131 protein-coding genes and 3 tRNA genes (1 of these 134 running past the window's edge) are annotated in these 162,146 nt (G+C 61.1%); 77 read left to right on the top strand and 57 right to left on the bottom strand.

The features are described from left to right. Positions 1–131: 131 nt before the first annotated feature. A complete protein-coding gene (locus ACH6CX_RS06185) occupies positions 132–596 on the bottom strand; it encodes a hypothetical protein (protein ID WP_396675184.1) in 465 nt (154 codons plus the stop codon). Between the two features lie 332 nt (positions 597–928). Here ACH6CX_RS06185 and ACH6CX_RS06180 point away from each other — a divergent pair, with 332 nt between their 5' ends. The 3 genes from ACH6CX_RS06180 to ACH6CX_RS06170 all read left to right on the top strand — a co-directional run bounded on the left by ACH6CX_RS06180 (position 929) and on the right by ACH6CX_RS06170 (position 3,571). Then, positions 929–1,939: an integron integrase gene (locus tag ACH6CX_RS06180; protein WP_396675183.1), complete on the top strand. Its 1,011-nt coding sequence runs from the start codon at positions 929–931 to the stop codon at positions 1,937–1,939. 165 nt (positions 1,940–2,104) lie between these two features. After that, entirely contained in the window at positions 2,105–2,698 is a 594-nt protein-coding gene (locus ACH6CX_RS06175; protein ID WP_237063613.1) for an exopolysaccharide biosynthesis protein, read from the top strand. Positions 2,699–3,031: 333 nt separating this feature from the next. After that, on the top strand, positions 3,032–3,571 hold the full coding sequence (locus ACH6CX_RS06170; protein WP_232941974.1) for a glycoside hydrolase family 108 protein: 540 nt from the start codon (positions 3,032–3,034) through the stop codon (positions 3,569–3,571). 47 nt (positions 3,572–3,618) lie between these two features. Here ACH6CX_RS06170 and ACH6CX_RS06165 read toward each other — a convergent pair whose 3' ends face one another. The 3 genes from ACH6CX_RS06165 to ACH6CX_RS06155 form a co-directional block, all read right to left on the bottom strand. Further along, positions 3,619–4,224: a lysostaphin resistance A-like protein gene (locus ACH6CX_RS06165; protein ID WP_396675182.1), complete on the bottom strand. Its 606-nt coding sequence runs from the start codon at positions 4,222–4,224 to the stop codon at positions 3,619–3,621. 70 nt (positions 4,225–4,294) lie between these two features. Further along, on the bottom strand, positions 4,295–4,819 hold the full coding sequence (locus ACH6CX_RS06160; RefSeq protein ID WP_396675181.1) for a GDYXXLXY domain-containing protein: 525 nt from the start codon (positions 4,817–4,819) through the stop codon (positions 4,295–4,297). Beyond that, a complete protein-coding gene (locus tag ACH6CX_RS06155; RefSeq protein ID WP_396675180.1) occupies positions 4,816–6,150 on the bottom strand; it encodes a DUF2157 domain-containing protein in 1,335 nt (444 codons plus the stop codon). The genes ACH6CX_RS06160 and ACH6CX_RS06155 overlap by 4 nt, the downstream gene beginning before the upstream one ends. A 281-nt stretch (positions 6,151–6,431) precedes the next feature. Here ACH6CX_RS06155 and ahpC point away from each other — a divergent pair, with 281 nt between their 5' ends. The 6 genes from ahpC to ACH6CX_RS06125 all read left to right on the top strand — a co-directional run bounded on the left by ahpC (position 6,432) and on the right by ACH6CX_RS06125 (position 13,042). Continuing rightward, entirely contained in the window at positions 6,432–6,998 is a 567-nt protein-coding gene (gene ahpC, locus ACH6CX_RS06150; protein WP_396675179.1) for an alkyl hydroperoxide reductase subunit C, read from the top strand. Positions 6,999–7,200: 202 nt separating this feature from the next. Then, positions 7,201–8,808 carry an alkyl hydroperoxide reductase subunit F gene (gene ahpF / locus ACH6CX_RS06145; RefSeq protein WP_396675178.1) on the top strand — a complete coding sequence of 536 codons (1,608 nt, stop codon included), beginning with the start codon at positions 7,201–7,203 and terminating at the stop codon, positions 8,806–8,808. 208 nt (positions 8,809–9,016) lie between these two features. Next, positions 9,017–10,330, top strand: coding sequence for a murein L,D-transpeptidase catalytic domain-containing protein (locus tag ACH6CX_RS06140; protein WP_396675177.1), 1,314 nt, complete (start codon positions 9,017–9,019; stop codon positions 10,328–10,330). Positions 10,331–10,701: 371 nt separating this feature from the next. Then, entirely contained in the window at positions 10,702–11,289 is a 588-nt protein-coding gene (locus ACH6CX_RS06135) for a YceI family protein (protein ID WP_396675176.1), read from the top strand. 349 nt (positions 11,290–11,638) lie between these two features. Next, on the top strand, positions 11,639–11,848 hold the full coding sequence (locus ACH6CX_RS06130) for a cold-shock protein (RefSeq protein WP_232941958.1): 210 nt from the start codon (positions 11,639–11,641) through the stop codon (positions 11,846–11,848). A gap of 327 nt (positions 11,849–12,175) precedes the next feature. Further along, positions 12,176–13,042 (top strand): GyrI-like domain-containing protein, encoded by an 867-nt coding sequence (locus ACH6CX_RS06125; protein WP_396675175.1) that lies wholly within the window; start codon positions 12,176–12,178, stop codon positions 13,040–13,042. A 51-nt stretch (positions 13,043–13,093) separates the two neighbouring features. Here the strand turns inward: ACH6CX_RS06125 and ACH6CX_RS06120 are convergent, their stop codons facing one another. Genes ACH6CX_RS06120 through ACH6CX_RS06095 form a run of 6 tightly spaced genes read right to left on the bottom strand, consistent with a single transcriptional unit; the run spans position 13,094 to position 20,767 of the window. Further along, complete coding sequence (locus tag ACH6CX_RS06120) at positions 13,094–16,183, bottom strand: efflux RND transporter permease subunit (RefSeq protein WP_232941955.1); 3,090 nt, start codon at positions 16,181–16,183, stop codon at positions 13,094–13,096. Positions 16,184–16,198: 15 nt separating this feature from the next. Next, positions 16,199–17,809 carry an efflux RND transporter periplasmic adaptor subunit gene (locus ACH6CX_RS06115; RefSeq protein WP_396675174.1) on the bottom strand — a complete coding sequence of 537 codons (1,611 nt, stop codon included), beginning with the start codon at positions 17,807–17,809 and terminating at the stop codon, positions 16,199–16,201. Beyond that, positions 17,799–18,197, bottom strand: a complete 399-nt coding sequence (locus ACH6CX_RS06110; RefSeq protein WP_396675173.1) for a hypothetical protein — start codon at positions 18,195–18,197, stop codon at positions 17,799–17,801. Before ACH6CX_RS06110 ends, ACH6CX_RS06115 begins: the two co-directional genes overlap by 11 nt. After that, the gene (locus ACH6CX_RS06105; RefSeq protein WP_396675172.1) at positions 18,194–19,387 is read right to left on the bottom strand and encodes a TolC family protein; all 1,194 of its coding nucleotides are present in this window, start codon (positions 19,385–19,387) and stop codon (positions 18,194–18,196) included. The genes ACH6CX_RS06110 and ACH6CX_RS06105 overlap by 4 nt, the downstream gene beginning before the upstream one ends. Before the next feature lie 4 nt (positions 19,388–19,391). Beyond that, on the bottom strand, positions 19,392–20,369 hold the full coding sequence (locus tag ACH6CX_RS06100) for a M56 family metallopeptidase (protein ID WP_232941947.1): 978 nt from the start codon (positions 20,367–20,369) through the stop codon (positions 19,392–19,394). Next, a complete protein-coding gene (locus ACH6CX_RS06095; RefSeq protein WP_232941945.1) occupies positions 20,366–20,767 on the bottom strand; it encodes a BlaI/MecI/CopY family transcriptional regulator in 402 nt (133 codons plus the stop codon). The genes ACH6CX_RS06100 and ACH6CX_RS06095 overlap by 4 nt, the downstream gene beginning before the upstream one ends. 191 nt (positions 20,768–20,958) lie before the next feature. Between ACH6CX_RS06095 and ACH6CX_RS06090 the strand changes: the two genes are divergently transcribed. Then, a complete protein-coding gene (locus tag ACH6CX_RS06090; protein WP_396675171.1) occupies positions 20,959–22,347 on the top strand; it encodes a M28 family metallopeptidase in 1,389 nt (462 codons plus the stop codon). A gap of 261 nt (positions 22,348–22,608) precedes the next feature. Next, positions 22,609–24,135 (top strand): DUF1214 domain-containing protein, encoded by a 1,527-nt coding sequence (locus ACH6CX_RS06085; RefSeq protein WP_232941941.1) that lies wholly within the window; start codon positions 22,609–22,611, stop codon positions 24,133–24,135. Between the two features lie 77 nt (positions 24,136–24,212). Here ACH6CX_RS06085 and ACH6CX_RS06080 read toward each other — a convergent pair whose 3' ends face one another. The 3 genes from ACH6CX_RS06080 to ACH6CX_RS06070 are packed head-to-tail and all read right to left on the bottom strand — an operon-like array spanning position 24,213 to position 28,986. After that, complete coding sequence (locus tag ACH6CX_RS06080; RefSeq protein WP_237063629.1) at positions 24,213–27,293, bottom strand: efflux RND transporter permease subunit; 3,081 nt, start codon at positions 27,291–27,293, stop codon at positions 24,213–24,215. A 24-nt stretch (positions 27,294–27,317) separates the two neighbouring features. Continuing rightward, a complete protein-coding gene (locus ACH6CX_RS06075) occupies positions 27,318–28,394 on the bottom strand; it encodes an efflux RND transporter periplasmic adaptor subunit (RefSeq protein WP_232941938.1) in 1,077 nt (358 codons plus the stop codon). A 52-nt stretch (positions 28,395–28,446) separates the two neighbouring features. Next, positions 28,447–28,986: a TetR/AcrR family transcriptional regulator gene (locus ACH6CX_RS06070; RefSeq protein WP_232941936.1), complete on the bottom strand. Its 540-nt coding sequence runs from the start codon at positions 28,984–28,986 to the stop codon at positions 28,447–28,449. Between the two features lie 230 nt (positions 28,987–29,216). On the opposite strand from ACH6CX_RS06070, the gene ACH6CX_RS06065 reads away from it, so the two are divergent. The 4 genes from ACH6CX_RS06065 to ACH6CX_RS06050 all read left to right on the top strand — a co-directional run bounded on the left by ACH6CX_RS06065 (position 29,217) and on the right by ACH6CX_RS06050 (position 33,335). Beyond that, a complete protein-coding gene (locus ACH6CX_RS06065) occupies positions 29,217–30,521 on the top strand; it encodes an APC family permease (protein WP_232941934.1) in 1,305 nt (434 codons plus the stop codon). 70 nt (positions 30,522–30,591) lie between these two features. Continuing rightward, positions 30,592–31,413, top strand: a complete 822-nt coding sequence (locus tag ACH6CX_RS06060; RefSeq protein ID WP_237063630.1) for a Sir2 family NAD-dependent protein deacetylase — start codon at positions 30,592–30,594, stop codon at positions 31,411–31,413. A 68-nt stretch (positions 31,414–31,481) separates the two neighbouring features. Beyond that, positions 31,482–31,862, top strand: coding sequence for a YchJ family protein (locus ACH6CX_RS06055; protein WP_232941930.1), 381 nt, complete (start codon positions 31,482–31,484; stop codon positions 31,860–31,862). 36 nt (positions 31,863–31,898) lie between these two features. Beyond that, on the top strand, positions 31,899–33,335 hold the full coding sequence (locus tag ACH6CX_RS06050) for a patatin-like phospholipase family protein (protein ID WP_396675170.1): 1,437 nt from the start codon (positions 31,899–31,901) through the stop codon (positions 33,333–33,335). A gap of 225 nt (positions 33,336–33,560) precedes the next feature. Here ACH6CX_RS06050 and ACH6CX_RS06045 read toward each other — a convergent pair whose 3' ends face one another. Continuing rightward, entirely contained in the window at positions 33,561–34,496 is a 936-nt protein-coding gene (locus ACH6CX_RS06045) for a metallophosphoesterase (RefSeq protein ID WP_396675169.1), read from the bottom strand. 111 nt (positions 34,497–34,607) lie between these two features. Here ACH6CX_RS06045 and ACH6CX_RS06040 point away from each other — a divergent pair, with 111 nt between their 5' ends. Continuing rightward, a complete protein-coding gene (locus ACH6CX_RS06040) occupies positions 34,608–35,339 on the top strand; it encodes a pseudouridine synthase (RefSeq protein WP_237063631.1) in 732 nt (243 codons plus the stop codon). Between the two features lie 16 nt (positions 35,340–35,355). Here ACH6CX_RS06040 and aceE read toward each other — a convergent pair whose 3' ends face one another. From aceE to ACH6CX_RS06025, 3 genes are all read right to left on the bottom strand, one after another. Beyond that, positions 35,356–38,067, bottom strand: a complete 2,712-nt coding sequence (gene aceE / locus ACH6CX_RS06035) for a pyruvate dehydrogenase (acetyl-transferring), homodimeric type (protein ID WP_396675168.1) — start codon at positions 38,065–38,067, stop codon at positions 35,356–35,358. A 117-nt stretch (positions 38,068–38,184) separates the two neighbouring features. Continuing rightward, positions 38,185–39,369 (bottom strand): methionine gamma-lyase, encoded by a 1,185-nt coding sequence (megL, locus tag ACH6CX_RS06030; RefSeq protein ID WP_232941920.1) that lies wholly within the window; start codon positions 39,367–39,369, stop codon positions 38,185–38,187. Between the two features lie 56 nt (positions 39,370–39,425). Beyond that, entirely contained in the window at positions 39,426–39,908 is a 483-nt protein-coding gene (locus ACH6CX_RS06025) for an Lrp/AsnC family transcriptional regulator (RefSeq protein ID WP_091506257.1), read from the bottom strand. Between the two features lie 423 nt (positions 39,909–40,331). On the opposite strand from ACH6CX_RS06025, the gene ACH6CX_RS06020 reads away from it, so the two are divergent. The 4 genes from ACH6CX_RS06020 to ACH6CX_RS06005 are packed head-to-tail and all read left to right on the top strand — an operon-like array spanning position 40,332 to position 44,906. Next, positions 40,332–41,507 carry an MFS transporter gene (locus ACH6CX_RS06020; RefSeq protein WP_237063635.1) on the top strand — a complete coding sequence of 392 codons (1,176 nt, stop codon included), beginning with the start codon at positions 40,332–40,334 and terminating at the stop codon, positions 41,505–41,507. After that, on the top strand, positions 41,504–43,714 hold the full coding sequence (locus tag ACH6CX_RS06015) for a M1 family metallopeptidase (RefSeq protein ID WP_396675167.1): 2,211 nt from the start codon (positions 41,504–41,506) through the stop codon (positions 43,712–43,714). The genes ACH6CX_RS06020 and ACH6CX_RS06015 overlap by 4 nt, the downstream gene beginning before the upstream one ends. Further along, positions 43,711–44,265 (top strand): NlpC/P60 family protein, encoded by a 555-nt coding sequence (locus tag ACH6CX_RS06010; RefSeq protein WP_232941914.1) that lies wholly within the window; start codon positions 43,711–43,713, stop codon positions 44,263–44,265. The genes ACH6CX_RS06015 and ACH6CX_RS06010 overlap by 4 nt, the downstream gene beginning before the upstream one ends. Then, positions 44,250–44,906: a C39 family peptidase gene (locus ACH6CX_RS06005; RefSeq protein ID WP_237063639.1), complete on the top strand. Its 657-nt coding sequence runs from the start codon at positions 44,250–44,252 to the stop codon at positions 44,904–44,906. Before ACH6CX_RS06010 ends, ACH6CX_RS06005 begins: the two co-directional genes overlap by 16 nt. A gap of 30 nt (positions 44,907–44,936) precedes the next feature. On the opposite strand, the gene ACH6CX_RS06000 is transcribed toward ACH6CX_RS06005, so the two are convergent. From ACH6CX_RS06000 to ACH6CX_RS05985, 4 genes are all read right to left on the bottom strand, one after another. Then, positions 44,937–45,920 (bottom strand): glutamate cyclase domain-containing protein, encoded by a 984-nt coding sequence (locus ACH6CX_RS06000; protein ID WP_237063641.1) that lies wholly within the window; start codon positions 45,918–45,920, stop codon positions 44,937–44,939. After that, positions 45,917–46,732, bottom strand: a complete 816-nt coding sequence (locus ACH6CX_RS05995) for a putative hydro-lyase (protein WP_237063643.1) — start codon at positions 46,730–46,732, stop codon at positions 45,917–45,919. Before ACH6CX_RS05995 ends, ACH6CX_RS06000 begins: the two co-directional genes overlap by 4 nt. After that, positions 46,729–48,192 carry an amidase gene (locus ACH6CX_RS05990; protein ID WP_334078576.1) on the bottom strand — a complete coding sequence of 488 codons (1,464 nt, stop codon included), beginning with the start codon at positions 48,190–48,192 and terminating at the stop codon, positions 46,729–46,731. The genes ACH6CX_RS05995 and ACH6CX_RS05990 overlap by 4 nt, the downstream gene beginning before the upstream one ends. A 167-nt stretch (positions 48,193–48,359) precedes the next feature. Then, the gene (locus ACH6CX_RS05985; RefSeq protein ID WP_232941904.1) at positions 48,360–50,783 is read right to left on the bottom strand and encodes a TonB-dependent receptor; all 2,424 of its coding nucleotides are present in this window, start codon (positions 50,781–50,783) and stop codon (positions 48,360–48,362) included. A 455-nt stretch (positions 50,784–51,238) separates the two neighbouring features. On the opposite strand from ACH6CX_RS05985, the gene ACH6CX_RS05980 reads away from it, so the two are divergent. Beyond that, the gene (locus ACH6CX_RS05980; protein ID WP_232941902.1) at positions 51,239–52,156 is read left to right on the top strand and encodes a LysR family transcriptional regulator; all 918 of its coding nucleotides are present in this window, start codon (positions 51,239–51,241) and stop codon (positions 52,154–52,156) included. A 136-nt stretch (positions 52,157–52,292) separates the two neighbouring features. Here ACH6CX_RS05980 and ACH6CX_RS05975 read toward each other — a convergent pair whose 3' ends face one another. Further along, positions 52,293–53,225: an AraC family transcriptional regulator gene (locus ACH6CX_RS05975; RefSeq protein ID WP_237063649.1), complete on the bottom strand. Its 933-nt coding sequence runs from the start codon at positions 53,223–53,225 to the stop codon at positions 52,293–52,295. A gap of 274 nt (positions 53,226–53,499) precedes the next feature. Here ACH6CX_RS05975 and ACH6CX_RS05970 point away from each other — a divergent pair, with 274 nt between their 5' ends. The 14 genes from ACH6CX_RS05970 (at position 53,500) to ACH6CX_RS05905 (ending at position 69,083) form a co-directional block, all read left to right on the top strand. Then, the gene (locus ACH6CX_RS05970; RefSeq protein WP_369413284.1) at positions 53,500–54,243 is read left to right on the top strand and encodes an SDR family oxidoreductase; all 744 of its coding nucleotides are present in this window, start codon (positions 53,500–53,502) and stop codon (positions 54,241–54,243) included. 86 nt (positions 54,244–54,329) lie between these two features. Further along, positions 54,330–54,881: a cupin domain-containing protein gene (locus tag ACH6CX_RS05965; RefSeq protein WP_237063653.1), complete on the top strand. Its 552-nt coding sequence runs from the start codon at positions 54,330–54,332 to the stop codon at positions 54,879–54,881. 182 nt (positions 54,882–55,063) lie between these two features. Then, positions 55,064–55,426 (top strand): cyclophilin-like fold protein, encoded by a 363-nt coding sequence (locus ACH6CX_RS05960; protein WP_237063655.1) that lies wholly within the window; start codon positions 55,064–55,066, stop codon positions 55,424–55,426. Positions 55,427–55,871: 445 nt separating this feature from the next. Continuing rightward, a complete protein-coding gene (locus tag ACH6CX_RS05955; RefSeq protein ID WP_237063657.1) occupies positions 55,872–57,554 on the top strand; it encodes a thiamine pyrophosphate-binding protein in 1,683 nt (560 codons plus the stop codon). A gap of 18 nt (positions 57,555–57,572) precedes the next feature. Then, entirely contained in the window at positions 57,573–58,361 is a 789-nt protein-coding gene (locus tag ACH6CX_RS05950; protein WP_232941890.1) for an SDR family oxidoreductase, read from the top strand. Further along, a complete protein-coding gene (locus ACH6CX_RS05945; RefSeq protein ID WP_232941888.1) occupies positions 58,361–59,803 on the top strand; it encodes an aldehyde dehydrogenase in 1,443 nt (480 codons plus the stop codon). The genes ACH6CX_RS05950 and ACH6CX_RS05945 overlap by 1 nt, the downstream gene beginning before the upstream one ends. 13 nt (positions 59,804–59,816) lie before the next feature. Next, on the top strand, positions 59,817–60,251 hold the full coding sequence (locus tag ACH6CX_RS05940; RefSeq protein ID WP_237063659.1) for a RidA family protein: 435 nt from the start codon (positions 59,817–59,819) through the stop codon (positions 60,249–60,251). A gap of 44 nt (positions 60,252–60,295) precedes the next feature. Continuing rightward, positions 60,296–60,817: a 3-hydroxyanthranilate 3,4-dioxygenase gene (locus ACH6CX_RS05935; protein ID WP_237063661.1), complete on the top strand. Its 522-nt coding sequence runs from the start codon at positions 60,296–60,298 to the stop codon at positions 60,815–60,817. Continuing rightward, on the top strand, positions 60,814–61,833 hold the full coding sequence (locus ACH6CX_RS05930; RefSeq protein ID WP_237063662.1) for an amidohydrolase family protein: 1,020 nt from the start codon (positions 60,814–60,816) through the stop codon (positions 61,831–61,833). The genes ACH6CX_RS05935 and ACH6CX_RS05930 overlap by 4 nt, the downstream gene beginning before the upstream one ends. 2 nt (positions 61,834–61,835) lie before the next feature. Next, a complete protein-coding gene (locus ACH6CX_RS05925; RefSeq protein WP_237063663.1) occupies positions 61,836–62,666 on the top strand; it encodes a cyclase family protein in 831 nt (276 codons plus the stop codon). 12 nt (positions 62,667–62,678) lie between these two features. Continuing rightward, positions 62,679–63,959, top strand: a complete 1,281-nt coding sequence (gene kynU / locus ACH6CX_RS05920; protein WP_237063664.1) for a kynureninase — start codon at positions 62,679–62,681, stop codon at positions 63,957–63,959. 5 nt (positions 63,960–63,964) lie between these two features. After that, on the top strand, positions 63,965–65,338 hold the full coding sequence (locus tag ACH6CX_RS05915; RefSeq protein ID WP_237063665.1) for an NAD(P)/FAD-dependent oxidoreductase: 1,374 nt from the start codon (positions 63,965–63,967) through the stop codon (positions 65,336–65,338). Positions 65,339–65,736: 398 nt separating this feature from the next. Then, positions 65,737–67,836, top strand: a complete 2,100-nt coding sequence (locus ACH6CX_RS05910) for a TonB-dependent receptor (RefSeq protein WP_396675161.1) — start codon at positions 65,737–65,739, stop codon at positions 67,834–67,836. Between the two features lie 62 nt (positions 67,837–67,898). Further along, positions 67,899–69,083, top strand: a complete 1,185-nt coding sequence (locus tag ACH6CX_RS05905; RefSeq protein WP_334078572.1) for a PepSY-associated TM helix domain-containing protein — start codon at positions 67,899–67,901, stop codon at positions 69,081–69,083. Positions 69,084–69,423: 340 nt separating this feature from the next. Here ACH6CX_RS05905 and ACH6CX_RS05900 read toward each other — a convergent pair whose 3' ends face one another. Next, positions 69,424–72,138, bottom strand: coding sequence for a S8 family serine peptidase (locus ACH6CX_RS05900; RefSeq protein ID WP_396675159.1), 2,715 nt, complete (start codon positions 72,136–72,138; stop codon positions 69,424–69,426). Between the two features lie 466 nt (positions 72,139–72,604). Here ACH6CX_RS05900 and ACH6CX_RS05895 point away from each other — a divergent pair, with 466 nt between their 5' ends. Beyond that, on the top strand, positions 72,605–73,354 hold the full coding sequence (locus ACH6CX_RS05895; protein ID WP_232941868.1) for a hypothetical protein: 750 nt from the start codon (positions 72,605–72,607) through the stop codon (positions 73,352–73,354). Between the two features lie 45 nt (positions 73,355–73,399). On the opposite strand, the gene ACH6CX_RS05890 is transcribed toward ACH6CX_RS05895, so the two are convergent. Continuing rightward, entirely contained in the window at positions 73,400–73,576 is a 177-nt protein-coding gene (locus ACH6CX_RS05890; RefSeq protein ID WP_232941866.1) for a PLD nuclease N-terminal domain-containing protein, read from the bottom strand. Between the two features lie 1,452 nt (positions 73,577–75,028). Here ACH6CX_RS05890 and ACH6CX_RS05885 point away from each other — a divergent pair. The 19 genes from ACH6CX_RS05885 to ppnN all read left to right on the top strand — a co-directional run bounded on the left by ACH6CX_RS05885 (position 75,029) and on the right by ppnN (position 103,784). Further along, on the top strand, positions 75,029–77,371 hold the full coding sequence (locus ACH6CX_RS05885) for a phage tail sheath C-terminal domain-containing protein (RefSeq protein ID WP_237063671.1): 2,343 nt from the start codon (positions 75,029–75,031) through the stop codon (positions 77,369–77,371). A gap of 11 nt (positions 77,372–77,382) precedes the next feature. Beyond that, complete coding sequence (locus tag ACH6CX_RS05880) at positions 77,383–77,859, top strand: phage tail protein (protein WP_232941862.1); 477 nt, start codon at positions 77,383–77,385, stop codon at positions 77,857–77,859. Between the two features lie 14 nt (positions 77,860–77,873). After that, positions 77,874–78,629 carry a hypothetical protein gene (locus ACH6CX_RS05875; protein WP_334078570.1) on the top strand — a complete coding sequence of 252 codons (756 nt, stop codon included), beginning with the start codon at positions 77,874–77,876 and terminating at the stop codon, positions 78,627–78,629. Positions 78,630–78,642: 13 nt separating this feature from the next. Beyond that, positions 78,643–79,500 carry a hypothetical protein gene (locus ACH6CX_RS05870; RefSeq protein ID WP_334078569.1) on the top strand — a complete coding sequence of 286 codons (858 nt, stop codon included), beginning with the start codon at positions 78,643–78,645 and terminating at the stop codon, positions 79,498–79,500. Then, positions 79,501–80,853: a Pvc16 family protein gene (locus tag ACH6CX_RS05865; protein ID WP_334078568.1), complete on the top strand. Its 1,353-nt coding sequence runs from the start codon at positions 79,501–79,503 to the stop codon at positions 80,851–80,853. Further along, on the top strand, positions 80,854–82,752 hold the full coding sequence (locus tag ACH6CX_RS05860; protein ID WP_334078567.1) for an ATP-binding protein: 1,899 nt from the start codon (positions 80,854–80,856) through the stop codon (positions 82,750–82,752). It begins immediately after the preceding gene. After that, positions 82,749–83,450, top strand: coding sequence for a hypothetical protein (locus tag ACH6CX_RS05855; RefSeq protein WP_232941853.1), 702 nt, complete (start codon positions 82,749–82,751; stop codon positions 83,448–83,450). Before ACH6CX_RS05860 ends, ACH6CX_RS05855 begins: the two co-directional genes overlap by 4 nt. An 11-nt stretch (positions 83,451–83,461) precedes the next feature. Beyond that, positions 83,462–83,746, top strand: coding sequence for a hypothetical protein (locus tag ACH6CX_RS05850; RefSeq protein WP_232941851.1), 285 nt, complete (start codon positions 83,462–83,464; stop codon positions 83,744–83,746). Position 83,747: 1 nt separating this feature from the next. After that, the gene (locus ACH6CX_RS05845; protein ID WP_232941849.1) at positions 83,748–84,986 is read left to right on the top strand and encodes a hypothetical protein; all 1,239 of its coding nucleotides are present in this window, start codon (positions 83,748–83,750) and stop codon (positions 84,984–84,986) included. Further along, positions 84,983–85,534: a phage baseplate assembly protein V gene (locus ACH6CX_RS05840; RefSeq protein WP_232941847.1), complete on the top strand. Its 552-nt coding sequence runs from the start codon at positions 84,983–84,985 to the stop codon at positions 85,532–85,534. Before ACH6CX_RS05845 ends, ACH6CX_RS05840 begins: the two co-directional genes overlap by 4 nt. Before the next feature lie 10 nt (positions 85,535–85,544). Continuing rightward, entirely contained in the window at positions 85,545–85,865 is a 321-nt protein-coding gene (locus ACH6CX_RS05835; RefSeq protein WP_232941845.1) for a hypothetical protein, read from the top strand. Further along, positions 85,846–86,238: a GPW/gp25 family protein gene (locus tag ACH6CX_RS05830; RefSeq protein ID WP_232941843.1), complete on the top strand. Its 393-nt coding sequence runs from the start codon at positions 85,846–85,848 to the stop codon at positions 86,236–86,238. The genes ACH6CX_RS05835 and ACH6CX_RS05830 overlap by 20 nt, the downstream gene beginning before the upstream one ends. Continuing rightward, a complete protein-coding gene (locus ACH6CX_RS05825) occupies positions 86,235–88,724 on the top strand; it encodes a hypothetical protein (protein ID WP_396675153.1) in 2,490 nt (829 codons plus the stop codon). The genes ACH6CX_RS05830 and ACH6CX_RS05825 overlap by 4 nt, the downstream gene beginning before the upstream one ends. Further along, entirely contained in the window at positions 88,721–90,967 is a 2,247-nt protein-coding gene (locus ACH6CX_RS05820) for a hypothetical protein (RefSeq protein WP_396675151.1), read from the top strand. Before ACH6CX_RS05825 ends, ACH6CX_RS05820 begins: the two co-directional genes overlap by 4 nt. Then, on the top strand, positions 90,964–93,318 hold the full coding sequence (locus ACH6CX_RS05815; RefSeq protein ID WP_237063679.1) for a hypothetical protein: 2,355 nt from the start codon (positions 90,964–90,966) through the stop codon (positions 93,316–93,318). Before ACH6CX_RS05820 ends, ACH6CX_RS05815 begins: the two co-directional genes overlap by 4 nt. After that, a complete protein-coding gene (locus tag ACH6CX_RS05810) occupies positions 93,315–96,965 on the top strand; it encodes a right-handed parallel beta-helix repeat-containing protein (RefSeq protein ID WP_232941835.1) in 3,651 nt (1,216 codons plus the stop codon). Before ACH6CX_RS05815 ends, ACH6CX_RS05810 begins: the two co-directional genes overlap by 4 nt. A gap of 18 nt (positions 96,966–96,983) precedes the next feature. Then, the gene (locus tag ACH6CX_RS05805; protein WP_396675148.1) at positions 96,984–98,594 is read left to right on the top strand and encodes a PASTA domain-containing protein; all 1,611 of its coding nucleotides are present in this window, start codon (positions 96,984–96,986) and stop codon (positions 98,592–98,594) included. Between the two features lies 1 nt (position 98,595). Further along, positions 98,596–102,096 (top strand): DUF4157 domain-containing protein, encoded by a 3,501-nt coding sequence (locus ACH6CX_RS05800; protein WP_237063685.1) that lies wholly within the window; start codon positions 98,596–98,598, stop codon positions 102,094–102,096. Between the two features lie 314 nt (positions 102,097–102,410). Next, positions 102,411–103,784: a nucleotide 5'-monophosphate nucleosidase PpnN gene (gene ppnN, locus ACH6CX_RS05795; protein WP_232941829.1), complete on the top strand. Its 1,374-nt coding sequence runs from the start codon at positions 102,411–102,413 to the stop codon at positions 103,782–103,784. A gap of 145 nt (positions 103,785–103,929) precedes the next feature. On the opposite strand, the gene ACH6CX_RS05790 is transcribed toward ppnN, so the two are convergent. Then, positions 103,930–106,476, bottom strand: a complete 2,547-nt coding sequence (locus tag ACH6CX_RS05790) for an RICIN domain-containing protein (protein WP_396675145.1) — start codon at positions 106,474–106,476, stop codon at positions 103,930–103,932. A 756-nt stretch (positions 106,477–107,232) separates the two neighbouring features. Beyond that, positions 107,233–107,484 carry a multidrug efflux SMR transporter gene (locus ACH6CX_RS05785; protein WP_305080583.1) on the bottom strand — a complete coding sequence of 84 codons (252 nt, stop codon included), beginning with the start codon at positions 107,482–107,484 and terminating at the stop codon, positions 107,233–107,235. Positions 107,485–107,830: 346 nt separating this feature from the next. On the opposite strand from ACH6CX_RS05785, the gene ACH6CX_RS05780 reads away from it, so the two are divergent. The 4 genes from ACH6CX_RS05780 to ACH6CX_RS05765 all read left to right on the top strand — a co-directional run bounded on the left by ACH6CX_RS05780 (position 107,831) and on the right by ACH6CX_RS05765 (position 111,385). Continuing rightward, positions 107,831–109,372: an adenylate/guanylate cyclase domain-containing protein gene (locus ACH6CX_RS05780; protein ID WP_396675143.1), complete on the top strand. Its 1,542-nt coding sequence runs from the start codon at positions 107,831–107,833 to the stop codon at positions 109,370–109,372. A gap of 31 nt (positions 109,373–109,403) precedes the next feature. Then, the gene (locus ACH6CX_RS05775; RefSeq protein WP_396675141.1) at positions 109,404–110,447 is read left to right on the top strand and encodes a tetratricopeptide repeat protein; all 1,044 of its coding nucleotides are present in this window, start codon (positions 109,404–109,406) and stop codon (positions 110,445–110,447) included. 235 nt (positions 110,448–110,682) lie between these two features. Further along, positions 110,683–110,883: a hypothetical protein gene (locus ACH6CX_RS05770; RefSeq protein WP_232941819.1), complete on the top strand. Its 201-nt coding sequence runs from the start codon at positions 110,683–110,685 to the stop codon at positions 110,881–110,883. Between the two features lie 127 nt (positions 110,884–111,010). Next, positions 111,011–111,385: a VOC family protein gene (locus ACH6CX_RS05765; protein WP_237063689.1), complete on the top strand. Its 375-nt coding sequence runs from the start codon at positions 111,011–111,013 to the stop codon at positions 111,383–111,385. A 419-nt stretch (positions 111,386–111,804) separates the two neighbouring features. On the opposite strand, the gene ACH6CX_RS05760 is transcribed toward ACH6CX_RS05765, so the two are convergent. Together ACH6CX_RS05760 and ACH6CX_RS05755 are read right to left on the bottom strand one after the other, a co-directional pair. Continuing rightward, positions 111,805–112,215 carry a hypothetical protein gene (locus tag ACH6CX_RS05760; protein WP_237063690.1) on the bottom strand — a complete coding sequence of 137 codons (411 nt, stop codon included), beginning with the start codon at positions 112,213–112,215 and terminating at the stop codon, positions 111,805–111,807. 932 nt (positions 112,216–113,147) lie between these two features. Continuing rightward, the gene (locus ACH6CX_RS05755; protein ID WP_396675138.1) at positions 113,148–113,528 is read right to left on the bottom strand and encodes a hypothetical protein; all 381 of its coding nucleotides are present in this window, start codon (positions 113,526–113,528) and stop codon (positions 113,148–113,150) included. 682 nt (positions 113,529–114,210) lie between these two features. On the opposite strand from ACH6CX_RS05755, the gene ACH6CX_RS05750 reads away from it, so the two are divergent. The 3 genes from ACH6CX_RS05750 (at position 114,211) to ACH6CX_RS05740 (ending at position 117,054) form a co-directional block, all read left to right on the top strand. Next, positions 114,211–114,609: a hypothetical protein gene (locus tag ACH6CX_RS05750; protein ID WP_396675136.1), complete on the top strand. Its 399-nt coding sequence runs from the start codon at positions 114,211–114,213 to the stop codon at positions 114,607–114,609. Positions 114,610–114,811: 202 nt separating this feature from the next. Continuing rightward, positions 114,812–115,849: a fumarylacetoacetate hydrolase family protein gene (locus ACH6CX_RS05745; protein ID WP_396675134.1), complete on the top strand. Its 1,038-nt coding sequence runs from the start codon at positions 114,812–114,814 to the stop codon at positions 115,847–115,849. A gap of 536 nt (positions 115,850–116,385) precedes the next feature. After that, entirely contained in the window at positions 116,386–117,054 is a 669-nt protein-coding gene (locus tag ACH6CX_RS05740) for a DUF6515 family protein (RefSeq protein ID WP_396675132.1), read from the top strand. Positions 117,055–117,409: 355 nt separating this feature from the next. Here the strand turns inward: ACH6CX_RS05740 and ACH6CX_RS05735 are convergent, their stop codons facing one another. Next, positions 117,410–118,834 (bottom strand): hypothetical protein, encoded by a 1,425-nt coding sequence (locus tag ACH6CX_RS05735; RefSeq protein ID WP_396675130.1) that lies wholly within the window; start codon positions 118,832–118,834, stop codon positions 117,410–117,412. Positions 118,835–119,245: 411 nt separating this feature from the next. Between ACH6CX_RS05735 and ACH6CX_RS05730 the strand changes: the two genes are divergently transcribed. The 4 genes from ACH6CX_RS05730 (at position 119,246) to ACH6CX_RS05715 (ending at position 122,737) form a co-directional block, all read left to right on the top strand. Then, positions 119,246–120,082, top strand: coding sequence for a transposase (locus ACH6CX_RS05730; RefSeq protein ID WP_396675128.1), 837 nt, complete (start codon positions 119,246–119,248; stop codon positions 120,080–120,082). Positions 120,083–120,792: 710 nt separating this feature from the next. Beyond that, positions 120,793–121,194: a hypothetical protein gene (locus ACH6CX_RS05725; RefSeq protein WP_237063697.1), complete on the top strand. Its 402-nt coding sequence runs from the start codon at positions 120,793–120,795 to the stop codon at positions 121,192–121,194. Continuing rightward, positions 121,181–121,537, top strand: a complete 357-nt coding sequence (locus ACH6CX_RS05720) for a hypothetical protein (protein WP_237063698.1) — start codon at positions 121,181–121,183, stop codon at positions 121,535–121,537. The genes ACH6CX_RS05725 and ACH6CX_RS05720 overlap by 14 nt, the downstream gene beginning before the upstream one ends. 486 nt (positions 121,538–122,023) lie before the next feature. Then, on the top strand, positions 122,024–122,737 hold the full coding sequence (locus tag ACH6CX_RS05715) for a hypothetical protein (protein WP_237063700.1): 714 nt from the start codon (positions 122,024–122,026) through the stop codon (positions 122,735–122,737). Between the two features lie 185 nt (positions 122,738–122,922). On the opposite strand, the gene ACH6CX_RS05710 is transcribed toward ACH6CX_RS05715, so the two are convergent. The 10 genes from ACH6CX_RS05710 to ACH6CX_RS05665 form a co-directional block, all read right to left on the bottom strand. Next, positions 122,923–122,999 (bottom strand) — tRNA-Pro (locus ACH6CX_RS05710). 150 nt (positions 123,000–123,149) lie between these two features. After that, positions 123,150–123,506, bottom strand: coding sequence for a MerR family transcriptional regulator (locus tag ACH6CX_RS05705; RefSeq protein WP_232941773.1), 357 nt, complete (start codon positions 123,504–123,506; stop codon positions 123,150–123,152). Next, on the bottom strand, positions 123,484–123,792 hold the full coding sequence (gene ihfA, locus ACH6CX_RS05700; RefSeq protein WP_232941771.1) for an integration host factor subunit alpha: 309 nt from the start codon (positions 123,790–123,792) through the stop codon (positions 123,484–123,486). Before ihfA ends, ACH6CX_RS05705 begins: the two co-directional genes overlap by 23 nt. Before the next feature lie 151 nt (positions 123,793–123,943). Continuing rightward, positions 123,944–126,319: a phenylalanine--tRNA ligase subunit beta gene (pheT, locus tag ACH6CX_RS05695; RefSeq protein WP_396675124.1), complete on the bottom strand. Its 2,376-nt coding sequence runs from the start codon at positions 126,317–126,319 to the stop codon at positions 123,944–123,946. 110 nt (positions 126,320–126,429) lie between these two features. After that, positions 126,430–127,443, bottom strand: a complete 1,014-nt coding sequence (gene pheS, locus ACH6CX_RS05690; protein WP_232941767.1) for a phenylalanine--tRNA ligase subunit alpha — start codon at positions 127,441–127,443, stop codon at positions 126,430–126,432. A gap of 248 nt (positions 127,444–127,691) precedes the next feature. After that, positions 127,692–128,051: a 50S ribosomal protein L20 gene (gene rplT, locus ACH6CX_RS05685; RefSeq protein WP_073271297.1), complete on the bottom strand. Its 360-nt coding sequence runs from the start codon at positions 128,049–128,051 to the stop codon at positions 127,692–127,694. A gap of 36 nt (positions 128,052–128,087) precedes the next feature. Next, positions 128,088–128,282 carry a 50S ribosomal protein L35 gene (rpmI, locus tag ACH6CX_RS05680; protein ID WP_091508623.1) on the bottom strand — a complete coding sequence of 65 codons (195 nt, stop codon included), beginning with the start codon at positions 128,280–128,282 and terminating at the stop codon, positions 128,088–128,090. 138 nt (positions 128,283–128,420) lie between these two features. After that, positions 128,421–128,960 carry a translation initiation factor IF-3 gene (gene infC / locus ACH6CX_RS05675; protein ID WP_233006741.1) on the bottom strand — a complete coding sequence of 180 codons (540 nt, stop codon included), beginning with the start codon at positions 128,958–128,960 and terminating at the stop codon, positions 128,421–128,423. A 27-nt stretch (positions 128,961–128,987) separates the two neighbouring features. Beyond that, positions 128,988–130,928 (bottom strand): threonine--tRNA ligase, encoded by a 1,941-nt coding sequence (thrS, locus tag ACH6CX_RS05670; RefSeq protein WP_232941765.1) that lies wholly within the window; start codon positions 130,926–130,928, stop codon positions 128,988–128,990. A 134-nt stretch (positions 130,929–131,062) separates the two neighbouring features. Then, positions 131,063–131,139 (bottom strand) — tRNA-Val (locus ACH6CX_RS05665). A gap of 232 nt (positions 131,140–131,371) precedes the next feature. Here ACH6CX_RS05665 and ACH6CX_RS05660 point away from each other — a divergent pair. Beyond that, entirely contained in the window at positions 131,372–132,415 is a 1,044-nt protein-coding gene (locus tag ACH6CX_RS05660) for a DMT family transporter (protein WP_396675121.1), read from the top strand. A 14-nt stretch (positions 132,416–132,429) separates the two neighbouring features. Here ACH6CX_RS05660 and uvrB read toward each other — a convergent pair whose 3' ends face one another. Continuing rightward, positions 132,430–134,436, bottom strand: coding sequence for an excinuclease ABC subunit UvrB (uvrB, locus tag ACH6CX_RS05655; protein WP_237063705.1), 2,007 nt, complete (start codon positions 134,434–134,436; stop codon positions 132,430–132,432). Positions 134,437–134,694: 258 nt separating this feature from the next. Between uvrB and ACH6CX_RS05650 the strand changes: the two genes are divergently transcribed. Continuing rightward, positions 134,695–134,770: transfer RNA gene (locus tag ACH6CX_RS05650), tRNA-Asn, on the top strand. A 633-nt stretch (positions 134,771–135,403) separates the two neighbouring features. On the opposite strand, the gene ACH6CX_RS05645 is transcribed toward ACH6CX_RS05650, so the two are convergent. From ACH6CX_RS05645 to gyrA, 14 genes are all read right to left on the bottom strand, one after another. Further along, entirely contained in the window at positions 135,404–137,353 is a 1,950-nt protein-coding gene (locus ACH6CX_RS05645; protein ID WP_237063707.1) for a polysaccharide biosynthesis protein, read from the bottom strand. A 117-nt stretch (positions 137,354–137,470) separates the two neighbouring features. Beyond that, complete coding sequence (locus tag ACH6CX_RS05640; RefSeq protein WP_237063709.1) at positions 137,471–138,361, bottom strand: glycosyltransferase family 4 protein; 891 nt, start codon at positions 138,359–138,361, stop codon at positions 137,471–137,473. Further along, positions 138,358–139,077, bottom strand: coding sequence for an NAD-dependent epimerase/dehydratase family protein (locus ACH6CX_RS05635; RefSeq protein WP_237063711.1), 720 nt, complete (start codon positions 139,075–139,077; stop codon positions 138,358–138,360). Before ACH6CX_RS05635 ends, ACH6CX_RS05640 begins: the two co-directional genes overlap by 4 nt. A 95-nt stretch (positions 139,078–139,172) precedes the next feature. Continuing rightward, complete coding sequence (locus tag ACH6CX_RS05630) at positions 139,173–139,493, bottom strand: helix-hairpin-helix domain-containing protein (protein ID WP_232941756.1); 321 nt, start codon at positions 139,491–139,493, stop codon at positions 139,173–139,175. A 123-nt stretch (positions 139,494–139,616) separates the two neighbouring features. Then, a complete protein-coding gene (pyrF, locus tag ACH6CX_RS05625) occupies positions 139,617–140,321 on the bottom strand; it encodes an orotidine-5'-phosphate decarboxylase (RefSeq protein WP_396675117.1) in 705 nt (234 codons plus the stop codon). Positions 140,322–140,384: 63 nt separating this feature from the next. Continuing rightward, entirely contained in the window at positions 140,385–141,575 is a 1,191-nt protein-coding gene (gene lapB / locus ACH6CX_RS05620) for a lipopolysaccharide assembly protein LapB (protein ID WP_232941754.1), read from the bottom strand. Position 141,576: 1 nt separating this feature from the next. After that, the gene (locus ACH6CX_RS05615; protein WP_237063714.1) at positions 141,577–141,885 is read right to left on the bottom strand and encodes a LapA family protein; all 309 of its coding nucleotides are present in this window, start codon (positions 141,883–141,885) and stop codon (positions 141,577–141,579) included. A 55-nt stretch (positions 141,886–141,940) separates the two neighbouring features. Further along, entirely contained in the window at positions 141,941–142,249 is a 309-nt protein-coding gene (gene ihfB, locus ACH6CX_RS05610; protein ID WP_232941752.1) for an integration host factor subunit beta, read from the bottom strand. A 141-nt stretch (positions 142,250–142,390) separates the two neighbouring features. Further along, positions 142,391–144,070, bottom strand: a complete 1,680-nt coding sequence (rpsA, locus tag ACH6CX_RS05605) for a 30S ribosomal protein S1 (protein WP_232941751.1) — start codon at positions 144,068–144,070, stop codon at positions 142,391–142,393. 182 nt (positions 144,071–144,252) lie between these two features. Then, the gene (cmk, locus tag ACH6CX_RS05600; RefSeq protein ID WP_396675114.1) at positions 144,253–144,945 is read right to left on the bottom strand and encodes a (d)CMP kinase; all 693 of its coding nucleotides are present in this window, start codon (positions 144,943–144,945) and stop codon (positions 144,253–144,255) included. Positions 144,946–145,026: 81 nt separating this feature from the next. After that, positions 145,027–147,258 carry a bifunctional prephenate dehydrogenase/3-phosphoshikimate 1-carboxyvinyltransferase gene (locus ACH6CX_RS05595; RefSeq protein WP_334078547.1) on the bottom strand — a complete coding sequence of 744 codons (2,232 nt, stop codon included), beginning with the start codon at positions 147,256–147,258 and terminating at the stop codon, positions 145,027–145,029. Continuing rightward, entirely contained in the window at positions 147,258–148,361 is a 1,104-nt protein-coding gene (gene pheA, locus ACH6CX_RS05590; RefSeq protein WP_237063718.1) for a prephenate dehydratase, read from the bottom strand. Before pheA ends, ACH6CX_RS05595 begins: the two co-directional genes overlap by 1 nt. Before the next feature lie 31 nt (positions 148,362–148,392). Then, the gene (gene serC, locus ACH6CX_RS05585) at positions 148,393–149,472 is read right to left on the bottom strand and encodes a 3-phosphoserine/phosphohydroxythreonine transaminase (protein WP_232941747.1); all 1,080 of its coding nucleotides are present in this window, start codon (positions 149,470–149,472) and stop codon (positions 148,393–148,395) included. A 169-nt stretch (positions 149,473–149,641) separates the two neighbouring features. Next, complete coding sequence (gyrA, locus tag ACH6CX_RS05580) at positions 149,642–152,212, bottom strand: DNA gyrase subunit A (protein WP_232941746.1); 2,571 nt, start codon at positions 152,210–152,212, stop codon at positions 149,642–149,644. Between the two features lie 259 nt (positions 152,213–152,471). Here gyrA and ACH6CX_RS05575 point away from each other — a divergent pair, with 259 nt between their 5' ends. From ACH6CX_RS05575 to ACH6CX_RS05560, 4 genes are all read left to right on the top strand, one after another. After that, on the top strand, positions 152,472–153,815 hold the full coding sequence (locus ACH6CX_RS05575) for a TRZ/ATZ family hydrolase (RefSeq protein WP_396675111.1): 1,344 nt from the start codon (positions 152,472–152,474) through the stop codon (positions 153,813–153,815). An 85-nt stretch (positions 153,816–153,900) separates the two neighbouring features. Continuing rightward, a complete protein-coding gene (gene ubiG / locus ACH6CX_RS05570) occupies positions 153,901–154,602 on the top strand; it encodes a bifunctional 2-polyprenyl-6-hydroxyphenol methylase/3-demethylubiquinol 3-O-methyltransferase UbiG (RefSeq protein ID WP_237063720.1) in 702 nt (233 codons plus the stop codon). A 16-nt stretch (positions 154,603–154,618) separates the two neighbouring features. Further along, the gene (locus ACH6CX_RS05565; RefSeq protein ID WP_232941743.1) at positions 154,619–155,284 is read left to right on the top strand and encodes an HAD-IA family hydrolase; all 666 of its coding nucleotides are present in this window, start codon (positions 154,619–154,621) and stop codon (positions 155,282–155,284) included. Positions 155,285–155,344: 60 nt separating this feature from the next. Then, the gene (locus tag ACH6CX_RS05560) at positions 155,345–156,088 is read left to right on the top strand and encodes a YciK family oxidoreductase (protein ID WP_396675188.1); all 744 of its coding nucleotides are present in this window, start codon (positions 155,345–155,347) and stop codon (positions 156,086–156,088) included. 2 nt (positions 156,089–156,090) lie between these two features. Here the strand turns inward: ACH6CX_RS05560 and ACH6CX_RS05555 are convergent, their stop codons facing one another. Then, on the bottom strand, positions 156,091–156,483 hold the full coding sequence (locus ACH6CX_RS05555) for a VOC family protein (RefSeq protein WP_232941741.1): 393 nt from the start codon (positions 156,481–156,483) through the stop codon (positions 156,091–156,093). Positions 156,484–156,587: 104 nt separating this feature from the next. Beyond that, a complete protein-coding gene (locus ACH6CX_RS05550) occupies positions 156,588–156,974 on the bottom strand; it encodes a hypothetical protein (RefSeq protein ID WP_232941740.1) in 387 nt (128 codons plus the stop codon). Between the two features lie 154 nt (positions 156,975–157,128). On the opposite strand from ACH6CX_RS05550, the gene ACH6CX_RS05545 reads away from it, so the two are divergent. The 5 genes from ACH6CX_RS05545 to ACH6CX_RS05525 all read left to right on the top strand — a co-directional run bounded on the left by ACH6CX_RS05545 (position 157,129) and on the right by ACH6CX_RS05525 (position 161,666). Continuing rightward, entirely contained in the window at positions 157,129–157,551 is a 423-nt protein-coding gene (locus ACH6CX_RS05545; RefSeq protein WP_232941739.1) for a hypothetical protein, read from the top strand. Positions 157,552–157,653: 102 nt separating this feature from the next. Continuing rightward, on the top strand, positions 157,654–158,331 hold the full coding sequence (locus tag ACH6CX_RS05540; protein ID WP_396675107.1) for a YceI family protein: 678 nt from the start codon (positions 157,654–157,656) through the stop codon (positions 158,329–158,331). 133 nt (positions 158,332–158,464) lie between these two features. Beyond that, complete coding sequence (locus ACH6CX_RS05535) at positions 158,465–159,613, top strand: RNA polymerase sigma factor RpoD/SigA (protein ID WP_232941737.1); 1,149 nt, start codon at positions 158,465–158,467, stop codon at positions 159,611–159,613. A gap of 178 nt (positions 159,614–159,791) precedes the next feature. Beyond that, on the top strand, positions 159,792–160,340 hold the full coding sequence (locus ACH6CX_RS05530; RefSeq protein WP_232941736.1) for an acyloxyacyl hydrolase: 549 nt from the start codon (positions 159,792–159,794) through the stop codon (positions 160,338–160,340). 300 nt (positions 160,341–160,640) lie between these two features. After that, on the top strand, positions 160,641–161,666 hold the full coding sequence (locus tag ACH6CX_RS05525; protein ID WP_396675105.1) for a glycosyltransferase family 4 protein: 1,026 nt from the start codon (positions 160,641–160,643) through the stop codon (positions 161,664–161,666). Here ACH6CX_RS05525 and ACH6CX_RS05520 read toward each other — a convergent pair. Beyond that, positions 161,648–162,146, bottom strand: partial view of a glycosyltransferase gene (locus tag ACH6CX_RS05520; RefSeq protein WP_232941734.1) — the end only. It continues 611 nt past the right edge of the window; the window shows 499 of its 1,110 coding nt (coding positions 612–1,110); its start codon lies off the right edge, out of view; it ends in the stop codon at positions 161,648–161,650. The genes ACH6CX_RS05525 and ACH6CX_RS05520 overlap by 19 nt on opposite strands.

Below are 162,146 nucleotides of genomic sequence, written 5' to 3'. Positions count from 1 at the left end.
CCGGAAAGTCGCGCTGACGGCGAGCATGCGGAAGATGATTGTAGTGCTAAATGCGATGGTGAGGGATGGGACTTACTGGGGAGAGTGCGATGTCAAGCAGGCTGCTTGACATCACAGTCGCTTGTTATGCATTACGCCTCCATTCTCTCAGGAAGGTGCGCCTCTAAGATCTTGACTATCTCCTCGATTTTTTCAGTTTGATAGTAAACAAAAACCTTACCGAATTTACCGCCATTTGCTACTACAGCATTAATGCCGTTATCACTGAAACTATCTATCGATTTTAGCTGGCTTAGAGGGAATGACTTCTTCCTACCCCAATAGTTACGCCCCGCGATCACTCCGTCTTTAATAGTTACATATGCCAATTTAAACCAGACAGAAATTATAAGGGCGAAAAAAGCTGAGAGCAGCCAGCAACCCAAGATCAGGCCAACCGTACCCAGCGGGGTTAAATGCTTAAACGTTTCTCCAAAATTAAACCCAGAAGATACGTACCGAACCAACATTATTGCGGACACTGAAAAAATGATGGTTAAAGACATGTACTTTGTGAGCGAACGCCAAAGTTCTTTCCAATTAACTTCGTACTTCATATTTTCCTTGATGTTGCATAACAGTTTATTCAAAGGACGCGTCTTTTTATCTAACTGTCGCCTATCTACAGTGCTGACGGCCTCTGAAATCAAAATTTTTCTTTTATTTCAGTAAGTTGGCGCTACTTTTAGGGAAGAGCGTCCGCAAAAATGCGACGCGTCGCATTTTTCTACCAGTAATCCTGTCACTTGATCTTAAGGCCCAGCCCTTGTAAGTCAATCACTTAGCTAATTTTTGCCGAAGATAGGCGACGCATCGCGTGATCCAGGCGTTTGACAGTGGTAACCAGTCGCAAATACTGTATAAAAAAAACAGTTCAGCGGAGGTTGTTATGGATGATATCCGCCATCGGATCCCGAAAAGCAAGGCAGGGAGGTTTATACAGCGTCTGAGGCTGCACATGCGCGAAGCTGGACTATCGTACCGTACGGAACAGACTTATATTCACTGGATCAAACGCTACATTCACTTTCATAAGCTGCGCCACCCTACTGAAATGGGCCCAGGGGAGATTGAGAGGTTCCTGTCAGAGCTGAGCGTAGAGAGAAATTGCTCGGTAAACACCCAGAGAATCGCATTGAACTCACTCGTGTACCTGTACAAGCGCTTCCTCGGCAGGGACACCGATGCCCTCAACTTCAGTCCGGCACAACAGCCGCGTCGCTTACCGGTTGTGTACAGCCCAGCGGAGATCGGAGCGATTCTCGACCAGCTACAAGGCATTTACCGCCTACAGGTAGAACTGATGTACGGCACTGGCCTGAGGAGTGCCGAGTTGCTTTCATTACGCGTGAAGGATATTGATTTTGGCAGCAACAATATTTATGTACGCGCCGGGAAAGGCAACAGGGATCGAACTACCATGTTGCCCCAGGGCTTGCAGACGGAGCTGCGACGGCAGATTCGGCGGGTGGAACTTCTTCACACCCAGGATCTGGTTAACGGCCTGGGCGAGGTTTTTCTCCCGGATGCATTGGCCCGCAAGTATCCGAACGCCGCACGGGAACTTGGCTGGCAGTACCTGTTCCCCTCAACAATTACCTCTATCGACCCTCGTTCGGGCACCGAGCGCCGCCACCATATGCATGCCTCCACACTGACCAAGCACGTGCGCAAGGCAGTTCGCAGCGCAGGTATCCATAAACCGGCCCGCACTTACGCCTTCCGGCACAGCTTTGCCACCCACCTGCTGGAATCCGGCTATGACCTGCGGACAATCCAGGAGTTCCTGGGCCATTCCGATATTGGCACCACGGAGATCTATACCCATGTAGTGAACCGGGGCGGCCTGGGTGTATTGAGCCCGGCGGATCGTCTCAGGACTGCGCTGCCGTCCGGCTAACTTCCCTGGCGACACCGGCAGGCCATCACGGATCACACTGGCAACCCCACGGCGGCTGAGTGGCCGTCCTGGCACGACTGGCCGGCGGCATACCAACCTTCCCCTGTCAACGAGACCGTTCTCCACGCTAGAATGGGCGCTGAATCCACCAGCAAGACGTCCCGGATGCCCGTCGAGTTCACCAGCCTGCAGCAACTGCTTGAGCATATCGCCATTACCGCACGAAACCAGGAGCGAGTATCGCTGGACCTGGTGTTGCGCGCGGTCGGTCGGCGCTCCTTTGCCCCGGTGCTGCTGCTGGTGGGCATTATCCTGTTTTCGCCTCTCTCCGGTATTCCCGGGCTCCCCACTACCATGGCGATCCTGGTGCTGCTGGTGACGATTCAGCTCCTGCTGGGCCGCCACCACTTCTGGCTGCCCCAGTGGATGCTGCAACGCTCCATCTCCAAGCAGAAGCTGCTGACAGCGCTGCACTGGCTGGAAAAGCCGGCAGCCTTTATCGATAACTGGCTGAAGCCGCGGCTACGGTTCCTGGTGCGGCGTACCGGCACTTTTGTTATTGCCCTGATCTGCACCCTGATTGCGCTGGCACTGCCGGTCATGGAGGTGGTTCCCTTCTCCGCCACTATCGCCGGCATTGCCCTCGCCGCTTTCGGTCTGGCGCTGGTGGCCCATGACGGCGTCCTGGCACTGGCGGCTTTCTGCCTGACTGCCACCACGCTGGTCACCATTGGGTTCGGTTTACTCTCCGCGGCATAAGCCAGCCCCCACGGTTTTCCCCTTTTGGAAGAATGGCGCACCGATCTACCCTAACTTCTTCGCTTTGCGTCAGCCGGGCGCGTCCCGGGCTTGCTTACTCTCGCGGCCTCTCTTACCTTTCTATCTACCTGCCCAGCCGCCATTCCGGCGCAACTCGCATTTCCGGGCTTATTAAAAGAAAAACAGCAGTACGGTTCGTTGATCCCAGTACTCGATGTCCGCTGCCCGCCGGCATTCTGTACGGCCGTGCAGGCTAGTCAGGGCAGGAGCTACAAGGGCTTTTCCGTTTGGTACCCACACCAACCCGCACAACCTTATGAAGGGAGCTGCACCATGAAGTCCGTCAATGAAATGATCGAGGATATCCTTCGCCGCGAGGGTGGCTTTGTCGACCACCCGGCCGATCGCGGCGGCCCCACCCGCTACGGTATTACCCAGAACACCCTGTCCAGTTACCTGGGGCGTGCGGCACAGTACGAGGAGGTACGAAACCTCGATCGGGAGGTGGCCCGGCAGATCTACGCCCGCGATTACTATTACCAGCCGCAGATCGACCAGCTGCCGGAGGAAATACAGCCATTCGTGTTTGATTGCGCGGTCAATCACGGCCCGGGGCGGGCCATCAAGTTTGTCCAGGCGGCCTGCAACCGGACCGGCTATACACCGCTGCTGGTGGTGGATGGCGCAATGGGGCCGAATACCCGGGCGGGTGCAGAGTGGGCCCAGGCGCAGCTGGGGGCGGCCTTTATGCGGGCTTTGCTGGAAGAGCGCCGCGACTTCTACCGCCAGATCGTGGACCGGGATCCGTCACAGGATGTTTTCCTGGCCGGCTGGATGAACCGTGTGAGGGAGTTTGAAGAAGAGATTGCCTGACGGACGTGGCCAAAAGGGGGCGCCGCCCCCTTTCCCGCGCACGCTTCTTACGGCGCAGACGCCTCGCGCTGCGGCAGGCCCAGCCATTCGGGCTTGCGGGTGATCACCGCAATGGCAACCAGGTCGTAAACCCCATGCCAGCTTGCCACCAGGAGGACACTACCCGTCAGCCAGTAGGCCAGCCCCAGTACCAGCCCGAAAGCCAGGGTGATAAAGAAGTACAGCGGGGTCATGGCGTGCAGCAGGGCAAACAGGAGCGAGGCAATCACTATGCCCAGCGCCGGGGAGAACGCCCCGGCCAGCCACTCCTGCAATAATACCCGAAAGAGCAGTTCTTCCCCCAGCCCCGCCAGCAGCGACACCACCACCATTTGCGGCCAGGTAATCCCGGCCAGGAGGGGTCGTAGCATAGAGACAATCCGCCGCAGGCTGCGGCCGATGGGCAGTGACAGGCGTGTCAGCCACATGGCCAGCGCATAGCTCACAACGCCCCCAAGTGCACCCCAGAACAGCGCTCCATAGCCGGTGTTCCCCGACCAGGAAAACGGCATTCCGGACCAGGCAGTGAGCCCGCCGGCGAGCAACAGCAGCGCCACCTGCATGCGAATCAGCAGGCCGATTCTGGCTGCACCGGGTGACTCCAGGTACTGCATTGCCCCTCCTTTCGGATATTTCGCAAACACCGGCCTGCACGGCTTTCCCACTATCCTCGCACGAACTGGGTCAGCGTGGGGCCGGTGCCTCAACCGCCACCAGCCGTGCGTGGCCGTTGCCGGTAATTTTCAGGCGCGCGTGGGCGGCCTTGCGCAGGACCTTCTCCAGCCACAACGCCTCTTCCTTTGGTGCGAAGAACGCCTCGATACCGTAGCGCACACGATAGGCCTCGCCACTGTCCCGGAACCAGCTGCCGCTGACACGGCCACGCAGGAACAGGCCCTCTTCCGGCGGCTCCAGGCCCGCGCCGGCCAGCCGGTACACACCGGATTTGGTCTCCTCGAGAGCGATATACACCACCTCGCCCTGGCGCAGCTCATGCTCGCCAAACAGGGAGGCATCCAGCTCGGAAAAAGGATATTGCAGTCGCGCGTAATTCCCGCGGAACATCGAGCGTGGGTCCACCGGGATGGTTTTCACCAGGATTTCCTCGCCCGTCCACAGCGGCACCTGTGCTTTCAGGTACATGCCCACCAGCACCAGGAACTGGAACAGGATCGCCAGTGCCAGCCCCTTCTTGGCTCTCCGCGTCATGGGCGCTTCTCCCGGTCGGTTTCATCCAGTGCCGCCTGGTAGTGCTTCCAGTAGCGGGCCGCCCCCAGCAACAGCAGTGCGAACAGGGCAAACATTACCGCACCACCAATGTAATCACCGATCAGGTCGATATAGCGCAGGAAGGCAGTCACCAGGATGGCGGCCACGCCGAGGAAGAAGTAGTGGGAAATACCACTGTGAATCCCCCGCACCACCAGCCAGATACCGAAACCGATCATCAGGAAGTTGGCAGCCACCTGGAAGTAAACGGCATAGTCCTCGTTACGCACTGTCGAGACCGCCAGCACTACCAGCCACAGGGCCGCCAGCAGCACTGCCGGGAACACCCTGCGCCCAGCCCTGCGACCCAGCCACACGGTAGCCACGGCGAACAGGAGCAATACCAGCCACATGCCCAGCCGGTGCTGCCAGCCGGCATCCAGCAGTTCCTCCCAGGGCCCGGCAAACCCCAGCACCAGCAGGGAAAGCACCGCGAAACGCAGGCACCACACCGAAATCACCGCGGCGTAATCGCGGGCCACATTGCTTTCCCGTCCGGACAGCCACTGACTGAAAACCGACAGCAGCAGGAACATGGCCGCGGCCACCGCCAGGTTTTCCGCATGCAGGTCAAACAGGTAGAAACCGCTCTCGTAACGCCACAGCGCCGCCAGCGAATACTCGATCCAGAAACCGGCACTGGCAATCACCAGCAACAACAACAGCACGCTCTGCGGGCCGCGCAACAGCACATACAGCATGGCGATGATAAACAGGGGGAACAGGGCGGGATAAAAGCCGAAACTCACATCCATAAAGAACCACAACAGGCCCAACAGGCCCGCCTGCATGGCCAGCCACGGATTGCGGGTGAGCAACGCGAACGGCAAACACCCCAGTGCCCACCAGAAAATGCCGTCGGGCATATACTCGCCCAGGTGATAGATCTGGGCGATAAGGATGATCGAGGCCCCGAAGAACAGGTTGCCCAGCAGGAACAGCCCGATCCCGCCGCCGGAGTCACCGGAGAGGTAGCGCTTCAGCCCCATCCCCTGGGTGCCCACGGTCAGGCCGATCAGGCCCCACATGCGCACCGCCCGCGGGATATTGTCCCAGTTGGCCCCCAGTAATGTGATCAGCGCGAGGCCAATAAACAGGAAGCCCAGCCCCACCAGCACGTTGTAGCCAAAGCTGCGGTGCCGGGCCTGTTCATAGTCCACGCCATAGCGGCCACAGATTGCCTCCGCCTGGTCCCGGCTGATCAGCCCGTCGTCCACCCATTCGGCGGACTCCCGGGCCAGGTCGTTTTTCAATAAGCGGATCAGTCGCATGGGCCCTGGGCGGCTCCTGTTGGGTAATTTCTGGGAACACTTCACCCGGACCGAACAAAACGGACGGGATGGTCACGCGCCAGTATCCCACAGGGCCGGCCGGCCACACCACACCGTTAACTTGCCGCAACTGACCAACTATTAACCAGCCGACATTGATTAGACCAGCCTATCAGAGCCATTTAAATAGATTATTTTTATTGATGAGCCGCAACCCATAGTATTTGCCTCGTTCCAGACAAACAGACCGCAACATTCACTTGCAACGAGGAGACGACAATATGTCCCGTTACATCGAATCCGAACTGAAACCCTTCCAGGCCAAGGCTTACCAGGCTGGTGACTTCTTCGACATCAGCGACGCCGACGTTAAAGACAAGTGGGCTGTGTTCTTCTTCTACCCGGCCGACTTCACCTTCGTCTGTCCCACCGAGCTGGGCGACCTGGCTGACAACTACGACGAGTTCAAGAAGCTGGGCGTGGAGATCTACTCCGTATCCACCGACACCCACTTCACCCACAAGGCATGGCACGACACTTCCGAAACCATCGGCAAGATCCAGTTCCCGATGATCGGTGACCCCACCGGCACCATCACCCGCAACTTCGGTGTGATGATCGAGGAGGAAGGCATCGCCGACCGCGGTACCTTCGTGATCGACCCGGAAGGCAAGATCCAGCTGGTGGAAATCACTGCCGGCGGTATCGGCCGCGACGCCAGCGAGCTGCTGCGCAAGATCAAGGCCGCCCAGTACATCGCCGCGCACCCGGGTGAAGTCTGCCCGGCCAAGTGGAAGGAAGGCGAGGAAACCCTGGCCCCGTCCCTGGACCTGGTTGGCAAGATCTAAGCAACTTCCCAATTGATTCCGGCCCCGGCCGGGATCAAGCGGGGCAAGCATGCGGGAGCCCGCCTGCCGGCGAGGCCCACAGAGCCTCCGGGACTGCGACGGCGGGCTGGCTCCCGCACCTCCCCTCTCCCCGAGGGACCAACCCCAAACTTGGCCCGCCCCCCGCGGGCCCTTTTTGAACGAATACACACAGGACACACCGATGTTGGATGCAAACCTGAAAAAACAGCTGGACACCTACCTGCAGAATATCGTCAATCCGATCGAGGTGCGTGTGTCCGGTGACGACTCCCCCAAGTCCGCCGAGCTGGAACAGCTGGCGAACGAAATTGCCGGCCTCTCGCAGAAGATCGAGGCCAGCGCGGGCAATGGCAAACGCACGCCCAGCATGGCCGTGGGCCCGGCGGGCGAAGAGCCCCGGGTAAGCTTTGCCGGCATTCCCCTGGGCCACGAATTCACCTCGCTGGTGCTCGCCCTGCTGCAGGCCGGCGGCCACCCGTCCAAGGCCGACCCGCAGGTGCTGGAGCATATTCGCCAGCTGCAAGGCGAGTTTCACTTTGAAACCTATATTTCGCTGTCGTGCCAGAACTGCCCGGATGTGGTGCAGGCCCTGAACCTGATGGCGACCCTGAACCCGAACATCACCCACGAGATGATCGACGGCGCACTGTTCCAGGATGAAGTGGAGCAGCGCAATGTCATGGCGGTGCCTTCGGTTTACCTGAACGGAGAGCACTTTGCCCAGGGCCGCATGACCCTGCAGGAAATCGTCGACAAGATCGACACCGGCGCCGCCGAGCGCAAGGCCGCCGAACTGAACCAGCGCGAGCCTTACGATGTGCTGGTCGTGGGCGGCGGCCCGGCCGGTGCCGCGGCAGCCATTTACGCTGCCCGCAAGGGCATCCGCACCGGCCTGGTGGCCGAGCGCTTTGGCGGCCAGGTCATGGATACCGTGGGTATCGAGAACTTTATCTCCGTGCCCTACACCGAGGGCCCGAAACTGTCTGCGGGCCTCGAGCAGCATGTGAAGGAATACGGAGTGGACATCATTACCGAGCAGCGCGCCGCCGCCATCCAGCGCAATAAGATGCTGGAGCTGGAACTGCAGAGCGGTGCCACCCTGGCGAGCCGCTCGGTGATACTGGCCACCGGTGCCCGCTGGCGCGAGCTGGGTGTGCCCGGCGAGGCCGAGTACCGCACCAAAGGCGTGGCCTACTGCCCGCACTGTGACGGCCCCTTCTTCAAGGGCAGGCATGTGGCGGTGATCGGTGGCGGTAACTCCGGTATCGAGGCGGCCATCGACCTGGCGGGTATCGTCAAGCATGTCACCGTGCTGGAATTCGCCGATACCCTGCGCGCCGACGACGTGCTGGTACGCAAGGCCCGCTCGATGGGCAACGTGGATATCATCATGAACGCCCAGACCACCGAGATCCTCGGTGATGGCAACAAGGTCAATGGCCTGCGCTACACCGACCGCGTGAGCGGAGACAGCGTGCACCTGGAGCTGGCGGGTGTATTCGTGCAGATCGGCCTGGTGCCCAATACCGAGTTCCTGCGCGGCAGTGACGTCGCCATGAACCGCGTGGGTGAAATCGAGGTCGACGATCGCGGCACCACCTCGATGCCCGGGGTATTCGCCGCCGGCGACGCCACCACCGTGCCCTACAAGCAGATTGTGATCTCCATGGGCCAGGGCGCCACCGCGGCACTGGGTGCCTTTGACTACCTGATTCGCCATTCCGAAGAAGAGGACGGGTCGGAGGCCGCTGAGAGCGCCGAACCGGAGCAGCTGGCGCAAAGCGCATAACCCGCAGCCATCAATAGGGCAGCCGCGTCCAGCGCGGCTGCCCTTACTTTTTGCCTAAAATTCCCCACCCGGTACGCCCACGGGTCACCATTTCCCCGAAGGCCATTCGCCCTGTTCCTCGCCTCGCCCCCGCGAAGCGACATGTCATGTGGAAAAATCTCACCCGGAATCCATCCTTAGGGACACGACACCTGAAAACCGGAACGAGATGACTATCTTCTCCAAAAACAACGCCGGCCTGCTGCAGCTCGCGCTGAAGGCCATGGACCTCTATGAGGGCAAAATTGACGGCATTGTGGGCCCCCTGACCCTGACCGCCATCCAGAAAGTCGAGGCACTGGCATTCGACCGCCCAGCGGTAGAGAAGCCCGAACCAGAGGAGCCCGCGGAAAAGACCGACGAGGTCGAGGACATCATCGAGGACCAGGGCGCAAGTATTGAGCATGCGCTGGTCTTCACCCTGAAAAACGAGGGCGGCTATGTCGACCACCCTGCGGACCGCGGCGGCGCCACCAACAAGGGCATAACCATTGGCACCCTGTCCGCCTACCTGGGCAGGGACGTAAGCAAGGCCGAGGTCAAAAACCTGAGTTATGAGACCATCAGGGATATTTACAAGCGCAACTACTGGGATGTGCTGAACCTCGACCATGTCGTCGACCAGAGCATCGCCACCGCCCTGTTCGACATGGGCGTGCTCTGCGGGACGGGCACGGCCGCCAGGCTGTGCCAGGACGTGCTGGATATTCCAGAGTCAAAAAAAATGGATGCCGGCACCCTGAAGGCTATCAACAGGGTCGCCGATGACGAATTTATCCCCGCCTTCATCGACCGGAATATCAGGCGATTTGAAGCCATTGTAAAAAAGCGGCCCTCACAGCGAGTTTTCCTGCGGGGCTGGAAGAACCGCGCCAACCGGCTGCGCACACTGATCGAGACCGATTCCGTGGACGAAAGATCGCCGGAGTCCGTGCCGGACGAACCCATTGGTGACGGTCTCTACACCCTGGCCGACCAGGTCGGTGTGCCACGGGACGATATCAGCAAGATGATCAACTGGCAGAGCAAGCACCATCCCACCTCCAACCCCCGCTACTGGGCGATTTTCAAGATCCGCGAACACTCCCGTAACAAACGCCTGTATGTCTTTGATCGGGTCGCCAGGAAGGTCGAGCGCTTCCATGTCACCCACGGCAAGGGCAGCGACCCCAATCATGATGGAATCGCCACGGAATTTTCCAACCGGCCCGATTCCCATATGAGTTCACTGGGGCTCTGCCGGACCCTGAATGAATACCGCGGGCGTTACGGTAAATCCCTGCGGCTGGAGGGACTGGAGCCGAGCAACAACAATGTATTCAAGCGCGCCATCGTTTTCCACGGTACTCACTACGCAGGTGACGACTGGGTCCGGCGCCACGGCCGCTGTGGACGCTCCTGGGGCTGCCCCGCTGTGGAGCACGCAGTGGCTCCCGGGCTGGTGGACAAGCTCAAGAATGGGTCGCTGCTCCTGGTTTGTTGACCGTCACCCGCAGCCAGGCGGCCGCTTCCCCGGATAATACCCGCGTGGCCGGGCCGCTTTCCGGCTAAACCGCATGCGTGTATTTTTCCCTGCTGCCCGGGGGCATTTGCCCCGGTAACCAATAAAAATCCGCACTTGCCCACCGGGACAGGGTAGGTGCCGAAAATTCCGCAACCTTTCACACCACTTTTCATTTACTGCCGACCGGGACGTTGACAAGCGTTGCGCGGGACCGGAAGATCAGCCCGGTTACAAACACTGTTTTGCCTTGCCGGAGCGGTTTGGATATTGTCTTCAGCCAGCCCGGAACCGTTTAAATAACAGGCGATCAAATCCGGAACTTTCCGCCATTCATAACCGCAGGAGCTTTCATGCAAATCAAGCAACTTATTGCCGTACTTGCTGCTTCACTCGGGGGCCTGTCGCAGGCTGCCTTTGCCGACTGGAATATTGTTACCGACCAATCAGAAATCAGCTTTATGTCGGTCAAGAAAACCACGTTTGCAGAAACGCACAAGCTCAGCAACATCACCGGTGGTATCGAGGATTCCGGCCAGGCAAACATCAGTATCGGGCTCGCCAGCGTTGAAACCGGGGTGCCGATTCGCAACCAGCGGATGCAGTCCATGCTGTTCAATACAGAACGCTTTCCGACTGCCACCGTATCGGCGCAGATCGACAGCGACAAACTCGCCAGGCTCCAGGCAGGGCAAACCTATGCTGCCGAGCTGGAGATGGAACTGTCACTCGCCGGCAGCAAGCAGACTGAGCCTGCCATGGTGCAGGTGACAGGCCTGGAGAATGGCCGCGTCATGGTATCTACGTCGGAGCCCATCATTGTCAACGCCGGCAACTACGAGCTGGTGCAGGGAATTGAAAAGCTGCGCGAGGTCGCTGGCCTTGACGCCATCAGCACGGTAGTACCCGTCACCTTCCAGCTGGTGCTGGACAGGGAGTAAACGGGTGGCGGGGCCCCGCCCCGCCCGTCTCTTTACTGGTACAGCCTGCCCCCAATACCGTACAGTTCCGCGACCACCGCCGTTAACCCGGGATTGTCCAGCTGCCACCTGTTGCACGGCGCCCCTTTCTTCTGCCCTCCCTTCCCTGGTGGCCCTGAAAAAGAGTTGTTGACTTACTGGGCAGCACCTATACACTGGGGGCAGCTAGAAAATCAGCTCCTGTTGACTCCCTCCGGTTTCGAAGCATTAGTCATAATACTCGTTCTGTAGTACCGCAATATCAGCCAATTTTCCGGCGCTCCCGATCCTTACGGGTCGTAATTTTCATGTTTTCTATAGGACTTATATTATGTCTAACGCAGTAAAAGGCACCGTGAAGTGGTTTGACGAATCCAAGGGCTTCGGTTTCATCCAGCAGGAGTCCGGTCCCGACGTATTCGCCCACTACAGCGCCATTTCCGACTCTGGTTTCAAGACCCTGGCCGACGGCCAGCAGGTAGAGTTCAACGTCACCAAGGGCCCGAAAGGCCTGCAGGCTGAGAACATCGTGGTTATCTAAACCCGATCTCCGGCGCGCGGGCCCGGCCTGCGCGGCGGTACCTGAAGGCGCAATATGCGCCGTTAAAAGCAAAGCATTCGCTTTGCTTTTTTTATGCCCCGCTCGCGGCCCACTATCCCCTTGCGCCACCGGTACCAGTGCGGGGCTGCGAGGCGCGGGCATCTTGCTGGCGCTCTCCCCCTGCTCGCCACTAACGACCCCTCTCCCGAGTCAACTCAACCGAATTCCTCCCCATAACTGCCCGGATGCGCAAGATGGATCAGGCTCCACTACCGGGTCGCGAGTTATGATGTGCCCATTCAATCCGGGGGAACGGGGAGGCATTGCTTGAATACCAGGAACAGGATCGAAAAGTTAAGGGCATATATTGATGCCAACCTGGACGGCGACCTGGGCCTGGTCCAGCTGAGCCGTGTGGCCCACCTCTCGAGGTACCACCTGCACCGCTGCTTCTCTGCCAGCCAGGGCATTACCCTGGCCCGCTACATCAGCCGCCTGCGCCTGCGCCGGGCCGCCTGGCAGCTGGCGTACCGCCCTGCCCTGCCAGTCACCGACATTGCCCTTGCCGCGGGCTACGGCAGCACTGAGGCATTCTCCCGAGCATTCCAGCGACTTTCCGGCAGCGGCCCCACCAAATTCAGGACACAGCCGGACTGGGCATGGCTGGAAGGGCAGGATCAGCAGACCACAAGCCGCGAGGTTCCTATCGTGAATAACATTAACCAATCGCCGACAGTTGAGTTGGTGCAGTTTGCGCAGGTACTGGTAGCACGACTCGACCACGTCGGCCCGCCACAGTTGCTGGGCGATACCATCCGCAAGTTTATCGCCTGGCGACGGCTGCACGGGCTGTCGCCGGCGAAGAGCCGCACTTTCAACCTGGTCTTTGACGACCCCTCCGCCACCCCGGCAGCGGAGTATCGTTTCAGTCTCTGCGCGGAGACCCGTGGCCCGGTGGATGGCGACGATACCGCCATCTACGCCGATATGATTCCCGGCGGACGCTGTGCGCGGGTACGCCACTGCGGGCCGGACTCCGGTCTGGAGGGGGTGGTGCGGGCACTGTACAGCGACTGGCTGCCCGGCTCGGGCGAAGAATTACGGGATTTCCCGCTGTTTTTCGAGCGGGTCAGCTTCTTCCCGGACGTGCCGGAGGCTGAAATGGTGACCGATATTTACCTGCCGCTGGCATAGCCAGCACGAACCGGCCACTGCACCGCCCCGGCCAGCAACCTGCCCGCAGCGTTAGCCGGTGGATTTTCCGGCGAAGAAGCGCTGGTACATCACCGGCACCACTACCATATTCAACGCCGTGGAACTGATCAGGCCGCAGAGGATGACAATGGCCATGGGCGCCTGGATTTCACTGCCGGGCTGGCCCGCGGCCAGTGCCAGGGGCACCAGCGCAAACGCCGTGGCCAGGGCGGTCATCAGGATGGGAACCAGTCGCTCCTCGGCGCCCTGCCGGATGGCGTCCGCCAGCGCCATCCCCCCGTCCCGCTGCAGCCGCCCGATATGGTCCACCAGGATCACACCGTTGCGCGTGGCAATACCAAACAGGGTGATAAAGCCGATCACTGCCGCAATTGTGACGATGCCGTCGGTGAGCCAGACACCCAGTACTCCGCCAATCAGGGCCAGTGGCAGGTTCAGCATCACCAGCCAGGCTTCACGGGTATTGCCGAAGGCAGCGACCAGCAGCAGGAAGATGCCCACAATCACCAGTGCCCCCAGCAACATCAGCCGGGTACCGGCGGCTTCCGCACTCTCGAACTGGCCACCGTATTCGATGTGGTAACCGGTGGGCAGGGAAATGCTGTCCCCCAGGGCCACGCGGATATCCTCCACCACACTGATCAGGTCGCGACCGGCGACATTGGCCATCACCACCAGCTTGCGCTGTACATTTTCGCGGCTGATGGTGTTGGCCCCGCGTTCACGACGGATATCCGCGATTGCCGCGAATGGCACTCGCGCACCGTTGTCGAGGGTCAACATGGTCTCGCGCAGGGTGTCGATATTGTCCCGGGCGGACTCGGGGAAACGCACCACCAGGTCGAAACTCGCCTGCCCTTCCAGGATCCGGCCCACTTCGGTGCCGGTAAAGGCGGTCTCCAGTGATTCGGCCGCTTCAGCGACTGTCATGCCGTAATTGGCCAGTGCCGGGCGATTGAAATTGACCGCGACAAATGGAATCTCACTCTGCTGCTCCATCGCCACGTCCACGGCACCGGGGATCTCCGCTACCCGGGACTCCACCTGCTTGCCCAGGCGACGCAGCTCAAACAGGTCCTCGCCGAAAATCTTGATTGCGATATTCGCCCGCGTGCCGGACAGCATATGGTCGATCCGGTGTGAGATCGGCTGGCCGATCACCACGTTGGTTCCGGGAATGCCGGCAAAGCGTTGCCGCAGGCTCGCCAGCAACTCGTCTTTCTCCCGCTCCTGCATCACCAAAGTGACATCGATTTCGGAGGCGAAAACCTGCTGCGCATGGGGATCCAGCTCGGCGCGGCCGGTGCGGCGCGCGGTGGCCACCACCTCCGGCTGCTCCAGCAGGATCTTCTCCACCCGCTGGCCGATTTCATCCGAGGTCTCCAGCGATGTCCCCGGCAGGGTGACCACGCTGATGGTGAGGCTGCCCTCATTGAATTCCGGCAGGAATCCCCGGCCCGCCAACACCAGGCCGGCGATGGCTACCAGCAGCAATGCGGTGGAACCTGCCAGGACACTGCGCCAGTAGCGCATGGCACCGGCCAGGACCGGTCGGTAGCGGGCCTTTAGCCAGCTGATAAAGCGGGTATCGTGATCCTTGTGCACCGGGTCGCTGTTTGGCAACAACAGCAGGGACAACACCGGCGTAACGGTAACAGCGACCAGCAGCGATGCCGCCAGGGCGACCACATAGGCCAGGCCCAGGGGCTCGAGCAGGCGGCCCTCCACACCACTGAGGAAAAACAGCGGCAGGAATACCAGGATGATGATCAGCGTCGCGAAGACAATCGACCCCTCGATTTCGCGGGTCGCCTCGAACACCACGGCGACATTGCTGCGCCGCCCGGCCTCCGGCAGGGCATGGTTTTCCCGCAGGCGCCGCACAATGTTTTCCACCACGATAATGGCATCGTCCACCAGCGCGCCCAGCGCAATGGCCATCCCGCCCAGGGTCATGGTGTTGATACTGCCCCCCAGGTAACGGATTACCAGCACTGCCACCAGCAGTGACAACGGGATTGCCAGCAGCGCGATACCGGTTGCCCGCGCACTGAACAGGAAGGCGAACATGATGGCAACAACCAGGATGGCCCCGTCCCGCAGGGCGGCGGCGAGGTTATCGACGGCGACGTTGATGAAATCAGCCTGGCGGAATGCATCTGTCTCAATACGCATGCCCTCGGGCAACGACGCCTGGATATCATCAATCACGGTATCCAGGCGTTTTGTCAGTGCCAGCGTGTTGACGTCGGGCTGTTTCTGGATACCCAGCACCACCGCCGCCTCGCCGCGGTAGGAGCCGGTACCACGGCGCGGCGCCGGGCCGGTCTCGACACTGGCCAGGTCGCGTACCTGCACGGGCACGCCATCGCGGGTGGTCACCACGGCCTGGCGGATATCTTCCAGGCCGCGGGCGCGACCCACACCCTGGATCAAAAACTCCTGGTCGTTCTCGGTGACAAACCCGGCGGATGCATTCTGGCTGGCGGCGGCCACCGCCTCACGCAGCTGGCCCAGGGTAACGCCATAGGCCGCCAGGCGTTCCGGTGTGGCGATCACCTGGAACTGGCGCGTCTGGCCGCCGGTGGGAATCACCTGGGCGACACCCGGCACTGCCAGCAGGCGGCGGCGCACGACCCAGTCAGCCGTGGTCTTCAGGGTCATCTCGTCGTGTACATCCGAGGTCAGGGCAATAAACAGGATCTCGCCCATGATCGAGGTAACCGGTGCCAGCACCGGCGACGGCAGGTCCGGAGGCAGCGACGCGCGCACGGTCTGCAGCTTTTCGCTGACAATCTGCCGGGCACGGTAGATATCCATACCCCACTCGAACTCCACCGTAACCACACTGATACCAATGCCGCTGTTGGAGCGCACACGCCGCACGCCGCTGGCACCGTTCATGGCCGTTTCCAGCGGAAAGGTAATCAGCCTCTCGACATCTTCCGGCGGCATTCCGTGCGCCTCCGCCACCACCGTCACCGATGGCGCGGTCAGGTCGGGGAACACATCCACCGGAGCCTTCAGCGTCGTCCAGGTGCCCCAGACGAACAGCAGGGCTGCGCCGGCCAGGATCAGCAGGCGATTCCCCAGGGACCACTGGATTATTCGATCAATCATTCGCTATTCCCAACATCAGTGTGCGTGGCCGTGCCCCACTTCGTCACCACCGACCGATGCCAGCTTGACGAAATAGGCCCCCTTCGAGGCCACCCGCTCACCCGCTGCCACGCCGTCCAGCACCTCGACCATCTCACCGTCGACAATACCCAGCTCCACCGGGCGACGCGCGAATGTCTCACCGCCGGTCTGCACATACACTACGTTGCGGCCGCCATCATCAATCACCGCACTGCGCGGGATAGCCAGCCGCGGCTCCGCCGGCGCCGTGAACACGTGCGCGGGCAGGCGTGCGCCGAGAATGGTCGGCCCCAGGGAAACCGGGTACTCGACCGTGACGTGCGCCGTGCGTGTTTTCGGGTCCACGGCAGAACTGACCTGCACTACACGCGCGCCACTGGCTTCATCCAGCACTACCGTGTCGCCCCCTGCAGTTTCTAGCCAGGCGCCACTGGCTGCGGCGACATCGGCGGCAAAGCGTTCCGGCACCGCCAGGTCGAGCCAGCGACGATCCTGCGAGGCAATGCGGAAGACCCGCTCCCCGGCCTGCACGAATGCGCCCGGGCGGGCATTGAACTCGACCACCTCGCCCGCGACCGGTGCACGCAAGGCAATGCCGGCCTCGGCACTGCCGCCCTGGTACTGTTCGACGCGCGCCCTGGCGGCTGCGAATTCTGCCCTGGCGACCTCCAGTTCTTCCCGGGCTTCCACCAGCCGGCGCTCGGCGATCGCGCCCTGCTGGTAGAGTCGCTCCAGGCGCTCGACATCGCGCTTGGCCAGTGACAGTTGCGAACGTGTCCGCTCCATCGCTACCAGCAACTGGCCAAAGTCGGTCTCGCCGCCCAGGCGCGGTACCAGGTATCCCAGCACGGCCCCGCTCTCAACCACATCCCCGGCCCGGGCCATCCCCGCATGGGAGAAATAACCATCCGCGGGAGCCCGGATCTGGGCGCCCGCGTCCGCGGGTGCATCCACGGTGGCAAACGCCGGTACCGACGGGCGCATGGGACGCAGCTGCGCCTCGGTGGAGGCAAATGGGTTGCTCCACTGCTGCTCTTTCAGGTAACTGATGTCACCCTCGGGTTCAGCCTGGCCAACCACCGCCTCTGCCGCCGACGGGTAGACCTGCACCATGCCCAGGTCATGGGTGGCCTGCAGCTCCCCATCCTGCACTACGATCAGCAGGCGGAATTCCCCCGCGTCACGCGGCTTAACCCCCGGGGTAAAAATGCCGGTACGCGCGGGCTCCCGCACACGGAAACGGGCGGCTATGCTGTCGCCCCGCTTGAGAACCACGTCGACGCGCCCGCTTTCCAGCGGCGCCGAGTCGGCAAGCCGGGTGACATGGGCGGCAAATTTCGAGGTCTGCCCGGCAACCAGGGGCGGGAATTCAACAAACATTTCAGTGGTATCGGTGTAGTCGGTAAAGACCAGGGTCGGCCCCGCATCACCATGGCCATGTCCACCGCCGTCGTGGCCGCCCTCTCCATGAGCGCCTCCTGCCCCATGACCGCCGCTGGGTCCATGTGCATGGCCGTGGCCGCTGCCTGCGGGTTCGCCGCAGGCAGCCAGGCCGAAGCCGAGCGCGGCCAGTGCCAGCGCCCGGACAAGGTTTTTAGTGCTCATGCTCGGAATCGTCATCATGGCTGTGTTCGTGGGAATCTTCCTCTGCGGCTTCTTCAGTGGTGTCGTCCTCGTGGGTGTGCGTTGCTTCACCGTGCTCGTGGCCTTCTTCCTCGCTGGACGCACCCTCCTCTGCTGGCGCACCGGTTTCAGCTTCTTCACCGTAAAACGCCTCGGTCTCGGTTTCGTCGTGGGAATGGGCCCCGTCGCCGTGGTCGTGCGCGGCATCATGGCCCTCGCCATGAGAGGCGTCGTCGTGGCCATGTCCGCCCTCTTCGTCGGCGTGGCCTGACTCGCCTTCATGGGGATGCCCGTGATCATCGTCCTGGCCACAGGCGGACAGCAGGAACGCGGAAAACGCGATGGACAGGATCAGTGCAAGCTTGTTCATAATTCACCTTTTATCAGTTGGAGTTGGATGTAGGACTGTCGCGCAGCGCGCGCGCGGCGCACCGCCTCGCGCTGCGCAGAAAGTTCAGTGCGGTGGGCATCGATCAGTTCCAGGACACTGACCTCACCCGCGTCATAGGCGCTCTCCGCAATCGATACCAGCGACCTGCCGGCAGAGGCTTCGCGCGCGGTAATTGCGGCACGCCGGCGGGCGCGCAGTTCCCGGAGTACGGCCCGGGTCTCCACCGCGAGGCGTGTCTCGAGCAGCGCGCGCTCAGCCTGCAGTTGGTGCGAGCGGGCAGACTGCGCCCGCGCCTCGCCGGAACCGTTATCAAACAACGGCACTTCCACCCCCAGGGACAGCAGCTGGCCGTCGGCAGATACCTCGGGATCCTCAAATTCACGGCGCCCCACCCCCAGGGTCAGCTCCGGCCAGCGACGGCGTTGCTCTGCCCTGGCGGAGAGGGATGCGGCCTGTACTTCTGCTTCCAGCGCCTGCAGCATCGGATGCCCGGACAGTACAGTCGCCAGCTCCACCGAGCCAGCTGCCGGAGGGAGCAGCCCGCCGGCCAGCGGCATCGGTTCGGACCCGAGCAGGCTGAACAGGCGGTCCGCTGCCGATTCCGCCGCAGCCCGGGCGTCCAGCGCCTCACCGCTGACCAGGGCCAGCTCTTTCTCCAGCCGCAGGGCATCAAACTGCGAGGCATCACCCGCCCGGGCGCGGCTGGCAACTGCCCCGGCCAGCTGTGCCAGCCGATCACGCCAGCCGCTCACCGCAGCGGCCTCACGCTCGGCTGCAACCGCGGCGTAGTAGAGGCGACGCATCTCGGCCACCAACTCACGGCGTTTCAGGTCGACGCGGGCGTTTTCCGCCTGGCGCTCACTGGCTGCCGCATCACGCTCCAGCCCGTGTACGCCGGCAATATTGAAGCGCTGGGTCAGCCACAGGTAGCGCTCCTCTGCCGTGCCGCTGTCCAGGTCGAGGCCTTCATTGCTGTATTCAATTTCCGGGTTCGCCCAGCGCCCCGCGGCGTCGGCGCGCCCCGCCGCCGCTTCACGCCGTGCGTCCAGCAAAGTGGCGATGTCCGGTTGCGCCAGCCCGCGCCGCACGGCCTCGGCCTCCGTGAGTCCGGGCGCGGCACGAACGGCCCCGGCGGCCAGGATCGCACCGATCAATAGAAGCAATCGCATGAAGTCAGTGTCCCGTGAGAAGTCCGAGCAGGGTCTCCAGCTCGTGGTGCGCGCCAGCCGATAACAGCGCCAGGGCACAAATGGCAGCGAGCAGAATTCCAGAAAAAACACGGCCATTCCCTCTGCTCTCAATGGGACACAGCAATCGCTCGATACGCATCACGGCGTCGGCCCCCGCCACCGAGAGCCCGGGCATTACCTCGCCACGTTGCAGGCGGAAAACCTTGAGCAGGGTTGCGGCGACCGCTTCCCGGCCGAAGCGGCCCGCAACCCGGTCATCCGCGCTTTCCTCCATCCCCTGGCGCCACTCGCTGCGCAGGCGGGACGCGGTAGCCGGCAGCTGGAGCAGCAGCAGGATTTCGAATACCCCGTTGTAGAGAAGGTCCCGCGCGCGCACGTGGGACACTTCATGCGCAACCACGATGCGCCGCTCCCGCGCTTCCAGCCGGTCGAGCAGGCCCCGTGACAGGATCACGCGCGGCGAAAATGTGCCCGCAGTGACGGCAAAAGGACTGTGATCCTCAACGGTGTGTATTTTGCGATCGGGACGGCGTCCCTCTACCAGCCGCAGCAGGCTGCGAATATGTTTGCCCGCCCGGTACTCCCGGCAGGCAAAGCCGACGATGATGTAGCTGATACCTGAGAGGAGCAGCACAGCCGCAACGAACTCGACAAGCCCGAGATCAATGGCCGGCAGGTGCCTGAAACAGAGATGGGGATGCCCCGGGCCGTGGTAGATACAGTGATCCACCACCCAGCCCAGGGACTTGCCCAGTGCCGTCGTGGCAACCGCTGCGACCAGGGCGGCCATGGCCAGCAGAGGCAGGGCGGCAAGGGTAAAACTGTGGCGACGACGTGCCAGTGGCGACAGGCCCTCGCGGAAAGCAAAACGGGAAACCAGCGCACTGGCCAGGCACCCCATGGCCCAGCCGCCCGCTGCCAGCAGGACAAACAGCCAGGCCAGGGAAAGAATCGCGTTCATTGGCCACGCCTCCCCTGGCGGCGCTTGCGCAACTCCTCTTCAAGGCGTTCCAGGCTGGATTCATCGATATCCTCGGCGGCATCCACAAAGGCCGCCAGGGAGGAAACCGCATCGCCACCAAAGCGACCGAGGGTCTCGCGGATATAGGAGGCAATCAGTCGCTCCCGCTCGACGCTGGCGGTGTAACGATAGGCATGGCCGCGCTTGCTGCGCGTGAGCAGCTCCTTGCGATGCAGTCGCTCGAGGGTGGACTGCACGGTATTCAGGGAGATACCCCGCTGGCGACCAATGCGCTCATGCACCTCCTTCGCCGAGCACTCCGGTGTCTCCCAGGTGATCTCCAGTACTGCCACCTCCAGGTCCCCGAGTGCGGGGGTTGGCTTCGAGGTTGCGCCCATGTCGCCTCCTGCATTCCAGCAATACCCTCAGTGTATTGGCCCAAAAAACCGATCGTCAATCGGTTTTTAACAGGAAAGCCTGGGTATGAGCGCCAGGGCCGCCGGAGCGCCGGGCACAAAAGACGCCAGTTGCGTTCTGGGGTAGCATGTGGACCACAAGATCCATAACAGATTCAGGCCGGAGGTTCCTCGTGTCCCGATTGTCCCTTGCTACCGCCCTATTCTCCTCAATGGCTGTCGCCGCCCCAGTCGTCGCACAGCCCGCAACCGACTCTGCACTGCTGGAGCAGATCCGGCAGGACGTGTCCGCAGAGCGAATCGAGAAGGATATCCGCACGCTGGTTGGCTTCGGCACCCGCCACACCCTGTCAGAGACCAAATCTGACACCCGGGGGATTGGCGCGGCCCGTCGCTGGGTCCACGACGAGTTCCAGCGTATCAGCGACGCCTGCGACGGCTGCCTGGAGGTCTATTACCAGTCAGACTTCGTCGAGGGGGAAAAGCGCATTCCCGAGCGCACGGAAGTGGTCAATGTGATTGCCGTGCAGCGCGGCACCGTGGACCCCGGCCGTTATGTGATCATGTCCGGCGATATCGACTCCCGGGTTTCTGACCCCATGGACTACACCTCGGACGCACCGGGAGCCAATGACAATGCCTCCGGCCTCGCCGGCGCCCTGGAGGCTGCGCGGGTTCTGAGCAAGCACAAGTTTGCCGGCTCGATCGTCTACGCCGGGCTCTCCGGCGAGGAACAGGGCCTGTTCGGCGGCAAGATCATGGCGGCTGCGGCAAAGAAAGGCGGCTGGCGTATTACCGGCGTGCTGAACAATGACATGATCGGCAATATCGAGGGCATCAATGGTGTGATCAACAACACCACCGCGCGGGTGTTTATGGAAGGTACCCGCATGAACGAGACTGCCGATGAGGCCCGCGCGCGCCGCTTCTACGGTGGCGAGGTGGACTCCCCCTCCCGCAATCTGGGGCGCTACGTACACCGTATCGCCGAGGACTATATTCCCAACCTGGACGTGATGATGATCTATCGCCTGGACCGCTTCGGTCGTGGCGGCCACCATCGCCCGTTCAATGACCTGGGCTATCCCGGCGTGCGTATCATGGAAACCAACGAGAACTACAACCGCCAGCACCAGGACCTGCGCACTGAGGACGGCATCCGCTACGGCGATGTGATCGAGGGGGTAAACTTCGAGTATGCCGCCAAGCTTACCGGCCTCAACGCACTCACCATGGCCGCCCTGTCCAGGGCCCCGGCGCCGCCGGCGGATGTCACCATCGAGGGCGCGGTGTCCCCCGATACCACCCTGAAATGGAAAGCAGCGGGCAACGGGAATGAAGATATCCTGGCCGGCTACAAGGTCTACTGGCGGCTGACCTCTGAACCCACCTGGACCAACAGCCGCTTTGTCGGCAAGGTGGATGAGTACACCCTGGAGAATATTGTGATCGACAATTACTTCTTCGGTGTTGCCGCCGTAAGCAGGGACGGCTTCGAGAGCCCGGTGGTTTTCCCCGGCCCCGCCGGATCTTTCTACCTGGATGGATCAAAACGGGACTGAGTCTCGACAGACTGATACCCGCCCGTTTCCCCTGCCGCGCCGGAACTGCGCTCGCGCGGCAGGGGCACCACTCCCCGCACGTTGCCTCGCCGGGACCGCACTCCCATCCCCCCTCCCTGCCATACCATCACAGCTGCCGCCGGGCTCACCCGCTGGATTGATGACTATCATTGGGAAGTGTCACCCCGCCCGCAGGAACCGCCCTGCGAGTATTGCCATTTGACGCGCCCTTTGGGCACCCCTGTGACAGGAGAAAGCTTTATGGGAACCGGACCAGTCACCACAGGCAACAGGACAGTCCATCACGCAGTCGCGATAATTACCCTGCTGCTGGTCACTGCCGGCGCCAATCTCACCGGCTGTGGTAAAGAGGACAATGGCCACGCCCTGAAAGAAGACACAGCGCCTGCGAAGCAGCAGGAGGCGACCAGTGAAAACACCGGGCAAGCGGAAACCGGCAATGGCACTGGCAACGGGGCCGGACTTACCGATGAGGAGCTTGAAGAGCTGATTTCGCGCTCTTACCAGTACGTCGCCATGTACAACGTGAACAACAAGTTTGCCGAATCCCAGGGAGGATGGAACACCTGTGTCGCTGACACCCAACTGAAAGACCATACCGTGCGTGAAATAGCACGACCAAATAATGACACGCTGTATATAAGCTGCCTGCTGGACCTGCGCAGTGAGCCTATCGTTCTCAACGTACCACCATTCAATACCGACTACGCCTCATTGATGATCACCGGCTACGATCATTACGTGAATATCCCCCTCGGCTCCCGCAAGGGTGACTTCCAGGAGCCGAAGAAAATACTGGTCTACAGTGCGCGGACGGACGGCTATGACGGCACGCCGGTTGACGGTATCGACCAGGTATTTGAGGCCACTGGCGACTTTGTCTCTGCGGTTTTTCGTGTAATGCCGCACAGTGACGAGCCGCAACGCTTCCAGGAGATCACCGGGCAAATGCAATCCGTCGAGCCGGTCACCCTCAGCGAATACCGTGGAAATCCCCCCAAAACCAGGCAACCCGTGGATTTTCCCGCTACCGGCGAGACCGATGTCGCCATATTCGGCAACAACCTGCTCGAAGTGATGCAGTTTGTATTCAACCACACCACTTTCGATCCCGATAACCCGCTCGACCAGCGCTTGCTTGCCATCTACAAGCCACTGGGTGTGGAGCCAGGCAGGGAATTTGATCCAGCATCAGTAAAGCAACTGGATAGCGAGCGTACTCGCGACATGGCAAAGCGCATACAGGAAGAGGGCCTGGCGCAAATGAATAACCCCGAACTGATGGAGAGGATCCAGCCGAAGATGTTCCAGCCCAAGGGCGAGACCGACCTGGAAACCCTGCTGGCAGTATCCATCTACGGCCCCATTGGCGTGCCGCGCGAGGAAGCCGTCTACCCGACAGTCGATTCCGGCGATGGCGAGCCGCTCAATGCGATGCACGACTATGTCGTCCGCATGGACAAGGATTCGCTGCCACCTGCCGGGGCCTTCTGGTCACTGACCCTTTACGACCTGGAGAATGGTTTCTTCATTCCGAATGAGCGCAAGAAATACAGCGTGGGCAAGAACGCGGGTATGAAGCTGAACGAGGAAGGCGGCATCGATATCTATATTGCGGCGGAAAAGCCCGAGGGAGTGCCCGAAGAAAACTGGCTACCCATCGAGCGCAAGGACATCGATCTCAACCTGGTGCTGCGAATTTACGAGCCCGACCTGGAAAAACTTGGAAAATGGTCACCGCCGGAGGCAGAAAAACTTTCCGACTGAAACTGCGACGGACTCCCGGGCAAACAGGGGCTGCCGGTGCCGGGCTGGTGCCCGGCGACCGGAGCCCCCTGGCAGGCTCAGTCCGCGTTGGGGAGAGTCCCCTTCCCATCACCCTCCAGGGTCTCGTTCCCCCGCACCCGGTGGAATACCGCATACAACACCGGCACCGCGATAAGCGTCAGTACCGTTGCGAAGCCCAGGCCGCCCATAATCGTCACCGCCATATCCGCGAAGAAGGCGTCGAAGAGCAGCGGCGACATACCCAGGATGGTAGTCACTGCGGCGAGGGATACCGGCCGCAGGCGGCTGACGCTGGCCTGCTGGATCGCGGTCAGGCGCGGCAGGCCGGCGTGGGTCTGGATCTCGATTTCATCCACCAGCACCACAGCGTTCTTGATCAGCATACCGGACAGGCTCAACACCCCCAGCAGCGACATAAAGCCAAACGGCAGGCCCGAGACCAGCAGGCCGACAACCACACCGACCAGTGACATGGGCACCACCAGCCAGATAATCAGCGGCTCACGCCAGGTGCCGAACAGCAGGATCGATACCAGGATCATGATCAGGAAACCGATTGGCAGGCCCTTGCCCAGGGACTGCTGTGCTTCCGTGGAGCGCTCGTATTCACCGCCATATTCCAGCTTGTAACCGGGCGGTAGCTGCATACTGTCAGTTACGCCACGAACCTGCCCGAAGGCCGCCATGGCGGTCATGCCCTCCGGCGCATCACCGCTGATGGTAATCGTGGGGACGCGGTTGCGACGCTGGATCAACCCCTCCTCGGCGGTGGTTTCAAATTCCTCCACCAGCTGCCCGGCGGGAATATAGCCGCGCTCGTTGGGGCTCCATACCAGTCGGTCCGGTAGCGAGCCCACTTCGTTGCGATCACCCTCGGGAAGGCGTGCAACAATCGGGATAATCCGGTCGCCGCTCTCGAACTCTCCTACCCGGTACCCCTGGGTTGCAAACTGCACCGTGCGGCTGATATCCACACCGGTGACCCCGGCTACCCGGGCCCGCTCTTCGTCCAGCTCGGCCCGGATTGTCGGCTCGCGCCCACGCCAGTCATGGCGCACATCCTCCAGTCCCTTGTCGCGGAATAATTGTTCCACATCACCGGCCATCGCCCGCAGCTGGTTGAAATCGGGCCCGGATATCCGCACCTCGACATCGGCGCCACCGCCCGGGCCAAACACGATGCGCTTGAAGGTCACCAGCGCATCGGGATGCGCATCGCGCAGCTCGGCTTTCGCCCGCTCAATCAAAACCGGGATCTGCTCGCGACTCTCCGTGCGCACGATCAGCTGCCCGTAGGAGGGGTTCGGCGGTTCCGGCGCATAGGTGAGCATAAAGCGGTCGGCGCCGCGCCCTGCGACCGCGGCGACAGATACCACGCTGTCCTGCGACTGCAGGAAATCCGTCGCTTCCTGCAGGGCGCGGTCGGTGCGCCCGATATCGCTACCCTGGGGCAGGTGATAATTCACATAAAAGAGCGGCGCATTGGAATTGGGGAAGAATCCCTGCTTGACGAAGCCGAATGCCCAGTAACTCACCATTGTCACCGCCAACAGGACTGCGATGGTCAGGCCGCGGCGACGCAGTGACCCGGACAGGGCATTCGCATACATCTGGTAAAAACGGCCGCGGTATGGATCCTGCGAATCGGAATCCTTGCCCGGTTTGAAAAGGTGGTAACCCAGGTAGGGAGTGATGGTGATCGCCAGCACCCAGCTCAGTAGCAGCGAGATACCGATCACCGCGAACAGTGAGAACAGGAACTCGCCGGTGGCATCGTCGGAGAGACCGATCCCGGAAAACGCCATGATACCGATAATGGTTGCGCCCAGCAGCGGCCAGAATGTCTGGCGCACCACCCGGGCGGCGGCATGCTCGGGTTTCTCTTTCTTCTCCACCCCCATCAACATGCCCTCAGCCACCACAATCGCGTTGTCCACCAGCATGCCCATGGCAATGATCAGCGCCCCGAGGGAAATCCGTTGCAGGTTCAGCCCCAGCAGGTTCATGATCAGGACGGTACCCAGCACCGTCAGCCCCAGCACGGTGCCGACCACAACCCCCGAGCGCCACCCCATAAACAGGCACAGCACCAGGATCACAATCACCACCGAGGACACCAGGTTGAAGAGGAAGCCGTTCACGCTGTCGGCCACCACCCGGTGCTGTTCGTAGATGGGGAATATCTCCACACCAAGCGGCAGGCCCTGCTCCAGTTCAGCCAGTTTACGCTCCACCGACATGCCCACATCGACGATATTGGTATCCTGGCCTCCGGCGACGCCGAGCAGGATCGCCGGCTTGCCGTTGTAGCGGGCAATAAAATCCGGGTTCTGCTCGTAACCGATGGAGACGTCGGCAATATCGCGCACGGCCAGCATAGCGGTGGAGCCGGGCACGCCGACCAGGATGTTACGAATGCTTTCCAGGTCATTGGCCGGGTTGTCAACGACGATGCGGGTGCGCAGGTCCTGCCCCTCGATCTCACCGACCTGCTGCACGGCGCTTTCTGCCTGCAGCACCTGCGACAGGTCGTCGAGGGAAAAGCCCAGCTGCGCCAGGCGCGACTCATCGATATCCAGGTAGGCGACTTCATCGATCACCCCAGAGCGGGAAACCTTGGCCACCCCTTCCACAGTCAGCAATTCACGACGAATGGCCTTGGTGATATCCCGCATCTCGCTTTTCGAGAACCCGTCACCAGTAATGGCATAGTAGATCCCGAACACTTCACCGAAATCGTCATTCACCACCGGCGGCATTGCCCCCCGAGGTAGCTGCCCCTGGGCATCACGCACCTTGCGGCGCAATTCATCCCAGATTTGCGGCAGCTGGCTGGAATCGTAGTGGTCCTCGATTTCCACTCGAATTTCCGACATGCCCGGCCGGGAGGTGGAAGTAATATCCTTGAGCTGCCCGAGCTGCTGGATCGCCACCTCGAGCTTTTCCGTAACCTCCTCTTCGACCTGGCGCGCACTGGCGCCCGGATAGGCGGTGAATACCCGCGCCTCCTTGATGGTAAACGCCGGGTCCTCCAGCCGACCGATGTCGGCAATACCCCATAGCCCGCCGAACAGGCAGATAAGCATCAGCAGCCAGGCGTAGACCGGCTGCCGGATAAATACCTCAGAGATCTTCACTGCGTGTCTCCCCTGACAACCCGATTACTGGCGCTCGCCGGCATCGCCGACATAGTTCCGGACCTTTGCCCCCTCATAGAGGTGCTGCCCGCCGGCTGCCACCAGGCGGGCGCCGGTCTCCAGGCCCTCAGTGATCTGGACGGTATTGCCGTCGGTGGTTCCAAGTGCTACATCAACACGGGATACCGAGCGGTCTTCATTGATCAGCCACACATAGGGGGTGCCATCGGCATTCGTCTGCACCGCGGACAGGGGCACACGCATTTCTCCCCGGGCCTGCTTCAGGCGCAGGTTAACCCGTGCAGTCATGCCCGGCAGGATCTGGACATTGTCCGGACGTGGCATGCCCAGCTCTACCTGGTAGGTCTGGGTGACGCTGTCGGCCTCAGCCTGGTGCTCGCGGTACTCGAGCGGGAATGCGCGACCGGGCAGGAATTCAAAACTGGCGGTAATCGACTCCACCCGGTCAGCATCGATGGTGGCCAACAGCTTTTCCGGCACCGAGACCTGGACCCGCACCTCGGACACATTCTGCAGGCGCACAATCCCCTGTCCGGGCTGCACATTGGTGTAGTTCTCCACCAGCTGGCGGGTCACCAGCGCATCGAATGGCACCGTCAGTTTTGTGTAGGCCAGGTCCTGCAGGGCATTTTCCAGCGCCACCTGGGCCAGCTCGTAGTTGCTCTCGGTTTCATCCAGTTGCTGGGCAGAAACCATATTGCGCGCGGCAAGGGTCCGCTGGCGGTCCAGGGTCTTTTCCAGCAACTGCACATTGACCCGGGCCTCCTTCACCCGCCGGCGGAAATCCGTGTTATCCAGCACGGCAATCAGCTGCCCCTTGGGGATGATCTCGCCCTCGCTGAACTTCACCTCCTGCAGTTTGCCGCCCACCTGGAATGACAGGTCCACGGTCTGCACCGCCTTTACCCGGCCGGCAAACTGGCGCGCTGCAACGTCGCCACCACTGGAAACTGCGGTGATCTTCACCGGCCAGATACGCTCGGTTTTTTCCTCGCCCGACTCCCTGTCGCTGCAGGCTGCTATTGCCGTTACCGCCACCAGGGCAACCAGTAAACGGCCGGCTTTACCAAAAAATTCCATATTGGGGATCCACAAAATCATTGGGTGGGAAAACGAAAAAACAAAGGCTGCATCAGTCCAGCTCTTTGCACATAGCGACCAGGCGTTCGCGCAGTCGCTCGATACCCGGGTCGCCCGGCTCCAGCACGCCGAGCACGCGCCCGAGGAAAATGCCCCGGGCGGCAAACACCAGCAGCTGCGCGAGCTCCGGGTCGCTGGAACGTTTACACACCTCCTGGCGCAGGTATGTCTCTTCAGCCTTGATGGGCTCCAGCAGCGAGGGGTCCTCGGCCACCGCCGCAATCAGTGAGCGGGGCAGGCCCTCGTCATCCGCCATCAGCGCAAACATGCACTGGACCCGGGTGGCCAGCTCGCTACCCGGCCCCTCGCCCCCGGGCGCACCGCATCCGAGCCGGATTGCCTCCTCCCGGGCGATGGTGGATTCGATCATGGCTTTCAGCAGCGCCTGCTTGGTGCGGAAATGGTGCAGCAGGCCGCCCTTGCTCAGGCCGCACTGGGCGGCAACGGCGTCGAGCGTCAGCTTGCGCGCGCCCTTTTCCCGGATCACCTCCTCGGCGGCCCGGATAATGGTGTCTTTGTCGACCTTTGACACGTGACCTCCCAGACACTTCCAGTCAAAACCAACCAACTGGACGGTATGGTAGCAGTGAACTGTCGGCCGTCAATAGACAGAATGTGACAATGCCACCCCATGGCGATAATTGGCGGGATTTATCACTCTTGCCGCACCATTTCGACAGGGTTGACCAACTATCCGCAGGCCTGTGATTCGCTATGCTTGGAGACTTCCCGGCAATTCCTCCCAACGCGAAGGTGGTCGCTTTGGCATCAGCGCAACACAAGCTCGGATTCAATGGCACCTGGTCAATGGCCGTGGGCGGCATGATCGGCGGTGGGATCTTCTCCACCCTCGGCGTGGTGGTCTCGATTGCCGGCCCCTGGGCCTGGCTGAGCTTCCTGGTGGCGGGACTGATCGCCCTGGCGGCGGGCTACAGTTATGCGCGGCTGGCCGTGCATTACGGTGAGGGCGGTGGCGCCTTTACCTACCTGAACCGTGTTGGGGCCCACAACCTGGCCGGCAGCCTGGTCTGGGTGCTGACCGCCGGTTACGTGCTCACCAACGCGGTGTACGCGTACACATTCGGCCAGTACCTGGGCCATGTCGCCGATCTCGGCTCCTGGTTCCCGCGGGCAATCAGTGTTGCCGTCATGGCGGCGTTTATCGGCCTGAACCTTCGCAGCGTCGGCGAGGCCGGCGGCGTGGAAATATTCCTGGTGTGGGCAAAGCTGCTGGTACTGGTAGGGCTCGCCACCTGGGGGCTCGCCCGCTGGGATCCACCGATGCTGTCCCGGGGCGTCCCGGACGCGGGATTATTGGCTGCCATATTCGGCGCGGTATCGGTATTCATGGCGTACGAGGGCTTCCAGCTGATCAGCTACGACTACGACGATATTGAGTCCGTGGACCGCACCCTGCCCCGGGCCATGCTGTGGGCAATCGCGGTGGTTATCCTGGTCTATATGCTGGTGGCCATCGGCACCACGATGCTGATCGGCGCCGACCGGGTTGTCGAGCACGAGGAAGTCGCCCTCGCCTATGCGGGGCGGGAGGCCCTGGGCCTTGCCGGGCTGGTGATCGTCACCATCGCCGCCGCCTTTTCCACCGGCTCAGCAATCAACGCCACCCTGTTTGCCACCGCCCGCCTCACGCACCAGGTAACCCGGGGCGGACAATTCCCCGCATTCTTTGATCACCGGAACAACGTCGGCGTACCGGATCGCGCCGTCGTTGCCCTCGGTGCGGCTGCCGCGCTCCTGGCGGCACTGGGAAACCTGACCGCATTGGTGGAGGCCGCAAGCCTTGCCTTTCTGGTTACTTTTGCCGTGGTCTGCGCGCTGGCATTCCGGGAATCCGCCGGACACCGCGCGATTACCGGCTTTGGCGCTCTCAGTGCGGGGGCTGCCGCTATCGCGCTGGTGAAAGAATTGGTGGATACGGCCCCCATCGCCCTGGCCCTGCTGGCTGCCCTCGCACTGATTGCGATCTTCTTACGGCCATGGCTCCTGAAACATGTGCGCACCCTGCAACCTGATAAGAATAACGACACTCCAGGCAGCAGGGATTGAGGCCCGCTCGCCACAGCGCGAAATGCTATGATTCCGCACAATGGTTTCCCGACGCAGGATCGAGACAGGCTTGGAATGGAAAACGCGACGCAGCCTGAAGAAAGCTGCAAAACTGGTTGCCGGTGCTGACGGCCTGCTGATTGCGGCAGGTGCAGGTATGGGCGTCGATTCAGGCCTGCCGGATTTTCGCGGCAATGAGGGCTTCTGGAAGGCTTACCCGGCCCTGCGCCACTCCGGGGAATCTTTCGCCGATATCGCCTCCCCGGTTACATTTGCCGCTTTTCCGGAACGGGCCTGGGGATTTTACGGCCACCGCCTGAACCTCTATCGCGAAACACAACCACATGAAGGGTTTCGCCTGTTACGGCAGATGGGCGAGACTTGCGAGCGCGGTTACTTTGTCTTTACCAGCAATGTAGACGGGCAGTTTGAAAAATCAGGCTTTGCTCCCGAGCGCATCAACGAATGCCATGGCTCGATTCACCACCTGCAGTGCCTGAACGACTGCCGCGGGGAAATCTGGCCTGCGGGTGAAATAAATCCTGAAGTCGATACCGGGCGCTGCCTTGCCACCGGCGACCTCCCGACCTGCCCGCACTGCGCGGAAGTTGCCAGGCCCAATATCCTGATGTTCTCGGACTGGGGTTGGAATACAGCACGCCAGGAGACCCAGCAGGAAAAATACCAATGCTGGCTGCAATCCGTATCAAACCTCGTGGTTATCGAATGCGGTGCAGGTACGGCCATACCCACTGTACGCGAGGAATCCGAGGCGGTCGGCGGCCGCCTGGTACGAATCAACCCGAGTGAGCCGGAATCCGGGCTTGATGATGCCATCGAGGTCCGCATGGGGGCCCTGGAGGCCATTCGCAGTATTGCGGCCATGCTGTAAACGGCTGTCCCGGCTGGCCGCGAAACTGTTAAGATCTGGACCTGACAGTAACACCGAATCCAGACACGATGCCCGACACCCCCTGCCCCTGCTGCTCGGGAAAGCCCCTTGAGCAGTGCTGCCAGCTCTATCTTTCCGGCAAGGCCTACCCGAATACTGCCGAGGCCCTGATGCGCAGCCGCTTCAGTGCTTTTGTAACAGGCAACCTGCCCTACCTGCGCAAAACCTGGCACCCGGATACCTGCCCGGAGCTGGATGAAAGCGAGATGGATACACAGTGGACCCGGCTGGAAGTAGTGCGCAGCAAACAGGGCCTGAAAAAATCGATCGTCGAGTTCAGGGCTTATTACCACACAGGGGAAGGAGAGCGCGCCATGCATGAGATTTCACTTTTCCGGCTGTACCGGAAACGCTGGGTCTATGTCGGCCCGCTGCCGGAGTGGCCCTGACCCGCCAGGGCATCCACGAGGAAAGGAATCGCGAACATGAATCCCAGGGCGCAATTTTCCCGGCCGGCGACGCTGCTGGCAGCCGCACTGGTGCTGGCCGGCTGTGCCTCCAATGAACCGGTACTGCCGGGCTACCAGAACCAACCCACCACTGACCCCCTCAATTGCGACAGCTATTCCCTGACCCGGGACGCCCAGGTGCGCCGTGACGGCGACTTTTCCCTGGTACTGACATTTTCCGGTGGGGGGCACCGCGCCGCGGCCCTCGCGTACGGGGTGATGCTGGGCCTGAAGGAAGTCTCCCTCACTACCTCGCAGGGCGAGCAGGAGAGCGTCCTGGACGAGGTGGACATGATCAGCTCGGTGTCCGGGGGAAGCTTCCCGGCCGCCTACTACGGGCTTTATCGGGACCGGATTTTCTCAGACTTCGAGGATGACTTCCTGCGTGCAGACGTATCGCGCAGCCTGGTAAAGCGCCTGCTGGACCCAAACGCCCTGTTTGGTGACCGTCGCCGTACCGACCATATTGTCAGCTACTTCGAGGAAACCCTGTTCCGCAACAAGACCTTCGGCGACCTGAAACAGGCGGGCGGGCCACTGATAGTCATCAATGCCACCGACCTGGGGCGCGGGGTACGCTTCTCTTTCCTGCAGGAATACTTCGACCTGCTCTGCTCGGATATCGACAGCTACCCCATCTCACGGGCGGTGACTGCATCGGCCGCGGTACCGCTGGTGTTTAACCCGGTGGTGGTAAGGAATTTCGGTAACTGCCGACCCACATGCCAGTCCATGGAACTGCTGCAACAGGCACAATACGACCACGATTCGATGCAGGTGCGCGAACTGGCCCGCGACCTGGAGAGCTATGAGGATGCACAGCAGCGCCCATTCATCCACCTGATCGACGGCGGCATCACCGACAACCTGGGCCTGATGGCCATCTATGAAATGGTGGAGATCACCGGCGGCGCGACGGAGTTCCTGCGCCGGCTCGACGCCACTGCCATGCCGCACTATGCAGTGATAAGCGTGGATGCCTCGACCAACGCCCCCACGGTCATCGAGCAGTCGACCCAGCCGCCAACCGTAAAAGACACCATCAACGCGGTCACCGAAGTGCAACTGCACCGCTACAACGCCGCCACCATCGACCTGATGGGGGACCGGCTGGAACGCTGGACCGGCGAACTCGCCGACCAGGGGATCGACGTCACACCGCACTTTGTACGGATCCGTTTCAGCGACCTGCCGGAAGCCGAGCGCCGCTATTTCGACAGCATCCCCACCGGCCTGTCACTGACCGACATCCAGGTGACGACCCTGATCAACACCGGGCGCTCCCTGCTGTTCAACAACCCGGATTTCCAGCGGCTGGCGCAGGCGGTTGGCGCACGCATCCCGGACATCCCCGAACCCGCCGCGGGCGTATCTTCCCTGCAGCCGCCGCCAGCTGCAGGTGAAGATCGTTAATATCGCTCAACCCGGTTGCGCCCGGGGGTCCCGGCCCTGATCGACATCGCCTGCGCCTCCCGGCCTTTCGGCCCAGGCTGGAAACAGATCAACCTATGGGATTAAAGAGAAAGCATCAACAAAACGGCCAGTACGCTGCTGCAGCTTGAAATAGCCTTCAGTGCGGAGCCGGGCCAGTAATAACGGGGTAACAGTTTGGCGGCTCCGAGTTGCGGCAGACGCGGATCAGTCCGTATGGGTGAAGCGCGCTTTTTCCAGCTTCTGTTCACCATCAAACCGGTAAGCGACTAGCTTCCCTCCCCCCTTGCGCCCCTTCACCACCGAGTAGTCGAGACAGGCCACATTGTGAGTCAGTGGCCCGGGTTCGCCGTGAAGCCAGTAGTGCCCGATAAAACAGGGTATGGCATCGGGTGGATATTCGGGAACATTCTCCGGCACGCTGAGACTTGCCGCCGCTCCGATATCCACTCCCAGCGGCAGCGCAATATCCCCGAGACATGTTGCATCTTTGTTCCACCACTGGACCCGTACAGCCTTGCGGGCATTGCCGTCTTTGTCAGCAAAGGTTATTCCTTCCGGCAGTGAGACCTCATAGCCCTTCAGGAGTGTTTCCACCGCAACAAATTCGGGAGTTCCGCGCGTCGAGGCCGCCACAAGGAGCTCATGGTCCAGCCGCGCATCCGGGGCCCTGTCGCGCAGTAAGTCAACATGCTGCTGGTCCCAGCAGGCATGCACCACCCGACATCCTTCCAGTTCCAGCCACAGCGGCAGCTGGCGAAAAAAGTCCAGTACGTCCCCCTTCAGCTCTGGCAGGTGATCGAACTCGTTAAGGAAAGCCTGGTGCTGGCGGGTGTTCTTTGGGGTGCGCGGGCGCAGGGGCTCGCCTTTGTGCAGTGTATGGTAAGCCAGGGCATTGAGCTCGTGGTTACCCATCACCGCCAGGGCGTGGCCGTTGTTCACCATGGCCATAACAATTTCCAGCAACCGGCGATGCTGGCGCAGGTGCTCACCGCGGTCGATAAAATCGCCCAGGAATACGACCTTGCGCCCGGGATGGCGGAAACCGGATCCAGTTTCCCGATAACCCAGGTGCAGGAGCAGCTGCTCCAGTTCAGCGGCATGTCCGTGGATATCCCCGATAATGTCGTAGCCCTGTGGCAAAGCGCACCCCTATATTGAACTGGTAATACTGGTCAGCAACCGGGCGGTACGGCCAACCGATAATCAGATTACAATAGGCAGCATTTCACCACTACAGGCTGTCCGCTGTACATGGACCCCGAAATTCTCTTTGAAGACCCCTACCTGGTCGCCGCCTACAAACCCGAAGGGTGGCTGGTGCACCGGTCATCGATCGACCATCACGAGACTCGCTTTCTGCTCCAGCACCTGCGGGACCTCGTGGGCTGCCATCTCTACCCGATCCACCGGCTCGACAAGCCCACCTCCGGGGTAATCCTGTTTGCCAAGAGTAGCCAAGTCGCCGCCCGCGCGCAGGCGGAGCTGGCTTCAGAGAGTTCTGTGAAAGCGTATGTGGCCGTGTGCCGAGGCTGGTGCCCGGAGGAAGGCGTGATCGATTATCCCTTGCCGCCGGTCAGCGATTTCAAGCACCAGCGCAAGCGCCCCAAAGCCGACCAGCCCCGCCAACCGGCGTTGACGCGCTTCCGGCGGCTGGACACCACCGAGCTGCCCTATGCGGTCGACCGCTATCCCTCAAGTCGCTACTCGCTGGTGGAGATCGAGCTGGAAACCGGTCGCCGCCACCAGATCCGTCGCCACTTCAAGCACATTCACCACCCGCTGATCGGCTGCCCCAAGTATGGCAAGTCAGTGCACAACCGTTTCTTCGCCGAGCAGTTCGGCTGCGCGCGCCTGCTGCTGCACGCCCACCGACTGGAACTGAACCACCCCGCAACCGGAGAGCGGCTATGCATTTACGCCCCCCCGCGGGGCTGCTTTGCCTCTATGCTGGAGACGTTGGGTTGGGTGCTGCCGGCCCGCTGAACACCAGCCGAACGGCTCACCCCGCAAGCACGGGGGCTGATTTCGACTGCTCGTCGTGGGATGACTCGCCAACTGCACCCTGTTCCCCGCCATAACTCATCAACGCACCGGAACTGATCACGCCCTCCTCGCACAGCGTCGCCAGCGCAGCGTAGGCGATACTGGCGGCATCCACCTCGAAATACCTGCGCAGGTCATCCCGCGCTTCGCTCAGGCCGAAACCGTCGGTGCCTAAAACCACGTAACGGCCGGGCACCCAGCGGGAGATGCTGGCGGGCAGTGCGCGCATGTAGTCGCTACAGGCCACGACTGGACCCTCGATGCCCTGCAGCACCTGCTGCAAATATGGCTCCCGTTTTGCGCCGCGCTGCTGGCGATTGTGGCGCTCTACCTGTTCGGCGTCGCGGGCAAGCTCGGTGTAGCTGGTGACACTCCACACGTCGGCACACACGCCCTTTTCAGCCAGCAGTTCCTGCGCGGCCAGCACCTGTTGCATGATGCTGCCGCTGCCGAACAGCTGCACCCGGGGCGCGCCGCCCGGCGTCAATTCCGATTCGCGGTAGAGGTAAATCCCCTTCAGCACGCCCTCCTCGATCCGCTCGAGCGCTTCTTCCGGCAATGCGGGCATCGGGTAGTTCTCGTTGTAAACCGTGAGGTAGTAGAACACCTGCTCGCCGCGGCCGTACATCTCGTCGATACCCTCGCGCAGGATGATCGCAAGCTCATAGGCAAAGGCCGGGTCGTAGCTGCGCAGGTTGGGCACGGTGGAAGCCAGGACAGGGGAGTGGCCGTCCTGGTGCTGTAGCCCCTCACCATTAAGGGTGGTGCGCCCGGCAGTACCGCCGAGCAGGAAGCCGCGACACATACTGTCGGCCGCGGCCCAGATGAGATCACCCACCCGCTGGAAACCGAACATGCTGTAGAAAATATACAGAGGAATGGTGGGTACGCCGTGGTTGGCGTAGGCGGTGCCGGCGGCCAGGAATGAGGCCATGGCACCAGCCTCGCAGATGCCCTCCTGCAGTATCTGGCCGTCCGCCGCCTCGCGATACGGCAGCAGGCTGTCGGCGTCCACTGGCTGGTACTTCTGCCCACCGGGGGCATAGATGCCCGCCTCGCGGAACAGCGCCTCCATGCCGAAGGTGCGCGCCTCGTCCGGCACGATGGGGACTATATATTTGCCGACGTTCCTGTCCTTGATCAGCTTGGCCATCATGCGCACCACCGCCATGGTGGTGGAGATGGCGCGCTCGCCGCTGCCCCGGTAGAACTCTGCAAACAGTTTTCGCTCCGGTGCCGCCAGCGCCGCACAGTCAACACGTCGCGACGGCATGGGCCCGCCGAGGGCGCGGCGCCGCTCGCGCAGGTAACGCAGTTCTTCCGAGTCTTCCGGCGGGCAGTAGAAAGCGGCCCCGGCCAGCGCCTCCTCGTCGAGGGGAATACCCAGCCGGCGGCCGATGGCGATGCGGTCTTCCCGGGAAAACTGTTTCTGCTGGTGCGCGGTGTTCTTGCCCTGGGCCGTCTCGCCCAGGCCGTCACCCTTGACGGTTTTCACCAGGATCACCGTGGGCCGCCCGCTGCCCTCGGCCGCGCGGGCAAAGGCGGCGTGGATTTTTTTCGGGTCCTGGCCACCGCGCTTGATCTCGCGCACCTCGTCGTCGGTCAGGCTGCTCATCAGCGCCCGCAGCTCGGGGGAGTTTTCCACCCAGTGCTCGCGCTGGGCGCCACCCGGCCGGGTGGAATACAGCTGGTAGTCGCCGTCCAGGGTCTCGTCCATGCGCTTCTGCAACACGCCGCGGTGGTCGTTCTGCAGTAATGTGTCCCAGCCGCTGCCCCACACCACCTTGATCACCTGCCAGTCGGCGCCGCGGAAGCTACGCTCCAGCTCCTGGATAATCTTGCCGTTGCCCCGCACCGGGCCATCCAGGCGCTGCAGGTTGCAATTCACCACCAGCACCAGGTTGTCGAGGTTTTCCCGCGCGGCAATATTGATGGTGCCCAGCACCTCCGGCTCGTCCGCCTCGCCGTCACCGATAAAGTTCCACACCTTGCCACCGTTGGCGGGCTTGAGGCCGCGCGCCTCCAGGTACTTGGCGAAGCGGGCCTGGTAGATGGCCGACGGGGTGGAGAGCCCCATGGACGCGGTGGGCGCCTGCCAGAAATCCGGCATCTGCCGCGGATGCGGGTAGGACGAGAGGCCGCCGCCCGGCTGCAGCTGGCGACGGAAGTTTTTCAGTTGCTGCTCGGTGAGACGCCCCTCCAGGAAGGCACGGGCGTAGATGCCCGGCGCGGCGTGGGCCTGCACGTTGAGCTGGTCGCCGCCGTAACGCTCGTCACGGCAGCGGAAGAAATGGTTGAAACCCACCTCGAGCATGGTGGCGGCGGAGGCGTAGGTGGCGATATGGCCGCCGACCCCGGTGCCGCTGTCTGCCGCCTGCAATACCATGGCGATGGCGTTCCAGCGGATCATGTCCTCCACCCGCCGTTCCAGCTCCAGGTCTCCCGGATAGGCAGGCTGCGCCGACAGCGGGATGGTATTGCGGTAGGGGGTGTTCAGCGGCGCCTCGTCCAGCGGCACGCCGCTGCGCACCAGGCGCTCCTGCAGTTCGCGCAGGATTTCCCGGGCGCGGCCGGCGCCCTGGTAACGCAGGATATCGTCCAGCGCCTCCCGCCACTCCTGCAGTTCCGGGTCCAGTTCCCCGACACACTCCTGCGGATCCACTTGCATGTTCACCTCGCCCTACCCCGTTTTCAACTCCGGTCCATTCTCCAGAGGGAAAGACAGCCCGGCCCGGAAACCGGGCGGGCTGTCATCACTCCTATACCGTAAATCCAGTGCCAGCTGTCAGCCGATACCGGCCAGCGCCTGCTCCAGGTCGGCTACGATGTCCTCGGCGTTCTCGAGCCCCACCGCCAGGCGGATCAGCGTGCGGGAGATACCCGCCGCCGCCAGCTCCTCGGGCTCGTAGGTGGAGTGGGTCATGGAGGCCGGGTGTTGGATCAGGGTCTCGGCGTCGCCGAGGCTGACCGCACGCTTGCACATCTGCAGGCCGTTGATGAAGGCCACCGCCTGCTCGAAGCCCTGCTTGAGCTCGAACGCCATCACGCCACCGGCACCGCTCATCTGCTTGCCCAGCAGCTTGTAACCGGGGTGGTCCGGCAGGCCCGGGTAGTAGACCTTCTCGACCGCCGGGTGCTTCTCCAGGTACTCGGCCACCACCTGGCCGTTCTCGCCATGGCGCTGCATGCGCAGGTGCAGGGTCTTGAGGCCGCGGATCACCAGCCAGGCATCGTGCGGGCTCATCACCGCGCCCATGTCCTTGCGGGTGGTCATCTTGATCTGGTCAATCAGTTCAGCCGGCCCGCAGAGGATGCCCGCTACCACGTCGCCATGGCCGTTCAGGTACTTGGTGGCCGAGTGCAACACCAGGTCGATGCCGTGCTCGGCCGGGCGCTGCAGGATCGGCGACATGAAAGTGTTGTCGATCACCGTGACGATACCGCGCTCCCTGGCGATACCGGCCAGGGCGTCCAGGTCCATCACTGTCATGCAGGGATTGATCGGGGTCTCGCCGTAGATCACTTTGGTGTTCGGCTTGATGGCCTCCCGCACTGCCTGCGGGTCGGCCAGGTCCACAAAGCTGACCTCGATACCGAGCGCCGGCAGCTGGTGGTTGAACAGCGCGTAGGTGCAGCCGTACAGGCGGTGGGAGGTGACCAGGTGATCGCCGGTCTTCAGCAGCGCGAAGATCGCTGCGGACACCGCGCCCATGCCGGAGCCGAAGGCGGCGGCCGCCTCGGTGCCCTCGAGGATGGCCATGCGGTTTTCCAGCTCCTCCACGGTGGGGTTGCCCAGCCGCGAATAGATGTGCCCGCCCGCCTCACCGGCGAAGCGATCTGCGCCCTGCTGCACGTCGTCGAAGACGAAGGTGGAAGTCTGGTAGATGGGAGTGGACAGCGGCCCGTGCTCACCCTGCGACTGCTTGCCGCCGTGGATGGCATTGGTCTCGATATTCTTGGATTCCCACATGTGTGCCTCTCTTATCGTTATACATCCGCGAGGCACTCATGCTGGTAGTGCCCCGCCTAGGGTTCCGGCAGATCCAGCTCGGTTGTCTGCTTCAGCGCCTTCAACACGATGCTGGTATGTATCCGGGCGATGCCCGGAAGCGGTATCAGTCGCGCGGCGATGAAATGATCGAGCGCGCGGTTGTTCACGGTGCTGACCTTGATCATGTAGTCGTATTCACCGGTCACGTGGTAGCACTCCAGCACCTCGGGCATGGCCACCAGGCGGTCGAGCACCTCGGCGATCCGCTCGTGCTGGTGCAGTTCCAGGGCGATCTCGATCAGGGCCAGGTTGTCGTGCCCCAGCTTCTCCCGGTTGAGCATCGCCGCGTAGCCGCTGATATAGCCCTCCTGTTCCAGCCGCCTGACCCGGGCCAGCGTGGCCGGCGGCGACAGGTGCACCCGGTCGGACAGCTCCACATTGCTGATCCGCCCTTCGGCCTGGAGGACCCGCAGGATGGCGATATCCGTACGGTCCAGCGACGAAACAGAGGTTACCATTCGAGAGGCCTCACAGAGTATGATTAGGAAAAATCTAGATTATTCTGAATATTGTTAAGTAGCAATGACTTGCCACCGGCTCGAATTAAGAAAATTCGGTTCGGCTGGCGACCGGATTTTCGGTTATTAGGTGGGGCACGGAGGGACCGCGCGCGGCGGTCAGGGGATCCGGTGTGCCGGCCGGGATCGCCCATCAAAAAAAGCCAGCCCGCCATCGGGCTGGCCCTGGCGCGGGCTCCGCTGCATACGGAGCCCTCTTTCATATACCCTCCTGATCCGGGCATGTCCGCCGGCGACCAGAGCCGGCTAACCTATTCCCGTCTATTTCCCACCTATCGCCGTGACCGATCGAGTGTATTTCGATACGCCCGGGACTGGGGGTAAACTTTCGGGCATAGCCCCGCATAAAAGAAGAACAGCAATATGCAGCCGTATCCCGATCGCTGGCCAAACCTCGCCAGCCTGCTGATGGTGTCCATGATGGGCGCCGCCGTGCTCACCTTGCTGCCCCTCTGGGTCGGCGGGCTCAGCGACCAGGGAAACTTCACCGAGTCCCAGGTCGGCTGGCTGGCGGCAGCGGATGTGATCGGCATCTTTGCCAGTTCCGCGTCGGCGCTGTTCTGGGTCCGCCAGCTACCCTGGCGCCCGGTAACCCTGGCCGGGCTGGCGCTGTTTCTCGGTGGCAATTTACTCAGCCTGGATACCGACAGTTTCCCCCTGCTGATGTTGTTCCGGATCCTGGCGGGCCTGGGTTGCGGCGCGGCTTATGCGGTAGCGCTGGCCGGGCTCGGCGATCACCGCCGCCCGCCACTGGCATTCGGCCTGATGGTGACCGCGCAGGTGACCTTCGGCACCCTCGGGTTCTTCGCAGTGCCACGGATCATGGAGCTCTGGCAGGTCAATGGCTTCTTCCACTACCTGAACGGGTGGCTGGTGGCCACGCTAGTGGCCTGTACCCTGGCGTTTCCTGTCTCCGGGCGGGAATCCCGGGCTGCGGGCCCCGCTATCCTCACCCTGCTCCACAGGCGATCGCTACTGGTGTTCGCCACCACCGTGGTTTACTACTGTGGCGTTTCAGCGGTGTGGGCTTACCTGGAACGCATCGGTGTCGATATGGGTCTGGACGGTGCCCGGGTCGGGGACCTGCTGGGTATCGGGTTTGCGCTCAGCGGCCTGGGATCCCTGGCCACCCCGCTGGCCAGCCGCGCCCTGGGCCGGCCCGCGGCGCTGGTGACCACCTTCGCCGTGCAGGTAGCGACCCTGGCCCTGCTGATGGGCCAGGCGGATGTGAACGCCTTCCTCCTGTACGCTGCCACCTCAATCGTGTTCCAGTTTTTCTGGAGCTTCACCATTCCCCTGCTGATGGACCAGTTCAACCGCGTTGACGATACCGGGCGGTTTATCGTGCTCTGCGCCAGCGCCTTCAAGGTGGGGGAAATTCTCGGGCCGCCCCTCGCCGCCTCTGCAATCCAGCCATGGGGTTACGCCGGGGTCCTGTGGCTGGGCATCGGCTGCATGGTCCTGGCACTGGCGATGGCGCTGGTAACCGAAGGCTGGCAGCCAAGTACCCAGGCCGCACCAGTACCTGGCACCCCATGAGCAATCCCATTGCGCCATTTTATGCCCTTTGCCTCACGGTATTTCTGTGCGCCGGCACGGGAGCACGGGCCTCGGAGGACGCCGGGGACCCGTTCCGGCGACTGGGACAGACGGCGCTGGGACTCGGCCAGTTCCGCTCCGCCAACGGCACACCGGCGTCGAATTACTGGCAGCAAAGGGTCGACTACGAACTCGACGTCCAGCTCCTGCCGGAGGAATCGCAACTGGACGCCAGTGCGCTGGTGTATTACCACAACAATTCGCCTGACCGTCTGCACAACCTGTACTTCGCCCTCGACCAGGATGCACTCCTCCACGACAGCACCGCCAGCTATCAGCTCCTCGCCGGTGATCCGCCAGCGAGAACTGTCGTCATGGCACGGGCCGGCGCCACCGCGGGCTTTAACATCGAGTCGGTGCAACTGGCCAGCGGACAAACGCTGCAGTGGCAACAGCATGGAACCCTGATGCAGGTACGCCTGCCAGCCCCGCTGGAAAGCGGCGACCAGGTGGCACTGTCATTCCGGTGGCGGCTCGGCCTGCTGGACAAGCAGGCCGCAGCGGCGCGCAGCGGATACGAAGCACTGGATGACGGCAGCCGTATCTTCCTCGCAGCACAGTGGTTTCCCCGGGCGGTGGCTTACACAGACTACGCCGGCTGGCAGCTCAAGCCCTTCCTGCAGCAGGGCGAGTTTTCCCCCGAGATGGGTCGCTACCGGGTGCGTATCACTGTGCCGGAGAACTATGTGGTGGCCGCCAGCGGTGAGCTGCAAAACGCCCGCGACGTGCTGGACCGCGAGCAACTGCGACACTGGGACAGCGAGACCGGGGACGCCCAGTGGATCGTGGATGCCGGGCGGGCGCAGCAACGACGCGGGCGCAGTACCGACCGGCGGAAGGAATGGTTCTTCCAGGGAGAACAACTGCGGGATTTTGCGTTCGCCGCATCCCCGGTGTTCCAGTGGCTACAGAAACAGGACCGCAGCGGGCGCCGCCTGCAACTGTTTTTTCCTGCCGAGGCAGCCCCCCTCTGGGAGACCTTCGGACTGGCGGCGATGGAGCATACGCTGGAGATTTTCGACCGCGCCACATTCCCCCTGCCCCGGCAGAGCATCAGTGTGGTGAATGTGGCGGGTGTCGGTATGGAGTATCCCGGTCTCTCTGCCATCGGTTTACGCCCGCAGAGGAATACGGCGGAAACCAACGCGGATGACACAAGCATGAAGGGAGGCGAGGAACAGCCCTGGGATGCGCAGACAAAATACGATTTTATCGGCAGCGTTATTCACGAGGTGGGTCACAACTACCTGCCGATGGCCATCAATACCGATGAGCGCGAGTGGGCCTGGCTGGATGAGGGGCTGGTGAGTTTCCTGGAATACCGCGCCGAGCATGCCTGGGAGGCCAGTTTCCAGGTTATTTACGGGGAACCGCGTAGCGTGGCTGGCTACACACTCTCAGCCAACCACCAGCCCATCATGACCAGCGCCGACAGCCTGAAAGAAAAAGTCCCCAATGCTTACAACAAGACTGCCAGTGTCCTGAACATGCTCCGGCACCTGGTGATGGGGCCGGAGACCTTTGACCGGGGCTTACGCCGCTTCGCCCGCGACTGGCAGGGCAAGCGCCCCGTGCCCGGGGACTTTTTCCGGGCCATGGAGAATGCCGCGGGGGAAGACCTTAGCTGGTTCTGGCGCAGCTGGTTCTACGCCGCGCACCACGTGGACTTTGCCATTACCGGCATCGCCGAGCAGGGAACCCTCCTCAGCACCAGCCCGATCGCCCAGCCAGAGCCACCGGCGCTGGCTTACACCGCCGGGGAAATTACCTCTTTTGCCGTCGATCGTGACCCGGAGCTCGTGGATGGCTATACGAAACCCCTGGAGCAACAGCCGGTGGCCCAGGCCATGACCAACGCCGGCAGCAAACTGCCCGCGCCCGGTGAGACCACACGCTGGTTTCAGCTGACGCTGGCCAACGGCGGCAACGGCCTGTTGCCGGTGCCGCTTGATATCGCTATGGACGACGGACGCGGCTTCCGCTGGCAAATTCCCGCGCAGACATGGATGCGGGCCGACCGGGGAAGGCTGGTGCTGCAGGTCCCCCTGCCGGACTCCTCCCGGCCACAGCGTATCTGTATCGACCCCCTGTGGCTGACGCCGGATACAGACCGAAGCAACAACTGTATTGAGATCGAAGCACTATGAACAGAAATCAACTCCCCGGGCTTGTGGTGCCGCTGCTCGCCATCTTCTTACTGCCCGCAATGGCCGCAGCAGAATCGACGGCGCCCCGGCAGGACATGGCCAGTAAAGTCATGGCCCAGGCCCTGCCCTGGGACAATAAAGAATACCGGGTGGGCAGTGCCGAGCAATGCATGAACTGGACCCGGGAAGTGCTGGTGGCGGCGTGCGGCAAGCATTTCGCCACCATCGAGACACAGGAACCCTGGGACGGGCACCTGCTCGGCCCGGACGATGAGCTGCTCCCGGAACATGTGGACTCACTGGCCGCGGATGAATTCGGTGAAAAAATCATCCGCCTCGAGGATTTGCAGGCCGGCGACCTGGTGTTCCTGAAAAATACCTATGGGGACTGGGCCGAGGGTGTCTTGACCCACGTGGGCATCGCCCTGGGTGACGGGAGCTATATCCATCGCATGACTTCCAATGACGGTATTGTCAGGATCGACCCCATCCCCAGCGGCGACTTTGACTCGGGCATTCGCTTGAAGGAATCTCTGTGCTATTCCGATTGAAGCCCACCGCCGGCCGTTTTATCCAGCGGTGGCTGCCCACCCTGCTAATGGGCCTGCTGCCACTCGGCGGGTCTCTTGCCGGCGACGCAACGACACTCAAGCTGCCCTACTGGAAGCAGACTGAAAATCGCTACCAGCCGGAGCGCACCTGCTCACTTACTTCCCTGGCGATGGTGACCGATTATTTCGGCCTTACGGATCCCCAAACAACTGGCCGCACCCCGGACTACCTGTTCGGGCGACTCGATGGGGTACGCCAGACAGTGGCCGCACTGCAGGAAGGTTTTAACAGCATCGCCGCGGCTGCGGGGAGCGACCTGCGCGCTCACAGCAAGACCAACGGCACTATTAGCGAGCTCCGGGCCGCCCTCGCCACCGGACATCCTGCCATCGTGCATGGCTGGTTCACGCCATCGGGCCATATCCTGGTGGTAACGGGTTTCGATGGGGATCACTACACCGTGCACGATCCCAATGGCCGCTGGAACCTGGAGAAGTGGGGCAGCTACGATACCGGCATGTCCGGGCGTGACCTGCGCTACCCGAAAGAGGCATTTGAACTGGCGATCAACGATAACGGCAGCGGTGATGACCTCTGGCTGCATATATTCCGCAGGCAGGTAGCCACAGGGAAACAATGACCGGCGGGAGATACCTGTTAAAGCCGAGCATCACCTCCCCGCTTCCGGAACCGTGGTGTTGTCGATGATGATATTCCCATGGTGCGCAGACGCCGATACCTGCGCCAGGGCCCCGAGTCGGTCGATCATCGCCTGCCCCTCCACCGCCGGTCGTCCATCCTCAGTAGCAGTGCCCCGCCCCGTCACACCATCAACAATGCCCGCAGCATTCATGGACTCCAGCAGCGGCTGCAGTGGGGATGGCAACATCAGGTCCCGTTCCAGGTAGCCTGAGGCCAGTGCGAGCACGCCATGCACACCCCAGTTGGAAACATCGGACAGCACCAGGCAATCAGTCTGCACCGAGGCCGGGGTGATCCCCTGCCTCTCCAGGATCGGCGCCACCAGCCCCATGCCCACCTCATTGCCACCGTCGGCAAAAGCAATACTCGGGCAGCGGGACAGCTCGAGCAACAGCTCCCAGCAGGCTGTCTGCGAGCCGATTTCCTGCCCGTGCATGTTGTAATAGCAATTGTCCCCGGCGCGGCCCGGCACTTCGACAAATACCAGCAGAGTGGGCCGGAAGTGATGCAGGTGTTGTTGCACCTGCAGGCTGAAGTCCGCCGCCGTACCGCCCATGGGTTCAAATACCTGCTTGTGCCGCAACCCGACCAATCCCGCCGGCTCTTCAAGCCGCTGCAGATAATCCGGTAGCCCGACCAGGCGTACCCGGGAACCCAGTTGCTCCAGTGCCGCCGCAAGGGCGAGCGCGCCAACCGGCCCGTCTGTCTCGAAGCTCTGCCCCACCGGGAAGCCGCTGATAATGGTGACCCGCTGGCAACTGCGCAGCAGGCAGTTCATCGCGCGCTGCAGGTAGCCGCCACCCCAGACTGCGCGCACCCCGGCCATCCCACGAAAGTCGGAGTCCACCAGTGTTTGCTCCATTGCTGTTGCAAGGGCGTCAAGTTGCGGTACGTCGCCCCGCAACCCGGAATGGTCGGCAAGCGCGCGCCTGCTGGAACTTCGCCGGCTCACAGCGGACTCCAGTCAAGGTCGCCGGCTGCAGGGATGCCCGCCAGTGATGTGTTGAGCCGGTCGGTGACCAGCATATGGCCGGGACTGTGGGTGATACAGAAGTCGAGTCCCGCGTTTCGCAGGGCCTCGATCGCGGTAACGCCGCAGGCCCAGAAAGCCGGAACCTCGTCCTGCCGGAGCGGGACCGGATCGCCAAAATCCGGCTTATCTATATCGGTAATCCCGAGTGCAGCCGGGTCGCCGGCAAATACCGGCGCACCGTGAACCAGGGGATAGCGCTCGCACACCTGTTGCACTTGTGGCAATTCAGTGGGCATAAAGGGGCGCATACTGACCACCAGCCGAGCGTGGAATGGTCCGGACGCTTTGCAGGCCTGCTGTGTCCGGTACATGGGGACGTTACAGCCCTCGGAGATATTTCGTACCTCCAGCCCCTCGCGGTCCAGCGCTTCCTCGAATGAGAAGGAACAGCCAAGGGCAAACGTGACCAGGTCATCCCGCCAGTGGCAGTGGATATCCGTAATCTCTTCCGTGTCCGCACCGGCCCGGTGCAACTGGTAACGGGGCAAGTCCGAACGGATATCAATATCCTCGCCAAGTGCCGCAAGTCGGTGGTCACCGGGCGAAGAGCGATACAGCAGGGCACAGGCCCGGGGATTGGCGGTGCAAAAGGCCGCGAAATCGTCGGCATATGCCGCCGGGACTATGGCGATATTTGCCTGGACCAGGCCCGCCCCCAGTCCCGAGGTGGGAGCCCGAAAACGGCCGGCACGAATTTCCCGGCGAATATCCAGCCCGCTTTCCCCGCTCACGCCCCGGCTCCCAGCTCTTCCCGTACCATCTCCTCGCCAACGCCGGGTTTCCGGCGAGCGTTGATAAAGGTCCCGCACTCTGCTTCCACCGCCAGGCCCGCCCGCAGCACCGCGGCATCAGCATAGGGCCGCCCCACCAGCTGTACACCGGTGGGCACGCCGTTTTGCGCCAGCCCACTGGGCATGGAGAGTACCGGGCAGCGACTCAGGGTATTGAACGGGTAGGTCATAAACCATCCCTTGACCGGATCCACCTGGTGCCCGTCGATACTGATACTGTCGCGGCTGTAATCGAAATCTGCCGGCACCCGTGTCGTGCACACGGTCGGGCACAGGATAAAGTCACAGTCGCGGAAAATCCGCTCCAGTGATTCCCACATGACCTGGGCATAGGTGTGTGCCTCCAGGATCGCTGCCGGCATCGCAGCGCGGGACAGGGCAAAATAATGCCGCGCATAGGAGGTGAGCTGTTCGTGACACTCCGGCCGGTCAAACTTTTCCCGCAGCATATGCCCCATCTGCGCTCCCTGGTGCACCTGCGCGGTGTGGATACAGCGATCGTCCCAGCCCGGCGAGACAGTGTCCACCTCGGCGCCCATACGCCGCAGCATGTCGGCAAAAGCCAGTGTGTTTTGCCGTACGTCGCGCTCCAGCGGGTAAAAACCCAGGTCCAGGGACAGGCCCACACGCACGCCCCGCAGGTCCAGTGGGTCTGCGACTACAACCTCTTTCGGCAACTGCGACATCAGGTCTACCGGATGGGGACCGGAAACCAGGTTATAGGCCAGCAGTGTATCGCGCACACTGCGGGTGAGCATGCCATGGTGTACATAGGGATCCACGTTGTAAGGCGGGATTTCCGGGATGCGGCCAAACGACGCTTTCAGTCCCACCAGACCGCACATGGCGGCGGGGATGCGCAAGGACCCGCCCATATCGGTCCCGTTTGCAAGGGTGCAGAAGCCGGCGGCCAGTGCAGCCGCCGAGCCACCGGAGGAGCCGCCCGGTGTAACCAGGTGATTCCAGGGATTGCGCGTCACACCCCAGAGATCCGACCAGGTATAAGCAGCCACAGAAAACTCAGGTGTTGTCGTGCGCCCGCAGAAGGTTGCGCCGGCGGCCTCCAGGCGCTCGGGCACCGGATCGGTGACATCAGCCAGGTTGTGTTCCAGTAGGCGTGAGCCGTTGGTGGTTACCTCACCGTGGAGATAGGTTTCGTCCTTGATCGCCGTGCTGATGCCTTCCAGCTGCCGCGCGCTGCCATTCATGTAGGCCGCTTCCGCCCGCCGTGCCCCCGCCATCGCGCGGTCCAGGTAACGATCAGTGAATGCATTGATACCCGGGCCCAGCTCTTCGATGCGACGGGATTGTGCCCGTATAACCTCCACCGGGGAGATGGCACGCTTGCGAAAGAGTTCAATCGCCCCACAGGCGTCGAGATAGCACAGTTCCTCGGACATGGTATTTCCTGTGATTGATCTGGAATCTGGAGTCATGATGGGGCAGCGCCCCGGCTTGTAGAAGTGAACAACCAATGGCGCCACCGATAGGTCCCCGCCCCGGGCAAAAAAAACCGGGAACGGCAATGCCGGTCCCGGTTTTCCATCCTGTGGTCAATGGCGATCACTCAGAACTGGTAGGACAGGTTAAGGCCCACCGTACGGGGCCGCAGGTTGATCGCCCGGTAGCCCATGCGTCCGCCGAAATGCCCCGATACCTCCGCGTTTTCATTGGACAGGTTGTTCACCCACAGGCTTGCACGGTACTGGTCATAATCCGCGGCGACGTAGGCATCGAGAACGGAATAGGCATCGCGCACATAGGCTTCCCCATCCTCCTTGTCGATACGATCCGAAGCCGTCTCACCGACATAGCGGCCGGCCAGGCTGGCAGACAACCCGAGCCCATTAACCAGGACTGTATCGAATTTCAGGCCCAGGTTATGCCGCCACTCCGGTGAGCCACCCAGCTCACCGCCTTTCTCGTAAATGTAGCAATCGCTACCGCCATCCGGGCCACCGTAAGTGCAGACTTCGGCTGTCTCGGCCCACTGTGCCTCAGTCGTCGCGGCTTCATAATTCAGGGACCAGTTATCCGCGAGCCGATAGCTTGCCGCCAGCTCGATGCCGGTGGATTCCGAATCCGGGCCATTGGTGGTGCCATTGATCGGCAGGTAGCCGCCGACTGTCTGGCTCCAGTAGGTCTGGGTATTTTTCCAGTCCATCCGGTACCAGTCGGCATGTACAAACAGCGCGCCGTCCAGCAGGTAACCCTTTACACCGATCTCATAGTTATTTACCGAATCCGGTTCGTAGAACTGGATATCCTCAGTGGGCTCCTGGCCGCCCTCCTCCTTGAATGCGTTGGCACCACCGCGACGGAAGCCCTGGGAGGCGGTGGCATAGAGCATCACGTCATCAGTCAGGTCGTAGGCGGTATTGAACTTGAAGAAAGACTCGCCCGTACCTTCGATTTCCGCAACTCGCTCGCCGCTGGTAAAGCCCAGGTAGTCGGTCACTTCGCCATCGGATTCATCCGTGTAGTTGAACACCCGCGCACCGAGAGTGACATCCCAGCGCTCCGTCATTGCGTAGGTAGCCTCGCCGAACAGAGCCAGCTCTTCATAGGTACCGCCCAGGTCCTCGGCGTAGCCCTCATTGACACGCCCACCTGCCGCAGCGCGATCCAGCCAGGGAACATTCTCATCCAGCTCCGGCATCCACTCCGAGAAACGCTGGCGCTTCTCCTGCTCTGCATAATAAATGCCACCAATCCAGCTCAGCGGACCTCCGCCATTGGACACCAGCCGGGTTTCGTGACTCACACCCTCGTAGACATTGTCAAAGGTCATGTAAGCGCTGTTATTACTGCCTGAGAGCGAAATCTCCGGGGAGATCCAGCCATAGAAAGACTCGCCGTAATCGGCGTAATCTCCCTGCCCTGCAGCCTGATCTTCATAGCGCGAGGTTGTGGAGTAGATATCGGCAAAGCCCAGCGCGAGCTCCGCAGTAATGGAGTCGAGCACAAATTCCCGGTCCGAGAATTCCTCGTAACGGGACACCACAGTGTGCTCGCCATACTGGTACGGCGTATCCTCGCGGAAAGTGGTGTCAAAACAGTCGATATCGCCTTCACAGAAACGACTGACCGGCAGGCGGCTGGCACCATTGATACCATGGGCCAGCTCACTCTGCTGGATATGGCTCAATGTCACCTTGAAATCTTCAGTGGCCTGCCATAGTAATGAGATCTTGCCACCGGTGGCCTCATGCCAGTCATCATCCTCATACAGGGTCTTGCCCGGGCTGGGGTCCCCGGGCCAGGCACTGTCGCCAGTCCGCCACACCGGGTTGACGGCGCGATCGGTATAACCCTTCTCGTCCAGGTTCGCCACCGATGCACGAACCGCTACGCTGTCCCCCAGGGGCAGGTTGACGACAAAGTCCGTGTCATTGCTGATGCCGTCACTGTAATCCGTCTGGTAGATACTGGTGTTGGCGACAAATTCGGTTTCCCCCAGCTGCGGCTGGTTGGTGACATAGCGCACCGTACCGCCCAGGGAACCGGCCCCGTACAGGGTACCCTGCGGTCCGAGGAGGGTCTCGACACGGGCGATGTCCTTGATGCGGTAGCGCATATGCGGCAGCGGGGTGTCGTCCAGGTAGTACGCCAGGGTGGAGCGAACAAACTGGTCCAGGTTGTTGGCGTTTACCGGCGACACGTTCAGGCCCCGCACTGTCACGGAGTCATTAAAGCGGGCGCCGTTCAGGGGTGCGCTGATGGCGACACTCTGTTCGATCAGCTTCTTGGCGTCGGTGATATTTCGGTTGCGCAGGGCATCCTGGTCGATCGCGGAAATGTTGTAGGGAATATCCTCGACTGACTCGGCCCGGCGTGTTGCGGTTACCGTGACAGTTTCCAGTACACTCTGTTTTTCCTGATCCTTCGCTTCCTCTGCGTCGCTGGTGTCCTGGGCGAAGACGGCCGGTGCCAGGGCAAATGCCAATGTGGAAACAAGACAAGGGAGCGGCTTCTTCTTGAAAGGTACCATAACCAGTTCCTTATTATTTGCGGGTCTCTGTCGGTGAATAAACTCCCGGGCGCGCACCTCTCACCCTTGCTCACAGAATCACCCGAAAACCCCGGCCGCCCAAAATACAACCTATCGGTTTAAGCTATGCATCAGCGACGATTATGGTGTCTTCCAGGCTTTTGCCAGATCGGCGGAACTTAGACATAAATGACAGAAATGACTGGTGGCAACGCGACCAGCTACAGGCCTCCGCAAAACAGGGCCCTGATTTGAAAGGGTTTTCACTGCTCCCGCATTCGCTACCGACATGTCCCCGCCAGCCCAGATGAGCAATCCAGGCCCGGGTTGGGCAATCCGGTTTACTCACAAGAAGGGTGTGATAGAGTCCTTACCATAGGCAAAACCGATACCAGCTCACGACCGGACAACGCCGGCAAGTGGCAAGGAAAATATATAAAAGGAAGTAAGCCCGGATGGAAAGCCGTTTCTATATCGCCCCTGAGCAGCTGGAGGCCTTCGAAGTTGCTGCCCGCAGCGGCTCATTTTCCGCCGCCGCCCGCGCCCTCGGCAAGGCCCAGTCCACCATCTCCGGCCTGATCAGCAACTTGGAGATCGACACAGGCCTGCAACTGTTTGACCGGGCCGGGCGGGAGCCAAAACTGACCGCCCAGGGCCGCGCCCTGTTGCAGGAAGTGCGTGCTCTGCTGAACTCCTATTCCCGCTTCGAGGCCAAGAGCCGTAGCCTGGGCGCAGGTGTGGAGGAGTCGATTACCCTTGCCATCGACGAGTCCGCCATCGACCTGCAACAACTGGTGCAGGGACTGGATGCTTTCTACGAGCGATATGCCACCGTGTCGCTCAACCTCCTGCACGCATCCGGAGACAGTGCGGCAGAGCTGGTACGGGAAGGCAGGGCTGATATCGGTATTATCCTGAGCCAGGGGGATTACCCCGAGGACTTCGACTTCCGCGGCGCCGGCAGCTGCAGCTTTGTACTGGTGGCAGGTGCCCAGCATCCCATGGCCGCGCAGGACGCTGTGTCCAGCCAGGACCTGCAAGATCACCTGCACCTGCGCATCAGTGCCCCCGGCAACCAGGGATCACTGCCGGAAAACGACCTGAGCCATCGAATCTGGTACCTGGAGAGCTACTCGCTTTTCATGTCCATGCTGACCGCCGGCCTGGGATGGGCCTTTGTCCCACTGCATATCGCGAAGCCGCACCTCGACGCGGGCAGCATCCGTATTCTGACCACGGATTTCCAGCTGACGCCCTACCCCTACGGCACTGACCTGATCTGGTCCCGGCGCAAGTCACTTGGACCTGCGGGGCAGAGCCTGGTGGATGAAATCTCGGGGGTGCTGGCAGCGGCACCGGAAGAGCCGGCGTGAGGAGATTGCCTTCCCGGCAAGACGACGATCACCGAGCGGGCGATTGCGTTTACGGTCAAAGTCCCATCCGGGACTCTACTTACATGCAAGCCTCCCTGGTATTACTTCATGAAACATAAAGATTTATTGTCGCCCATCAACCGCACTCTGTTCTTGTAGCCCCACGCAGCCTTTCAATATCCCGCCTCGGCGGCGCGCCGAACAGGCGGCTGTACTCACGGCTGAATTGTGACGGGCTCTCGTACCCCACCCTGAACGATGCTGTGGAAGCATCAAGGTGTTCATTGAGCATCAGGCGTTTCGCCTCACTCAGCCGCAACCACTTCTGGTACTGCAACGGGCTCATGGCAGTGAGCTGGCGAAAATGATGATGGAATGTGGGCGTGCTCATCTGCACCAGACCGGCCAGGCTCTCGATGCGCAATGGCGAACTGTAGTTTTCTTTCAGCCAATCGATGGCCTTCGCGATTCGGTACCCCTGGCTGTCTACCGATGCGATCTGGCGCAGCAGTGCGGACTGGTCACTCAACAGTAACCGGTAGTGTAACTCCCGCTGAATCAGCGGCGCGAGTACATGGATGGCACCGGGCTCGTTGAGCAAATTAAGCAGGCGCCTGAACGGCTCCATGATCGCCGGGGTCATGCTACCCAGCCCGGCACTGATCCCGCCCGACCGTTCACCGGGGTCAGGCGGGCCTTCCCCTGCCATCAATTCCGCCAGCACACTGATATCGAGCTTCATGACCAGTCCCAGGCAGGGCTGCTCCGCGCTGGCATCCAGCACCTGGGAACTTGCCGGCAGGTCCAGCGATGTGATCAGGAAGTTGCTCGTATCGTAGGGATAGGCTTCGCCACCGATCAGCATCTGCTTGGTGCCCTGTACCACCAGCACTATGCTCGGTTCAATCAGGCAATAGTCCGGCTGGGTGGGCTCGTCGCGCCGGAAGAACAGCAGGTCCGGTACCGGTGTCGCCCAGTCCCCTGTCGCCTTCACCCTTTCAGCAATTATTTGCGCCATTTCCCGCTGAAAAGGGCGAATCTGTGCATTGTAGCCGTGATCTTCAACCATAAGAGGTTCCCGCTTTCTCCGGATGCACTATAACCCAGGGTTTCCACGCCATCCAACAGAAACGATACCGCCTCATAGGATCAGGCAACAAAGCAAGCGTAATACTCTAACGACCCGCGGGGATGGCACAGCAGAATAACCCCGACAGCTCGAGAGACCGCCCACACGCCTCCCCGGCGGAATCGGTCTCCCGGCTGATCCGTCGCGGCCAGAGAAAACCGCTATGGTTTCACCCAAGTTAACGGAACAGCAGAGTCATGAGGAGGCTTCCATGATGGATAACGTTAAAGGCAAAGTGATCGTGATTACCGGCTCCAGCAGCGGCAATGGTGAAGCCGCTGCACGCCACCTGGCAGAACGTGGCGCAACCGTTGTTCTTGCCGCACGCCGCAAAGACCGTATTGAAGCACTGGAGAAAGAGCTGGCCTCCGCTGGACACCAGGCGAAGGCGATAGTGACCGATGTGGTCGATAAAGCGCAGGTCCAGAACCTACTCGACACCACCGTAGAGACTTTCGGTAAGGTCGACGTCCTGATCAATAATGCCGGCCTGATGCCCCTGGCCCCGCTCGAGCAGGTCAAGACCGATGAGTGGGACCAGATGATTGATGTCAATCTCAAGGGCACGCTCTACGGCATTGCCGCCGCGCTTCCGCATATGGCAAAGCAGAAGTCGGGACACATCATCAACGTTTCTTCGGTCTACGGACACAAACTCGGCCCCGACGCCACCGTGTACTGCGCCACCAAGCACGCAGTGCGGACACTTTCCGAGGGACTGCGCCAGGAGGTCAAGCCCTACAATATCCGCACAACCATCATTTCCCCCGGGGCGGTGGCAACCGAGCTGCTGGAGCATATCAGTGACAAGGAAATCCAGGCGCAGACAAAGGATTTTGTCAGCCAGATCGCAATCCCCCCAGACAGTTTCGCACGGATGGTTGCATTTGCGATCAATGAGCCGGAGGACGTGGACGTAAACGAAATTCTCTTCCGTCCAACAGCCCAGCCGATCTGATCCGGGCTGGCCAACCAGGCCCCGGGGATCTGTCCCGGGGCCACTGGCAGCAGGGACCTGACCATCAATAGCAGGGGAAAGGAAGTATGATCCGTAAATTTCGCAAGGCGCCAGCCTTTTTATCAAACCGGCTCAAAGCCTCAGTGATCGGCTTTGCCGGGAGCTGTTTCCTGGCCGGTTCGGTTACTGCAGCCTTACCGGCAGCTGCAGAAACACAAGCCACCAAAAAGGAGGTTGGAATGATTCTGAGAAAGAATGGCTCACAGGACTCGATTGAAGGTCCAGCCGATTGGTTTACTGGCCGAGCGCGCATCGACCCCATTCACCTGGAGGCCCAGGAGCCTTCACGAATCACTTCGGCGCTCGTCACTTTTGAACCGGGCGCCCGAACCAACTGGCACACACATCCCCTGGGCCAGCTCCTTATCGTGACCTCGGGTAAGGGCTGGACGCAATGTGAGGGTGAACCCCGTGTCGAGATCAACGCGGGAGACAGCATCTGGTGCCCGCCAGGACATAAGCACTGGCATGGAGCGACCAGCAGCACGGGCATGAGCCATATTGCCATCCAGGAGGCACTGGATGGAAAAAATGTTGAATGGCTTGAGCCTGTTACCGATGAGCAGTACCTGGATTAAGCCGTGGCCCGGGGCTCCCGACCCAGTTGCCAACAGACACCCGATCACCAACTGGGATCGGGAACAAGATTCGCGCCCCTGGTTTTATTGATCGCAGTGCTGGCAACTGCCGGCCCTGCCCTGGGCAGCTTGGCCGGCCCGGCTACGCAAATGATAACAACCTCGAAAACAAGGTCACCACATTGACGAAAATCCAGATAACCGCTGACGGCACCACAGTAACAGCCACGATCGAGGATAATGCAACCTCCCGGGCTTTTGTCGCATTGCTGCCATTGACCCTGGAGCTGGAAGACTTTCACCAGGCCGAAAAGATAAGCGACCTTCCCGACCGCCTGCCTACGGACGGAGCCGCCGATGGCTACAGTCCCTCAGCGGGCGACATCAGCTACTATGCACCCTGGGGAAACCTGGCAATCTTTTATCACGATTTCGGATACTCGAAGGGACTGGTTCGGCTGGGGCATGCCGACGCCGGTATCGAACTGTTCAGAAAGCCAGGCTCCGTCACCGCAACCATCGAACGTGACTCGCAGCAGGACTGAGTAATCTCTGAAGGGCTTAAGGGCATCACCGCAGGAGGCATTCCCAAGCCACAACTAATGTACCATTCACGATTTCTGTACAAGAACGCATTCGAGACACTGAAGTCGGACGACCACAGGATAGAGCAAAGCACCGGCCGCCGGCGACTTACGCCCGCCTCCAGCATAGATACCGGCAGTCTTTGAGTACCGGATTGCACTGGTACACAAAATACTATTACGACGCCTCCTCCCAATCATGATCATGGCCACAGGTGGTGACCATATGATTGCCTGGATCCACACCGGCAGACCAAGCAAAATATCGCTGAAATGAAGCGCCTCAGCGAATTCCCCTGACAATCATGTTGCACTCCGGATCCCCGGCGCTCCCCCTGTTTTCCATTTCCCAATGCGTTATATTTGGGATATCCAACATAAATAAACATAAGAAGTTGGCCCATATATGACGCAATCCGACCAGCCGCCAGAAATACTGAGCGGCGGCCAGATCCTGGTCAGGCGCCTGCAGGCGCAGGGTGTCGATCGCATTTTTGGCGTCCCCGGGGAGAGCTACCTCGCCGTGCTAGACGCCCTCTGTGATGCACCCGACATCCAGATGATCACCTGCCGGCAGGAAGGCGGTGCCGCAATGATGGCGGAGGCCGATGGCCGCCTGACCGGCAGGCCGGGCATATGCTTCGTCACCCGGGGCCCTGGCGCGACCAATGCCAGCGCAGGCGTTCATGTCGCCCAGCAGGCTTCCACGCCCATGGTTCTGTTTATTGGCCAGGTGGCGCGCGACCAGCAGGACCGGGAGGCTTTCCAGGAAATTGACTACCGGCGCATGTTCGGTCAGGTCGCCAAGTGGGTGGCGCAGGTGGAGTCGCCGGCGCGCCTGCCTGAATACATTGATCGCGCCTTCGCGGTTGCCATGTCCGGACGACCCGGCCCGGTTGTAATCGCACTGCCCGAAGATATGCTGCGCGAATCCTCCCCTTATTGGGCGCCGCCAATATCTACTGCGTTGCCCTCTGCCGCCCCGGCCCCGGCCGACCTGGTACAACTACACCAGTTGCTTGCCCGGAGTGAGCGGCCGCTGTTGCTATGCGGCGAAAGCGGCTGGTCCGGAGACGCACGTTCCCTGCTGGAAACTTTCTGCGAACGACAGGCCGTGCCCATTGTGGCCGCATTTCGCTGCCAGGACCGCTTCGATAATAGCCATCCCGCTTATATTGGCGATTGCGGCCTGGGCATCAACCCGGCCTTGCGCCAGCGTATCGAAAACGCGGACCTGGTGCTGGTCATGGGTGCACGGCTCAGTGAGATTGTCACCCAGAATTACGAAATCCTCACCGAGGCCGGCTCCCAGAAAATGGTGCATGTACACCCCTGCCCCGACGAGCTTGTCACTGTACGACAACCGGATATCGCCTTCGCCTGCCCAGTAGCAGCGGTGGCAGAAGGGTTGGCGATGATCCGGACCGATCCCGAACGACTGGAGCGACGCCGTGCGCGGCTGGAAAGTGCCCGCGCGGAGTACGAGGCCTGGTCGAATCCAGGTACCCTGCCCGGCGACCTGCAGTATGGAGAGATAGTCTCCTACCTGCGTGAACAGTTGCCCGCGGATACCATTATCTGTAATGGCGCCGGCAACTATTCCATCTGGGTACACCGGTACTTTCGTTATCGACGCGCACACACGCAGCTGGCGCCGATCAGTGGTTCCATGGGGTACGGGCTGCCCGCAGCCATTGCCGCCAAGCTGCGCCATCCCCAGAGGGATGTGCTCTGCTTCGCCGGTGACGGTTGCCTGCAAATGACAATCCAGGAACTGGCCACCGCGAGACAGTACAGCGCCAATATTATCGTGCTGGTCATCAACAACGGTAGCTATGGCACCATCCGCACACACCAGGAAAAGAACTATCCTGGCCGGGTGATGGCGACAGACCTGGTCAACCCGGACTTCACAGCGCTGGCCAGCGCTTACGGATTTCACAGCGCCACCATCACCTGCACAGAGGAATTCTATCCCGCTTTCGAGGCAGCACGCGCGGCAGACCAGCCCGCCCTGCTGGAGCTGTGCCTACCCCTGGAAGCGCTGTCCCCCACGGTCACACTGTCCCAGTTCCAAAATAAAACCTGATAAAAGAAGTCGACTGCCATGAATCTCGATCTCTCAGAAAAACGCGCCCTTGTCTGCGGTTCCAGCCAGGGGCTGGGAAAGGCCAGTGCAATCGAACTCGCACAGCTTGGCGCATCGGTTACGCTGTTCTCTCGAAATGCAGAGAAGCTGCAGGCGGTAATAAAGGAGCTCGATACCTCGAAGGGCCAGCAGCATCACGTACTGGTGGCCGACTTTACCAACCCGCAGGCGGTCAAATCGGCAATCGAGAAACATATCGCCGAAACGGGGAATTTTGAAATCCTGGTGAACAACACCGGTGGCCCGGCACCCGGTCCGGCCAATGCTGCCGATGCAGCGGAATTTATCGATGCCTTCAACCTCCACCTGGTCAATAACCACAACCTGGTACAGACACTCCTGCCCGGCATGAAAGCGGCTGGCTATGGTCGTGTGATCAATGTGATTTCCACTTCGGTGAAAGCCCCGCTGAATGGCCTTGGTGTGTCCAACACCGTGCGCGGCGCGGTTGCCAACTGGGCCAAGACCCTGGCCAATGAGCTGGGCCAGTTCAATATCACGGTCAATAACGTGTTGCCGGGCGCAACCAATACCGTACGCCTTGAAGCGATTATCACCAACAAGGCGAAAAAAGCCGGTGTCAGCGAAGCGGAAATGGCGGAGCGGGAGAAGACCACCATCCCCATGGGCCGCTTCGGGGAAGCGCACGAGTTCGGCGCGGCTGTCGCCTTCCTGGCCTCCCCGGCTGCTGGTTATATCAATGGCGTCAACCTGCCGGTGGACGGCGGCCGAACCGGGTGCCTGTAATGGAAACCCTCGAAAACTATATCGATGGCCAGCTGGTGCCTCCCCGGGAAGGGGATTACCTTGACAATATCGAGCCCGCTACCGGACAGGTAGTTGGCCGGATTCCACGCTCCGGCGAGCTTGACCTGGACGCCGCAGTAGCCGCCGCGGACAAGGCACAGGCGGGCTGGCAGGCGACCCCACCCGAGCAGCGCGCGGCGCTGATGGAGCGCATCGCCGACCTGATTGAACAAAACCTGGAACTGCTCGCTACTGCAGAGTCGGAGGACAACGGCAAACCAGTCAGCCTGGCGCGCTCCGTGGATATTCCCCGTGCGGCCAGTAACTTCCGTTTTTTCGCCCATGCGATTACCCAGTTTGCGTCCGAATCCCACGCCATGGGGGAGACTGCAATCAATTACACCCTGCGCGACCCGGTCGGGATTGTCGGTTGTATCTCACCCTGGAACCTGCCGCTATACCTCTTTACCTGGAAGATTGCACCAGCACTGGCGGCCGGCAACTGTGTGATTGCCAAGCCGTCGGAGGTCACCCCGAAAACAGCATTCCTGCTATCGCAATTGTGCATCGAGGCGAGCCTGCCAGCCGGTGTGTTGAATATCGTACATGGGTTGGGGAACGAGATCGGCAATGCGCTGGTGGTACACCCCCGGGTGAAAGCCATTTCCTTCACCGGGGGGTCCGCGACCGGCGCGCATATCGCGGCCCAGGCGGCGCCGAAGTTCAAGAAACTGTCGCTGGAACTGGGCGGCAAGAACCCGAGCCTGGTATTTGCAGATTGCGACCTCGACAAGACCGTGGCCGGCGTTGCCCGCGCGGCCTTTGCCAACCAGGGCCAGATCTGCCTGTGTGGTTCGCGCATCTACGTGGAACGCAGTATCTACGGCGAATTCCGCCAGCGCCTGCTCGAGCAGGTGTCAGCTATGCGCGTCGGCGATCCCCGGGGCGATGTCGACCAGGGGGCACTGGTATCCCAGGCACACATGAATAAGGTTATCGGCGCGATCGACAAAGCCCGCGCGGAAGGCGGCAGGATCCTGTGCGGTGGTGAACGCGTCATGCCGGAGGGGCGCTGCGCACAGGGCTACTTCGTGGCACCCACGCTTATCGAGGGCTTGCCGCTGGACTGTGAGACCAACCAGCAGGAAATATTCGGCCCGGTCGCGACACTCCAGCCCTTCGACACGGAAGAAGATGCCGTCCGGCTGGCTAATGGCACCGACTATGGCCTCGCCGCAACGGTCTGGTCCGAAAACCTGCGCCGCAGCCACCGCATTGCCAGGGAACTGGAGTTCGGCATCGTCTGGATCAACTGCTGGTTACAGCGCGATCTGCGCACACCGTTCGGCGGCATGAAAAATTCCGGCGTCGGCCGTGAGGGCGGACTGGAAGCCCTGCGCTTCTTCACCGAGCCAAAGAACGTCTGTATTAATTATGAATGAAGCTGAGATAACCATGAGCGCAGCGAAACACTCCTCCCGGGCCCCGGCACCCGTCGGCCTTTACCCACATGCACGCCAGGTGGGCAACCTGTTATTCCTGTCCGGCGTCGGCCCGCGCAAGAAGGACAGCCCGGAAATCCCCGGGGTGACACTCGACGGGGCGGGCAACATAGCCGCCTATGACATTGCCGAGCAGTGCCACTCCGTGTTTTCCAATGTCCGCGCAATCCTGGAGGATGCAGGTTCCAGCTGGGACCGGCTTGTCGACGTCACCGTATTCCTTACCAACATGAAGGACGATTTCAACACCTACAATGAAATCTATGCGGAATACTTCAGGGATAACCAGCCGTGTCGGACCACGGTCGAGGTCCTGTCTCTGCCAACCCCGATTGCAATCGAATTGAAGTGTATCGCTACAGTCGACCAGGGGATGGAGATCGACTAAAACCACAGCCACCCGTGAACACCGCTTTGTGAGGCCACAGAATAATGAAAAACATGATGCCGCCCGTCAACTTCAAGCAGTGGATCGAGGACCACCGCCAGTTCCTGAAACCGCCGGTGTGTAACAAACTGGTCTTCGAGGAAAACGGATTCTTCATCATGGTGGTCGGCGGGCCCAATTCACGCAAGGACTACCACGTGGATGAAGGGCCGGAATTCTTCTACCAGGTCGAGGGCGACATGCTGCTCAAGACCGTGCAGGATGGCAGGGTTGTCGATGTGCCGATCAGGGAAGGCGAAATATTCCTCCTCCCTCCGCTTATTCCCCACTCACCACAGCGTTTCGAGAATACCGTGGGGCTCGTTATCGAGCGCACCCGCCTGCCGCACGAGAAGGACGGCCTGCAGTGGTACTGTGACCACTGCGACAACCTGCTGTATGAAGAATATTTCCACCTGAAGAATATCGAGGAGGACTTCCCGCCGGTATTCGATCGCTTCTTCTCCTCAGAGCAGAACCGCACATGCAACGCTTGCGGACATGTGATGGAAGTCCCGGGGGCATGATGCTGACAATTGATATCCATACCCATATCCTGCCCAAGAACTGGCCCAACCTGAAAGAGCGCTATGGTTACGGGGGCTTTATTCACCTGGACCACCACAAGTGCGGCTGCGCGCGCATGATGAAGGAAGACACATTCTTCCGCGAGGTGGAGAGCAACTGCTGGGACGCCACTGTTCGCATGCAGGAATGCGATAACCACGGAGTCCATGTCCAGGTACTGTCGACGGTGCCAGTGATGTTCAGTTACTGGGCAAAGCCCGAGCATACCCTCGACCTGTCACGCATGCTGAATGACCACATTGCCGGCGTAGTCGACGCGCATCCCCGGCGCTTTGTGGGGCTCGGCACCGTACCCATGCAGGCGCCGGAGCTGGCCGTTGGGGAGCTTGAACGCTGCGTCAGGGAGCTCGGGATGGTCGGCATCCAGATTGGCTCCAACGTGGACGGCTGGAACCTGGACGCACCGGAACTCTATCCGGTATGGGAGGCAGCGCAGGAACTGAACGCATCAATTTTCGTGCACCCATGGGAGATGATGGGACGCGAGACAATGCCCCGCTATTGGCTGCCATGGCTGGTGGGTATGCCAGCGGAGACATCGCGGGCAGTCTGCTCAATGATTTTCGGTGGTGTTTTCGAGAAATATCCCCGCCTGAAGGTGGCCTTTGCCCATGGCGGTGGCTCCTTCCCCGCCACTATTGGCCGTATCGAGCACGGGTTCAATGTCCGCCCGGACCTGTGTGCCGTCGACAACCCGGTTAACCCACGCAATTACCTGGACCGGATCTATTTCGATTCCCTCGTGCACGACCCGCAGATGATGAACTACCTGCTGGAACTTGCGGGGCCGGACCGTATCGCCATGGGGAGCGACTACCCCTTCCCGCTCGGCGAACTGGAGCCGGGCGCCCTGATTCGATCGATGGGATACAGCGAGGACGTGCAGGCCAAATTGCTGCACGGCACGGCACTTGAATGGCTGGGGCTGGAAAAGTCCCGCTTTATGGAGAGCTGATTATGGCTACCTTTCTCGAACTGGGCCGCGTCCGGTACCGCCTGTGTCATGAGCGGGCCAGCAGCATTGCTATCCCGCTTGATTTTTCCGGCCCACAGCCCAACCACTTCGGGGTACCTACCGCAACAGTAACGACCGTGGAGGGCGGCGGTTTTGTCGGGGATACCTCCCGCGGGGGCAGCTGCAACGTGCGCACCCTGCAGCTGACACCACACTGCAACGGCACGCATACGGAATCCATCTCCCATATTGTCGACGATGAGGTGGCTGTGGGTGAACTGCCACTTCCGATCCTGCAAAACGCTGTATTGCTGTCAGTGCAGCCCGTCCAGCTTGCCAAAAGCAACGAAGGCTACTGGCCCAACCCGGAAGCGACCGACAGTGTCGTGACGCGACACGCCCTACTGGAGGCCCTGGATAACACCGGCTTTCCGGAGCGGCTCGGCGATTGCCCGGCACTGGTGATCCGGACGCAGCCAAACAGCCCCGAAAAGTGCGCGCTGGAATATGGGGAGGATTGCCCACCGGTGTTCCTGAGCCTGGAGGCCATGGAATGGATCAGTCAAAATTTTGATCACCTGCTGGTGGACTTCCCCAGCGTTGACAAGATGTATGACGAGGGGCAGCTGGCGAACCACCGGCAGTTCTGGCATGTCCCCCGCGGCATCACAAAGATGGATGACACTGCCCATGCCATGCGTACCATCACTGAAATGATATTTGTGCCAGACGCACTGCCGGACGGTTATTACGGCCTGAACCTGCAGGTACCTGCTTTTCGCACCGATGCCGCACCCAGCCGGCCGATACTGGTTCCGCTGGAAGAAGAATAACGAGGAATACCCATGCATTATGAATCGGGTCTGGAGTTCGCCCACCAACTGGACAGCGACGATCCACTGGCAAAGTTCCGCGAACAGTTTTCGATTCCGCGTACCGGCGATGGCACCGAGGAAATCTACCTGTGTGGCAACTCCCTTGGCCTGCAGCCAAAGCTGGCTCGCGACTATGTCGTTCGGGAACTGGACAAGTGGGCTAGCCTCGGCGTCAAGGGACACTTTGACTGCGAACACCCCTGGATGCCCTACCACGAGTTCCTGGCAGAAACCGCCGCGGACCTCGTCGGTGCAAACACCGACGAAGTGGTAATGATGAACTCCCTCACGGTAAACCTGCACCTGATGATGGTGACTTTTTACCGACCGAGTGAGACGCGTTACAAGATCGTGATCGAGGATCACGCGTTTCCCTCGGATCACTACGCGGTAGAGAGCCAGCTGCGCCATCACGGTATAGATCCCAGGGACGGCCTGGTGCTGCTCAGGCCCCGGGAGAACGAGGACCTGCTCCGCCAGGAGGATATCGAGGCACTGATCGCGGAGCAGGGAGACACCATCGCACTGATGCTGCTGCCGGGGGTGCAGTACTACACCGGGCAGGTACTGGACTTAGCGGGCATTACCCGTGCGGCACAGGCGCGGGGTATCAAAGTGGGTTTTGACCTGGCCCACGCGGTAGGCAATATCCCGCTCCAGTTGCATGAATGGAATGTGGACTTCGCCTGCTGGTGTACCTACAAGTACCTGAACTCGGGGCCCGGATCGGTGGCCGGCTGCTTCGTACACCGCCACCACGCGCGCGACATCAGCCTGGACCGTTTTGCCGGCTGGTGGGGCCATGACAAGGATACGCGCTTCAGGATGGAAAACCGTTTTGTCCCGATGCCAACCGCCGAGGGCTGGCAGCTTTCCAATCCCCCTATCCTCTCCCTTGCGGCGATCCGCGCCTCTTTCGATGTTTTCCGGCAGGCCGGTGGCATCCAGCCCCTGCGCAAGAAATCAGAGAAATTGACCGGCTACCTGCGCTACCTCCTGGATGCTGAAGTGTCAGAGTTTATCCGCGTTATCACGCCGGAAAGCCCGGACGAACGCGGTTGCCAGCTGTCGCTGTGTTGCGACGCGAAACACCTGACTGGCCGCGAACTGTTCGGGCGGCTGGAAGCGGCGGGCATTACCGCAGACTGGCGGGAGCCGAATGTAATCCGTATCGCCCCGGTCCCGCTGTACAACAGCTTTACGGACATTTACCGCTTTGTACAAATCCTGAAATCCGCCTGTAACGAGTGATGGCAATGCGCGAAACCAGCAAAGAAAAAATCGTCATCGCTGGCGCCGGCCTGGTGGGTGCCATGGCCGCCTGCTTCCTGGGCCGCCGGGGCTTTGATGTGGAAGTCTATGAAAGCCGTGTGGACCTGCGCCGGCACGACATCTCTGCCGGCCGTTCCATCAACCTGGCACTTGCCAATCGCGGTATCTACCCGCTGGAGCAACTCGGGCTGATGGACAGGGTCCGGCAAATGATGATCCCGATGCGCGGCCGTATGATCCATGACCCCAGGGGCGAGCAGAACTTCCAGCCTTACGGGCAGACCGAGGAAGAAGTCATCTACTCGATTTCCCGGGGGGACCTGAACCACCTGCTACTGGACGCAGCGGAGGACACCGGGCATGTCAGGATCCACTTCTCACACAGGCTGGATTCCGTTGACTTCGACAACAACTGCGCTGTGTTTATTGACGATGAAAGCGGCTCTCCTGTCGAAGTAACCTTCTCGAGGCTGATCGGGGCGGATGGTGCTGGCTCAAAAGTCCGGCAGGCGCTGGTGGCTGCCCAGGATGGCAGCGACAGCCTGGAGCCCCTGGACCACAGCTACAAGGAACTGGAGATCCCCGCCGGAGCCGATGGTGGCTTCCTGATTGAAAAGCACGCGTTGCATATCTGGCCCCGCGGCGGCTTTATGCTGATCGCACTGCCGAATATGGATGGCAGCTTCACGGTGACCCTGTTCCTGCCCAATAAAGGCGAAGCCAGCTTTGCGGCCCTGCAGACGCAGGAGGACGTGTTCCAGTTCTTTGAAGAGTACTTCCCGGATGTGGATGCGCTGATGCCTGGGCTGGTGGATGACTTCTTTGCCAATCCCACCGGGAAGCTGGGGACCGTGCGCTGCAAACCCTGGCATATTGGCGACAAGGCGATCCTTATCGGCGATGCCGCCCATGCGATCGTCCCCTTCCATGGCCAGGGCATGAACTGTGGCTTTGAGGATTGCGTGGTACTGGACCAGTGTATAGAGCAACATTACGCCGACTGGAAGCAGGTGTTCAGTGAATATGACCGCCTGCGCGCACCCAATGGCGCGGCCATTGCAGACATGGCGCTGGAAAATTACGTGGAGATGCGGGATTCAGTAAACGACCCGCAGTTCCTGCTCAAGAAGGCGATTGGCTTCGAACTGCAGAAGCGCTGGCCGGAACAGTTTACCCCGCGCTATGGCATGGTCATGTTCCAGCGCATTCCCTACGCCGAGGCCCAGCGCCGCGGGGTAATCAACCAGCAGATCCTGGACACCCTGGCCTCTGGCATAGAATCCCTTGAGGAGGTGGACTGGTCGGAGGCGGCAGCACTGGTAAAAAAGCACTTCGGTTCAACCACTGCAACGGCCTGAATCGCACGGCTGGCTATAGCCCTGCCGCAATTGCCTGAGCATCGACAGCTAAAGACACCAGCTGACCGGCTGGAAGCACCGGCCTGCCTGCGGTGCCGTTTCCAGTCCCACGGCCTCCTCCCAACCCGGAGACCGAAACCCGCCTCTGCCTGATCTCTCCACCGCAAGATGACCAGCAAAGGGCCGGGTGCGCCCCATCCAGCGAATGGTCCTCACCCCCACTCCCCGATCTCACACCGGCTGGCTCCTCCGGGCCCTGCCCACACCAGACCTTATTGATATTGATTCTCACTTTCTTTACCATTGCCGCCACAGTACAACAGAACGGCCACTTTTATTGCACCGGCCATTCCACAACGCGTAAATCCCCGACCTTTCGACGCATCAAGGAACCGAAAATGCGCCACCTGAATACCACGCTCGCCCTGGCCATTGCCGCTGCCAGCTCTGCCACCTATGCCGCTGGAGACGGCGCCCGAATCGATGAGGAAGTAGTGGTTACCGCCAGCCGTACCGAGAAACCGCTGAGCAGTATCCCCAATACCGTCACCCTGATCGACGAGGCCGAACTGACCCGCGAGCTGGCTGCCACCAGTGACCTGTCCACCGTGCTGGGCAACCTGATCCCGAGCTTTTCCCCCAGCCGGCAGAAAATGACCAGCTCCGGTGAGAGCCTGCGCGGGCGCAAGCCGCTGTACCTGATCGATGGCGTGCCCCAGTCCAACCCGCTGCGCAACGGCGGGCGCGATGGACACACCATCGACCCGCTGATGCTGGAACGTGTGGAAGTCATCCACGGCGCCAATGCCATCCACGGTATGGGCGCATCCGGTGGCATCATCAACCTGGTCACCCGCACTCCCAGCGACGAGTTCCAGCAGAGCCTGCGCGTGGAATCCACCCTGCAGCCGGAAGACCTGGGCGAGACCGCAGGCTACGGCGGCAACTACAGCCTGTCGGGCAAGGTGGATGACGTGGACCTGCTGGCCAGCCTCAGCTATCGCGACACCGGCATCAGCTACGACGCCAATGGCGATATTGTCGGCTTTGACAACACCCAGGGCGACACCATGGACAGCCAGTCCATCAATGCCTTTATCAAGACCGGTTACAGCTGGGACGACCAGCGCCTGCAGCTGACCGCCAACCACTACAAGATCGAGGGTGACAACAACTGGGTCAGCGTCGATGGCGACATCAGTGCCGGCATTCCCACTACCGCAGTCGAGGGCCAGGTCCCGGGCGACGCCCCCTCCAACGACGTCACCACCGTCAACCTGCAGTACAGCAACGAGGAGATCTTCGGCCACAGGCTGCGTGCCCAGGTATTCTCCCAGGACTTTGCCGGCACGTACGGCGGCGGCACCTTCGGTACCTTCCAGGATCCGGCTTACGGTGATGAGGTTTTCGACCAGTCGCAGAACAACTCCGAGAAGCGGGGCCTCAAGCTGACCCTGCTGAAAGACCGGGTGGCCGGCGCACCGGTGAGCCTCGCCTACGGCGTGGACATGTTTGAAGACGAGACCTGGCAGCAGCTGGTGCAGACCGGCCGTGCCTGGGTACCGCCGACCCAGTACCGCAATATCGCCCCCTACGTTCAGGGCGAATTCACTGGCATCGAGCGGCTGACCGTTACCGCGGGCATCCGCCACGAGCGCTCCAAATTGGAGGTCGAAGACTTCACCACCCTCTTTTCCTACGGCAGCCAGCAGGTAGAGGGCGGCTCGCCGGAATTCAGTGAAACCCTGGGCAATATCGGCGCTACCTACGACATCAATGACGCCCTGCGCGCCTATGCCAATTATTCCGAGGGCTTCTCCATGCCCGACGTGGGCCGGGTGCTGCGCGGCATCAACCAGCCGGGCCAGAGCGTCGAGAGCTTCCTCGACCTGCAGCCGATCCTGACCCAGAACCGCGAGCTGGGCCTGGACTTCAGCAGCGAGCGCTTCGCCGCCCAGCTGGCCTACTATACGTCGGACTCCGATATCGGCCAGCGCCTGGCCCTGGGCGCGGACGGCGTATACAGCGTCAAGCGCGAGCTGACCGAGATCGACGGCGTGGAAGCCCGCGGCCAGTGGTTCGTGAGCGGCAGCGATACCCTGGAGCTGCGCTATGCCTACACCGAGGGCCGCTACGATTCGGACCAGGACGGCAGTGTGGATACCGACCTGGACGGCCGCAACATCGCGCCCAACCGCATCAACCTGAGCTGGGCCCGCAACTGGACCGACAACCTCTCTACCCGCCTGCAGGCCAACTGGCTGATGGACCGGGATTTTGAGAACGCCGACGGCGACGTCACCACCGAGTTTGACGGCTACGCAACCATCGATGCCAGTGCGCAGCTGCAGGCGCTGTCCGGCGAGTTCGCACTGGGGATCCAGAACCTGACCAACGAAGACTACTTTACCTACTACTCCCAGACCGCGGGCAACGATATCCGCAACTTCAAGGGCATGGGGCGCAGCGTAAACCTGTCTTACTCCCGGGTATTCTGATCCAACTCCCGTAAACCCGCCGCGCCGGCCATAACCGGCCGGGCGGGATAACCGAGTTCACCATGCGCAAAGCCCTGTTCACCCTGCACAAGTACGCCGGCCTGTTCCTGGGCCTGCTGCTGTCACTGATCAGCCTCACCGGCAGCCTGCTGGTGTTCGACCATGCGCTCGATGAACAGCTGGCGCCACACACCGTCACATTCAGGCCCAGTGAGGCGCCGGCCAGCTACGCGGATATTCTCGCCGCGGCCCGCGCCGCTGTGCCCGGTAATCCCGCCCCCAAGCGCCTGATGACCCCGCGACAATCCGGCAGTCCCTATGTCGTGCGCTTCCCGGGTGCAGAGGGCGCGCCGGGGCCCATCGAGGTCAGCGTATCCCCCACCGATGCCGAAGTTCTGGCCGTGCGGGGCTGGGGCACCCCCGGTTACACCATGACCTGGCTCTATCGGCTGCACTACACCCTGCTGTCCGGCAAGCAAGGCAAGACCGTGGTCGGGTTGATGGGGCTGTTACTGATGGTGTTCTGTATCACTGGTGCCGTGCTCTGGTGGCCGAAAAGGAGCCGCACCGGCGGCCGGCGCTGGGGCAAGGCGTTCAGCATCTCCCGCAGCGGCAACCGCTTCCGCTTCTACTTCGACGTGCACCGGGTATTCGGCATCTATTTCCTGCCGCTGTTGCTGGTCACCAGCTTCTCCGGCGTCACCCTGGTGTTCCCACAGCAGGTGCGGGCCGTGGTAAGTGCCGTGTTCCCCACCGAGCCCCTGGCTGCCCTGCCCGGCTCACACACAGACCGCGGCCAGCCGATTTCCCCGGACCGCGCCGCAGCAATCGCACAGGAGGAATTTCCCGGCGGTGTCCTGAAACGTATTTACCTGCCACAGGATGCGGCGGACAGCTACGGGGTTTCCTTCCGCGCTGCCGGCGAGGTGTGGCAAAACTATGGAGCCAGCTTCGCACGCGTGGACCAGTACAGTGGGGAGGTGTTGATGGTCGAGAATGTCACCACGATACCGCTCGGCAACAAAATCCTGCGCTGGCAGTTCCCGCTGCATAATGGCGATGCCCTCGGCCTGGCCGGCCGCTGGCTGGTGCTGCTGGCCGGACTGGTCCCGGGCCTGCTGTTCGGAACAGGGGCCTACCTCTGGTGGAAGAAGCGAGTCCTGAGGCGGGCAAAATCACGATCCCCGGAAAAGCCTGCCCGGGAAGGGAAGCAGGCAGCACAGACCGGGCTGCGATCGACACCGTAAAGGTATCCCCGGGTGATGCGAGTAACAGCTGCGCAACGCCATTCCGTGCCGGGAAGCCCGTCAGGGCCAGGCATTCCCATGTCTTGCAGGTTTGCTCCCCGCCTTCAGCAAGGGGGTATGGGCGCCTCCGCTTCCGGTCTGGATAACAGCTGCAGGACACTCCAGTGGATTACAAAAAAATGGGCGATGGCCGGTGATGCCAATCGCCCATTGACCGGGCTCGCCCAATAATCGCATTGGCCGTTGGGAAAACCGGGGGTTTACGCCAGCCCGAACCGCACTCGAAAACAGGCGGGCGCGGCCCCACTTTATTTGGCCCCGGGGCCTGTGGGCCAGGTACCTAGCGCACTACGGTAATCGGCGGTGAGGTCCAGGTCTCGAAGCCCGGATAGCTGACACCATCCCCACCCAGCTTGTCGAATTCCAGGCGGATGTAGTAAGTACCCTCAGGTGCGGGCGAACCGTCCTCCAGCACACCATCCCACTGTGCGAAATCAATGCCGGTGCCGGTACCACTGTTGCGCACCCAGTGCTCGAACAGCTCTGCCGGCCGGAGGCCGGTATAGCGGTCCTTGGCCCAGGCCACCGTGCGACCGCTTGTGTTGATCACCCGTGCACGGTATTTGCGCAGCATCGGGAAGCCCTGCGACAGCATGGTAAAGGCAACATCGTCATAAATACTGTCGTTGCTGAAATCCAGGGTTACTGAGGTGCTCTTGCCAATCGACCAGCCGCAGGCTCCCGGTGTGGAATCGCTGCAGCAGCGCGGGCGTGCGTAAGGCGGCAGGTCGCAATTGGGTACGTTACCCGGGCGAAGCGACGGGTTGTCGAGCCCCTGGTTAATATCAGTGAAGGTCGGGTTGATCGCCGGCAGGGCCTGGAAATCGCCCTTGATGCCCAGGTAGGGTACCCGCAGGATCCCATCACCATTTTCGGGAGTGAGCTCGATCCAGCCGGAGAGGATACTACCCTCGGCAACATCAACCGGCTGGCTGAAGCTCACCGAAAGTTTTGCCTCACCAGAGGCGGGCACCACGACACTGTCACTGGAAAACTCAACCGTAGCCGCCGATGTGCTGGGAACCCAGCGGAATGTCATCGGCGGGTTAACGGTCAGTGCAGAGCGATGTGACACACGATAGCTGATATCAGTATCACTCTTGTTTTCCACCGTTATGTCACGGGACAGGCACCTGCCCTCGAACTCGCCCAGGGAAAGCTTTGCCGGCTCCGCCTTAGTGCGGGCTCCCAGGGCAGCAATGGCATTCACCATGCCCGCGCCCTGCTGTGCCACCGGGTGCAGGCCCAGGTCCGGATCAACCGTGAAGTCGGCCGGCTCTGAAGTGCTGAGCAGGATATCGCGGACCTCATGGGCTTTCAGGCTGGGATTAGCAGAGCGCATCAGTGCTGCGATACCGGCCACATGCGGCGCTGCCATGGAGGTACCGTCCATCAACCCGTAATAACCGGCATAGCCGGGGATAGCGGAGAAGATGTACCCACCCGGGGCCATCACATCCGGCTTCATGTCGAGCTCATGGCTCGGGCCCCAGGCACTGAAGAAGGTGGTCTTGCCCGGGAATGTGGCCGGGTCCTCGAAGAAGTGACCCCAGCTGACACTGGCCCCCGGGCTCATGGAGGCCAGCTCGCTACCATCACCGGTACGCACTGCCACGGTGGGGATATCCAGTCGCTCAATGGTGCTGCTGAATTGCGAAGCGAAGCGATCCGGGTCCCAGGAATCCTGCCACCAGATGGCCGCTTCCGCACCCGCCTCGGCGTAGAGGTTGACCGCCATATATGGGCGGCAGCTCCAGTGGCCGCGCTTGAGCAGGACGATCTTGCCCTCGTAGGAGACATCCTCCGGGAGGGCCGCGCAGTTGGCAGTGCCTGCATCCACGACCTCGAACGTGCCCTTGCCGGGAACCGGCTGGCCCAGGTACATGGCACGGAAAGGCATGATTTCGCCATTGGAGGCCTTGAATGCCATTTCGGTGGCTTTGCTGTTATAGGCCGCTGCCACCGCAATCGCGCTCTTGGCAATTGCCGGGCTACCGGGCAGGAAGGGTCCGGCCAGGTTATTGCCGATCGCCACCACCGGTACGGTACCGCGTCTCAGCATGCGGTCTGTGGCCCGGGAGATCACGCCGTTCTGCAGCACTTCATAGCGGTTACTGCCCCAGCTCATATTCACCACGTCGCAACCGTCTTCCACCGCCTGCTCCATCGCAGCAAGCAACACATCCTCTGTCGCGCCGGGATTCTCGGTACCGAAAATGCGGTAGACCCGCAGCTTCGCATCCGGTGCAACCCCGACCATGATGTCGTCCTTGCCCGCCACGATACCGGCCACATGGGTACCGTGCATCTCAACGGAGGCGTAACGGTCGTCAAAGGGATCCGCGTCGTCGTCGGCAAAGTCATAGCCGCCGATCACCTTGTCATTCGGGAAGCCCGGGCCGCCGAATGCCGGGTGGTTGTAGTCGATACCGCTGTCGATCACGCCCACCACTACACCCTCGCCGGTAATCCCGGCAGAGTGGGCCTCGGGCACACCGGTCAGGTTGGTAACGGTCACGTTGTCTCGGGTGGTGCCCTCCGGCGCTTCTGCGGGCACCGGTGACTGCCCCCCCATCACCGAATAGATCGGGTGACTGGCAGAGACAGTGTCCAGTGCCTCCAGCGCGGCCAGGTCTTCGGGATCAATCTCGATCGACAGGCCGTTGAACAGCACATCGAAGTTCCGGCGTTCGGTGAACTCGATGCCTGCGGCGCGGGCCTGTGCGCGGAACTCGTCCTGCTCGACCGCCAGCTTACGCAGGTAGGCTGCCTCGCGGCTGGGGTTCACCTGCGCTTCGGACAGCGGCTTGCTGTTCAACTCCACAAAGCGCACCAGGCGGTCTCCACTGGTGACCGGTTGTACTGCCTCCGGTGCTGGATCCGCGTCAATCATGCCATCGTCCGCCATAGCGGGCTGGCCCGACAGCATGGCGAACGCCAGGGATGCCGACAGCCACGCCTGCCATCGACGACGGCGGGGGTTAGTTGGGAACATACTGGTTCTCCATCCTTATCTTTTACTTGTTGTCAGGACGCAACGGCCTGGCCCAAATTTCAGGCTGGCGCTGCCCTTCAGGATGGTAAGTTGGGGCTTCTGCGAAGCTCTATAGGGGAATCCCTGATCTGCGTGTAAACCAGAAATGCCGCACAAATACAGCCACAGGCCGGGCACGGGTTAAACAGCGACGGGCAGGGCCGGAATCCGGGCGGGCGAGCGGCAAGCACCAGTAGAGCTGCAGCCCGCGCCAGTGTACTTCGCCGGATATCCGCTGGCAGCGGCATCGGGCAGAAAGGAAACCATTGGTAATAACGGGTCTACACTTTTATTAATCTGCCACCCAGGGATCGGGTGCAGGAAGGAGAAGTCGAGGTATTCAGGCGCCGTGGCAGGATAATGCTTTATCCGGCAGTGTCACCGGCAGCCGGCCTCATTGCCACGGAAAGGATCAACGGGCAGTACCATGCCAGCGCAGTTAAAGTCCCGCCATACCCACGCACAGCTGATTACCCGGGCCTTACAGCAGTTACAAATACTGAGATTCTGGTTGCTGTCACTGGGGGCCATTACCCTGGCGCTGCTTATAGCGTTATCCGCGGCTTCAGAGTCAACCGGCATCCCCGTCGGCACATTCACCCGGGACCCCGCCGCAGTCCTCCAGGGGCATTTCTATGTGGGCATACTCTCCAATATCGGTATTGTGCTATGGAGTGCCTCGGCAACCATCTGCCTGTTTTCCGCCCTTTTACTGGGTATGAAAATCGGCAGAAGAGCGATTTGCCTGTTCCTGCTCACCTCCGGTCTGATTACCTCGCTGGTGATGCTGGATGACCTGTTCCTGTTTCATGAGGACATAGCCCCACACTTCCTCCATATGCGCGAGCGATATGTACTAATCGCCTACGCACTGATGATGCTGGCTTACCTGGCAAAGTTCCGTACAACCATTCTGGAGACTGATTTCGTCCCATTCGCGATCGCCCTGGGATTCTTTTTCCTGTCGGTATTTATCGACAAGAACTCCTTTGACTGGCTACCGGACCCGTACCTGCTGGAGGACGGCGCCAAGTTTGCCGGCATCGTTTTTTGGCTATTCTATTTCTCCCGGACAGCGTACCAGGGCCTGGCGGTCACCTGTGGCATACTGGCTGAAAACGAATCTCCGGAACAGTGGAAAGATGCGTCACTGCCGGGGCAGGCGCCGGAAGCCTGAACGCTTACCACGACTGCTCCGAAGCCATACCTGGCCAGGCGCTATCTACCCGCCCTTCCCGCCCGGGCCGGCGAAATACCAGATGATCAGGCCGATCACCGGCAAAATCAGCACCAACAATACCCATATAATCTTCTTGAGCGCGCCTGCCGGGCTCTGGAGGATTTTGATGATTGCGTAAATATCAGCAATAAGGATCAGGATCCCGAGTATCGCTTCCATAATTGCCTTCCCTTTATTTTCACATGTACTCGAATGGAGGAAAGCGAAAAGTATAGCCAAGGGCGGGTAGAGTGCAGGAACGCTTGCTACCAGGAGAAAAACTACAGGGCACCCGGGGCATACCACGCGTTCTGCGCCAGGGACCGGCAGCTCGCCCCGCGCAAGTACAACAGTCACGCAGCATACACGCTTGCACCAGCCAGTGGTCACCAGCGGGTTTCGTCCTCCACGAGAAAGCTCTTCGGACAAGACAGGGCCCGCCGCTTTGTAAGGATGGTTTTGCTGCCAGAATAAAACGTTTGTACAAAACTCCCCTGTTAGTATCGAGGGGAACTGAGCGAGGGCAGACAGTAAGGCAGCCGGGATGGCACTAGGCACCTGCTTTAAGGCATCAACGGTAGTGAGCCCCACCGATCACCCATCACCTTGCCAGAAGCGCCTTGCAGCTCTCCCCGCTCGGCTATTACAGCACTACTGCCCCTGCAGTGTCACGGCAGGCAGTGATTCCTGTCCCCTCCGGTCTTTATCGACCACACTATCACGGCATTATTATCCAAAGCACTCTTACCTCCCTATTATCAATTAATGGACTTCTGACAAATCAACATAATAGGGAGACAACCATTAACGACAGTAAATCACCTTCAGACAACCTCACAGATCCAGATAGTCTCTGGCAGCAGAAAGATACTCAAACAGAAAAAAACAAGAGAGCCGACTCGGTGCCGCCTTTCCGGAAAGCCCTGTTGAGCCTGAGAATTCACCACCCCGGGAAGCAGGCGACCCATAAATATAAAATGTCCAGGATAGAAAAGAACAGCAAATGCCTCTCCCCCAAACCGCACTTAGCTAAATATTATTGACTACCCCTACAAGCAAGGCTTCGCCTTGAAAACGGTAACAAGGTACTGCTGGCATTCCCGGTTTTAATCCTTTCCTACAACCACATCCTGCTTTCCTATTGAACCCGCGGCCACCACCCACAGGCGTTACCGACACACCATGCAGGGCATACGGTTTAATGCCTGTAGCCACGGGGCATATTGCTGCAACCACCACTATCCATATTCTCACGGGTCGCAATACGTATCTACAGGCCCCATAAAAACCAGTTTTGATGATTGGCCCGGCAAGGTTAATTACACGGACTTTCAGAAATGCAGGAAAAAGAAACCTTGTTAACCGAAAATATTTTGCAATTCACAGCCGTAGAAAATCCCCTGAAGAACATTCCCTGCAATTTTAATCCACACAACTGGTACACATCACCTGCAAGCAGGCATGGCACCGGCCACTCACGAAAGTGAAACCCTCCACCACCAGAATGATACCCAGTGCTCCATGTAATAAGACGTAAGAGGATTAAGCGCCAACATCAATTTCAACCATAGACAGGAACAATTTCCCACTGATAGGTTCATTTTTGATTCCCGCCAACCCAAGGTGGATATAATGTCGATAATGTTGTCCCCCGGTGTTCGCACCTTCGAGCATCCCTCTGGCCAGTCTGTAGCCCGCGGCGCAATTTCGAGCCGACTGCTTGCTATCGGCATGGCACGGAAGGGTCCCATTAATACACCTGTTGCGATTCGCAGTTTCGAGCAGTACGTCGCGCAGTTCGGCGATGACCTGGCTTACGGCGAGCTCGGCATTCAGATACGCCAGGCCTTTACTGCTGGCTTGGGCGATGCGGTAGTCGTCCGCACTGCCAATAATGCCGTTGCTGCACATCATGTGATCGAGAGCGAATTCGCCGGCCCCGGCAGCGAGGTGCTCCGCGTTGACGCGGTTGATGCCGGGGTTCTCGGCGATGCGATCCGGGTCGAAGTCGACTACGACACACCCGACCCGGAACTGACCTTCAACCTGACGCTCTGGCGGGAGACGGTGGACGACCAGGGCCGCCTGGGGCGGGCTGAAAGCGAAGCCTTCACCAACCTTTCCATGGACCCGCAGGCGCCCAACTTCGTCCAGCGCGTAGTGAATGGAAATTCCCGGCTGGTCCGTGTGACCACCGAGCACGCCCCGCCGGACCTCACGATTAATAATGAGGACCTGGTCTACAGCCAGTCCGGCTTTTACTTTGCCGATCTCAGTACTTTCCTGTCCGGCATCGGCAACGACCTGGGGATCATCGTCGAGATTGACGGGCGTGAGCAGGTACCGGTAACGCTGACCCAGCCAATCACCCTGGCCTCTATCCAGGAGGCAATCAACACCTCGCTGGGAGCCCGTGGTCTCTCGGCCCATGTACACGTGACTGCTCACGACAGCGGGCACGGTTCCTCCGCGCTGCGCATCGCAGTGGACAGCACAGATGGGACCCGTTCGATCCGCATCCTTCCTGCGGGGCATAACGACGGTACAGGAACCCTCGCGCTCGGCAGCCTGCAGGGCGGATTGGAGGTTGGCCTTTACTCCCAATACCGACCCGTGATGACCGGTGTTACGACGCGCCCTTTCGCTTCGGCGGACGACATTTCACCGCTCGAGGCACCGCTCAGTGTCGGGGCGGAGCCGTGGCCGGTTGATTTCGGGGATGGCACCACAGACGGCAGCCTCACGGGGCTGACCTGGGGTATCCCCAGCGCGACCAGCCCGATGGACGACGGGGACGGGGACAGCGACACACCACTCTCGCTGGCGAATTTTGCCAACAATCTCGATAGCCTGGTGGCAACATTGAATGCTGCCGACCCGCTAGGCAATACCTGGACGTTCAGCCGTATCGGTTACCGGGTCCGGGCCGTCCGCAACGACGGCATGTTAGCGCCCTCAGAAGCGGGAAGCTTTGATACCGGAGGCGCAATTGCCTACCTGGATTCAGCCGCGGCAATTCGCGCGGCGTTCAGCCTCGGACAGGCCGGTGGCGCGACTATGGGTAGCGACGGCCAGGCGCCGGTCCTCGCGGATTACCAGGCCGTGTTCCAGCGGGTTTCACGTGAAGTCGATATCTTCAATATGTTGATTCTGCCTCGCGGTCATGAACAGAGCGATGACCAGCGCGGCGGAATCTGGGGCGCAGCCAGCGCATTTTGCCGTGAACAGAACGCCCTTCTCATCATGGACCCGAGAAGTGACGAGAACGCCTGGTCGACGGTCGACGAGGTCACCGCAAAAGCCCAGCTTATCGACTTCAAGAGCGGCGTGATCCCCGAGGTAACCTGTGTCTTCTGGCCGCGGGTCAGGACGCCCTACGGGCGCACCCAGGTGCACATTGATCCTTCCGGCACCATGGCGGGCGTGATCGCCTCGACCATCGGGCGGCTCGGTGTGTGGAACGCCGCCGCAGGCCTCTCTGCACCGCTCGTCGGGGTTACAGGCCTCGAGTACCCGATGTCGGACGCCGACAACGGCGTTATCAATCCGCGTGGAATCAATGCACTGCGTGCGAAGTCGACCGGCAACGTCAGCTGGGGCGTTCGCACGCTGGCGGGTGATGATGCTTTCTCGAACCGGGACTTCGCCTACATTCCCGTCCGGATGACCACGGACTTTATCAAGAACTCTCTTCAGGCAGCGCTGCAGGAATTTGTTTTCAAACCCAATAACCGGGTTACCTGGGCGAATATCGAGATGATGTGCCGCGCCTTCATGCACGGACTCTATGAGAAAAAAGCGTTTCGCGGCGCGACTGTCGATGAAGCCTATAACGTGCGTTGTGATGAGACCACCACGTCCCCTACAGATATCGCGCTCGGCATCATGAACGTCTGGGTTTTCTTCGCACCCTTGTTCCCAGCTGAGTTTATTCACCTTCATGTTCAGCACAAGTTTGAGCAACCCTCATTTTAAGGAGGGCGACCATGCCCATTACGCCTGTCACGGTTCGTCCGACCCCGCTGACCAACGCCTATTTCGAGCTGTTTCTCGAAGGGCAGTCAGTTGCCGCTGTCACCGCCATCGGTGCCATCAAGTCGAGTGTAGCGGCGAACCCCTCCAAGGACGGCACCCAGCTTTACTCGGTCTACAGCCCTGGTGCGGTGACCTATGAGGCCTGTGAGATCAAGCAGGCACAGGTGCTCGACGTCGCGTTGCTCAACTGGTTCGAACAGGTACACAGCCCCGTTAGCGCCGGTGCAATCTCGGTTGATGGGATGAAGAAAAACCTGATGATCCACGTCAAGGACAGCCAGATGCGCCCACGCATCCAGCATGAGCTGTTTTCCTGCCTGCCGACTTCGATCGCCTGGGACGCGCTGGACTCCAACGCCGAGGCAAACACATTCCTGACCTTCTCGCTGCAATATGAATACAGCCTGACGAAATACCTGGAACCCTGATCACGGGAGGCTATGTGGCGCAGATGATAGGGGGGAAGGTCATTTATGGTGTCGGGAAACGACGAAGCTACCTTTGCCGCCCTCTGGACGAGCAGGCGCTGTTTCGGCTGGGCGCGAATCCTGACCAGCTGATGCCGACAGCGCTTGTCCAGGGCGATGACCGTTTGTTACCGGATGACCTGCCAGAGCTTCCGCTGATCGACTACGAGTTGATGCTGGCACATGTCTATGCAGGTACATTTGGCACCACCATCGACCAGAACGTGGACTGTCCGGATTGCAGCAAGAAATTCTCCGTGGCGTTCTATCTCGGCACCTGGCTGTCCAGTATCCGCGACGCGGTGAAACCGGACAGGGAGAGAACCTTTGATGGCGCACCGTATGTGCTCCCCACGCAGTCGATCCTGAAATCAGTAAAACGGGACCAGCGCGTCCTGGCTCGCCGGCTCTGGCAAGGTGGCACAGACCTTCACCCGGAGAAAATAACTGAGTTCGAGGCGGAAGTTGCCAGGGCCTGCCCGATCCTGGCGGACGACATCGAGTCCCCCTGCCCGCGCTGCGGGGAAATCGTGCGTAAGCGCTTCGTCCTGCGAAACCACCTTGCCTCACGACTTCGCACCTGGTTGCACAGGCTCCTGGCCGACATTCATGTGCTGGCTTCCTGCTATCACTGGTCCGCCGCGGACATCCTCGACCTGCCACGCCAGACACGAGTTGCGCTGGTCGACACTATCCAAGTGCAGCGCGGTCGCGCACGTAGTAGCCGCTGAGGGCGATAGAGCAATGTCAGGTTACTTCGAAGACATACTGGAAAGTTATCGCCCTGCTGAGCCTATAACAGGCACGGATGCCCCATGGACGGACCCGATCACCGAAGCTGCCACTCCAGACCTGCCATTTTCGGATGTCGGGGCTGCTACCGGACCCGACGACGTGAACCTGCCGCTCGCCCATCCCGAGCTTCCCGAACCCGATGATTTTCGGGAGACCGTTCACCGATCCCCGCCCGAGCGGGAGCCCCCCGCACAGCCAACACAGGCCCAACCGCTCGAACCGAACGAGCAAATTGTCGCACACGAAACTCGGGTCATAGAGCGACCTGCCGATATTCCCCCGGCACCCGACTCCGGCATCGAGGAGCCGATACAGGCTACGGACCCCGATATTTATGTTCGAGAGCATGTCGACCACTCAACCACGCATATCCACGAACACTTCGAAAATGTCGACAACAACATGGTTTTCGAGCCGGAGCCGGAAGAGACTGAATCTCGTGCACCAGCGGAAGGGCATCCGGCACCCGAACCCACCGAGCCTGTGGAGCAGGATCCCGGTCCTGCACTGGCTGCGATCGAGACAGAGCTGGCCCGGGCCCTTGCCCGGCTGCACGGCGAGTTCGAACCCCAGCAGCCCCTTGTATCTCCCAGCGATTTCGAGCCCGAGGTGCGTGACAACCCGATTCCCACCGACATCGAACCCGTGCGCGAGGTGACACGGGAAGTCGTTACCGAGATCCACCATCACCACACGAACGAGAGCCGCGCCGAACAGCCAGCCAGGCCTGCACCCCGAACTGCAGCCGAGGCCTCGAGAATCGGCCCGATTCGATTCGCCGCGGCCTGGAAGAAGGAAGAGCGCTAGATGGCAGTCACCCAGCTTTCCCAGGTCACATCAACCCTGGAGACCCTGCTCGCGGCCAATATCGAGCGGCGTATGGGGGGCGTACTTACCGTCAATACAAGTTCGGTTTCACCGCTGGACGTGTCGCCCACAACCAACCTGGTCAACATCTTCCTGTATCACTTGCATCCCGAGGGAAAGCCCGACGCCGCGGAGGAACCTGCTGCCAGTCCGTCCCGCCCGGTGTTCTTCTCCAAGCCAGTGACACTTCATTACCACCTCACTGTCTACCAGGCGACCGGAGTGCTTCCGCACCTGTCCGAGCAGGATCTCCTGGGTCATGCCCTGGCGACACTGCTGGACCATTCTGAACTGGACGAGGACGTCTCGATCGGGACGGTCCCGGTCTTCGACGACGCCCTCGTCGGGGCGGGCAACCACTTCGAGATCGAAGTCGTCGTCAAAACCGGCAGCGAGGCGCTCAATGTCTGGCCCGCCTATGACGGCGGTGCGGTTCGACCGAGCCTATATTTCAGGGTCAAGAACGTACGGCTACAGCCGGAGATGCCGCAGGAACTTTCCGGGCCGATCCTGACTGTCGGTGACGCGACGCTGCCCAACATGGGGCCGCGCCTGCAGCGTATCTCGAGCACAATCACCGCAACCATTCCCGGAGCGGGCGGAACTTCAAAGCGACAATTCAACCGCACACCGGCCGAGCTGTTCCCGGGCGCAGGACCGGAAGACCGCGTTCTCGTGCTCCGCGGCACTTCCATTGACCAGTTCGTGGATATCGAACTCACAGTGCCCGTGGGCGATACCATGGAAACCTTCCGCGTCGACTTCGAGGCTAACGCCGCGAACGGCTGGGCAATCGATGACGAGCGCGGTGAAGTTCTGGTAACCACCGGTGCAGTGGTCGCCCGTCCGGTCGCCGGCGTGATGCAACCACTCTCACTTGAGCCAGGCGATGCGCAGATTCGTGTCCTGACCAGCGAGACCATGATGCAGGGCGGCGAACCGGTGCCCTTCGAGATCCCGTCCAACCGCCTGCCTTTCACACTGAATCCCCACATCGCGCAGGCCGACCTCGTCTCCGGTCGGCGCTTCCGGCTCGACCTCGATGGTAACTTCGACCTGGAGACGATGGCGCCCGCGGATAACCATGCCAGTCTCCTGCGGCTGGCCATCGGTGGTGCGGTCTATCACGTGCGCGATTCTGCGGCCGGCCTCCAGGCGGGAGACGCCGCCATTGCCGGACCAAGGCGAATCGACTATGTGCTGTCCGACGACGCTGACGAGAATGCCCTGGCCTATGTCCAGCTCTGGATCCGCAACGCCGTCAGCCAGCCGTTCTGGGTGGGGGGTACCTAGATGCGCAGCTTCGCCGAACTCTATGCCATCGACATTGATGCCATCGTCGAACTCACTGAAAAAAAGCTGACCGGTCGCCACGACGGCGAGCAGGTGGCGATGCTGCGCGCCCGGCTCAGCGACCCGGAAAATTCGCGCTTTGCAAAGCTTGTCCAGATGCTGGGCCTGACACAACCCGAGTGTGACCTGCTGACCTGCCTTATTGCACAACATATCGACCCCACTCTCGAGGCAGCCATTCGCGAAAGGTCCGCATTCCCCTATATCCATGAAGCGCTCGTCAGGGAGGCCTTCGGGCTGGGCCGGATACCAATCTACACCTCGGACAGCGCCCTGAATCTCTGGCAGCTCGTCCGTGCCCGCGATATGGGACCCGGGGCCCCGATGGCTTTTGACATCGACCTCGCAGTGATCGAATGGCTGGCCGGCAGGCCGGGCCTGGAACCGGCACTCCAGCAATTACTGACGCGCGTCGAGGAGGGACAGGCTGCTGATGAAAAGGTCCTGCAAAACATGGCACAGGCCATCCGGGTCGAGGGCAGCAAGGCGCACTGTATCGTTTGCGAACTGACAGGCAGCCCCGAGACTGACTTCACCCGGGTTGCCGCAGGAGTGGCATCCATGTTGAACACCAGCCTGTGGGTCGTGCAGGCACAGGAGGAACCGTTCACTCCCGACCAGGTTCTGCGTATCCACCGTTTCATCACTGTCCAGAACGCGGCGCTCTGCTGGCAGGCCCCCGAACCCCAGCTCCTCGAGCCGGGCATCTCGCCCTCCGCGCGGCTCCAGTTCATTCCGAATGTAGAAAGCCAGCCAGCCCGAACTTCCAGGACGCACCGGTACCTCAGCTTCGAGATTCCCGCCCCCCGCCGTGATGCCCTGCGCGCGCGGCTGCGCGAGCGCTTTCCCGATGCACCTGAGAACAAGCTTCGTCGTGTGGCCGCCATTCGCGGCGTGGATGCCCGGTTGATTGAGACTGCGCCGTCGTCCGATATCGACCTCTTCGCACGTCGCGCCGTAAGACGAAGTACGCGCGCCCTCCACGCCTGGGCAATCGAACTGTCGACCGACGTGGGCTTCGACGATCTTGTCCTGGATCCGCCCATGCGGGAACAGCTCGAGGACCTGGTGGCCCAGATACAGACCCAGCACGAATTGATGAACAGGCCCGAGGTCGCCCGGGTCTATGTTCAGGAACGGGCGCTCTCGATCCTGCTGCAGGGCCCCCCCGGCACTGGCAAGACGCTGAGCGCCCGGGTTCTGGCGGGCGCAGCGGGCAGGCCGCTCTTCCGCGTGGACGTGGCGAGCCTTGTCAGTAAATGGCGCGGCGAGACAAACAAGAACCTGCGCAAAATGTTCCGGGCCGCGAGCCAGTCCGGCGCGATTCTGTTTATCGACGAGTTTGATGCTGTCGTCTCGAAGCGGACGGACACTCGCAACGAGATCGCGCGGGCCGACAACCAGAACACCGCCTACTTCCTGCAGCTGATCGAGAACGCCTACGAGGGTACGGTGATCTTCGCCACCAACCGGCCCCAGGAAATCGATGAGGCCATGCTGCGCCGTATCCGCCATACGCTCGACTTCCAGCCGCCGGGCGAGTCCGAGCGCACAAAACTGTGGCGCCTCGCCCTGTCACCTTTCGAACCGGCAGAGGACGTTCTGGCATTTTCAGAGGTCCTGGGTCCCGCATTCAGTTTCTCCGGCGCGCGCATCAAGGCCGTCGTGCTAAACGCTTACGCACAGGGAGCCGCCAGTGGAAAAGACGTGCTGACCATTAATGCGCTGCGGCGCGCGACGCTGGCCGAAGCGCGGCAGAACGGCCGCCTGCCCGGAAAGCGTGAACTGGGCCGTGTGCTCTCCTACGGCAACCCGGAGATCTCGGAGGTCCCGTCATGACCCTGACTGCCCCCCCGGTAAAGTCCGTCAAGGGCGCACTGATCCAGCTCAACCCGAAATCCGGCATCGCCGGGATTGCCGGCAACATTCCCAACGTTGTGCAGTTCGACATCAACCCCGAGACCTTGACCCGTAACTTCACTCCCTGGAAGGCCGAGGCGGAGGAAGGCGCCCCCAGCCCCGGCGCACCGGTGCAGCCGATTGAGGTACCGCAGAAGTTCACCGGCTTCGAGATCAAGATCGATCCCTATGCCGCGAAGGGCTCACTGGTCCCACCGAACTCGTTCAGCGTTGAAGCGCGCCTGGCGGCGCTGCGCAAGATGATAGAGCCTACCAAGGGCCTGGTCGGGGATCTTTTGCAGTCGGTGGCCGACCTCACAAACACCGGCTCATCGGATTACACCCCGCCCGAGGTGGCTCCGGTCATTCTCTGGCTGGGTGCACGGATAATCCTGCCGGTCCAGATCGAGAGTTTCACAGTTACCGAGCATCAACACGATGCGCTCTACTACCCGATCCGGGCGACGGTGGCAATGGAGCTGAAAGTGCTGACGCCCGACTACTTCCGCTGCAGCAACAGCGATGCCGCCGAAATCGCAATCGCCGCCTATGAATACACCCGCGCGCAAAGTGATTTGCTGGCGGTCGCCAACCTCGCCGACCTGTCGCCACTCTGGCGACTCATCGCGCCAATCTGAATGAGGAAACGATGGCCAAGTTCTCCCCCGATAGCCGTTATACAAAGCACTCACAGCCCTTCAAGACCACTGACCCGCGCGGGCGCGAGGTGCTGGCGGTCAAGCCTGCCGTTATCCCGGCGAGACGGAACCGCGGCACGCATATCACGAAGGACCCCCAACGGCTGGATCATCTCGCCTGGTTCTATCTCAAGCGCGCCGAAGCGTTCTGGGAGATCACAGCGCATAACGGGCGCCTGCTGCCTGATGCTGTTCTCGCCCAGGCGCGGATCCGCATCCCGACGGACGAGGATTGAGATGCTTTCGACTATCCAGATCGTCAGCGGCAGCGGGGGAACCCCGTGGACCCGGGAACAGCGCCAGTGTGTGCTGGAGATCCGCTCCGAGCACAAACTCAATGACCCGACGAGCTTCAGTATCCTCATGCACGACCTGCCCGACCGGCAGGGCGTGCGCCACCGGCTGCTCGCCCCGGGTCGCAAGGTCGCGGTTCTTGTCCGGCCGCGGGACCGGGGCGAGTGGCACGTGCTGTTCCAGGGCAAGGTCAGCGAAGTGGAGGAGCATCAGACCCAGGGTGGCGTCGGCTCGACCATTCTCTATCGCGGCCAGGACATCCGCACAATCATGGCGGCACGGAGCTATACCGGCGCCTGGTCCGGCCAGGTTGACGCGGTCATGAAACACCTGATCGAGCAGGACTTCGCCGAGCACCACGTCGACGCGCCGGAGAACAACGAGCTCGACGAGGAAGAAAACCCACTTGGGCAGAACAGTAACAACCTCGATTTCCTGCGGACGCAGGCCATTGCCTTCGGTCACAACTTCTGGGTCAGCTACGCCCGCGTGCCCGAGGCGACACCCGGGCTGGGTGACCTCAACCCGCTTGACGACAGCGAGCCCAGCGTGACTGTGACACCAAAGATCCACTGGGCCCGCTCCCCCTATTTCGAGGAGGGCGGTGCGCCATCAACCGGCGGTGTTGCCGCTGCCGCCCAGGCGCTGCCGGTTCTCGGAGGGGAGGATACCGGGCCAATCAGTTTCAAGGTGAATGTCAATCGCGCCTCCTGCCCCAATGTGACCAGCTTCGAAGTAATGTCTGAAGGCAGCAACGTCCAGACCATGCCCGAACAATCAGGCAGCCAGACCACACCCGGTGTTCCCTCACCACCGACAAACCCACTGGAACCGCCTCCCGACGACGACACCCCCGGCATTCATTTCGTGCCCCGGGCTGTCCAGCCGGGGGGGGACGGCGAGCAGGTCAATGAGGCACTCGAGCAAGAGCGCGCCTTTGACCGCAAGGTAAAGCTCTCAACAACCCTGGCGATGCTCAAGAAGCTCTGCATCCCCAACGAACTGGCGACGCTGGAGGGAGTACCGGAGGCCGTGGCGAACAGGCTCTTTCGTATCAGCGACGCGACGCACGTGATCCGCATCGATGGACACTGGATGGATGCCGTCCTGGAGAGCGACGGCAGGGAATACGGTGCAGCCGACGAGACCGGGGTGCCCGGTGCAACTGGAGAAATGGTATGAGCGACATTCCGAACCGCGGTCCCACAATCGACGAACTCTACCGGCCAAGCACCGGCCGTCTCTACGGCAAGTACCTCGGCGAAATCATCGACAGGGATGATCCGAAATGTCGCGGCCGCCTGCGTATCAGGGTAGACAACATCACAGACTCAAAAGGTGTCTGGGCTGACCCTTGCGTGCCCTACGCAGGGGACGGCATCGGGTTTTTTGCGCTGCCACCGGAGGGAACCAGGGTATGGGTGGAGTTCCTCGGTGGCAGGATTGACCGCCTCGTGTATTGCGGGTTCCTGTGGCAGGAAGGTGAACTCGATGCGCAGGATTATGACCCTGCCCGGGTGCATTTCGAGACCGGGTCACTCCGTATCGAGGTCGACGACTCCGCGGATGAGATCAAGATCGAAATCAAGAAGAACGGCGGCTCGATCACGATAAAAGGTGGCGAGATCACGCTGAAAGCAAACGTCGTCACCCAGGAGGCCCAGGGCAACAAGGTTGTCCTCGACGCCGCTGCCTTCGACGTCAAGAACGCCGCGCTGAAAGTCGTGTAAGGAGGCCACCATGAGCAACCCCACCCTCACCGTAGCCGCACACGTTGTCGATTCCGCGCAGGGACGTGCAGCAGCCTTCGTACCGGTAAACCTGCGCGCAACCTCGACGAATATGCCGCTTTCGGTACAGGCCGACGTGCCGGCTTTTCCCGGCACCTCGCCCGCACTGACTGTTACCGGTACCTGGACCGTCGCCGGAAGCCGCGTCACGGCCAGTGGCATACCTCTTGTCAATACGCAGTCGGTGGGGGTCGGTTACACCCCCGTGCCCGCTTCCTCCGGTCCACTTCAGATCCTGCCAGGAAACCAGCATGTTCTCATCACCTTCTGACCCGATCCACGCGCTGGCCTACCCGCTGGCCCTGGACGAGGACCGCGGTCGGTTTACCAAGACTCTCGACTACGAGCGCTACGTTCAGGACCTGGTGCTGCAGACGCTGATGACGGCGCCGGGTGAGCGTATCAACCGGCCCGAAATGGGCACCCCCATCCCACAACTGCTGTTCGCATCGATCAACGAGGAGGTTGCCGATCTCGTCAAGGCGCAGATCCGTCGCGCGATGGCGCGCTGGCTGGACAAGGTTGTCCGTGTCGAGGGGATCGAGATCCGCCAGCCTGAACCCACCCGTTTCGAGATCGAGGTCAGCTACGTCATCCTCGCCACGGGAACGACGGATGTCCTGAAGCGGACCATGGCGCAATGAGTGGGCTCGGACGCCATATACTCCTCGCTGAGCAGGAGCCCTCGTTCGACCAGACGGGCATCGACTTCATTGCCGTCGACGGAGTCAATCACGCGAAAATCTATATCTACTTCGTGATCGACCCGCTAGAGCCCGATCTCGGTTTCGCGGCGAACGAACTGGATATCGAATGCCTGGGCACCAGCTCCAGGGAACCACGAATCGTCGAGGCCCAGAATTTCGAGGCGCATACGGATGCCCAGGGCAGGACGCGCAACGTGCTGGCGGTAATCTTCGACTCGGGCGCCAGTTTCGAGATGCAGCGCCTGCGCCTGGCTGACCTTACCGGGGCGCGCCTGGATCCTTTCAGCTCGGCCGCGGACTTTTCGTTCAAGCAGGCCTGTCCCACCGTGTTCGATTGCGCCTGCCACGGCGTACCCGGCGACCGTCCCGGCTCCGACTATCCGGTGGATTACCTCGCCCGCGACTTCCAGAGCTACCTCGACACCTTCGCGGCATTCTCACGGGAACGATATCCCCAGTGGCAGATGAACATCGTGCCCGACCAGGCGCGAATGCTGGGCGACCTGATCGCCGCGATCGGCGACGAAATGGCTTTCCTGCAGGACGGCTACCGATTGCAAACCCAGTTCGAGCACCTTACAGAGCGACGCTCCTTCCAGCAGATCACGCGTATCCTCGGTTACAGCCTGCGCCCCGAGCTTCCGGCACAGGGTTATGTGGTGCTGCGCCATTACGAGGGAACCTCCAGGCCAACCGGTCTTCCCCCTTTCGACGAAACCGTTATCGCGGGAACCGCCCTCGCCGGATTTGGCGACAGCGATATGGTGATTCCCTTCGAGGTCGGGGCCAGCTTCGACGACATCCTTGCCGGCACCGGCTATCCGACCAGTGCCCGCTGGACCGATATCCCGGTCCACATCCCGGACGAGACCTGCCCCTGGATCGCCAGGGGCGCGCGCGAGCTGACCGTAACGGGCACCGACCTGGTCCACCCACAGGTCGGCCCCGGTACCAGGATCCTGATAGAAACCCGGCCGGTCGACCAGTCCGAGCCGCTCCACCGGATCATTGTGACGCTCGACGAGGACCCCGGGCTGGTCGAGGATGCACTGGTCGGTATGGATGTCACACGACTGCACTGGCGCGCCGAGGATGCACTGCCCTTTGACCTGAAACTGGAACGGGCATTCGTCAGCGCCAATATCGTGCCGGTCGTGTCCGGCCTGACGCACGAAGAGCGCTTTAGTATCGGTGACAACGATCAGGCGCTCCCCACCGCAATTGAACGCGAAGGTCCGCTGTCCGGGAGCGGGGCAAGACGTCCGGTGGTCTACCGTTTCCCGATGGTGCGGACCGTGACCGATGGGCTGTCATGGCGCCCTGCCGCGGGCGACATGCCATGGGACCGCCGCTACAGTCCCGATGTCGCACTGGCGCGGACCAATGCCGAGGGCGCGTTGCAGGAGCACTGGCGGGTGGTCGCCGACCTGCTGGCGGAGGGCCCGGCTGACGAGGCAGCGACCGTGGAAGCCGGCCATTGGGGACCTGTCTTCACCTGGCTCGACAACGGGCAGCGCCGTGAGCATCGGGATTATATTGGCGACCCGGGCTGGTGCCTGCGCTTCGGCGCAAACGGCTTCGGCCTGGCACCGGCAGACGGCGCCTTCTTCCGGCTGCGTTACCGGACAGCATGGGCAGCACATGCCAACCTGCCGCCGGACCGCATGCGGCTACTCGCCGATCCTGCCAACGAGGCACCGGACAGCCTGCCGATGCCAACTGCGATCCTGTCGGCCTCGAACCCGCTGGCTTTCGACAACGCCCAGCCGCCCGAGCCACTGGCCCTCGCCAGGCTGACCGTGCCGCATGCGACGAAGGCGATGCAACTGCGGGCCGTCCGCGACAGCGATTACGAGGCGCTGGTCTCGGCCCGGGATGACATCGACGCGGTTGCCGCCCGATCGTACTGGCTCGGCACCTGGACCGGCACCTTCCTGGCCACGGACCCGAAAGACAGCATTGCCCTCGACGACGACATCAGGACCGAGGTCACCCGCTTCCTGGAAGAGATCCGCCTTGTCGGGCGGCCGGCATACCTCGCCAACACCGCACTCCGTCCGCTCGATCTGCAAATAGTTCTCTGCCACGATCCGCGTGTGCCCTGGGGCCACGTTGTCGAAGCCATCGTTGCAACCCTTGCCGCCGACGATCCTGAAGCACTGTTCCACCCGGCCAACCTCACTTTTGGCAGTCGCCTCCACCGCGCCGCCCTCGAAACCCGGATCGCGGGGCAGAAGGGCGTGACCCGTATCCTCCGCATCCGCTACCGCTGGCGCGGCGAGGGAGACTTCAGGGACTTCACGGAGAGTTTCCTCGAAAGTGCACCGGACCAGATTCCCGTCCTCAAGCACGACCCGATGCGCCCTGACCTGGGCCGCCTCGAGATCTTTGACAGCCAACTGCCACAGGAGACCGCCCCATGAGCGTTGCGACCGACGGCCTCCACTGCCTCTGCCCACCCCGCTTCCCGGCGCTTCTCGATGCCGACGGACGACCGCTGCCGAAACTTTTCGCCGACCACCGTATCGAGGTATTCCAGGCACTCTCGACCCGCGCCAACTTCGCGCACTGGCAAACCAGCCTCGAGGATGACATTGGCCGGATGGTCCTCGAATGGCTGGCGACACTGCTCGACAACCTGTCGTTCTACAACCATCTCTGGACGCTGGAACAGCACCTCGCAACCGCGACACAGGAGGATTCACTTCGCCAGCTGGCGGCCCTGACCGGTTACCAGCCAAGGCCGAACCTTGCGGCGATGGCGCGCATCGCTGTGATCTCGGATGCCCGCGCGCCCCTCGTCCTGACCGGCGGACGGGGTGTAACGTCCGAGGGCAACGACAGGCATCCCGCCCTCGCCTTCGAGACGACAGGCGATGCGCCCATCGACCCCGCGCTGAACGCGATGACGGCGATACCACCGCGCGAGACCACCTTCGACGCTGACTTTGTCGCCATCGGTGGTGCCTTCCGCAACCTTCGCGTGGACGAGCCGGTGCTGTTCAGGAGCGGTACCATCCGCAAGGCTGCGATCCTCGAGGAGATCGGCAATGACAAGTTCCCCTCCGGCGAAAGCTATGCCGAGCTTCAGCTCGACCGCTCGCTGTCAGTCCTCACGGGCAGGGACCTCAGCGATATCGAATTAAAGAGTTTCGTCAACCAGAACGAAGGCCGGGGTATTTCCAGTTACCAGCTGGAGCTCCAGGGTGTGCAGCCGGGCTTCCAGGTGAACCAGGAAATCGCTGCCATCGATGGCGAAAGCGGCGCGCTCAGGTACGGCCGCATCACCGGGGTGAATGTGATCAACCGGGTGTTGATAGAGAGCGAGACCGCACCGGTGCTATCGCCCGTCACGCGGATTTCGCTGGACACCTACGTTACCAACGGCCACGCGCACGTAATATTCCACGGTGCCCGGCGCGGCGGGCACCTGATCGGCGCGCCAAAGACACATCTGGCACTGGCCGATTTCGCAGGACATATCGACGTTGAAGAGAAATACCTGGGCGACGATCTCGACCACCAGGGCGATTTTGTCGTGGTCGATGCGGAGCACCGCAGCGTCAAAATCACCGCCAGCCTCAACGTCAACCCGCACAATCGCCGCGCGGCACTGGAACTGGCCTCGATCTCCAACCCCGCGATCGTATTGAAGGCACCGCTCAGGATCCACGGTAATTTCGCCATGGTGGACCAGGGCAAGACCGTGGTTGAAACCCTCGGCAGCGCCAGTGGCCGGCGTTACCAGACATTCCGGCTCGGAAAGAAGCCACTGACATTCCTGCGCAGCGACCTCTCGGACCCCGAGCCCGCCATCGAGGTTTACGTTGACAGCGTGCCATGGCGCTACGTACCACACCTGTTCGGGATCGCTGCCGACGACAGGGTCTACACCCTGCGGGTCGAGGCCGATGGACAGGCCCATGTCATCCTCGGCGGCGTTGCCAATCCCGGCGACAAGAACGTGGCTGCACGCTATCGATACGGGACAACCGGCGACAACCCGGATGCCTTCACCATCAATGCGCTGGCCGGAAAGGTCGAGGGGGTACAGAAAGTCTTCAACCCGTTCCCGGCTCTCGGCGGCCTGAAGGGTGACGATACCGAGGACCTGCGCTTTATCCTGCCCGCACGGATCTCGGCCAACGATCGCTGCGTCTCGGCCAAGGATTACGCGGTGCTCTCGCGCAACTTCGGCGCCCTGGCCGCCAGCGCGCGGCCCTACTGGAATGCTGTCCGCAAACGGGCCGGGGTCGAGGTGACCGCGGTCTTCGATGGCGGCTTCGACCCGGCACTGGCGGGCGAGCTTCGCGATTTCCTCGTCGGCCATGCGCCGGAGGGCAGCCTGGTGAACGTGGCCAGCGCGCGGCCCGCGCCGCACAGCATTGCCCTCACGCTGCGCCTGGCGCCCGGGGCCCGCGCGGCCGATGTTGAACGCCGTGTACGAGACATCTACTTCCACGAGTTTACCGGCCTTCTGGCCCCACGCCGCGCCAGGATCGGCCACACCTGGAGCCGCACCGATTTGCTGGCCCCGCTCAACGGAATTGACGGCATCATTCGCGTCGAACGGCTGAGCCTTGATGGCAGCGAAAGTACCTCCACGATCGCGCAGGCTCCGGACGAATACCTCGATGCGACGCTGGACCTGGAGGTGGTGCGATGAGCAACCCGATCAATGGCCGCGCGCTCGACGGTTTCGAGGAATACTACTACCGCAAGCTTCACTCCTGGATTCCCGAACTCTACTGGACCAACGACCTGGACAACGGCACCCTGGAAACCCTGGTCCGGGCCATGTCCGAGCGGCTCGCGGAGATGCGGCGTGAGATCGACCGGGTCTGGACCGCCTCCTCGATCGAGCTGGCCGACGACTGGGCAGTGAAGTACCTGGGCGACCTGGTCGGTGCCGAGACGCTATCGGCGCAGAACAGCCGGGCGAACCGGACCGTCGCAGCCAATTTCATGAACTACCAGCGACGGAAAACCACCCGCTACCTGCTGGACATGCTCATCACCGATATCGTCGGAACCGAGGGTTATGTCCGCGAGATCGAGCGCTGGCTGGCGCGACCGCCCCACGAGCTGGACATGGCCTACCTCCGCTCGGCACCACTCTCGGGGGGCCCGGTCGGCGGCCTGCCCGAACTGACCGGGCCGCGGGTGGACGACGCCGCGCTTCCCGCGTTTGACGAATTCGCGCGGCTACCGGACTTTGGCCCGCGCGAGGGACGCGCGGCCTCCTACGACTACGCCACGATCCACTTCAACCTGTTCGCGAACGAGAGCTGGCGGGTCGACATGGCGACACCATTCTGGCTGGACGAAACACGCCTTACCCTGGACCCCTCGGGCCGGGCCACGCAGCTCTTCCACAGTGCGACCTTCGACCACCGCGCCGGAAGTTGGCCCGTCGGCCCCGAGGAGTTCCCGGTTCCAATGCGCTGCGCGCGGTTCAACGACGCGCAATTCGAAATCAGCAGCGATGCCCTCGATACCATCGCCTCCCCGGGCCTGACACCTGCCCTGACACCGTGGATCGGTGTCGCATTCCGGACCCGACAGGCCTTCCAGCGGATCCTCGCCGACCAGTTGTCGGCCTCGCTGTACGCAAACTTCCGCGAGTCACTATTGCGCGAGTGCCAGGTTCCCGGTTGCGCCAAGGCGCGCCAGCTCGAGGCTGATGTGCGACTCGACATTGGCCCGTTCGCCGACACCCGGCAGCTCGATCCTTACGAAATTGTGGCCGCCAATCTCTCGCGCTGGATGCCCGGGACACAATGGCCAGAAGACGCCGCCCTGCTCATCGACGTAGCCAGTGGCTGTGTCCAGCTTGCCGAGGCACCGGACGATGGCGCCGCGCCGCCGGAAGTGTTCCACCCGCTGTTCCACCATCTCGGCCTCGTCCACCGTGTCGGGGCCGGGACCTTTCCGCGCGAAAGCGACATCGACCTCGGGCCCACCTTCAACGATGCCAACGACGAAGTGCCGTTCACACCGCCCGGCGCCGGGCTGCAGCCCTTCCGCGATAACCGGCGCTACCTGTGGGAGTGGCCGGCCAACCGACGCTTCAACGTTACCGGCGAGTTACGCCTCGAGGCTGCCGATCGCACACGCCCCTATGTCATCTCACGCACCGATGACCCGGAGCGCGACTTCACCATCGTCGGGACCGGCGGACAGGACAATCACCTGGTCATCGACGGGCTCTGGCTGGGCCTGCTCGGCGATGCCCCTGTCGAAACCGCTGTGGGCGGGGCGCATGAGCCGGCCCCGCCCGCCCATGCCCGGCTGGTCCTCGACGGGCACTTCGAAACGGTCACTCTTCGCCATGTCTCGCTCGACCCGGGCGGCGAACAGGCACGACTCGACCCCGGCACCGCCCGGGCCATCCCCGCCGTGGCACTCGAGATCGAGGGCTCGGTGCGGCTGTTGCGGATCGAGCGGTCAATCACCGGCCCCATCGTCGAAACCCGGACCGACCCATCACTGCTGAACGCCGGTGAAATCCGCATATCGGATTCCATTGTGCAGTCGAACGACCCGGATCGCCCGGCGATCTCAACCGAGCTCGCCCGGCTGCACCTGGTGAATTCCACCGTCCTTGGCGCCTGCCACGCGAACCTGGCCTTCGCCACCAACACCCTGTTCAACGGGCCGCTTTACATCACAAACCGCCAGCAGTCCTGCCTGCGTTTCAGTGCGGTAGCCGGCTACGAGGGGGTCGCCGGCATCGACCCGTCCACCCTGCCCCGCCGTTTCGAATGCGTCGAGTACAGGCGCACGATACCTCCGGCATCGCTGCGTTCGACCCGGTTCGGCGACCCGGATTTCGCGGCGCTTTCGGACCTTGCCGATTCTGGCCTGCTTCACGGTGGCGAGAACCGGACCGAGATCGGCGTGGGCAATTCGAGGTTCTGGCACCAGCGCCGGAACGACCTGGCACGGGTTGTCAGTACCTTTCTGCCCGTTGGGCAAAATGCACAGATTTACGAGGAAACGGGGGGGCGTACATGAAACGTCGTATCACCAGGGAACACGACGCCCGCCAGGGTTACGGCGGCGTCTATTGGGAGGGCGGCGGTGCGATTACCGACGCAGACCTCAACGCCGCCTTCGACGCGCATCGCGAGCGAGACGAGGCCCGGGACCGGGCCTGGATCGCGCCCGCGGGCAGCGCCGACAACGGCTGGCGTGCCGACGGGCTCAGGAACACGGGCGGCATGGTCGATTTCGACCTCGCCGCCGGTCACTACATGCTGGACGGCGACCTCCTGAGAAATCCCGAGAGCTATCCATTTATCGCCCAACCACATGGCCTGTCCGCCCCGCTCGAGCCCAACATGACGCTCGGCTGGCCGGAAGCAGACGAAATAACAGCGGCAGGTGGCGAACGTTTCGATGCGGTGGTAATCGACAACCGGACACTGGCAGTCACGGTCGTAGAGGACAGCGAGCTGGACGAGGTGGCGATGCGCAGCGACCCGGCCACACGCGTCCGCAACTCGCCCAAGGTCCGCATCCTGCCCGGCGTCCCGTCCACGTGCGCCGAGGCGCGCCCGGAAGTCATGGACCTGCTGGCTGGCGCCTGTGCCGAGGTCGAGATGCCCTCGCCAGCTTTCCGCCCCCGTGGGCGGTTGCGGGTCCACCTGGGCACAGTGGAACAGTCCGACAACCCCTGCGCGCCCGAGCAGGCCCTGGGCTATTTCGGACGACTGAACCACACGATCAAGGTGATGCTGACCGCGCCGGACCGCTTCGTCTGGGCCTACCGTAACGGCGGCGAGCTCTACCGGGCGACGCTCGACGACGACGCCACCCTGCGGATCGTGACTCCCTTTGACGACAGCTCGCGCTTCCCGGTCTCGGGCCAGATTGCCGAGCTTCTGGCCTGGGACAGCCGACTGCCGAACGGGGAAGTCACCGCCGCGCCCCTCGGCCGGTTCCACGCCATCCAGGAGGGCTATTCCCCTGGCGACGAGACCCTGGAACTCGCCACGCCGGTGGACGGCGACCTGCGCGACTGGTACGACGCGCAGGGCGACGGCACATTCCTGTTCGTGCGCTTCTGGGAGCCGCCGGCCGTTGCCATGCAGACCTCCACGGCCACCGATGTGGATGTGCCTCTCGCCACGACCGGAGTAAGACTCGACTTCATCGAGCCGGGCTGTCCGGGCGACCAGTGGACCTTCAGCGTACGCGTCAACGCCAACGACACGGTATTCCCGCAGCGGATGCTCGAACCGGGCGGCCAGCCACCGGGTGACACCCGTCGCGCCGCCGACCTGATCGCGCTGATCCACTGGCAGCTGGACGGCGGGGAAGTGGTGGGACATCTCCACGACTGCCGTCGCAAAATCCGGCCGCTGTGGAAACTCCAGGGCTGCTGCACCGTGACGGTTGGCAACGGCGTGACAAGCTTCGGCGACGTCGACCGGCTCGAGGACGCCATTGCCGCACTGCCCCATGAGGGCGGGCGTATCTGCCTCCTCCCCGGCACCCACACGGGCGGTGTCACACTCCGGAATCGCGCCAACATCACCATCGAGGGCTGCCGGGGCCAGACCCGCCTGGCACAGGGTCAGGGCGGCGGGCCCGTGCTGACCATCGAGGATTGTGCGGGCGTCAGGATCAGGGATCTGACCATTGATGATGGCAACAGCCTTGCAGTGGCGGCCGCACGTACCCACCAGCTGACGCTGGAGCGAATCGATACGAATGGCCGCGGCTCCGCCATCTCGCTGGTCGACGGCACCGCAACCCGGGTGCAAAACTGCAATTTCCTCGCGACTGAGGAAACGGAGATCATCCCGGCAGAACAATACGCCGAACTGCGCCCGCTCGCGTTCGTCGGCGGCGAGGATCTCGATATTTCCGATAACAGTTTCCGCTGCGACTCCTCCCGCCTGACACTGATGTCGCTCGGCGGCCTGCAGGTCGCCTCCGGGAGCCGGGGCGTCCGGATTGCGGGCAACGTCATCCAGGGTGGACTCGGCCACGGAATTACACTCTGCCACCTGAATCTCATCCAGGTGGTGGGCGTCAATTACGGCGAGGCGAACCTGGTCGCCGAGTTGGGGGACGGCATGATGAAAGCCGTCGATCAGCAGGCTGTCTGGACGCGAAACAGTCGCAAGGCAGATGTGGAAGGCAGCTACCTGCTCGAGCAAAGCGATGCGGTTTCCGCGACCATTGGGGCGGCGCAGGACGTGATCTCGAATGCGACCTTCAGCTTCGTGGAAAACCCCATCAATATCGCCCAGGTCGCCCTGCAGGGCTGCCTTGGCATCGACCCGACACTGACAATACCCGAGCCTGAGGACGAGGATGACGACTGGACACTCTACGTACCGGCGGGTGCGGTAAGCCATGTCCATATCATCGACAACGAGATTACCGGCATGGGCGGCTCGGGCATCTCGATCCCGTCATGGAATCTCTCACTCCGCTCCACCGCCGGCGAGTGTATCGTCGAGCAGTTGGCCGTCGAGCGAAACCATATCAGCAACTGCGCCCGGGTGGCTGTCGCCACGACCCTCGACGACGATGACCTGCAGGAAATCGGTTTTGGCGGCATAGCGCTGCAGGTCGTACGCGGTGCGAAAATCGGCTCAAACATCATCCAGGGGATCGGCACCGATCACCGCAGCCCGTCCGCCGGCATCTACATCTCCGAAGTGCAGACCGGCCACATTCACGACAACCAGATCAGTGCAGTCGGCCGCATCGAGCGCTCGGGAAACCGTAATATCCTGGGTGTGTCGGGCGGTATCCTTATCGACGGCGCCGCGCCGGTCTGGGGACCACCCGTCACCGGCGGCATCATCCGCGATTTCACGGACGGCGAACTTGGCGACCTGACCGATAAAGTCGCCGATGCCGGCGGCGCCGATGCCGGCAAGGAGCACCATGTCTCCAGAAAAAAAGAGGCGGAGATGGTGAAGAACCGGAAATTCTCCGCAAAGGCCGTGGACATCGCGAAGCTGCTTTCCCTGCCGCGGACAGAGGCCCTGCGTATCCAGAACAACCAGGTCACGGTCAATTTCGGCATGAGCCTGGACGTGCGCGGGGCCGGCTCCTTCCATATCGCTGACAATCACCTGACCACCCTCGCCCCGCGGACCAACCCGGACCGGCCCCGGCTGGCGAGCGCGGTATCCGTGGTTAATTCCGGGTTCCCACAGATAGAGTCACTGGTCTGGGTGATGGCCCTGTTCCGCATCTTCCAGATCGAGTTCGGGGAATTCGGGTCGAACTACCTCCTGCAGGTCTTCGTCTCCGCAATGATGAAGGTTTCGGCTTACCGGGACCGGGATATGATCCAGTTCCAGAACAATCATATCCGCACGGAGAGCTTCACGCGCAACGATACCGCCGCCGCAATGGTAACCGTCGTCTCGCCCTATGACGTGCAGATCAGCGACAACACCCTGAAGTCGATGCACAGCGACACCAATGCATTCCTGCACCTGCTGGCGACAGGCCTGCTCTCGATCCAGTGCGTCTCAAACCGGATCGAATCCCGGCCGCAAGAAGGCGTCCTTGGGGCGGCGCTGACCGCCGGGCGTGACAACACCACTTTCCTGAACCATGCCAGTCACCAGATGACACAGATGCGGATAACCCCCGCTGTGCCGTCCGGGCCGGGCAACATCCAATCCTGATAAAAGCGAGGCGCCGCCATGGCGAAAGCGTTCAGCGACAACATTCTGGACCGAACAGGGGCCGACCTGGAAGAAGCCTTCGAACGGGCGCGTATCCGGCACAAGGCACGCAGAGAGGCCGCGCAGGAGGCGACGGCCCGGGCTGCCCGCTGGGGCGGATTCGCGAGAGACCCGGGATACACCGACACACTGGTCTGGCGATCAATTTCACTGGCGCAGGCCCAGGGCACTGCAGAAAGCGCAACAGAGGAATTGGATGATGCCCACGCGACCATGAAGCGGCTCTCCACCCGATCCGACACTGAGGAAGCGCGTGTCTTCGGCCATGTCGAGTCACCGACCGGCGGCGGCGAGGCAGACCTGATCGATTCCAGCGGCTGCATCATCGCTACCTCGCCGATCGACAGGCTCGGCTACTTTGCCATCGTGGCCGAAGCGACGGGGGAGTCGGCGCGGATCGAGATCCGGGACGCCCAGGGGCAGCTCGCCGTACTCGACGGTCGCCCACTGGAACTGACCCCGGGGCTGATGGTAAAGCGCGATTTCACCACCGGTCGCTGCGGCAAAGTGGAACCCAGGCCGGACCAGCCGTCTGAGGAGGTGGTAATGCCCGACCTTATCGGCAAGACCACCAAAGATGCAAAGGCGACGCTGGGCGAGCTTGGCGACTTCCGCATCAGCTACGACGAGAGCCACTCGGACAATGCGCCTGCGGAGACGGTCATCACCCAGGCGCCCGATCCCGGTCGTACCCTGGCACCGGGCGGCCTTGTGCTTCTCGGCATCTCCCTGGGTCCCGAACCGGAACAGGCCATGCCCGACCTGATCGGGCGGACCGAAGAGGAAGCCCGCAAGGCTCTCACCGACCTGCAATATTCCGTAGTGCAGTTCGCCCAGGTAGTGGACCGTAAAAATGCGGGCCGCGTGGTCGAGCAGAGCCCGGAAGCGGGTGCCGCCGTCGGCGAGAACACTGAAATCAAGCTTTGCATGGGCGTTGCCGCCCGGCTGATGCCCGATCTCGTGGGCCGGACCCGCAAGGAAGCCCTCGAAATTCTCGTGCCGGACTACATCGATGCCCCGACAACCCATGAGAAACCCAGTGACGGGCCCACCGCGGTCGTCCTCGAACATGACCCCAAAGCGGGCGAAGCCGTCGGCGATGCGGGGGTAACACTGGTCATCTCGGTCAAGCAGGCGGAAGAAGGTAACGGCCTCTCGATGCCGGACGTGATCGGCAAGAGGCACAAGGATGCCCATACTATCCTGCGCCGCGCCGGGATCGAAAAAATCGAAACCGTTACCAGGCCCCACGACGGGCCTGAGAAGGTGGTTATTGACCAGAGCCCCGCGGCTGGCGAGAAAACCGGGAACAGCGCGACCATCGTGGTCTCTGCAGCACCCGAACCACCGAAAGAGGATGCGGAGAAACCTCCCATCATGCCCGACATCACCGGGAAAACCCGGGCACAGGCGCTCAAGCTGCTCAAGGCAGAGGGTATCGGGGAACCTGAATTTGATGAGGACGCAGCCAGGCGCAGGGGGGCACGGGTGCGCAAGCAGACCCCGGCCGCCGGCAAGCCCCTGAAAAAGGGTCAGCGCGTCAAGCTCATGTTCGCGAAGCCCAGGTGAGATGGAACAGACGCAGGCAAAGAAGCAGACAGCCGATGCTCCCGAGGCCACCCGGTCCCGGCGCACCGAGGTGCCTGCCGACGCCGCCGCGACGGCCCAACGGCAATCCCATCAGCCGGTGTATATCGAGCCCCGGAACACCAGCTTCGAATCCGAGGCGCGCCATGCGGCGAAGCGCTTCGGGAGCCAACCGGTAGACCTTGCCCCCAGCCCCTTCTCGGCATCGGGCCGCCGGGCGGAACTGGGACCCGACCTTTCCCGCAAACTGGTAGACCGGGTGGACCAGGGCGGCCGCCCGCTCCCCAGTGGAACCCGCGACCAGATGGAGCGTCACTTCCACAGGAAGCTCGACAGTGTCCGCATTCACGACGATCCGGTAGCGGCCGAAGTCGGTAACGCCATCGATGCCCGGGCCTTCGCGCTGCGCCGCCATATTTTCTTTCGCGACGGCTTCGCAGCGAGCGACCCCCGGGACCTGCGTGTACTCGCCCACGAACTAATGCACGTCCTGCAGCAGTCCCAGGCCGCGAGCGAGGGTTATGTTATCCAGCGCGACGATCCCGGTGATGTCGAGGTCAGTGAAACCTGGGAGGGTGAAGGCAGCGATCGCGGCTTTATCCTCGACTTTGCCCAAAGTCCAAGCCTTTTCACCATGCCGAGGCTGGAGTTGCCGAAGATCAACGGCAAGATCAAGGGCAAATCCCCACTGCGGGGTATTACGACGGACAAGTTAATTTCGGGCCGTGACTTTGAATACGTAACCCACTCTGAAGAACGCGATACCGCGCAACGCCGGCTGTGGACGCAACATGTCAGCGAAAACAAGGATGAAATCGAAGCGGCCATCGAGTCCTTTATCCCCAACCCCGCTTCAGAGAGCGACCGTGATCCGGTCTACTACCTGAAAGTCCGCGCAACGAACCAGATACTGTCCGGAACCAAGGCCCAGCTTCTGGCCCGGGACGAATTGCTGATCCCAAACTGGAATAAAAAGGGCAAGGCAACCTTCTATCACGTCGACCACTACCGCGAGCACCAGCTGGATGGCCCCGATTCGATCGAGAACGTCTGGCTCCTGGAAGGGTCCGCAAATACATCCTCCGGGTCCCAGATCAGGAATACGGTCCTGGCAGAGATCAATGACCTGTTCCGCCGTGCGCGAGAGGACAATTTCTTCCAGGGCCGTAACGAAAACCGCGACGTGCTGCGCTTCTCCCGCACACCGCGGGGACAGGCCCTGCATTTCAACCGCGTCGCGGGTGGTGACGAGGTGGCCGCTGATGTTGACACCTGGACGGTGGACGAAATCATCGCCGCCAAGCACATCAAGTTCGGACAGCGGCGGCTGCTTCAGGCGGTGCCCCTCGACGAGTTGCAAGAACTGGGACTCGCCGCAAAGGGCGATGGAAGCGCACCGAGTACGGTGCTCTGGTTTCTCGGCAAGGAGAGCGGGTTCTACCGGCGGGTCGATGTCTCGGATCTCGCAAACCCAACCTATCGCGGCCAGCCCCTGGGCGCCAAGGACGACGATTTCTTCAAGAACTTCCGCATAGAATCGGCAACGATCCAACAGGGGCTTGATCCTCAGGCCCTCGAGCCGGATCAGGAGGTCGGCGCAATCACGGGCCGGGTCCGGGGCGGCGTCGGTACCTATTACGACCGCGATACCAAACAGAAAGTTAAAGGCGACAGGATTGTCGTAGGCGCCGATATCAGGCTCCCGCTGCGTTTCGATCGCCGCTACGGCTATGGAGCCTACATCGACCGCAGCGAGGTTCGCGAGGCATTGATGGGCGCACGGGCGAGGCATGCGGAACTTAAAGGTGCAAGCCCCCTCGAGCTGAGCGAAGCCGGGTTGAGCGACGCCTGGGCGATGGAGCTGTCGGCGACGCTGACCTCGACCCACCCCATGTTCGATGGCTTCCAGGCTACCGTCGGACTCACGGAATATGGGATCGGCCTGGATGTCGACATCCCCACTGACCAGCTGGACTTTGGCTTCTTCCAGGTCACCGAGGCGAATATAGCGGTCGCCATGGGCGACGAGGGATTACTCTTCCGCGGCGCCGCCGCCTTCGAACTGGACCAGATCGGCAGTGGCACCGTGATTGCCACAGGCACCGCGATCGAGGGCAACTTCGATTTCGACTTTGATTTCGTCGACCCGGCCTTCATCACCGTCCGCTACGAGGACGAGGCATGGAGCTTCGATGGCGAGCTGGGTATCACCGAAGGCGTTGTCCCCGGCCTGCAGTCCGGCACGATCCACGTGGGCATCGACGAGGAACAGAACTTCCTCTTCGACGGTGAGGCAACCGTGCAGCTGCCCGGCCAGTCCGAGCCTGCCACCATCGAGATCGGCTACAGCGAAGAGGAAGGCATCTCGATCGGTGGCACGGTCACACTGGACACCTCAGCCTGGCCAGCGGTCGAGAACGCAACGGTGACGGTGAACGTGACCTACGACCCCGAAACCAGCGCCTGGGCGCTGGGCGGCACCGGCTCGGCCGATTTCGCCATCCCGGGGGTGACCGGCACACTGGACGCGACCTTCGATAACGGCGGTTTGATCCTGCGCGGCGAGGGCGACCTGGCGATCGGCAATGCGACCGGCACCTTCGACTTCGCCATCGGCAACTATCCCGTCACCGAGGAGGGCGAGTTCGACCAGTCAGGTGACCCGATCGATACCTTCGAAGCCTGGGGTGGTGGTTCTATCTCGATCGAGTTCGGCCCCTACCTCACCGGCACCGTCGGCGTCCGCTACACCCCCGACGACGAGATTGTCCTGTCCGGCGGCATCGCCCTGCCCCCCTCGATCACCCTCTTTGAGGCCATCGAGCGCGACCGGGACCTGGTGACTTTCCCCAGGGTCGAGTTCCCGATCTTCGGGGTAACCATTCCCGTCGTTGGTTCGATCGGTGTTTTCGGCTTTATCGGTGGTGGCCTGCGCGGATATGCGACGATCGGGCCCGCCACCCTGGACGACAGCCACGCTGACATCGAATACACGCTCGGCGATCCGGATTCGGCCGTGATTCACGGTGAGAGCCACCTGAACTTCGGCATGGATGCTGGTATCGAACTGGATATTGGCGGCGGTCTGGGGGTTGGGGCCGCGGTTGCCGACCTGACTGGCGAAGTAGGCATCACTGCTGCGCTGGATTTCGAGGTGGATGCCGGTGCCGACCTGGCTCTGGACTGGACACCACTGGCAGGACTGTCACTGGAACTCGACCTGGAAGGATCCTTCACGCCGTCTTTCCGGGTCGGCGTCTACGGCCAGGTCGCCGCCAGTGTGGCACTCTACGGCGAAGTGTGGAGCGAGCGCTGGGATGAAACGCTGGCCTCGTTCGGCTCGGGCCTCGAAGTCTCCATCTTCCAGCCCGCCAGCTGGGACGAGGAAAACGGCCTGCAGCTCGACTTCTCTGACGCCGAATTCACCTACCCCGACATTGACGTCCGCGAACTCGCCGGGGATATCATGGAACGGATTGTCTAGCGTCGGTCGCTGTATGCCCCTGGGTGCCAAAGCTGTAATCAAGCCAGGACTGGTGGAAAGCCAATTCTGGGGCAGAGTGGCCATGCCCTTTAAGGCGAAAAGGGCCGTCAGTGAATATACTCAATGGCAGTCAGGGAAAATCCGCTCCAAGGAGAATAAATTCAACGCCAGAACCTGATTACACCTGGAAGCATTCCTGATCAGGGCATTCGAGGTTGTTGAACGGGGCAGGAGCAAAACCCTGTCTTACAATGCTATATCCCACGTACAGCAATTCCTGTACTCTGAAGTTTTCCGCGCCACTTGAGGGATGCATGACCAGCGATCTCGTCGATGCACAGGTATCACCCGTAGGACAGTTCGACATTCTGTCCAAGTATGAAATCAACAAGCTTACGGACGACAGCCGCGGCCCCCAGTACCAGATTTTCCGCAACTGCTCCCTGGCCGTTCTCAATAGCGGCGGCTTTATGGACGACGGCAAGGAACTGCTCGAGAGGTACTCCGATTTCGACATCTCGGTTATCCCGACCGAGCGCAGTGTCAAGCTCAATGTCCGCAACGCCCCGGGGATCGCCTTTGTCGATGGCAAGATGATTCGCGGGATCAGCGAACACCTGTTTTCCGTGCTCCGCGACATTATCTATGTCAACAGTGAAATTACCGGCGATCCCCGCTATGACCTGGTTTCTGCCCAGGGTATCACCGACGCGGTGTTCCATATCCTGCGCAATGCCGGCACCTTTGACCGGTCTCGCTCCCCGAGGCTGGTGGTCTGCTGGGGTGGGCACTCCATTTCATCGGAGGAATACGACTACACCAAGCAGGTGGGTTACGAGATGGCCCTGCGCTACCTCGATATCTGCACCGGCTGCGGACCCGGCGCAATGAAGGGCCCGATGAAAGGGGCCACCATCGGGCATGCCAAGCAGCGCGACCGGCACGGACAGTACCTCGGCATTACCGAGCCGGGGATTATTGCGGCAGAGGCACCCAACCCGATCGTCAACCAGCTGGTGATAATGCCGGATATCGAGAAGCGGCTGGAGGCTTTCGTACGCACCGGCCATGGCATTGTCGTTTTCCCCGGTGGGGCCGGTACCGCGGAGGAAATCCTCTACCTGATGGGGATCCTCCTGCACGAGGAGAACCGGGAGCAACCCTTCCCGGTCATTTTCACCGGCCCGGCCAGTGCCGCGGACTACTTTATCCGCATCGACCAGTTTATTGCCTCTACCCTGGGCGAGGAAGCCAGGTCACGCTACCAGATCATCATCGACGACCCGGCGGAAGTTGCACGGCAAATGGCGGCCGGTATCCAGCAGGTCAAGGAGTACCGCAAGGCATCCGGGGATGCCTACTACTTCAACTGGCAACTGAAGGTATCCACCGAGTTCCAACGGCCATTTATCCCCACGCACGAGAACATGCATAACCTGGAACTGCATTCCAACCAGGCCCCCTACCTGCTGGCCGCCAACCTGCGCCGGGCCTTCTCCGGCATCGTCTCCGGCAATGTCAAAAACGAGGGTATCTGCAATGTGCAGGAAAATGGGCCCTTCCAGTTACGCGGCGACCCCGAGCTTATGCGCAGTATGGATACCTTGCTGGCATCCTTCGCGAAGCAGCAACGGATGAAGCTGCCCGGCAAGGAATATATTCCCTGCTACGAAATCAGTACCGGGTAAGCCAGGCTGGCCGACGGCCATTCCGGGGCCTCTACTGCACAAACCGGCAATAAAAAGCCAGCCCGCTATCCGGGCTGGCCCTGACTCGGGACCCGCAGCTACCGGGGTCCCCTTCTCTCTCACTTCCTAACGAAAAGTTTACGCCTCAATCCAGGGACTTCAGGATCTCCACATGGTCCAGGTACATCGGATTGATATCCTTCAGGGTGAACATCCCGGTTACATCCAGGTGGTCCCAGCCGGACTTTTTGCCCATATGCTGCCATACGCCGGGTACGGGCAAGCCGTTGTAGTCCTGGTAAGGGGCACCCATCGGCGCCACCATGCTGTTGGTGTTCACCACGCTGTCATTGGCGAACCAGCTGGCATCCACGCCCAGGTTGCTGTTCTTGTACTGCCCCATAAACAGGGACTGCGGCATAAACGGCAGGAAGGTGGAAGCAACAGGGTACTGCTTTTTCGTGAACAGTCCCTTGAAGGTGGACTGGTTCGAGAAAGAGAAGTAGTACACATCCGGGTAAGTGATGGCGCCACCATAGATATAGGGCGCACCCTCCGCACTCAGGTCATAGAGGGACGTATCCAGCGAGTCCTCCCACAGGCGGTGGTCCTTCACGCGCAGGAAGTAGTCATCCCAGCTCTCCCCGGACTGCCGTGTCAGCGCCCACTGGTCCAGCTTCAGGTCGTAGATCACGTTCTCGCCACTGACCAGCCCCGCCGCGCGGTAAATGGAGGTCACCAGCTGCTCGGTAATATCCAGCGGGTTGAAGAACTCGGTGAGTGTGGTGCCGTTGTGGGGCGTGGAAACCGTGGTGATGCTGTGCACCCAGTTCCTGCCGCCCTCGAACACACTGCCGGATTCGTAGTTCTCCTCCGGCGAGCCGTCCCGCAGAAGCTTGAGCAGTACACGGGCCGTCTGGCCGCCCTGGCTGTGGGCAATGATGTGGATCTTGCTGGAGGCATCCCAGTCCGGCAGCAGCCCGCTGAAACAGCGGCCAAACTGGCTGTGCCCGTGGGTCGCGGCATGGGTTGCCCCATAGTTCACACAGCCGCCCTTCAGCTGGTAGTAGGCCTCTACCGCCCGGTCCCAGTTGGAACTGAGCGGCCCCACTGCCAGGGTCACGGTGTCGTGCCCCTGGGACTTCAGGACTTCCTGCAGGTCCCGCTTGCCCTTCCAGCCACCGCCCCAGTACTTGAAACCGAACAATTCATTGCGGCCCCAGCCGGCAAAGCCGTGCAACAGGACAACGGTTTCATTGTTGGCAACCTGCGCTGCCGCATAACTGGCTGGGGTTGATAGAGGCTGTAGCTCAAAGACCTGGTTGTTGTCGTAGTTGCAGGTGTATTGCTCCAGTTTCTGGTAACCGGAACTGAACGGGCTGTTGTTCACATCCAGGCACTGGTAGCTGGACTTGGGCCGTATTACGTAGCCGGAATCGTAGGGCACAAAGCGGAAAAGCTGGTTGTCACTGCCAAAGCCCTCGCCCTGCTCGATGGCCGCGCCGGCGGCGCCGGCAAAATCCCGCACCGACAGTGAAAGGCCACTGTTGGTGTTCTGGATCTTGTAGTAGCCGTCGGCCTGGTGAACCAACTCGAAGGTCTGCGCACTGGTACCGTTACAGGAGTACTGCTGCAACTGGGTGCCCGTGGATGTGCTGGACCCGGGTACATCCAGGCATTTGCCACTGTGACGGGCGACAATATTGTAGATGCCGTCCTGCACCGCGGCCGCGTAGACCACTGGCTCCAGCGTCCACTTCTGGTTATCACCACCATGCTCGTCCCAGAGATGGATGTCGGCGCCAGCATTCATTGAGACATCGGAGACATCGATCGGCTTGTTGCCCGACAGAATGCTTTTGATAAAAAACTCGCCGTCACCGGTGCCCTCGACCAGGAAGCGCTGGTTATTGCCCTGGTTGCAGCTGTATTGCTGCACTGGAGTGCCATTGCCGCTCTGGCCCCAGTAGATGTCGACACACTTGCCGCTGTTGACGTTGATGATCTCGTACTGCCCGCCACCGGCGTAAACAAAGTCGAACTGCTGTGCGGCGGTGCCATTGCAGCTCCACTGCTGAAGCTGCCTGCCATTGGCGGTACTGGACGAGGGAACATCCAGGCACAGGCCCGAGTGCACTGCCCTGGCCGTATACCTGCCGGGTGCCAGGGTGCGCTCGCCGTCGATGGTGGGGTCGATGGCAAAGGTCTGCTGCGGTGAGCCGGTACAGGACATCTGCACCAGCCGCGCCCCGTCACCCTGCGATGCACCCGAGAGCTCGACGCACTTGCCCGAGTTGCGGTTGCGCAGGATATAGCCGCTGCCGTTTCTTTGCGGCAGGAAGTGCTGGGAGCCATAGTCGTACCAGCTATACTGCACCACAGCCGCGCCGTCCGATTTCGAGCCGGACTGCACCCGCATGGCCTTACCGCTGTTTACGTTGACGAGCCGGTAATAACCGTCGCCCACCGAACTGATATCGAAATTCTGCACCGCCGAGCCCGAGCAGCCGGCCTGCTCCAGCTGGATGTTACTGGAAGTGCTGCCGCCGGGCACATTGACACATTTGCCACTATGGGAAAGCGTCAGCGTGTACCTGTCCGCGGGTAAATTGGATGCGTTGGCAACCAGGGGCAGCTGGAGGAAAAACAGGGAAATGATCCCGAGGTAAACGGGGGTAAGTCTCTTCATCATGCGCCGAACCTCATTCTCTCTGTGAACTTGATTTGGCAACACGTCAACGATCAATTGAAAGGAGAACTACATACCTTTGAGGCTGGCCGGCGAATCGAGAAATTGACTAAGGCAATACGATACCCTGGACATACAGCGGTATGCCGGCGTTTGATGATGATTTGGCGTGTTGTCGCTGATTTTTATTGGGATAAATTTATTATTTTTAAAACTTATTATTTTTGACATCACAGCCATGGAGGATCACCCAAATGGCTGAGTGAAAGATTCTAGTCACGAAAGTGAAACAGAGTAAACAGCAAAAAAGTGACCGTACGTCCCCTGAGAAGCAGCGCACAAAAGAGGCGCATACTGGCGTACCAGTCCTGTATCCAGCGCATGCCACTTTCATACCTGGACCAACAATTCAGGGGACGTTAACGGCAAAGCAGCACGGGAAAGCGGGTGGAAATAAAAATTCGGGCCAGCCCGTAAGCATCGAGAACGGTAACCCGAGGCAAACCTTACCCCGAAGACGTCTCATTATGCCGACGTCACGGGTTGGAAAAAGCGCATTTCTTCTTCCTTCTGGTGGAAGCTAATACGACGGGAAAAGCATTATCTCCCGTCGATTTGCCAACCCTGGCATCTATCCTCGATACCAGCTATCAAGCCGGGTCGAGCTGGGAGCGCCCCGAACCCTGGGTGACTAAGCTCCGCTTGACCACTTAAGGCCGATAAAACCAGCGACGAGAAAGCACAGGCTGACTACCTTGATCACCGATGTGACTCATGAAATACCACAACACCCACGACAACCGCCCCCACCATGCCGATTCCAACCCAGACTGCATAGGCGGATCCCAGGGGTAGCGAGCGCATCGCGATACTGAGGAGGCAGAAGCTGGCAGCCATGGCGGCCACCGTTGCCAGGGAAGGTATTGGCCTGGTGAAGCCCTCGGTGTATTTGAGCCCTGTTGCCCAGGCCACTTCCAGTAAACCAGCGAGGATAAGGATCAACCAGTTCATACGGCACCATTTGATTACGGGGCCTTCCCCACTGATTAACGATCATCCCAGGGTCCTCCCTGGGACTGCATCGGACACTAGCGCGGCAAAGTCATGTTAGACAGGTTAAAAACCGTTAATGGCCTCTGCAAAAGAGCCCCATCTCCCCCACAACCATTTTTCCCCCTGTTATTGCCTGTATTCTGTGCCCCATTACCCGCATATGTTTCTGTCGCTCCGCCGATGTGACCGATCGGTCAATTTGCTGAGTGAGACATACTGCCGCCCAAGAACTGGTATAGTTCACATATTCTCACCACCCGGGTGCAGGTGACGGCTAACTATAAATAGAAGGAGAGCCCTCCCGTTGATTACCAAGGCCAAAGGCATATTGCGGCACACCGCCAACGGTCTACAGGCACATTTTGCCCGGTTGTTACCCCGCCGTATCCCGATTGCGCTCAAACTGGCACTGGTCATGACCCTGCTGCTGGTGTTGGGGATGACGAGCCTGGGCCTGTTTATCAGCGATAACCAGAACCGCCTGATCCGCACACAACTGCATGAGTTCGGCAACACCATGGCGCTGCAGCTGGCCAAACTGGCCGGAGAACCGATTCTGTCGGAGAACGACCTGAACCTGCGCATGCTGACCGCCAACCTTGGCCTGGACGAGAAGATCCTGGGGGCGGGTATTTACGCACGCGACGGCGAGCTGCTGTCGGCCAGCGGCATCCAGCCGGACCTGACCGGCTCCCCTCTCGAGGCCGCCGGGCCTTTCGCAGCCGCCGGGGTCATAGCCCGGCCCTGGTTCCGGGACACGGCCGACGGCTCCCCGGAGCGGTTGATCAGCTTTATCGCCCCGGCCAACTACCTGGACGTCCGGGTCGGCTCGGTGGTGGTGACCCTGTCCGCGTCGCAGATGGACCAGGCCGCAGCCCGGGCCCGCGATGCGATCATCTATGCCACCCTGGCCATGACCCTGCTGGCGTCCCTGCTGGCCTACTGGCTGAGCCGGCGCCTGTCGCTGCCGATCCACCACCTGATGGAGGCCACCCAGGCCATCGACCGCGGCGACTTTGGAACCCGTATCGAACAGCAGCGCAATGACGAAATCGGCTACCTGTTCGAGGGCTTCAACAATATGGCGGCCGGACTGCTGAGAAAATCGCAGGTCGAGCAGGTCTTCTCCCGCTATGTGTCGAAGAACGTTGCCGACAAGGTACTGGCCAACCTGGACGAAATCCGGCTGGTGGACCGGCCGATCGAGGCAACGGTGCTGTTTGCCGATATTACCGGCTTTACCGCCATGTCCGAAAAGCTGGAGCCTTGCCAGGTTTCCGAGCTGCTGAACGAATACTTCTCGTATATCTCCCGGGCCTGCTCGATGTATGGTGGCGTGGTCGACAAGTTTATTGGCGACTGTGCGATGCTGGCGTTCGGGGTGCTGGAGGAAGATACCGACCACACCTTCAACGCGATCAGCTGTGCGGTGTTGATCCAGCAACTGGCGGTACAATTAAACGAGCAGCGCCGCGCCGATGGCCGGCCCGAAGTGCATTTCCGCATCGGCATCAACTCCGGTGCCATGCTGGCCGGCAACCTGGGCTCCGACGAGCGGATGGAATACACCGTGGTCGGCGACGCCGTCAACCTGGCCTCCCGCCTGTGCAGCGAGGCCCGGGCGGACCAAATCATTATCCGGGAACAACTGTTCACCATGCTTGAGCCACGCATTATCGCCCGGTCCGAGCGGACAATCCCGATCCGCGGCAAGTCGGCCCCGGTGGGAATCTATTCCGTGCAGGATATCCATCACAACGACCAGCATCTTCTGCAGGCTAACCTGCAGAAAATACTGAAGAGCCGGCCCCGTAAACAGGACCGGAAGGCAGCCAGCCATGCTTGATCGCCGCCTAGCGCTTGTTTGGTTCTTGCTAATGCCGCTGCTGCCGGCCTGTAGCCTGCTGCCGCCACAGCAGCAGGCGCAGGAAGGTTTGCCAGCCGACACACTGCAGCAGGCCCAACAGCAGTCCGCCGAACTCGGCCAACTGCAGGAGCTGGTTACGGCGACGCCAGCCCAGCAGCAAAAAATCAGGCGTTTGCAAAGCAGCCTGCAGCAGTTCGAGCGCAACGCAATCCGCGCCGCGAGCCACCTGGAGAAACAGGACAACTGGCATGGCGCCGGGAAGGTATTGCAGGCAGCTACAGAGGTACTGCCAGGCAGCCAGGCACTGGTCAGCGCACGGCAAGAATTTGCAGAGCGACGCCAGCTGCACGAGCAACGCCTGCGGATGGAGCTGGCCATCCACCGTGGCGAACAGTTGCTGAAAGACGCCGAGGCCTATGAGCGCCTGCGGCAGCTCAATGGCCCCGGTGTGATGACCTGGCTGGAACAGAAGAACTTTCTCCGCCAGTGCCGCGGGTCGGCCCAGGCTCTACAGGAGCATGCGCAACTGGCCCTGCAGCGAGAGGACTATACCCAGGCCCAGCGTGGCTTGAAGGTGGCACGGCGCCTGTACGGCCATGACCTCCTGCAGGATAAGGCGCAGCGGGAAAACATCGACCAGGACCTGGCCCGGGCCAACCGCCAGCTGCGCCAGGCGAGACGCCAACCGACCAGGCGCCCCCCGGAAAGGGACAACAAAGCCCTGGTCGCGGAATTACAGCAGGCCCTGGAAGCCGGTGACCTGGCGGGTGCACAGCAGCGCCTTAACAAACTGCAGCAACAGTCGCCGCAGGAACCGCAACTGCCATCCCTGCAATCACAGCTCCAGGCGCAGCTGAACGCCCGGGTCAAAACCGCGATCAAACGGGGCAATGACCTGTACAGTGAGGGCAAGATCGAGCGTGCCGTGGAAACCTGGCGCGAAGCCAGGGCCCTGGACCCGGACAATGCGGAATTGCTGACCAATATCGCCAGGGCCGAAAAAGTACTGGAAAACCTGAAAGCCCTGTCGTCACCGCCCCGGGCCAAGCCTTAGGAGCGGTGTTCCGGATTCCGGGTTATTGGTTTACCATTAAGAAAAAATGACCCATTGATTGTTTCCAGGTGAACCGATTGGTTACCGGGAAACTATTGAGCAAACCGGGTTTCGTGTCATAACGTCCCTGTGACCCGGGTTACTCTTGCGATGCCTGTAATCTTTGGGTGTCCTGTTTTTTCCAAAATTCAGAACAGCCGATTTTGCTGCATCATGCGGCCGCCAAGGACGAACAATGCTTAATTTCCTGCTCTGGCTCTTACTTCTTATTCTCTGCTGGCCACTGGCGCTGCTTGCACTCGTCGCATGGCCATTCATCTGGCTACTGTCATTGCCGTTCCGCCTCGTCGGCATCACCTTCGAGGCAATATTTGCCTTCCTGCGAGCAGTACTGATGCTGCCGGCGCGAATCCTGGGGCAAAAGCCGGCAGCTTGAGTTGCCCACTTGGGCCAAGCCCCTTTCGCGATCCGGGCATTAACGCTGTTTTGACTCGCTTCTTCCAGGGCCGTTATGCACTTGCCCCTCCCTGTCAATGTGACATCAAAACTACCGGAGCAGATCCATGATCTCCCATACCACCCTCGGGACAAACAACCTCGAAAAAGCAGAAGCGTTTTACGATCAGTTGCTTCCCCTGCTGGGCGGAACGAAAGTAATGAAAACTGACAGGGTGATTTTTTTCTCTTTCAAAAATCACGAAGCCAAGCTAGCGATATCAAAGCCTTTTGACGGCGAACCCGCAACAAACGGGAATGGCACAATGGTTGCCTTTTCAGCGGAAAGTGATGAAACGGTCAGCGCGGTCTACGCAAAAGCGATATCGTTGGGCGCCACTGATGAGGGCGCACCAGGACCAAGACTTGACGGCCTTTATTTCGGTGCGTACTTCAGGGACCTGGACGGCAACAAACTTGCAGTGTTTCACCGCCCAGCATAAAAGTACTGCAATAATCACAACCACCCACTTCGGAGGAGTTCGGGAAACCATGGGAATCTACAGCCGGCACTTCGAGAGCTGTTTTAAAAGCCCGTTGAGCTAAGCAGACGCTGTTCGCAGCGCCTGTGATCGACTCGGAAAGCGCTGGGTTCATGGCATTCGAGAATGCGATCGTTTCCTTTCACTGCCCGCGACATAGGCCCTTCCCACCTGAGACAGCGCTACCCGTAATGCCTATGCACCCTTCCTGCACCAGAAGAGGCCGCCTTGGTGCGTAAAGCCACAATTCAAGCCTCCCTCCCCAGTTAGCCCTCTAACCGGCGTCACTCTCGCCTTGAGGAAAGCTCGTGAGCTCGACATCCCTAGTCGGTGGGCGTCCGTTTTATTTATGCTCTATTTTTTGTCATTTCATTTTACTCTTACCACGTACCCTTCATTCTCCCTACTTGCCATAAAACAAAAATGAATGCGGCCGGAAAAGAGATAGTTGCCAAAATAGCCAGAGCTCTACCTCTTTCCTGGAACTTTCTTGTCGCCATATTTAACGCTTCATCGTAGCGCTTCCATCGATTACCACTGAGCAATATCCAATGGTTAATACCATAGAGAGCAAAAGATGAAGGAACAATCACTAAAGCCGGATGAAATGAAAAGTTAACGCCAATATCAAGAACTGCAAAAAGATAAGCTGTCAACCCGATAAGGATAATCGCCTCCAAAAAACATAGCGTAATTATAGCTTTGCTTTCATAAAGCCAGCCTGAGGGACCATTCTTAAAAAAACGTCTGAGATAACAATAGTAATAAAAATATATTGAAGAAATATTCATACCACCTTAAACCAACGCTCATTCTATATGGGTTACAGTAACCCCCCAAAGACTACCCGATTAGCAGTTGTAGCTGGGCCGCGCCCAACCATTGCAGCTGCCCAGCCGACCGGATAAATTAAATCCAGCAAGTCGGTTCAGACCACTCTTTTTGCGAATTACACTCCTAAGCAAATAAGCGCCGAAAGTCGGTCCAGCCTCACTTATTTTCAAATCAGTGCCTGCATAAATTTCGCTTTTAAGCAGGGCCTAACCAGACAATAAAAGAGCGCCATAGAGCAAACAACTAGCACATCGATGACCAACGGCTCGTCCAACCTAAGAATCCAGAATACAGGAATAAAGACGCCGAAGGGCAGCCAAAAATTATACGAAAATCTCATCGAAGAAGGCCGCTCTTGCCTAAAAATAGAACAAACCAAAAGGTCCACTATCAGCAGAAAAGCCCAATAATACAAAATTTGTATAAATGTTAATGACCCAATCCAGGCTAAACCATCATCCAAAGTTAATATCTCTTACTCTCAGCAGTTACGGTATTTACGGATTTATTAGTTGTTGAGGCAACGTTAATAATCACGCCCACAGCTGTCATATTCTACTTGACTACTCGAGAAGCAGCTAAACCCGGCACAGGCACTACCCCGAACAGTGCTTCGAGAACTGTTCCAAAAGCCTGGTGAGTAGTGCCCACACTGTACGCGGCGCCTGTGAGCAGCTCAGCAAGCGCTGGTCACACGACATTCGCGATTGCGAGCGAGTCCTTTCAGCGCCAGCCACCTGGACTTCCCTTCTTACGCTGCCTTGCCATGACACCGATACGGCTCTTCTGTGCCTGCAAGAAGGATATCTAGCTTGATATCTTCAGTTGGTGGGTGTCCTTTTTATTTTCTCTTTTTATCATTTTTCACACAGCCTTGTTCTCAGAAACTTCACCCATTAAATGTAAAGTAGGAAAGAAAAAACAAAGTGAGAATTACAAGCAAAAGACTTAGTATTCCTCCAAGATACTCGGAGGAATTACTTAAAATTGACTTTCTCTCAACCAAAAACTCCTCGCTACGACTCCGAATAGAGAAGAGAGCATAGTTTATCAACAATACTACAAGAAATACGATTACCGCCAAAAACTTACTAACACCAGAAAATACCAACTCCCAGCGCCCCAGCATATGGACAAGCAAAATCCCATTAACAAAAGCAACAATCTCAAAAAAAGAAAGAGTTAAGCAGGCATAGTAGTGATTATGCCTGCCCATACCATTGACCTTTTGAGAGAGAGCATAAAATTTGAAATAGAAGAAATTAAGCATATTTCTTACTAACAGTTTTCAGTGCCCAGCATAAAAAGTCCACCCCGGGCTTCACAGTATAATCATACACATCGGTAACATATTTCATAGCTGCCGATGTTCCGCCATAGCTCACAGCAGCAACTCCTCCCACAGTCCCCCAACAAACCCTACCACACCAAATGTCAGATCGACACCAGCATTAAATATACCAAAGCCGTTCCCTTTACTTATTGCCTGGCCGCCTCCCCAAAGTGATATAGCGGTTCCAGTATAAAGAAGCCCGCACTTGCATGCTTTATCGCCTGGAAGCTCTTAGAGGACGCCAACGTCTTTGCAAAAGCAAAAAGAGTCCACTTATTCGCCCAAATATCATCAATACCATTTACACCACCGCGACTCACGAGCGAAGTAATAGCCGCTAATCCAAACAACTGGGTGAAACTGAAGATAGTGGACACTCACTAAACATAACGGGTGCGCGCCAGGGGAATAGAGCTGCTTACGGGCACGGGCAAAATGCTGCACACACACCCATACCGCGTTCCGAGAGATGGCAAGAGCGCGTAAAACCCTCACCTGCCCCAGCACCACTCCATACTGACACTGCGTCTCACGCTGTGTACGGCGGGCATTCCTGTGCGGGCGGGATGGTCGTACCGGACAGTGCTTTGAGCATCGACGGCAATGGATTGAGGACCGCATGTTGGAGCTAGGGCGGGTTTTTGCTCTGGATACCTGCGCCTACACGGTAATGAGCAATCACTACCATGCGGTCCTGTACATCAACTCGGCGGAGGCGGACAGCTGGAACCTCCACGAAGTGGTGGAGCGCTGGCATCGGCTGTACAAGGGCTCCGTGCTCTCCCAGCGCTTTCTGCGCAGCGAAACTCTGGGATCTGCAGAGTATGCCCGCCTCTCGGAGGTCGCGAAGGGCTGGCGTACAAGACTTGCCGATATCAGTTGGTTTATGCGTTCCTTCAACGAGTCCATCGCCCGCGAGGCCAACCGGGAGGACCGGTGTAGCGGTCGCTTCTGGGAGGGACGCTTCAACTTCCTGGCATTACTTGGCAAGAGGGCCCTGGCAGCCTGTATGGCTTAGTGAACCTGGACGCTATCCGGGCCAGGATGGCGAGCACACCGGAATCGCCAGCCCACACGGCCATCAAGTGACGCATTTCGGGGGCTGAGGACGGCATCCAGGCAAAAGCAGACTTCCTCCCCCCATTGAGATACCCTTTTACCCTCAAGTTCGCTAGCGGTACCAGGATCAAGCGGCAGTCCCCCGGCAATAGGGAAAATGCATGAAATTTCTTGTCCGCACCCTGCTGGTGCTCATCGTTGCATCGACGGCCTTCGTCGCCTACAGCTTCTATATCTCACGCCCCACGGTGGATATCGCCTGGGACGCTGGGCGGCCCCAGGTTATCGCAGACCCGGCAGCAGCACTGACGTTTGCACGTACAGCCTCGTCACTGATACGGGTCACTCGCCATAACGGCGACACTATCGACGGAATCGACGTTACTGCCGGGCTCGGTGACGCCGGCGACCTCATCGAGGCCTACGCCCGGCTGGGCTACGACGGCCTCGCAGCAGTGACTGGCCCCACGGTGACCGTGCCGCTCAGCGGGCTGACGGTGCCCGTGGACTTCCAATACCCCTATGTGGCGGCCGGCACGAATTACCGGGAGCACGCCGAAGAGGTGTACCTGGACGATCCGCCATTCCTGTTCCCGAAGCTGGCGCGGGCAAGTGGGTGGAACGACCCGGTAAGCTTCCACCCACGCCTCGACTTCGAGGCCGAGATCGCCATGGTTCCACTTGCCGACATCCAGTCACCTGACGACCGCGTGGACTACGCTCTCGTACTCTGCAACGACTTCACCGATCGCTGGACCCTGCTCCGCCAGATCGACCTCGACGCCCCCATGGGCACCACAGGCTTCGCCGCAGCCAAGGGGCGCCCGTCCTTCCTGCCCACCGGCTACCTCTTCGTGATCCCGAGGTCGGCCTCCTTCTACCAAACGATCGCCCTGGAGCTCGCTGTAAATGGCGAGGCACGGCAGCAGTTCCCGGCAGATCAAATGATCCTGGATATCGACGACATCGTCCGCCAGGCGTTCGCCCAGGCCGGACACACCTTTCTAGATGGTGACCAACCTGTAGACCTGCTACCGGCAGGTGGCATCCCACGGGGCACGCTGATTCTGACTGGCACAGGAGCCGGTGTAGCCTTCAAGCCCGCGAACGTGTGGAACCAGGGCTTTTACCTGCAGCGCGCCGACCGCGTGATCACCAGGGCTACCTTTCTGGGACACCTGGAAAACAGGATCGAATAGCGCTAACCGGTTTTTCGCTGCAGGCCACGTGGTTGGGAGCGAGCCCTACCTTTCGACGAGCCCGCGCTAGCAAACTACCACCAATGCTGGGGCGCCTGCAGATAGAGCCCAGGCACAGGCTCTAGCTTAACCCGCACTTTGAGAGCCGGTTCAGGAGCCTGGCGGCTAGCGCCCGCGCTGTTCGCAGCGCCGGTGATCAGCTCGGCAAGCACTGGTCACACGGCCTTCGCGATTGCGAGCGATTCCTTTCCCCGCTGGTTAGCTAGCCCTCCCTTCCCACGCCACCCTGCCGAAGCAACGAGACGGCCCTCCTGCCCCTTAAAAGACCACTTAGGCATAAAAGACATCATCCCTTATATCTGTGAGCCAGAGCCCTCCCCTACGTGGAGGAAGGCTCTGCAGCCCGATATCTGCAATTGGTGGGTGTCCTTTTTATGCCTTATTGATATTGGGGCGCCTGGAGTTGTGCCGGGGATTGGGGAAAGGCGCAGCCGCTGAGTAAACTTCCAGCAGTTTGCAACAGAGGGTGTGCCGCTATGCGCTATGCCATCGCAGTTCTGTTCAGCTTTGCCATCGGGCTGGCGTGGGCAGATGATCGGGTGAGGACCCTGCCCAGCGGCGCCTCACAAATCCTTGTAGGCGGCCAGACCTATTACTACTGGGTGGGTTCTTTCTACCGGCCGACCAAAGGTGGTTTTGTCCGCGTGGATTCCCCACTGGGCGCGCGGGTGCCGAATGTTCCCGGCAGCAGCGGTACCTTCACCATGGGTGGTGAACGCTACTATGTCACTTCCAGGGGCACCTTCTTCGTATACGAGCCTGACGGCGACGACTTCACGGTCGTAACCCCGCCTTATGGCTGGCGCGACTATTACAGCGCGCCGCAGAGAATCGCCTCACTTGCCCCGCCAACTCCGGCCCCGGCTCCGGTAGCGCCACCGCCTCCGGAAATACGCCGGGTCTACCCGCTCCCCGCGCCGGGTTATCGCGGCGGCGGTGACTACGGAAGCTACCGCGGTGAATACGAGGGTTATTACGGGCGCTACCGTTTCCGCGACGACATCCGAGGTGAAAGTTACCGCGAGCTCCAGTCGACATGCCGTCGCGTCGCCTCGGATCAATCGCGTCGCGCCAGGGTCGGCCCCTACCGCCGCGAGCCGGGCAGCTTCCGGGACGAGTATGCGCGTTGCATGCGCTATTACTAGCAACCTGGCACAGGCAGTGACACTCAACGAGCGGGCTTGTTACTGCGGTGATGGATAGGGATAAGAAGTTTTGTGGGAAGAGCCGGGCACAGTCATGTGCCCGGCTCTCTGATTTCAAGCCGCTGATTGGGACAATACACGGTGCTGTATTTGGCTGTTCTGCGCCTGAAAAGGCAATTTTAGCGCGTAAGGCCACATTGCAAGCATTTTGACCCAGTTAGCCCTGCTGCCCTGAGCCACCCTCGCTGAGAGGAAGACTCTTCAGCACGATATCTTCAGTTTGTGGGTGCCCTTTTGTTTGTCTTTTTTATTTTTGGGGTTCTTACTGCTTTGCTCAGTAGGAGCTTTGTTTAACTTACGGCTCCCCACATAGGGTTCCGTTAATATCACACTGGGGTTCGATCCCCACCGCCCTTTGCTCAGCATTGAGCCGGCTGATTTCGCTATTGGTCTGCGCATTGATATCCATCTCGGAACATCCACAGATCTGGCTCGCGCAACAGCTACAACCCGCTACTGTTTCGACCTGCGTGATCAGATCGAGGCCGTCCAGGTTCTGAACGCCGTTGCACGCCTGGCCCATGATGCCAAACCGCTCCCCCATCGTGACATTCCACGGCAGGTCCTGCCCGAGGCCAAGTGTTGTGCATAAGGCCGCGTCGCAGGTGTAGCCGACCTGTACATTCTCGGCCGCAGGATCGCCTCTGTAAGCGGCGCAAACGGCCCGGCAAATGGCGCCGTTCGGGTCGGCACTGCCGCTGCCTGCGGGATACAGCGGGCAGCCGGTGTCCGGCGGCGCGTCGGGGAAGCAGGAACCTGCCGGTGGTTGCGGGTCTATCGGATTGTTCGTGGTAGGGTTGTGCGCCGCCGACCAGAGGTTTCGGCCGCCCAGATCGCATTGCAGTTGGTTACCTCCGCCCTGGTCGGCGCCCTGCCCTATCTCGAAACGCCCCTCATAGATTGGGCAGCTGCAGTCCACCAGTGCGTTGCCATTGGCATCCGTCTCGCCGGTGTCATAGCAGGGTGCGGTCATGCAGCCGGCGTAGAGCGACCTGCAGGGGGTGGATCCGGAGAAATAGTCGAGCTTTTTGACCGGCGAGAAGACGGACACCAGGTCGGCCCCCGGTATCAGCTGGTTGGTGTTGATCGAGCTGCACACCGGTGCCTCGATACTCGTGGTGGGCGCACACCTGGTGCCGTCTCGGCCGCAGGTTTCGACGGTTTTCTGGTAGATGTCCTTGTTCAGGATTGCGTGTATGTCGACAAAGTAAGGAACCTTGGGTGGCACTGTGGTATTGGTCAGCTTGTAGCACTTGCAATTGGCAAGCTTGCCGCTGGCAGAAAGTGTACACGGCAAAGCGGGATTGTCGGCTGATTGGCCCGTTGGGTCTTCCGGCCCTGAGTAGTAGCAAAGCGCGTAGGAAAATTCCCGCCCCTGGGGTGGACTGCATTCCAGAAAGTTCTCCCCCTCAAGCCAGATATTGGCCCAGGCCGGGCCGAACAGCGTGGTCATGATGTCGTTGACCTGGAAGATATCGCTGGTGCGCCTGACGCCCCGCAGGATGATGCTCTCGTAGCGTTCGGCGTACCATTTGTTCCGGTCCGGGAACCAGCCAGGCCTGAAGAACTCTGCTTGTTGCTCGGCATTGGCTGCAGCCTGCCAGGCAAGAAGGCCGGCATGGCTTTTATCTTCCGCTTCGGCAGCCAATTTCGAAGGAAGTACAAAACAGAGCGCCAGAGTTGCCAGAGCCACCTGCATGACGATACGGATCCGCTGCATTGCCCACCTCCTGTGGTAACCGCTCCCGGCAAAACAGATTGCACTTCTAAGAGTGTATGTCAGGAAAGGTTCGCTCGAAGGACGAGGACGAGGAGAAGGACGATGTGAGGACGATGTGGAGAGGACGATGTGGAGAGGACGATGTGGAGAGGACGATGTGGGACACCCAGCAAATATAAAGCATCCTCCGCCAGCCTATTGCACTTTCTCCAGCGACAAGCAGAATACTGTTTATATATACAGAACTCCGCTTACCACTCGATGACCAGAGCACGTAAAACGCTTATCTGTCCAGGCGCCACGCCATACTACCACTGCGTCTCTCGCTGTGTACGGCGCGCGTTCCTCTGCGGGCGGGACGAGCGTACAGGGCAATGCTTTGAGCATCGCCGACAGTGGATTGAAGACCGGATGCTGGAACTCTCGCAGATATTTGCCCTCGATATCTGCGCCTATGCGGTCATGAGTAATCACTTTCATGTAGTCCTGCATATCAACACCAATGCAGCAGCAAACTGGGACCTTCGCGAGATTGTGGTGCGCTGGCACCAGCTATGCAAAGGCTCCACACTGTCCCAGCGCTTCGTCCAGGGCGAGCCAATGGGTTCTGCGGAAATGACCCGTCTTTCAGAGGTTGCAGAAATCTGGCGTGCACGTCTCTCCGATATCAGCTGGTTTATGCGTTATCTCAACGAGTCGGTCGCCCGTGCGGCCAACCGTGAAGACCGCTGCACGGGCCGCTTCTGGGAGGGGCGCTTCAAGTCCCAGGCACTCCTGGATGAGCGGGCCCTGGCAGCCTGTATGGCCTACGTGGACCTGAACCCGATCCGGGCCAGGATGGCGAACACACCGGAGTCGTCAGCACACACCTCCGTCAAGCAACGTATTACTGCGGCCAGGGACGGGATCCAGCCTGAAGAGCTGATGCCCTTCGCCGGCAATCCCCAGGATCCGATGCCGGCGGGCATCCCCTTCCGGCTGCAGGACTATATAGAGCTGGTGGACTGGAGCGGCCGTTGCCTGCGTGAAGGCAAGCGAGGAGCCATCGACAGCGAACTGCCACCCATCCTCGAGCGCCTCCAGATTGATCCCAGGCACTGGCTATACCTCAACCGGCACTTCGAAAGCCGCTTTAAAAGCCTGGTGGGCAGCGCCCACGCTGTCCGCAGCGCCTGTGAGCAACTCGGCAAACGCTGGTCCCATGGGATTCGCGATTGCGAGCGCTTCCTTTCACCGCCAGCTACCTAGCCTTTTCCGTCCAAGAAAACGCCACCCGTAACGCCTATGCAGCCCTCCTGTACCTGTAAAGGCCACTTTGGCGCATAAAGCCACACTTGAGGCATTTCTACCCAGTTAGAGCGTCTGCCGGAGTTCACCCTCGCATAGAGAAAGGCTATTCAGCCGGATATCCTCAGTTGGTGGGTGTCCTTTTTATTAATGGGCGATTCCTTTCTCCGCCAGCGACCTAGCCCTCCCCTCTCTCGCCACCCTATCGCAGCACCGAGGCGGCCCTCCTGTACCTGAAAACGCCTCATTGGCGTAAAACTCCACACGTCGAACGTCTGCAGTACACTTTGCCCGTGAATGGGAGGGCCGACGTTTCTGAAGGAACGATGCTTAGCTTGGTATCTTCAGTTGGTGGGTGTCCTTTTTACTCCGCCCTATCGCAGAACCGAGGCGGCCCTCCTGTACCTGAAAACGCCTCATTGGCGTAAAACTCCACACGTCGAACGTCTACAGTACACTTTGCCCGTGAATGGGAGGGCCGACGTTTCTGAAGGAACGATGCATAGCTTGGTATCTTCAGTTGGTGGGTGTCCTTTTTACTATTTTCTCGTAACTTAAGAATTTTCGTGATTGAGTTCTTAGAAAATTTTTAACACAATTACGCTTCAGAAGCCCACTAATTCAATAACGTAGATATTTAACTTAAAAGTTGGGTAAATAGAGATTTCAATATGGCCAATAAAAGAAGTAAAAGAAACTTAGGGCAAAGCCGGGAAGGATCCAGAGGCGTATTTGTCAGAAGAGTTACAGGTAGAAAACACCATCCAAAGTTCTCTCGACCTTTATCAGGCGAAGCTCTATCTAAACATATTTTAGCCGCTCTGGAAAACAAGAAATACTTTGCCCGAACGTTTGACGGTATTGCTCGTGATGTCGGTGTTAAAAGGTCCGAAATATTAAAGAAAATAAAGTCAGATCAAGCTCTACGCGAAAAGATAAAAGTTTTTCGCCGGAAGTCCCAAGACGGAAAATTACTTTTAACGACAAAAAGCCGCTTCACTGAGAGCGCGTCGTTTACTGACAAATTCATTGATATTTTTTCCTCCAAAGGGGTTGATTTTGACAATCTTTAAGCCCGAACTCATAGAGCTTTTAGCCGCAAACCTTCACCTAGTAGCTATTTCTTTTTTTGGGGGCGTGGTTCTTTTCGTACTGAAACTCTCTGACCACCTTCACCGCCCGCCCGAAGATAAGATGTCAAACCTCAGAACAGGTATAATATTTTTCGGGCTTTTTATAGGGCTACCCATCCTTGGGGCTGCCATGTCCATAATATACATATTAAATGGGGATAAAATGAGCGCTTTACTGGCCTTTCAGGTAGGACTGACCTCACCCGCAATTGCAAAAAGCGCAATGACCGCATACGCAAACAGGAAGAGCTCGAGCCCTTTAAATGTTCCCTCTGGTGCATAGCTATAGATAGCTTTATGGGCTGCGAGTTAAAAAACAGTCCTTCTCTGCCGAAATTAGGCCGGACTTTTACCTATTGACCACTCCATCGAAACTATGAAAGACACTCACCAAACATAAAGCATCCTCCGCAATGGACATCAGCTTCCTGAGAACGCAGGAAATATACTGCTCATATATCCAGCACATGTGTTCAGCGATGACCAGAGCTCTGAGCACCGCCGGCAATGGATTGAAGACTGTATGCTGGAACTCGACCGGGTATTTGCCCGGATATCTGCGCCTATGCGGTAACGAGCAATTAATATTATATAGTCTTGCACATAAATTCCGCGGAAGCGGCCAGATGGAATCTCCGTGAAGTGGTGGAGCGCTGGCACCGGCTCTGCAAGGGCTCCCTGCTCTCCCAGCGCTATCTGCCCGCCAAAACCCTGGACTTAGCAGAGCACGCCAGAAACTTAATAAATCAAAGATAGCGGACAAGCCCATATGAAAAGCAAGATTCAAAAGCTAGAGGGGCATGCGAGTCAATTACTTGATGGGTTCATTCATCTCAGAGAGAAATACGCACTTCTCCACCCAATGTTATTTGACGAAAATGTCGTCAAACTAAGAGGTTCCAACCTTCAAGCTAGGGGTTTTTTGACACTTCGACATTCTCTATTTTTGACTTGCGCGCAAGACATAGCAAAGCTGACGTTCGATAAAGATAAAAGAGCTCCGAGCATTCGAAAGCTGTTCGAAGAGCTAAAAGAACACTCCATCAGCTCATCATTAAAGGATAGTTTTTCGATTTGGAAATCACCTTCACTAGAAAGCGAGAAGGATCCGGAAATAGCTGAAGCACTGAAAAGAATTGAAGTGCGAGAGCAGGAAGGGAGGCGACGGCAATTTGAAGAGATTCTTTGCTCAGCACAGAACGCCTGGGCGACACTCTCAAACGCCGCATATATGAAAGGTTTTCTGACCATTCGCGATAAAATTACCGCGCATACTGAAGTTCAACATGTTGTCGATAAATATCAACCAATAGACATAGGCACACTAGGAATTAAGTGGGGCGATTTAAAACGAGCAATAGAAGAAATGCAGGAGCTGGTGGAGTCTCTCAACCTATTAATTAGAAACTCCGGCTTTGCCTGGGACCAATTGGACCACGAGCTTTCGAAAGCAAGCGAAAACTTCTGGGACCCCAGCAACTAAGTCTCGCGTAGCAAGTGTAATTTGCCAATTAAGTGATTGACCAGACAGCAGTGAACGGTCGAATCTGGTTTGACGTATTGCAGATTCACACCCTACGCTGACGCCCTCAAATCTGGAAGAATTGAGGCATGAAATCTCATAACACAAAAAAGCCCGCTAAAAAGCGGGCTTTTTCGATCAAATAATGGTCGGAGTGGCCGGATTTGAACCGACGACCACCACACCCCCAGTGTGGTGCGCTACCAGGCTGCGCTACACTCCGACTGAGTGTGAAACCAGGCGCCCAGATGACTCTAAGTGCTTGATTTCAAAGGGGCATCGCATTGCGATGAGGCGCAAATCATACATTGTTGGCCGCGGAATGCAAGCCCGGATTTGCGCCTTTCTGGCCGCCCTGCCCCGCTGGGCGGGATCAGGTTTCCAGGAGCGTTAACACCCCCTCCAGCTCGGCGATCACCTGCGGCAGTACCTGCTGCAGCTGCACCTTCTCCGCCTGCTGGCTGCCGGCTTCCATCTGGTGGCGGGCACCGCCGATGGTGTAGCCCTCCTCGTACAGGAGTGCGCGGATCTGGCGGATCAGGAGGACATCCTGGTGTTGGTAGTAGCGGCGGTTGCCACGGCGCTTGACCGGGCTGAGCTGGGGGAATTCCTGTTCCCAGTAGCGCAGTACATGTGGCTTGACCGCGCAGAGCTCGCTGACCTCTCCAATGGTGAAATAGCGCTTGCCCGGGATAACAGGCAGTTCGCTATTGTTGCTCGCTTCCAGCATCTTCTTCTACTCGTGCCTTAAGTTTTTGTCCCGGCTTGAAGGTCACCACCCTGCGTGCAGAAATGGGGATCTCCTCGCCGGTCTTGGGGTTCCGTCCCGGGCGTGGGCTTTTGTCGCGAAGGTCGAAATTGCCGAAGCCGGACAGCTTTACCTGCTCGTTACTCTCGAGCGCATTGCGGATCTCCTCGAAAAAGTATTCGACGATCTCCTTTGCCTCACGCTTGTTGAAGCCCAGCTCTTCGTACAGTTTTTCGGCGAGCCCGGCCTTGGTCAGTGCCTCTGTCATTGGTTCCTACCAACAGATTCAGAGGCGTCAGTCCCGGATCGGAAGCGGCCCAAACCGCGGCGGCTTTCAACCCGGGAGCTGACGCTCTCGGGGTGCCTTAACCCGTAGTACCACCGGGCTAAACCGCTTGCACCCCGAGCGGAGCCGGGGGTCAGCGCAAGCTGGCGTTATATTTTTGTTCTAGCTGCTTAACCACTGCGTCAACCGCGGCAGTGATTTCTTCGTCATTAAGGGTGCGCGACGGATGCTGAAAGGTCAAGCCCATAGCGACACTTTTTCTATTGAAATCAATGCCTTCGCCTTGATAGACGTCAAAAATCTTGAGGTCCGTCAACATTTCGCCGGCGGTCTCGGCAGCGGTTTCCACCAGATTGGCGGCCTGAACATCGGCGTCGATCAGCAGGGCCAGGTCGCGGCGCACGGCCGGGAAGCGTGACAGCGGGTTGAATGCCGGCAAACGGGCCTCGCCGATGGCGTCCAGGTCCAGCTCGAACACGAAGGCTGCCTTGGGCAGGTCCAGCTGCTTCTGCAGCTGCGGGTGCAGGGCCCCCAGCACGCCCACTTCGCGGTCGCCGCGCAGGATGCGGGCACACTGCCCCGGGTGCAGCGCCGGGTGCTCACCGGCCACGAAGCGGAACTCGTCGGCGGCGTTGGTCTCGGCCAGCAGGGCCTCGACATCGGCCTTGATATCGTAGAAGTCCACCCAGTCCTTGCCGCCGGTCCAGCTCTCCGCCTGGCGGGTGCCGTAGACCAGGCCGGCGAGCATCGGCTGCTGCTGCAGGTCGGTGCCGGGCACGAACCGCAGGCCGGTCTCGAACAGGCGCACGCGCTCCTGCTGGCGGTTCAGGTTGTATTGCAGTGCCTTGCACAGGCCCGGGATCAGCGAGGTGCGCATTACCGCCAGGTCGGCGCTGATCGGATTCTGCAGTGCCACCGGCTCGGCCTTCGGGTCGAACAGGGCCGCGGACTCGCGATCGATAAAGCTGAAGGTGATGGCCTCGTGGTAGCCACGGGCCAGCAGAGTCTGCTCCAGGGCGGTGCCGTCCAGCTCCACCTCGTGCTCGGGCAGGATATCCAGCGCGGCACTGAAGCTGATGCTGGGGATGCGGTTGTAGCCGTACACCCGCGCCAGCTCTTCCAGCAGGTCGGCCTCGATGGCCAGGTCGAAGCGGAAGCTGGGGGCCAGGAAGGTCCAGCCGGCGTCGTCCTGGTCGATCTTCTCCAGGCCCAGGCGGGTGAGGATATCGATGATCTCGTCATCGGCGATCTGTACGCCCAGGCCGCTCTCGACCCGCGCGCGGCGCAGGGTAATGTGGCGCTCGGCGGGCATGGCGTCGTTCAGTTCACGCAGGTGTACCGGGCCCGGCTCGCCGCCGACGATGTCCAGCAGCAGCTGCGTGGCGCGCTCAACGGCTTTCTCCTGCAGGCGGTAGTCCACGCCGCGCTCGAAGCGGTGCGAGGAGTCGGTGTGCAGGCCGTAGGAACGGGCCTTGCCGGCGATGGCCAGCGGGCTGAAGAAGGCGCTCTCCAGGAAGATGTCGCGGGTCTGGCCGGTAACGGAAGACTCCTCGCCCCCCATGATGCCGGCCATGGCCAGCGGCTTGCTGTCGTCGGTGATCAGCAGGGTGCCGTCGTTCAGGGTCACTTCCTGGCCGTCCAGCAGGGTCAGTTTTTCGCCCTGCTCTGCCATGCGTACCTTGATGCCGCCGTCCAGCTTGGCCAGGTCGAAGGCGTGCATGGGCTGGCCCAGCTCCAGCAGGACGTAGTTGGTGACATCCACCACCGGGTCGATGCTGCGCAGGCCGGCGCGGCGCAGGCGTTCCTGCATCCACAGCGGGGTGGTGGCGCTCACGTCGATATTGCGGATCACCCGGCCCACGTAGCGCGGGCAGGCATCGCCGGCCATCAGGGACACAGGCAGGCTTTCGTCGATGGTGGCGGCCACCGGCTCGATGGCCGGGCCCTCGACCGGGCAGCGGTTGAGTACGCCCACTTCGCGGGCGATACCGGCGATCCCCAGGCAGTCGGAACGGTTGGGGGTCAGGTCCACCTCGATGGCCACGTCGTCCAGTTGCAGGTATTCCCGCAGGTCGGTGCCGGTGGGGGCATCGGCGGGCAGCTCCCAGATGCCGTCGCTGTCTTCACCCAGTTCCAGCTCGGTCTGGGCACACAGCATGCCGAAGCTCTCCACACCGCGGAGCTTGGCTTTCTTGATCTTGAAGTCGCCGGGCAGCTTGGCGCCCACCAGCGCGAACGGGATCTTGATGCCGGCGCGGGCATTGGGGGCGCCGCACACCACCTGCATTTCGCCCTCGGGGTGGCCGGCCACGGTGCAGACCCGCAGTTTGTCGGCGTCCGGGTGCTGTTCGCAGGCGAGGATCTCGCCCACCACCACGCCGGTGAAGTCCCCGGCCACCGGCTCGATGCCGTCCACTTCCAGGCCGGCCATGGTGACCTGGTCGGCCAGTTCCTGCGCGGAGAGTTGCGGGTTTACCCATTCCCGCAGCCATGCATTGCTGAATTTCATAGTCGTTCTCTGTCCGAATTCTGTTTTGCTGTCTGTTCTTCGTTCTGGTTCCCGATCTCTGGTCGCGGCCAGCGGCCGCTCCTACGGGTGGGCCGGGAGTAAAGCCCCGGTCAGAACTGCTTGAGGAAGCGCAGGTCGTTGTCGAAGAACAGGCGCAGGTCGTTGACGCCGTAGCGCAGCATGGCCAGGCGCTCCACGCCCATGCCGAAGGCAAAGCCGGTGTACTCGTCGCTGTCGATGTTGCAGGAGGCGAATACGTTCGGGTGCACCATGCCGCAGCCCATGACTTCCAGCCAGCCGGTGCCGGAGCAGACGCGGCAGCCCTCGCCGCCACAGGCGGTGCACTGGATGTCCACCTCGGCGGAGGGCTCGGTGAACGGGAAGTAGGACGGGCGGAAACGCACCGGGACGTCGGCCTCGAAAAAGGCCTTCAGGAACTGGTCCACGCAGCCTTTCAGGTGCGCGAAGCTGACGCCCTTGTCCACCACCAGGCCTTCCACCTGGTGGAACATGGGGGAGTGGGTCACGTCCGAGTCGCAGCGATAGACGCGGCCCGGGCAGATAATACGGATCGGCGGCGCCGCCTTCTCCATGGTGCGGATCTGCACCGGAGAGGTGTGGGTGCGCAGCACGGTGGACGGGTCGATGTAAAAGGTGTCGTGCATCGCCCGCGCCGGGTGGTGCGCGGGAATATTGAGCGCCTCGAAGTTGTGGTAGTCGTCCTCGATCTCCGGGCCCTCTTCCACGGCAAAGCCCAGGCGCACGAACAGTTTCTCGATGCGGCGCAGGGTACGGGTTACCGGGTGGGCGTTGCCGGGCTCTTCACCGCGGCCCGGCAGGGTCACGTCGATGGTCTCGGCGGCCAGCTTGGCATTGATGGCGGCCTCTTCCAGCGCAGCGCGGCGGGCGTTGATCTGCTCCTGCACCTGCTGCTTGGCCTCGTTGATCTTGGCACCGGCGGCGGGGCGTTCCTCGGCGGAAAGCTTGCCCAGGCCCTTCAGCAGCGCGGTCAGCTGGCCCTTCTTGCCCAGGTAATCGACGCGCACCTGGTCCAGCCCGGCCAGGTCTTCAGCCTTGGCCACGGCGTCCAGCGCCTGTTCGGTGAGGGACTGCAAATCTTGCATTGAATCGTTCCCGTTTGACTTCAATTTTTCTTCGTAAGCAACTGCCCTGCGCCCCGTGAAGGATAGGCGACGCGCGGGTGATTATATCCATGTATGTGGACAATCTCGCCGGCCTGGTACTCACCAGTGGAGATCAGCCGGCAAAAAAATAGGGGAGGGCCATAACAGCCCTCCCCTACTTTGTCGGGTACCTGGAAGATCGCAATGCGATCCTTTCAGTACCCTCGTCTTATTTTCAAAGACGCTACTTAAGCTGCCAGGGCTGCCTTGGCTTTTTCCACTACGGCAGCAAAAGCGGCTTTGTCGTATACAGCCAGGTCGGCCAGGACACGACGGTCCAGGGCGATGTCAGCCTTTTTCAGGCCGGCAATCAGGCGGCTGTAGCTCAGGCCCTCGGAACGGGACTGGGCGTTGATACGAGTGATCCACAGGGCGCGGAAGTTACGCTTCTTGACACGACGGTCACGGTAAGCGTACTGGCCGGCCTTGATCACCGCCTGCTTGGCTACGCGGAATACGCGCGAACGCGCACCGTAGTAACCCTTGGCCTGCTTCAGAATTTTCTTGTGACGACGACGCGCCTCTACACCACGTTTAACACGGGCCATAACTCTATCCTCTTAAACCTGTTAGCGATGGGCCAATTACTTGGCGCGCAGCATACGATCGACCAGGGTGGCATCAGACTTGTTCATAGTCGTGGTGCCGCGCAGCTGACGCTTACGCTTGGTGGTCATCTTGGTGAGGATGTGGCTCTTGTTGGCGTGCTTGTGCTTGTAGCCCGCAGCCGTCTTCTTGAAGCGCTTGGCGGCGCCACTATGGGTCTTTGCTTTCGGCATTTTGTACTCCAAAAGTAATTGTACCTGCGAACAGGCTTAACGTAGAACCGCCGGCGAGCCGGCGGCGTTGCGGGAGTGAGGAGGCAGCCGTCGCCCAATCACTTCCCGAGAGGAGGCCCGGCGGTTACCCGCCGCGACTCACTTCTTCTTTTTGCTCGGTGCGATGACCATGATCATCTGGCGGCCTTCCATCTTCGGCCGCTGCTCCACCGTGCCCAGCTCCTCGAGGTCTTTCTCGATGCGCTGCATCATTTCCATCCCCAGCTCCTGGTGGGCCATCTCGCGGCCGCGGAAGCGCAGGGAAATCTTCGCCTTGTCACCCGCTTCCAGGAAGCGGGTCAGGTTGCGCAGCTTGATCTGGTAGTCCCCGATATCGGTACCGGGGCGGAACTTCATCTCTTTGATCTGCTGCTGCTTCTGTTTCTTCTTGGCAGCATTTTTGGCCTTCTTGGCTTCAAAAATGTGCTTACCGTAGTCCATGATCTTACAGACTATCGGATCGGAGTCCGGCGCAATTTCAACGAGATCCAGATTGGCCTGCTGAGCTTTCTCCAGCGCTTCCTCGAGGGTGACAATGCCAACCTGCTCGCCGTCGGCGCCGATCAGGCGTACCTGTGATGCCTCAATCTGATCATTAATGCGGGCCTTCTTGGACCGTCCCTTGTTGTCTCGTTTAATAGCTATCGTCTCCAGTTACCAAAGAAATCAGTGCTCAGAACCTTCGCCCTCAATAGAGGTACGGCCGCGGCGGTTCACGTCCTGCTCGAGGATCTCCAGGAATGACTCGAAAGTCATGGTTCCCAGGTCCTCGCCGCTGCGCGTCCGCACGGCGACCGTCTGGTTCTCTACTTCCTTATCGCCGATCACCAGCAGATAAGGAACGCGCTGTAATGTGTGCTCGCGGATTTTAAAACCGATCTTCTCGTTTCTCAAGTCGGCGACCGCACGGTAGTTCAGGGCACCCAGGTGCTGCTCCAGGTCACGGCAGTAATCGGCCTGGCGATCGGTGATATTCATCACCGCCACCTGCTGGGGTGCCAGCCAGGTGGGGAAGGCCCCCTCGTAGTGCTCGATCAGGATACCGATAAAGCGCTCGAAGGACCCCAGGGTGGCGCGGTGCAGCATCACCGGGGTCTGGCGGGAACCGTCTTCCGCCACATACTGGGCGTCCAAGCGGCCCGGCATGGAGAAGTCCACCTGGATGGTGCCGCACTGCCACACCCGGCCCAGGCAATCCTTCAGGGAGAACTCGATCTTGGGCCCGTAGAAGGCGCCCTCGCCCGGCAGCTCTTCCCAGGGCAGGCCGGCCTCGTCCAGCGCCTGCGCCAGGGCCTTCTCGGCCTTGTCCCAGCTCTCGTCGGAACCCACGCGCTGCTCCGGGCGGGTCGAGAGGCGGTAAATCACCTCCTCGAAGCCGAAATCCCGGTACACGGAGTGCAGCAGGTCCATGAAATCGGACACTTCTGACTGGATCTGGTCCTCGGTACAGAAGATATGGCCATCGTCCTGGACGAAGCCGCGCACCCGCATCAGGCCGTGCAGGGAGCCGGACGGCTCGCTGCGGTGGCAGGAGCCGAACTCCGCCAGGCGCAGTGGCAGGTCGCGGTAGCTGCGCAGGCCCTGGTTGAACACCTGCACGTGGCAGGGGCAGTTCATCGGCTTGATCGCGAACTGGCGCTCCTCGCTGGTGAGCGAGAACATGTCGTCACCGAACTTGTCCGCGTGGCCGGACTTCTCCCACAGGCTGAAGTCCACCAGCTGCGGGGTCTTGATCTCTTTGTAGCCCACCTTGCGCTGGCGCTGGCGCATGTACTGCTCGACGGTGCTGTAGATGGTCCAGCCGTTCGGGTGCCAGAACACCATGCCCGGTGCCTCTTCCTGAATATGGAAGAGATCGAACTTCTTCGCCAGCTTGCGGTGGTCGCGCTTCTCGGCTTCCTCGATGCGGTGCAGGTAGGCCTTGAGGTCTTTCTTGTTGCCCCAGGCGGTACCGTAGACACGGGTCAGCATCTCGTTGCTGGCGTCACCACGCCAGTAGGCCCCGGCCACCTTGGTCAGCTTGAAGGCCTTGAGCTTGCCGGTGGACGGCACGTGCGGCCCGCGGCACAGGTCTTCGAAGTCGCCCTGGCGGTAAAGGGAGATATCCTCGTCGGTGGGGATATCGGCAATAATCTGCGCCTTGTACTCCTCGCCGATTTCGCGGAAGTGCTTCACCGCCTCGTCGCGGGGCATCAGGCGACGGCTGACCGGGATATCTTCCCTGGCCAGCTCCTCCATGCGCTTCTCGATCTTCTCCAGGTCTTCCGGCGTAAACTGGCGCTCGTAGGCGAAATCGTAGTAGAAGCCGTCCTCGATCACCGGGCCGATAGTGACCTGGGCGCCCGGGTACAGCTGCTTGACCGCCTGGGCCAGCAGGTGCGCGGTGGAGTGACGGATGATCTCCAGCCCTTCCGGCTGGCGATCGGTCACAATGGCCAGCTGGGTATCGTGGTGGATCACATAACTGGTATCCACCTCTTTGCCATCGACAACACCGGCGAGCGCGGCCTTGGCCAGGCCGGGACCGATATCGGCGGCAACATCGTGTACGGAAACCGGGTCAGAGAATACGCGATGGGAACCATCGGGAAGAGTGACAACAGGCATTGTACGTCCTTCTATCAGTGGCGATCCCTACGAAAGACCGCGTGATTACCTGCCCGTCGGCTGTCTGCCTTGCGGGCAGTTGGCCCTGTCTGTGGGCCAGGGAAACCCGGCGCCTCGGCGCCGGGAAGAGAATCTGGTAGACCCGAGCAGATTTGAACTGCTGACCTCTGCCATGTCAAGGCAGCGCTCTAACCAACTGAGCTACGGGTCTGGAGGCTTGCTAACGGGGGGTGCCCGCTGCAGAGGACGCGAACTTTAGCACCACGGTTTGGGCTTTTCAACACACTTATGCCAGAAATTTATTACGCCAGCTGGCGCGCGATTCAGCAAACGGTTCCCGCTACCGGGCTGCGGGAAATACCCACCGCATGGCCACTTACTGTAGCTGCATGCACATCACCTGTAGCATGTCCGGCCCGATCCAACCCCGCAAGGAAACCGCCGTGCCGGCCAGACCAGCCACAGGACCCAACCTGCTCGACAACGGCTATGCCCTCGCCTTCCTGGCCGCGGCACTGTTTTCGATCAAGGCCATCTTTATCAAGCTGGCCTACCGCCACGGCGTGGACGTGGAAACTTTTATCCTGCTGCGCATGCTGCTGGCCCTGCCCTTTTACCTGGCGATCCTGGCCAGCCTGCGCACCCGCGGGCAGTGGCAGCCAGTGCCCGGGCACACCCTGGCGCTGACCATCGCCCTGGGCATCTGCGCCTATTACATGGCGAGCTTCTTGGACCTGCAGGGGTTGCGCTACATCAGCGCCAACTTCGAGCGCCTGATCATCTACCTGTACCCCACCATGGTGCTGGTACTGGGCTGGTGGGTGCTGGGCAAGCCGGTCGAACCGCGCCAGCTGCTGTGCATTCTCGGCGCCTACGCCGGCATCCTGTTGATTTACTGGCAGGACCAGCAGTTTTCCACCGGCGAGGCCGTGCCGGGCTGGACCGGCCTGGGCGCCACCAGCTGGGGCGCGCTGCTGACCCTGGGCGCGGCTTTCTGCTTTGCGCTCTATGTGACTTTCAGCGAGGCACCGATCCGCAGGCTCGGCAGCCGGCAGTTCACCGCCCTGGCCATGCTGGCGGCCAGTGGCGCCATCGCCATTCATTTCCTGGTACAGGGGAGCTGGGACAGGCTGGCACAACCGTGGCAGGTATACGGCTACGCCCTGGCGGTGGCTTTCCTGTGCACGGTGATACCGTCGCTGATGATGAGCGCCGCCATCGAGCGCATCGGCTCGGCCAGTACCGGCGCCATCGGCAGTTCCGGGCCGGTGGTCACCCTGGTCGCGGCCGCCTGGGTGCTGGGGGAACCTTTCTCACTCATGCACCTGCTGGGCATGGCGATCATTATCGGCAGCCTGCTGTTGTTGAAATCCCGCAGCGGCAGCAGCCCGGCAAGCGCCGGGGCGAGGCAAAAGGCCACTGCAGGTAGTGCGGCCGGGGAAAATAAACCGGAAGGCGGGAACCCGGGACGCGGGAGCGCCGGCTAGCGCTCCCGCCCGGATCAACCGGCCTCTTTCAGGGCAGTGATCTCGTCGCGCAGCCGCGCGGCGGACTCGAACTCCAGGTTCTTGGCGTGCTGGTACATCTGCTCTTCCAGCTCCTCGATCCTGGCCCACTTCTCCTTGTCCGACAGCGGCTCGGGCCCGGCCTTGTACTTGCCCTTGCCTTCGGCCACCTTGCGCCGCCCCCTGGGCACCCCGGGGGCGATGGCGCCTTCCATGATATCGGCGACACTCTTGCGGATACCCTGCGGCGTGATGCCGTGCTCCGCGTTGTGGGCGAGCTGCTTCTCGCGGCGGCGCTCGGTCTCGTCCAGCGCGCGCTGCATCGAGTCGGTGACCTTGTCGGCATAGAGGATCGCCCTGCCCTGCAGGTTCCGGGCGGCGCGACCAATGGTCTGGATCAGGGAGCGGTCGGAACGCAGGAAGCCCTCCTTGTCCGCATCGAAAATCGCCACCAGCGACACCTCGGGCATATCCAGGCCTTCCCGCAGCAGGTTAATGCCCACCAGCACATCGAACTCACCAATACGCAGGTCGCGAATAATCTCCACCCGCTCCACGGTGTCGATATCCGAGTGCAGGTAGCGCACCCGCACGCCGTTCTCGCTCAGGTATTCGGTCAGGTCCTCGGCCATGCGCTTGGTCAGCACGGTAATCAGCACCCGCTGCTCCGCCTCGGCGCAACGGCGGATCTCGGAAAGGCAGTCGTCCACCTGGGTCGATGCCGGCCGCACCTCCACCACCGGGTCCACCAGGCCGGTGGGGCGCACCACCTGCTCCACCACCGCCTGCGCATGCTCCGCCTCGTAGGGCCCGGGCGTGGCCGAGACGAATACGGTCTGCGGCGCCAGGTGCTCCCACTCCTCAAATTTCAGCGGCCGGTTATCGAGCGCCGACGGCAGGCGGAAGCCGTACTCCACCAGTGTTTCCTTGCGCGAGCGGTCGCCCCGGTACATGCCGCCGATCTGCGGCACGGTGACATGGCTTTCGTCGATAAACAGCAGGGCATCGTGCGGCAGGTAGTCGAACAGCGTGGGCGGCGGCTGGCCGGAATCGCGCCCGGACAGGTAGCGGGAATAGTTCTCGACGCCGTTGCAGTAGCCCAGTTCCTGCATCATCTCCAGGTCGTACTTGGTGCGCTGCTCCAGGCGCTGGGCCTCGAGCAGCTTGTCGTTGTCCCGCAGCTGCTTGAGGCGCACCCGCAGCTCTTCCTTGATCTGGTCGATGGCGCTGACAATGGTTTCCCTGGGCGTCACATAGTGGGACTTGGGGAAGATGGTGATACGCGGGACCTTCTTGAACACTTCCCCGGTCAGCGGATCGAACAGCGTGATCTCCTCGATCTCCTCGTCGAACAGGGACAGGCGCACCGCCTCCAGGTCCGAGTCCGCGGGGTAGATATCGATCACGTCACCCCGCACCCGGTAGGTGGCGCGACGGAAGTCGGTGTCATTGCGGGTGTACTGCAGCTCTGCCAGCCGGCGCAGGATGGTGCGCTGGTCCACCAGGTCGCCCCGGTCCAGGTGCAGCACCATCTTCAGGTACTTGTCCGGGTCGCCCAGGCCGTAGATGGCCGATACCGTTGCCACCACGATCACATCCCGGCGCTCAATCAGTGCCTTGGTGGCGGACAGCCGCATCTGCTCGATATGCTCGTTGACCGAGGCATCCTTCTCGATAAAGGTGTCGGAGGACGGCACATAGGCTTCCGGCTGGTAGTAGTCGTAGTAGGAGACGAAGTACTCCACCGCGTTCTTGGGGAAGAACTCCTTGAACTCGCCGTACAGCTGCGCCGCCAGGGTCTTGTTGTGGGCCATCACGATGGCGGGACGCTGCAGGCGCTCGACGATGTTGGCCATGGTGAATGTCTTACCGGACCCGGTCACACCCAGCAGGGTCTGGTGGCTGAGACCGTCGCCGATGCCCTCCACCAGGCTGTCGATAGCGACCGGCTGGTCCCCCGCGGGCTCGTATTTAGAAACAACCTGAAACGGACGCGATTCCATAAACTACTTCGCCTGAACCTTGTTAAAGCAATCCCGGATTGTAGGCCGAGCCACTCGCCGGCCACAAATCCCCGCGCCAGGATCTACGATGATGGTCGAACTGAGCGCCTGACCACCATCCTGCCGTGTTTTTGTACAATCCGGTGTCAAAATTAAAATACTGGTAAATCAATAAGTTAAAGTTCAAAAAAGGGGTTGACCTACCCGGGGGGCGTCTATACTATACGCGCCATCTGAACGGCACGGCCGACAAGATATTCCGCCTTAGCTCAGTTGGTAGAGCAATTGACTGTTAATCAATGGGTCGCTGGTTCGAGCCCAGCAGGCGGAGCCAAATACGAGAAAGGCCCCTCAGCGAGAGTTGAGGGGCCTTTCTCGTATTTGGCCTTCAAGTATGCGCTGGGCGAGAAGAGCCCAGTTGGGTGAGGCAAGTGTTTGCGACGGACACGTCGCACGCAGCCGAACGACGCCAATCTATGATTGGCGGCCGGAGGAGCCAAAAATAGACAGCGGCCCCTCAGCGAGAGTTGAGGGCCTTTCTCGTATTTGGCCTTCAAGTATGCGCTGGGCGAGAAGAGCCCAGTTGGGTGAGGCAAGTGTTTGCGACGGACACGTCGCGTGCGGCCGAACGCCGCCAATCTGTGATTGGTGGCCGGAGGAGCCCGATACGCCCCCGGGTGCACACAAGGTGCGCCCCTACAAGCGGCACCAGGGAAGAAAGGGTTTACAAGATTACGGCAGGGCCCGACTTGTAGGGTGCATTGAGCACTGCGAAATGCACCGCACCCGGAACCCGCGCGATGCGCTGCGTTCACTGCACCCTACCCGCCTGCAGCGCAGCCCCAGATTCACCGTAGGGGCGCACCTCGTGTGCTCCCGCCAGGGGCCTGGGGACCAATAAAAAAGCCTCCCGGTTCCCACCGGGAGGCTTTCGTAAATCCTGGAAGCTGACTGTGGGCAACCCGCCCTATTTCACCGCCTCACCACTGACCGGCAGCAACTTCACCTCGGCACCCTTCGTTACCGGCGCCTCGCCCTGCTGCCTGGACCAGACCACATCCACCATGCTGTGCCTCGGGTTGTAATCCCGGACCGCGCGCTGCAGCAGCTGATGAACCTCGGTGCAGTCATAGCGGTTGCAGGCATCGCGCATATCGGCGATCAGTGCCTGCAACTGCTCGCTGTCGAGGCGCTCCTCTTCAGCCCGCATGATCATGGGGTGGTCGGTGCCGGACACGCTGTCACCCAGCAGCAATTCCTCATAGAGTTTCTCGCCCGGGCGCAGGCCGGTGATCTGGATCTCGATATCACCTTCCGTGTTTTCCTCATCCCGCACGGTATGTCCCATGATCTGGATCAGGCGGCGGGCCAGGTCGTAGATGCGCACCGGCTCACCCATATCGAGCACGAATACATCGCCATTGCGCCCCATACTCCCGGCCTGCAGGACCAGCTGCGCGGCCTCGGGAATGGTCATGAAATAGCGCGTTACCTTGGGATGGGTGACCGTCACCGGCCCGCCGGCATTGATCTGGTCGGTAAACAGCGGGATAACCGAGCCGGAAGAGCCCAGCACGTTACCGAACCGGACCATACAGATACGTGTCCTGCTGAAGCGACGGCCAAAATCCTGGCAGATCAGTTCCGCCAGCCGCTTGGTGGCCCCCATCACATTGGTGGGCCGCACGGCCTTGTCGGTGGATACCAGTACGAACTGCTCCACACCGCATGCCTCCGCCGCCTCAAGCACCGACAGGGTGCCCAGCACGTTGTTGTCCGTGCCCAGAACCACGTTCTGCTCAACCAGCGGTACATGCTTGTAGGCCGCCGCGTGGTAGATGGTCTGGACGGAAAAGCTGTCGATGATCTCGGCCATGCGGCCGCGGTCGCGCACATCACCCAGCAGGGCCGTGACCATGATCGGGTCGCCCTCGTCCTGCTGTTGCTGGTAGAGCTCGCGCTCGATCTGGTAGAGCGAATACTCGGAGTTCTCCAGCATGACCAGGTGCGCGGGCCGCCAGTGGGCGATCTGCCGGCACAATTCCGAGCCAATCGAGCCACCGGCTCCGGTTACCAGCACCACCTTGCCACTGATCGAGGAGGCGATCAGCGAACTCTCCGGCTCCACCGGTGCGCGCCCCAGCACGTTCTCGTAAATCTGCGACAGGTCGGAACTGCGGCCGGCGCCATCAACCAGCTCCTCGAGGCCCGGGATCACCTTGACCACCAGCCCGCGCTCACGCAGCGCCCGGGTGATCTCGCGACGGCGGCGCTTGGGCACGCCGGGCATGGCCAGCAGCACTTCGGAGATATCGCGCTCCGCTACCACATCGAGGATATTCGCCGGGTTATAGACCAGTACGCCGTCGATCAGCGTCTTCTGCTTGGAGGCATTATCGTCAAAGAATGCCACTGGCTTGTAAATTTCGCCGTGGACCAGTGCCTTGTACAGCTGCAGACCGGCAGTGCCCGCACCATAAATGGCCACGCGGGTTTTATGGATCTCCATCGCCATCTGGTAGTAGACACGCACCAGCCAGCGGGACCCACCCACGGCAATCAGGGCGAAACACCAGTAAATCACCGGTACCGAGCGCGGCACACCGGCATAAGTCAGGTAGGAAGCAACCGCCAGTACTACCGCGGAGGCCGTCACCCCCTGCAGCACGGCCACCAGCGCCTGCTGGCCCATATAGCGGATAACGGTTCGGTAGAGGCCGAGGCGCAGGAAAATAAAGCTGCTCGATGCCAGGGTCAGCCCGAGGCAGATCAGCATCTCACTCTCGAATGCCCATTCCACCCCGCTCAGGCGGATCGACATGGCCGCCATGAAAGCAACACTGAGCATCACCAGATCGTGCAGGAGCATCAACGCCGGCTTGTAGTTTTTGTGTACCGATCGCAATAAACGCTTCACTTGTCTGTCAGCTCCAAGCTTTCCCCCTATACCCGGTAATAACCAGGGCCCTTTTCATTCTTCTTAATCAATCCCACCACCATGGGAACAGCCTCGCAGGCTTTCACCATTGATGGACTACGCCAGCCCCAGCATCGCCAGACCCAGGGCGAATAGCGCCGCGGCTAGCATGGCGGCCACCTGGCGGTGGAGGGTTTTGCGGACCCCAATCCGCAGTGCGCTACGTTGGTACAGGTGCTCACGATGCGCTTCCCACCAGCGCTGGCCATTGAGCATCCGCCGGGCCAGCGTAAGCGTGGCATCCACCCAGAAGGGGGCAAAAACCACGATCGGCGCCAGCAGGCCGAAAGTACCGCGCTGCCAACCGAACAGCGACACCGCCACGACAGCGAGGCCGAAACAGGTGGAACCTGCATCCCCCAGGAAAATCGTTGCCGGTGGCCAGTTAAAGCGCAGGAATACCAGTGCCACAACCAAGATAATTGTACAAAGGCCCGCCAACCCCCAGTCGGCGCGCCAGGCACACAGCAGGCCCAGGCAGCCAAAACCGATGGCGGCCATACTGCCGGCCAGCCCATCGATCCCATCCATAAAGTTGTAGAGGTTCACCATCCACACGCCCGCCAGCAGCAAAAGCGGGTACCACCACCAGGCAAGTGCAGCGTGTAGATCCAGCAAAATCAGTGCCACCGCCATGACATGTACCGGCAGGCGAATTGCCGCGGAGACATGGCGGAAGTCGTCGATCACCGAAATCAGCAACAGCCCCCCGAAGGCAGCAGCAACCAGTGGTGACAGTGCCACGGGAGCCACACCAATCGCCAGCGCGCACCCCACCAGCAATGCCCAGCCGCCGGTCCGCAGCACCGGGGCCTCGTGCATCGAGCGGTGATTAGGCACATCCATGGCAAGCCGCGTGGTTCCTGACAGCATCAACGCCGTCACCGCGTAACTGGCCACTGCAGCCAGGGCCAGCGGCAGCCACCACTCCGCCATCCACTCTGTCACAGGTTACCTCGCGAATACTGGCTATATCGTCGCTCCGCCTTCCAGGCCAGTGCCCGGCGCAGGCGCGCCGCACTATAGAGCTCACTGGCATCCAGCTCAAGCAGGGCACGCATCTGCGGCAATGCGCGCGGCGCCCCGAACGGACCGGGAACCAGCCTGGTGAGGCGACGGGAGCTAAATGCTGTCCCTCGGCCGTCACTAACTCCGTAGACAGCCCTTGAGCGAATATTGTTCAGCGGGGAGCCCGCCTTAAAGTTAAGCAACTGCCGCTCGCCATCCCACTTGCTGCGCCCGTAGGCGTCACCTGCCGGCTCCCCCGCGCCCTCATCTGCCAGCACGCCCCGGGGCGGCCGCATGGCCTTGACGCTGGAGAGGTAGGTAAACGACTCTGCCCCCCGGGCATCGGCGGCCTGCAGCAGGATGAGCGGGCAATCGCTGTTGAGCCAGCGCGCCAGGCCTGGCTGGCGCTCGCACTGGCGGCGATCCGCTAGGCCCGCGGCGTAAATGACCCGGTCGCCGGGCTGAAACACAAAACCCGGGTCAGTGCCCGGGCTCAGGGAAATGGATTGATGGGTGTAGAGGGCATTGCCCGCACAGCAGGGGTTTCCTTGCGGCGCGCGGGAGACGGACACCACCGGCAGCCCTGATTCGGCCAGCTGGTGGCAGAGTGCCGCACCGATATAACCGGTGCCCCCGATAATGACCCAACGACTCATTTAGTTACTTCGTTTAATTGTTGTTCACTCGAACTGCGGGCCACCTTAGTCGAAAAGTTCTGACTTAAACACCGACAGCTACCGCAAAAGCGAATTCAGAGCGTAATTTTGTCGCGATTCTTATCAAGAGTCGCCGTGCCGATCCCCTTTATCTCCAGCAGCTGCTCCACCGAGGTAAAAGGACCGTTTTCCTCCCGGTATTTGATGATCATTTCTGCACGTACCGGGCCAACGCCCTCCAGCACCGCGGCGATATCTTCCGCTGTGGACTGGTTGATGTTGATTGTGCTCGCCGCCATCGCGGCCACATCGGCCTCTTTATCGCCGGCCACCTCGTCTGCGACGGCATAGCTCGAGCCGTAGACCAGGACAAATACTGCAAAAAGTGCGAGCAACGGGATACGGATCAGTTTCATATCGTGCCTCCAAGCGTTTATTGGTCTCCTTGACGCCGGGACTGCCTTTGACTCCGGACACGCCAGACTCTACCAGCTCTCCCGGTAACTTTGGGGGCAACCTGATTACACGCGCTTACACGGTTATTGAATTTCCTTGAGTATTGCTTTAAGGGCTTCGAGTGGTTGTTCGGCAGCGGTAATCGGCCGGCCGATTACCAGGTAGTCGGAGCCACCATCGAGGGCGTCGCGGGGGGTGACGATTCGACGCTGGTCGCCGGCAGCGGCACCACTGGGGCGAATGCCCGGGGTCACCAGCGCAAACTCTTTTCCGCAGAGCTTCTTCAAGGCCCCGGCCTCACGGGCCGAGCACACGACGCCGTCCAGGCCGCTCTCCTGCGCCAGCTTCGCCAGTGCCTCAACCTGTTCCTGCAGCGGTCGCTCGACACCGATCTCCGGCAGCTCTTCCGGGGCGGTGCTGGTAAGGACTGTCACCCCGATCAGCAGTGGCCGCTTCTCTCCCAGCGGGGCGATGGCCTCCATGGCGGCCCGCATCATACGGCTGCCACCGCTGGCATGGACATTGACCATCCAGACACCCAGGTCGGCGGCCGCGCGCACTGCACCGGCTACCGTGTTGGGGATATCGTGGAATTTGAGATCGAGGAAGACTTCAAAGCCGCGCCCCACCAGCGCCCGCACCAGTTCCGGTCCCGCTGCCGTGAACAGCTCTTTACCCGCCTTGACCCGGCACAGGCCCGGATCCAGCTGGTCCGCCATGGCCAGGGCCTGGTCGGCGTTGTTGTAGTCGAGAGCGACGATAACGGGAGAAGAAACCTGGGATTGCAATGTCTTACCTCTGAAAAGAAAGCTGCGTTGCGGCGCATTATAAAACGATCACTGGCGGCTGCCCTACTCCCCCTCTACCCCTTTCACCGAGCGCACCGTGTCCCAGTGCTTGCAGCTGGGGCACAGCCAGTGCAGCTGGTTGCCGGAAAAACCACAGTTATTGCAGCGATAGTGGGGACGGGAGGCAATCAGCTGGTCAATCAGGGTCTTGAGCAGGGAGAGGTTCTCCCGCGCGCGCCCCTCGGTGCTGTCGATATGCAGGTCCAGGAAGTGCCCCAGCCCCCGCAGGGAGGGACGCTCGGCCAGCTGGCGCCCCATAAATTCCGCCGCTTCTGCCTCACTCTTCTGGCGCTCGATGCGCTCTGTCAGCTTGATCAGTACGCTGTTGGTGGGGTGCTCCCGCAGTAGCTGCTCCAGGTAGCGGTCGAGCCCGGCCTCGTCGCCCAGGGACTCGTAGCAGGTGGTCAGCAGGTCGAGGATCTCGGGCACATAGTCGGGATTCTGCCGCGGGATCCTCTGCAGGGCCTTGATGGCCTCTTCCGGGCGCCCCAGCAGGTACTCAAGTCGCGCCCACAGCAGGTTGCCGCGGGCCGAGCTGCGATCGTAACCCAGTGCCGCATCGATATGCTTGCGGGCACTCAGGTAATCCTTGCCGTTGATGGCATCCTCGGCCAGCTCGCAACAGAAGTGGGCCTGGATGGAGGCCCAGTCTTCCGGCATCCGCTTGAAACGGCGACCGTGCAGCAGGTTCACCGCGTGGATCGCCTTGGCCCATTCACGCTCGTCCCGGTAGACCTCCACCAGGTGCTCAAGGCTGGTATTGCGCAGATCCGGCGAGGACTCCACCAGCTCCTGCAGCAGGCGCTCGGCCCGGTCGAGCCAGCCGGCGGCAATATAGTCCCGGGCCAGCTCCAGCTGTGCCCGGTGCTGGCTGCTACGGGCCAGGCTGGGACGCGCCAGCAGGTTCTGGTGCACGCGGATGGCCTGGTCGTGCTCGCCGCGCTTGCGCAGCAGGTTGCCCAGGGCGAGATGGGTATCGAAGGTGGTGCTGCTCACCTCGAGCGAATCGATAAACTTGTCGATGGCGTCGCCGTGCTGCTCGCTCAGCAGGTAGTTCAGGCCCTGCACATAGGTGCGCGCAAGCGCCTGCTGCTGGTCGCTGCAGTCCGCCTTTTTTCTCAGGCTCCTGCGCCCCAGCAGCCAGCCAATCGCGATGGCAGCGAGCAGGAAAAAGAAAAAGGTGAGATCGGCCAAATCAGTCTCCGGACACCTTGCGGCGCACCGTGTAGAGTTCCTCTTCCGTGCGGTCCAGCTGTTTCTGTAATCCACGCACGCGGCGACGCTCGGCATAGAGTGGCAACAGGCTGACGATAAAGCCCAGCAGGACCCCGAACAGGAGAGCGCCGATCAACCAGAACCCCACACTGCCCTCCGGCATCACCAGGCCGGCAAACCGGGGCGCGATGCTCTGGGGGTTATCGACTGCGAAATAGACACCGATTGCGATACAGATAAGGGCCAGGGCCCCGTACAGGATACGCAATAGCCAGCGCAAGAATGACAAGGGAACCTCCGCCTCGGGCAAGGGCTAACAAATCAACGACGGCAAATACCGCCAATCATACTTCGGAGATGGTCTCTTCGTGCATGCGCTGGTTGACCCTGTCGCGCAATTCCTTACCGGGTTTGAAATGGGGCACATATTTACCTGCCAGTGCCACGGCGTCTCCCGTCTTGGGATTGCGGCCGGTGCGCGGTGCACGGTAGTGCAGGGAAAAACTGCCAAACCCGCGGATCTCGATCCTCTCTCCCTTGGCGAGGACATCCGACATGGAATCCAACATTACTTTGACCGCCAGCTCGACATCTTTGACTGGCAGCTGGTCCAACCTCAACGCAATCCTTTCGATCAGCTCGGACTTGGTCATGCGCCCCTAAACCTTGTGTAAGTCATTGATTATTCTAGATTAGAGGGCAATCATGTAACAGAAAGCCGGACTGGGCAACCCCAGTCCGGCTTTCTTATAACCCCAGGCAATCAGCCCGGGGCGATCAACAACCAGAGACTATCAGTCTTTGTTGTTCATCTGGGCCTTGATCAGGTCACCGATAGTCGCCGGCTGAACCTGCTCAGCCTGCTTCTTGCTGTGATCCTTGATGGCCTGCTTCTCGTCTTCCTGGTCCTTGGCTTTGATGGAGAGGCTGATCACGCGGTTCTTGCGATCCACGCTGGTGATCTTGGTCTCTACTTCTTCGCCTTCTTTCAGGACGTTGCGGGCATCTTCCACCTTGTCGCGGCTGATTTCGGAAGCGCGCAGTACGCCTTCGACTTCGTCCGCCAGGGTGATGACAGCCTGCTTGGCGTCAACTTCCTTGATGGTGCCCTTCACGATGGTGCCGCGATCATTGGCAGTCACGTAATCGGTGAACGGATCGGACTCCAGCTGCTTGATACCCAGGGAGATACGCTCGCGATCGGAGTCGATACCCAGGATAACGGTCTCGATCTCGTCGCCCTTCTTGAACTTGCGCACGGCGTCTTCGCCGGACTCGTTCCAGGAGATATCGGACAGGTGTACCAGGCCGTCGATGCTGCCGTCCAGGCCGATGAAGATACCGAAATCGGTGATGGACTTGATCTTGCCGGAAATCTTGTCGCCCTTGGCGTATTTACGCGCGAAGGCATCCCACGGGTTTTCCTGGCACTGCTTGATACCCAGGGAAATACGACGACGCTCTTCGTCGATATCCAGGATCATCACCTCGATCTCGTCGCCAACAGAGACGACCTTGGACGGGTGGATGTTCTTGTTGGTCCAGTCCATTTCGGAAACGTGTACCAGACCCTCGACGCCCTCTTCCAGCTCGGCGAAACAGCCGTAGTCGGTGAGGTTGGTCACAGTCGCTTTTACGCGGCTGTTTTCCGGGTAACGCTGCTTGATGGAGACCCACGGATCCTCGCCCAGCTGCTTCAGGCCCAGGGATACACGGCTGCGCTCGCGGTCGAACTTCAGAACCTTGACTTCGATCTCGTCGCCAACGTTCACGATCTCGCTCGGATGCTTGATGCGCTTCCAGGCCATGTCGGTGATGTGCAGCAGGCCGTCGATACCGCCCAGGTCCACGAAGGCACCGTAGTCGGTCAGGTTCTTCACGATACCCTTGATGGTCATGCCTTCCTGCAGGCTTTCCAGCAGCGCTTCGCGCTCTTCGCTGTTGGCCGCTTCCATGACCGCACGACGGGAAACCACAACGTTGTTGCGCTTGGCGTCCAGCTTGATGACCTTGAACTCGAGCTCTTTGCCTTCCAGGTGGGCAGTGTCGCGCACCGGGCGCACATCTACCAGGGAACCCGGCAGGAACGCGCGGATGTTGGATACGTCGACGGTAAAGCCACCCTTGACCTTGCCGCTGATAACACCCTTGACCACTTCGTCGGCCGCGTGGGCAGCGTCGAGGATCTTCCAGGCTTCAGCGCGCTTGGCCTTCTCGCGGGACAGACGGGTTTCACCGAAACCGTCTTCAACTGCTTCCAGGGCTACCTGTACTTCGTCGCCCGGCTGCAGGCTTACTTCCCCGTTCTCGTCGGCGAACTGGGAAGCGGGGATAACACCTTCAGACTTCAGGCCGGCGTGTACAGTCACCCAGTCTTTGTCCACGTCGATTACCACACCGGTCACGATGGAACCGGGGGCCATTTCTACGCTTTTCAGGCTCTCTTCAAATAGATCAGCAAAGCTTTCGCTCATTACATTACCTATATAACTGGACCCAGCCGATGGCAACATTGAATTCTAGTCAACCGCCAGCAAAGGCCCCACCCGCGCTGCCAGCACGCGGGGTCAGATTACAACAACGGCCGGGCGATTCTGGCTGACCCCGGCCGTTGTCGTTGGAAATTCTTTCTGGGCTGTGGCCCCGGCGTAGTACCCTACCCGGTACCGATGCGCTCGCGAACCAATCCCATTACCTGCTGTAGCACACCGTCGATATCCACCCCGGTACTGTCCAGCTCAACCGCGTCTTCGGCGGGAGCCAGCGGGGAGGCCTCGCGGTTCATATCGCGCGCGTCACGGGCGCGGATGTCCTCCAGCAGGTCGCGGAGGCTAACAGAAACCCCTTTCTCCCGCAACTGCTCGAAGCGCCGCCGGGCGCGCTCTTCCGCGCTGGCGGTCAGGAAGACCTTGACCGGCGCGTCGGGAAAAACCGTGGTGCCCATATCGCGCCCATCCGCCACCAGCCCCGGGGACTGGCGGAAGTCCCGCTGGCGCTGCAGCAAAGCCGCCCGCACACCGGGCATGGCCGCTACCTTCGATGCCGCCATGCTGACACGCTCCATGCGGATATCCCGGCTGACATCCTGCCCCTCCAGTATGGCGGCGGTGTCGCCATTGTGCAGTTCAAAGCGGATATCCAGGTTGGCGGCGATCTCCGTCAGCGTAGCCTCATCGCTCAGGTCGGCCTCGCGCTCCAGTGCCGCCAGGGCGGTAAGGCGGTACAGGGCGCCGGAATCCAGCAGGCTGTAGCCCAGCTGTTCCGCCAGCAGGCGGGCGATTGTCCCCTTGCCGGAGCCGCTGGGCCCGTCGATGGCCACCACCGGCGGCCGCTGTTCAGTGTCTGTCATATTGTCGGGTGCTTCTGTCTGGTACTACTTCGCGGGGCGGCAGCCCTGCCACGGGCCGGGGCCACAGTGGTGGAACCGCCGCTACTCCTGCGCCAGGTTCATCCCGGCACGCTGTGCCAGGCGGACGAAATCCGGGAAGGATGTCGCCACGTTGGCACAATTCTGGATGCGAATGGTATCGCGTGCGCGCAAAGATGCCACCGCAAATGCCATGGCAATTCGGTGATCACCCAGGCTGTCGACTGTGCCGCCATCAAAAACCGCACCTTCGCCGGCACCCTCTATCACGATTCCGTCCGGCGTCGGCTCTGCCCGCACACCCAGGATCTCGAGGCCGTCCGCCATTGCCTGGATACGGTCACTCTCCTTGACCCGCAGTTCCTCCGCGCCGGTGAGGACCGTCTTGCCCGCAGCGCAGGCCGCGGCGACAAACAGGGCCGGGAACTCGTCAATCGCCAGTGGCACCTGGGCCTCGGGGATACGGATACCGGCCAGCGGCGCGTGGCGCACCCGGATGTCCGCCACCGGCTCTCCACCCACCTCGCGACGATTGAGCAGCTCGATATCCGCCCCCATCGCCCGCAGGATATTGATCACGCCGTCGCGGGTGGGATTGATACCCACGTGCTCCAGCAAGACCTCGGACCCCGGCGCGATGGCCGCCGCCACCATGAAGAAGGTCGCGGAGCTGATATCGGCCGGCACATCGATACGGCCGCCCCGCAGGCGCCCACCGCCACGCAGGCTGGCCCGGGGCCCGTCGCGCTGCACCTCGTAACCAAAGCCCGTGAGCATCCGCTCGGTATGGTCGCGGGTCGGCGCCGGTTCGGTGGTGCTGGTCTCGCCCTCGGCATACAGGCCCGCCAGCAGCACACAGGACTTTACCTGGGCACTGGCCATGGGCAGCCTGTAATCGATACCGTGCAGCTCGCGGCCGCCGGTAATTTTCAGGGGCGGGCGCCCCTCCGGCCCGGTCCCGATCTCGGCCCCCATTTCCCGCAGCGGGTCGGCGACCCGGTTCATCGGGCGCTTCGACAGGGACTCATCGCCGGTCAGCGTGACATCGAAAGACTGCCCCGCCAGCAGGCCCGCCAGCAGGCGCATCGAGGTGCCGGAGTTACCCAGGTACAGGGGCCCCGGCGGTGCCTGCAGGCCGTGCAGGCCTACCCCGTGAATGACCACCCGGCCATTGTCTGGCCCCTCGATGACCACCCCCATATCGCGGAAGGCCTGCAGGGTGGCGAGCGCGTCCTCCCCCTCGAGGAACCCCTCCACCTCGGTCACTCCCTCCGCAAGGGAACCGAGCATAATCGAGCGATGGGACATGGATTTGTCACCGGGCACCCGCAGGCTGCCGGAAACCGCGCCGCCGGGGCGCGCGATAAAGGTCACTTCCTGTTCTTGCATATTTTCTGTGTACGCTTTCTTGGCCAACATTTTTGTAAAGTGATCCCGGGCCGCCTTGGCCCGGGTGAAGATGCCCATCAACCGGTCGCTGTCGCCGGTGGCGATGGCACCGCGCAGCTCGGAGAGATTGGCACTGTAGAGGTCGATCGCCGCCAGGATGGCATCGCGATTCGCCAGCATGATGTCCCGCCACATAGTGGGGTCACTGGAGGCGATCCGGGTAAAGTCGCGAAAGCCGCCAGCGGCATAACGGAAGATGTTCTCGTTCTCGGCATCGTGGGCCAGGGTGTCCACCAGCCCATAGGCGATCACGTGCGGCAGGTGGCTGGTGGCCGCCAGCACTTCGTCGTGCTCGCGCACCGGCATGGTCAGCACTTCCGCGCCCGCGGCCTGCCACATGCGCTCCACGCGCTGAAAGTGGCTTGCCGCGGTCTCCGCAAGCGGGGTGAGGATTACCCGGTGGGCGATATAGAGATCATCGCGGGCGGCGGTAACACCGCTCTGCTCGGACCCGGCAATGGGGTGCCCCGGCACCAGGAACTCCGGCAGGCGCCCCCACACCCGGCCCGCGGCTTCCACCACGCTGCCCTTGACGCTGGCACCATCCGTTACAGTGACCCCGGCCGGCAGCCTGTCGCGCAACACCTCGAATACGCCCTGCACTGCCAGGGTGGGCACTGCGACAAAAATCACGTCGCCCTCACCCAGCTCCGGCAACACGCTCTCCAGCGATACCTCCGCCCGGTCGACGATCCCCAGCTCAATCGCCTGCTCGCAGGTTTGCCTGCGCCGTGCCACGCCGATGACTTCGCGGCACGCCGCCGCGGCTTTCAGCGACAGTGCGAGGCTGCCACCGATCAGCCCGATACCCACCACCACCAGGCGGCCGACAATCGGCTCCGGCATCACAATACCCCGCGCGGGTAGGATCCCAGGACTTTCAGGTCTGCGGCGCGGGCACCAACGTCACTCAGGGCCTCGGCCACATCCGGGGCATCCCGGTGGCCGATAAAGTCGATAAAGAACACGTAGGTCCAGTTGCCCGATTGCGACGGGCGCGTCTCGACCCGCGTCAGGTCGATTTCATGGCGCTGGAATGGCGCCAGCAGGTCGTGCAGTGCACCGGGTTCATTGCGCATGGAGACCATCAGCGAGGTCTTGTCATCGCCGCTGGCAGGCACCTGCTCGGAACCGATGATCAGGAAGCGGGTTGAGTTGTCGGGGCGGTCCTCGATCTTTTCCGCCAGCACCTTCAGGCCGTAGAGCTCCGCCGCCATGTCACCGGCGATCGCTGCAGCATTCCACTCACCCTTGACCCGCTTGGCGGCCTCCGCATTACTGGCCACCGCCACCCGCTCCACGTGCGGATAATGGGCATCCAGCCACTTGCGGCACTGGGCCAGGCTCTGGGCATGGGAGTAGATGCGCGTGATGGCGTCGGGCCGCGTGATATCGGAGATCATCAGGTGGTGGTGGATGCGCAGCTCCACCTCGCCGCAGATGTGCAGGTTGGAGTGCATGAAGTTGTCGAGGGTGTGGTTGATCACCCCCTCGGTGGAATTCTCCACCGGCACCACGCCGTACGCCACTGCACCGGCCTCCACCTCGCGGAACACTTCATCGATGGCCGCCAGCGGCCGGCTCTCGGCGGAGTGGCCGAAGTGCTTGATCGCCGCCTGCTGGGTAAAGGTACCCTCAGGGCCCAGGTAGGCCACCTTGACCGGCTCTTCCAGTGCCAGGCAGGCGGACATGATCTCCCGGAACAGGCGCGCCATTTCCTCGTCGGTCAGGGGCCCCTTGTTGCGCTCCATGGCCCGCCGCAGGACCTGGGCCTCGCGCTCGGGACGGTAATACAGGGCGCTGGCCCCGGTGGCCTTCTTCACCTCGGCCACTTCCAGTGCGCACTCGGCACGGGCACTGATCAGTGCCGCGATCTTGCCGTCGATTTCGTCGATTCGATCACGCAGCGCAACCAGCCGCGGATCCGCATTCAAAGTTTTTTCAGACATCCCCTTGCTCACAATTTTCCCTGTTAATCACTCATCCCAACCGTTTTTCGAAGTCCGCCATAAACGCTACCAGCGCCTCTACAGCCTCGACCGGCACGGCGTTGTACAGCGACGCGCGCATGCCGCCCACCGAGCGGTGGCCCTTCAGGTTCAGCAGGCCGGCCGCCTCCGACTGCTCGAGGAAAGCCCGGTCCAGGCTGTCATCCGCAAGCACAAACGGCACATTCATGCGCGAGCGGCTTCCAGGCTCTACCGGACTCGAGTAAAAATCACTGGAATCGATAAAGTCGTACAGCATGGAGGACTTGTGGCGGCTTTCCGCCTCCATTGCGGCGACACCGCCACGCCCCTTCAGCCACTTGAACACGAGCCCCGACAGGTACCAGGCAAAAGTGGGCGGTGTGTTATCCATGGAGCCGGCATCCGCCGCCACCTTCCAGTTGAGGCTGCGGGGAATACCGTCCATTGCCCGGTCCAGCAGGTCGTCACGGACAATGCCCACCGCAATGCCGGACGGGCCGATATTCTTCTGCGCACCGGCGTAGATCATGCCGAATTTTTCCACCGGGATCGGTCGCGAGAGGATATTGGAGGACATATCCGCAACCAGCGGGCTGGATACCTCCGGCACATAATCAAACTCCACCCCGCCGATGGTTTCATTGGGCGTGTAATGAAAATAGGCGGCGTCATCACTCTCCTGCCAGCTGTCCGGGCCGGGGGCGTAGCTGAAGTTGCGATCCTCGCTGGATGCCACCACGTTGACCGGGCCGTAGCGGCGGGCCTCGGCGATTGCCTTCTTGGCCCACTGACCCGTGTAAATATAGTCGGCAACACGGCCCGGGCCGCCGAACAGGTTCCAGGGCACGGCACTGAACTGCGCCGTGGCGCCACCGTGCAGGAACAGGACCCGGTAATTTTCCGGAATGGCGAGCAGGTCGCGCAGGTCCTGCTCGGCGGTTTCTGCAACCTCGGTGAATTCCGGCGAGCGATGGCTCACCTCCATCACCGAGCAGCCACGACCACCCCAGTCGAGCAACTCTTCTTGCGCCTGTCGCAAAACCGGCTCCGGCAATGCAGCGGGACCGGCACAGAAATTGAATTTCCTCATCGATTGAATTCCAACACCTGAAAAAAATGGTTACAGAAAAAACTAGATAGATGGACGCAAAAACGGTAGTTACGTGAAAGGTCTATCACTGCAGAACGAGATTTTTAGTGCCCCTGAGTCGAAAAAGGCCGCGATAAATCGCAGCCTTTTTCGGGGAAGCCTGGAGCGGTCACTCTGTACCGCCCTCTTGCTCTTGCTCATCCTCGTCCTCACTCTCCTGGATTCGCGCCAGGCCCCGGACCCGCTCCCCTTCCTTCAACCGGATCACCCGCACGCCCTGGGTGTTGCGGCTGAGCAGGGAAACCTCGTCGACACGGGTGCGCACCAGGGTTCCCTGGTCGGTAATCAGCATGATCTCCTCACCCGGGTGCACCTGGCAGGCGCCCACCAGTTCGCCGTTGCGCTCACTCTCGGCGATGGCAATGACACCCTGGTTACCGCGGCCCTTGGTGGGGAAGTCCTCCAGCCGTGTACGCTTACCGTAGCCGTTTTCGGTCACGGTCATTACTGCGCCGTCCTCTTCCGGGATCACCATGGCGATCACGTACTTGCCCTCGGGCATACGAATACCGCGCACACCGCGTGAAACACGGCCCATGGAGCGCACATTGCTCTCGGAGAAACGCGCCGCCTTGCCGCCACTGGTCAACAGCATCACGTCGCGCTGGCCATCGGTGATGGCGGTGGCCACCAGGCGGTCGCCCTCTTCCAGCTCGATCGCGCGCAGGCCGACGGTGCGGGGGCGCGAGAAGGCCGGCAGCGGGGTCTTCTTCACCGTACCGTTGGCGGTGGCAAAGAAAATGTAGTGGTTCTCGTCGTATTCGGACACCGGCATCATGCTGCTGATACGCTCGTCGTCCTCCAGCGGCAGCATGTTGACCATCGGCCGCCCGCGGGAGGCGCGGCCGGCGGTGGGCACTTCGTAGACCTTGAGCCAGTACACCTTGCCCTTGTTGGAGAAGCACAGGATGGTGTCGTGGGAGTTCGCGATCAGCAGGTGCTCGACGAAGTCCTCGTCTTTCACCTGGGTGGCGGACTTGCCCATACCGCCGCGGCGCTGGGCCTGGTAGTCGGCCAGCGGCTGGCTCTTGGCGTAGCCGCCATGGGAAATGGTGACCACCTTGTCTTCCGGGGTGATCAGGTCCTCGACGGTCAGGTCCTGGCGGGAGGCCACGATCTCGGTGCGACGCTCGTCGCCGAAGTCGCGCACCAGCTCTTCCAGCTCCTCGCGAATCACCTCCATCAGGCGCTCGAAACTACCCAGGATATGCAGGTACCCGGCGATCTGCTCCAGTCGCTCCTTGTACTCGGCCAGCAGCTTGTCGTGCTCCATGCCGGTCAGGCGGTGCAGGCGCAGCTCCAGGATCGCCTGGGCCTGGGCCGGCGACAGGTAATAGGAGCCGTCGTCGCGCATGCCAAACTCTGTCGGCAGGTCATCCGGGCGGCAGGCATCGGCGCCGGCGCGCTCCAGGAACTGCTGTACCTCGCCCACAGCCCAGCCCTTGGCCAGCAGCGCCTCACGGGCGTCCGCCGGGGTAGCCGAGGACTTGATCAGTTCGATCACCGGGTCGATGTTGGCGATGGCGATCGCCAGGCCCTCGAGGATATGCCCGCGCTCGCGCGCCTTGCGCAGCAGGTACACGGTGCGGCGGGTAACCACTTCCTGGCGGTGGCGGACAAAGTGCTCGAGCAGCTGCTTCAGGTCCAGCACCTTCGGCTGGCCGTCCACCAGCGCAACCATGTTGATGCCGAACACGCTTTCCAGCTGGGTCTGGGAATAGAGGTTGTTCAGGACCACGTCGCCCAGCTCGCCGCGCTTGAGCTCGATCACCACCCGCAGGCCGTCCTTGTCGGACTCGTCGCGCAGCTCGGAAATACCCTCGATCTTCTTGTCTTTCACCAGCTCGGCAATGCGCTCGATCAGGCGCGCCTTGTTCAGCTGGTAGGGGATCTCGTGAATTATGATGGTTTCTTTGTTGGCCTTGTCGTCGCGGACCACCTCGGCCTTGGCGCGCACATAGATACGCCCGCGACCGGTGCGGTAGGCCTGCAGGATACCGGCGCGGCCATTGATGATGGCGCCGGTGGGCAGGTCAGGACCGGGGATGTGCTCCATCAGCTCGTCGATGGTGACATCCGGGTTATCGATCAGGGCCAGGCAGGCCTTGACCACTTCGCCCATGTTGTGGGGCGGGATATTGGTTGCCATACCCACGGCGATACCGGAGGAACCGTTCACCAGCAGGTTGGGCACCCGCGACGGCAACACTTCCGGCATCTGCTCGGAACCGTCGTAGTTGTCGATGAAATTGACGGTTTCCTTGTCCAGGTCGGACAGCAGCTCGTGGGCGAGCTTGTCCATGCGGATCTCGGTGTAACGCATGGCGGCCGGGCTGTCGCCATCGATGGAGCCGAAGTTGCCCTGGCCGTCCACCAGCGTATAGCGCATGGAAAAGGGCTGCGCCATGCGCACGATGGTGTCGTACACCGCGGAGTCACCGTGCGGGTGGTATTTACCGATGACATCACCGACTACACGCGCCGACTTCTTGTACGGCTTGTTCCAGTCGTTCTTGAGCTCGTTCATGGCGAAGAGTACGCGCCGGTGGACCGGCTTCAGGCCATCGCGCACGTCCGGTAGCGCGCGGCCCACGATAACGCTCATCGCATAGTCGAGATAGGACTGCTTGAGTTCTTCTTCGATATTGATCGGAGAGATTTCTTTGGCTAGCTCGCCCATATTTTTCCGGCATTCCTTAAATAGTTATCACCGCCGCCACAGCTCCCGGGGCCTGACTGCCAACAGGCATCCGCCAGCGGGCGCACAAGCCGCCCCATCACCGGGAGCCCGGGAATCGATCAAGCGCGCAATGTTATCACAATTGGCGCCCTGTAGGACGTTCCCTGTAACCACCGGTCACGGGCTTGTCCGCGCCCCCGGCCGCGGCTAGAGTCTACGGCCTGACCAACCGCCCCCAATCCCGCAAAAAGGCACCGCAATGCAACCCTCCAGGCCCCAGCACCAGCAGATTGACACCCTGATATACGCCCGCTGGATCATCCCGGTGATACCCGCTGGGCGGGTCTACGAGGACTGCGCACTGGCTGTGGATGGCGGCCGGATCGCCGCCCTGCTGCCCGCCGCCGAGGCGAGCAGTCGCTACAGCGCCGCCGAGGAAGTTCACCTGGGGCAGCACGCGCTGATCCCGGGGCTGGTCAACACCCACACTCACGCCGCCATGAGCCTGCTGCGGGGCTTCGCCGACGACCGCCCGCTGATGGAATGGCTGCAGCAGCATATCTGGCCCACCGAGCAGAAGTGGGTGGAGCCCGGCTTTGTCGCCGATGGCAGCCGCCTGGCCATCGCCGAGATGCTGCGCTCGGGCACCACCACCTTCTCCGACCAGTATTTCTTCCCCGAGTCCACCGCCGAGGTGGCGCGGGAAGCCGGCATCCGGGCCCAGATTGCCTTCCCCGTGATCGACTTTCCCACCCCCTGGAGCCGCGATGGCGAGGATGCCGTGCAGAAAGGCCTGGCACTGCGGGACGATTATCGCTCCCACGAGCGCATCGATGTGGTATTCGCCCCCCACGCCCCGTATACCGTGGGCGATGCGACCCTGGAAAAGATCGCCGTCTACGCCGCCGAGGCGCAGGTACCGGTACAGATGCACCTGCACGAGACCACCGGCGAGGTGGAACGCGCGCTGGCGGAGTCCGGTGAGCGCCCCACCGAGCGCCTGGCCCGCCTGGGGCTGCTGACTCCCCAGACACTCTGCGTGCACATGACCGCCACCAGCGACCGGGACATCGAGCTGCTGCAGGAGAGTGGCGCCCATGTGGCGCACTGCCCCAGGTCCAACCTGAAGCTGGCCTCGGGCTTCTGCCCGGCCGCGCAGCTGCTCGACAGCGGCATCAATGTGGCCCTGGGTACGGACGGCGCGGCCAGTAACAACAGCCTCGACCTGCTGGCCGAGGCCAACACCGCGGCGCTGCTGGCCAAGGCGGTCAGCGGCCGCGCGGAGGCGCTGCCCGCCCAGCAGGCGCTGGCAATGGCCACCATCAACGGCGCCCGCGCGCTGGGCATCGACCACGTCATCGGCAGCCTGGAGCCGGGCAAGTCCGCCGATCTGGCCGCGGTCGACCTCGGCGGCCTGGAGCAGCAACCCCTGCACGACCCGGTATCCCAGCTGGTGTACACCGGCAACGGCCACAATGTCAGTGACGTGTGGGTCAGCGGCCGGCCGCTGATGCGCCGGCGGGAACTGCTGAGTCTCAACGAGACCGATGTGATTCTCCGGACACGCTACTGGCGTGATAGAATCGCGGGCGAGATACGCTGAAGCACCGGCGCCGGCCGGGAGCAAATCGCGTTGCAAGTTGTCTGAAACCCGGGCCCAGGGCACCGGGCCATGACTGGAAGAGTGAATGACCAACGTTGATCCGGCGGAAATCGCCAAATTCGAGCAACTGGCCAGCCGCTGGTGGGACCGCGAGGGCGAGTTCAAGCCCCTGCACGAGATCAACCCCCTGCGCGCCAATTACATTGACAGCCGGGCCCCGGTGGCCGGCCGGTCACTGCTGGACGTGGGCTGCGGCGGTGGCATCCTCACCGAGGCCATGGCCCAACGCGGTGCGGCAGTCACGGGCATCGATATGGGCGAGGCACCCCTGAAGGTGGCCCGGCTCCACGCCCTGGAAAGCGGCACAGAGGTGGATTACCAGCGCATCCCGGTGGAAGAGCTGGCGGAAAAGCAGCCGGAAAGTTTCGATATCGTGACCTGCCTGGAGATGCTGGAGCATGTCCCCGATCCCGCCTCGGTGGTACGGGCCTGCGCCAGGCTGGTAAAACCCGGCGGCCAGCTGTTCTTCTCCACCATCAACCGCACCCCCAAGGGCTGGCTCTTTGCCGTGGTGGGCGCGGAATACGTATTGCGGCTGCTGCCCAAGGGCACCCACGAGTACGGCAAGTTTATCCGCCCCTCGGAGCTGGGCGCCTGGCTACGTGACGCGGACCTGGAGCTGCGCGACATCACCGGCATGACCTACAATCCCGTCACCCGCAACTACAGGCTGAATCCTCGGGATGTGGACGTGAACTACCTGGTTCACGCCACGAAAATGCAGTAACTCCCCCGGAAGTACCATGAAAGCAGTATTGTTTGACCTCGACGGCACCCTTTTTGACACCGCACCCGACTTTATCGTGGTGTTGAACCAGCTGCGCCAGCAGGAAAAGATGCCGCCACTGCCGGCGGACCAGATCCGCGCCGTGGTTTCCAACGGTGCCGGCGCCATGGTGTCCCTGGGCTTTGGCCGGGATGCCAGTGACCCGGCGTTTGAGGTCCTGCGCCAGCGTTTCCTCGACCTCTACCTGACCCACCTGGCGGTGGAGACCGTGCTTTTCCCGGGTATTGAAGAACTGCTGGGACAGCTGGCAGCCAACGATATCGCCTGGGGCGTCGTGACCAATAAGCCGGCCACCTACACGGTGCCGCTGATGGAAGCCTTCTCCCACCTGCCGGAACCCGGCGCAGTGGTCTGCCCCGACCATGTGACCAACCGCAAGCCGCATCCCGAGCCCATCCTGCTGGCCTGCTCGCAGATCGGCTGCGAACCCACCGAAGCCATTTACGTGGGGGACCACGTGCGGGATATCGAGGCTGGACGCGCCGCCGGCATGCCTACCATCGCCTGCAGCTACGGCTATATCGATGCCGGCGACAGTGCCGCCAACTGGAATGCGGACCACCTGGTGGAGTCGGCCGGTGATATCTGGCCCCTGCTGAAGGAAAGCTACCTCCGGGCCTGATTCGCCCCGGCGCCCCTAACAACGAAAGGACAGGAGACAGGACTCCCCATGCCCGAAACTATCGGCGACTACTCCCCCGCCCCGGACCTGCTCCGGGACAAGGTTATCCTGGTCACCGGCGCCGGTGATGGCATCGGCCGCACCGCCGCCAGGACCTTTGCCGCCCACGGCGCCACGGTGATCCTGCTGGGACGCACGACCCAGAAGCTGGAGCAGGTGTACGACGAAATCGAGGCCGCCGGCGGGCCGCAACCGGCGATCTTCCCCATGGACCTGGCACAGTCCCGGATCGAGAACTTCGAGCATTTCGCCGAAGCGGTAGACCAGGAATTCGGGCGCCTGGACGGGCTACTGCACAATGCCAGCCTGCTGGGACAACGCACGCCCATCGCCAACTACCACTACGGCACCTGGGAACAGGTCATGCAGGTCAACGTGAATGCGGCGTTCGGCCTCACCAAGACCCTGTTGCCCATGCTGGAAAAATCCGAAGCCGGCTCCATCGTATTCACCAGCTCCAGCGTGGGCCGCAAGGGGCGCGCCTTCTGGGGAGCCTACGCGGTGTCCAAGTTCGCCACCGAGGGCCTGATGGAGGTGCTGGCCGATGAGATGGACGGGGTTTCCAGCATCCGCGTCAACAGCATCAACCCCGGTGCCACCCGCACCAATATGCGGGCGGCAGCCTACCCTGCCGAGGATCCCAAGGGCGTGACCGCGCCGGAAGACCTTATGCCCACCTACCTGTACCTGATGGGGGACGACAGCCGCGACGTCAACGGGCGGCAGTTCAACGCCCAGGGCTAAGGCTAAGCGCTTCCGGGAGACCCGGGCGCTACCCGCCAGGGCGGGTAGCGCCGGTTATCACCGGCCCGGTATAACTTGACCTTGTTGCCAGCCGGGTCAAACAACACAGCCTCCCGCCACAACCAGGGCATGTCCTGTGGCAACTGGGTAAACTCTATCCCCCGCTCCCGCAGCACGGCCACCCGCTCGTCCAGGTCTTCCAACTCAAAATAGATGACCGCGCCATTACAAAACTCCCCCTCCGCCAGGGCGAGTGAGAATGTCGCGCCGCCATGCGGGCACTCGAAGCGCGCATAGTGCGGGGTATCGACGATCTGGGTAAATCCCAGGCGGCGATAGAAGAGGCAGGACACGGCCATGTCGGAAGCCGGGAGTGTTACCTGGTTGAGATTCATGGAGGTGGCTCCAGTTTGCCGGTGGCGGGTTTTCGCCGGACAAAAAAATACCCGGGCCTGGCCCGGGTATTCTCGGTGAGGGAGGGATATCCCGCGATATGCCATCACTCCTCGGGCATTTCGTCCATCACCTCTTCAGCAGCCTCTTCCGCTTCATCAGCCACGGTGTCCGCGGCTTCCTCGGCGGCGTCCATGGACTCTTCCGCCATTTCCTCGGCGGCATCCATGGTTTCCTCGGCCATTTCTTCAGCTTCCTCGGCCATATTTGCCGGGTCAGCAAAAACGTCGCCTTCGGCGCCCGCCATGTCATTGGAGGCCATTACGCCTTCCTCTGCCTTTTCGGCGGTTTCCTCAACCGCAGCCCCGGCCTCTTCAACCGCAGATTCAACTTCCTGCGCGATATCGGCCTCGGGCGCCGCCTGCTGGTTCTGGTAGTAAAGATAGCCACCGACCGCGGCAATTACGATTGCTGGAATAATGAGCTTTTTCATTTTCCGACCCCTGAATAGCGTGAATTTATGGTTATTGAGTGGCTTATTGTTCCATGTCACCCGGGCTCGGGACGTGACTCAAAGCACATTTTCATTTGTCAGGGACACACTTTATCGGCAGAATTTCCGCCAAATGAATGGAATGACGGTACCCATGCGCAAGATCACCCTCCTCGCCCTCCTGGCCCTGTGCCCCGCCCTCGCCCAGGCAGATCCCCTGCCACAACAGTTGCGCGACTGCGCCGGGATTGAGGCGGACGCAGAGCGACTTGCCTGCTTTGACCGGGTGGCCGGCTCCCTGGATGAACTGGCCAGGAAGAACTTCGGCAAAGAGCAGGAGGCCGCCACCAGAGAGGCGCCCGAGTCCATTGTCGCGACCATAGAGAAGGTCGAGGAAGGGGCGTACGGCAAACACATTTTCTACCTGGAGAACGGCCAGGTCTGGCGACAGAATGACAGCAAGTTTGTCAGCTGGGAAGCGGGCCAGCAGGTGGAAGTGGATCGCGGCCTGTTTGGCTCTTTCTTCATGCGCGATGCCGATGGAGGCCGCTCTATCCGCGTAAAGCGCGTTCGCTGAACTCCCGCCTGGGCCACCCGGTAACGACCGCCGGCGCCAACTCCGGCAAGGGGCGGGCAGCAGGCTACGCTTCCTGCAGAGCAGGAAGAAAATGGTGTCCAGATGCCGGGGAGCTTCCCTGTCCCGCTCATCGGCCTGTGCCTGCTGTGGTTGATCCCCGGCAGCGCCTGGGCGGCCACGCAAGCCTATACCATCGACCCGGGCCAATCCGACCTGCACTGGCGCGTCTACCGCAGCGGCCCGCTGGGCCGGCTGGGCCACAACCACGTCATCGCCGCCCACGGCCTCTCCGGCCAGGTGGACCTCGCCCCGGACGGCAGCGCCCGCTTTAACCTGGCATTCCCGGTATCCCGCCTGGAGGTCGATAATCCCGTACTGCGACGCCGCTATGGGCCCGACTTCGATTCCGGCCTCTCTGCCCGCGACAGGGCCGCCACCCGGGCCAATATGCTCGGCCCCGCACTACTCAACAGCGCGCGCTTCGGACAGATCCGCCTCAGCGGCAGCGCCAGCATTCCCACCGGCCGAGGCCCGCACCAGCTCACCATACCCGTGGACATTACCATCGCCGGCCGGCAGGTCCGCGTGCTGGTGCCGGCCACCGTGCAGCGCACAGGCCGGGGCCTGCGAGCCCGGGGGAACTTCAGCCTCACTCACCGCCAGCTGGGACTGCGGCCATTCAGCGCCGCCATGGGGGCGCTGCGGGTCGCGGAGCGCATCGATTTCACTTTCGATATCCAGGCGCAGGGACCACGCCCAGCCCATTCCCGGCGGGAGTGAAACAAAACCTTTCGGTCACCAATAGTCCGGCGCACCATTCAACACTCTTCTATATTCAATGAAGAAACAGGCGCCATCGCCCTTCGCGGGCCGGCGTGCTGTCAGTCACAAGGCCAACAGAAGGTGTAGTCACTTGTCCCGCGAAAACTTTCACTCAAGGGATGAAGCATGGCTGAAGGACACAGACGAGTCATTCTCCCGCGATGCTGACGCGGAAGGTACCGAAAGCCCCGTCGAATCTGCCGCGCCGGCAGGGAAAGACGAACCTGCCCGGGAGGATCGCACGGCGGAGAGCGGCGGCTCACCGATGCAGAATTACCTCAAGCACCTGTATCGGCTGCAGCTCCTGACCCCCGAGGAGGAAAACACCACCACGTCCCTGCTCCGCGAGCTGGAGGACAAGTTGATTGCCCTGCTGCAAAAACGCGGCACGGAACTGGTGGAGTTACGCAGCGAAGGGGTCGAACAGCGCGGCAGCACCGGGGCCTACGACCATGGGCTGATTATCGCCCGCGCCCGCGAGCTGCTCGATACCGGCAAACTGTCCCGGCGCGACCGCAGTTCCCTGCAAAGCCTGCTGCGGCGATTCCAGGAACAGCGCAAGAAACTCATCCAGTGCAACCTGCGGCTGGTCATCGCCATCGCCAAACGCTTCCGCAACCCGGCAGTGCCTTTTATTGACCTGATCCAGGAGGGCAACGTCGGGCTGATGAAAGCCATCGAGCGCTTCAAGCCGCAGATGGGCTACCGCTTTTCCACCTATGCGTACTGGTGGATCCAGCAGGAAATCCAGCTCGCCCTGCGCCGCAACGATGACCTAGTGCGCCAACCGGCCAATGTGCAGGATGACCTGCGCGCTATCTACCGGGCCATCGCCGAAGTGCGGGCTGAGGGCCTCCCGGCATCGGACGAGAACCTGGCGCAACACACCGGGCTCGACCTGGAGCGCGTCCAGAGCCTGCTCAAGCTACCCGGCCCCACGGGCTCCCTCGATGAGCCGGTGGCCGAGGACCAGAGCAGTACGCGCCTCGACTACGCGCCGGCGGACGAGCTCTACAACACCGATGAACTGGTCACCAACCAGGAACTGGCGGAGAGGTTGCGCGAGGCAGTGGCGCGCCTGCCGGCACGACAGCGCACCGTTCTCAACCTGCGCTATGGCCTGCTCTCTGACCGCGACTGCTCTTTCCGGGTCATCGGTGAACAGCTTGGGCTCAGCCAGGAACGCGCGCGCCAATTGCATTCCGACGCCTTGCGACAGCTCAAACGGCAGTGGCGCTGACGCGCCACCGCAACGCACCAGCCCCCCGACTGCCGCCACCGTGCCTTTTTGCACCGTGGCGGCACTCTGCGTTTGACGCGCCACTTGCCATCGCTGAATATCTGGCTAGGCTTTTCCCTGACCCGGGCCAGCAACCGTCATCGGGCCACCACGTAAATCGACCAATCAAGTGAGTTTCATGCGCGGAATCCCGCCCGCCCTTTTTCTCGGCACCCTGATCAACGCCGCCCCGGTCATGGCCGACCAGGAATTTATCATCAGTGCGGGCAAGGGCCTGGATAATACACTCATCCAGAGTGAGTCGATTTCCAGCGCTGAGATGGCCGGTTTCAGTTACGCCCATGACTTTGCCGGGTTCCAGTTTCGCTCGGGTCTGTGGCAATGGTGGGTACAGGGCAGTTATTCCCGGCTCTGGGAGCAGCACCTGGGGGAAGACCAGCACCAGGAGGTCCTCGAGCTGAAACCGGTGTTGCGCTGGTATCCCGGCGGCAACCACCATGGTCTCTTTGCCGAGGCCGGCGTCGGCGCCGCCTACCTGACGCACAAGAGTTTCGGTGACATCGAGTTGACCACGAAACCCAACTTTGCCCTGCACTTTGTCGGCGGTTACCGCCTGCCCGGTGGCTGCTCTGTGTCCTTGCGCTACAGCCACTTCTCCAACGCCTACACCAACACCCCCAACCCGGGCTTCGATTTCGCCTCCATCAACTGGCATTTTTCTTTCTGACCAGCAATCCCGGCGATTGCCGGTAATCGCCCGACACGCCCTCCCCCAGGCACCAACACTGCGGTAACAAAAGCGTCATCCGCCGATCACCGTATTGTCACCGCGACCACCGAGAATATTTAACAACTGAAGGATGAAGCAGCAATTCCGCCCTGTGCCTTTGAGCATTTGCCGCGGGGTCGCTGTGCCCTGCGCACAGGTCTTGCATTACCCGGAAACAGCCAGGAATAATTTCCGGCGGGCATAACAGTGCGAACTTACAGTGAACGGCCCCGGAACGGGCGCAGAGCTGAATTAATAATGATCCAGAATATTTGCCACCTGATTGCCAGCCGCGAGCATGGCAGTATTGAAAGACATGTGGTCGACCTGAGTCGCTGGCAGACCCACAATACCGGCGCGACGGTTACGGTTATCGCCCACCCCCGTTACCGGGAGGTGCTGGACGGGGCCGTTGATTTTATTCCCCTGAACACTGACCGGAGCCGCCACCACCCCAACCTGGTCTGGCGACTGGCCAACCAGCTGCGCGCCGGCAACTTCCAGATCGTCCACGGACACGGCAGCAAGTCAGCGCAACTGCTGGCTGCAGTCCAGCCCTATACAAACCTGAAGCACATCATTACCCGGCACAATGTCCGCCACCCACGGGACAAGCTTGCCAGCGCCTTCGATGCCCGCATCGCCGTGAGCCAGTCTGCGGTTGCCAACTCCCGGCTGTCCTGGCATGTGATTCCCAACGGCATTGAACCCCAGCCGCCAGGTGATCCCGGCAACCAGCAGCCACCGGCGGGCGCAACTGACCTGCTGCTGCCATGCCGGCTCACCAAAACGAACCGGTCAGAACAGTTACTCCAGGCAGTAGCGGGATTGCCCGGGGTTTCCCTGACAGTTGCGGGCTCAGGACCCGAGCAGGGAAACCTGAGAAAAACCTGCGAGATACTGGGAATCGATGACCGGGTCCACTTTACCGCCGCCCGGGATGGGGCAGCCCAACCGACAACGGCAATCACCGTAATCCCATCACGCAGCGAGGAATCTACCTACCTGTTAATCGATGCGCTGTTGCAGCGGAGGCCCGTGTTGTGCCGCCAGGTCGGCGTCGCGGAGGAGTTCGTGCCGCCACGTTTCCTGCTGGGAACAGATGACCCCGAACACCTGGCAGAGCGAATCCGGGCAGCACTCGGGGAAAGAGATGAGCTGGACAGTGTTTTTGCACCCGTATTTTCCCGGGCGGCACAGCAGCTCACCCTGGACTCCATGGCCTCTGCGACCTGGGAAGTTTACTGCAAGCTGCTGGCCCGCGATCAGGCTGTGGGGGACTGACAGAGCTCTTCGTAAATCTGCAAGACCTGCGCAGCAGTCTCATCGACACTGAGCCCGGCGAAATTCAGCTCACCCCGCCGATCGAGAATTGACAGGCTTTTCTGTACCAGCCCATCAAAATCGCCCCGCTCCACCAGGCCCCGGGAAAAACAGCGCTGCACGGTTTCCGCCGCACCATCGTCGCTGTAACACATCACCGGGCAGTTCATTGCCAATGCCTCACTGACCCTGGCTGAATGCGGCCCCGGTTGCTCTGCCAGGTGATAGGTAATCTGCGAACTGGCATACAGCTCGCGCATATCCCGGCGGGCCCCGAGGAAAAGCACCTTATCCTCGAGGCCCAGGTCCAGGGCGAGTTTTTCCAGCTTGCGGGCAAACTTTTCCTGCCCCACGGGTGGGTCACCCACCACCAGCCCGAAAACGTCCCCGCGCTCCCGGCCCAGCGCGGACAGCAACTGCAGGAAAACCTGCTGCCCGTTG

This window comes from Microbulbifer sp. JSM ZJ756, assembly GCF_044383805.1.
Classification (GTDB): Bacteria; Pseudomonadota; Gammaproteobacteria; order Pseudomonadales; family Cellvibrionaceae; genus Microbulbifer; species Microbulbifer zhoushanensis.
This window is presented reverse-complemented; position numbering and strand designations above follow the sequence as displayed.

What these genes read in the sequence shown, in the direction of transcription:
- ACH6CX_RS06185 (WP_396675184.1), bottom strand. Translation starts at nt 596, where the DNA reads ATGAAGTACGAAGTTAATTGGAAAGAACTTTGGCGTTCGCTCACAAAG.
- ACH6CX_RS06180 (WP_396675183.1), top strand. Translation starts at nt 929, where the DNA reads ATGGATGATATCCGCCATCGGATCCCGAAAAGCAAGGCAGGGAGGTTT.
- ACH6CX_RS06175 (WP_237063613.1), top strand. Translation starts at nt 2,105, where the DNA reads ATGCCCGTCGAGTTCACCAGCCTGCAGCAACTGCTTGAGCATATCGCC.
- ACH6CX_RS06170 (WP_232941974.1), top strand. Translation starts at nt 3,032, where the DNA reads ATGAAGTCCGTCAATGAAATGATCGAGGATATCCTTCGCCGCGAGGGT.
- ACH6CX_RS06165 (WP_396675182.1), bottom strand. Translation starts at nt 4,224, where the DNA reads ATGCAGTACCTGGAGTCACCCGGTGCAGCCAGAATCGGCCTGCTGATT.
- ACH6CX_RS06160 (WP_396675181.1), bottom strand. Translation starts at nt 4,819, where the DNA reads ATGACGCGGAGAGCCAAGAAGGGGCTGGCACTGGCGATCCTGTTCCAG.
- ACH6CX_RS06155 (WP_396675180.1), bottom strand. Translation starts at nt 6,150, where the DNA reads ATGCGACTGATCCGCTTATTGAAAAACGACCTGGCCCGGGAGTCCGCC.
- ahpC (WP_396675179.1), top strand. Translation starts at nt 6,432, where the DNA reads ATGTCCCGTTACATCGAATCCGAACTGAAACCCTTCCAGGCCAAGGCT.
- ahpF (WP_396675178.1), top strand. Translation starts at nt 7,201, where the DNA reads ATGTTGGATGCAAACCTGAAAAAACAGCTGGACACCTACCTGCAGAAT.
- ACH6CX_RS06140 (WP_396675177.1), top strand. Translation starts at nt 9,017, where the DNA reads ATGACTATCTTCTCCAAAAACAACGCCGGCCTGCTGCAGCTCGCGCTG.
- ACH6CX_RS06135 (WP_396675176.1), top strand. Translation starts at nt 10,702, where the DNA reads ATGCAAATCAAGCAACTTATTGCCGTACTTGCTGCTTCACTCGGGGGC.
- ACH6CX_RS06130 (WP_232941958.1), top strand. Translation starts at nt 11,639, where the DNA reads ATGTCTAACGCAGTAAAAGGCACCGTGAAGTGGTTTGACGAATCCAAG.
- ACH6CX_RS06120 (WP_232941955.1), bottom strand. Translation starts at nt 16,183, where the DNA reads ATGATTGATCGAATAATCCAGTGGTCCCTGGGGAATCGCCTGCTGATC.
- ACH6CX_RS06115 (WP_396675174.1), bottom strand. Translation starts at nt 17,809, where the DNA reads ATGAGCACTAAAAACCTTGTCCGGGCGCTGGCACTGGCCGCGCTCGGC.
- ACH6CX_RS06110 (WP_396675173.1), bottom strand. Translation starts at nt 18,197, where the DNA reads ATGAACAAGCTTGCACTGATCCTGTCCATCGCGTTTTCCGCGTTCCTG.
- ACH6CX_RS06105 (WP_396675172.1), bottom strand. Translation starts at nt 19,387, where the DNA reads ATGCGATTGCTTCTATTGATCGGTGCGATCCTGGCCGCCGGGGCCGTT.
- ACH6CX_RS06100 (WP_232941947.1), bottom strand. Translation starts at nt 20,369, where the DNA reads ATGAACGCGATTCTTTCCCTGGCCTGGCTGTTTGTCCTGCTGGCAGCG.
- ACH6CX_RS06095 (WP_232941945.1), bottom strand. Translation starts at nt 20,767, where the DNA reads ATGGGCGCAACCTCGAAGCCAACCCCCGCACTCGGGGACCTGGAGGTG.
- ACH6CX_RS06085 (WP_232941941.1), top strand. Translation starts at nt 22,609, where the DNA reads ATGGGAACCGGACCAGTCACCACAGGCAACAGGACAGTCCATCACGCA.
- ACH6CX_RS06075 (WP_232941938.1), bottom strand. Translation starts at nt 28,394, where the DNA reads ATGGAATTTTTTGGTAAAGCCGGCCGTTTACTGGTTGCCCTGGTGGCG.
- ACH6CX_RS06055 (WP_232941930.1), top strand. Translation starts at nt 31,482, where the DNA reads ATGCCCGACACCCCCTGCCCCTGCTGCTCGGGAAAGCCCCTTGAGCAG.
- ACH6CX_RS06050 (WP_396675170.1), top strand. Translation starts at nt 31,899, where the DNA reads ATGAATCCCAGGGCGCAATTTTCCCGGCCGGCGACGCTGCTGGCAGCC.
- ACH6CX_RS06040 (WP_237063631.1), top strand. Translation starts at nt 34,608, where the DNA reads ATGGACCCCGAAATTCTCTTTGAAGACCCCTACCTGGTCGCCGCCTAC.
- aceE (WP_396675168.1), bottom strand. Translation starts at nt 38,067, where the DNA reads ATGCAAGTGGATCCGCAGGAGTGTGTCGGGGAACTGGACCCGGAACTG.
- megL (WP_232941920.1), bottom strand. Translation starts at nt 39,369, where the DNA reads ATGTGGGAATCCAAGAATATCGAGACCAATGCCATCCACGGCGGCAAG.
- ACH6CX_RS06025 (WP_091506257.1), bottom strand. Translation starts at nt 39,908, where the DNA reads ATGGTAACCTCTGTTTCGTCGCTGGACCGTACGGATATCGCCATCCTG.
- ACH6CX_RS06020 (WP_237063635.1), top strand. Translation starts at nt 40,332, where the DNA reads ATGCAGCCGTATCCCGATCGCTGGCCAAACCTCGCCAGCCTGCTGATG.
- ACH6CX_RS06015 (WP_396675167.1), top strand. Translation starts at nt 41,504, where the DNA reads ATGAGCAATCCCATTGCGCCATTTTATGCCCTTTGCCTCACGGTATTT.
- ACH6CX_RS06010 (WP_232941914.1), top strand. Translation starts at nt 43,711, where the DNA reads ATGAACAGAAATCAACTCCCCGGGCTTGTGGTGCCGCTGCTCGCCATC.
- ACH6CX_RS05990 (WP_334078576.1), bottom strand. Translation starts at nt 48,192, where the DNA reads ATGTCCGAGGAACTGTGCTATCTCGACGCCTGTGGGGCGATTGAACTC.
- ACH6CX_RS05985 (WP_232941904.1), bottom strand. Translation starts at nt 50,783, where the DNA reads ATGGTACCTTTCAAGAAGAAGCCGCTCCCTTGTCTTGTTTCCACATTG.
- ACH6CX_RS05980 (WP_232941902.1), top strand. Translation starts at nt 51,239, where the DNA reads ATGGAAAGCCGTTTCTATATCGCCCCTGAGCAGCTGGAGGCCTTCGAA.
- ACH6CX_RS05975 (WP_237063649.1), bottom strand. Translation starts at nt 53,225, where the DNA reads ATGGTTGAAGATCACGGCTACAATGCACAGATTCGCCCTTTTCAGCGG.
- ACH6CX_RS05970 (WP_369413284.1), top strand. Translation starts at nt 53,500, where the DNA reads ATGGATAACGTTAAAGGCAAAGTGATCGTGATTACCGGCTCCAGCAGC.
- ACH6CX_RS05965 (WP_237063653.1), top strand. Translation starts at nt 54,330, where the DNA reads ATGATCCGTAAATTTCGCAAGGCGCCAGCCTTTTTATCAAACCGGCTC.
- ACH6CX_RS05955 (WP_237063657.1), top strand. Translation starts at nt 55,872, where the DNA reads ATGACGCAATCCGACCAGCCGCCAGAAATACTGAGCGGCGGCCAGATC.
- ACH6CX_RS05950 (WP_232941890.1), top strand. Translation starts at nt 57,573, where the DNA reads ATGAATCTCGATCTCTCAGAAAAACGCGCCCTTGTCTGCGGTTCCAGC.
- ACH6CX_RS05945 (WP_232941888.1), top strand. Translation starts at nt 58,361, where the DNA reads ATGGAAACCCTCGAAAACTATATCGATGGCCAGCTGGTGCCTCCCCGG.
- ACH6CX_RS05940 (WP_237063659.1), top strand. Translation starts at nt 59,817, where the DNA reads ATGAGCGCAGCGAAACACTCCTCCCGGGCCCCGGCACCCGTCGGCCTT.
- ACH6CX_RS05935 (WP_237063661.1), top strand. Translation starts at nt 60,296, where the DNA reads ATGAAAAACATGATGCCGCCCGTCAACTTCAAGCAGTGGATCGAGGAC.
- ACH6CX_RS05930 (WP_237063662.1), top strand. Translation starts at nt 60,814, where the DNA reads ATGATGCTGACAATTGATATCCATACCCATATCCTGCCCAAGAACTGG.
- ACH6CX_RS05925 (WP_237063663.1), top strand. Translation starts at nt 61,836, where the DNA reads ATGGCTACCTTTCTCGAACTGGGCCGCGTCCGGTACCGCCTGTGTCAT.
- kynU (WP_237063664.1), top strand. Translation starts at nt 62,679, where the DNA reads ATGCATTATGAATCGGGTCTGGAGTTCGCCCACCAACTGGACAGCGAC.
- ACH6CX_RS05915 (WP_237063665.1), top strand. Translation starts at nt 63,965, where the DNA reads ATGCGCGAAACCAGCAAAGAAAAAATCGTCATCGCTGGCGCCGGCCTG.
- ACH6CX_RS05910 (WP_396675161.1), top strand. Translation starts at nt 65,737, where the DNA reads ATGCGCCACCTGAATACCACGCTCGCCCTGGCCATTGCCGCTGCCAGC.
- ACH6CX_RS05905 (WP_334078572.1), top strand. Translation starts at nt 67,899, where the DNA reads ATGCGCAAAGCCCTGTTCACCCTGCACAAGTACGCCGGCCTGTTCCTG.
- ACH6CX_RS05900 (WP_396675159.1), bottom strand. Translation starts at nt 72,138, where the DNA reads ATGTTCCCAACTAACCCCCGCCGTCGTCGATGGCAGGCGTGGCTGTCG.
- ACH6CX_RS05895 (WP_232941868.1), top strand. Translation starts at nt 72,605, where the DNA reads ATGCCAGCGCAGTTAAAGTCCCGCCATACCCACGCACAGCTGATTACC.
- ACH6CX_RS05890 (WP_232941866.1), bottom strand. Translation starts at nt 73,576, where the DNA reads ATGGAAGCGATACTCGGGATCCTGATCCTTATTGCTGATATTTACGCA.
- ACH6CX_RS05885 (WP_237063671.1), top strand. Translation starts at nt 75,029, where the DNA reads ATGTCGATAATGTTGTCCCCCGGTGTTCGCACCTTCGAGCATCCCTCT.
- ACH6CX_RS05880 (WP_232941862.1), top strand. Translation starts at nt 77,383, where the DNA reads ATGCCCATTACGCCTGTCACGGTTCGTCCGACCCCGCTGACCAACGCC.
- ACH6CX_RS05870 (WP_334078569.1), top strand. Translation starts at nt 78,643, where the DNA reads ATGTCAGGTTACTTCGAAGACATACTGGAAAGTTATCGCCCTGCTGAG.
- ACH6CX_RS05865 (WP_334078568.1), top strand. Translation starts at nt 79,501, where the DNA reads ATGGCAGTCACCCAGCTTTCCCAGGTCACATCAACCCTGGAGACCCTG.
- ACH6CX_RS05860 (WP_334078567.1), top strand. Translation starts at nt 80,854, where the DNA reads ATGCGCAGCTTCGCCGAACTCTATGCCATCGACATTGATGCCATCGTC.
- ACH6CX_RS05855 (WP_232941853.1), top strand. Translation starts at nt 82,749, where the DNA reads ATGACCCTGACTGCCCCCCCGGTAAAGTCCGTCAAGGGCGCACTGATC.
- ACH6CX_RS05850 (WP_232941851.1), top strand. Translation starts at nt 83,462, where the DNA reads ATGGCCAAGTTCTCCCCCGATAGCCGTTATACAAAGCACTCACAGCCC.
- ACH6CX_RS05845 (WP_232941849.1), top strand. Translation starts at nt 83,748, where the DNA reads ATGCTTTCGACTATCCAGATCGTCAGCGGCAGCGGGGGAACCCCGTGG.
- ACH6CX_RS05840 (WP_232941847.1), top strand. Translation starts at nt 84,983, where the DNA reads ATGAGCGACATTCCGAACCGCGGTCCCACAATCGACGAACTCTACCGG.
- ACH6CX_RS05835 (WP_232941845.1), top strand. Translation starts at nt 85,545, where the DNA reads ATGAGCAACCCCACCCTCACCGTAGCCGCACACGTTGTCGATTCCGCG.
- ACH6CX_RS05830 (WP_232941843.1), top strand. Translation starts at nt 85,846, where the DNA reads ATGTTCTCATCACCTTCTGACCCGATCCACGCGCTGGCCTACCCGCTG.
- ACH6CX_RS05825 (WP_396675153.1), top strand. Translation starts at nt 86,235, where the DNA reads ATGAGTGGGCTCGGACGCCATATACTCCTCGCTGAGCAGGAGCCCTCG.
- ACH6CX_RS05820 (WP_396675151.1), top strand. Translation starts at nt 88,721, where the DNA reads ATGAGCGTTGCGACCGACGGCCTCCACTGCCTCTGCCCACCCCGCTTC.
- ACH6CX_RS05815 (WP_237063679.1), top strand. Translation starts at nt 90,964, where the DNA reads ATGAGCAACCCGATCAATGGCCGCGCGCTCGACGGTTTCGAGGAATAC.
- ACH6CX_RS05810 (WP_232941835.1), top strand. Translation starts at nt 93,315, where the DNA reads ATGAAACGTCGTATCACCAGGGAACACGACGCCCGCCAGGGTTACGGC.
- ACH6CX_RS05805 (WP_396675148.1), top strand. Translation starts at nt 96,984, where the DNA reads ATGGCGAAAGCGTTCAGCGACAACATTCTGGACCGAACAGGGGCCGAC.
- ACH6CX_RS05800 (WP_237063685.1), top strand. Translation starts at nt 98,596, where the DNA reads ATGGAACAGACGCAGGCAAAGAAGCAGACAGCCGATGCTCCCGAGGCC.
- ppnN (WP_232941829.1), top strand. Translation starts at nt 102,411, where the DNA reads ATGACCAGCGATCTCGTCGATGCACAGGTATCACCCGTAGGACAGTTC.
- ACH6CX_RS05790 (WP_396675145.1), bottom strand. Translation starts at nt 106,476, where the DNA reads ATGATGAAGAGACTTACCCCCGTTTACCTCGGGATCATTTCCCTGTTT.
- ACH6CX_RS05785 (WP_305080583.1), bottom strand. Translation starts at nt 107,484, where the DNA reads ATGAACTGGTTGATCCTTATCCTCGCTGGTTTACTGGAAGTGGCCTGG.
- ACH6CX_RS05775 (WP_396675141.1), top strand. Translation starts at nt 109,404, where the DNA reads ATGCCGCTGCTGCCGGCCTGTAGCCTGCTGCCGCCACAGCAGCAGGCG.
- ACH6CX_RS05770 (WP_232941819.1), top strand. Translation starts at nt 110,683, where the DNA reads ATGCTTAATTTCCTGCTCTGGCTCTTACTTCTTATTCTCTGCTGGCCA.
- ACH6CX_RS05765 (WP_237063689.1), top strand. Translation starts at nt 111,011, where the DNA reads ATGATCTCCCATACCACCCTCGGGACAAACAACCTCGAAAAAGCAGAA.
- ACH6CX_RS05760 (WP_237063690.1), bottom strand. Translation starts at nt 112,215, where the DNA reads ATGAATATTTCTTCAATATATTTTTATTACTATTGTTATCTCAGACGT.
- ACH6CX_RS05755 (WP_396675138.1), bottom strand. Translation starts at nt 113,528, where the DNA reads ATGCTTAATTTCTTCTATTTCAAATTTTATGCTCTCTCTCAAAAGGTC.
- ACH6CX_RS05750 (WP_396675136.1), top strand. Translation starts at nt 114,211, where the DNA reads ATGTTGGAGCTAGGGCGGGTTTTTGCTCTGGATACCTGCGCCTACACG.
- ACH6CX_RS05745 (WP_396675134.1), top strand. Translation starts at nt 114,812, where the DNA reads ATGAAATTTCTTGTCCGCACCCTGCTGGTGCTCATCGTTGCATCGACG.
- ACH6CX_RS05740 (WP_396675132.1), top strand. Translation starts at nt 116,386, where the DNA reads ATGCGCTATGCCATCGCAGTTCTGTTCAGCTTTGCCATCGGGCTGGCG.
- ACH6CX_RS05735 (WP_396675130.1), bottom strand. Translation starts at nt 118,834, where the DNA reads ATGCAGCGGATCCGTATCGTCATGCAGGTGGCTCTGGCAACTCTGGCG.
- ACH6CX_RS05730 (WP_396675128.1), top strand. Translation starts at nt 119,246, where the DNA reads ATGCTGGAACTCTCGCAGATATTTGCCCTCGATATCTGCGCCTATGCG.
- ACH6CX_RS05725 (WP_237063697.1), top strand. Translation starts at nt 120,793, where the DNA reads ATGGCCAATAAAAGAAGTAAAAGAAACTTAGGGCAAAGCCGGGAAGGA.
- ACH6CX_RS05715 (WP_237063700.1), top strand. Translation starts at nt 122,024, where the DNA reads ATGAAAAGCAAGATTCAAAAGCTAGAGGGGCATGCGAGTCAATTACTT.
- ACH6CX_RS05705 (WP_232941773.1), bottom strand. Translation starts at nt 123,506, where the DNA reads ATGCTGGAAGCGAGCAACAATAGCGAACTGCCTGTTATCCCGGGCAAG.
- ihfA (WP_232941771.1), bottom strand. Translation starts at nt 123,792, where the DNA reads ATGACAGAGGCACTGACCAAGGCCGGGCTCGCCGAAAAACTGTACGAA.
- pheT (WP_396675124.1), bottom strand. Translation starts at nt 126,319, where the DNA reads ATGAAATTCAGCAATGCATGGCTGCGGGAATGGGTAAACCCGCAACTC.
- pheS (WP_232941767.1), bottom strand. Translation starts at nt 127,443, where the DNA reads ATGCAAGATTTGCAGTCCCTCACCGAACAGGCGCTGGACGCCGTGGCC.
- rplT (WP_073271297.1), bottom strand. Translation starts at nt 128,051, where the DNA reads ATGGCCCGTGTTAAACGTGGTGTAGAGGCGCGTCGTCGTCACAAGAAA.
- rpmI (WP_091508623.1), bottom strand. Translation starts at nt 128,282, where the DNA reads ATGCCGAAAGCAAAGACCCATAGTGGCGCCGCCAAGCGCTTCAAGAAG.
- thrS (WP_232941765.1), bottom strand. Translation starts at nt 130,928, where the DNA reads ATGCCTGTTGTCACTCTTCCCGATGGTTCCCATCGCGTATTCTCTGAC.
- uvrB (WP_237063705.1), bottom strand. Translation starts at nt 134,436, where the DNA reads ATGGAATCGCGTCCGTTTCAGGTTGTTTCTAAATACGAGCCCGCGGGG.
- ACH6CX_RS05635 (WP_237063711.1), bottom strand. Translation starts at nt 139,077, where the DNA reads ATGAGTCGTTGGGTCATTATCGGGGGCACCGGTTATATCGGTGCGGCA.
- ACH6CX_RS05630 (WP_232941756.1), bottom strand. Translation starts at nt 139,493, where the DNA reads ATGAAACTGATCCGTATCCCGTTGCTCGCACTTTTTGCAGTATTTGTC.
- ihfB (WP_232941752.1), bottom strand. Translation starts at nt 142,249, where the DNA reads ATGACCAAGTCCGAGCTGATCGAAAGGATTGCGTTGAGGTTGGACCAG.
- rpsA (WP_232941751.1), bottom strand. Translation starts at nt 144,070, where the DNA reads ATGAGCGAAAGCTTTGCTGATCTATTTGAAGAGAGCCTGAAAAGCGTA.
- cmk (WP_396675114.1), bottom strand. Translation starts at nt 144,945, where the DNA reads ATGACAGACACTGAACAGCGGCCGCCGGTGGTGGCCATCGACGGGCCC.
- ACH6CX_RS05595 (WP_334078547.1), bottom strand. Translation starts at nt 147,258, where the DNA reads ATGCCGGAGCCGATTGTCGGCCGCCTGGTGGTGGTGGGTATCGGGCTG.
- pheA (WP_237063718.1), bottom strand. Translation starts at nt 148,361, where the DNA reads ATGTCTGAAAAAACTTTGAATGCGGATCCGCGGCTGGTTGCGCTGCGT.
- serC (WP_232941747.1), bottom strand. Translation starts at nt 149,472, where the DNA reads ATGAGGAAATTCAATTTCTGTGCCGGTCCCGCTGCATTGCCGGAGCCG.
- gyrA (WP_232941746.1), bottom strand. Translation starts at nt 152,212, where the DNA reads ATGGGCGAGCTAGCCAAAGAAATCTCTCCGATCAATATCGAAGAAGAA.
- ACH6CX_RS05575 (WP_396675111.1), top strand. Translation starts at nt 152,472, where the DNA reads ATGCAACCCTCCAGGCCCCAGCACCAGCAGATTGACACCCTGATATAC.
- ubiG (WP_237063720.1), top strand. Translation starts at nt 153,901, where the DNA reads ATGACCAACGTTGATCCGGCGGAAATCGCCAAATTCGAGCAACTGGCC.
- ACH6CX_RS05565 (WP_232941743.1), top strand. Translation starts at nt 154,619, where the DNA reads ATGAAAGCAGTATTGTTTGACCTCGACGGCACCCTTTTTGACACCGCA.
- ACH6CX_RS05555 (WP_232941741.1), bottom strand. Translation starts at nt 156,483, where the DNA reads ATGAATCTCAACCAGGTAACACTCCCGGCTTCCGACATGGCCGTGTCC.
- ACH6CX_RS05550 (WP_232941740.1), bottom strand. Translation starts at nt 156,974, where the DNA reads ATGAAAAAGCTCATTATTCCAGCAATCGTAATTGCCGCGGTCGGTGGC.
- ACH6CX_RS05545 (WP_232941739.1), top strand. Translation starts at nt 157,129, where the DNA reads ATGCGCAAGATCACCCTCCTCGCCCTCCTGGCCCTGTGCCCCGCCCTC.
- ACH6CX_RS05540 (WP_396675107.1), top strand. Translation starts at nt 157,654, where the DNA reads ATGCCGGGGAGCTTCCCTGTCCCGCTCATCGGCCTGTGCCTGCTGTGG.
- ACH6CX_RS05530 (WP_232941736.1), top strand. Translation starts at nt 159,792, where the DNA reads ATGCGCGGAATCCCGCCCGCCCTTTTTCTCGGCACCCTGATCAACGCC.
- ACH6CX_RS05525 (WP_396675105.1), top strand. Translation starts at nt 160,641, where the DNA reads ATGATCCAGAATATTTGCCACCTGATTGCCAGCCGCGAGCATGGCAGT.